The organism is Streptomyces sp. NPDC031064 (assembly GCF_055570965.1).
Window position 1 is genome coordinate 205954 of the sequence record NZ_JBVIGF010000006.1, and the last position, 228907, is coordinate 434860.

Genomic DNA, 228907 nt, shown 5'->3' on the forward strand with positions numbered 1-228907 from the left:
ACCGAACACACCTCACCCAAGACCAAGGTTGTCGTGATCGGCGGTGGCTACGCCGGAACGCTCGCGGCCAATCGGCTGCGGAGGCGTTCCGGCGTGGACATCACGTTGGTCAACCCCCGTCCGGCGTTCGTCGACCGGATCCGGCTGCATCAGTTCGTCGCCGGCACCGGCGAGGCCGAGGTGGACTACGGAACGCTGCTCGGCGAGGAGGTCCGGCTGGTCGTCGACAGCGCCACGCGCATCGACACCGCCGCCCGCACGGTGGAACTGGCGTCGGGCCGCACGCTGGACTACGACTACGTCATCTACGCGGTCGGCAGCACCGGGGCGACTCCGTCAGTGCCCGGCGCGGCCGGTCTCTCCTTCTCCCTCAGCGAGTTCGAGCTCGCCGGGCGGCTGCGCACCAGGCTGGCAGAGGTGCCGCTCGACGCTCGGGTCAGCGTCGTCGGCGGCGGCTTGACCGGCATCGAGACCGCCGCCGAACTGGCCGAGCGAGGGCGCGCCGTCACCCTGATCTGTGGCACGGCCCTGGCGCCGACGTTCAGCGTGCCGGGTCGCCGGTCCATCGCCGCGTGGCTGTCCCGGCACGGTGTCGCCGTGCTCGAGCACGACCCGGTGGCCGAGGTCCGGCCGGACGCGGTCATCCTCGCGAGCGGTGCGGTGCGGTCGAGCGCGCTCACCATATGGGCGGCCGGTTTCAGCGTGCCCCACCTGGCCCGCGCCAGTGGGTTGCGCACCGACGCGCTCGGCCGGCTGCTCACCGACGAGACCCTGACGAGTGTCGACGACGACCGTGTCGTCGCGGCGGGCGACGCGGCGGCACCGTCGGACCGGCCGCTGCGGATGAGCTCCTACGCCGCCGGGCCACTGGGTGCGCAGGCCGTCGACACCGTGCTGAGCCGCATCGCCGGGACCGAGCCGGAGGTGCTCAGCCTGGCCTTCTCGGGGGCGTGCGTCAGCCTGGGCCGGCGCAGCGCCGTCCGCCAACTCGCCCGCAAGGACGACAGCCCGGTGAACGTCTACGTCGGCGGCCGCGCCGGAGCGGCGATCAAGGAGCTGACCTGCAAGTGGGGAGTGGGCAAGATCCGTCGCGAGGCGCGGAGGCCGGGTTCCCTGATCTGGCCCAAGGGCGGTCCCCGTCCCGAGCGGCCGGCTACCGCACCGCGTGGGGTCACGTCGCCATGACCACCGACGAGCATGCCGAGCGGTTCGTCCTGCTGCGGCCACTGCTGTTCACGATCGCCTACGAGATGCTCGGCTCGGCAACCGAGTCCGACGACGTACTGCAGGACAGCTATCTGCGGTGGGCCGAGGTGGACCTCGCGACGGTGCGCGACACCAAGTCGTATCTGGCACGGCTGGTGACCCGCCAGGCGCTCAACGCGTTGCGGGCGAGCGCGCGCCGGCGCGAGGACTACGTCGGCCCGTGGCTGCCCGAGCCCGTGCTGCTCGACGCGAACGACGCGTCGGCCGACGTGGTGCTGGCCGAGTCCGTGTCCATGGCGATGCTCGTGGTGCTGGAAACACTCACACCCGACGAACGCGTGGTGTTCGTGCTCCGCGAGGTGTTCGGCTTCTCCCACAACGACATCGCCGCCGTGGTCGGCAAACCCGTGGCAACGGTACGTCAGGCGGCGCACCGCGCCCGCAAGCACGTGCAGGCGCGGCGCAGGCGCTTCGAACCCGCCGACAGCGCGACGGCCGCGCGCATCACCGATCAGTTCATGGCCGCGGCCACCACGGGCGACATGCGAGGGCTGCTGGCGCTGCTCGCGAAGGACGCCACCCTCACAGCCGACGGCGGCGGCAGGACTGCCGCGGCTCGCCGGCCGGTGGTGGGGGCGGAGATGGTGTCCGCACGCCTGGTGACTCTCTTCCACAAGAGGCGGGCGGTACCGGGCCTGCGGATCGAGAGGGCCAACTGCAACAACGCGCCCGCGCTGGTCGCCTACCGCGGCGACCACCTGGAGGGCGTGTTCCTGTTCGAGATCACCAACGACGAGATCACTCACATCTACGTCGTCCGCAACCCGGACAAGCTCCTCACGTTGACGGTGCCACGCCGGATCAGCCGGTAGCAGGAGCCGGCGTCGCACGCCCTGGCCGATGCGTAGGAGCAGACCAGCGATCCATCCGAAAGGGAACCGAGATGCAGACCAGCACGACCGACAGCCGACAGCACGCGACCGGCCGGGGGGCGGCCACCGCCGCGCGAACCGGGGGGAACCGGCTCCGCCCCATGGCCTTCTGGTTCGCCACCACCGTCATCGTCTTCGAGTTGATCGCCGGATCGGCGTGGAACCTTCTGACGATCGACTGGGTCGACGCCCAGTTGGATCACCTCGGGTATCCGGACTACTTCGCCCACGTCCTGGGCGTGTGTCAATTCGCCGCGGCCGTGGTGATCGTCGTGCCCGGGTTCCATCTGATCAAGGAGTGGGCATACGCGGGTGTCTTCTTCATGTGGTCGGGTGCCGTGGTGTCGCATCTGGCACTGGGCGACGGTCCTGTGTCGTGGGGGCCGCCGCTGATGTTCCTGGCGTTCGCCGTCGGGTCGTGGGCCCTGAGGCCGGCCGACCGCCGGCTCCGGGGGATACCGCTCCGCCGGGACGCCGCTGCCGACGCCGGCCAGGGCAGGACGGGCCGGCCGGAGGCCCGTCCTCGCGCGTGGGCCGTTTCGATCGGGCTCCTCGTCGTCGTGTCCGCCGTCTCGCTCCTCACGCTGCCCGCCGCGGAGGACATCACGGGCGGGTGGGCGGTCGAGCGCGGCTGGGTCGACGAACAGCGGCCGTGATCGTCTCACGCCGCCTCACCGGGCGAGGCCGTCTCAGGCGTGCAGCCGGAAGTGGCACTGGATGGTGGTGCCGTCGTCCGTGGTGTGGACGCGTACGAGATCGGCGAGGTAGTTGACCAACAGCAGGCCGCGGCCGCCGAGTTGGCCGGGCGCGGCCGGGCGGCGGCCGACGAGGGGGTCGGTCAGCCTGCCGCGGTCGCGCACCTCGCACACCACGTGGCCGGCCTGGGCCCACACCCGCAACGTGCCCGTGCCGCCGCCGTGGATGACGCTGTTGGTGGTCAGCTCCGAGATGGCCAGGGCCACGTCGTCGCGGCGGTCCGGGGGCAGGCCGAGCGCGTCCGCGTGGCGCAGGGCGAAGCTACGCGCGTCAGGCAGCAGGTCGGCGTCGTAGGGCAGGGCACGTGCGTTGGGCGGGGCGGACAGCGGCAGGTTGTAGCCGGCCACGACGCGGTCGGGTGCGTACGCGTCGCTGGCCCGCTCGACACCGTCCTGGATGAGCACCGGGTGGGTGACGCGGGCGTCGGCCAGCGCCACCGCGTCGAGGCCGGAGGTGTCGTACGGGCACAGGATGGTGGCCGCGCGGCCGGTGAACGCGTGGTTGATCAGCGCCTCGTGCTGTGCGCAGGCGGGGTACTCGTCGACCGTGCGACCCCGCCAGATCGGTTCGCCGATGATCCGTACCCGGCGGCCCGGGTGGGCGTCGGCGAATCCGCGCAGCACGCGCGGGATGATCCGCCCCGGGTTGCGCCCCGCCTCGGTCATGTCCAGCAGCCGGACGCGGCGGGCGTCCTCGCCCAGCGCCTTGCGCAGCAGGGCGAGGTTCTCACCGGGGACGGCCACCGCGACCGGCTCACCGGCGGCGAGGCCCGCTTCGACGAACGGTACGGTTCCCGCCAGGTACCCGGCCTCGTCCGCGTAGAACAGGGCTGGATGCGTGAACGGATCGGCCGTCGGCCCCAGGTCGTTCACTTCACCACCTCGATCGCCACCAGGTCCGGCCAGAACAGCTCCAGCACTCGGCTCAGCGAGGCAGGCGGGTGGTGGATCACGATCCGCCGGCCGAGGGGCAGCCGCTGCGCCGTGCCGGCGAGCGACGTCGCACCCCGGACGTCGACGAAGGTGACCTCCGACAGGTCCATGTGCACGTCCCCCTCGCGCTGGAACAGACCGGCCAGGATCCGCTCCCACTCTGTGAGCGTGTCCAGGTAGATCTGTCCCGACACGCGGACGACGCCATCTCGCCGGGACTCGTCGGACACCAGGGAGCGGCGCGCGGGCCGCCCCGGCCCGGACGCGTCCTCGGTGTGCAGCACCGCCATGGTCCCTCCGCGATCTCCGTCCGGCCCACCCCGACGGTACCTCCACTGCCGCCCCGGACGAAGCCGGTTCCGGCCTGGAAGACGAGCCACGCGCGCGTTCCGGGCTTTTTGCCCGATATGTTCGCCTTAGCCTGACGGCATGTCCGATACGCATGACGACGCCGGCGACGACCGGGGCACCCGTGGCTCCCACGGCCGCCCGCCGACACGGGCCGACACCTGGGCGGCGTTCAGACGGTCGCCCTTCCTGCCGGCCACCGTGCTGGTGCTGATCCTGGCCGTGGCGGCCGCGCTGTTCGCCGGTTCGTACACGTACACCATGGCCAATCCGACGCCGCGTCACATCCCGACGGCGGTGGTCGGCGCCACGGACACGGCGGAGGGCCGGCGGTTCGTCGAGGGCATGGAGCGGGCGCTCCACGCCTCACTGGAGCTGCGCCGGTACGGCACCGGGGGCGAGGCGCGCCGCGCGGTGGAGGAGCAGGAGGTCTTCGCGGTCCTCACCGTCCGGCCCGGGAGCGCCGGTGTCCTGCTGGCCGTGGTCGGGGCCTCGGGTGCCTCCGTGGCGCAGGTGCTGGCCGAGGCGGGGGCGGCCGTGGGCCGGGCGACGGGCGTACGGGTCGAGGTGCGGGACGTCGAACCGTTGCAGAAGGGCGATCCCCGGGGACTGGCGCTGTTCTACATCTCGCTCGCCGCCGTGATCATCGGCTTCGTCGGGGCGATCCAGCTCAGCGTGCACGCCCGTGCGCTGAACCCGGCCGAGCGGATCGCCTTCACGCTGGCGTACGCGCTGCTCGGCGGCTTCGCCGTCGCCGCGACCGTCGACTGGCTGCTGGGCGCCGTCGATCTGCCGTTCGTGGAGTCCTGGCTGATCCTGGCCCTGACGATGTTCGCGTCCGGCATGGTCTTCACCATGTTCAACACCCTGATGGGGCGGTGGGCCATGCTGCCCACCTGGGGCCTGATGGTGCTGCTGGGCAACCCGTCGTCGGGCGGTGCCGTCTCCTGGCCGCTGCTGCCGTCCGCGCTCGGCCACATCGGGCGCTGGCTGCCGCCGGGGGCCTCGGTGAACGCCCAGCACACGGCCGTCTACTTCGGCGGCCACCAGCACGTGTTCCCGTTCGCGGTGCTGGGCGCGTGGGCGCTGGTGTCCTGCGGCGTCTTCTGGTTCTGGCGCCACCGCCACCCGGGCGGCCGCGACCGGGCCCCGGCACACGCGGCGGCATAAACTGACAGTGACCGTCTTCTTCATGCTTCTTCATGGGGGGCGGGAGGAACCATGGGCGCCAGGATGATCTACGTCCACGGCAGTGGCAACAAGGTCCGTGCGGAGCTGCTGAAGTCGCGGTGGGACGAGGCGCTGTTCGGCCGGGACCTGGGCGACGACTCCCTGATGGCGTACTGGGCGTCCGTGCGGCACGGGACCCCGCTGCCCGACGCGGGGCCCGACACCCTCGACGGCGGACCCGAGAGCGTCGAGGGCGCCGAGGACGAGATGCCGGCGCAGGTACGGGACGAGCCGCCCGAGGAGTTCGTCGCGCGCACCCTGGGCGAGGCCTGGTTCGAGTCGGCCTCCCCCGCGCCGGAGGGGCCGTGGACCGGGGAGCCGGGCGACCCGCTCGGCGGCTGGCTGCGCGACATGACGTACCTGGCGGACACGATGGCCGAGTCGGTGGCGGCCCGCAGGGCCCTCCTCCGGACCCTGGTCAAGCACACCTTCAAGGACACCCACGCGTACTTCTTCGGCGGGGCCGGGGACGCCCTCCGCGACGCCCTCACCACGGAGCTGGGGAAGGCCGGCGACGCCCCCGTGGTCGTCGTCGGCCACGGCCTCGGCTCCGTGGTCGCGTACGAGGTGCTCGCCGCATCCGGGCGGGAGACCGAGCTCCTGGTGACCCTCGGCTCCCCGCTGGCCGTCGCGGAGATCCAGGGCCACCTGTCCGCACGGCCCGCGGTGCCGCCGGGCGTTCACGCCTGGCTCAACGCCTCGGACCCGAGGGACCTGGTGGCCCTGGACCACACCCTGCGCCCCGAGTACGCCCCGGTCGACCGGATCACGGACGTGCTGGTGACCAACGACAGCGCCAACCATCACGGCATCGCCGCGTACCTGGGCGACGTACGCGTGCAGGAGGCCTGCCGGGACGTCCTGGAGCGCCTCGGGTAGGGGGCGCCGGGGTCAGCCGGCGGCGAGCAGTTGCCTCATCCGGGTGATCTCGGCGGACTGGGAGGCGATGATGTCGCCGGCCATCTTCTTGGCGGGCGCGTGGGATCCCTTGGCCTGCTCGGTCTTCGCCATGGCGACGGCACCCTCGTGGTGCTTGATCATGAGCTTCAGGAACGCCGTGTCGAAGGCCTTGCCGGAGGACTTCTCGAGCTGGTCCATCTCCTGCTCGGTCATCATCCCGGCCGTGCCGTCGCCGTGGCCGGAGTGGTCGGCGGAGGCGTCCTCGCCGGGCACCTGCTCGCCCCAGGAGGTGAGCCATCCGGACAGGGTCCGGATCTCGGGGTCCTGGGCCTTCTTGATGGCGGCGGCGAGCTCCTTGACCTCCTTGGACGCTGCCCGTTCCGCCGCCATGTCGGCCATGTCGACGGCCTGGCGGTGGTGCGGGATCATCCCCTGGGCGAACGCCACGTCGGCGGCGTTGTGGCCGCCCTGCTCGGCCGGCGCGGAGGCGGCCGGGGAGGTGGCGGGCGCGCTGCCGTGGCCGTTGTGGCCGGCGTCACCGCCGTCGGTGCCGCAGGCGGCGAGGACGAGCGCGGCGGCGACCGCGACGGCCGAGGCGGCGGCCTTGCGGGTACGGGTGGAGGGACGTCGTGCGGTCATGAGTGGTGCGACTCCTTGCGTGTGCGTATCGGGAACGGCTCGGAGCGCGGCGCCGGTCCTCACGGTCCGACCGGGAGGGCGGTGCGCCGCGCGGGCGTCCCTATATGCGGAGGAGTTGCAGCTCGGCCAGGTCGGGCGGAGCGCGGTCGCTCGCCCTCGTCCCGTGCGGGGCGGTGGGACGCCCGGCGTCGGCGCCCGGGGAGACGGGACCGGCGAGCAGGGCCGGCCGGCCCGGCGTGGTGGGGACACCGCCGGCCGCGCACGTGGAGTCCGCGTGCTCGGCGTGGCCCGCCCCGCCGCGCCCCTCGTCCACGTGGTCGCAGGCGTCGCCGGGCACATGGGCGGCCGACCGCGCGTGGGCATGGGCTGAGGGGACCGGGGTGACGGTGCCGGGGGCGAGCCCGTGCATGGCGAGGACCCCGGCGAGCACGGCCAGGATCAGCAGCGCCCCGCGGTACGCCGGGGGGCGTACGGGGTGTCGTCGCTGACCGGGGCTCATGGCTCTCATCGTAGAGGCACACCTTCCGGGCAAGCCGGGGCCCCCGGACGATGTCCGACCCGTCCGGGGGCCCGGCCCAGCAGCCCCATGGGCGGGGCGCTTGGAGTTAACGGGGCCGACTCTGCCAGCGGGGTACGCCGTGGCCGGGCAGGCGCGGCGCGGACGCGGCGCCGCGTCACCCGTCCGGACCGGCGCCCTGTCACCCGGCCGGACGGGTGTCGCGGCCGTTTGCCCCGGCGCGGCGCGGACACTCGTTCCCACAGTGGAGCGCAGTGGAGCGCAGTGGAGCGCAGTGGAGCGTACGGAGGTGAGGAGCGTGCCGGGAGAGCAGGAGTTGCCGTCGACCCTGCGGCGCTCGCCGAAGAGCGCGCAGCGTACGTGGGTCAAGGCGCACGACTCGGCCGTCGAGGAGTACGGCGAGGGCGAGCGTGCCCACCGAGTGGCGTACAGCGCCCTGAAGCACACGCACGAGAAGGTCGGCGACCACTGGGAGCGCAAGGAGGGCGGCCGCAAGGGCCCGTCGGACCCGCTGGCGGCGCGGCCCCGGCAGCAGGGCGGCCGCAGCGGTGAGGGCGTCGACGAGAACGCGTCCAAGCAGCACCTCTACGAGCTCGCCGGCCAACTGGACATCGCCGGCCGGTCGCGGATGTCGAAGCCGGAACTCCTGGAGGCCATCCGCAAGGAGAACCGGTCGCGCACGCGCGAGGCGCGGTCGTCCTGACGCCGGTCCATGCCGGTGCGCGCACACCGGGCCGTCCCGGCCGCACGTCCGGTCCGAGGCGTTGGTGCCGGGGCGCGGGTGCGCGGGTGTGCGGGTGTGCCCGGGGTACGGGGGGTGCGGGTTTGCCCGGGGTACGGGTGCGGGTTTCCGGACGGGTCGCCACATGCCGGACGGTCGCGGCGGGCTGCCTGCCGCGACCGTCCGTTCACCCGGCTCGCGCGTGCTCACATGGCCAGGTGGGCCGGGACGTGCGTCACCTCCTCGATCTCCCCCCCGGCCTTCTTCATCAGATTTCGGGAGAGTTCGTTCAGGCAGCGGGCCGCGGCGATCTCCTCGCCGACGCGCTGCTGTTCCATGTCGTCCGGGTGCCGCTTGGCGTGGCCATGTGCGCGCATCTCGGAGCCGTCCGGGAGCCGGACCATGCAGGCCGCCCGGGTCTTGCCCGCGACCTCGTCCTCGGTGAACTCGATGTCCACGTGCCATCCGACGATCGTCTTCATCCCACACACCTCCTGGTCACTCCGTCACCCCTCCAGCGTGCACCTGCGCGTGGCCGCACGCCCATTCGGGGGACGAGCGCCGCAGGCGCGAACTGAACGGGCTGCACGGGTGCTCCGTACTAGTGCGGTGAAACGTCTCTGCGGCAACGACAGGAGCGGCGATGAACGAGCGCGACGAGCCGGCGATGCGAGGACTTCCGGACGGCGGTGCGGAGGTGTCCGTGGTGCTGCGGCTGCGCTGGGACGACATCGCGGCGCTCGGCCGGGAGGCCAGCCGGCTGGCCGAGCAGCGCGGGGTTCCGGTGAGCCTGGACGACGCGGTCAGCCACCGGCTGCGCACCTGGTCGTCGGTGGCGAACGCGCCCGACGACCGGGGCAAGGCGGCGCCGCCCGCTCCCGCGACGGCGGCCATCTCCGGCAGCCCGGGCGCGGCGGACCGGGCCCGCCACCAGGTGGGGCACCTGAGCGACACGGCGCCGGTCGCGTCGATCGCGGCGCACCCGGCGAGGCAGGCATAGGGAAGCGGACGACCAGGGCACTCCTGGCATAGGGATTCCGATGTCCGGGATCGGATTCCCCATTGGCTCCCTATGGGTGTCCGGGCCTACGGTCGGGACATCGACCGCACCCAGCAGAGGAGACACACATGTCGAAGATCCTTTTCGTGCTGACCGGCGCCGACCACTGGACGCTGGCGGACGGCACCAAGCACCCGAGCGGCTTCTGGGCCGAGGAGGTCGTCGCCCCGTACGAGGCGTTCACGGCGGCCGGCCACGAGGTCGTGGTGGCCACCCCGGGCGGCGTCGTGCCGACCGTCGACCGGGCGAGCCTCGCCCCCGAGGTCAACGGCGGCCAGGACGGCGCCGACCGGGTCGCGGGCGCACTCGCGTCCCTCACCGCGCTCCAGCGCCCGGTGGCCCTGGCGGACGTGGACCCGGGCGAGTACGCCGCGGTGTTCTACCCCGGCGGGCACGGACCGATGGAGGACCTGGCGGTCGACGCCGCCTCGGGCCGCCTGCTGACCCGCGCGCTGGAGGCGGGCCTGCCGCTCGGCGTGGTCTGCCACGGCCCGGCCGCGCTGCTCGCCGCCCGCCGGGAGGACGGCACCAACGCCTTCGCGGGCTACCGGCTGACCGGCTTCACCAACGCGGAGGAGACCCAGGCCGGGCTCGCCGGCAAGGCCACGTGGCTGCTCCAGGACCGCCTGGTGGAGATCGGCGCCGATTTCCAGGAGGGCGAGCCGTGGGCGCCGCACGTGGTCGTCGACCGCAATCTGGTCACCGGTCAGAACCCGGCCTCCTCCGCCCCGCTCGCGGCCGAGCTGCTGAAGCGCCTGGGCTGATCCGCGTTCCTCAGGCGTCGGCGGCGGCGTGGACGCGCTCGCCGCCGACGTACGTGAGCGCGACCCGGGTGGCGGCGATGGCCTCCGGCGGTCCGGCGTACGGGTCGCTGTCCAGGACGACCAGGTCGGCCAGGGCCCCGGCCCGTACGCTGCCGGTGTCGTCGAGGTGGTTCACGTGGGCCGAGCCGGCGGTGTACGCGGTGAGCGCGGCGGTCAGGCCGATGCGCTGCTCCGGCAGGAAGACGGGTCCGGCCGCGCCGGGCAGGACGCGGTTGACGGCGACGTGGACGCCTTCGAGGGGGTCGGGGCTGCTCACCGGCCAGTCGCTGCCCGCCGCGAGCCTCGCCCCGGCGCGCAGCAGGCCGCCGAACGGGTACTGGCGGGCGGCCCGTTCGGGCCCGAGGAACGGGATGGTGAGGTCGTCCATCTGCGGTTCGTGCGCGGCCCACAGCGGCTGGATCGTGGCGGTGGCGCCGAGCCGCGCGAACCGGGGGACGTCGTCGGGGTGGACGACCTGGAGGTGGGCGAGGTGCGGCCGGGTGTCGCTGGGGCCGTTGGCGGTGCGGGCGGCCTCGACGGCGTCCAGGGCGTCGCGTACGGCGCGGTCGCCGAGCGCGTGGAAGTGGACCTGGAACCCGAGGGCGTCCAACTCGGTGACGTAGTCGGGCAGTAGGTCCCGGTCGACGAAGCTGGTGCCCCGGTTGGCGGTGGCGCAGCCGCAGCGGTCCAGGTAGGGGTCGAGCAGGGCGGCGGTCCCGTTCTCGGCGACGCCGTCCAGCATGATCTTGACGGTTCCGGCGCGGAACCGGCCGTGGCCGCGGGCGTCGCGCCGTTCGACGAGGCCGGGGATCTGCTCGGCGCCGCGTTCGCGGTCCCACCACAGGGCGCCGGAGACGCGGGCGGTGAGGGAGCCGTCGCGGGCGGCGGCCAGGTAGGCGCCGGAGGGGTCGTCCATGCCGAGGAACGTGCCGACGAGGGCGTCCTGCCAGGCGGTGACGCCCAGCGCGTGCAGGGTGCGCTGGGCGTGCAGCAGGGCGGCCAGCCGGTCGGCGTGGGTCGACGGCGGGGCGAGGCGCCCGACGAGCCGCATGGCGCCTTCCTGGAGCATGCCGGTGGGTTCACCGGTCGCGTCGCGCTCGATCCGGCCGTCGGCGGGGTCGGGGGTGTCGCGGGTGACGCCGGCGAGGGCCAGGGCGCGGCTGTTGACCCAGGCGCCGTGGTGGTCCCGGTTGGGCAGGTGGACCGGGCGGTCGGGGACGATCGCGTCGAGCAGGTCCTTGGTGGGCGTACCGCCGTCGAAGGCCTCCATGGACCAGCCGCCGCCGGTGATCCACTCCCGGTCGGGGTGGGCGGCCGCGTAGGCGGCCACCGCCGCGAGGGTGTCGTCGGCCGTCGTCGCGCCGGTGAGGTCGCACCGGGCGGCCTCCAGTCCGGCGGGGACGGGGTGGACGTGCGCGTCCTGGAACCCGGGCAGCAGCAGGCGGCCGGCCAGGTCGACGACCTCGGTGCGGGGGCCGATGAGGCCGTGCACGTCGTGGGCGGCGCCGACGGCGCTGATCCGCGCGCCGGTGACCGCGACGGCCAGGCCGGTCGCGGGACGGTCGCCGGCGGGCGTGAGGACGGGGCCGCCGGTGAACACCAGGTCGGCGTGGCGATGAGTGCGCATGGGCGCCCATCGAACCGGGGCCGCGGCACACAGGTCAATGGCGTTGACATAAGCGCCGGGGTACGGCGACCCTCGACCGACGAGCGAGGGAGGACGCCGATGACCGACCGTGTCGTACCGGGACCGGCCCGGCGGCGGCGCCGCCCGACCAAGCAGGGCGTCGTCCTGTCCGAGGGGCTGATCGTGGAGACCGCCCTGCGCCTCATCGGCGAGCACGGCGCGGACGCGCTCACCGTGCGCCGTCTCGGTCTGGCGCTGGGCGCCGACCCCAGCGCCCTGTACCGCTACTTCCGCGGCACCGACGACCTGCTGCTCGCCGTCGCCGACGAGCTCATCGGGCGGGCGCTGACCGCCTGGCACCCCACCGGCGACTGGCGCGAGGACCTCCGGAGCCTGGGGCTGCGCATGCACGCCGGGGCCCTCGCCCATCCACAGGCGGCGGTGCTGGCCGCGTGCCGGGTGACGGGCCGGGTCCACGAGATCCGGGCGGTGGAGACGATCCTCGGCATCCTGCGGGGGGCGGGGTTCCCCGACCGGGAGGCGGTGCCGCTCTACCACGCGTTCGTCGACCAGACCCTGGCCTTCGCCGCCCTGGACGCGGCGAACGCGGCGCTCCCCCGGGCGGCGCGGGAGGCGGAGGCCGAGGTGTGGCGGACCACGTACGCGGGCCTGCCCGCCGCGTCCCACCCGCACATCGCCGCCACGGCCCGCCACCTGGTGGCCCGGATGTCGCGCAGCGCGTACCCCATGGCACTGGACCTGCTGCTGTCGGCCGCCGCCGGCCGGCTCGCGCACCAGGGGGCGGGAACGTCGCCCGCCCGGCCGGTCAGTCCTTCGTGACCTTGTCCGTCAGGAGCGTGTACGCGAGTTGCAGCGCGTCCGCCCCGGCCACCGTCGCCATGCCGGCCACCGCCACCCGGGTCGCGCGCGGCCACAGCACCCGGCTCGCGGTGAGCGTCGTGCCCACCCAGACGCTCATGCAGAAGGGGCAGGTCACGAGCTCTCCGACCGTCTTCCGGTCCCCGCCCCTGGGCCTCTCGCTCAGTTCGGCGGGCCCCTGGTGACCGTCGTAGGTGGTGAACGGCGCCCGCAGCGGGCTGGTGACCGTGCTCTTGGTGAGCAGTCGGCTCAGGCGGAACGTCGCGACGGCCGTGAGCGCCACGTCCCACGGTTCCGCCCGGTCCGGCAGTGCGGCTCCGCTGCGCCGGACGGCTGCCGCCCACGCCGACACATAGGCGCCGTAGCCGGCCATGACCGCGAGGTATCCGCCCAGGGGGCGGCCGCGGGCTCCGGCGTAGGCGCGGCGGGTGCGTCCCAACAGGTCCGTCATGGGTGCCGACTGCCCTCCGGCGGCGCGGGCAAACGGGGGCCGGTGCTTCCCGGCCACCGGACGTAAAAATGGGATAAACACCATCAACAGGGGTAATCGCGACTCAGGTGCAGATCCGGGCGACCCGTAAGGCCGTCCCGATGCGAAGGAAGCCCGATCATGAACGGACTGCGTAGTACGCCTGTGGCCCCCCGGACCCCCGTTCAGCAGGCGGCGCTGCTCGTGGGCGCCGTCTTCCTGCTGGTGGGCGTCCTGGGGTTCATCCCCGGCATCACCACCGACTACGGCGCGATGGAGTTCGCCGAGCACGACTCCGAGGCGAAACTGTTCGGCGTGTTCCAGGTGTCCATCCTGCACAACCTCGTGCACCTGCTGTTCGGCCTCGTCGGCCTGTCGATGGCGCGCGCCGCGTCCACCGCCCGGTCCTTCCTGCTCTTCGGTGGCCTGATCTATCTGGCGCTGTGGCTGTACGGGCTGTTCATCGACCACGACAGCGCCGCCAACTTCGTACCGGTCAACACGGCCGACAACTGGCTGCACTTCGCCCTGGGCGCCGGCATGGTCGCCCTGGGACTGCTGCTCGGCGGCCGCGCCCGGCGCCCGGCCCCGTGATGCCCTGCCCGCTCCGTCGCCGTCGCCGACGGCGTGAAGCGGACCGCTTCACGCCGTCGGCGACACTGTTCAGCGGTTGGTGACGTGCTTGAGCGCGTCCCTGGTGCGGTCGAGCATGGACGCGAACGGCCCGACCACCCACTGGGCGGTGGGGGAGCCCGCCGTGCGCGGGTGGGGGTGCGTGGGGGCGAGCTTCTCGACGAGCTGGAGCTGACCGCCCAGCCGCTTGCGCTGCGCCTCGGGGCACTCCCGGAGCACGGAGGGGAACTCCTCCTTCTCCTCGTGTTCCGCGTGCTCGATCACGTCCTTCTCGAACCGGCCGAGGAGCTCGTCGAACTCCGGACTGGAGACGTCCATCCGCTCCAGTTCGGCGAGGACCTGGTTCGCCGCCTTCTCCTCCCGGTTGCGGGCGTTGGCCTCCGCCTCGCCGGCGGTGCCGGTGGCGACGGGACGCAGGATCATCTCCTCCGCGGTCTCGTGCACCGCCAGCAGTGCCCTCAGCGCGTCGAAGGCCTCCTGCCTGGGCCGGCCGCCCTCGGCGCTCTTCACCTCCGAGAAGAGGTCCCGGATGAGCGCGTGCTGGCGGAGCAGGACTCCGATGACGTCGTCGTCGGGGAGCTTCGCGGCTTCCGCTCGTTCTTGCTTGGCGCTGCTCACGGCTTTTCCCTCCGTCTGGTTCCGGAACGACGAGACGCTACGAGTCCCACGAAGGCGACCGGGTATGCCCGGGCTCCTGTCGGCGTCTCAGATCCGGCCGTGGGCCTTCTGGGCGCGCCGCGACAGGGAGTCGATGACCACGGCGACGAGCAGCACCCCACCCGTGATCATGAACTGGACGGCCGCCTGGATGCCCAGCAGGGCGACGCCCGAGGCGATCGACTGGATGACCAGGACGCCGAGCAGCGCGGACCAGACACTGCCGCGTCCGCCGAACAGGCTGGTCCCGCCGATGACCGCCGCGGCGATGGCGTTCATCAGCAGGTTGCCGCCGCCCGAGGCCTGGCTGGCCGAGGTGACCCGGGAGGCCAGGAACAGGCCGCCGGCCGCGGCCATCGTGCCGGAGACCATGAACACCGAGATCCGAACCCAGGGCACCGCGAGCCCGGCGCGCCGGGCGGCCTCCACGCCGCCGCCGATCGCGAAGATCATGCGCCCGTAGGTGGTGCGGCGCAGGACGTGGTCCAGGCCGACGAGGACGACGATGAAGATCAGCAGGGCGAGCGGCAGCCCCTGGAACCGGTTGAGCACGAACGCGGCCGCGAAGACGACCACGGCCAGGGCTCCGGTGCGTACGGCGATCTCGCTCAGGGGCCGGGACGGCACTCCGGCGGCGACGCGCCGCCGGGCGTCCCGGAAGGAGACGAGGAAGTAGCCGGCGGTACCGAGCGCCGCCACGCCGTAGGCGACGGCCACGTCATGGAAGTAGAAGCCGGTGAGCATGGCGACCAGGCCCTCGTCGTCGAGGTTGATGGTGCCGCTCGACCCGAGGATGTACAGCATCAGGCCGTTCCAGCCCAGCAGCCCGGCCAGGGTCACCACGAACGCGGGCACCCCGGCCTTGGCGAAGAAGAATCCGTGGACGGCTCCGACCGCGGCGCCCATGAGCACGGCGATCAGCACGGCGGGGCCCTCCGCCATGCCGTGATGGACGTTCAGGACGGCGAAGGCGGCCGCCGCGAGGCCACTCACGGACCCGACCGACAGGTCGATCTCGCCCACGAGCAGCACGAAGACGACACCGACGGCGATCAGCCCGGTGCCGACGATGTCCACGCTCAGGTTGGACAGGTTGCGCGGCGAGAGGAACTTCTCGTCGAGGATCACGAAGATGAGCCAGATCGACGCCAGGCTGAGCAGGACGGGCAGGGTGCCGAGTTCGCCGCTGCGGAGGCTGTCCTTGAAGGCCTGGGCCCGGCGCGCCTTCGGGCCGGCGCTGCCGCTCCCGCCGGTGGTTTTGCCGGCGGCGGCGCTCTTGCCGGTCCTGCCTTTGGGGCCGCTCATCAGTCCGCCTCCCACTCACGGGACGCCCGCCGGGTGACGGCGTTGTCCGTGGCCCCGGTGATGGAGGAGATGATCTGCTCGTGGGAGGTCGTCGTCACGTCGAAGAAGCCGTTGTTCCGGCCGAGGCGGAGGACGGCGATCCAGTCCGCCACGGCCTTGACGTCCCCCATGTTGTGGCTGATGAGCAGGACGCCGAGCCCTCGTTCGCGAAGCCGGTCGACGAGGTCGAGTACCTGGGCGGTCTGTTCGATGCCCAGCGCGGCGGTGGGCTCGTCGAGCAGGACGAGCCGTGGCTCGCCCAGCAGCGAACGGGAGATGGCGACGGTCTGCCGCTGCCCGCCGGACAGGGAGGCGACCGGGACGCGCACGCTGGGCATCCGGATGGAGAAGGTGTCGAGCAGGCCGAGGGTGCGCCGCTCCATCTCCACCTCGTCCAGTACGCCGACCCGGTGGATCTCCCGGCCGAGGAAGAGGTTGCCGACGACATCGAGGTTGTCGCACAGGGCCAGGTCCTGGTACACGGTCGCGATGCCCAGGGCCTGGGCGTCGTGCGGCCGGGCGATGTGGACGGGCCGGCCGCGCCACTCGATCGCTCCGTGGTCGGCGGGGTCCACCCCCGCGATGATCTTGACGAGGGTGGATTTGCCGGCGCCGTTGTCCCCCACCAGGGCGACGACCTCGCCGGCGCGGATCTCCAGGTCGATGTCCGCGAGCGCCTGCACCGCGCCGAACCGTTTGGAGATTCCCTTCAGCGCCAGCAGGGGTGGTGCGGACATGCGAGCCTCCTACGGAGTCAGTCCCGCCCGCCGGCAGTCGGCCGCGAACTTCGGGGTGCAGATCTGGTCAATTGTGTACATACCGTCTTTGACCACGGTCTCCTTGATGTTGCCGACGGTCACGGAGATGGGTGTGAGCAGTACGGAGGGGATGTCCCGGGTGGTGGGGCTGTCCACCGTGCCCGTCGCGATGCCGTCCGGCCGCTGTCCCCGTACCAGCGCGACGGCCATCTCCGCGGCGGCGTACGCCTCCAGCTTGAACGGCTTGTAGACGCTCATGTACTGCTCCCCCGCGACGATCCGCTGGATGCCGGCGAGCTCCGCGTCCTGCCCGGTCACCGGGGGCAGCGGCCGGATCTTGGCGGACTTCAGCGCGGAGATGATGCCGGCGGCGAGGCCGTCGTTGGCGGAGTACACGCCGTCGATGCTGTCGGCGCCGAGGGCGGCGATCGCCCCGGACATGTTGATGTGGGCGTTCACCGGCCGCCACTCGGCGGTGTCGTACGCCTTCCCGATCCTGACCTTGCCTTCGAGGGCGGACAGCGCGCCCTTCTTGAACCAGGCCGAATTGGGGTCCGTGGCGGCGCCGTTCATCATCACGATCTGGCCGCCGCGCGCCTCGTCGCCGAGGGCCCGGAGCAGCGCCTCGCCCTGGAGGCGGCCCACCCGTTCGCCGTCGAAGGAGACGTACGCGGAGATCGGGCCCTCCACGAGCCGGTCGTAGGCGACGACCTCGATGCCCGCCTCCCGGGCCCGCTCGACCGAGGAGCGCAGCGACCTGGAGTCGACGGCGTCCAGGATCATCGCCCGGACGCCCTTGGTGATCATCGCGTCGACCTGCTGCTGCTGGGTCGCCACATCGTGCTGCGCACTGGCGAACTCCACGTCGCACTCGGGGCACAGCTCGGCGATCCGCTTCTCGATCAGCGGCCGGTCGAACGCGTCGAAGCGATTGGTGTTGTCCGGCAGCAGCAGGCCGATCCCCCGGCCGTCGCGCCCGACCTGGGTGCCGGGCTCGCGCACCTCGGCGGCCTTGCCGCAGGCCGCGAGGCCGGAGGTGAGGGCCAGCGCGGCCGCCACCAGGACGGCGGGCCCGGCCCGGCGGCGGCGTGTGGGCGTCCGGGTCACCTCGACCGCCTCCCTTCGCGGGCGCGGCGCGGAGCCGGATGCCCGGGGCCGGCACCGCCGCCGTTCCCGTCTCCCGAGCGGCCGCCGTTCCCTTCACGCGGCGAGAGGGCGACCTCGCACCACACCTGCTTGCCGCCGCTGAGCGGCACGGACCCCCACGACGTGGACACCGCCTCGACCAGCAGGAGCCCCCGGCCACCGGTCGCCTCCCAGTCCACGCTGGCGGCCTTGACGGGGGCGCGGGGCGAGGCGTCGTTCACGGCGATGCGCAGCCGGTCGGCCGCCAGGGTCAGATCGAGCCGCACCTCCCCCTGGGTGTGCGCGATGGCGTTCGTGACCAGCTCGGACACCGCCAGCAGGGCCATGTCGACCTCCTCCGCCACGCCCCAGCCGCGCAGCGTGCGCGCGGTGAAGCGACGGGCGTGCATGACGGCGTCGGGCAACCGCCACACCGTCCACCGGGCGCGGATGGGGCGGACCCGCATCCCGTCGTAGCGCATCAGGAGCACCGCCACGTCGTCGTCGCGCCGGCGGGTGCCCGCGACGAGTTCGTCGGCGACCCGCCCCGGGTCGGCCGGGTCGGCGCCGCCGAGCGTCTCGCACACGGCGCGCATCCCGTCCTCCAGGGGCAGGCTCGCCGATTCCACCAGGCCGTCCGTGAGCAGGGCGATGAGGGTTCCGGGCGTGAGGCCGATCTCGGTCAGCGGGAACTCGGCGTCGGCCAGGACGCCCAGCGGGGGGCCGCCCTCGATCTGCGTCGCCTCGGTGGTGCCGTCGGGCAGCCGCAGCAGGGGTGGCAGGTGCCCGGCCCGGACGATCCAGGCGAGGCCCTCCTCCATGTCGAGGTCGACGTAGCAGCAGGTGGCGAAGAGGTCGGTCTCCATGCCGACGAGCAGCCGGTTGGCGTGCGCCACGACGACGTCGGGCGGGTGGCCCTCCACCGCGTACGCCCGGATCGCCGTGCGCATCTGCCCCATGATCGTGGCGGCTCCGGCGCTGTGGCCCTGTACGTCGCCGATGACCAGAGCCACGTGGCCGTCGGAAAGAGGGATGACGTCGTACCAGTCGCCGCCCACCTCCAGGCCGACCGTGGCGGGCAGGTACCGGGCGACGGCCACCCCGCCCGGCAGGGCCGGGAGCTTGCGGGGCAGCAGACTGCGCTGGAGCATCGTGGCGAGCTCGTGCCCGGCGTTCAGGGCGTGGGCGCGCGTCAGGGCCTGGCCGACCAGGCCGGCGGTCGCCGTCAGCAGGGAGCGCTCCTCGGGGCCGAAGCGGTGTTCGCCGTCCCATCCGACGAGGCAGACGCCGACCATCCGGCCCTCCGCCGGGAGCGGGAGGATGGCGAGGCCGCCCGGGCCGATGCCGGCGAGGCCTGCTTCGAGCGGGGTGCCCGGGGGCCACAGGGCCACATGGCCCTCCCGCAGCGCGCTCTCCAGGGTGGGCAGGCTGTGGCAGGACGCGTCCGGCCACTCCGAGCGCCACTCCGAGCGCCACACGCCGGGCCATGCGTCGGGCTGCGGCGGGTCCAGGAGGGTGACGACGAGCCGGTCGCCCTCCAGCTCGGCGACCGCGACGCGGGTGGCGTTCAGCGGGGCGCGCAGGGACTCCACGACCACCCTGCTGACGTCCCGGATCGTCGTGGCGCCGGCCAGCGCGGCGGACAGCCGCTGCACCAGGGACACCTCGTCGGGGGTGGGGCGGAGGTAGGAGGCGTCGCCCACCACGCCGAGGACCCGCTCGGGCCGGCCGTCGTCGGCGGCCAGGACGCGGCAGCGCAGGCCCAGCCAGCGCAGTTCGCCGCCCGGCCGGCGGATCCGGAACGCCAGTTGCCGGTGGGTGTCCGACCGGTCCGGCTCGACGACCGACATCAGTGCCGGGACGTCGTCCGGGACGGCGCACTCCAGCAGGGTGGACACGTGCCCGTCGAACCCGTCGGGCGGCACACCCAGCAGGTGCAGCACCTGCGCGTCCACGTCCATGTGCCCGGTGCGCAGCGTCAGGACGAAGGTGCCGCCGCGCAGCGGCAGCAGCGTGGGGCCCGTGGACGCGCCCACGTCGACGGGCGCGGTGACGCGGGCCGCGGCCGCCTCCAGTCCGGCCGCCGTCTGGTCGGCGTAGAGCTCCAGGAAGGCGCGCTGGTCGGCGTCGAAGCCGTCGCCGTCCTTGCGTACGACGACGAGGCACCCCAGCAGTTGCGGGACCGCTCCGAGCGGCAGCGCGCCCAGCGACACCCGGCCGCCCGCCCCGGACGGACCGAGCTCCCCAGACGTCACCCACCGGGGGCGTCCGGCGCGGCAGGCGTCGGCCACGGCCGAGGAGCCGGACAGGGCGTACGCGGGGGGCATCTCGTAGGGGCCGTGGGAGTCACCGACCACCTCGGCCAGCCGCAGTTCGGCACCGCCCTCGGCCGGTACGTAGACAGCGGCCAGCTCCGCCCCGAAGGTAGCGAAGATCTGCCCGGTCAACGCGTGCACCGCCTCCGTACGCGGGTGACCACCCGCGTGCGCCGCTGTCCATCGCTCTTACCCCATGCTGCTCCTTCCCGGGCTCGCGGAGCCACTCAGGGCTTCAGTCCGCCGCCGGGAAGGCGTCGGCACGGACGTGCGGCATGGGGCTGCTGCCGACCCGGTAGGGGTCGTCGGGCGGGCGGGGCGCCGGGGTGATGCGTACGGTCAGCGGGCCCGCCCACTCGTACCCCTTCTCCTCGCCGTGCCGGGCGAGGACGTCCGTCAGCGCCTGGCCCACGTCACCGCCGCCGTGGCGCAGCAGTTCCTGGTGCACGCGGGTGTCCAGTTCCACCTCGTACGCGTTGGGGACGACCACTCTGCTCTCGCTGCAGACCACGGCGTGGTCGTCGCACTCGCGGCGCAGCGCGTCGAGCAGCTCGACCGGTTCGTGGTGGAGGGCCTTGGAGACGAGGGCGCTCTGCCAGCGCTCCAGGGCTCGTTCCCACCGTGTCAGGGTTCCCATCGCCATCCGCCGGTGCTCCCTTCTCCCGTCACCGCCGCCCGCGCAGCCGGGCGAGCAGCCCGCGGGCCCGGGCGCGGTTGCGCGGGTCGGCGGCGGCGCGGCGGGCCGAGGCGATGGTCCGCTGTCCCTGCGGGCTGCGGGTGAACCGCTTGATGCGTGTCATCAGTCCGGACATGGCACCCTCCGTGAGTCCGTTGTGTACCGTCCTTGCGATACGGCCCTTCTACCCGGTGATGTCCGGTGGATGTGTCGCCGGGGACAGCAGGCGCTGCATGGACGCGGCGGCGCGTACGGCGGCGTCGGCGCAGCAGTTGTTGAACAGCACGTGCAGGTGTGCGACGCGGCCGGCCAGGGCGCGCAGCCGGGGCCGCCACTCCCGCAGCTCGTCCTCGGCGTAGGTGTGGCGGAAGCGGTCCTCCTTGGTGCCCGTGCCCCACTCGGGGCTGCGCCCGTGGAAGCGGACGACCCCGAGACGGGGGGAGGCGACCGGGGTGACCGGAGGTATCGAGGCGGGCAGTCCCTGTGGCGTGTCCACGGCCACGGCGGCGGTGTCCAGCTCCCTCAGCAGGGCGCCGGTGCGGTCCCGGTGGTCGTCCCGCCACCAGCCGGGGTGGCGGAACTCCACGGCGACGGGCCAGTCGGCGGTGCGTCGCCGGGTGTGCCGGAGGGCGGTCTCGGACCGCGCGCCGGGGGCGAACCAGGGCGGGAACTGGAACAGCAGGGTGCCGAGGCGCCCGGCGTCCCGCAGCGGGCGCAGGGCTTCGCTGAAACGCCGCCAGACCTCGTCCAGGAGCCCGGGATCGCCGGCGGCGTGGGCCCGGCCCCGGCCGCGCAGGTCGGCGGGCAGGGCGGCGTCACGGGTGGGGTGGCCGGTGAGGAGGGAGAACGCCTTGACGTCGAAGCGGAAGCCCGGCGGGGTGCGTTCGGCCCACAGGAGGCTGTTGCGGGCGCTGGGCAGCGCGTAGTACGTGGCGTCGACCTCCACCACGGAGAAGTGTTCGGCGTAGTGCCGCAGCCGTCCCTCCGGGTCCCGCCGCCCCGGCGGATACCACCCGCTCGCCACAAGTGCCTTGTCCGTCCAGGAACATGTACCGATCAGGATCTCACCCATGCCGCCCGCCTACCCCGGCGCGGACGGCGGTCACGACGCACAGCGAGGAACCAGATGACCGACACCCCGGCCCCCGCCGCCCCCGCCACGCCTTCCTTCACCCTCCACCCGGGCGCGCCCGGCTCCCCCGTGATCCTCCACGTCCCGCACTCCGCGCGCGCCATACCGGCGGACGTCCGGGCCGGCATCGTGCTGGACGACCGTGCGCTGGAGGTGGAGCTGGACCACATCACCGACGCGTACACGGCGGAGATCGCCGCGGCGGCGGCCCGGGGCGCGCGCCTTGCGCCCTGGCGGTTCGTCAATCGGCTCTCCCGCCTGGTGGTCGACCCGGAGCGGTTCCCGGACGAGCGCGAGGAGATGCTGGCGGTCGGCATGGGCGCGGTCTACACGCGGACCACGCACCGCGAGGAGCTGCGTCCCGCCGGCACCGACGTACAGCCGCTGATCGAACGCTACTTCCGCCCGTACGCGGAGGCGATGACGAGCGCGGTGGCCGACCGGCTCGATACGGTCGGGCGCGCCGTGATCGTCGACGTCCACTCGTATCCGGCGAAGGCACTCCCGTACGAGCTGCACGGCGACGGGCCGCGTCCGCCGGTCTGCCTGGGCACCGACTCCTTCCACACGCCGGCCCCGCTGCTGGACGCGGCGCGGCGGGCGTTCGCGGGGTTCGGCGGGATTGGGCTGGACAGCCCGTTCGCGGGAACGTACGTGCCGCTGCGGTACTACGGGAAGGACCCCAGGGTCGGCGCGCTGATGGTCGAGATCCGGCGCGACCTGTACCTCGACGAGCGGGGAGCGGCCCTCGGCCGGGGCGTGGAGGCGCTGTCGGCCGCGCTGGCCGGTCTGGTGGCGGAGATCTCCGGCTGAGCGCCCGTCATCGACGGTTCCTCACGCGCGCGCCGTACCGCTGGGCCGGCGCCGCCACCCGCCCGGACCGGCGAAGTCGCACGGCTCTCCCGCCGCCGTGACGCTGGGGAGGTGGCCGGAAGACCCCGGCGACGGGAAGGAAACCATGACCACGCAAGCACCGAGCACGGTGGTGCTGTACAAAGGCGGACCGAGCCTGATCGATCTGCTCGTCGACGTCCCGGAGCTGTGGATCAGCGTCACCGGTCCGGGCATGCTGTTCCAGCGTCTCGACCTGCTGACCACCCTGTCCCCGTTCGAGGGCTGCACCGTCCAGGACCTCCGGGACCTCGCCGAGAGCATCGAGGCGACGGTCCACTGCGGCCTAGTGGGCACCGAGCCGGTGCCCGTCGAGGTCGTGACGCACCGGACCGGGGGTGTGCTCCGGATCGCCCTCGGCCCCCCGAACATGTACCAGAGCGAGCTGGTGCTGCGGACCACGACCGGCGAGACGTTCCGCGCGCTGCTCCAGCGGCTGCTCACCGCCGGTCCCGGCCGCCCGTTCTTCGCGGGCCTGCACCCCGTCCCCGCCACCGGGCACCTGGAACGGCACCACGGGACGGCCCACGGGTCAGGGCACGGAGGCGACCAGGGCGGTCATCACGGAGGAGGCCACCATGGACATCCGTAAGAGCGCCGTCGACCTCACCACCGAGGAGCGGGACCGGTTCCTGGAGGCGCTGATCCGGCTCAAGCACCGGCCGGCCCCCGGCGGACCCGCCGGGGTCAGCGTCTACGACCAGTTCGTGGCCCTGCACGGAGCGGCCATGGCCGTCATCACCCCGGGCAGTGTGCCGGGCGTGACCACCAACTACGGCCACTGGGACGCCGGGTTCTGCCCATGGCACCGCAAGTGCCTCAGGGAGTTCGAGAAGGCGCTCCAGGCGGAGGTGCCCGGTGTCACCCTCCCGTACTGGGACTGGACCGACCACACCGGTGCGCTCGCCGGCCTCTTCACCCCCGATTTCCTCGGCTCGCTGCGTTCGGACGCACCGCGCGCCGTCACCGACAGCGTGCTGCGCAAGGTCGTGCCCCCGGCGGACCGGCCGGCCTGGTGGCCGGCCGGAGCCGAGGGCTTCCCCATCCACCCGCTGCTCGCCTCCGGCTTCGGCACCACCCTGGTGCGGGGAAGCACCGGGCGCACCTGGCCTCCGACCGCGGAGGGCATCGCGCAGCTCGAACAGCTCATCGTCGACGAACTCCCCAACGACCACCCGTACTGGGCCTTCTGGACCGTCGTGGAGGAGGGTGCTCGCAACACACCCACCCACAACGCCGGGCACAACTTCGTCGGCGGCCACATGTCCCGGCCGGACTACTCCCCCAACGACCCCGCCTTCTGGCTCCACCACGCCAACGTGGACCGGCTGTGGGCCAACTGGCAGAACCGGCGCCTCGACGACGTCCCGGGCTCCAAGCCCGAGGACCACTACCCGCCGAACGGCGCTCTGTCGCCCTTCACCGGCCACCCGGCGCCCCCGGGCCACCGGCCGGACGACCTGATGTGGCCGTGGGTGGGGACCGCTCCGGGCTACGACGTCGACTTCACCCCCGCGGTGAAGCCGTTCCTGCCGGACTTCTCCGACGCCCCGGCCACGACCGTGAAGGACGTCCTGGACACCGAGACGCTCGACACCCCGGGGTACCGCTACGCCGCCCCCGGGAGCCCATGACCACCGCCGCCGTGAGCGCTCAGCACACGTCCCGGTAGGGGATGTCCGGGAGGTACGTCCGCCATTCGGCGGGCGAGAGCGTCCCCCCGGCGCGGCGGCACACCTCCGCGACCGCCCGCGCCGGGTCGATGTCGTACCGCTGGACGGGGACCCGCGCCCCCGCCGCGTACAGGGTGCCGCCGTCCTCACTGAACGCGAGCGAGAGGATGGCGTCCCCCGCGCCGGGCAGGGTGGCGCCCAGCGGCTGCTGGGAGGCGACGTCCCACAGGCGCACCGTGCCGTACGACCCCGCCGCGGCCAGGATGGAGCCGTCGGGCGAGAAGGCCACGGCGGTGGTCTCCTCGGCCACGCCGGGCATGCCCTTGGACAGGCCGCCGGAGAGCAGCCCCAGTGAGGTGCGCAGCCGCCCGTCCCACAGGGTGATGGCGGCCGCCGAGTCGACCACGGCGGCGCGGTCACCGGCGGGGCTGAAGACAGTGAGGCACGCGCAGTTCTCCAGCGCGGTGCGCTCGCTGCCCTTTCCCGTCGTACGGATGAGGTCCCCCGTGTCGGTGAGGACGATGTCGCCGTCGGGCGACATGGCGGACAGCGCGCCCAGCTCTTCGAACGGACCGTCCGCCTTCCCCGGACTCAGCCCACGCAGGTGCTTGCCGTTGCCGGTGTCCCACACCGCGATCCGGCCGTCCGGGTCGCCCGTCGTCATCAGCGTCCGGCCGTCGGGGCTGAGCGCCAGCCCGGTGAACGTGGACTCCTCGGACGACGGGGCGATGTCCGCCAGCCGCCGGTTCCGGACGGTGTCCCATATGGTGATCCGGGTGGGCTGGTCCAGGACTTCGTCCCCGTCCCGGCCGAAGGCCAGGCGCCTCCCGTCGGCGCTCAACGACATCAGTACGCGGGAATCCGCGTTGTCACCGCCCGCCGGCTTCACGGGGATCGCGGCCAGGTGCCGACCCGTGCGGCCGTCCAGGAGAACCAAGCGGCCGGCGCGGGCGAAGGCGACGACTCCGCCATCGGCGCTGTGGACGGCTTGGGTCGCGGTGACGCCCTGCCAGGAGGAGGCAAGGGCCTTGCCCACATCAAGGCTGCGCACGGTCCGTGCGGTGCTGTCGGCGCCTTCCGTGGTGTAGCGCAGCACGCGCGCCCGCACGTCGATGCGCACGTCCTTGGGCCGGTCCTCCGCGACCGGGTGCCGGAAGACGGGGCCATGGGGGCGGTCGAGGCGCCACAGGAGGATGTCGCCGGAGCCGATTCCGGCGGCGAACCTCCCGTCGGGGCTGAAGGTGAAGGCGACGGGAGCGACCTGTTCGAGCCTCGGCAGCTCCTTGCCGGAGGAGACGTCGACGCGCCGGAGGCCGTACCGGTCCTGGAGGGCGAGGGCCCGCCCGTCCGGGGTGAACCACGGGGAAAGGTCCGTCCCGCAGGACGGCCGACCGGTCCAGCCCGTGTCCGCCCGGCGGTCGGCGCGTACGTCCCACAGTTGCAGTCGGTCCGAGACGCACAGGGCGAGCAGTCGGCCGTCCGGGGAGACATCGCCCCAGGCCGGCTCCCCGGGTCCCGGGAACGACCGGCTGAATTGCCGTGTGCCACTGCGTACGTCCCACACCTCCAGGCGGTCGTCCACGCCGAAAACCATGGAGTGGCCGCTGGAGCTGAACCCACGGGCGTGGGCGGCCGCCGCGAAGCCGGTGGACGCCGATTCGGCGTCGGAATCGGCGATCACGGTGTCACCGGGCCCGATGGGCGGGCCGTGGTAGCGCTGAGCCCGGACGTCCCACAGTCGCACGCCCACGCGGGTGGGGAGGTCGACCGCCAGGAGCCCGCCGTCGGGGGACATGTGCGAGCCGAGCATGGAAAGGTCCTGGTCGGGCGGTGTCCGGTAGGTGCCCACGCGCTGCCGGGTGCGAAGGTCCCACACGATGACCTTGTTCCCGCTTCCGCCCACCAGCGTCCGGCCGTCCGCGCTCATCGCCTGCGAGTCCGCCGAGCTCCCCGGCGGGGTGAACGGGGGCTGCTCGGGCTGCGCCAGCGCGCCCAGCAGGGCCGAGCGGGTCTCCGGTGTGCGGCTCAGTTGCCAGGCGGCCACGCTGAGGCGCAGCGCGGTACGCGGGTCGGAGGGGCGCAGTCCGTCGGCGGCCGTCGCGGCGCGGCGTGCCGCGGCCGCCACGCGCTCGTGTTCGCCGGCCCGGCTCTGCTGCCACGCGACCGTGCCGCCGATCAGGGCGAGGACCAGCAGCAGGACGGCGGAGCCGACCAGGCCGCGGTGGCGGCGGCGTTCCCGGGTGCGCGTGGCGCGGCCCGCTTCGAGGAACTCCCGCTCCAGCGGTGTCAGGTCCCCGCCGCGGGCGGTGGTGCCGAAGTGCTCCTCGGCCTCGGCCAGTCGCACTCCGCGGTACAGCGCTCCGCTGTCCCGGCCGAGGTCCCGCCAGGCGACGGCGGCCTGGGTGAGGCGGCGCAGGACGCGCAGCCGGTTGCGGTCGTCCTCGATCCAGGCGGTGAGCCGGGGCCATCCGGTGATCAGTGCCTCGTGGGCGAGGTGGACGGTGTCGCCGTCCAGGGTGATCAGCCGGGCGCGGGCCAGGCGGTCCAGGACCGCGTCGACCTCAGCGGCGCGTTCGGGGCCGCCCGTCTCCAGTTCGGCGCGGTCCACCGGGCGGCGGGTGTCGGCGGTTCCGTCGCCGGGGGCTATCAGCCGCAGCAGGACGCGCCGGGTGAGGGTGGCCCGCTCCTCGTCGAGCCCGGCGTACAGCTCCTCGGCCGTCTGGGCGATGGCGCCCCGCACGCCGCCGGCGGCCTCGTACGCCCGGAGGGTGAGCGTTCTGCCGGAGCGTCTGCGCCAGGTCTCCAGCAGGGCGTGCGAGAGCAGCGGCAGGCCGCCCGGCTCGCCGGCGACCTCCTCCACGAGCTGCGCGGTCAGTGTGCGCTCCACGATCAGGCCCCGTGCGGCGGCGGGCTTGACGATCGCCTCCCGCAGTTCCTCGGGGCGCATCGGGCCGACGGGTACGCCGGCGTCGCGCAACACGTCCACCAGGCCGGGGTGTTCGAGGCACCGTCCGAAGAAGTCCGCGCGTATCCCGAGGATCACGCGCAGCCGGCTGCCGGGCTCCCGGGCCGCGAGGAGCGCGGCGATGAACTCGGCCCGCTCGGCGGGGTCGGGGCAGAGGGTGAAGACCTCCTCGAACTGGTCCACCAGTACGTGGGTGTCCCCCGGGCCGGGGGCCGGTCGCAGTTTCGCCGCGTGCGTGCGCACGGGGTGTTCGCCCGGGGTGAGGATGCGGATGGCCGCCGGTCGCCATTCCGGCTCCGTCGCCTGCCGCAGCCGGGGTATCAGCCCGGCCCGCAGCAGTGAGGACTTGCCGCTGCCCGAGGGCCCGATGACCGCCGTGCAGCGGTGCGTGCGGGTCAGCTCCAGCAGGCCGTCCACCAGCGGGGCACGCCCGAAGAACACCTCCGCGTCGCCCGGCTCGAACCGCGCCAGTCCCCGGTACGGCGGATCCTCGCCCTCCGCGTCCTGCTGCGGGACCGCGGCGACCTCCTCCGCCACGGCGTGCCACCGCTTCTCCCACTCCGCCGCGTCCCCGCCGCACGCCGCCACGTAGGCGAGGGTCACCGCGAGCGTCGGCAGCTTCTCCCCCGACGCCGCCTGCGACAGCGCGGGCGCGGAGTACGACGACTGCCGCGCCATCGCCCGGTAGGTGGGGCCGCCGGCCCCGGCACGCAGCGCGCGTAACTCCACCGCGAACCGCTCGACCGGTCCCGCTTCGGGATCGAGCGGATTCTCACGACGACCCATCTCCAGCCCCCCGTGGCCTCGTTGGTGCGGCACCTTGTGGTCGTCGCCACGCTAGGACGCCGCCTTGCGGTGACCAAGGCGGCGCGCGCCCGGGTGGCGGATTGATTACCAGCGCGAACAGGGCCTGCTTATCAACGCGCCGGCCGGTGGACTCGGTGTCGAGCGGCCCCCGCCGGGGTGCCGCACCGACGCTCCGCACACAGCGGACGAGAGAGAGGAATGGCTCATGACCGAGCCCGTAGAGGTGGCCACCGAGCCCGTGGAGGACGTGCCGTACCCGGTCGGCGGGGCGGGGATCTTCGACGTCGACCCGGACCAGACCGGCGTCAGCCAGAACCCCGACGACGAGGTGACCGGAGACATCGAGGCCCTTCCGGAAGACGTGGAGATCTGACATGGGGAACGTTCAGGGCATGCTGCGCGCCGCCCGCAAGCTGCTGGGCACCAGGGAGAACCCGCCCGGCTCCAACCGCAACCACATCACGCGCTGGTACGGGTTCACCGGACCGTGGTGCGACATGGCGGTCAGCTACGCGGCCGCCCACTCCGACAACCTGCCCGCCGTCATGGGCAAGTTCGCGCTGACCACCGCCCACGCCAAGGCCTTCCAGAAGAAGGGCCGCTTCCACTACGGCATCGGCGGCATCCGGCCCGGCGACATCGTGTTCTTCGACTGGTCCGGCTCGCGCTCCATCAGCCGGATCGACCACGTGGGCATCGTCGAGGCGGTCCACAAGAACCGCACCATCACCACCCTGGAGGGCAACACATCCAACGCCTTCCTCCGCCGGCGCCGCAACTCCGCCTGCATCGTGGGCTACGGCCGGCCCGCCTACAAGGGCGGCAGCGCTCCGATGCCGGGCAACGACGGCATCCTGCGCCGGGGTTCGAAGGGGCAGGCGGTCAAGACGCTCCAGAAGAACCTCAACACGGTGCAGAACGCGAAGCTCGCCGTGGACGGTGACTTCGGACCGGCCACCGAGAAGGCCCTGAAGGCCTTCCAGGCCAAGCACAAGCTGCCCGTCGACGGGGCGTACGGGCCGAGCACGGCGGCGATGATGAAGGCGGTCCTCGCCGGGCGCAACAAGCCGATCCGGCCCATGGCCGTGGTGGCCAAGACCGGCGCCCTGGAGGTCGACGGCCAGTTCGGGCCGGCCACCTGCGCCGCGCTCCAGCGGGCGCTGAACGACAAGGCCAAGGCCGGGCTGGAGGTGGACGGCGCCTTCGGGCCGCTGACCATCACGGCGCTCCAGCGTTACGTGAAGGCCAAGGCGGACGGCATCGTCGGTCCGGAGACGATCACCGCCCTCCAGCGTCACCTCGGTTCCGCGCTGAGCGGCACCTGGGACGCCGACACCACCCGCCTGCTCCAGAAGGCCCTGAACGCGGGCTCCTTCTGACGCGAGCAGCACCGACCGGGAGACCGGGGGGCTGGGCGTCACACGAGGGGACGCCCGGCCCCGCTGTCCCGGTCACCCGACGCGAGAGTTCCGCGAGAGTCCAGGGAGGACGCCAGATGGACGCATCGGCGGCCCAGGCCGCTGCCGCCTACAAGGTGGCCATCACCGAGCAGAAGAAGGGCCAGGTCCTCGTCTTCGACCGGACGGCCCAGTTCACCGACGCCAATGTGCGGTGGAGCTTCAGCACGGGCAACGCGCCCGGCTGGGACCACCCGTTCGAGATCCGCTTCAGGGAGACCCAGCGGTACGGGGCCATCGCCCTGATGACGTTCGGCAAACCGGGCGAGGGCCGGGCCGGCATCGTCAACATGACGGACAAGACCCACCTGACCCGCGCCGACCTGATGTGGTCGGCCCGTATCACCAGCTACCCGCACAGCATCGAGCGGGTGCCCCACGCCGGCACGGTCGTGGTGGCCGGCTCGCGCGACCGGCTGCACGTCTTCGGCCCCTCCAGCAGCGACCCGGCCACGCTCAAGGAGGTGCAGACGCTCACCTTCACCAAGGCCCACGGGGTGCTGTGGGACGAGCAGAACGAGCTGCTGTGGGTCACCGGCGGCACGCTGATCCGCACGTACCGCGTCAAGGGCAAGCTGCGGGATGCGCGGCTGGAGAAGCACGGCCCCGACATCACCATCGCCGGGAACGGCCACGACATCCAGCCCGACTACGCCCGGCCGGGCACCCTGCTGGTCACCGACAGCCACCGTGTCTACTCGGTCGACAAGGCGACCCGGGCCGCCACCGTCATCGCCAAGATGCCGTATGTGAAGTCCTACGTCCGGCACGCCGGCGGCCAGGCGATGTGGACGGCCGACCCCGACATCGAGGACTCGGTCTGGGGCGGTTCGACCGTCCACTTCTCCGCCGGGGGCAACCGCACCCGGCAGGGCGCCCAGATCTACAAGGCGCGGATCTACACCACCCGGTTCCACTGAGCGACGGGGGTGCGGCACGGTGTGCTCCCGGCCGCCCGGCCGCCGGAGCACACCGACTGCGCCCCGGGCACCGCGCGGGTAGCCTCGGGCGTGTCCGACACTCTTGCCGGGAGGCACCGTTGAGAATGCTCATCAACGTACCCGAGACCGTCGTCGCCGACGCGCTGCGCGGGATCGCGGCCGCGCATCCCGAACTCACCGTGGACGTGGAGAACCGGGTCGTCGTACGGCGCGACGCTCCGGTCGCCGGGAAGGTGGCCCTGGTGTCGGGGGGCGGGTCCGGGCACGAGCCGCTGCACGCCGGGTTCGTCGGGCCGGGGATGCTGGCGGCCGCCTGTCCCGGCGAGGTGTTCACCTCGCCCGTGCCGGACCAGATGGTGCGGGCGGCGGCGGCCGTGGACAGCGGGCGGGGCGTGCTGTTCGTCGTCAAGAACTACACCGGCGACGTCCTGAACTTCGAGATGGCGGCCGAGCTCGCCGAGGACGAGGGCGTGCAGGTCGCCAAGGTCCTGGTGGACGACGACGTGGCCGTGTCGGACAGTACGTACACGGCCGGGCGGCGCGGGACCGGGGCCACGCTGTTCGTGGAGAAGATCGCCGGCGCGGCCGCCGAGGAGGGTGCCCCGCTGGAGCGGGTGGAGGCGATCGCCCGGCGGGTGAACGCCGGTTCGCGCAGCTTCGGCGTGGCGCTGAGCGCCTGCTCCACGCCCGCGAAGGGCAGCCCGACGTTCGACCTGCCGCCCGGTGAGCTGGAGTTGGGCGTCGGGATCCACGGCGAGCCGGGCCGGGAGCGGCGGCCCATGATGACCGCGCGGGAGATCGCCGACTTCGCGGTGGACGCCGTGCTGGAGGACCTGAGGCCCGGCGGCCCGGTGCTGGTGCTCGTCAACGGCATGGGGGCGACGCCGTTGCTGGAGCTGTACGGGTTCAACGCCGAGGTCCAGCGGGTGCTGGGCGAGCGGGGCGTGGCCGTGGCCCGTACGCTGGTCGGCAACTACGTGACCTCGCTCGACATGGCCGGCTGTTCGGTGACCCTGTGCGAGGCGGACGAGGAGATGCTCCGGCTGTGGGACGCGCCGGTGCGGACGGCCGCACTGCGGTGGGGAATGTGAGGCCCGTGGTGCTCGACGCGGAGTTCTTCCGGCGCTGGATGACGACCGCGGCCGCGGCCGTGGACCGGGAGGCCGGCCGGCTCACCGAGCTGGACTCGGCGATCGGTGACGCCGACCACGGCGCCAATCTGCAACGCGGTTTCGCCGCGGTGGTCAAGGCCCTTCAGGACGAGCCGCCCGGCACGCCGGGGGCCGTGCTGGTGCTCGCGGGGCGGCAGCTCATCTCGACGGTCGGCGGCGCGTCGGGCCCCTTGTACGGGACGCTGCTGCGGCGCACCGGCAAGGCGCTGGGCGACGCCGCCGAGGTGGCGCCGGTGCAGCTCGCCGAGGCGCTGCGGGCGGGTGTGGCGGCGGTGGCGCAGCTCGGCGGGGCGGCGGCCGGGGACAAGACGATGCTGGACGCGCTGGAGCCGGCCGTCGCGTCGCTGACCGAGTCGCTCGGTGAGTCGTTCGCGGCGGCGGCCGAGGCCGCGAACCAGGGGGCGCTGGCGACCGTACCGATGCTCGCCCGCAAGGGCAGGGCCAGCTACCTCGGTGAGCGCAGCGTCGGTCACCAGGACCCGGGCGCCACGTCCTCGGCCCTGCTGATCGCCGCCCTCGCCGAGGCGGAGGGGGCGCGGTGAGCGCGCGGGTGGGCATCGTGCTCGTCTCGCACAGCGCGGCGGTCGCGTCGTCCGTCGCCGAGCTGGCCCGGGGCCTCGCCGGCGGCGGTGGGACCGTGCCGGTGGCGGCGGCGGGCGGCACCCCGGACGGCGGGCTCGGCACCAGCGCGGAGCTGATCACCCAGGCGGCGACGGAGGTCGACGGCGGGGCGGGGGTGGCCGTCCTGGTGGACCTGGGCAGCGCGGTCCTGACGGTGAAGGCCCTGCTCGCGGAGGGCGACGAGCTGCCCGACGGTACGCGGCTGGTGGACGCCCCGTTCGTGGAGGGCGCGGTGGCGGCGGTGGTCACGGCGTCGGCGGGCGGTGACCTGGACGCGGTGGTGACGGCCGCGTCGGAGGCGTACGGCTATCGCAAGGAATGACGGCGTCCGGTGGGTGGAGCCGGTGCCCGCACCGGTGTGCGGGTTGTGATGTACCTGGTCAACGCACTACTGTCGCAGGGCCTTGGTGTACGGGAAACCGGTGCGGTACCGGTGCGGCCCTCGCCACTGTGATCGGGAAGTCCGGCTCCACTCCCTGGGAAACCACCCCGGGAAGCCACTGGAACACCGCGGGAGACCGCGGGGTCCGGGAAGGCGGAGTCGCGGCGGCATGCCCCCATGCCATCCCGTCAGCCAGGAGACCGGCCAGGGCGCGTTGTCCATCCACGAGGTGCTGGAGAGGGTCTCCCACATCATGCATATCGCCGAGGGGTATCTGCCCCCTGTGCACGCGGTCGCCTGGACCGTCGCCGCCGCTCCCTTCGTCGCCCATGGCGTCCGGGCCCTGACCCGGGAGGTCAAGGCCAATCCCGAATCGACTCTCCTGCTCGGCGCGTCCGGTGCCTTCACCTTCGTCCTGTCCGCCCTGAAGATCCCTTCGGTGACGGGCAGTTGCTCGCACCCGACCGGTACGGGCCTGGGCGCGATCCTGTTCCGGCCGCCGATCATGGCGGTGCTGGGCACCATCACGCTGCTCTTCCAGGCGCTGCTGCTGGCGCACGGCGGCCTGACGACCCTGGGCGCCAACGCCTTCTCGATGGCGATCGTCGGGCCGTGGGCGGGCTTCGGCACGTACTGGCTGCTGCGCCGGTTCGACGTGCCGCTGATGGTGAGCGTGTTCTTCGGCGCGTTCGTCGCCGACCTGTCCACGTACTGCGTCACCAGCGTGCAGCTCGCGCTGGCGTTCCCGGACCCGGGCAGCGGTGTGGCCGGTGCGCTGGCGAAGTTCGGCGGCATCTTCGCCGTCACGCAGATCCCGCTGGCCGTCAGCGAGGGCCTGCTCACCGTGCTGGTGATGCGGCTGCTGATGCAGTCCAGCAAGGGCGATCTGGCCCGCCTCGGTGTCCTGCCGGTGAAGAAGGAGGCCGTGGTCCGATGAGCCGCAACGCCAGGATCAACACACTGCTGCTGCTCGTCGTGGTGGCGCTCGCCGTCCTCCCGCTCGCCCTGGGCATGGGCGACCACAAGGAGGAGCCATTCACGGGCGCCGACGGACAGGCCGAGACGGCGATCACCGAGTCGCACCCGGACTACAAGCCGTGGTTCAGCCCGCTGTACGAGCCGCCGTCCGGTGAGGTGGAGTCGGCGCTGTTCTCGCTCCAGGCCGCCTTGGGCGCGGGCGTGCTGGCGTACTACTTCGGGCTGCGGCGCGGTCGCCGGCAGGGCGAGGCCAAGGCGCTGGCGGGGGCCGGGGGTGCGCAGGCGCCGGACGCCGGTGCGCCGGACGACGCCGCGGGCGCAGCCGACCGGCAGCCCTCCGCGTAGCCGCCGGTGCTGCCGATCGACGCGGCGGCGCACAGCAGTCGCTGGCGCCGCCGTCACCCGTGCGAGAAGGCCGTGCTCGGCTTCGGTCTGACGGTGCTCGCGATCTGTCTGCCGCCGTGGCCGGGCGCGGTCCTCGTGGCGGCTGCCACCGTGGCGGTGCTGCTCGGCCCGGCCGGGGTCGCGCCGCGGCAGCTCTGGCGGGCGTGGCGCATCCCGCTCGGCTTCTGCGTGACGGGCGCGGTGCCGCTGCTGTTCCAGGTGGGCGGCGCGGGCGGGCTGGTCTCGCTGGCGCCGGACGGGCCGGTGCACGCGGGGCAGTTGCTGCTGCGCACGTCGGCGGCCTCGCTGGGCGTGCTGCTGTTCGCGTTCACCACGCCGGTGTCCGACGTGCTGCCCCGGCTGGTGCGGGCGGGCGTGCCGGCCGCGGTGGTGGACGTGGCGCTGGTGATGTACCGGATCAGCTTCCTGCTGCTGGACGCGGTACGGCGGGTCCGGGAGGCGCAGACGGCGCGGCTCGGGCTGACCAGCCGGGCGGCCACCTGGCGCTCGCTCGCGGGCCTGGGCGCGACGGCGTTCGTGCGCGCCTTCGACCGGGCGGCGCGGCTCCAGACGGGCCTGGCCGGGCGCGGTTACGACGGCACGCTGCGGGTGCTGGTGCCGCGGGCGGTCGTTTCCGGGCGGTTCCTGGGCGCGACCGCCGCGCTGCTCGTGGGTCTCGTCGCCCTCACTCACGTACTCGAAAGGTTGCTGCCGTGACTCCTTCCGCCGTCGTGGAGCTCGTCGGTGCGGGGTACGCCTACGAGGACGGCCCCGCCGTCCTCCGGGGCGTCGACTTCGCCGTGCCCGAAGGACGGTCCATCGCGCTGCTCGGCCGCAACGGCAGCGGCAAGACGACGATGCTGCGGCTGCTGAGCGGTGGCCTCAGGTGCGCGAGCGGGCGGTTGTGCCTGGAGGGGCGGGAGGTGTCGTACGACAGGGCGGGGCTGACCCGCCTGCGGACGACGGTGCAGCTCGTCGTGCAGGACCCGGACGACCAGCTCTTCGCGGCGTCCGTGGGCCAGGACGTGTCGTTCGGGCCGATGAACCTGGGTCTTTCGGAGCCGGAGGTGCGGGAGCGGGTGCGCGAGTCCCTGGAGGCGCTGGACATCACGGCGCTGGAGGACCGCCCGACGCACCTGCTGTCGTACGGGCAGCGCAAGCGGGCCGCCATCGCGGGCGCGGTGGCCATGCGGCCCCGGGTCCTGGTGCTCGACGAGCCGACGGCCGGCCTCGACCCGCACGGCCAGGAACGGCTGCTGGCCGTCCTGGACCGGCTGCGGGCCGCCGGTACGACGGTCGTGATGGCGACGCACGACGTGGACCTGGCGCTGCGCTGGGCCGACGACGCGGCCGTCCTCACCCCCGACGGCCTCCGCACCGGCCCGGTGGCGGAACTGCTGGCCGACCAGGACCTGCTGGACGCCGCCGGTCTGCGCCGCCCCTGGGGCATGGCGGTGGCCCGGGTGCTGCGGGAGCGGGGCCTGCTGGGACCGGCGGAGGCGGGCCCGCGCACCCCGGAGGAGCTGGAGGACTGGGCGGCGGCGGTACGGGGCGGGTAGGGGGATGCCTCGCTCGGCACGGACGAGTCGGCAGGGGGCCGCGTGCGGCGCCGGGTCGCGACCCCGGTGGCGGCCGCGGTGGTGCCGGGCGTGGGCGGTTACGTCGCCGGGCCTTGCGCCCAGGGCCGGATGCCCGCCCGTGACGCCTGCGACGGAGTGCTCCCGCCGGACACGGCGGGCAGGTCCCGCCCTGCAAAGACACCGAAGGCAGGCGGCGCAAGCTCCTGGCGCGGCCGCCGGGCACGTAGCGCAGGTCACTCGCCGATCGTTATGCAACTTGTTGCACAAGGCGCCCGGGGTCGTCTACAACTGGGGCGACGACATCGCGCGAGGAGGCGCCCCCATGACTGCGACCCCGGCCCCGGCCCCGTATCCGCACCTGCTCGAGCCCTTGGACCTCGGGTTCACCACGCTGCCCAACCGGGTGCTCATGGGGTCGATGCACGTCGGCCTGGAGGAGGCCGAGAACGGCTTCGCGCGCATGGCCGCCTTCTACGCCGAGCGCGCCCGTGGCGGCGTCGGGCTGATCGTGACCGGTGGCATCGCGCCCAACGACGCGGGGCGGCCGTACGAGGGCGGGGCCAAGCTCACCACCGAGGAGGAGGCCGCGAAGCACCGCGCCGTGACCGACGCCGTGCACGAGGCGGGCGGGCGGATCGCGATGCAGATCCTGCACTTCGGGCGGTACGCCTACCACCGCGACCTGGTCGCGCCGAGCGCCATCCAGGCCCCGATCAGCCCCTTCGTGCCGAACGAGCTGACCGACGCCGAGGTCGAGCAGACCATCGAGGACTATGTGCGGGCGGCCGAGCTGGCGAAGTCGGCCGGGTACGACGGCGTCGAGATCATGGGCTCCGAGGGCTACCTGATCAACGAGTTCATCGCGGCGGCGACCAACCACCGGACCGACCGCTGGGGCGGCGCCTACGAGAACCGCGTCCGCTTCCCGCTGGAGATCGTCCGCCGCACGCGCGAGCGGCTCGGCGAGGACTTCATCCTGATCTACCGGCTCTCCATGCTGGACCTGGTGCCGGGCGGCTCGTCGCTGGAGGAGGTCGTCGCGCTCGCCAAGGAGATCGAGGCGGCCGGCGCCACGATGATCAACACGGGCATCGGCTGGCACGAGGCCCGCATCCCCACCATCGCCACCTCCGTGCCGCGCGGCGCGTACACCTGGGTCACCAAGCGGCTGATGGGCTCGGTGTCCATCCCCCTGATCACCAGCAACCGCGTCAACACCCCCGAGGTCGCCGAGAGCATCCTCGCCGAGGGCCGCGCGGACATGGTCTCGATGGCCCGCCCCTTCCTCGCCGACCCCGACTTCGTGGCCAAGGCCGCCGAGGGCCGGCCGGAGGCCATCAACACCTGCATCGGCTGCAACCAGGCCTGCCTGGACCACACCTTCAGCGGGAAGATCACCTCCTGCCTGGTCAACCCGCGCGCCTGCCACGAGACCGAACTGGTCCTCTCCCCCACCCGGCTTCGCAAGCGCGTCGCGGTGGTCGGCGCGGGCCCGGCCGGGCTCGCCTGCTCGGTGAGCGCCGCCGAACGCGGCCATGACGTCACGCTGTTCGACGCGGCGCACGAGATCGGCGGGCAGCTCAACATCGCCAAGCGGGTGCCGGGCAAGGAGGAGTTCGACGAGACGCTGCGCTACTTCCGTACGCAGCTCGAACTGCGCGGCGTGGACGTGAAACTGGGCACGTACGCCACGGCCGAGCTGCTCACCGCTTACGACGAGGTGGTCGTCGCCACCGGTGTCACCCCGCGCACCCCCGCCATCGAGGGCGTCGACCACCCGTCCGTGGTCAGCTACCTGGACGTGCTGCGCGACGGCGCGCCGGTCGGCGAGCGGGTCGCGATCATCGGGGCCGGCGGCATCGGCTTCGACGTGGCGGAGTTCCTCACCGACGGCGGCGAGGGCGCGAGCCGGGACGCCGAGACGTACTTCCGGCAGTGGGGCGTCGACACCTCCTACGCCGGGCGCGGCGGACTGCGCGCCCCGGAGCGGCCGAAGCCGCCGCGCACGGTGCACCTGCTCCAGCGCAAGACGTCCAAGGTCGGCGCGGGCCTCGGCAAGACCACGGGCTGGATCCACCGCACCGAGCTCAAGCACCGGGGCGTGACCATGGTCGCGGGCGCGACGTACGAGCGGATCGACGACGAGGGCCTGCACATCACCGTGGACGGCGAGGCGCGCACGGTCCCGGTCGACACGGTGGTGCTGTGCACGGGCCAGGAGCCGCGGCGCGAGCTGTACGAGGAGCTCGTCGCGGCCGGGGCGTCCGCGCACCTCATCGGCGGCGCGGACGTGGCGGCGGAGCTGGACGCCAAGCGCGCCATCGACCAGGGGACGAGGCTGGCGGCGACCCTGTGACGGCCCCGCGTCCCTAGGATGCGGTCATGTCACTCCCGCACGCGATCCTCACCGCCCTGCTCGAAAAGCCGTCCTCGGGTCTGGAGCTGACCCGCCGCTTCGACCGCTCGATCGGCTACTTCTGGTCGGCCACGCACCAGCAGATCTACCGCGAGCTGGGGAAACTGGAGCAGGCGGGGCACATCCAGGCCCTGCCCGCCCCGGTTCCGTCGCGGGGGCAGAAGAAGGAGTACGAGGTGCTCCCGGCGGGCCGCGCGGAGCTGACCGAGTGGGTGCGGCGCAGCGAGGACCCCAAGCCGATCCGGGACGCCCTGCTGCTGCGGTTGCGCGCCGCCGCGGTGGTGGGGACGGAGGGCTTCGCGGACGAGCTGCGCCGCCATCTCGCCCTGCACCGGGCGCAGTTGGCGGAGTACCTAGGGATGGAGGAGCGGCAGTTCCCGCCGGAGCGTCGCACCGCCGAGGCGGACCGGCTGCGCCACCTGGTGCTGCGCGGGGGGATCGAGCTGGAGCGGTTCTGGACGGCCTGGCTGACGGAGGCGCTGGCGGAGTTCGACGGGCCCGCGCGGGACGCCGATTGTTAACGGTAATCATTTTCATGTAGCGTGACCGCCACCGAACCGACGATGGAGGTCTCGCAGTCATGGCCGTACCCAAGCGGAAGATGTCCCGCTCCAACACCCGCCACCGCCGCGCCCAGTGGAAGGCGTCCACGCCCCAGCTCGTGTCCGTCACGGTCGACGGCACCGTCCACCAGGTGCCCCAGCGCCTGGTCAAGGCGTACGAGCGCGGCCTGATCCGCCCGGAGGGCTGAGCGCGATGACGACGGCCACGGCGACACCGGCGGCGCCGGCGACCGGCTCCGACGCCCGCCTGCCGGTCACGGTCCTCTCCGGTTTCCTCGGTGCCGGGAAGACGACCCTGCTCAACCACGTCCTGAGCAACCGGGACGGGCTGCGGGTCGCCGTGATCGTCAACGACATGAGTGAGGTCAACATCGACGCCGCCCTGGTGCGCGGCGGCGAGGCGGCGCTCTCGCGCACCGAGGAGCGGCTGGTCGAGATGACCAACGGGTGCATCTGCTGCACCCTGCGCGACGACCTGCTGGAGGAGGTGGACCGGCTGGCCCGCGAGGGCCGCTTCGACTACCTGCTCATCGAGTCCAGCGGCATCTCCGAGCCCATGCCGGTCGCCGCCACCTTCGCCTTCCCGCGCGACGACGGGGCCACGCTCGGCGACCTGGCCCGGCTGGACACCATGGTGACGGTCGTCGACGCGGCGAACTTCCTGCCCGAACTGGCGGGCGGCGACGGCCTCGTGGAGCGCGGCCTGGACCAGTACGAGGACGACGAGCGGACCGTCAGCGACCTGCTGATGGACCAGATCGAGTTCGCGGACGTCATCGTCGTCAACAAGCTCGACCTGGTCGGCGAGGCGGACGCCGCCCGGCTCACGGCCGCCCTCACCCGCCTCAACCCGGCCGCCCGCACCGTGACCGCCGTACGCGGCCGGGTGGCGCCGGGGGACATCCTCGGCACCGGCCTGTTCGACCTGGAGCGGGCCCAGCAGGCTCCCGGCTGGGTCATGGAGCTCAACGGCGACCACGTCCCGGAGACCGAGGAGTACGGCATCTCCTCCACCGTCTTCCGGGCACCCGGCCGGCCCTTCCACCCCGAGCGGCTGTGGCGGTTCGTCACGGAGGGCCTGGACAGCGGGGAGTTCGGCCAGGTCCTCCGCTCGAAGGGCTTCTTCCGGCTCGCCGGCCGCGACCGGGTGACCGGCCTGTGGTCCCAGGCGGGCTCGGTGGCCCGCTTCGAGCCCTCCGGCACCCAGGAGGACGCCGGCCCGGACGGCGGCGGCCAGGAACTCGTCTTCATCGGCACCGGCCTCCGCGCCGACGCCCTCCACCGGGCCCTGGACGCCTGCCTGGTCACGGACGGCGAAACGGGCCCGTGGACGGACCCGTTCCCGGCCTGGGACGTGCACGGCGTGGACGAGGCGTGCGAGCACGAGGCGGTGCACGCCTGACCGCCTCACGGCGGTATGCCTCCTGGTTCACCGCAGCGCCTTCCGCCATGCCGATTCGCGCAGCAGCCGCAGCCCGTTGAGGCCGACGAGGACGGTGGAGCCCTCGTGGCCGGCCACGCCGAGGGGGAGGGGCAGGTGACCGGCCAGGTCCCAGACGACCAGGGCGCCGATGCAGACCCCGGCGATCACCAGGTTCTGCACGACGAGCCCCCGGGCGCGCCGGGAGAGCGCGACGACGGCCGGGACGGTGGCCAGTTCGTCGCGTACGACGACGGCGTCGGCGGTCTCCAGGGCGAGGTCGGAGCCGGCGCGGCCCATGGCGATGCCGCTGTGCGCGGCGGCGAGCGCGGGTGCGTCGTTGACGCCGTCGCCGACGACGAGGGTGCGCAGCCCGGCGCGTTCCCACTCCCGTACGGCCGCGACCTTGTCCTCGGGCAGCAGTCCGGCCCGTACGTCGGTGATGCCGGCGTCGGCGGCGACGCGCCGGGCCGCGCGGTCGTTGTCGCCGGTCAGCAGCGTCGGCGCGGTGCCGCTGAGCCGGGTGAGGGCGGCGACGGCGGCCGCCGCCCCGTCGCGGAGCCGGTCGGCGATGCCGAGCACGGCGACGGGCGCGCCGTCGACGGCCACCACGACGGCGGTGTGCCCGGCGGCTTCCAGTTCGGCGACGGAGGGCGACGGTTCGGCGGGGCGGCCCACCGTGACCTCCCGGCCGCCGACGAGGGCCCGCACGCCGTGGCCCGGGGTGGACGAGAACTCCGTGGCGCCGGGCACCGGAAGGCCGCGTTCACGGGCGGCGGCCACCACCGCGCGGCCGAGCGGGTGTTCGCTGGGCAGCTCGGCGGCGGCCGCCAGGGTCAGGACCTCCGGCTCGCCGAGCGTCCCGCCCGTCAGCCGCACCTCGGCGACGCGCGGCGCGCCCTCGGTGAGCGTGCCGGTCTTGTCGAGGGCGACCCGGTCCACCTGGCCGAGGCGCTCCATCACCACGGCGGACTTGATCAGGACCCCGTGCCGGCCGGCGTTGGCGATCGCGGAGAGCAGCGGCGGCATGGTGGCCAGCACGACCGCGCACGGTGAGGCGACGATCATGAACGTCATGGCGCGCAGCAGCGTCCCGGTGAAGTCCGCGCCGAGGGCGAGGGGCACGGCGAACAGCGCGAGGGTCGCGGCGACGACGCCCGCCGAGTAGCGCTGTTCGATCTTCTCGATGAAGAGCTGGGTGGGGGCCTTGGTGGCGCTGGCCTCCTCGACCATGGCGACGATCCGGGCGATGACGGAGTCGGAGGCGTCCTTGCCGACCCGTACGCGCAGCGCGCCGGTGCCGTTGAGGGTGCCCGCGAAGACGTCGTCGCCGGGGGCCTTGGCGGCGGGCAGCGGCTCGCCCGTGATGGTGGCCTGGTCGACGTCGCTCGTGCCGTCCAGGACGGTGCCGTCCGCCGGCAGCCGCTCCCCCGGCCGTACGAGAACGGTGTCGCCCACCCGCAGGGCGGCCACGTCCACGGTCTCCTCACCGGTTGCGGTCAGCCGGACGGCCCGGGCGGGGGCCAGGTCCAGCAGGCCGCGCACCGAGTCGGCGGTGCGCCGGGTGGCGAGGGCCTCCAGGGCGCCCGAGGTGGCGAAGATGACGATGAGCAGCCCGCCGTCCAGGTACTGCCCGATCGCGGCGGCGCCGATCGCGGCGACGACCATCAGCAGGTCGACGTCGAGGGACTTCTCCCGCAGCGCCTGGAGGCCGGCCCAGCCGGGCTCCCAGCCGCCGGCGGCGTAGCAGACGGCGTAGAGCGGGCCCCACGCCCACGCGGGGGCCCCGGCCAGGTCGAGCGGGAACGCGGCGAGGAAGGCGACGGCGGACAGTGCGGCCCAGCGGACCTCGGGCAGGGAGAACAGCCTGGTCCGGCGGGGCGGCGGCACGGCGTGGGCGGCCGGGACCGGGGTCCGGGTGTCGAGCACCGGGGAAGCCATGGGCGGGCACCTCTTCACGGGGCGGCAGGAACGGCACCACCATAGCGGAACACATGAAGAGCTCTTCATCTGTACGGCTGGGCACACGGTTACGATGACCCGCATGGGACACGGAGTGAACGGTGAGACGACCCCAGCGGCCCGCCTGGACGCGGAGTCCGCCGCCACCATCGCCGCCACGCTCCAGGCCCTCGCCACGCCGTCCCGGCTGATGATCCTCACTCGGCTCCGCCAGGGGCCGTGCGGAGTGACGGAGCTGGCCGAGTCGGTCGCCATGGAGCAGTCGGCGGTCTCGCACCAACTGCGGCTGCTGCGCGCCCTGGGCCTGGTCACCGGGGTGCGGCAGGGCCGGCGCATCGAGTACAGCCTGTACGACAACCACGTCGCCCAGCTCCTCGACGAGGCCGTCTACCACATCGAACACCTCCGACTCGGCGCGCGGGACCTGCCCCGGCTGCCCCAACGGACCGTGGATACTGGGGAGTCGTAGCCTGCCCGACGCGAAGGGACGCGCATGACCGACCAGTTGGGAACGAGTCGCGGTACACGGCACGCCGTGGTGGTGGGCGGAAGCATCGCGGGACTGCTCGCGGCCCACGTGCTCGCCGAACACGCCGACCGCGTGACGATCGTCGAGCGCGACCGCTTCCCGGAGGAACCCGAGCCGCGCGCCGGGGTGCCGCAAGGGCGGCACCTGCACGTCCTGATCGACGGCGGCCAGCGCGCGCTGGAGCGGTTGCTCCCGGGCGTCCTCGACGAGCTGCGGGAGCAGGGCTCGCCCAGGGTCGGCATGCCCGAGGACATGGTCCAGTGGCAGGGCGGGGTCTGGTACCGCCGCACCCCGGCCACCGCGTACCTCTTCACCGGTTCCCGCCCGCTGATCGAACAGGTGCTGCGCCGCCGCGTCCTGGCCGACCCGAGGATCGCCACGGTGGAGGGCACCGAGGCCGTGGGCCTGGCCGGTGACGCCACCCGGGTACGGGGGGTGCTCCTGCGCGAGCGCGGCGCGGGCAGGAACAAGGAGCCGCACACACTGGAGGCGGACCTGGTGGTGGACGCCTCGGGCCGTGGCTCGCGCGCCCCGGAGTGGCTCGCGGCGATCGGGGCGGAGCCGCCGCGCGAGGAGGTCATCGACACGGGCCTGGCGTACGCGACGCGCGTATACCGGCCGGGCCCGGCGGCGGACGGCGGGGACTTCACCGGCCAGTACATCGTGCCCAACCCCGAGCAGACGTACGCCGGCGTGGCGCTGCCCATCGAGGGCGGGCGCTACCTGGTCACCCTCTCCGGGCTGCGCGGCCAGGAACCGCCCACGGACGAGGACGCGTTCGAGAAGTACGCGGAGCAACTGCCGCACCCCATCCTGCGGGACTGGCTGGCCAAGGCGGAGCCGGAGTCGGCGGTCCACGGCTTCCGCAAGACGGCCAACGTACGGCGCCGTTACGACCTTCCCGGCCGCCGCCCGACCGGGTTCCTCGTCACGGGCGATGCCCTGTGCACCTTCAACCCCATCTACGGGCAGGGCATGTCGGTCGCCGCGATCGGCGCGGTGGCGCTGCGCGACGCACTGGCGGACCCGCGCCGGACGCCGACCACGCGCCGGGTCCAGCGGGCGCTGTTCGACGCCTCGAAGCAGGCGTGGGACATCTCCGCGGGCGCGGACAAGAACATGCCGGGCGCCCGGGGCGACGCCGTACGGACCCGGGCCGCCGACCGGCCGGCCTCCTGGTACCTGAAGCGGGTGCAGGAGCGCGCGCCGGGCGACCCGGTCGTGGGCGCCGCCTTCCGGGCGGCCCTGTCGCTGGCGGAGCCGCTCAGCGCGCTGTTCGCCCCGCCGGTGCTGCGTGCGGTGCTGTTCGGCCCGGTGCCCCCGGCGCCGACGGAGCCGCCGCTGCGGCGGGAGGCGGACGCCGGCTGACCGGGCCGGCCCGGCTGCCCCTGCCGGCCCGGTCAGGGGCGGGTCAGGGCCATGACGGCGTCCAGGGGCGCGTCACGGCCATGACGGCGCTCAGGGGCGCGGCACGGCCATCGGCGCTCAGGGGCGTGCACGGCCATCGGCGCTCAGGGGCGCATCACGACCTTTACGGCGCCCTCCCGCTTCTGCTGGAACATCTTGTAGGCGTGCGGGGCGTCGGCGAGCGGGAGGTGGTGGGTGGCGAAGCCGTCCACGCCGAGCGGGTCCTCGTCGGTGAGGAGCGGCAGGATGTCGTCGGTCCAGCGGCGGACGTTGGCCTGCCCCATGCGGAGCTGGATCTGCTTGTCGAACAGCGTCATCATCGGCAGCGGGTCGGCCGCTCCTCCGTAGACGCCGCTCAGCGAGATGGTGCCGCCGCGCCGTACGAGGTCGATCGCCAGGTACAGGGCGGCCAGCCGGTCGGCGCCCACCTTCTGGTGCAGCTTGGCCGCCCACGCCTTGGGCAGCAGCCCGGCCGCGTTCTGCTGGACGCGGGCGACCGGGCTGCCGTGGGCCTCGGTGCCGACCGCGTCGATGACGGCGTCGGGGCCGCGTCCCGCGGTGCGCTCCTTGACGGCGTCGACGAGGTCGTCGTGCTTGTCGTACCGGTTCAGGTCGAACACCTCGACGCCGCGCTCCCGGGCGCGCTGGAGGCGTTCGGGTACGAGGTCGACGCCGATGACCTGGGCGGCGCCCTGGTGGAGGGCGACGCGGCAGCTCATGTCGCCGATGGGGCCGAGCCCGAGGACGGCGACGGAGCCGCCCGGGGGGACGGCGGCGTACTGGACCGCCTGCCAGGCAGTGGGCAGGACGTCGGAGAGGTACAGGAAGCGGTCGTCCGGCGGGCCCTCGGGGACCTTGATGGGGCCGAACTGGGCCTGCGGGACGCGGAGGTACTCGGCCTGGCCGCCGGGCACGGCGCCGTACAGCTTGGTGTAGCCGAAGAGCGCGGCCCCCATGCCCTCCTCGGTGACCTGGGTGGTCTCGCACTGGGTCGGCAGGCCGGCGGAGCACATCCAGCAGCGGCCGCAGGCGATCTGGAACGGGACGACCACGCGGTCCCCCGGCTTGAGGTCCGGGACCTCGGAGCCGACCTCCTCCACGATGCCCATCGGCTCGTGCCCGAGGATGTCACCCGGGGTCATGAACGGGGTCAGCACCTCGTACAGATGCAGGTCCGAGCCGCACAGACCGGTGGACGTGACCTTGATGACCGCGTCGGTGGGCTCCTCGATCTTCGGGTCGGGCACGGTCTCCACCCGTACGTCGCGCTTTCCCTGCCATGTCACGGCCCTCATCGTGCATGTCCCTTCACCGGCTCCTGCGGGGGCGCGGGCCGGGTACCCGGGCGCCGTGGAGGTGAATCCGATTCGGCCAGAGTGCGAGGGAATGCCGGGCAACCCCTTCCTAGAAGGTTTAGACCAATGATAGGGATTGATCACCCACACGGCACGCTCGACTACTGTGAGCGAAGGAAATTGAGGGTTGAACATGGCTGAGCCCCAGGCCCCCGCGTCACTTCCGCTCTACCTCCGGGTCGCCGCCGCGCTGCGCGACGACCTCACCCAGGGACGCATCGCCCCCGGCACCAGGCTTCCGTCCGAGCGCTCCCTGGTGCGCCGCTTCCGGGTCAACCGGCACACCGTGCGCAACGCGCTCCAACTGCTGCGCGACGAGCGGCTGGTGGTGACCGAGCGGCGCGGCACGTTCGCCGCGGCCGCCGCGCCCGAGGCCGCCGGGCCGGTCCTCGCGCCGGGCCTGCTGCGGTTCCCGTGCGGGACGGGCTCCCCCGACGCGTCCGCCGTGACCCGGCTCGCCTGGGAGCCCACCCCGACGGCGCTCGCCGAGCGGTTGGGGCTGCTGCCCGGCGAGCCGTCGCTGGTCCACCGCCACCACGTGCCGGGCACCGGCGAGAGCCCCGTACAGGAGGCGCTGTCCCGGTTCTCCCGGCACGCGCTGGCCGAGGTGCCCGAACTGGCCCGCTACCGGCGGCGGGAGTCCTGGCCCGCGCGGCCCGACCTGCGGCTGCTGTACCACTGGATGCACCGCGCGGGGCTGCGGCTGACGCGCCGCGAGTCGATCGGCGTCGGCCACGGCCCGGTGGCCACCACGTGCCTGACCGTGCACCGGGTCGTGAGCGACCAGCACGGTCATGTGCTGGAGGTGACCGACATCCGGTTCGCGCCCGAGGCGGCCTCGTGGACCTACGAGTTCACGGGCTGACCGTGTCCGGGGCCGGGCCGTGTCCGGCGCTGATCGTGTCCGGCGCCGACCGTCAGACGATGCCCTCCGCGAGCTCCGCCTGCTCACGGGCGTTGCCGTACGGGGCCGGTGTGCCGTAGGAGCGGCGGGCGACGTACCACCAGACGCTGGCGAGGATCAGCACCACCGCGAGCGCGATCACGGCGTAGTTCATCGAGTCGATGGTCACCGGCGACTTCTGCGGCAGGCAGAACAGCACCGTGACCACCGCCACCCACACGACGGCCGTCCAGCCGATCGGCTTGCTCCAGCGGCCCAGGGACCAGGGGCCGGGCCGGAACCGGTCGCCCGCGCGCAGCCGCAGGAAGATCGGGATCGCGTACGCGGGCGTGATGCCGATGACGTTGATGGCGGTGACCGCGCCGTAGGCGGTGGCCGAGTACAGCGACGGCACCGCGAGCACGCCGGCGACGGCCACCGACAGCCAGACGGCGGGCACCGGGGTCTGGGTGCGGGTGCTGACCCTCCGCCAGAGCGACGAGCCGGGCAGCGCGTTGTCCCGGCTGAAGGCGAACACCATGCGGCTGGCGGCGGCCACCTCGGCGTTGCCGCAGAAGAGCTGCGCGACGATGACGACGAGCAGCAGGGCGGTGGCGCCGCCGGAGCCGAGCGCGTCGAGCAGGATCTGCGCGGGCGGCACACCGGTGGCGCTGTTCTGGGTGCCGGCGTAGTCCTGGATGGCGAAGGTCAGCCCGGCGAGCAGCGCGAACCCGGCGATCCACGAGACCCAGATGGCCCGGACGATGCCCTTGGCGGCCGAGACGGACGCGTTGGACGTCTCCTCGGAGAGGTGGGCGGAGGCGTCGTACCCGGAGAAGGTGTACTGCGCGAGGAGCAGGCCGATGGCCGCCACGTAGAACGGGTTGGCCCAGCCGGTGTCGTTGACGAACTCGGTGAAGACGAATCCGGCCGACTGGTGGTGGTCGGGGACGATCGCGAGCGCGCCGACGATGACGGCGACACCGGTCAGGTGCCACCAGACGCTGATGGAGTTGAGCACGCTGACCAGGCGGACGCCGAAGAGGTTCAGCACGGCGTGCAGCAGCAGGATGCACAGGAAGATGACGAAGGTGGAGCCGGGCGTGGGCACGAAACCGAAGCGCAGGTTGAGGAACGCGCCGGTGAACAGGGCGGCGCCGTAGTCGATTCCGGCGATCGCCCCGAGCAGACCGAGCAGATTCAGCCACCCGGTGTACCAGCCCCAGCGCCGTCCGCCGAGCCGGTCGGCCATGTAGTAGAGGGCCCCGGAGGTGGGGTAGGCGCTGGTGACCTCGGCGAGCGCCATGCCGACGCAGAGCACGAACAGGCCCACGCCCGCCCAGCCCCACATCATCACGGCCGGGCCGCCGGTGCCGAGGCCGAAGCCGTAGAGGGTCATGCAGCCGGAGAGGATGGAGATCACGGAGAAGCTGATGGCGAAGTTGCCGAAGCCTCCCATGCGGCGGGCCAGGACCGGCTGGTAGCCGAGCTCCCTCAGCCGTTCCTCCTCGTCCGTGTGCGGCGGTGCCGGCCGCTCCTGGCCGGCCCATATGGTGCGGGACATGGCGGTACCTCCGGGTGGTGGGTGTCTCTCGGGTCGGCTGGGGGCGGGGGTCGGCTCGGGGCGGTCACACGGCCCTGCGGTCAGGCGGGGCTGCGGTCAGGCGGCCCTGCGGTCCGCGGGGCTTCGGTCAGGCGGCCCCCGCGGTCCGCGGCGCCGCGGTCACGCGGTCACGCGGTCAGGCAGCGGGTGCGGGCGCGGGTGAACAGCTCCTCGGCGAGGGACCGGTCGGCGGGGTCACGGGTGCGGTACGCCCAGGGCTGCGGGGTGTAGTACGGGCCCAGCGCGGTGAAGACGCGGGCGGCGGCGTCGAACCGGAGCGCTCCCCACAGGGCGTGCGCCAGGTGGCTGAGGTCGAGGAGCGAGGCGGTGGCCGGGTCGGTGTGGTCGAACCAGGCGAGCAGGGCCCGTTCGGCGTCCCGCGCCGCGTCCTCGGCGACCCAGTGCAGGTCCAGCGCCTTTTCCTGCCCCCGGTGGCGGCGGTACCGCTCGACCCTGGCGTACAGCGGCAGCACGTGCAGGGCGGAGCCCGGAGGCGCCGAACCGGCGGCCCACTGGACGAAGTTGACGGCCTCCGGGAGGGAGCCGCTGCCCCGGTGGCGGGCGTAGAGGAACTGGAGCATCCGGTGGTAGGCCTCACGGTTGTGCGGGTCGCGCTTGTCGGCCTCCGCGAGCAGGTTCCACGGCCCCGGCGGCAGCATCGGCCCGGGCGGCCGCACCCGGTGCGCGTCGAGGCGCTGTCCGTCGTCCAGTACGGCGAGGGCCAGCAGGCACACCCAGGGCACCGGGTCGGCGGGGGCCACATGGGCGGCGGCCTGGCAGGCCTCCCAGGCGAGCCGCCACAGCTCCCCGGTGCGCGGGTGGTCCTCGCGGTGGGCGCGCAGGGCGCGTTCCACGGCGACCCGGGCGTGCATGACGGCCGCGGCGGCGCTGTGGGGCTGCTCGGCGCGCCAGACCTGGACGACGTCGGAACCGGCCGCGACGGCGGCCAGCACCTGGGTGCGCCGGGTCCACGCCGGCCAGTCGGGGGTGTCGGCCAGGAGCTGGGCCATCGACAGCCAGCGTCCGGTACGCAGGTCCTCCAGCACTCCGCGCAAGGCGCTGTCGTGGCCCGCCGGGTGGTACACCGGTGTGACGGTCATGGGTCCTCTGAGCGGGCGTGGGGTTGGGGGGTGCACGGCACGCCAAGGAGAGCGGTCGGACACTCCTTGACTACCGGCCGTTGATCGGCGATCACTATAGGCCGCGATGGACGATCGTGGTCCACTTTCGTGCGGGATTCGAAATGATCCGTAAACTCAAGGGAGTTGAACGGACACGAGTGGACGGGAGTGGGCGATGACGGGCCCCGTGCTGGCCGTCGATCAGGGCACGTCGGGGACCAAGGCCCTGGTGATCTGTCCGGACCGCGGAGTGATCGGCTCCGGTACGGCGCCGGTGCGCCCCCGCCACCTTCCGGGCGGCCGGGTGGAGGCCGAACCGCGCGAGCTGCTGGACTCGGTCACCGACGCCGGGCGCCGGGCCCTGGCCGCCGCCGGGGAGCCGGTCGTGGCCGTGGGCCTGGCCAACCAGGGCGAGACCGTCCTCGCCTGGGACCCGGCGACCGGCGCGCCGCTGACGCACGCGATCGTCTGGCAGGACAAGCGGGCCGAGGAGGTCTGCGCCCAGCTCGCCCCGCACGCCGACCGGTTGCGCAAGACCACCGGCCTCCCGCTCGACCCGTACTTCGCCGCGCCGAAGATGGCCTGGATCCGCCGCCACCTGACCCGGGAGGGCGTGGTCACGACCAGCGACGCCTGGCTGGTGCGGCAACTGACCGGGGAGTTCGTCACGGACGCGGCGACGGCCGGGCGCACCCAGCTCCTCGACCTGGACCGGGTCGACTGGTCCGCGGAGGCGCTGGAGGTCTTCGGGCTGTCCGGCGAGCGGCTGCCGCGGATCGTGGACGCGGCCGGGCCGGTGGGCGTCACGGGCGCCTTCGGCGCCGAGGTTCCCCTGACGGGGCTCCTGGTCGACCAGCAGGCCGCGCTCCTCGCGCAGGGCGCCATCGAGCCGGGCGCCGCCAAGTGCACCTACGGCACGGGTGCGTTCCTCCTCGCGCAGACCGGCGACCGGCCCCGGCGCGGTGACTCGGGGCTGGTGAGCTGTGTGGCGTGGCGGCTCGCCGGGCGGACCGGCTACTGCCTGGACGGGCAGGTGTACACGGCCGCCTCCGCCGTGCGCTGGCTCACCGACCTGGGGGTGATCGGCGGGGCCGCCGACCTCGACCGGGTGGGGTCCACCGTGCCGGACGCGGGCGGCGTCACGTTCGTACCGGCGCTGGCCGGGCTCGCGGCGCCGTGGTGGCGCGGGGACGTGCGCGGGTCGCTGACCGGACTGGGCCTGGACACGACCGCCGGGCACCTGGTGCGGGCGCTGTGCGAGGGCATCGCCGCGCAGGTGGTGGAGCTGGCGTCGGCGGCCGGGGCGGACCTGGGCGCGCCGCTCGCGTCCCTGCGGGTCGACGGCGGGCTGACCCGCTCGGCGCTGCTGATGCAGACCCAGGCGGACCTCCTGCAACTGCCCGTGGAGGTATCGGCGTTGCCGGACGCCACCGCGCTCGGCGTCGGCGCCCTCGCGCGTATGGGCCTCGATCCGGCCCTCCCGCTCAAGGAGGCGGTCCCGCCGTGGCGGCCGTCCGCCGTGTACGAGCCGCGCGTCACGGCCACCGAGGCCGCCGAACGCCTGGGCGCCTTCCGTACGGCCGTCTCCGCGCTGCTTGAGCGTACGCCGTGACGGCCCTGCCCAAGGAGCCGTACGACGTGGTGGTCGTCGGCGCCGGGGTGGTCGGCTCCGCCATCGCCCGCGAGCTGGCCCGCTTCCCGCTGCGCACCGCCCTGGTGGACGCCGCCGCCGATGTCGGCGAGGGCACGTCGAAGGCCAACACCGCGATCCTGCACACCGGTTTCGACGCCGTGCCCGGGTCGCTGGAGGCTCGGCTGGTACGGGAGGGACAGCGGCGGCTCGCCGCGTACGCCGCCGAGGCGGGCATCCCGGTGGAGCCGGTGGGCGCGCTGCTGGTCGCCTGGGACGAGGAGCAGCTCGCCGCGCTGCCGGGGCTGGCGCGCAAGGCGGGCGAGAACGGCTGCGGCGACGCCCGGATCATCGGCGCCGACGAGCTGCGCGCCCGCGAACCGCACCTCGGCCCGGGCGCCCTCGGCGCGCTGGACGTGCCCGGCGAGAGCGTCATCTGCCCGTGGACGACGACGCTCGCGTACGCCACCCAGGCCGTCCGCGCGAGGGTGGACCTGCACCTGGACTGCCGGGTGGAGGACGTCCGTCCGGGCCATGAGCTGGTCACGAGCCGTGGCGTGCTGCGTACCCGGTACCTGGTCAACGCCGCGGGTCTGTACGCGGACGAGCTCGACCGGCGGCTCGGTCACCGCGACTTCACGGTGATGCCCCGGCGCGGCCAGTTGATCGTGTTCGACGCGTTCGCCCGCGACCTGGTCCGGCACATCCTGCTGCCGGTGCCGACCGCGCTCGGCAAGGGCGTACTGGTCGCTCCGACGGTGCACGGCAAGGTGCTGCTCGGCCCGACCGCCGAGGACCTCGACGACAGGACGGCGACCGGGTCGACGGCCGAAGGGCTGGCGTTCCTGCGGGAGAGGGGCCGGCGGATCCTGCCCGCGCTGCTGGAGGAGGAGGTCACGGCGGTGTACGCGGGGCTGCGGGCGGCGACCGAGGAGGACGACTACCGGATCGCCTGCCACCCGGAGCAGCGGTACGTCACGGTGGGCGGCATCCGCTCGACGGGGCTGACGGCATCGATGGCGGTCGCCGCCCATGTGCTCGGACTGCTCCGGGACGCCGGTCTGGAGCCGGGCCCCGCGCGTGAGCTCCCGGCGGTACGGATGCCGAACCTGGGTGAGGCGTTTCCCCGCCCGTACGCGGACGCGGAGGCGATCGCGGCGGACCCGGCGTACGGCGAGATCGTGTGCCCCTGCGAGCGGGTGACGCGGGGCGAGATCCGCGACGCGCTCGCCTCGGTGATCCCGCCCGCCTCGACGGCCGGGCTGCGGCGCCGGACGCGGGCGGGCGCCGGCCGCTGCCAGGGCTCCTTCTGCGGGGCGGCCCTGCGGGCGATGTGCGAGGAGGCACGGTGACCGGCACGCGCGCGGTGGATGTGCTCGTCGTCGGGGCGGGCCCGGCCGGACTCGCGGCGGCCGGCCGGCTGGCCGCCCTGGGCGCGGGCACGGTGGAGGTGCTGGAGCGGGAGCCGCTGGGCGCCCGGAGAGGGGCGGACGCGAAGGTATGGGCCGGGGCGGTGGGGACCGGGGCGGTACGGGCACAGGCGGTGAGGGCCGGGGCGGTGCTCCGCACCGGCGTCACCGTCACCGGCTGGTCCGGCCCGCTGACGCTCGACACGACGAGCCCGGCCGGCCGGGAGCGGGTCACCGCGCGGGCGGTGGTCCTGGCGACGGGCGCCCGGGAACTGCCGCGCGGCGCCCGCCTGGTGCCGGGCACCCGGCCGGCCGGGGTCCTGACGACGGGCGAGCTGCTGCGGTCGGTGTACGTGTACGGGCAGGACGTCGGCACCCGTGCGGTGGTCGTCGGGGCGGAGCCGGTCTCCTGGGAGGCGGTGCGGGCGCTGCGCCACGCGCGCGTGGAGGTGGCCGCGGTGGTCACGGAGCAGCCGTGGCGCCGCCCTGGGGCGCTCACCGGGCGGTTGCCCGTGCTGGGTGGGACCGTGGTCGCCGAACTTGCGGGCCGGGGGCGGCTGTCGGGGGTGCGGGTGCGGCACCGGGACGGGCGAGCGGCGACCGTGGCGTGCGACACGGTGGTGTTCACCGGCGACTGGGTGCCCGAGCACGAGACCGCGCGGCTGGGCGGGGTCGTCATGGACCCGGCGACGCGCGGCCCGGCGGTGGACGGCGCGTTCCGGACGTCGGTGGCGGGCGTGTTCGCGGTGGGCGACGTACTGCACGGGGGCGAGCCGGCCGGTATTGCGGTCGTGCAGGGGCGGGCGGTGGCGGGGCCGGTGCTGGCGTACCTGGCGGGTGGCGTCCCCTGGCCGGGGTCCTCGGTGCCCGTGGTGGTGGACGCGCCGCTGCGGTGGGTGGTGCCGAACCGGCTGGTGCCCGATCGGCGGGTGCCCGCCCGGCTGCTGCCGAATCGGCTGGGGGCGGCCGGTGGCCGGTTCCTGGTGCGGGCGGGCCGGCCCCTGGTGCGGCCGGTGGTGGTCGTGAGCCAGGACGGTGTGCTGCTGCACCGGCAGCGGGTGTGGCGCACGGTCGGCCCGTACCACTCGATGCCGCTGTCCGGCGCGTGGGCGGCGCGGGTGGATGCGGACGGCGGGCCGGTGCGGATCAGGGTGCTGTGAGCCCGGCGGCTTCCGCCGCACGCGCCAGCACGTCCGTCAGCATGGTGGGCGTGAGGCGGCCGGTGAAGGTGTTGCGCTGGCTGACGTGGTAGCAGCCGAACAGTTCCAGGTCCGGTCCGCCGTCGGTGGCGGCCAGCCTGGTGTGCGCCCCGTGCGCGAAGGCGGGCCGGGGCCGGGGCACCGACCAGCCGGCCGCCGCCAGCGCGGGTAGGACGGCCTGCCAGCCGAAGGCGCCGAGGACGACGAGGGCGCGCACGGTGGGGCGCAGCAGGCGCAGTTCACCGGCCAGCCAGGGGCGGCAGGTGTCGCGTTCGAGGGGGGTGGGCTTGTTGGCGGGCGGGGCGCAGTGGACGGGGGCGGTGACGCGTACTCCGTACAGGCGCAGCCCGTCGTCCGGGTCGGTGGCGTCCGGCTGGTTCGCGAGGCCGATCCGGTGCAGCGCGGCGTACAGGACGTCGCCGGAGCGGTCGCCGGTGAACATGCGGCCGGTGCGGTTGCCGCCGTGGGCGGCCGGGGCGAGGCCGACGACGAGGAGCCTGGCGTCGTCGGGGCCGAAGCCGGGTACGGGCCGGGCCCAGTAGTCCCACCCGGCGTAGGCGCGGCGCCCCTCGCGGGCCACCTGCTCCCGCCAGGCCACCAGGCGCGGGCAGGCGCGGCAGTGCGTGACGCGCTCGTCGAGTGCGGGCACGGAGGGGGCGCGGGCCGCCTCCCGTACGGGGAAGTCGGGCCGCTCGGGCGGCGTGGGCATCGGTCCTCCCTTCGGGGTGTGTGTTCGACGCTAACGCGCCGGGGACGCGGGCAGACTTTCCGGCATGACGGTGAAGCGAAGCGCGGGTCTGCTGCTGTTCCGTACCTCGGGCGGGCGCCTGGAGGTGCTGATCGCCCATATGGGCGGGCCGCTGTGGGCGTCGCGCGACGCCGGGGCCTGGTCGGTGCCGAAGGGCGAGTACGAGGCGGACGAGACGCCCGAGGCGGCCGCGCGGCGCGAGTTCGTGGAGGAGCTGGGCCTGCCGGTGCCGGACGGGGAGCCGGTGCCGCTCGGTGAGACGCGCCAGGCGAGCGGCAAGATCGTCACGGTGTGGGCGGTGGAGGGCGACCTGGACCCGGCGGCGGTGGTGCCGGGGACGTTCACGATGGAGTGGCCGCGCGGCTCGGGGCGGACGCGGGAGTTCCCGGAGGTCGACCGGGTGGCGTGGATGACTCCCGAGGAGGCGGCGCCCCGGCTCGTCTCGGCTCAGCGGGTGTTCCTGGAGCGGCTGGCGGAGCACGTGCGCGGGCGCGACGGGGGCTGATTGTCAGTGCCGTACGGAAAGGTGGACCACGACGGATCGCACCAACGAGCCTACGGGGAGAGACAGATGACGACCGTGCTGCCCGACCTGACCGAGCACGAGCGCGCCGCCGCCCAGGCGTACGTGCGGCTGATGGAGGCCGCCCGGGCGGTGCTCACCGACCCGGCGCTCGCCCCGATGGCGGGGGTCTACCTGTCGTCGCCCATGGCGGAGGCGGACCAGGCGCTGCGCCGGGCCGGCCTGACCGGCAACGAGGAGCGGCTGCTGCGGCTGGTGGCCGCGCTCCGCTCACCGGGCGGCGCGGCCGGCCCGTAGCCGCGCGCGGCCCGGTCAGCCCTCCACCCACCCGTGCGCGCGCGCCAGTTCGGCGACGCGGGTGCGCACGCGCTTGAGCTGGGCGGTGGTCAGCGTTCCGTCGGCGTCGATGAGGGCCTCGGTCAGCTCGGCCTGGAACTCGGCGGTGGACAGTACGTCCAGCGTGTCGTCGTCCGGGTCGTCCCGCGGTACCGGCGCGGTCGCGGGCGCCGGCCGGCGGGTGGGCTGGTGGACGAGCCGGATCTCGGACGCCTTGGGACCCTTGTCGCCCATCTCCAGGTAGAACTCGACCTCGCGGCCCGCCTGGTAGAGGTACTTGTCGTCCACCAGGTCGTTCGCGTGCATGAAGACGTCCTCGCCCCCTTCCCTGGGGACGATGAACCCGTAACCGCGGACCTCGTCGAACCGAAGGATCTTGCCCACCATCAACACAGCCGTACCTCCACGCCAACACCACTGCCGTTCCACCCGGGCGCGTGCCCGTGGTCGTTCCGCCCGGGTCCGCTCGGCTCGGCGGTGAATCTACAGCGTCGCGCGGACGCGGGAGTACCAGAGCAGCATCAGCGGCGGCAGGAGCAGCTCGACGCCGATGAAGGCCGTGTGCATCGCGTGCGGCGCCCCGACGTCCAGGTACGAGATCGCGCGTGCCACTCCCCCGAGGAACACGGCGCCGAAGACGGCCCGGAGGGCGGGCGCGTGACCCTCCGGTGCCCGCGCGGTGGCCATCAGGACGATGCCCAGCGCGCACCAGATGCCGGCGAAGAAGCGGTAGTTGCTGTCGACGGTGGTGCTCACCTCCGGGCTCCCGGGCAGCAACGAGGGTCCGACGACGATCTCCAACAGGCCGGTGACCAGGACGAACAGTGCGAGCAGGACGAGCACTGACCGGAAGACACGGCGTTGCGACATGACGGCTCCTCGATTCCGACCGGGTGGCGGTCTCCATGGTCGGCCTGAGCGGGACCCGTACGGAAGCGCGCAATGATGCGTTTCCCGGGCGGATTGATACCGTTCCGGGTATGGATGGCGAGCCGGGGAGCGGGCCCGATCCGAGCGTGCACCAACTGCGGCTGCTGCTGGTGCTGGCCGAGGAGCTGCACTTCGGCCGGGCGGCCGCACGCCTCTACATCAGCCAGCCGGCGTTCAGCCGCCAGATCCGCAGGCTGGAGGACCACCTGGGCCTCGTCCTCCTGGAGCGCTCCACCCGGCGCGTGCGGCTCACCGCCGCCGGGGAGGCGCTGCTGCCCCGCGTCCGGGCCGTGGTGGAGGCCGCGGACGGGCTGCGGGAGGCGGTGCGCGCGCGGGCCGGGTTGCTCACGGGGCGGTTGGTCCTCGGCTGCTACATCACCGCCCTCCCCGTCATCACCACCCTGGCCGAGCGGCTGCGCGAACGTCACCCCGGCCTGGACGTGGTGCTGCGGGAGGTGGATTTCGTCGAGCAGACCGCCGCGCTGCTGGAGGGCCGGGTGGACGCCGTGCTGGCCTACGCCCCCATGCCGCCCGGTGTCCAGACGCTTCCGCTGGCGACCGAGGGGCAGGTGGTCTGCCTGTGGGAGGGCCATCCGCTGGCCGGCCGGCCGTCCGTGTCGCTCGCGGAGCTGGCCGGCCTGCCCGTCATCGGCTCGTCGCCGCGGGTGGCCCGGGTGTGGCGGGACTTCTGGGCGGCGGACCCGCGTCCGGACGGGACGCCGGTCACGTACACCGCGCACGAGGCCACGACGTTCGAGGCCGGCATATCGGCGGTGAGCCGGGGGCTGGGCGTCCGGTTGGTGTCGGCCAGTTGCCGCGAGCTGTTCCCCCGGCCGGGCATCCGTTACGTCGACGTGCCGGACGCGCCGGTGTGCACGGCGGTGCTCGCCTGGTCATCCGCACGCCGCGACACACCGGAGGTCGCCGCGCTGCGCCGCGTGGTGGGCGGCATGGTGGGGATGGGAGGGACCCACCCGAACCCTCGCTGGTGGCACACCGAGCACACCGAGTCCGAAGGGGATTGACATGCCGATGATGCGCCGGGCGCGCGCGTCCGACCATGGCACGCTCGTGGAGTGCGTGCACAGGTGGTGGGCCGATTCGCCTACGCCCGCCGAGGCCCGTGAGCCGTCCCTGCTGCTGCCGAGGCTGTTCCTCCAGTTCTTCGCGGGTACGAGCCTGGTCGCGGAGGACAGTACGGGGGTCAAGGCGTTCCTGATCGGCCTGCACTCCGCCGACAACGAGGAGGACGCCTTCATCCACTTCGTGGCGGTCGATCCCGCGCTGCGCGGCCGGGGCCTGGGCCGTGGCCTGTACACGGCGTTCTTCGAGCGGGCCGCCGAGGCGGGGCGGCGGGAGGTGCGGGCGGTGACGTTCCCGGACAACGCCGGGTCGATCGCGTTCCACCGGGCGCTGGGCTTCGCCCTGGTACCGGGCGACGACGAGGTCGACGGCCTGCCGGTGCACCGCGACTACGACGGACCCGGGCAGGACCGGGTGTGCTTCCGCAAGAGGACCGGGGCGTGAGCGCACGGGTCGCCCGGAGGGGCCCTGGGCGGTGTGGCCCGGGACCCCGCCCTCGCGCCGGAACGGCACCCTCTAGGGCCTGCCCGTGGCGACGTTCATCGTGGTGTGCAGGACGGCGCCCGGGGCACCGCCCGAGCGTTCGCGGAACATGCCCTCCAGTATCTGGCGGACCTCGGCGGACCGGGCCTCGGTGAGGCCTGAGATCCACTGCGCGCCGAGAGGGTGGCTGCTGCGGATGGTGTCCAGCAGTTCCGAGGCGGAGGCGAAGGCCATGTCCATGACGGCCTGACGAACGGTCACGTCGGCGAGCCCCGCCTCGCGCAGCACGGCCGCGAGGCGTTCCGGGTCCGTGAGCCGGAAGGGCAGCGGCGGCGGGTCCGTCGGCACGCCGGCGAAGCCGGGGACGGCGGCCCGCAGGGCGCCCACCGTCCACGCGATGAACTCGGCCTTCCGGAGCGGGCCGAACGCCGCGACCAGCACGGTGCCACCCGGGCGGGTGACCCGGGCCATCTCGGCGAGGCCGCGCCCCAGGCCGGGGAAGAGCGACACGCCGTTGAGCGACGCGGAGACGTCGAAGGTGTCGTCGTCCAGGTCCAGGTGCTCGCCGTCCATGACGAGCGCGCGGACGTGTTCCAGGCCCTCGGCGCGGGCGCGGGCGGCGAGCCGCTCCACCATCGCCGGTGCGATGTCGACGGCGACGACCCGGGCGCCCCGGCGCGCCGCGGGCAGGGCCAGGGCGCCGCTGCCCGCGGCCACGTCCAGGAAGCGGGTGCCGGGGCCGATGGCGGCCGCGGCCAGGACCTGTTCACCGAACCGCATGGTGTGCGGCGTGGTGTGGCGGTCGAACCCGGCGGCCAGGGTGTCCCAGGCGGCTCGGATCCGGTCGGTGCCGGGGGGTTTGGTGGGGGTGGTCATGACCGGGTCCTTCCGTGCGCGGCGCGCAGGGCGGTACGCAGGGCCGCCACCAGGGCGTCGGGGCGTTCGAGGTGGGCGTCGGCGCCGCAGTCGTCGATGACGTGCAGCGGCCAGCCGTGCCGGGCGGCGGCCTCCTCGCCGTACCGGAGCCGCGCCTCGGGGTCCTGGCGGCCCCAGACGAGGGCCGTGGGGGCGGGGATGGCGGCGAGGTCGGCCGGGGGTATCACGGGGAGCGCGAACTCCTTCATGAGCGTGCGTCCCGCGGCCTTGACGCCGGGGTCGCGGGCCCGGTCGAGCGCGTAGTCGGCGATGCCGTCCCAGCGCTCGCCGAAGTCGCTGCGTACGCCGTCGAAGTCGACCATGCAGCGTCCGAGCATCCGGTCCCGGGTCCGCTCGGTGGTGCGCATCTGGAACGCGGCCATGCTGACCGCGAAGCGCGGGGCCGGGCGGAACGGGCCCAGGCCGAAGGCGTCGACCAGGACGAGGGCGGCTACCCGGCCGCCGTGCGCGGCGGCGAAGCGGGCGGCGACGGCGCCGCCCAGGTTGTGGCCGACCAGGACGGGCGGGGTGGCGCAGGTGGCGGCGACGAGCTCCGCCAGCCACTCCACGACCCGGCCCGCGGTGAGGGTGACGTCGCCGGGGACCTCGGAGGCGCCCTGGCCGGGCAGGTCGGGGACGATCAGCGTCCAGGACGACGCCAGGTCCGGGATCACCCCGATCCACCCGAGGGCGGACTGCCCGATGCCGTGCAGGAGGACCATCGGCGGTCCGCTGCCGCCCTCCAGTACGGCGGTGGGGACGCCGGCCAGGTCACGGCGGTGCTCGGTGAGCGGGATCTCCTGGAGGAGTCGCCGCCGGGCCTCGGCGCCCATGGTGGATGTGCGGTTCATCGCCGCCTCCTCTCCTCGGGTCCGCGGTCTTCTTCCGGGGCTGTTCCGCGGACCTATGGGGAGTGTGGCGGCGGCGGGGCCGCCGGCACATCGGGGGAAATGCGCATCTCTGCCGCCGCGCCCGGTGTGGGTGGAACCACCCACACCCGGATCAGGCCAGGTCGTGTTCGTACGCGTACGCCGTGGCCGCCGCGCGCGAGCCGACGTCCAGCTTGTGGAACATGTTGTTCAGATGGCGGGCGACGGTCTTCTCGCTGATGACGAGCGCGGCCGCGATCTCGCGGTTGCCGGCGCCCGCCGCGACGAGCTTCAGCACCTCCGCCTCGCGCGGGGTGAGTCCGCCGGGCAGCCGGTGGGCCGCGGCGCGCCGGGAGAGCCGGTCCACGCGGGCGATCTGCGGGGCGGCTCCGAGCCGCTCGAACACGGCGCGGGCGGCGTCCAGTTCCATCTCGGCCGAGTCGTGGTCGCCGAGCGCCCGGTAGGCCTCGGCCATCAGCACGCGCACGCGTGCCATCTCGTACGGGACCTCCAGCTCCCGCCAGGCCGCCCAGGCGCCGCGCAGCGCCTCCCCGGCGCCCTCGGGGTCTCCCCCGGCCAGCAGGACGGCGCCCCGGGCACCGGACGCGACCGCGCGCAGGTAGGGCGCGGCCAGGTCGTCCGCCGCGCCGGTGAGCGCGTCGGCGGCGTCACGGGCGGCGTCGGTGTCGCCCGCCGCGAGGGCGATCTCGGCGTAGGCGGCCAGGACGCGGGAGCGCCGCACGGGATCGTGCTCCGTCTCGGCCGCGACCCTGCGGACGGCGGCCAGGGCTTCGTCGGTACGGCCCTGGGCCAGCCGCAGCAGGGCGAGCCCGGGCTGCGGCGGGTGTCCGCACCGGTCGGCCTGGCGGTACGCCTCCTCGGCGCGGCCGAAGGCGCCGCGCAGGCGCAGCAGTTCGGCGCGCTGGTAGTGGGCCATGCCCGCGGCGGGGTCGCCGGCCGGTGTGTCCATGCGGACGCAGGCCTGCTGCGCCTCGGCCAGGGCGTCGGCCCACTCGCCGTGGAGCTGCATGATCTCGGAGCGGTGGACCAGGCACTGTCCTCGGTACGGCCTGAGGCCGGGCTGGGAGGCGCACCAGCGGCTGAGCGCGGCGGTCCACTCGGCGGCGCGGTGGACGTCGAAGGTGTCCCGGCACGCGATGATCACGGCGCAGTAGACGATGCCGGCCGTGATCGGGGAGACCTCCCCCGCGGTGACGGCGACCATCGCCTCGTCGAGCAGTTCCCGGCCGCGCACGACGTCGCCGCCGCCGATGAGGGCCTGCCCCTGGCCGAGGCGGCCGAGGGCGAGGAGGTCGGGGTCGCCGAACCGGTCGGCGACCCGGGCCGCCTCGGCGAACGTGGCGCGCGCCGCCTCGTGGTCGCCGGCCCCCATCGCGCGGAGCCCGGCGGGCACGAGCAGGTAGCCGCGTTCCACGTGGTCCCCGCCCGCGTCGTCCAGGAAGCGGGCGGCGCGGGCGAACCAGCCTCCGGCGCGCTCGTGGTGCCCGTACCGGGCGAGGGTGAGGCCGAGCCAGAAGGCGCAGCGTGCGGCGGGGCCGGCCGCACCCGCCTCGCCCAGCGCGAGGTGGGCCCGCTCCCAGAGCTCCACGGCCCGGTCCTCCCGGCCGGTCAGGTAGGCGGCGCGGGCGAGCAGGTCCAGGTCGGGCGCCGGGAGCGGCTCGCGCGCGTCGGCGGCCGCGAGGCTGTCGTACGCCTCCGCCCAGGCACGCCGCCGGAACGCGTCCCGGCCCTCGCCCAGGGGACCTCCGGCCGCGGCGGTGCCGTCCGCCGCCGCCCGCTGTGCCGCCGAACGCTCCGCCATGGCTCGCTCCGCCCTCTTGGCCGGCGGTGTTCCTCTCTCTCCACCGTACGAGTCCTCCACCGCACGAGTCCTCCACCGCACGAGTCCTCCACCGTACGAGCGGCCGGGCGGCGCCGCAGGACGGCCCCGGACCGGCCGCCGCCCAGGCGGTGCCCGGGTCGGCTGCGGCGATCTCCGCGACGGGGCGCGCTCCGTGTCATACGATCACGCCCGGCGGCTGCGTCATCCGGCGTCACCCCCGGCGTCACCCGAGGCCGCCCCCGCGCTCATGGAGGTCAACCGTGACGAGGACTGCCGGCGGCAAGCGACACGCCCACCACACCCGAACCGTCTTCACCGCCTGCGCCACCGCGGCCGGGCTGCTGCTCACCGCCACCGGGTGCGGGAACGGCGACGAGGGGCCCGGCGAGGCGGCGGGCGGGGTGCCCGTGGTCGAGAAGGGCAAGCTGACGACCTGCACCCACCTGCCGTACCCACCCTTCCAGTTCGAGCAGGACGGCAAGATCGTCGGCTTCGACGTGGCGCTGATCGACCTGGTGGCGAAGGACCTCAAGGTCGAACAGAAGATCCTCGACACGCCGTTCGAGAACTTCAAGACCGGGGCGTTCCTCAACTCCGGCGAGTGCGACCTGGCCGCCGCCGGCATGACCATCACCGAGGACCGCAAGAAGAACGTCGACTTCTCCGTCCCCTACTTCGACGCCACCCAGGCCCTGCTGGCGAGCAAGAAGAGCGGCGCCACCACCCTCGCGGAGGTCAAGGCGAGGAAGCTGAAGCTCGGCGCGCAGGCGGAGACGACCGGCGAGAGCTACGCCAAGTCCCAGGGCTTCGATCCCGTGGCGTTCGAGAGCTCCGACGCCGTGCTCAACGGGCTGCGCACCGGGCAGGTCGACGCCGTCGTCATCGACTACCCGGTCGTGCAGGGCTGGCTCAAGGACAAGGCCAACGCCGACGCCTTCGCGCTCGGGCAGAACATCGAGACCGGTGAGCAGTACGGCTTCTCGGTGAAGAAGGGCAACGACAAACTGCGTGCCGCGATCGACAAGGCGATCAAGGACGCCAAGGCCGACGGCACGTACAACAAGCTCTACGAGCAGTGGATCGGCCCGCTGCCCAAGGGCCTGTCGTGACCTCACGGCTGACCAGGCGGCAGCGGCGGCGGATCTCCCGGGGCGTCCAGTACGCGGTCTTCGTCGCCGTCGTCGTCCTGATCGCCGTCCTCGCCGACTGGGACCGCCTCCAGAACCAGTTCGCGCAGGCGGACCTGGCCGAGCGGCTCTTCCCCGACATCATCACCACCGCGCTGCGCAACACGGTGGTGTACACCGTCTCCGGGTTCGCCTTCGGCCTGGTCCTGGGCCTGGTCATCGCCCTGATGCGGCTGTCGTCGGTGGCGCCCTACCGGTGGGCCGCGAGCGTCTACATCGAGATCTTCCGGGGCCTGCCCGCCCTGCTGATCTTCATCTTCGTCGGGGTCGCCGTGCCGCTGGCATTCCCCGGGACGGAGATCCCCGGCGGTACGTACGGCAAGGTCGCCCTCGGCCTCGGGCTGGTGGCCGCCGCGTACATGGCGGAAACGATCCGGGCGGGCATCCAGGCCGTGCCCAAGGGCCAGATGGAGGCGGCGCGTTCGCTGGGCTTCTCGCACGCCCGGGCGATGGTGTCGGTGATCATCCCGCAGGCGTTCCGGATCATCATCCCGCCGCTCACCAATGAGCTGGTGCTGCTGTTCAAGGACTCCTCGCTGGTGCTGTTCCTCGGGGTGACACTGGAGGAACGGGAGCTGACCAAGTTCGGCCGGGACCTGGCCAGTCAGACCGCCAACTCCACGCCCATCCTCGTCGCCGGCCTGTGCTACCTGCTGGTGACGATTCCGCTGAGCTTCGTGGTGCGCCACCTGGAGGCCCGCGCCGCCAGGGCCAAGTGAGGACCTCTCGATGACGACGACGACACGGAACGAGATCGAGATCCGGGGACTGTACAAGTCCTTCGGCGACAACGAGGTGCTGCGCGGCATCGACCTGGACGTCGCCACCGGTGAGGTGGTGTGCGTCATCGGCCCGTCCGGCTCCGGCAAGTCGACGCTGCTGCGCTGCGTGAACCTGCTGGAGGAGCCGACCAGGGGCCAGGTCTTCGTGGGCGGTACGGAGGTCACGGACCTGGACGTCGACATCGACGCCGTACGCCGCCGGATCGGCATGGTGTTCCAGCAGTTCAACCTCTTCCCGCACGTGACGGCGGTCGAGAACCTCACCCTGCCGCAGCGGCGGGTGCTGGGACGCGCCAAGGAGCAGGCGGCGAAGGTCGCCCGGGAGAACCTGGCGCGCGTCGGCCTGGCCGACAAGGCGGACGCCTATCCGGCGCAGTTGTCGGGCGGGCAGCAGCAACGGGTGGCGATCGCTCGGGCGCTGGCGATGGACCCGGAGGTGATGCTGTTCGACGAGCCGACGTCGGCGCTCGACCCGGAGCTGGTCGGCGACGTGCTGGCGGTGATGCGGATGCTGGCGGCGGAAGGCATGACGATGATGGTCGTCACGCACGAGATGAGCTTCGCCCGGGAGGTCGCCGACCGGGTGGTGTTCATGGACGAGGGCCGGATCGTCGAGGAGGGCCCCGCCGCCCAGGTCGTCGGCGAGCCCCGGCACGAGAGGACCCGCCACTTCCTGACCCGCATCCTCGACCCGGCCGCCGCCGAACCGCCGGGACCGGAGGACAGGCCCTAGGACGGGCGAGGAAACCGGGCCTTCATGGGGCCGGCTCCTGTGAGAGCGCGCCCGCGGTTCTTGGCGGCAGCCGGGTACCCAGCGCGACGGCGGCTCGCGCGAGCGGCGTGTTCATGATCCCGGCGACGCTGGTGTGGCCGGCGATGTAGGCGTCGAGACGGTGCCATGCAAAAGGCACGCGGGTCAGTGCGGTGTGGACCAGGCCGGGGTTGCGGATGAAGAGGTTCATCAGGGACCCACTGGCGCGCATCTCGACGCCGAGGGTGGCGTCGATCCGCTGTGCGTAGTGGTCGGTGGCGGTGGTGGCCTCCTTCTCGCCGGTGGCGGCCACGATACGGGCGGCGGCGTGCCCGGCGAGGTTTCCCGAGCGCAGGGCGTAGGAGATGCCCTCCCGGGACCAGTGGTCGAGCAGGGCGGCGGCGTCACCGGCGACCAGTACGCGCCCCCGTGCCAGCGGGGAGTCGGGGCGGCGGCACCGGGTCAGGTGACCGGTGTCGTGGAGGGGGCGGGGGGTGAGGAGTCCGTGGCGGGCGAGGAAGTCGTCCTTGTAGGCGCGGAGGGCGGCGGGGTTGCCACGGGCGGCCACCACTCCGGCGGTGCAGACGTTCCCCTTGGGGAAGACCCAGCCGAAGGAGCCCGGCAGTGGTCCCCACTCGAGCAGGGCGCGGCCGCGCCACCGGTCGGCCGTCCGCTCGTCGACCGGCGCCTCGACCTCGAGGGCGAGGTCGACCTGCGCGCAGCGCACTCCTACGTAGCGGGCGACCCTGCTGGCGCTGCCGTCGGCGCCGACGACGGCCCGGGCGCGGAAGGTGTCGCCGCGGTTGGTCTTCACGGTGACGGTGCCGTCCTGCTGGTCCAGGGTGGTCAGGGCGGTGCTGTCCCGTACCGTGGCGCCCGCGGCGGCGGCGGCTTCCGTCAGCGCCGCGTCGAGTTCACTGCGGAAGACCATGGCGCAGGTGGGAGAGCTGGAGACACGCGTACGTTCTCGGCGGCCGTGGAGGGTGAAGGTGAACTGTCGCGCCGTGTCGAGGGTGTTGAGGGTGAGGCCGGGAGGCAGCGCGGCGAGGGATGCTCCGATCAGTCCCCCACCGCAGGTCTTGTAGCGGGGGATGGCGGCGCGCTCCAGCAGCAGCGTCCGGCAGCCGTTCTCGGCGGTGACGCGGGCGGCGGTGGCCCCGGCCGGGCCGGCGCCGACGACGATCACGTCCCAGGTGTCGGGCGTTCGGGTGGGAAGGTACGGCGGTGGTGGCATGTGGTGGTCACCTAGCGGTCGGCTGGAACGGGCGGGAACCGTCAGTCCCGGACGGCTGACGAGGGGTGAGCGGTGTCCTTCTCGCCGCGGGCGTCGTGGGGAGTGGAGTCCTTGTCGCCGCGGGCGTCGCGGGGAGTGGAGTCCTTGTCGCCGTGGGCGTCCTCCTGTCCTTGCTCCGGGTGCAGGCGGGCCAGGAGGTAGCGGGTGAGGGCGGACGCGGTGGGGTGGGTCCACATCACCGTGGTGGGGATGTCCAGGGACAGTTCGCCTTGCAGACGGCTGCGCAGAGCGATGGCCATGAGCGAGTCCAGGCCGAGACCGACCAGCGAGGTGTTGGCGTCGAACCGGTCGGTTCCCACGCGCAGTACCGCGGCGATGTGTTCGATGACGTGGGCCTGGAGCATCTGTTGGCGCTGCTGGGGGCTGTCCGTCTGCCGCAGGGACTCCAGCAGCGCGCTGCGTGCGCCGGTGGTGCCCGCACCCGCCGCGGGGGCGGCCAGGCCGGCGAAGAAGGCGGTGCGGCCGGTGGCCGGGTAGGAGTCGAGCCAGCGTGAGAGGTCGGCGGGTGTGTAGGCGGTGCGGTCGCGGTCGTGGGAGAGGATGCGTTCCAGGGCCGCGATGCCTTCCGCGGGGGTGATCATGGTGTAGCCGCGTTTCTCCATGCCTGCTCCGCGGCCGACCTCCGCCCACGGGCCCCAGTTGACGCAGGTGGCCGGCAGCCCTTGAGCCCGGCGCCAGGAAGTGAACTCGTCCAGCCAGGCGTTGGCGGCCGCGTAGGCGCCCTGCCCGGGGTTGCCCAGCAGAGAGGCCGCGGAGGAGAAGCTGACCCACCAGTCCAGATCCTGGCCGTGGACGGCATGGTGAAGCAGCCAGGCTCCCGTCGCCTTCGGGCGCCAGACCCTCTCCAGGAGGGCGGCGGAGAGATTGGCGACGGTGGCGTCTTCGACGACGGCCGCGGCATGGACGACGCCGCGCAGCGGGTTGCCCGTGTCCACGGCGGCGCGCACCAGCGCCTCGGCGACGCCGGGTTCGGCGAGGTCCCCGTTGACGACGGTCACCCGCGTACCGAAGGTGGCGGTGAGGGTGTCGAGGGCGGTACGTGTGGCCTCTGTGGCTGCGCTCCGGGAGGTGAGCACCACGGCCGCGGCGCCGCGTTCGGCCAGCCACCTCGCGACCAGCAGGCCCAGTCCGCCGAGCCCGCCCGTGACCAGGTAGCTTCCGTCGGGCCGGACGACGGGGACGTCTTCGGGACGTACGGGCAGGGTGTCCGTGCCGTCGGTGGGCCAGGTGAGGACGAGTTTGCCCGTGTGCCGGGCGGAGGCCATGGTGTGGAACGCCGACGACGCCTCGGCCACGGGATGCTCGGTGACGGGCAGCGGCGGCAGGGTGCCGTCCGCCAGCATGCCGGTCAGTTCCCGGTAGCCCTCGGCGAGCAGGTCCGGGTCCTGCTGGAGCATCATCAGCACGTCGACGCCGGCGAAGGTGACGTTGCGTCGGAAGGGCAGCAGACCCAGCCGGGCGTTGGCGTAGATGTCCCGCTTGCCGAGCTCGACGAACCGGCCCCGGTGTGCCAGGAGGTCGAGGCCGGCGGACTGCGCCGGGCCGGTGAGGGAGTTGAGTACGACGTCGACGCCCCGGCCCCCGGTGAGCTCACGCACCCGGTCGGCGAAGTCCAGGGTGCGGGAGTCCATGACGTGCGGGACGCCCAGGCCGCGCAGGTAGGCCCGCTTGGCCTCGCTGCCCGCGGTGGCCAGGACCTCCGCGCCGCGGGCCCGTGCGAGGTTCAGTGCGGCCAGACCGGTGCCGCCGCTCGCCGAGTGGATGAGCACCTTCTCTCCCGGCCGGAGCCGGGCCAGGTGTCGCAGGGCGTACCAGGCGGTCACGTAGGCGCACGGCAGGGCCGCGGCATCCTGCGTTCGCATCCTCTCCGGCACCCGTAGGAGGCAGTCGGCGCGGACGGTCGCGAAGGAGGACATGACGGCGGACTGCGCCGCTTCCACGAACATCGCGGCCACGCGGTCCCCCTCCCGGACGTCCCGGACGCCCTCTCCGACGGCGGTCACGACGCCCGCGCCGTCGAACGCGCAGACGTCCGACCGCTCCCCGCCGGTACGGAAACGCTGGTAGACACCCATGGCCTGAAGGACATTGATGAAGTTGACGCTGGTGGCGTCGATCCGCACCTCCACCTCGCCCGGCCCGGGCCGGCGGCGTGACTGGGCGACGAACTCGAAGGAGTCGAGGTCTCCGGAGTGTGCGAGGTGCAGTGCCACCCGGTCGCGCCCGCGCGTGACGGCGACGCGGCGGCGCTCCCGCTCGTCCAGCGGGGCGTTGCTCAGCCGGGCCAGGTGACGCGTCCCGCGCCGGTAGGCGATCTCGTCCTCCTCGTCGGGGCAGGACAGCAGCTCGGCGGCCACGTCCGCCACCGGCGTCCGCGCATCGACGTCCAGGACGCCGGGGCGCAGTTCGGGGTGCTCGTAGCCGAGGACCCGCACCAGCCCGCGCAGCCCCGCCTGCCCCAGGTCCGGCCGGTCCCCGGGCATGACGTGCTGGGCGGCTTCGGTGACGGTCCACAGGCGCGGTGCCGCTCCGCCCCCCGGGGCCTTCGCCAGTTCGCGGGTCTCCCGTACCAGCCGGTCGACCTGCTCCCGTGCCCGGCGGTCGGGAGCCGCCCCGTCGGTGTGCGCGCCGGACACCGGCAGGTACACCACCGCCTGCGGTGCCTGTGCGCCGAGCCCGGCGCACGCGGCCGGTGCGGGGCCGTCGTCCGAGGTGCCGGCCCGGGTGAGCGTCCGGATGTCCACCGCGGCGCCCAGTTCCGCGAGGGCCTCGCCGAGCGCGGTCGCGTACGCCTCGCGCCCGGGTTCCACCAGGAGGGTCCAGGGTCCGGTCACCGTCTTCGGCGCGGAGCGCTCGCCGGGCTCCCAGGTCGCCCGCAGCAGACGGCGGGCGAAGCGCTCCTCCGGGCTTTCGGCCGGCACGTGGTGGAACTCCACACCGGTGGCGTCCGCGACCACGGAGCCGTCGTCGTCCCACAGCCGGAAGTCCGCCGAGTACCGGCCGTCGCCCATCCGTCCGAGGGTGACCAGGCAGTACCCGCTGAGCGGGACCGTCCGGTACAGCCGGAGCGCCTCGATGCGGCGCGGCAGGATCCCTCCGGCGGGTACGCCGCCGGTGCGCAGCACGGCGCCTGCGACGACCTGGAGGCAGGTGTCCAGCGCGACGGGATGGCAGTGGAGCGCCTGCGCGCCCGCCCGGCCCTCATCGGGCACCCGGACGCGCGCCAGAAGACGCCCGCCCACGCCGAGCGCCTCGGACCGCTCCCGCGTCCCTTCCGTGTACAGGGCCTGGAGGCCGAGGAACGGCGGCCCGTGGTGTACGCCGCGCTCCTCGCGCATCTGCCGGTAGACGTCCGACGCGTCCACGGTGTGCGGGAACTCGGCCAGCAGTCGGTGTGGATCGCACCCGGCCGGGACGGGTTCCGCCTCGGGCGTCAGGTGCAGGAATGCCTGTGCGTGCTGGACGGTGGTGCCGTCGGGAGCCGCGCTGACCACCCGCCAGCGGGCGCTGCCCGGGCCGGACGCGTCGGCGGTGGCGGTGACGGAGGTGCCGTCGGCCGTCGGGAGCAGCAGCCGTTCCAGGTCGATGCCGGTGACGCGCACGCGCTTCGGACCGGCGGCGTACAGGTCGGTGGCGGCGGCGACGGCCATCTCGCACAGAGCGGCGCCGGGAACCACGACGACGTCGTTGACGCGGTGGGCGTCCAGCCAGGGCAGCGTCGCCGGGGTGATACGGGTCTGCCACAGGTGGCGGCCCTCGCCGTCGGGGTCCGCGGTGTGGGGGCCGGTGAGCGGGTGCGGGGCCGGGGCGGAGTGGGTCGCGGCCGACTGCCGTAGCGGAGAGGGGGCGACGACGTACCGCGTGCGCTCCCAGGTGGTGGGCGGGACGTCGGCCAGGGCGCCGTCGCCGTAGCGGTCGGCCCAGTCCAGCGGGTGGCCGGCGCAGTGCAGCGCCGCCACCTGTGTGTGGAACGCCAGCGCGTCGTCGGTGTCCCGCAGCAGGGAGGGCAGGACCGCGGTGGCGGTGTGGCCGTGTGCGGCGAGAGTGGCCTGGACCGGCTGCACCAGGACGGGATGGGGGCCGATCTCCACGAACAGCCGGTGGCCGTCCTCGGCGGCGGCGCGCACCGCGTCGGCGAACCGCACCACCCGGCGCAGGTTGTCCGACCAGTAGGCGGCGTCGAAGGCGGCACGGTCGCGCGGATCGCCGGTGACGGTGCTGTAGAAGGCCGTGTGCGGTGTCCTGCCGGTGACGTCCCTGAGCGCGTCGGCCAGGTCCGGGAGGATCGGGTCCATGTGGTCGGTGTGCGAGGCGACATCCACGTCGATCACGCGGATGCCCACGCCGCGTGCGTCCCACTCCTCGGCGAGAGCGCGGATGCGGTCGGCGTCCCCGCCGACGACGGTGTTCTCCGGGGACGCCACGACCGCGACGGTCACCCCCCGTACGTCCTGCTCCGCCAGCAGCCGTTCCACCTCGGATGGTGCCAGGGCGACCGAAGCCATCAGGCCCTTCCCGGCGGTCCGCAGGATCAGGCGTGAGCGCCGGCAGATGACCCGTGCCCCGTCCCGGACGCTCAGTGCGCCCGCGGCCACGGCGGCGGCCACCTCTCCCATGGAGTGTCCGATCACGGCTGCCGGTTCGACGCCGTGGGAACGCCACATCGCCGTCAGACCGAGTTGGATGGCGAAGATCACCGGCTGCACCCGGTCGAACCCGGTCACCACCTCCGGACGGTGGAGAGTCCGGCGGAGGGAGAAGCCGGACTCCTCGGCGACCAGCGGTTCGAGTTCATCGATGACCCGGGTGAATTCGGGGTCGTGGTCGAGCAGTCGCCGGCACATGCCCGCCCACTGCGAACCGTGCCCCGAGAAGACCCACACCACGCCCTGTCCGGCGACCGGCACCGCTCTGCCGGTCGCCACGCCGGCGGGAGACGCGGTCCCCGTCGCCAGCTCCTCGAGCCGTGCCACGAGCTGCCGCCGGTCGGCGGCGACGACGGCGGCTCGCTCCCGAGCGGGCGAGCGACGCACGGCCAGTGTGTGCGCCACGTCGCCCAGGGGGATCTGCGACCCCTCGCCCCGCAGCCATCGGGCCAGTCGGCCGGCTGCGGATCGCAGGGCGACGGGTGTGCCGGCCGAGAGCGGGAACACGCGCAGGGCTTCACCGCCCCTGGCCGGGCGGGTCTCCCCGGGCGGCTGCGGGCGCGCGGCACGCGGGGCGGGGATCGTTGCGGGAGGCTGCTCGACGACGACGTGGACGTTGGTGCCGCTGATACCGAAGGAGGACACCGCGGCCAGCCTGCTGCCGCCCCGTACCGGCCACTCGATGGTGTCGGTCGGCACGAACAGCCGGGTGTCGCCGGCGTCGATCTGCGGGTTCCAGCGGCGGAAGTTCAGGCTCGCCGGCACCAGCCCGTGCCGCAGCGCCGCGATGGCCTTCAGCAGACCGGCCACGCCCGACACCGGTTCGGTGTGGCCGATGTTCGTCTTCACCGAACCCAGTGCGCACCGGTCCCGGCCCTTGCCGTAGACGGTGGCCACCGCGGCGAACTCAATGGGGTCGCCCACCGCCGTGCCCGGGCCGTGCGCCTCCACCATGCCGACGTCGCCGGCCTCGACACCGGCCCGCTCCAGGGCCAGGCGGTAGAGGTCGATCTGGGCGGGCTCCGAGGGAGCGCTCAGCCGTGTGCCCCGCCCGTTCTGGTTGACCGCCGTACCGCGCAGCACCGCCAGCACCCGGTCCCCGTCCCGTACCGCGTCCGCCAGCCGCTTGAGCACCACCACCCCGCAGCCCTCGCCGCGTACGTAGCCGTCGGCGGCGGCGTCGAAGGCGTGGCAGCGGCCCGTGGGCGAGAAGACCCCCCACAGCGCGGGGGCGGTGACCCCTTCGGGGCCGAGGGTCAGCATGGCGGCCCCGGCCAGGGCGACGTCCGACTCACCGGTCCGCAGGCTCTGGCAGGCGCTGTGCACCGCGACCAGCCCTGAGGCGCACGCGCTCTCCACGACGACCTGCGGGCCCTTCAGGTTCAGCATGAAGCCCACACGGCCGGGACCGATGCTGTCGAAGCCGGTGTACATGGCGTAGGCGTTGACCTCTTCCAAAGGCCGCTGCACACGCAGCATGTAGTCCTTCTGGTAGAGCCCGAAGAACATGCCCGTCGGCGTACCCGACAGTCGCCGGGTCGGGATGCCGGCGTGTTCCACGGCCTCCCAGATCACTTCCGCCAGCAACCGGTGTTCCGGATCGACCCAGGGTGCTTCCTGTGAGTTGATCCCGAAGAACTCGGGGTCGTAGGCGTAGACGTCTTCGTCCAGGAAGCAGCCGTAGCGCAGCCGGGCCGCCACCTGAGCGGGCAGGCCGGCCAGCTCTGCCTGCTCCCACCGCTCACCGGGCACTTCCCGCCTGGTGTCCCGACGCGCCATCAGCAACCGCCACAACGAGGTGAGCGAGCCGACCTGTCCGGGGAACCGGCAAGCGGCTCCGACGACCGCGACGGGCTCGTCCTGGCTCGCTCCGGGCTCTGCGACGCCGGGTTGTCCACGCATGGCTTGTCCGTCCCTTGTCCCGAGAAAGCGGGAGACGGCCGGTTCCTGGCTCGCTCACCCAGGCTTTCACATCCTGCAAGACATTCCTATTTCGCCATCCGGCCGGTCGAATTCCAAGGGTGTACGAGCACGAGGCGGAGGCGAACGAAACACTTCCCACGCCTCCGTGCGTCCAATTCATCTGATCGAGACGGCTTTCGCGTGTTTCCCGTCGCACTAGCGGTCCTTCGCGTAGTGATTCCACAGCATCGCGATGGCCAGCCCCAGGGACACGTCGGTCGCGCCTCTCCGCATGGCCGAGGGGCGGTCCCCGGAGCGTGGGTGACTGAGAGTCATACGCATGCTGAGATCGCGGTTGGAGAGATCACGCGTGACCCCTCGGAGTTGCTGGGGCGCGGCGGCTCCGGCCGTGATCACTTCCAGTGCGGTGCGTACGGCCTGCTGCGGTGAGAGGGATTCCTTGACCAGCTCCGTGACGATCCCCACGAGTTCCTCGGAGAAGACGTCGATGATGGAAAGCTCCGGGCACAGGTGCCGGATGGAACCCTCGATGTTCGCGAACGACTTGCCGAGGATGGACATCATGGGGCTGGTGCGGATGCCGCGACGGGTGGAGTACTGGAGTACGGCGGTGAGGGTGACCCCGAAGTTGAGTTCCTCCAGCGACGCCGTGGCCACCTGCGGGACGAGCGCCGCCATGTCGCCGGCGAAGGCCGGGGCGTTCGCCCACGAGGTGGCGTTCCCCATGTCGATCCAGGCGCGGGCGGTACCGGCGCCGTCGTTCATGGCGAGGTTGAGCAGCAGCAGGAGGACGCTGGTGCTCATGGGGCGGTCGATGCGCCCGACCATGCCCCAGTCGATGATCGTCGCCGGTTGGCCGGGCGTGACGAAGATGTTCCCCGGGTGCGGGTCGGCGTGGAAGATCCGGTTGACGAAGTAGCCCCGGTACATGAAGGCCAGCAGGTCATGGCTGATGGCCGCGCGCTCCTCGGCGGTGAACGCTTCCTTGTCCGCCTCCCGGATCGGCTTGCCGGGGGCCAGGCTCTGCACCAGGACCCGGTTGGTGGCCAGAACGACCTCGGGTACGGCGATGTGCTCGAAGTCGGCCGCGACCTCGGCCGCCTCCGTCATGTTGCGGGCCTCCATGACGAAGTCGAGTTCGGGGCGCATGGAGTCGAACAGGACGTTCAACATGGCCTCGACGTCGATGACTTCGTTGAAGCGCGGGGCCCGGCGTGCCGCGAAACGCGACAGGGCGCCCATGAGCTTCATGTCACCGCGGACCGTCTCCCGGACTCCGGGACGCTGCACCTTCACCGCGACCTGCCGGCCGGACGGCAGCTCTGCCCGGTACACCTGGGCGAGCGAAGCCGTACCGAGGGGATGGTCACGGTCGATGTCGCGGAACCGCCGTATCCAACCGGGCCCCAGTTCCTGCCGGAGCACCGGCTCCAGGTCGCGGAACGGCGCGGGGGACACGTTGTCCTGGAGCTTTTCCAGCTCGCAGATCATCTCCGGGGTCACGATGTCGGGCCGCGTGGCGAGCATCTGCCCGACCTTCACGTAGAAGGGTCCGAGGCGCTCCAGCGCTTCCCGCAGGTCGCGGGCCCGGCGGATCGCCCGGCTGTCCTGCCCGTCCGGCGCCCTCCCGCCGGGGAGCAGGGAGCGCGTGGCCTCCTTCCGGGCGAGACCGGCGAGCGTCCGCATCAGCAGACGTCCCCGAGGAGGGTTCATGGGCGCGACTCCCGGCCGCACGTCGTCGGGTCAGCGCGCTTCACGATTGCGGTCGATACGGTCGGCCAGCCGTGCCAGTTCGTCCCTGAGAGCCGCGATGTCGTCGGACCCGCGTGACCGCGGGACGGATCCGGTGCCGTACTGCTCCTCGTCCACCCCGCGTCTGTCCAGGCGACGCCGCACCAGCTCCATCTGGTCCTTCAGGGCTCTGAGCTCCTCCGAGTCGTCGACGGGACCGGCCTCCCGGCGCCGCCGCGGGCCTGGGTCGTCCTCGCCGTCGTACGGCTCCCCTTCGTCCGGGTAGCGCCGGCGAGGACCGTCGTCACGGCGGCACGGCCCGTCCCGGCGTCCGCGACGGCGGCGGCGCCGATCGTGATCGTCGTCCCAGTCCCAGTCCCGGTCGCGGTCGCGGTCCCGGTCGCGGTCCCGGTCTCGGTCGTCGTGGTCGCGGTGGTGGTCACGGTCGTCGTCGTCCAGGGCCCGGCCGACCGACCGCCGGACGCCGCTTTCGATGTCCCCCGCCCTGTCGAGGGCATCGTCCGCGAGGTCTTCCGTGGCACGCAGGATACGGCGCAGCGCGCGGCTGAACGAGGTACGAGAATGTCGACGGGACACGGAACCGCCTTTCGGTGAAGAGGCAGCGGGTGGCGATTACGGGTGCGCCGCGCACGCCGGGGAACATCTGGATCCGGAGAAAAGTCGGACCGTGCGGATATGATTCCAGGTTTCCCGGCGAGCGCGTCCAGAAAACGGGATCCATGGTGAATTCGCCCCTTCGAGCGAGCGCGAATCGGTACCCGATCCGCGATACCCGGCGCACGCTGGCGCAGTCGAATCACGGACGTTCAGCATGCGGAAAGATTCAATCAAATACGAAAAGGATTGAGAATAAAACCCGACGGGGAAGAACAATAACCGAGCTTTATGAAGGAGAGGGATTTGATGCCTTGATGCGCGCGGAATAACTCGCTACGAGACCCTCGAGCACCCGCCGGATTATGGTCGGGAAAAGTGAAGGAATCCCCATGGCGAAGATCACCAGGATCGAGGCGCACATCAGGACCGCCGACGTACCGCACGCGGGCACACAGGGATGGGTGTACCTGGGCATCGCCGGCCGCGAGTTCGTCCTCGACGCCGCCGGCACCTCCAGCGGAACCCGCACCGGCGAAAACTGGATCTTCGTGCTGGGCGAGGAGGCCAACGTCGAGAACGCCGCGTACAACGACCCGCGAAGGCCGCAGCTCTTCACCGACAACCTGGACCGCTACCCCGTCTACCTGCGCTTCGAGCCCGTCGGCCCCGACCCGGCGTGGTGCCTGGAGCGGGTCGTCGTCGATGTCAATCCCCACACCAACCACCCACAGACCTTCGACAACCCGGACCTCGCCGACTTCGGGGAGGACCGGCGCCTGTGGCTGGGTCAGGAGTACGGCAAGCAGCTCTTCCTCAAGCGGTACAACACCTGACCGGCGGTAGCGTACGGCTACCACGCACAACTGCCGGGAGGAGATCCCTTGTTACCCCTGAATGTGTCGCGGGCGACGCCCGAGGAATGGTCGCTCGTGTGCGAGTGGGCCGCGGCGGAGGGCTGGAACCCGGGCCTCACGGACGGGCCGAGCTTCTTCGCCCAGGACCCCGAAGGGTTCTTCCTGGGCAGGCTCGACGGCGAGAGCGAGCCGGTGTCGGCCATCTCGGTCGTCAACTACAGCGACACGTACGCCTTTCTGGGCTTCTACCTGGTACGACCCGACCGGCGCGGCCGCGGTCACGGGCTCGCCACCTGGAAGGCGGCGATGGCCCACGCCGGGAACCGCACGGTCGGCCTCGACGGGGTTCCGGCGCAGCAGGACAACTACCGCCGCTCGGGCTTCGAACCGGCCCACCGCACGGCGCGGTACGTGGGAACGGTGGCGGGACGCGCCCCGGACGCCGGGGTGGTGCCGGCCACCGAGGTGGGGCTCGCCGCGCTCGCCGCGTACGACAGCGGCTGCTACCCGGCCGACCGGCCCCAATTCCTTCAGCGGTGGCTGGGCGCGCCCGGCCACCGGGCGCTCGCCCGGGTCGTGGACGGGAGGGTGACGGGGTACGGGGTGATCCGCCCGGCGCGCGAGGAGGCCCGGGTCGGCCCGCTGTTCGCGGACACGCCGGCCGACGCGGAGGCGCTGCTGGACGCGCTCGCGGACGGTTTCGGGCCGGGCGGGATCGCCGTGGACGTACCGGAGTCGAACGCCGCCGCCGTGCGGATGGCCGAGGCGCGCGGCCTGGTGCCGACGTTCCGCACGGCGCGCATGTACACGGGGCCGGTCCGTCCGTTCGCGCGGGAGCGGGTCTTCGGCATCACCACCCTGGAGCTGGGGTGACTCACGGCGCCGTGCCGTACTGGTCGGCCTGGAGCAGGTACATGCGCCGGTAGCGGGAGCCGGGCCGCTCCATCAGCTCCCGGTGGGAGCCCGACTCGACGAGCCTGCCCTCGTGGAGGACGTGGATGACGTCGGCGGACTGGATGCCGGCCATCCGGTGGCTGACGAGCACGACGGTCCTGCCCTCGGCGGCCAGTGCGCGGATGCGCCGGAACGACTCGATCTCCGCCTCGGGGTCCAGGGCGGAGGTCGGCTCGTCGGCGATGACGAGGTTCGCCCGGCGGTAGCGCAAGCGGGCCTGGCCGACGGTCTGCCACTGGCCGCCGGACAGTTCGGAGCCGTGCCGGAACTGGCGGGCCAGCAGGGTGTCGTAGCCGCGCGGCAGCGTCGCGCCGAGCTTGTCGGCGCCCGAGTACGCGGCGGCGCTCTCGACGCGGCCCTCCTGCGGGGCCGCCTCGGGCTGCCCGATGCGGATGTTGGTGCCGAGGGTGAACGGCCAGCGCTGGAAGTCCTGGTCGAGGACGGCGACATGGCGGAAGACGTCGAGCCGGTCCGCCTCGGCGAGGTCGGTGTCGCCCCACATGACACGGCCGTCGCCGGGCCGGTGGAGGCCGGCGAGGATCTTGACGAGGGTGGACTTGCCCGATCCGTTCGCCCCGACCAGGGCGACCACCGAGCCGGCGGCGATGGTCAGGGACACGCCGCGCAGGGCGGGTTCCTCACGGTCGGGGTAGCGGAAGGTGACGTTCTCGAAGGTGATCTTCTCGGGGAAGTCCGGTACGGGTCTGCCGCCGGTGGGGATGGCCCGGGTGTCGGCCGCCGCCGTGAAGCGGTCGAGGTCCCGCACGTACAGGGACTCCTCGTGCAGGGTGTTGATCTGGGTGATCAGGGCGCTGAGGCTGGCGGAGCCGGTGCGTACGGCGAGGGCGGCGGTGCCGGCCATGGCGATGTCCATACGGCCGGTGAGCAGCAGGACGCCGAGGGCGGCGTACGTCAGGAGCGCGGCGGCGCCGGACACGGCGGCGGCGATCAGCTCGGTGACGGCACGCCCGTCGGCGAGCCGGGTCTGCTCGGCCTCGGAGGTCTCGGCCATGTCGTGGAACTTGTCCAGGAGGTAGCGGCCGACCTGGTGGACGCGGACCTCCTGGGCCGACTCGCGGCTGGTGATGAGGTTGTTGACGAGGCGGGCGGCCCGTTCGTGCTCGATCCAGTTCATCCGGGAGGCGTAGCGGCGCTGCGCCACGTGCATGGCGCCCCAGCCGCGTGGCAGGGCGATCAGCAGCAGCAGCGGCAGCAGCGTGGGGTGCAGCACGGTCAGGACACCCGCGGCGGCGACGATGGTGAACAGGCCGTTGAGGGCGCCCACGCAGGCGCCGATCATGTTGCGGGCGGCCAGGGCGCCGAACTGGGCGGAGTCCAGGAGTTTGCGGAAGGCCCCGTCCTCGATGGCCTCCAGCTCCACCCCGGCGGCGCGGTGGAGGTACTTCTCGGTGGCGAGCCGTTCGACCTTGGGTTCCAGGCGGCCGGTGCCTGCCGTGGACAGTGAGGCGAGGACCGCGTTGACCACGGCGAGCACGCCGGCGGCGACGAGCGCGGGCAGGGCGGCGCGGAGGCGGTCGGCGGTGGTGCCGGCGGCGAAGAGGGCCTGGAGGACCTGGTTCGTCAGGAGCAGGCCCATGGCCTGGGCGATGCCCTGGCCGATCTCGGTGAGGCCGACGGTGAGCAGGGCGCGCCGGTCGGACTCCCAGGCGAGCCGCAGGGTGCTGCCGAGGAGGCCGGGCAGCGCGCGCACGGCGGCCAGGGGCTTCAGGTCGAGGAGGGCGTACTCGTGCTTGACCCAGCCGAAGTCGTAGCGCAGGGCACCGCCGAAGAGCTCGCGTTCGCTCTTCGAGACGGGGGGCTCGGCCCTCCAGGTGCGTCGGAACAGCTTCTTGTCACGCACGGTCCCACCCCCGGCTGCCGCGGCACCATTGCCGTCGCAGCAACCGCTCCCCCACTGCCGACCGGGTGAAACGTCACCCTATGGGATGGGCGCGTCGCGACCGGCGCGAGTCGGATGATCCTATTTTCTCCGCTATGGGAATGACTGGACTGGCCGTGATTCCGGCGCTGGTGTGCGGGCTGTGCGCGGCGAGTCCCCCGGCCGCGGTGCCGGTGTCCGCGTCCGCGGTGCCGGTGGCCGCGTCCGCGGTGCCGGTGGCCCCGGTGCACGAGGCGTCGGCCATGAGCGGCAACCCCATGGCCGCGAACAAGGGGTTCGGCGTCGTGACACGGCGGGACGCGCTGCTCGGCGGCACGACCAGCGAGAGCGCCATCGCCGTGGGCGGCGACCTCGCCCTCCGGTCGCGGTACACCATCGCGCCGCGCGCGGCGGACGGCTTCCGGGCCGCCGGGGACGCTCGGCCCACCGCGCTCCTGGTCGACGGCGCGGTCGACTTCCCCGGCAGCGCGGCGGACGGGGTCCTGCGGGTGACCGGCGACCGGTACGTCAAGGTCGGCGACCTCTCCCGCAGCGCGACGCGGGCCACCGGCATGGACGGTACGCCCGTCAAGACCCGGCTGGTCCCGGCCGGCGCGGGCTACGGCACGACGCCGCGCGTGGAGCTGACCACCGCGCAGCCGCCGTCGTCGGTGGGTCCCGTCCGTGGCCTCCTCGACTTCGGCGCGCTCTTCGCGGGCCACCGGCAGCGCGCCGACGCCTTGGCCCGCTGCCCGGGCACGGTGGCGCTGCCCGCCGGCCCGGTCACCCCCGACGGCACGGTACGGGTCCGGCTCGCCGACCGCCGTACGAACGTGCTGCGGCTGACCGGCGCGCAGTTGGCCCGCACCCGGGTGCTGGCGTTCGAGCACCGGCCGACGGCGGCTCGGCCGCTCGTGATCGTGGTCGACACGACCGCCGAGGGCGGCGAACTGTCCTGGCGTACGCCGACGATGACGGGCATCGGCCGCGCGGACGCGCCGTACGTCCTGTGGACCTTCGCCGACGCCACGGACCTCGCCCTCACGGCGGGCGACACCCTCCGGGGCTCCCTCTACGCGCCCCGCGCGGAGCTGACCGACGGCAGCCCCGCCGCCATCGAGGGCGACCTCGTGGTCCGCTCGCTCAAAACGGGCCCCCTCGCGGGCGCCCTCCACAGCGCCCCCTTCGCGGCGGAACCGACGTGCGACGCGCCGGCACCCCGGCCGGGCGCGCCGGGACCGGAGCGGGCACCGGAACCGGGGCCGCTGCCGGACGCGGCGGCGGCCCGGGACGCGGACGCGGAGCCGCCCTCGGCGACACAGCCGGAAACCGCCCCGGAGCCGGAAGCGGAACCGGTGCCGGACCCCGTGCCGGACTCCGAGCCGCTCGCCGAAACGGAGCCCGGCCCCGACGCGGAGCCCGACGCCGACGCGGAGCCCGACGCCGACGCGGAGCCCGACGCCGACGCGGAGCCCGGCCCCGACGCGGAGCCCGACGCCGAGCCGGAGCCGGCCCCGCCCGGCGAGATGGCGGACACGGGCGCCGGGCCGAAGCTGTGGCTCCTGGGCGCCGGCGCCGCCCTGCTCGTCGCCACCGGCACGGCCCTGACCAGGGCGTCCCGCCGCAAGGACAAGAACCCCGGCGAGTGATCCGGTGGGGTGCCTCCTCCGGAGGCGAACCGAGCCATAAAAAGTACAGCCCCGGGTACCCGAACCGCCTCCCAGAGGCCGATGAGAGGGCGGAGCACCCGTGAGGAACCACTCGCAAGACGCCTCCCAGCCGAGCGCGCCCACCGGGCCGGCCGAGCCGGCCGAGCCGTTCGGGCCATCCGGGCTGCGTCTGGCCGGGGGCAGAGCCGTGGAGGGCGAGCCCGACGGCGCGCTGCTCGGCGTGCCCGTGGGCGGTGGGGCACCGGCCGGTGGCCCGGGTGGACCCGGTGATCCCCTCGCCGGCCATCCTCCGGACCGTACGCAGGCCATCCTGGAGGCCACCAAGCAGGTGGCCGCGTTGCTCAAGAGCAAGGGGCACCCGTTCGCCCTGGCCGGCAGTGTGGCGGCGTACGCGCACGGCGTGCCGCAGAGCCTCCAGCACGACACCGACTTCGCCATCCTGCGCGAGGACGCGGAGGTGATCACCCAGGACCTGGAGGCCGCCGGCATCCCGGTCCGGGTGCCGCCGGAGGACTGGCTGATCAAGGCGCGCAGCCATGGGGAGGAGATCGACCTGATCTTCGAGCTGGCGCGGCACCCGGTGACGCGTGAGCTGCTGGACCGGGCCCACACGCTGCCGGTGGACTCGGTGCGGATGCCGGTGCTGTCGCCGACCGATCTGGTGGGCAGTCTGCTGGCCGCCTTCTCGGAGCACCACTGCGACTTCGGCGCCGTGCTGCCGATCGCCCGCACACTGCGGGAGAAGATCGACTGGGACCTGCTGCGCCGGGAGAACGAAGGCTCTCCGATGCCCGAGGCGTTCCTGTACCTGCTGGAGCGTCTGAACGTGATCGAACCACGCGCACCACGGGAGGCAACGCCATGAGCGCCGCCGACACCGCCGAGTACCGCATCGCCCATCTGCGGGACCGGCTGGCGAGCGAGGACATCGCCGAACTCGGCATCAGGATCGAGCAGCGCGGGACGAGCGTGATGCTGTACGGCACCGTCGCCAGCGCCGAGTGCCGGTCCGAGATCCTGCGTATCGCACAGGAGGAACTGGCCGGGCTGCCGCTGCGCGAGGACCTGGTCGTCGTCTGCGCGGACGCCCCCGACCACCCCGAGGAGCTGTCGTGATCCGAGTAGCAGCGGTCGGTGACATCCATCTGGGCCCGGGCAGCGCGGGCACCTTGCGGCCGGCCTTCGAGCAACTGCACGAGCGGGCGGACCTGCTGCTGCTGGCCGGGGACCTGACGCGGCACGGCACCGCCGAGGAGGGCGAGGTCGTGGCCGCCGAGGTCGCCGGGCTGGGGGTGCCGGTCGTCGCCGTCCTGGGCAACCACGACTACCAGAGCGACCAGGAGGCGGAGGTGACCGCGGCGCTCGACCGGGCGGGGGTGACCGTCCTGGAGGGCGAGGGCACGGTGCTGAACATCGACGGCGTGCACGTGGGGGTCGCCGGGACGAAGGGGTTCGGCGGTGGATTCGCCGGGCGCAGCGGCGGTGAGTTCGGCGAGCCGGAGATGAAGGACTTCATCCGCTACACCCGGCGCTGCGCGGACGGGCTGCGGCAGTCCCTGAACATGCTGCGGGAGGCCGACTGTGCCGTGCGGATCGCGCTGACGCACTACGCGCCCGTGCCGGACACGCTCGCGGGCGAGCCGCTGGAGATCTATCCGTTCCTGGGCAGTTACCTGCTGGCCGAGGCGGTCGACGAGGGCGGCGCGGACCTCGCCGTGCACGGCCACGCGCACATGGGGACCGAGCACGGCATGACCAGTGAGGGGGTGCGGGTGCGCAATGTCGCCCAACCGGTGATCGGCCGTGCCTTCGCGGTCTATCACCTGCCCGTGCATGCCGGGAGCGCCGCGGTGGGTGACGGCGGCGTGAGGACGGGGGCCGACACGGTGGGGGCCCACTAGGCCCCGCGGCCGGCCCCCCGAGGGCGAGGGCCCCGCTCCGGCAAGCCCCGGGCGGGGCCCTTCCGCATGCGCGTCAGGGGCGGCGCCAGGCGTCGCTCTCCAGGTGGGAGCCGGCCTGCGGGCCCATCCGCAGCATGCCGCCGTCCACCACCCACGAGGCGCCGGTGACGTACGAGGCGTCCTCGCCGGCCAGGAAGGCGATGACGGCGGCGACCTCACGCGCGTCGCCGGGCCGTCCGAGCGGCACGCCCGGGCGGGACTTCTTGCGTACGTCCTCGTCCTCCTGGCCCGTCATCGGGGTGGCGATCTCGCCCGGCGCCACGGCGTTGACGGTGATGCCGTACTCGGCCAGCTCCAGCGCCATGACCTGGGTGAGCAGTCCGAGTCCGCCCTTGGCCGCGCAGTAGGGCGCCGCTCCGACGCGCGGCTGGTGCTCGTGCACGGACGTGACGTTGACGATCCGTCCGCCCTCGCCCTGCTCGATCATGCGGCGCGCGGCGGTCTGGGAGCACAGGAACGGTCCGATCAGGTCGACGTCGAGCACGTCCCGCACGGTGTCGTACGTCATGTCGAGGAACGGCGTGGCCGTGCCGGTGCCCGCGTTGTTCACCAGGACGTCGATACGGCCGAGTTCACGGGCCAGCTCGTCGACGACTCCGGCGGCCTCCGGCAGCCGGGTCAGGTCCAGTCGCGCGACGGCGGCGCGGCGCCCGTGGCCGCGTACCTCCTCGGCGGTCCGGTGCGCGCCGTCCTCATCGGTGTGCCAGGTGATGCCGACGTCCATGCCCTGTGCGGCGAGCCGGACGGCGGTGGCGCGGCCGATGCCGGAGTCGGAGCCGGTGACGACGGCGACCGGGGTGCCCCGGTCCACGGGCGGGTTCATCGTGCCTCCTCGACAAGGGGTCGCGGACTTTGGCGGTACCACGTCACGGGTGAGGCAAAACGGCGTCCGAGGGGTTCCTGGGGCTGAAGTGTGGTGAGTGGCTTCTGATCGGGCACGTGAATGGGATGCCGGACGTATCAGCACCCGTGATCAAACTGGTGCGGCGGACCACCGAGCCCGTCGCGGCGCAGACGCTGCGTTCCACGGCCGCCGCCGTCATCTCCTTCGTCGTCGCCCTGATGGTCCTGCCCGCGCAACCCGCCCCGCTGACGGCGCCGCTGACCGCGCTGCTCGTCGTGCAGGTGACCCTGTACGCGACGCTCACCACCGGTATCCGGCGTGTCAACTCGGTGGTCGTGGGCGTCCTCATCGCCATCGGCTTCACCGCCCTGGTGGGGCTGAACTGGTGGAGCCTCGGCCTGACGATCTTCACCTCGCTGATCATCGGCCGGTTCGTGCGGGTGGACGAGTTCGTGCCGGAGGTGGCGATCAGCGCGATGCTGGTCCTCGGTGTCTCCCAGGCGGCGTCGGCGGCCTGGCACCGGGTGCTGGAGACGCTGATCGGCGCCGGGGTGGGCCTGCTGTTCAACCTGCTGTTCGCGCCCCCGGTGTGGACCCAGTCGGCCGGGGCGTCCATCGACGGGCTGGCGCGCGGGATGGGCCGGATGTTCCGCACCATGGGCGCGGAGATCTCCGAGGGCCACATCCCCTTCCCGCACGCGGCGGCCCGGCTGCACGAGGCGCGGCGGCTGGACCACGACATCGTGGAGGTCGACGCGTCGCTGCGGCAGGCCGAGGAGAGCCTGCGGATGAACCCGCGCGTACGGGAGGGGCTGCTGTCCCGGGTGGTGCTGCGGACGGGGCTGGACACCCTGGAGATCTGCGCGGTGGTGCTCCGGGTGCTGACCCGGAGCCTGACCGACCTGGCGAAGTTCCGCACGGAGGAGTCCCTGTTCCCGCCGGACGTGTCGGCCGGGCTCAAGGAGCTGTTCGAGCAGATGGCCGACGCCATCGAGAGCTTCGCCCGGCTGATCACCACGCAGGTGGCCGCCAACGCGGAGGCGGCGGAGGAGCGGCTGACCGCCGCCCTGGCCGCGAGCCGGGCCACCCGCGACCGGGTCGCCGACATGCTGCTGGAGGACGTGCAGGAGCACCCCCGGCAGTGGCAACTGCACGGCGCGCTGCTCGCGGAGATCGACCGGATCCTCGACGAACTGGACCTCGACAAGCGGAGCGAGCGCCTGATGCAGGAGCTGGACCGCCGCTCGGCGGAGCTCAGCGAGCGCTACCCGCGGCTGGCGGCGCTGCGCCGCCGGCTGACCGGCGAGGCCGGGGCCGAGCGGCGGCCGAGCGTGGAGACCTGAGCGCCCCGGAGGGCCCGGGAGCCCCTGGAGGCCTGAGACCGCGCAGGCGTGGAACACGTGCGGGGTGTCCGTCGGCCGACGAAGGAGGCGTACGTGTCGGAGAACCCGGAGCCCGTGTACGACCGGATCGGGGAGGAGGTCACCGCTCGCGCGGACCGGTTGTGGGACGTGAGCCTCGCGCTGCACCGCGCGCCGGAGACGGCGTTCGAGGAGCGGGAGGCGGCGGCGCTGCTGGCCGCCGAGCTGGAACGGGAGGGGTTCCGGGTGGAGCGGGGGGTGGCGGGCCTGCCGACGGCGTTCACCGGCCGCGCCGGGGGCGGGGCGGGGCCGTGCGTGGCGCTGCTGATGGAGTACGACGCGCTGCCGCTGCTGGGGCACGCCTGCGGCCACAACCTGATCGCGGCGGCTGGGCTGGGCGCGGCGCTGGCGGTGCGGGGCGCGCTGGGCGAGGTGCCGGGTTCGCTGCTGGCGGTGGGGACGCCGGCGGAGGAGCGCGGCGGCGGCAAGGCCGTGCAGGTGGAGGCGGGGCTGTTCGACGGGGTCGACGCGGCGCTGATGTTCCACCCGGGCGTCCATGACTGGGCGTGGGCGCCGCTGACGGCGAGCGCGCGCGTCCGGGTGGCGTTCCACGGGCGGGCCGCGCATCCGACGGGCAACCCGACGGAGGGCATCGACGCGCTCGGCGCCCTGATCCAGTTGTTCAACACCCTGGGTGTGCTCCAGCGGCGGCTGCCGTCCGGGTCCCACGTGCAGGGCATCATCACGGACGGCGGGCGGGCCACCAACATCGTCCCGGAGTACGCCGAGGGCGCGTTCGGGCTGCGCGGGGCGACGACAGCGGCGCTGGAGGAGTTGGTGGAGGAGGTGCGCTCGTGCGCCGGGGGCGTGGCGTCGGCCACCCGTACGCGGGTGGAGGTGACCGTCGAGGGCGGGCGGTACGAGCACTTCCGCGACAACGACGTGCTGTCCGGGCTGTTCGCCCGCCACCTGGACCGGGCGGGCATCCGGCTGTCGGAGCCGGTGCCGGGCGTGTACCTGGGGTCGTCCGACATCGGCAACGTGAGCACGCGGGTGCCGGCGATCCACCCGTTCGTGGCCATCATGGGGTCGGAGGGCTCGGACCACACGCCCGAGTTCGCCGAGGCGGCGGCGGGGCCGCGCGGGCGCCGGGTGATGCTGGCTGCGGCGGAGGCGCTGGCCTGCACGGCGGCGGACGTGCTGCTGGGTGCGGGAGTCCGCGAGGACGCCTGGGCGTGCCTGCGGCAGAAGGCGGCGGCCGGCCGGTGACGGCTCGGCGCCGCCTCAGTGCTCCACCGTCACCCGTACCGTCTTCACCTCCGTGTCGGCGGCGTCCGGGACGACCATGCCCGCCTCGACGCCGCTGCGGAGGTAGCGCAGGACCTCGGAGCTGAGCTTCTCGCCCGGCAGCGCGGCCGGGATGCCGGGCGGGTACGGGGTGAGCATCTCGGCGCTGACCCGGCCGACGGCCTTCTCCCACGGCACCTGCTCGACCCGCCCGAAGAACGCGTCGCGCGGCAGCATGACCTGCTCCAGCCGCAGCTCGGCCGGGTCGGGCACCTCCACCTCCGCCGCGGGGCGCAGCTCGTCCGCGTGTTCGGTGACGTCGCGCAGGGCGTCGAGCAGGGCGTCGGCGCTGCGTTCGTCGTCGGCGTGGGTGAGCTGGGCGCTGCTGCGGCGGTGGTCGGACAGGTGCAGGTTGATGCGGTGGTGCTCGCGGATCCAGTCGGCGGCCCGGTAGCCGGTGGTGCCGAGGGCGGTGATGTCGACGATGACCTGGAGCGGGTCCAGGTCGGCCGCGCGGCCGGGCCCGCAGAAGTCGTCGCGCCCGTGGACGTGCAGGCCGTCGATCTCGGCGATCCGCGCCCGTACCGTCTTGGCGAGGGCCAGCGTGTCGTCGTAGAGGGCGTGGCCGTGCTGGACCATCTGGCGGCGCCAGCCGTCGAGGGCGGCGTACACGAGCACGGAGGGGCTGGTGGTTCCGAGCAGGTCCTCGCGGTTCTTCAGGACCTCGGGTTCGATCAGGTCGCCCTGGAGGTGGAAGACCGAGCCCTGTTCGAGCCCGGAGCCCATCTTGTGCACGGAGGTGACGCAGACGTCGGCCCCGGCGTCCATGGCCCAGGTGGGCAGGTCGGGGTGGAAGGGCAGGTGGGCGCCCCACGCCTCGTCGACGATGAGGGGTACGCCGTGCTCGTGGCACGCCTCCGCGATGGCGGGCAGGTCGGAGCAGGTGCCGTAGGGCGTCGGGGTGGTCACCAGGGCGCCCCGGGCGTCGGGGTGCTCGGCGAAGGCGGCGCGGAAGGCGTCGGCGGACGGCGGGTGGGCCAGGTGGCGTTCGGCGTCCCACTGGGGGTCGACCCAGATGGGGACGATCCCGGCGAGGACGAGACCGGACACCACCGATTTGTGGGCGTCGCGCCCGACCAGCAGTTTCTCGTGCGGTCCGGCGACCGAGAGCATGGCGGCCTTGACCGACAGGGAGCTGCCGCAGGTCGAGAAGAAGGTGTGCTCCGCCCCGACGGCGTCGGCCATCAGCTCCTGTGCCCGGGCGAGGATGCCGTGGGAGGAGGTCCGGTCGTCCAGCCCGCTGGTGGCGAGCACGTCGCTGCGGAAGACGGCGTCACCGAGGACGGCGCGCACCCGGGGGTCGGCGCCCCGGCCCTGTTTGTGGCCGGGCGGGGTGAAGGGGGTCTGGTTCTCCAAGTGGTACGCGGCCAGCGCGTCGAGCACGGGTGCCTGTGAGTGGTCCATGCCATCCCAGTGCCCCGCGAACCGGGACAAAAACGGTGACGATCATGGCGGGCCCCGGCCGGGGTCATGGCCGGTGGCCCTGGGCGGCGCACGGCCGGGTCATGGCCGGGGGCGGACGCGCTGCCAGCGCGGCCGGGCGTCGGCGCCCCGGCGGCCCGCGACGGAGGCACAGCGCGGGCAGACGCGCCGGACGCGGTCGGCGGCGCCGCCGGACTCGGGGAGGACGTCCTGCCAGACGACGTGCGGGAAGCGGCCCAGCTCGGACCTGCTGAGCGAGAGGCCGCAGACGGTCTGGTTCATGCCGGGCTCCCACGCGTGGACCTCCCCGGCGGGCAGCCTCCGGCGGCCCTCCTCCTCGTCCGTCCACTGTCCGGACGCGGCGACCGCGTAACGCTTCCCCGACGGCATGGGGAGGTCAGCCGGCGGCGTTGTCGACACGCATGCGCACCTGGCCCTCCAGGCGTTCCAGGCTCCGGTCGAGGGCGTCGTTGACCGGCTTCTCGCCCGGGTCGTGGCTCTCGTCGAAGAAGGACAGGTGCACGGTCACCTCGCTGGCCCCGCTGCCGATGCCCGCGACCTGGAGCCAGCCGGCGTAGCTGCCCTGCTCCCTGGTGCCCCATTCCAGGCGCATCTGGTCCTTCTCGGCGCGCAGCAGCGCGGAGGTGTCCTCGTCGGTGCGGTCCTCGTGCACGGTGACGGCGGGCAGCTCCTCGGCGTGCACGTGCAGGGCCTCGGGCAGCCAGTTGTCGAGCTGGTCGACGTTGGCGGCCTGGTCGAAGACGTGCTCGGGCAGTGCCGGCATGGTGCGTGAACGCTCGTACTCGGTCATCGCTCCACCGTTCCTCGTTCCTGGCTCGACTCGGGGTCTTCCGGGGAACGGGTGCCCGGCCTGCCGGAACTGAAGCGGGGCACTGCGGGGCGGGCCGGGGCGGGGCACTGCGCGGCGGGCCGGGGCGGGAACGAGAGAAGCCCCGGCTGGACGGGGGAACCAGCCGGGGCAGTATGTGGGGGTGGTGAAGACTTCTTCACAACCGACTGAATGAACGATAAACCATCGAGTGGCGTTCGATCCAGTCGGCCCCTCCCCCGCCCCTCACGGCGCCGTGCGGGCGGTGGCGCTCGCCGGGCCGCCCGGCGTCATGGCGCTCGCCGCCTGCGCGGACAGCGGCGTCGCGATGTCCTCCAGCGCCTTGCGTTCGGCCGCCACGGCGAAGAACAGCGCCACCAGGCCGCCGGCCACCATGAGCGTGGCGCCGATGCAGAAGGCGAGCACGGTGTCCGCGACCACGCCGCTCTCGGTGAGCCCGGCGAAGATCAGCGGGCCGGACACGCCACCGGCGGCCGTGCCGACGGCGTAGAAGAACGCGATGGCCATCGCCCGGGTCTCCATGGGGAAGATCTCGCTCACCGTGAGGTACGCGGAGCTGGCACCGGCGGACGCGAAGAAGAGCACCACGCACCAGCTCACGGTCATGGTGGTGGCGGTCAGCCAGCCGTTGGAGAACAGCCACGCCGTGACGAAGAGCAGCGCGCCCGACAGCAGGTACGTACCGGCGATCATCGGGCGCCGGCCCCAGGTGTCGAACAGGCGGCCGAGCAGCAGGGGGCCGAGGAAATTACCGAACGCGATGACCGCGAAGAAGTAACCGGTGGAGCCGGTGCCCACGTCGAAGAACGTCACCAGGATCGAACCGAACCCGAAGGTGATGGCGTTGTAGAGGAAGGCCTGCCCGATGAACAGGGCCAGGCCCAGCACCGCCCGCCGGGGGTAGGCCCGGAAGAGCGTACGGGCGATCTGGACGAACCCGACGCTGTGCCGCTGCTTGATGGTGATCGCCCCGGCCGGTGCGGGCAGCGGGCGGCCCGTCTCCGCCTCCACCTGCCGCTCGACGTCCGCCACGAGCTGCTCGGCGCCCTCCTCGCGGCCGTGGATGAACATCCAGCGGGGACTTTCGGGCACATGGCGGCGTACGAGGAGGATGACCAGCCCGAGGACGACGCCGAGGCCGAAGGAGATCCGCCAGCCCAGGTCCTTGGGCAGGATGCCCGTGTCGAGGGCGAGGACCGACAGCAGGGCGCCGCCCATGGCACCCAGCCAGAAACTGCCGTTGATGATCAGATCGACCCGGCCCCGGTACTTGCTGGGGATCAGCTCGTCGATGGCGGAGTTGATGGCCGCGTACTCGCCGCCGATGCCGAAGCCGGTCAGGAAGCGGAAGAGGAAGAACCACCAGGCCGAGTAGGACAGCGCCGTCAGCGCGGTCGCGGCGAGGTAGACCGCCAGGGTGATCAGGAAGAGCTTCTTGCGGCCGAAGCGGTCGGTGAGCCAGCCGAAGAACAGCGCCCCGGAGCACGCCCCGGCCACGTAGAGCGCGGCGGCGACGCCGGTGACCTGGGCGCTGCTGATGGCGAGCCCGCTGCCCTCCTCGGAGAGCCGGCCGGCCATGCTGCCCACGATCGTGACTTCGAGGCCGTCCAGGATCCAGACGGTGCCCAGCCCCACGACGATCATCCAGTGCCAGCGCGACCAGGGCAGTCTGTCCAGCCTGGCCGGCACCTGGGTGGTCACGGTCCCGTTCGACGCCTGCCCGAGCTCCGGATCGGTCATGGTCACCTCCGAGGCGAAAACACGGCGGGCGGGTACCCCATGATCAAACCGGTGAAACGGTGGCGCACCATGGGTACCCGGCGAGGGTGAACGGTGTGAAGCCACTGGCCGTGGTGACCGGCGCCTCCAGCGGGATCGGTCTCGCGCTGGCCCGGCAGTTCGCCGGTCACGGGTTCGACCTGGTGGTCTGCGCCGAGGACCGGGGCATCGGGGCCGCCGCCGACCGGCTTCGCGCCCTGGGCGCCGATGTCACCGCCGTGCGGGCCGACCTGGCCACCTACGACGGGGTGGAGCAGTTGTACGGCGCGGTGCTCGCGACGCGCCGCCCGGTCGCGGCCGCCGCGCTGAACGCGGGGATGGGCGCGGGCGGGGCGTTCACCGACGTCGGCCTCGCGGACCACGCCCGGATCATCGACGTCAACATCAGCTCGACGGTGCACCTCGCACACCGGCTGCTGCGCGGCATGGTCGCCGAGGACGACGGCCGGCTGCTGATCACCTCGTCGGTCGCGTCGATGGCGCCGGGGCCGTACCAGACCGTGTACAGCGCCTCGAAGTCGTTCCTCCAGTCCTTCGCCCAGGGGCTCCGCAGCGAGCTGGCGGGTACCGGGGTCACGGTGACGTCGCTCATGCCGGGCGCCACCGAGACGGCGTTCTTCCGCCGCGCCGGCATGGAGGACACCCGCCTCGGACGCATCCCGAAGGACGCCCCGGACGAGGTCGCCGAGGACGCGTTCGACGCCCTGATGCGCGGCCGGCCGAGGGTGGTCGCCGGCTCGGTGCGGTCGAAGGCCCTGGGCGCGGCCGTCAAGGTGCTGCCCGACCGGCTCAAGGCCACCGGCCAGCGGTACCTGTCCCGGCCGCGCCCCGGAGGCGAGAAACCGACTCCAGGACCAAGGGCCTAGCGGCCGATGACCTCGGGGTTGGCACAGTGGGCGAGCGGCTCGCCGCGCAGGAAACGGGCGGCCTCGCCCGCCACGATCCGGGCCGCCTTGTGGGCCACCTCCCGGCTGGCGCCCGCGATGTGCGGGGTGAGGACGACGCCCGGCGTGGACAGCAGCCGGGCCCCGGCCGGCACCGGCTCGGCGGGGAAGACGTCGAAACCGGCGCCCGCCAGCCGTCCCGAGTCCAGGGCGTCGCACACGGCCTCGTAGTCGACGAGCGCGCCGCGCGCGCAGTTGACGAGCACCGAACCGCGTGGCATCGACGCGATCTGCGCGGCCCCGATCATGCCCCTGGTCTCCTCCGTCACGCGCGCGTGCAGCGAGACGATCCGCGAGCGGCTCAGCAGCTCGTCCAGCGGGACCAGTTCGGCGACGCCCTCCACCGCCTCGGGCTTCACGTACGGGTCGTGGACGAGGACCGTGGCGCCCATGGCGGCCAGGACGCGCGCCACCCGTGAACCGATCGCGCCGAATCCGACCAGGCCGACGACCGAGCCGTCGATCTCGATGCCGCAGTTGTCGTAGTCGTAGTAGTCGCCGCGCCAGACGGCGTGCTTGAGGTCGGTGTGGACGTCGCCGATCCCCCGGGCGGCGGCGAGGATCAGGGCGAGGGTGTGCTCGGCGGTGGCGACGGCGTTGCGGCCGGGGGCGTAGCAGACGGCGACGCCGTGGCGGGTGGCGGCCGCCAGGTTGGCGTTGACGGGGCCGCCCCGGCTGACGCAGAACAGCTCCAGGTCGGGGCACGCCTTGAGGATCCGCTCGGTGAGGGGGGCCATCTGGGTGAGGCAGATCCGGACGCCGCGCAGCGCCTCGATCAGCTCGTCCTCGCCGCCGGACGCCTCGTCGACCTCGGCGACCGGGCCGAACGGGGTGTGCGGCCAGGGCAGTTGGATCTCGCGTACGTCCAGGTCGGCGCCGGACGGCGCGGCGGCGCGCAGTTCCCGTGCGAGCAGCCCGGGCAGGACGAAGTGGTCGCCGGCGGCGAGGACGGTGGTGGTCACGGTGATGCTCCAGAGGGGTCAGTGGGTGGTCGCGGCGGCGTTGAGCCGCAGCAGGGAGGCCCGCCGGCCGGGCAGCAGCCGCAGTTCGGTCAGGGCGCCGTTCTCCAGGGCGGGGAAGACCTGGCGGTAGCGGGCGAGCGGGATGCCGAGGAGCTCGCACAGCACCAGGCGTACGAGGGTGGAGTGGGCGACGACGAGGACGCGGCCGTCGGGGAGTTCCCGCGCCACCTCCTCCAGGCAGTCGATCGCCCGGCCGGCCGCCGCCACCGGGTCCTCACCTCCGGGCAGGTGGTGGGTGACCGGGTCGTCCAGGAAGGCGGCGAGCGCGTCGGGGAACTCCTCGGCCATCTCGTCGCGGGTCAGTCCGTCGCCGCGCCCGAAGTCCACTTCGTACAGCCGCTCGTCGACGCGGGGGGTCAGGCCGAGCGCGGTCGCGGCGGGTTCGGCGGTCAGGCGGGCGCGGGACAGGGGCGAGCAGAGGACGGCGTCGAGTCGCTGTCCGGCTGCCCAGGCGGCGAGCGTGGCGGCTTGTTTGTGGCCGAGCTCGGTGAGCGGCACATCGGTGCGGCCCGCGTAGCGGTTCTCCGCGTGCCATGCGGTCTCACCGTGGCGTACGAGGATGAAGTCGGTCACTGCTCGGCCTTTCTGCGGGCGTGCGCCGCCACGGCCGGCTCCAGCCAGCCGCGTCGGGTGAGTTCGTCGACGAAGTCGAGGTACACGGGGGTCAGCCGGTCGGTGTGCGCGGGGTCGGGGGGCAGTTCCTCCCGTACCCGCACCATGGCGGCCGCCGCCTCCTCCAGCGTGGCGCCCGTCGCGGTCGCGGCGAGGACCGCCATGCCGGTGGCGCTCTCCGCGTGTTCGGGGAGGGTGACCGTCCGGCCCAGGACGTCGGCGCGCAACCGCGACCAGTACCTGTTGCGGGCGCCGCCGCCGGTGAGGGTGAGCGGGCCGCCGACGGGGGCGCCGAGGTGGTCGAGGTAGTCGAAGCAGAGGCGTTCGACGCAGGCCACGCCGAGGAGCAGGGCGTGGAACTCCTCGGCGTCGTCGGCCACGTCGCCGAGGAGGAACGGCGTGGCGTCCGGCGCGCGGAACGGGAAGCGTTCGCCGCCTGCGCCCGTGAGGGGGTAGGCGACGGCGGTGGAGCCGGTGGCGGCGGCCCGCCGGGTCAGCGCGTCGAGGTCGGCGTCCGGGAAGCGGCGGGCGACGGCCCCGGCACCGCTGCTGGAGGCGCCGCCGGGCAGCCAGGTGCCGCCGGGGCCGCGGTGGCAGTAGACCACTCCCCCGGGGTCGCGTACGAGGTGGGCGCTCGCGCCCTTGAGGACCAGGGTGGTGCCGAGGACGGAGTTCCAGGCGCCCGGTGTGAGCGCTCCGGCGCCGATCTGCGCGGCGCAGCCGTCGGTCATGCCCGCGACGATCGGCGTGCCGGCGGGAATCCCGGTGGTCGTGGCGGCCTCGGCGCACACGGTGCCGATGACCGTGCCGGGCCGGACGACGTCAGGCAGCAGCCCGGCGGGGACGCCGAGCCGGGCCAGTTCGTCGTCCGGCCAGCGTTCGCCGATCAGGTGGTAGCCGGTCTTGAGGGCGTGGCTGGCGTCGCCGGCCACCTGGTGTCCGGCGAGCCGCCAGGTGACCAGGTCGGCCTGGTGCAGGAGCCGGGCGTCCGGGAAGTCGGTGTTGTCCAGCAGCCACAGCAGCTTGGGCAGCGCCCAGGACGGCTGCATGGTGCGGTAGCCGAGGTCCGGCCACACCGCCTCGCCCGCCTTGTTGACGCGGGCGGTGTAGGCGCGGGCGCGCCCGTCGTCGTACATCAGGCCGGGTGTCAGGGGTCTGCCGTGCTCGTCGGCGAGGAGGACGGTGCCGGAGGTGGCGTCGACGGCCAGGCCCCGGACGCGCTCGGGGGCGATACCGGTGAGGGTCTCGCGGCAGGCCTCGGCGAGGGCGGACCACCACTGCTCGGGGTCCTGTTCGTGGCGTACGCCGTCGCGGTGCCCGGTGAGCGGGCGGGACGCGGCGGCGAGCAGCCGGCCGGTGCCGTCCACGGCGACCGCGCGGGCGCTCTGGGTGCCGAGGTCGAGGCCGAGGTGGACGGCGTCGGCCGTCAGGGCGTCAGACATGCGGTGCCTTCTGTGCGTCGGTGGTGGTGGCGGGTGACCAGCCGAGGGAGCGGGCGGCGCCGCGCCAGGTGAGGAACGACTCGTAGAGCCCGTCGTAGTGGGCGACGCGCTCGGGGTCGGGCTCCCAGCCGGAGCGCATGCGGACGTACTTGGCGGCGGCGTCCCGCATGCTGCTCTCGGCTCCGCTGAGGACGAGCCCGGTCAGGAACGCGCCCTTGGCGCCGAGTTCGGTGTCCGCGCTGCGGGCCGTGGGGACGCCGGTGACGTCGGCGATGAGCCGGCACCACCGGTCGCTGGCGGAACCGCCGCCGCACAGGCGCAGTTCGTGGACGTCCGTGCCCGACGCCCGCAGGCAGTCGCGGACGACGAGCGACAGTCCCTCGAACACGGCGCGGGCGATGTGGCCGCGCGAGTGGTCGAGGGACAGGCCCCAGAACGTGCCGCGGGCGTGCGGGTCGAGGAACGGGGCGCGTTCCCCGGCGGGCGAGAGGTACGGCAGGAACGCCGGCCCGCCGGGGGCGGGTTCGGTGCCGAACGCCAGCTCGCCCAGGGCGGCGGGCCCGTCGACGCCGAGGAGGCGGGACGCCCAGTCGAGTACCTCGGTGCCGGAGAGGGTGGGGAAGGCGCGCAGCACGCGATCGCGGCTGCCGTAGGCGATGTTGATGCCGCACGGCTCGCCGCTCGTGTCCACCTGGCGGGTGACGATCTCGGTGCACAGGGTGGTGCCGAGGATGGCGCACGCCTGGCCCGGTTCGACGACGCCGGCGCCCCGGGCGGTGGCGGCGATGTCGTACGGGGCCATCACGACGGGCAGACCGGCCGGCAGGCCCAGTTCGCCGGCGGTGTGGTGGGTGATCTCGGCGATGCGCTCCCCCTCGCCGAGGACGCGTGGCAGCAGCCCGGTGTACGGGCCGAGCCCGAACAGGTCGATGATCGCCGGGTCGTAACCGCCGGTGGCGTGGTCGAGGAAGGGGGCGGACGCGTCGGACGCGTCGATGGCGGTGACCCCGGTGAGCTTCAGGAACAGCCAGCCGGCCGCCGTCAGGGCCGTACGGGAGCGCTCCAGGCGCGCGGGGTCGTGTTCGGCGAGCCAGCCGATCACCGCGTTCGGCATGCCGCTGCACGTCAGGGAGCCGTTGCGGCGGTAGGCGTCCTCCAGGACGCCGTCGGCGGACCAGCGGGTGAGCAGGTCGCCTGCGCGCCCGTCGGACCAGAGGACGGCGGGGCCGGTCGGGCGGCCCTCGGCGTCGACGAGCCAGCAGCCGTCGCCCTGGGCCGTGAAGCTGACCAGCCACACCGGGTCGTGGCCGGGGCCTAGCTGGGAGAGGGCGCTGCGCACGGTGAAGACCACGCCGTTCCACACCGCGTCCATGTCCTGCTCCGCCCAGCCGGGATGCGGGCGCAGTACCTCGGTGCCGATCCGGGAAAGCGCCATTTCCCGCCCCTGGTCGTCGAAGACGACGGATTTGATGACGGACGTGCCGACGTCGATGGTGAGAACCGACATGACTGGAATACCTGCCCCTTCACTCGCGGACGCCAGGTAAACGTGCGGCCGGGCGGAGCGTCAATCAGCCCCGGAATTATCCCGTGACCGGCCGATGCCGCCGTGTGAGATCGCGGCCGGGCACCGCTTCGCCGGGCGGCGGCGCGATGCTGTCGTGTTAAGTTCACGTGAGGTTCGCACCACGCGCAAGGAGCCGTCACGCCATGACCCGTATGGACGCCCAGGAGGAGCGGCGGCGCAGACTCCGCGACCTGGTGACCGAGCAGGGGTTCGCGCGGACGAACGACCTGGCCGACGAGTTCGGCGTGAGTGTGATGACGATCCACCGCGACCTGGACGCGTTGCAGGCACAGGGCTGGCTGCGCAAGGTGCGGGGCGGGGCGAGCTGCCTGCCGTCCACGCAGTTCCACGGCAGCGTGAGCGAACGCATGACGACGATGGCGCAGACCAAGCACCGGTTGGCGCGGGCCGCCGCGGAGCTGCTCGCGCCCGGGCAGATCGTGATGCTGGACGACTCGACGACCTGCCTGAGCCTGGCCCGGCAGATGGCCGACCACACGCCGCTCACGGTGATCACCAACTCGCTGCCGGCCGTCACCGCGCTGTCCAAGGAGCCGGGCGTCTCGCTGATCGCCCTCGGGGGCACGTACTTCCCGGCGTACGACGCCTTCATGGGGCTGCACACGGCGCAGAGCGTCGAGTCGTTCCGGGCGGATGTGCTGTTCCTGTCGACGACGGCGGTGACCGGGGGCCGCTGCTACCACATGTCGCCCGAGACGGTGCAGGTCAAGCGGGCGATGATGGCGTCGGCCGCGCGCCGGGTGCTCTTGATCGACCACACGAAGTTCGCCAACCAGGGGCTGTACGCGCTGGCGCCGCTCACCGACTTCGACCTGGTGCTGGTCGACGACGCGGCGCCGGCGGCCGAGGTGCGGCGGCTGCGGGACATAGGCGTGGACGTGCGGACGGTCGACACCTCGCGCTGAGGGCGGTCCTCTGCGTGGATCACATGCGCCACGTGAACGTAACACCGACTTAACCCGGCCGTCGGCTGGGCACCACGCCGGTCTTGGGCCTGTGAGCTGTGGTGATGGCCGCCGTACGGCAGCCGGGGAGACCGCTCCTCCATCGTTTTCACGCCACGGCCGGGATGTGTCGCGGTGGCTTTCCTCACGCTCATTGACGCCCTTCTCACACGGCCGTTTCATCGTGACGCCTCGGCGCACCGCTCTCCGCGCTTTCCCCGACTTTTCGAAAAAGGTGGTTCTCGTGGCCGTCGTCATGGACCCGTCGTCTTCCGCCGAAGAGACACCCGAGCGGCATTGGCTGGACAGGATCGGCATTCCCAAAACGCTCGCCTGGGGCTTTCTGGGTGTGCTGATCTTCATGATCGGCGATGGTGTCGAGTCCGGTTATCTCTCCCCCTACCTCCTGGACGAGGGCATGTCCAAGGAGCGGGTGGCGCTGCTGTTCAGCGTCTACGGCGTCACCGCGAGCGTCGCCGCCTGGTTCTCCGGGGCCCTCTCCGACCTGTGGGGGCCGCGCCGGGTGATGCTGCTCGGCCTCGGCATCTGGGGCGTGTTCCAGGTGGTCTTCCTGGTCTTCGCCGTGCCGACCGTCGACTTCTGGCTGCTGCTCCTGAGTTACGGGCTGCGCGGGTTCGGCTACCCGCTCTTCGCGTACGGCTTCCTCATCTGGGTCACGGCGGTGACGCCCAAGCGCCGGCTGGGCTCGGCGGTGGGCTGGTTCTGGTTCGCCTTCACCGGCGGGCTGCCGACGCTCGGTTCGCTGGTCGCGAGCTTCGCCGTACCGTGGATCGGCGCGTACAGCACGCTGTGGCTGTCGCTCGGGCTGGTGGTGGCGGGTGGCCTGATCGCCCTGCTGATGGTGCGTGAGCCCACCGGCAGAAGCCGGCTCGCCCCGGCCGGGGAGCGGCCGGTCGCCACCCTGATCGGTTCGCTCTCCATCATCTGGCGCAACCCGAGGATCGGTACGGGAGCGGTCGTGCGGGCCATCAACACGGCGCCGCAGTTCGGGTTCCTGGTCTTCCTGCCGGTGTTCTTCACCGACACGCTCGGCTTCACCCTCAGCGAGTGGCTCCAGCTCCTGTCCGCGATGTTCGCCACGAACATCTTCTTCAACCTGATCTTCGGGGTCGTCGGCGACCGCATCGGCTGGCAGCGCACCGTCGCCTGGTTCGGTGGCGTCGGCTGCGCGGTGACCACGCTGCTGCTCTACTACGGCACGGTGTCGGCGGGTGACCACTACGCCCTGGCGATGGTGCTGGTGAGCCTGTTCGGCGCGACGCTCGCCGGTTACGTGCCGCTCTCGGCGCTCATGCCGTCGCTGGACCCGGCCCACAAGGGCCAGGCGATGTCGGCGCTGAACCTGGGCGCCGGGGCCAGCACCTTCCTCGGCCCGGCCCTGGTGGGCCTCTTCCTCGGGCCGCTGGGCGTCCAGGGCGTGATGTGGATCTTCGCGCTGCTGTACCTGGCCAGCGCGTTCATGACCCTGTTCCTGAAGCTGCCGGAGCCGGTAGCGGCCGGGGCGCCGGGGTACTCGTCCGGCCCCGGCCCGGCTTCGCGGGCACGGAACGAGTCGCCGGAGGCGTAGCCATGAGTGATGCGTGGGACTACCCGACCCCCTCCCAGGCGGAGGGTGAGCGGGAGCCGGGTGTGGACGAGCACCCCGACGTGGCCCGTTCGACGCCGTCACAGGCGGAGGGCGAGCGCCTCGCCAACGAGGAGGAACAGGCGGAGCCCGGCAAGGACCAGGGCAGGGGACCGGGCACCGGATGAGGCCGTGAGCGGCACGGGTGAGGGGCGGGCGCGTACGCGTCCGCCCCTCACCCGTGTATGGCCCCCTCGGACGGCCAATGGCCCACTCCGGCAGCGTGCGAATGGCCCAGGTGGTGGGCCAGTGGCGGGTCTAGGTTGAGGGCGGAACTCCCGCCCTGACCTGCCTCCCCGTCCTGGCCTGCTTCTCCGTCCCGCCCTGCCCGCCTGCCCTGGCCCGCCTGCCCCGCCTGTCCGAGGATGCCCATGACTCTCCGGCCCTTTCCCGGCGCCCTGCTTCCCGCCCCCGGCCCCGCCCGGGGGCTCGCGCTCGCCCAACTGGTCAACTCCGTGGGCGACGGTGCCTTCTACGTGTGTTCCGCGCTGTACTTCTCCCGGGTCGTGGGGCTGTCGGGCGCGCAGATCGGGCTCGCGCTGACCCTGGCCTGGGCGGTCGGCGCGGTCGCCGGCGTACCGCTCGGTCACCTCGCCGACCGACGGGGGGCCCGGGGCGCGGCCGTGCTGCTGGCGGGAGCGACCGCGCTGTCGGTGGCGGCGCTGCTGCTGGTGCGGTCGTACGCCTGGTTCCTGCCGGTCGCCTGCGCCTACGCCACTGCTCAGTGCGGGCTCGCGGCGGCGCGTCAGTCGCTGCTGGCGGGGCTGGTGGAGCGCGAGGCGCGGACAGGAGTGCTGGCGTACCTCCAGTCGGCGGCCAACGCCGGGCTGGCGGTGGGGGCGGCGCTGGGCGCGGTGGCCCTGTACGCCGGTACGCCCGCCGCGTACCTGGCCGTCCTGGGCATGGACGCGGCGGCCTTCGCCGGGTGCGGGCTGCTGCTGTGGCGGCTTCCGGCGGCGACCCGCGCCACGGCGCCCGTCGCGGCGCCCGTCGCGGCGCCCGCCCCGCACGGGGGCGGCGGCCTGGCGGTGCTGCGGGACCGGCCGTACGCGCTGGTCACCTTCCTCAACATGGTGATGCTGCTGCGGATGCCGCTGATCAGCCTCGCCCTGCCGCTGTGGATCGTGCAGCGCACGGCGGCGCCGGGCGGGACGGTTTCGGCGCTGCTGGTGCTGAACACGGGCGCCGTGATGCTGTTCCAGGTGCGTACGGCTCGGGCGGTCACCGGACTGGTCGGCGCGGTGCGCGCGGTGCGGTCGGGCGGCGCGCTGATGCTGGCCTCGTGCGCGGTGTTCGCGCTGTCGGGGGCGGTCCGTGGCGCGGTGTGGGGCGCGGTGGCGCTGCTGGTGGCGGCGGCGCTGCTGGTGTGGGGCGAGATGCGGCAGTCGGCGGGCGCCTGGCAGATCGCGTTCGACCTGGCCCCGGCCGGGCAGCAGGGCCAGTACCAGGGCTTCTTCGGGACCGGCGTCCCGGTGGCGCGGATGGTCGGGCCGGTGCTGCTGACCGCTCTCGTGCTGGGCGGGGGCATGGTGGGCTGGCTGGTACTGGGCGGGTTGTTCCTGGTGGCGGGGGTGGCGATGGGGCCGGCGGTGCGGTGGGCGGAGGGCCGCGGCGGCACGGGCGGGCACGCCGCGCGATCGGTGGCGGAGGTGGGCGGCGATCGGTGGCCGGGAATGCTCGGCGATCAACGGGGCACTCGGGGGAACGGAGCGGGCTGCTGCGCGGCTGGGATGGCGGCAGGGCAAGGGGCCCGCTCCCCGTCTTCGAGGAGTTGTGGTGACTGATTCATATGGGGTTGAGGAGGACACTGAGGTCCCGGCTGTGCCGGGGGGTGCCGTATGTGCGGCCTGAGCGGGGAGATCCGCTTCGACGACCGGCGGCCCGATGTGGCCGCCGTGGAACGCATGACCGACCGGCTGGCGGCCCGGGGGCCGGACGGCCGGGGGATCTGGTCGCAGGGGCCGGTGGCCCTGGGCCACCGCCGCTTGAAGATCATCGATCTGTCGGAGCGCGGCGCCCAGCCGATGACGGACACCGAGGCCCGGCTCACCGGGGTGTTCAACGGGTGCGTGTACAACTACCAGGCGGTGCGCGCCGAGCTGCGCGCCCTGGGGCACCGGTTCTTCTCCACTTCGGACACCGAGGTGATCCTGAAGGCCTACAGACAGTGGGGCACGGACTGCGTCGACCACTTCGTCGGCATGTTCGTGTTCGTCATCGTCGAGAACGACACCGGCCGGGTGGTGCTGGCCAGGGACCGGTTGGGCATCAAGCCCCTGTACCTGGCGCACGGCTCCGGCCGGCTCCGGTTCGCCTCGACGCTGCCGGCCCTGCTCGCGGGTGGTGACGTCGACACGTCGCTCGACCCGGTCGCGCTGCACCAGTACCTGAGCTGGCACGCCACGGTGGCGGCGCCGCGCACGGTGCTCGCCGGGGTGCGCAAGCTGCCGCCCGCGACGGTGCGGGTGGTGGAGCCGGACGGCTCGTACACCGACCGCTGCTACTGGCAGCCGTCGTACACGCGGCGCCCCGAGTTCGCGGGGCTGGACGCCGGTGACTGGCGGGACGCGGTGCTGGAGGCGCTGCGGACGGCGGTGCGCCGCCGGATGGTGGCCGACGTGCCGGTCGGCGTACTGCTGTCGGGCGGGCTCGACTCGTCACTGATCGTGGCGCTGCTCGCCGAGGAGGGCCAGGAGGGTCTGGCGTCGTTCAGCGTGGGGTTCGAGGCGGAGGGCGGCGAGCAGGGCGACGAGTTCGCGTACTCGGACCTGATCGCACGCCGGTACGGGACCGACCACCACCAGCTCATGGTGCCCTCCGACCGGGTGTCGACCGCCCTGGACGGCGCCGTCGCGGCGATGAGCGAGCCGATGATCAGCCATGACGTGGTCGCCTTCCACCTGCTGTCGGAGCTGGTGTCCAAGGAGGTGAGCGTCGTCCAGTGCGGCCAGGGCGCCGACGAGGTGTTCGCCGGCTACCGCTGGTACCCCGACATGGCCGCCGTCGAGCGGGAGCGCGAGCCCGAACGGTACGCGGAGGTGTACTTCGACCGGCCGCACTCCGACATGGCCCGCATCCTCCAGCCGCACGTGCTCACCGACCACGACGTCTCCGGCCGGTTCGTGCGCGAGCACATGGCGGCGCCCGGCGCCGAGACCGCCCTGGACGCCGCGCTGCGGCTGGACACCCACGTGATGCTGGTCGACGACCCGGTCAAGCGGGTCGACAACATGACCATGGACTGGGGCCTGGAGGCGCGCACACCGTTCCTGGACCACGAGCTGGTGGAGCTGGCCGCGGCCTGCCCGCCGGAGCTGAAGCTGGCGCAGGGCGGCAAGGGCGTGCTCAAGGACGCCGGGCGGGCCATGCTGCCGCGTGAGATCGTCGACCGGCCCAAGGGGTACTTCCCGGTGCCGGCGATCCGCCACATGGCGGGGCCCGTCCTCGAACGGGTCCGTGAGGCGCTGTACGCGCCGGAGGCGAAGGCGCGCGGCCTCTTCCAGGAGGAGTACATCGCCGAACTCCTCGCCGCCCCCGACGACCACCGTACGAAGCGCGGGGCCAACGCCCTGTGGCACGTAGCGTTGCTGGAGATATGGCTGCAGACGCACAGGATCTGACCGGAAGCCAGGATCTGGCCGGGAACACGTCGGCGGCACCGCTGCCGGTGCCGCTCGCCGACGCGGCCGGTCTGCGGGACGTCCCCCAGCCGCTGGTCTCGCACGGCTGCTGGTACCCGTCGGCCGACCCCACGGGCGAGCGGGTGGCGTTCATCTGCGACCGGACGGGCGTGCCGCAACTGTGGACGGGGCCGGCCGGCGCTGCCGGCGCGGTCGACGGGGGTGACATCCACCTCCTCGACTCCGACCCCGACCCCGTGACGGAGGTGGCGTGGTCGCCCGACGGGCGCTGGATCGCCTACACGGTGGCCCCCGGCGGCGGCGAGCACACCCGGGTGCTGTGCGTGCGCCCGGACGGCACCGGCCGCCGGATCGTGGCGGGCGCCGACTCCGGCAGCTCGGCGTACCTGGGGTGCTGGGCGCGTGACGGCTCGGCCGTGGGCGTGACGGTCGCCGAACCCCCGCCGTCGCCGGCCCGGCACGCCCGGGCGGACGCCGCCGGGGAGGACACCGTGCCGGTCGACCTGCCGACGGGCTGGGCGGAACGGGACGGCCACGCCGCCCTGCTGGGCGGTGCGCGCCGGGGTGAGGTGGGGCCCAAGCCGCACGAGGCGGCACCGGACGGGGCCGTACGGGACCGGCTCAGCGCCTACCTGGTCGACCCCGACGCGGTCGCCTCCCCCGTGCTGGTGGCCGCCGAGAGCGGGGCGGCGACGCTGCGGGTGTGCGACGTCAGCGAGGACGGGCGCCTCGCCCTGGTGCGCCGGGGGCCGCGCGGGCGGCGGGAGGCCGTGGTGGTGCGCACCGAGGACCTGGGCACGGGGTCCGTGCTGCGGGTCGCGGACGGCGACCCCTGGATCGGCCGGTTCTCACCGGACGGCCGCACGGTGTGGCTGCGCAGCGACCACGAGCGGGAGTTCGCGGCGCTGCTGGCGGCCGCGCTGGACGACGAGGGCCGGCGTACCGGTCTGTCGGTGCTGGCCGAGCGGGAGGGCTGCGACCTCGAACTGCTGGCGTTCGCCGAGGACGGCCGGACCGCCGCGCTCGCCTGGAACGTGCGGGGCGCGAGCCGGCTCCAGACGCTGGGCCTGCCCGCGGCCGGGCCCGCCGCGCCCGTGCCCAGCGGCGGGGCCACCGGCACGGCGCCGCCGCACGACGTGGCCCTGCCGCACGAGGTGGTCACCCGGATCAGCAGGGCCGGGCCGGGCGGGATGGTGCTGGCGCTGTCGGGGTCGCAGCGCAAGCCGGGCGTGTGGTGGGTGCCGGGGACGGCGTCGCCCGCGCGTACGCCGTGGTCCTCTCGGGACGAGGACGCCGTGCCGCTGGGCCGGCCGCCGGTGCGTCCGGCGCCGCTGCGGCCCACCGCGCGCGACGGGCTGGTGCTGGGCGGCTGGTACTACCGGGCGCCGGGGCGGGCCGAGAGCCGTCCGGCGCCGTGCGTGATCCACCTGCACGGCGGCCCGGAGGAGCAGGAGCGGCCGGTGTTCGAGCCGCTGTACCACGAGCTGACCGGGCGCGGACTGGACGTCTTCGCACCGGACGTGCGCGGCTCCTCCGGCTACGGGCGGTCCTTCGTGGACGCCGACCTGGGTACGGGCCGGTTCGCGGCGATCGAGGACGTCGCCGACTGCGCGGCGCACGTGATCCTGACCGGGCGGGCCGACCCGACGCGGCTGGCCGTGATGGGCCGCTCGTACGGCGGCTACCTCACCCTCGCCTCGCTGGTGTGGCACCCGGAGCTGTTCCGCACGGGCGTCGCGGTGTGCGGGATGTCGGACTTCGCGACGTTCTTCGCCGGGACCGAGCCGTGGATCGCGGAGTCGGCGGCCCACAAGTACGGCCACCCGGTGCGCGACCGGGAGCTGCTGCGCGCGCTGTCCCCCATGAGCCGGATCGACGAGTTGCGCGTGCCGCTGCTGGCGGTGCACGGCGAGCACGACACGAACGTGCCGCCGGGCGAGTCGGAGCAGGTGGTGCGGGCGGCCCGGGAGCGCGGCCTGCCGGCCGAGCTGCTGACCCTCCACGAGGAGGGTCACGAGTTCCGGCGGGCGGACAACCGGCGGCTGTTCCGCCGTACCGCCGCCGACTGGATGGAACGGCATCTGACCGGCTGAGCCCGATCCGGGCGGCCGAGCCCATGCGACACATCCCAGATGTGCATAAAGTGACCGAACATGGGCATTCCGTACGTCGCTCCGGAAACCGACCCAGGATGTGGAGGCGCAGACGCATGATCCCCTCGCTCGCCTCGTACGCCGTGGTCGTCCCCACGATCGGACGGCCCTGCCTCGCCGACTGCCTCGACGCCCTCGCCTCCTGCGAGGGGCCCGAACCGAGCCGGATCGTGCTGGTCGACGACCGGCCCGGCCCGCCGGGCGACCCGCTGCCGCTGGAGGCGCTGGGCGCGCTCGCGGACCGGGCCCTCGTCCTGCGCACCGGCGGACTGGGGCCCGCGGCGGCCCGCAACGCGGGCGTGCGCGCCGTGGAAGAGCCGTGGACGGTGCTCCTCGACGACGACGTGCGGGTCAGCGCGTACTGGCGCGAGCAGCTCGCCCGGGACCTGGCGGAGGCCTCGCCCGACACCGGCGGCGTGCAGGGCGTGGTACGGGTGCCGCTGCCCGCCGACCGCCGCCCCACCGACTGGGAACGCAACACGGCCGGCCTCCAGGGCGCCCTGTGGGTGACCGCCGACATGGCCTACCGCACGGAGGTGCTCAAGGCGGTCGGCGGTTTCGACGAGCGCTTCCCGCGCGCCTTCCGCGAGGACGCCGACCTGGCGCTGCGGGTCATCGACGCGGGCTGGCGGATCGTGCGCGGCGAGCGGCGCACCGAGCATCCGGTGCGGCCCGCCGACCGGTGGGTGTCGGTGCGGCTCCAGAGGGGCAACGCCGACGACGCGCTGATGAGGCGGCTGCACGGCCCCGACTGGTGGGAACGGGCGGCGGCGCCGCGCGGGCGCATCCGGCGGCACGCGGCGGTCACGGCGGCGGGCCTCGGCGCGGCGCTGCTGGCGGCCACCGGGCGGCGCCGGGCGGCGGTGCTCGCGGCGGCGGGCTGGCTGCTGGGGACGGCGGAGTTCGCCCGGGCCCGGATCGCGCCGGGGCCCCGGACCGTGGACGAGATCGCGACGATGACCGTGACGAGCGCGCTGATCCCCGCCGTCGCCACCTGGCACCGGCTGTCCGGCGAGCTGCGCCACCGGTCGGCGGAGAGCTGGGACGGCGTCCTGTGACGCGCCCGGCGGCGGTGTTGTTCGACCGGGACGACACGCTCGTCGAGGACGTCCCGTACAACGGCGACCCGGAGAAGGTCCGGCCCATGCCGGGGGCGCGGGAGGCGCTGCGGCTGCTGCGGGAGAGCGGGATACGGCTCGCGGTGGTGTCCAACCAGTCGGGCATCGGGCGCGGCCTGCTGACCGAGGCGGACGTACGGGCCGTCAACGCGCGCGTGGAGGCGTTGCTGGGCCCTTTCGACGCGTGGGTGCACTGTCCGCACGTACCGCGGGACGGGTGCGGCTGCCGCAAACCGGCGCCGGGCCTGGTGCTGGAGGCGGCGCGGCTGCTGGGGGTACGGCCCGAGGAGTGCGTGGTGATCGGCGACATCGGCTCGGACATGGGCGCGGCGCTGGCCGCGGGCGCGCGCGGGGTGCTCGTCCCGACGGCCCGGACGCTGCCCGAGGAGGTGGCGGCCGCGCCGCACGTGTGCCGGGACGTGCGGAGCGCGGTGCGGCTGGTGCTCCGTGACGACGCCCCCGGCGGGCGGTCATGAGGGCGCTCGTGGTGCGGCTCGACAGCTTCGGGGACGTCCTGCTGGCCGGGCCCGCCGTGCGGGCGGTGGCGCACCGGGCGGACCGGGTGACGCTGCTGTGCGGGCCGCGCGGGGCGCCGGCGGCGCGGCTGCTGCCGGGCGTGGACGAGGTGCTGGTGTGGGACGCCCCCTGGGTGGGCCTCGACCCGCCGCCGGTGCGCCGCGCCGACGTCGACCGGGTCATCAACCGCATCGCCGCCGCGCGCGTGGACACCGCGCTGGTGCTCACCTCGTTCCACCAGAGCCCGCTGCCCGCCGCGCTGTTGCTGCGCATGGCCGGGGTGGGGCACATCGCCGCCGACAGCGTGGACTTCCCCGGTTCGCTGCTGGACGTACGCCACCGGCGGGCGCCGCGCGCCCATGAGGCCGAGGCGGCGCTGGACCTCGCCGAGGCGGCGGGCTTCCCGCGCCCGCCGGGCGACGACGGGCGGCTGCGGGTGCGGCACGCGCCGGGGGCGCCGGAGCTGACCGGTCCCGGACCGTACGTGGTGGTCCACCCGGGCGCGAGCGTGGCGGCCCGGCGGTGGAGCCCGGAGCGGTGCGCGCACGCGGTACGACTGCTCGCCGGTGCGGGCCACCGGGTCGTCGTCACCGGCGGGCCGGACGAGCGGGAGCTGACCGCGCTGGTCGCCGGACGCGACGGGCTGGACCTGGGCGGCCGGACACAGCCACCGCAGCTCGCGGCGGTGCTGGCCGCGGCCGGTGCGGTGGTGACCGGCAACACCGGCCCGGCGCACCTGGCGGCGGCCGTCGGCACCCCGATCGTCTCGCTGTTCTCACCGGTGGTCCCCGCCGAACGCTGGGGGCCCTACGGCGTCCCGCACGTCCTGCTGGGCGACCAGTCCGCACCCTGCGCGGACACCCGGGCCCGCGAGTGCCCGGTGCCCGGCCATCCGTGCCTGAACGGGGTGACGGCGGAGGACGTGCTGGCGGCGGTGGAGAAGCTGCTGGAGCGCGACGACCTCCTGGAGGACGGCGCGTGAGGCCGCGCGTGCTCGTCCTGCGGGCGCTCGGGCTCGGTGACCTGCTCGCGGGGGTCCCCGCGCTGCGGGCGCTGCGGCGGGCCTTCGCGGGGTACGAGATCGTCCTCGCCGCGCCGGAGCAGCTCGCCGCGCCCGCCGCCGCGTCGGGGGCGGTGGACCGGCTGCTGCCGGCGTCGGCGCCGGGCCGGGCCGTGCCGGTGCGGCTCGACTGGGCGGGGCCGCCGCCGGAGGTGGCCGTCGACCTGCACGGCAAGGGGCCGTCCAGTCACCGGCTGCTGCAACGGCTGCGCCCCGGGCGGCTGCTGGCGTTCGCGCACCCCGGTACGCCGGAGATCGCGGGGCCCGAGTGGACGGCCGACGAGCACGAGCGCGCCCGCTGGTGCCGGCTGCTGGAGTGGTACGGCATCCCGGCGGACCCGGGTGATCTGCGGCTGCCGGCGCCGGACGTCCCCTCCCCCGCGCCCGGCGCGGTCGTCGTCCACCCCGGCGCCGACGCGGAGTCCCGGCGCTGGCCGGCGGAGCGGTACGCGGCGGTGGTGCGCGGGCTGCGGCGGCGCGGGCACCGGGTGGCGCTGACGGGCGGGCCGGGTGAGGACGCCCTGCTGGACCGGGTCCTGGGGAAGGGTGCCGGTGAGGGGCCGCGGGCGGCGGCCACCGGGGCGGGCCGGGCCACCGGACCGGAAGGCGGGCCCGGCGTGGCCGTGTTCCCGGGGGGGCTGCCGTTCGACCGGCTGGGCGCGCTGCTCGCGAAGGCCGCGGCCGTGGTGAGCGGGGACACCGGGATCGCTCACCTGGCGGTGGCGTACGGAACCCCCTCCGTCACCCTGTTCGGCCCGGTTCCGCCGCGATTGTGGGGACCGCCGCCGGGTACGCGGCACGTGGCGTTGTGGCACCCGGGGCCTCCGGGCGACCCGCACGGGCGGGAGCCGGACCCACGGCTGCTCCGCATCCGGCCCGAGGACGTCCTCAAAGCCCTGTTCGACCACCCGGAGGTACCGCGCCCGTGACCGCCGACACCCGCACCACCGTCGTCGTGATCACCCACAACCGGCGCGACCAGCTCCTGGCGACGCTGGACCGACTCGCCGCACTGCCCGAGCGGCCACCGGTGATCGTCGTGGACAACGCCTCCACCGACGGCACGCCGGAGGCCGTCGCCGAGCGCCACCCCGAGGTCACGGTGCTGCGCCCGGGTCGCAACCTCGGGGCGCCCGGCCGCACCATCGGCGTCCGGCACTCCCGTACGCCGTACGTGGCGTTCAGCGACGACGACTCGTGGTGGGAGCCCGGCGCGCTGGGGCGCGCGGCGGACCTGCTGGACCGCCACCCGAGGCTCGGGCTGCTCGCCGCCCGCGTCCGGGTCGGCCCCGAGGGAGAGCCGGACCCGCTCAACGACCGGCTCGCCGACTCCCCGCTGGACCGCGCGGCCGACCTGCCGGGGCCGCCGGTGCTGGGGTTCCTGGCCTGCGCCGCCGTCGCCCGGCGGGAGGCCTTCCTGGAGGCGGGCGGCTACCACCCGATCCTCTTCCTGGGCGGCGAGGAGACGCTGCTGGCGTACGACCTGGCGGCGCGCGGCTGGGGCGTGTGCCACTGCCCCGACGTGGTGGCCGTGCACAGCCCGGTCGGCGGGGTGCGGCCCGGCCGGCCCGCCGTCCAGCTCCGCAACGCGGCGCTCACCGCGTGGCTGCGCCGCCCGCTGGCCGTGGCGCTGCGGCACACGCGCGGCATCGCCGTACGGGCGCGGCGGGACCCGGAGGCCCGGGAGGCGCTGCGCGACCTGCTGGGCCGGCTGCCGGCCGCGCTGCGGGAGCGCCGGCCGCTCCCGGCGGCCGTGGAGGCGGCGGCGCGGCGCCTGGACGTCCAGGGGGCCGTGGAAGGAGCCGTGCCGTGACGGACCCCCGCACGACGGTCGTCGTGATCACGCACAACCGGCGCGAGGAGCTGCTGCGCACCCTCGGCCGGCTGGCCGCGCTGCCGGAACGCCCGCCCGTGATCGTCACCGACAACGGCTCGACGGACGGCACCGCCGAGGCCGTCGCCCGGCTCCACCCGGAGGTCACGCTGCTGACGCCGGGCCGGAACCTGGGCGCGGTGGGCCGCAACCTCGCGGCGCGCCGGGTCCGTACGCGGTACATCGCCTTCTGCGACGACGACTCCTGGTGGGAGCCGGGGTCGCTGGCGCACGGGGCGGACCTGCTGGACCGGTACGGGCGGCTGGTGGCGGTCACGGCGCGGATCGTCGTCGAGCCGGACGGGCGGGAGGACCCGATCGTGGCGGAGCTGCGGGACTCGCCGGTCCGGGGCCCGCAGTGGCTGCCGGGCCCCGCGCTGGGCTCGTTCCTGGCGGCGGCGACCGTGCTGCGGACCGACGCCTTCCTTGCGGCGGGCGGGTTCAGCGAGCGGCTGTGGCTGGGCGGCGAGGAGGAGCTGCTGGCCACGGATCTGGCGACCCGGGGGTGGTGGCTGGCGTATGTGGAGGACATGACCGTCCACCACGCGCCCTCGGCGGCGCGGGACCCGACGCTGCGGCGCGTGCACGGGCTGCGCAACACGCTGTGGTTCTGCTGGCTGCGGCGGCCGCTGCTGCCCGCGCTGCGGCGGACCTGGGACCTGGCGCGCACGGTGCCGCGCGACCGGGCGTCGCTGCGGGCGTTCGGGCTGGCGCTCGCGGGTCTGCCGTGGGTGCTGCGCGAGCGCCGCGTGGTGCCGCCGGCGGTGGAGGCCCGGCTGGGGTCGCTGGCGGAGGCGCAGCGCACATCGAAGGCACGGCGTTATGTGGGCTGATCGGCGGTCCCCGCGGTGACGGATTCAGCGGATCGTTCGGAGGGTACCCGGGGCGACATGATCACCATTGGGGTCGAGGAAGAGTACTTGCTGCTCGATCCGGACACCTGTCTGCCGGTCCCGCTCGCGGACCCCGTGCGCGCGGCGGCCGGTCTGGGGCCGATCGTCGAGGACGCGGAGGTCCAGTCGGAGCTGCTGCAGGCGCAGGTGGAGGTCGCCACGCCGGTGTGCACCGACCTGGAGGAGGTCGGCGGCCACCTGCTGCGGCTGCGCCACGCGCTCGGCACGGCGGCGGAGAAGAACGGCTGCCGGATCGCCGCCTGCGCGACGGCCCCGTACCGGGAGCTCGCGCCGGTGCCGGTGACCCCGAAGGCCCGCTACCTGGCGATGCGCTCGCAGGCCCCGCAGCTCGTGGCCGAACAGCTCGTCAACGGGATGCACGTGCACGCGGCCGTGCCGGACCGCGAGATGGGCGTCGCCGTCCTGAGCCGGATCCGGGTCTGGCTGCCGGTCCTGGTCGCCATGTCGGCCAACTCGCCCCTGTGGGACGGCAAGGACACGGGTTTCGCGAGCTGGCGCACGGTGATCTTCGGGCGCTGGCCGGTCAGCGGGCCGCCGCCGTGCTTCTCCTCGCTCGCGGACCACGAAAGACGCGTACAGGCGCTGCTCGACACCGGGATCATCGGCGACACGGGCCAGCTCTACTGGCAGGCCCGGCTGTCCGACAAGTACCCGACGATCGAGGTCCGCTGCGCGGACGTGCAGTTGCGCGCCGACGCGGCGGTGATGTTCGCCGGTCTGATCCGGGGGCTGATCGCCACGGCCATCCGGGAGGAGAAGGCCGGGCTGCCGCTGCCCGAGTGCCCGCCGGAGCTGCTCCAGGCGTCGAACTGGCACGCCGCCCGGCACGGCCTGAGCGGCCTGCTGGTCGACCCCGGCGGCAGGGCGCGCCGGGCCGGCGACGTGCTGTGCATGCTGCTCGACCACGTCACGCCCGCGCTCGACGAGGCCGGGGACAGCCGTGAGGTGGCCTCGCTGGTCCACCGGCTGCTGCAGCAGGGCACCTCGGCGGACCTGCAGCGGCGGGCCCTCGCGGAGGGCGGGCTGCGGGCGCTGGCGGAGCTGATCACCAGCGAGACCGTCGCGCCCTGACGGCGGGGGCCGGAGCCGGTCCCGGGGGCCATCGGGCACGGGCGCCGACCAGCGGTTCAACCGCACACAGAACGCACGCGGAACACCCCCGACCGAGCTGTCGTCACCATGCGTGACCACTCCAATGGCGCACACCACCGCGCCCCCGGGCCCCGTCCGGCCGAGCCTGGTCGCAGGTGCGGGGGGCACTGGATCGTCGTCCGCGTTCCGCACTCGTACGGATGGAGACCGAATGAACACCGCCTTCTCACGCAGTTGGGAGCACGCCGTCGTCACCGGCGGCGCCGGCTTCGTCGGTTCGCACCTGTGCCACGCGCTGCTGGACGCCGGCACCGCGGTCACCTGCGTCGACGACTTCAGCACCGGGCGGCCGGAGAACATATCCGAGCTGCGCGGCCGCCCCGGTTTCACGCTCGTGGAGGCGAACGTCTCCGAGCCGTTCTCCGTCGAGCGCCCGCCGGACCTGGTGCTGCACTTCGCGTCGCCCGCGTCGCCCGCCGACTATCTGCGCCTGCCGCTGCACACGCTGGACGCCGGCAGCCTGGGCACCCGCCACGCACTCGACCTCGCCCACCGCTGCGAGGCCCGCTTCCTGCTCGCCTCCACCTCCGAGGTGTACGGCGACCCGCAGCAGCACCCGCAGAACGAGCGGTACTGGGGCAACGTGAACCCGGTCGGCCCGCGCAGCGTGTACGACGAGGCCAAGCGGTTCGGCGAGGCGCTCACCACCGCCGAGGCGGAGGTGCACGGCACGGACGCCGGCATCGTCCGGCTCTTCAACACCTACGGTCCGCGGATGCGCGGCCACGACGGCCGGGCCGTCCCCACCTTCGTCCGCCAGGCACTGGCCGGCGAGCCCCTGACGGTCACCGGCGACGGGTTGCAGACCCGGTCCCTGTGCTACATCGACGACACCGTGCGCGGCATCCTCGCCGCGGCGGCCCACGGGCTGCGCGGCCCGGTGAACATCGGCAACCCCACCGAGATCACCATGCTGGAACTGGCCCGGCTCGTCATCGAACTGACCGGCTCCGACTCGGAGATCCGCTTCATCGAACGGCCGACGGACGACCCGGCCGTGCGCTGCCCCGACATCACCCTGGCCCGCGACAAGCTCCAGTGGGAGCCGCTTGTCAGTGCCGAAGAGGGTCTGCGGCGCACCATCGCCTGGTTCCGCGCCCACGCGGACTCCGACTCCTGACGCCCCGTCCGTCTCCCCCGACTCGCCGAAAGGCCTGGGACCCCATGCGCATTCTCGGAATCAACGCACTCTTCCACGATCCCGCCGCCGCGCTGGTCATCGACGGCCGGACCGTCGCCGCCGCGGAGGAGGAGCGGTTCTCCCGCCGCAAGCACGGGAAGCGGCCGGTGCCGTTCTCCGCCTGGGAACTGCCCGAGAAGGCCGCCGCCTGGTGCCTGAAGCGGGCGGGGCTGCGCCCCCAGGACCTGGACGCGGTGGCGTACTCCTTCGACCCCGAACTGGCCCGGCCCGCTGACGAGATGGGCCTGGACGACCCGTGGGACCACCTGCGTCTGACGTACGCGCGTGAGGCGCCCGGCTTCCTGAAGGCGGCGCTGCCGGGCCTGGACCCGGACATCGTCCGCTTCGTCCCGCACCACATGGCGCACGCCGCCTCCGGTGCCTTCGCCGCCGAGGGCGCCGGCACCTCCTCGGTGCTGGTCCTCGACGGGCGCGGCGAGCGGGCCTCGCACCTGGCGGCGCGGCGCGTCCACGACCGGCTGGAGGCGCTGTACGCACAGGAGTTGCCGCACTCGCTGGGGCTGGTCTACGAGGAGCTCACCGACCACCTCGGGTTCCTGCGCTCCTCCGACGAGTTCAAGGTGATGGCGCTCGCCTCGCACGGCCGGCCCCGGATGCTGCCCGAGCTGCGCCGGTACGTGTACCCCACCGGTGACGGCGGGTTCCACGCGACCGGGGTGCCGTGGGCGGAGCTCGCCCCGCGCCGCCGACCCGACGAGGCGTGGACCCAGGACCACGCCGACATCGCCGCCAGCGCGCAGGCCGTGCTGGAGGAGACGCTGCTGGACCTGGTGCGCTGGCTGCACGGCCAGACCCACGACAGCGTCCTCACCCTCGCCGGGGGCGTCGCCCTCAACTGCGTGGCCAACTCGCGGATCGCGCGCGAGGGGCCGTTCGACCGGGTGTGGGTGCAGCCCGCGGCCGGTGACGCCGGTACGGCGCTGGGCGGGGCGCTGCTGCTGGCGGCCGGCGGCGGGGACGACCCCACGCCGATGCCGGGCGCCGACCTGGGCCGGGACTGGTCCGACGCGGAGCTGGGCGCCTGGCTGAAGACGGCCGCCGTACCCTTCGACCGGCCGGCGGACATCGCGGAGACGGTGGCCCAGGCGCTGGCGGACAACGCGATCGTGGCCTGGTTCCAGGGGCGTTCGGAGTACGGGCCGAGGGCGCTCGGGCACCGCTCGCTGCTGGCCCACCCGGGGCACGCGGGCAACCTGGAGCGGCTCAACGACGTCAAGGGGCGTGAGCAGTTCCGGCCGGTCGCGCCGATGGTGCTCGCCGACCGGGCGGCGGAGATCTTCGACGGCGTGCTGCCGAGCCCGTACATGCTGTTCGTGCACGACGTGGCGCCCGAGTGGCGGGAGCGCATCCCGGCCGTGGTGCACGTCGACGGCACGGCGCGGATCCAGACCGTGGACCGGCAGGCCGAGCCGCTGGTGGCGCGGATGCTGACCGAGTTCGAGCGGCGCACCGGGCTGCCCGTGGTGGTCAACACCAGCCTGAACACGGCCGGCCGGCCGATGGTGGACGACCCGCGCGACGCCCTGGAGTGCTTCGGCTCGTCGCCCGTCGACCTGCTGGCCATCGGTCCCTACGCGGTCCGGCGCGGGGACTTCTTCCGCTCCGACGACACCGACGACGCGTCACGGTGACGGGAGGCGAGCGCTCATGAACATCCTGCTGTGGCACGTGCACGGGTCCTGGACGACGGCGTTCGTCCAGGGGCCCCACACCTACCTGGTGCCCGTCACCCCGGACCGGGGCCCCGACGGGCTGGGCCGGGCGCGCACCTTCACCTGGCCCGAGTCGGTACGGGAGGTGACCCCCAAGGAACTGCGGGACGCGCAGGTGGACCTGGTGGTCCTCCAGCGGCCGCACGAGTTCGAGCTGGCCGAGCGCTGGCTGGGCGGGCGCCGTCCGGGCCGGGACGTACCGGCGGTGTACCTGGAGCACAACGCGCCCGAGGGCAACGTCCCCGACACCCGTCATCCGTGCGCGGACCGCGACGACCTGACGCTGGTCCACGTCACCCACTTCAACAGGCTGTTCTGGGACAACGGTTCGGTACGGACCGAGGTGATCGAGCACGGCATCGTCGACCCGGGTCACCTGTACACCGGGCGCCTCGCGCGGGCGGCGGTCGTGGTCAACGAACCCGTCCGGCGCGGCCGTCACACCGGTACGGACCTGCTGCCCGCGCTGTCCGAGGCGGCGCCGCTGGACGTGTTCGGCATGCGTACCGAGGGGCTCGCCGCGCACCTGGGCGTACACGAGGAGCGGTGCCGGAGCACCGACCTGCCGCAGCGGGAGCTGCACGCGGCGATGGCCGAGCGCCGGCTCTACCTCCACCCCATCCGCTGGACCTCGCTGGGGCTGTCCCTGCTGGAGGCCATGCACCTGGGCATGCCGGTCGTGGCGCTGGCCACGACGGAGGCCATCGAGGCGGTGCCGGCGGGCGCCGGGACGCTGTCGACGCGGCCCGAGGTGCTCGCGCGGGCCGCCCGGACCTACCTGAACGAGCCGGAGACCGCTGCCGAGGACGGCGCGCGCGCCCGGCAGGCGGCGCTCGAACGGTACGGGCTCAAACGCTTCCTGAACGACTGGGAGCGCGTGATGACGGAGGTGCGGTCATGACATCCCTCGACCCCATGGACACCGGTCCCCGGAACACCGGCCCGGCCCGCCGCCGCCCCCTGGACGCCGACGCGCTCGGCGACGCCGACCGGCTCGACGACGTCGACGGGATCGACGACGTCGACGGGCTCGGCGCCATCGACGACATCGACGCGGAGGCGGAGGCCATCGAGGCCGAGGTCATCGAGGGCGAGGCCGCCGAGGCGCTGGACGCGGAGGCGATCGACATCGACATCGGTGCGGGCGACCGCGCCGGGCGCGGCGGTGGCCACGGGCTGTCCATCGCGCTCGTCTCGGAGCACGCGAGCCCGCTCGCCGTGCTGGGCGGTGTGGACGCGGGCGGCCAGAACGTGCACGTCGCACGTCTCGCCGGCGCCCTCGCCGACCGGGGCCACCGCGTCACCGTCTTCACCCGCCGCGACGCCCCTGACCTGCCCGACCGGGTGATGCTGCGGCCCGGCGTCGAGGTGCACCACGTGCCCGCCGGCCCGCCCGAGCCCATCCCCAAGGACGAACTCCTGCCGTACATGGCGGCGTTCGGCCGCTGGATGGCCCGTGAGTGGCGGACCCGTCCGCCCGACCTGGTGCACTCGCACTTCTGGATGTCCGGCGTGGCCTCGCTGCGCGCCACCCGGGAGGCACGGCTGCCGTTGCTGCACACGTACCACGCGCTGGGAACGGTGAAGCGGCGCCACCAGAGGCAGGCCGACACCAGCCCGCCGGAGCGCGTCGACCGCGAGCGGGAGGTGGGCCTGGGCTGCGACCGGGTGATCGCCACCTGCCACGACGAGGTCTTCGAGCTGAGCCGGATGCGCATACCGACCGACAAGGTGGGCGTCGTGCCGTGCGGCGTGGACACCGAGCAGTTCTGCCCGGACGGCCCGGCCGCCGAGCGGGACGGCGGCCACCGTCACCGGCTGCTCCAGCTCGGCCGTCTGGTCCCGCGCAAGGGCGCCGCGGTCTCCATCACGGCGCTGACCCGGCTGCCGGACACCGAACTCCTCATCGTCGGCGGCCCTCCGGCCGACCGGCTCGACACCGACCCGGAGGTGCGCCGGCTGCGGGAGATCGCCCGGCTCGCCGGGGTCGCGGACCGGGTCCGGTTCACCGGGGGCGTACCGCCCGAAGACGTGGCGCCGCTGCTGCGCAGCGCCGACGTGGTGCTGTGCCCGGCGGACTACGAGCCGTTCGGCATCGTGCCGCTGGAGGCCATGGCGTGCGGGCGGCCGGTCGTCGCCAGCGCGGTGGGCGGGCAGCTCGACACCGTCGCCGACCCGGCCACCGGCCGGCTGGTGCCGCCCCGGGACCCCGAAGCGCTGGCGCGCGCGGTGGGCGAACTGCTCGCCGACCCCGCGCTGCGGGCGGCGTGCGGGGCGGCCGGCCGCCGCCGGGTGCTGAGCCGGTACGGCTGGGCGAGGGTCGCCGCGGCCACCGAGAAGGAGTACGCCGCGGTGCTCGCCGCCCGGCCAGCCGTGACGGGCGTGGCCTGACCCGGTCCACCGGTACGACGAAGTCCGAAGGAGGTGTGGGCCAGCCGCCGTCCCCGTCCCACGACAGGGAGCGCGGTACGCCCGAACGCCATGACCGATCCCCTCGCTTCCTCCACCCTCGAAGCGGCGCACGAGCACTGCCAGGCGCTCCAGGACGCGCTCGGCCGGTTCCGGCGCCGGAATCTGGACCGGATCGCGGAGTGGGGCGGCCACCTTGCCGCCGTCCTCCCGGTGGGCGGCCGGCTGCTGGCCGCCGGCAACGGCGGCAGCGCCGCGCAGGCCCAGCACCTGACGGCCGAGCTGGTGGGCCGCTACCAGCGGGAACGGCCCGCCTTCTCGGCCATCTCCCTGCACGCCGAGACGTCCAGCGTGACGGCCATCGGCAACGACTACGGGTTCGACCAGGTGTACGCCCGGCAGGTCGCCGCCCACGGCCGTCCCGGTGACGTCCTCATGCTGCTGTCCACCTCGGGCCGCAGCGCCAACCTGATCGCGGCGGCGGTGACGGCCCGCCAGGCCGGGCTGCGGGTCTGGGCGCTCACCGGCCCGCGGCCCAACCCGCTGGCCGAGGCGGCCGACGAGTCCTGCTGCGTCGAGGCCGGCTCGACGGCGACCGTCCAGGAGACCCACCTGGTGGCCGTGCACCTGCTGTGCGAGTACTTCGACGCGGCGGTGGAGGCGGGGCCGCCCTCGCGTGCGGCGGGCGCGTCGGCGCCCGTCGCGGCCCGGCGGAGGATGTCATGAGTGCGTACAAGCCCCTGGTGGTCGTGGGAGACGTCCTGCTGGACGAGGACATCGAAGGCGTCTCCACCCGGCTCGCCCCGGACGCCCCGGCCCCGGTCGTCGACGTCACCGGCGACCAGCGCCGCCCCGGCGGTGCGGGACTGGCCGCCGCGCTCGCCACCCGTGGCGGGCGGGACGTCGTCCTGGTGACCGCGCTGGGCGACGACCCGGCCAGCGAGGCCGTGCGCCGCACCCTGCGGGGCCGCGTCCGGCTGGTCGAACTGCCCCTCAAGGGCACCCTGCCGGTGAAGACGCGGGTGCTGGCGTCCGGCCGGCCGCTGGTGCGGATCGACCGCGGCGGCGGCGACCCCGGCGAGCCGGACGGGGCCGTGCGCGACACGCTCGCGCAGGCCCACGCCGTGCTCGTCGCCGACTACGGGCGGCACACAGCGAGCGCGGTACGGGACCACCTGGCGGCCGTCGCGCCCAAGGTCCCCGTGGTGTGGGACCCGCACCTCAAGGGCGACGCGCCGGTCCCCGGCTCGCGGATCGTCACGCCGAACGCCGCCGAGACGATGGCGCTGTGCCGCGGTGACGGCGACTCGCTGCGCGCGTTCGCGGAGCGGGGCGCCGACCTGGCGGAGCGGTGGCGGGTGGCGGCGGTGGCCGTGACGCTCGGCGAGCGCGGGGTGCTGCTCACCCGGCCGGGCGCCAGCACACCGATGCTGGTGCCGGCGCCGTACCGGGCGGAGGGCGACGCGTGCGGTGCGGGCGACTGCTTCGCCGCCGCGACGGCCGCCGCGCTGGCGGACGGCGCCCTCCCGGAGGAGGCGGTGCAGCGGGCGGTGGCCGAGGCGGCCGCGTTCGTCGCGGCGGGCGGCGCGGGCAACCCCTCGCTGTGGCGCACGCCGCCCCCGGCCGGGCCCCGCGAGGCGCCGGAAACCGATCCGTTCGTGCTCGCGGAGCAGGTGCGGGCGCGGGGCGGGACGGTGGTCGCGACGGGCGGCTGCTTCGACCTGCTGCACGCGGGCCACGTGGGCCTGCTGGAGAGCGCCCGGCGGATCGGCGACTGCCTCATCGTGTGCGTGAACTCCGACGAGTCGGTCGGACGCCTGAAGGGCCCGGGCCGGCCGCTGAACCCGCTCCCCGACCGGGTGCGGGTCCTCGCGGGCCTGGGCAGCGTCGACGCGGTCGCCGTGTTCGACGGGGACACGCCCGCGGAGCTGCTGAGCCGGCTGCGGCCGGACGTGTGGGTCAAGGGCGGCGACTACTCCGCCGAGGACCTCCCGGAGGCGGAGGTGCTGCGCGCCTGGGGCGGCCAGGCGGTGGTCCTCCCCTACCTCAACGGCCGCTCCACGACTCTCCTGGCCCGCCGCGCCGCCCAAGCGGCGACGCCGATCCGCCCACCGGGCCGGTAAGGCACGGGAGCCGCGCCCCCACGCCCCGCACCCGGACGACGGCTCGGGTGGGGCCGTGCAGGGTCGCCCCCGCAGAGGTTGGCGGCGAAGCGTGGGCTCCCGAGCCCGTATCCCAAGGCCGCCGGCCTCGAGGAGGTGAGCCCGGAGGGGCCCCGCCCCACCCCACCCGGGGTGGCCGCCCGACCCACCGGCCCGCACCCGGGCTGACCGAGAACGGGCGCCGCCCCGTCCCGTTGTGCCCACCCGTTCCGCCGTGCGGAACGACTGCCCACAACGGGGGACGGCGTGGTCGTCAGGCCGCCGTGGAGAGTGCCGGGCGGTCCGTGAGGGCAGGGGTGTGGACCAGGACCGGCTCCGGGACGCGGCGGCGCCGCAGCAGGTGGCCCGCGCCGATCGCGCCGGCGATGAGCAGGCCGCCCGCGACCAGGGCACCGCGGGCGCCGGCCAGCTCCATGAGGAGGCCGAGGGCCGGCGGGCCGGCCAGGGACCACATGGTGCGGATGCTGTTCCAGACGCCGAGGACGCGGCCGCGCATGTGGGCGGGCGGGTCGGTCTGGAGGACGGTGGTCCCGGCCGTGTCGGAGACCGACTCGACGACGGCCATCGGCAGGACGAGGACCAGCAGGACCGCGAGGGACGGGGAGAGCCCGGCCACCACCTGGAGCAGACCGCCGGCGGCGGCCAGGGTGCCCACGAGGCGTACGGACGGCTTGCGCAGCCGTGCGCCGAGGACGGCGCCGACGATGCCGCCGACGGCCAGGACGGTGGAGACCGTACCGAAGGCGCCGGCGCCGCCCGCGAGCGGTCCGGTGACGAGGACGGCGAGGGTGAGCCCGTAGTTGCGGCCGAAGATCGCGCTGATGCCGCTGATGCCGGCGAGGGCGACGAGCCGGGGGCGGCGGGCGAAGAAGGCCAGGCCCTGCCGGACGGTCATGTCGTCCTCGCGCGGCGCCGTCGGCGCGGCCTTGGTGACGGCGTTCGCGACCGGGCGGAGGAAGGGGATGACGGCCGCGACGAAGAGGAACGACACGCCGTTCGCGGCGTACGCGGCGGCCGTGCCGAAGACACCGACGGCGAGGCCCGCGAGTCCCGCGCCGGCGAGCCGCCCCGCGTTGCTGACGAGGGACCCGACACCGATGGCGGAGGGGACGTCCTCGGCGCGGACCAGGTCGTTGCCGAGCAGCGCGCAGGCGGGCCCGTCGATGGTGGCGATGAGGCCGGTGACGGCGGCGAGCGCCATCAGGACGCCCAGGTTGAGCTGGTCGAACGCGACGAGCAGGGCCGTGGTGAAGGCGACCGCGCCAAGCAGCGCCTGGCTGACGGCGGCGGTCAGCTTCCGGGGCCAGCGGTCCACGGCGGCACCGCCCGCGACGCTCACCAGGAGCCCGGGCGCGGCCTGCACGGACAGGGACAGGCCGGTCGCGGCGGCGGAGCCGGTGATCTGGAGCACCAGCAGGTTCTGGACGGTGAGCTGCATCCACGTACCGGCGTTGGACACCAGGTTCGCGAGGGACCACCAGCGCATGCTGCGGTACTTGAGGGAACGCCACGGCGAGTGGTCGGCGCGCGCGGGGGCAGGGGCGGAGGGCGTGGAGGAAGAAGGCACGGTGCGTTACGGGGGTGACGAGCCGGTGGACTCGGATGGCGGAATTCGGCGGAAGTGGGGCCATCTGCTGCGTCGCACGGCCGGTCCACCGGATCTGTCTGCTGCCGCGCGCCTCGTGGGAGGCGGTCGGGCAGCGTCGACCATGGTGGCAGAAGGGCCGGTGCCGCGAACGGGGGAAGTGGCCTGGTCAGCGGCGTGGCGGGGCGCGTTTTCGGGTCTGACCTGGGCTTTCGGCACTTCTGGTGTGCTTGCTCACAGTGACTGCCCGGCATGCCGTCCGTAGTGGCGCAGGCCACAGTGGAAGTCAGCAACCGGCAGTGGAGGAGGCAGGCATGGGCGGCGATCTTCGGGGCAGGCAGGCGCTGGTGACCGGCGGGGCGCGTGGACTGGGCGCCTCGATCACCCGGCGGCTGGCGGGCGCGGGCGCGTCCGTCCTGGTGGCGGACGTGCGCAAGGAGCAGGCGCGGGAGCTGTGCGAGGAGCTGGCCGAGGACGGGCGGGACGCCCGGTTCGTGGAGCTGGACGTGCGGGACGCACGGGCCGTGGCGGAGGTGTTCCGGGAGCTGGACGGGGAAGGCCAGGCGGTGGACGTGCTGGTCAACAACGCGGCCGTGGACGTCTCCAAGCCGATCGAGCACCTCACGGCGGAGGAGGTGACCCGGGTCGTCACCACGAACCTGCTGGGGCCGATGTACCTGTGCCTGGAGTCCTACCGCCGCATGGTCGCCCGGGGCGGCGGCCACATCGTGAACATCCTGTCGACCGCGTCGAACCGGACGTGGACGGAGGCCGGGCCGTATTCGGCGGGCAAGTCGGGGCTGCGGGCCTTCACGCACACGCTGTTCAAGGAGGCGCAGCGGGACTGCCCGGGCATCGGGGTGACGGGCATCATCGCGGGCGGCATGGAGACGCCGTTCATCCTGGAGCGGTTCCCGGACGCCGACGTGTCGATGCTCCAGAGTCCGGACATCGTGGCCGACACGGTGCTGTACGCGCTGTCGGTGCCGGTGGGCAGCGCGGTGTCGGAGCTGGTGGTGGTGCCCCGCAAGGAGCCGTCCTGGCCGTGATGAGGGGTCAGGTGGGCGGGCGTCCGCTGCGCAGCATGTGCAGGACGGCCCGCTCGGCGGGGCCCTGGGTGGCGGGGATGCCGAAGGCGCCCTCGGTGCCGAGGCGGGGCAGGGCGGCGGCGACGGTGACGCCCTCCTCGTACAGTTCGATCACGCGTGGGTTGATGTAGGAGGCGCGGCAGACGGCCGGGGTGTTGCCGAGGTATTCGGCGACTTCGCGGGCCGCCCGGGCGATGGCGCGGCGGCGCGCGGTCTCGCTGCGGGAGACGGACTGGGAGACGGCGAGGGCGACGGCGGCCATGACGGTGGCGTGCCAGGTGCGGAAGTCCTTGGCGGTGATGTCGAGGCCGGCCAGGTCCTTGAGGTACGCGTTGACGTCGGCGCTGCTCAGGTCGTGCCAGTCGGGCCGTTCCCAGTAGGCGAAGAGCCGCTCGCCGCCGCCGCGCCGGCGCAGCAGCGCGGTGAGGGTGCGGCAGGTCGGGGGGTCGGCGACGGTCTGCATGAGCTCCCTGCCGTGCTTGGCGGGGTAGGTGAAGACGACCGCGCCGGACTGGCAGCGGGAGTGTTCGCGCAGCAGGGTGGTCAGGCCGTAGCTGTTGTTCTCGTCGGTGTAGCGGTCGCTTCCGATGCGGAAGAAGCCGAGGTCGAGCAGGCGTACGGCGGTGGCGAGGACGCGCTGGCGGGTCAGTCCCCGGTCGCCGAGGTGGGCTTCGACGGCCTCGCGTACGGCGGGCAGCCGCTCGGCGACGTCGAGGACGTGGTCGTGCTTGGCCTGCTCCTGCTCGGCGCGGAACTGCGGGTGGTAGAGGTACTGGCGGCGCCCGGCGGCGTCGGTGCCGACGGCCTGGAGGTGCCCGTTGGGGCGGGCGCAGATCCAGACGTCCCGCCAGGCCGGCGGAATGACCAGGGCCTTGACGCGGGCGAGTTCCGCCGGGTCGCGCAGCGGGCGCCCGGCGGGGTCGAGGTAGCGGAAGCCGCGCCCGTGGCGCTTGCGGCGGTGGCCGGGGTCGGTGGGGCGGCTGTGGTACAGGCGCAACGGATCCTCCTCGCGGGGGCGCTATGGCCGGGGGAGAATCCGTGGGGCCGGTGTCAGGCCGGCTTGAGCGGGTCGTGGCCGATGTCCATCAGGCCGTGACGCCAGTCGGTGCCCCCGGCTGTGGGGTCGAGTGACGGGTCGCGCTGCGAGCGGACGATCTCGCAGACGCGCTGCATGACGCCGACGTCGTCCTCGGTGAGGTCGGTGCGGCGCTTGCCGAGGATTTCCAGGACGCGCCGGCCCAGGGGCTTCCCGGAGCGGTCGGGGACCTCTTCGGTCTCCTCGCCGGCCGATTCGACGTTCAGCCACTCCTGGAGTTCGCGCGAGGTCATGTTGACGACGGTGTGGAATTCGTCCCAGAGCGCGTCGCTGATCTGTTCGGACACTGCCATGGCGGCCTCCTGTGCGTTCGGACCATCCCCGGGTTTCCGTGCCGGAGCCCCGGCAAACACGGCGGACGTCGCGTCACGGCGGGATCGGCTGCTCGGCCCAGATCGTCTTGCCGGTGGGGGTGTAGCGGGTGCCCCACTGCTGGGTCATCTGCGCGATGAGGAACAGGCCGCGGCCGCCTTCGTCCTCGCTGCCGGCGCGCCGCAGGTGCGGTGAGGTGTGGCCGGTGTCGGAGACCTCGCAGATCAGGTTTCGGTCGCGGATGAGCCGGAGCTGGATGGGGCCGGAGGCGTAGCGGATGGCGTTGGTGACGAGTTCGCTGACCACGAGTTCGGTGGTGAAGGACAGCTCCCCGTCGAGCCCCCAGGCGTCGACCTGCCCGGTGGCCAGGGCACGGGCCCGGCCGACCACCTCGGGGTCGTCGGTCAGGTCCCAGGCGGCCACCTCGTGGCTGTCGAGGGTGCGGGTGCGTACGAGGAGGAGCGCGGCGTCGTCGTCGACGGGGCCGGGCAGCAGCGTGGTGACGATCCGGTCGCACAGGTCGTCGAGGGGCCGCTCGTGGTCGGCGAGGACGGTGTGCAGCGCGTCGAGTTCGGCGTCGCGGTCGCGGTCACGGCCCTGGACGAGCCCGTCGGTGAACAGCGCCATGAGGCTGCCTTCGGGGAGGTCGAACTCGGCGCTCTCGAACGGCAGGCCGCCGAGCCCCAGCGGCGGTCCGGCGGGTACGTCGGGGTGGCTGACGGCTCCGGTGGCGGGATCGACGACGGACGGCAGGGGGCTGCCGGCGCGGGCCATGCTGCACCGGCCGGCGACCGGGTCGTAGACGGCGTACAGGCAGGTCACGCCGAGCGCCGGGTCGTCGGCGTCGGTCCCGGAGCCGGGGGTGTGGACGGCGGCCTGTTCGTGGGCGTCCTGGGTGACGAGTTCGTCGAGGCGGGTGAGGAGTTCGTCGGGCGGGAGGTCGAGCCGCGCGAACGCCCGCACGCTGGTGCGGAGGCGGCCCATGGTGGCGGCGGCGCGCACCCCGTGGCCGACCACGTCACCGACGACGAGGCCGACGCGGGTGCCGGACAGGGCGATCACGTCGTACCAGTCGCCGCCCACCCCCGCCCTGCTGTCGGCCGGCAGGTAGCGGTGGGCGACATCGACGCCGGTCAGTTGCGGCAGGCGCCGGGGCAGCAGGCTGCGCTGGAGGGTGAGGGCGGCGGCGTGCTCGCGGGTGAAGCGGCGGGCGTTGTCGATGCTGACGGCGGCGCGGGCGACGAGTTCGTCGGCCACCAGGAGGTCACCCGACTCGAACGGGTCGGGGTGACGGTCGCGGCAGAACGTCACGACGCCGAGGGAGGCGCCTTCGGTGCGCAGCGGCACGGCGAGCCGCGAGTGCACGGTGCCCGTGCCCGTGTCGAGGACGGGGCGCCCGGTGGCCAGGCAGCGCGCCTGGAGGGAGTCGGCCGGGTGGTCGACGGTCCGGCGCCGGGCGGGGTGGGCGTCGCGGTCGGCGGAGGCGGGCCCTTCCCACACCCGTACGACGCGCCGGGCGGTCGCCGTTCCGGGGGTCGGCTGCTCGCCCTCCAGGACGACGTCGATGAGGTCGACGGTGATGCCGTCGGCGAACTGCGGGACGGCGACGACCGAGAGTTCCTGCGCCGTGCGGGTCATGTCCAGGGAGGTGCCGACCCGGCCGCCGGCCCGTACGAGGAGGTCCAGGCGCTGCTGGGCGAGGTAGCGGTCGGTGATGTCCACCGTCTCCTCGCAGACGCCCAGGGGACGGCCGTCGGCGTCCTGGAGGCGGTAGTACGAGCAGGACCAGACGTGATCGTGCTCGGGGTCGGCGGGCGGGCGGCCGCTGTAGTGGAGTTCGATGACCGGCTCGCCGGTGGCGACCACCTGGCGCATGACCTCCGCGAGCGTGCCCGGGTAGCCGTCGGAGAGGATCTCGCCTTCGGCGACCATCTCGTCGGGGGCGAGTCCGGCGTACTGGAAGGTGCCCATCTCCTGGTAGAGCGCGTGGTTGGTCCACACGACCCTCAGGTCGGTGTCGTAGATGGCGAGGCCGACGGGCGACTGGGTGGCCAGGCCCCGGAGCATCGACTGGAGGGCCTCCCACCGCTCCGTCTCGTCCGCGTCGGCCACCGCGACCAGCTTGGCGGGGCCGGTGCCGCCGTGGGACAGGGGCAGGCTCGCGGTCGCCACGCGGATGATGTGGCCGTCGCGGTGGCGCATGTGGAGGACCTGGCGCCGGGCCTGTGCCGCGCCGGGGAGGGGTGTGGCCAGGTGGTACTCGCCGGGGCGGTCGACGATGAACGTGCCGAGGGGGCGGCCCACCGCCTCGGGCGGGGGGTAGCCCAGCAGGGCGTGGGCCGCCGGGTTCCAGCCGACGATCGTGCCGTCGGCGTCCAGGACGGCCGTCGCCGCTTTCGTGACGTCGAGGGGGCCGCGGAAGTCGGCACCCTCGGCCGCGTACACCGCGCTCATGGCACCTGCCTTCTTACGTCTCCCCATGGTCGGTCGGCGCTGCGCCCGGCACAACCGCGCTCATACCGGGCGGCTCCGGCCGGGGCCGCCGTCGGGGCGGCGGGCGGCGAGGAGCAGGGCGATGTCGTCGGGCCGGTCGCCCGCGGACGTGGCCTCGCGGATGAGCCGCTCCGCGGTGTCTCCGAGGGGGGACGCGCCGACTCCGGCGAGGGCGCGGCGAAGCCGCTCGATGCCCAGGTCGATGTCGGTTCCGGGCCGTTCGACGAGCCCGTCGGTGTACAGGGCGAGGACCCCGCCGGGCGCGAGCCGCAGTTCGGTGACCGGGTAGGACGCCTCGGGGTCGATGCCGAGGACGACGCCGCCCGGCAGGTCGAGGACGTCCGTTGTGCCGTCCGGGTGACGCAGCAGGGGCTGGAGGTGGCCGGCGCGCACCGCCCGCATGGCGCCGGTCGCCGCGTCGAGCACGACGTAGCAGCAGGTGGCGAACTGTCCGGCGTCGAGGTCGATGAGCAGCCGGTTCGTGCCGCTCATCACCTCCTCGGGGTCGTGGCCGCTGAGGGCGAAGGCGCGTACGGCGCTGCGCAACTGGCCCATGGTGGCGGCGGCGGCAACGCCGTGACCCTGGACGTCGCCGATGACGAGCGCGATGCCCTGCCCGGTCTCCACGACGTCGTACCAGTCGCCGCCGACCTCCATGCCCTGGGTGCCGGGGAGGTAGCGGCCGGCGGTGTCGACGTCGCGGAGGCGGGGCAGCCGGTGCGGCAGCAGGGCGTCCTGGAGGCCACGGGCGAGGGCGGCCTCGGAGTCGTAGCGCCGGGCGCGTTCGAGGGCCTGGGCGATCAGTCCGGCGAGGGCGGTGAGGACGGTGCGTTCCTCGGGGCTGAAGCCGCGCGGCTGGTCGAAGCCGAGGATGCAGGAGCCGACGGGGCGGCCGGAGGCGATCAGGGGCAGGAAGGCGCGCGCGCCGACGTTGGCGTCCAGGGGGATGCCGGGGTAGGCGGCGGCGAGCCGCTGCATGGACTCGAAGAAGATGGGCCGGCCGGTGGTGAGGGTTTCGACGCCGGGCAGCCGGGCGTCGAGCCCGACTCCGTCGAAGCGGTCGAGGAAGCCCTGCGGGAAGCCGGTCTCCCAGGCGAGGCGGAGCTGGCGTTCGTCCAGGAGGTAGATCGCGAGCTGGCGGCCGCCGAACGCGGGCAGCAGTTCCTCGGTGACGACGGCGGAGACCTGCCGGGCGGTGACGGCCTCGGTGAGCGCGATGGCGAGGGCGACGGGGCGGTACAGCATGGACGCGCGGTCGGCCGGGGAGCCGAGCCCGGCGCCGGGCGCGACGACCGATCCGGGGGTGTAGGCGGGCTGTTCGGCGGCGGCGAGGGTCATGGTCAGGCCCTCGTGGCCGGGGTGGAGGGAGACCGACAGCCAGGTCTCGCCGTCGCGGTGGGCCAGGAAGTGGACGGGCTCGTCGGAGAGCAGGGCCGCGCGGAAGCTGTCCTCGTAGGCGGGCTTCCCGAACCAGGGCAGCGCCTCCCACAGCGGGCGCCCGACGAGTTCGGGCCGGCCTCGGCCGAGGAGGGTCTCGGCGGTGCGGCTGACGAACGTGATCCGCCCGAGCCGGTCCAGCGAGCACACCCCGCCCGGCAGCCGGTCGGCCGCGGCGGCGACGACGGGCCCGGCCCCGGGGTCGACGAGGGTTCCGCGAAGTCGCCGGTCGTCCCCGGTCAGCTCCAGGAGGCAGGGGCGGCCGTCGAGGGCGTGCAGCCAGATGCGTCGGGTGCGGGGGTGTCCGGGGTCGCCGAGCTGATGGGCGACGGTCCACAGGCCGTACGTGTCCTCGGGGGCGAGCAGCGCGGCGAGGGCGTCGATGGTGGGCGTGGGGGTGTCCGGGGCGGCGCCCAGCATCGTGCGGAACGCCTCGTCCGTGGTGACGGCTCCGGTCGCGGTGTCCCAGTCCAGGTGGCCCGTCCGCACGGGCGGGGTGGCACGGGCGGGGAGCTGGACGCTGACGGGCGGGCCGTCCCAGGCGACGGGGGTGCCCCGGGCGGCGAGGCCGGCCAGTCGCGTGCCGAGGTCCTGGGCGGCCTGGCGCATCCGGCGCCGGTCGCCGGGGTCGACCGGGCGGCCGGGGGTGGCGGCCCGCAGCACCACGAGTACGCCGAACGTCTCGCGGCCGTACGCGACCGGTTCGTACAGCGACCCGAAGGGGAAGGGCAGGCCCGCCATGAGCTGGGGGTACCGGCGCATGGCCTCCTCGGCGTCGGCGAGGTGGACCGCCATGCCGGAGCGGTAGGCCTCGGCCACCGGGAAGGGCCGGTTGATGTGCATGCGCCACCAGGGGTGGAACAGCGTGGCCGGCAGCCCCGCGAGCACGGCCAGCCGCAACAGCCCCGGAGCACCGGTACGGAGGTACACCCCACCCGCGAACCCCCCGGTCGCCTCAACGGCACCGACCGCCGCCCGCGCCAGCTCCAGGGCGGGCGCGCCGGGCACGCCGACGCCGGTCGCGGCGCGCGCGCCGGCGCCGGCGGTCGCGGCGCGCGTACCGGCCGAGGCGCCGGTTCCGGTGCCGGTGCCGGTGCCGTCACCTGTGCCGGACGCGGCTCGGGTGCCGTCGCCGGTGCCGGACGCGGTCCCGGCACCCGTGCCGGTCTCGGCACCCGTGCCGACGCCCGCGCCCGTGCCGACGCCCGCGCCCGTCCCGGCGCCCGTGCCGGTCGGGGCGCCCGTGCCGTTGCCGTTGCTGTGCGGTTTCCCTGGCATGTCGCAGCCTTACTCAGCGGGCGGTACCCGGCGGCGCCGTGCGGGGCGCGCGTGAGGGGGGCGCGCGGGCGGGGGCGGCGCGGTGCCGGGGCACACAGCCAGCATGCTCCCGAGCGGCCGCGTCACGCACATCGGTGAGCCGGGGAGCGGCCGGGGCGGTTGAGCTATGTTGAGCGGGACCGGGACACGAAGGAGGCACACCGGTGCCATCAGGGCAGCAGGCACGCGCGCAGGCGGCCGCGATCACACCGGGCAAGCCGTCCCCCACGGCGGAGGCGGCCCCGGCCGTTCCCATGGACCGGGTCATGGCGCTCTTCGGCGGTCACCGGCTGTCGCCCGCCCAACGCCGCATCGCCCAGTACATCATCGACCACCTCACCGAGGCCGCGTTCCTGTCGATCACCGACCTCGCGGAGCGCGTGGGCGTCAGCCAGCCGTCGGTGACGCGGTTCGCGACGTCCCTGGGGTACAGCGGGTTCCCCGCGCTCCGGGAGGCGCTGCAGCCCATCGCGCTCAGCGCGGTGGCCGGCGCCCCGGACACGCGCGAGGAGATCCGCCGCAACGAGCTCCAGGCCGCCATCGACGCGGAGATCGAGAACCTGGAGCATCTGCGCCGCCTGCTGGCCGACCCGGCCCAGATCCTCGACGTCGGTCGCGAGTTGGCCACTTCGGTGCCCTTGACGATCCTGGGTCTGCGCATCTCGGTGTCGCTCGCGGAGTACTTCGCGTACGCGGCACGCCGCATCCACCCCGATGTGCGGCTGGTGACCCGGGGCGGCAGCGTCGCCTACGACGCGCTGTTGCAGTCCCGGGAGGCGGGCGGGACGTGGGTGCTGGCCTTCGCGATGCCGCGGCACGCCCACGAGACCCTGGCCGCGATGCGGGCGGCGCGCCGGGCGGGGCTGCGCATCGCGCTGATCACCGACCTGACGCTCGGGCCGCTGGTGGACGAGGCGGACGTGACGCTGACGGCCGGGACGGGGTCACGGCTGGTCTTCGACTCGTACGCGGCGCCCGGCGTCCTCGCGGCCTCCGTGCTCCAGGCGATGGCGGACGCGAACCCGGAGCGGACGCAGTTGCGGCTGGAGGGGTACGAGCAGGCCGCCGAGCAGCACAACTTCTTCCTCGACGACTGAACCGCACCGGCCGATCCCTCCCGGGGCCCGCCGCAAGGGCGTTTTCCGCCGCTTTCACGCGTCACCAAGGCATGAAATTTTTCATGCGCTTGCTTACTGGACGGTAAATATATTTACTGCTCGGACACCCCGGTGACACACGCCCGGGGAACGGGACAGAACACCGGCGACGACGCTCCCTCCTCGCGTCGCCCCTGGTGTTCCGACCGGGCGCTCCGCACTCCCCGCGGACACCCGTGGCGGCCCCGGTCAACCCCTGGGCCGGGGCCGCCGAAAGTTCTCCCCGCGTCAGGTGGCGGTGCCCGCCGCCGGCGCCGCGGCGGCCGTACCGGCCGCGGCTGTGACCGTCGCCGCGGCGGTGGCCGTGACCGCGGCTGTGGCCGCCAGCCTCGCCCGCGCGGCGGCCAGCGCTTGGTCCAGGTGCCGCGTTCCGGTGGTCACGCACAGCGTGTACGTGACATCGTCGAGCCGTCGTTTCAGGTCGGGCGCGAGGGCCAGCTCCTGGGAGGCGGTGCACAGGGATTCGTAACGGGCTACGAGCTCACGAAGCACTGCGGGATGCGCCAACAGCATGAACGTACCTGCCTTTCCCACGCCACGAAGCAAGGAGAGAGGGACGCCGGTGCCTGCTCCAGGCCGGTCGCCCCGAGGCCGGGCGATGCGCCGGCCCCCGAACCGGGTCGCCCTCCCGCACATGGATGTGCCCGCACTCTCCGGCTCTCACACGACATTGTGATGCAACCGTGACGGATTCGCGCTGCGTGGGGAAAAAGGGGCTTGTGCTCCATTGTCGTGACATGGACTTTGGTCCCGGTATCCGGTTCGCGCGCGGGGGTACCCCTCGACCATGGCTGTGAACCCCATCGAAATGCAGAAGGCCCTCGGCGGCGTCAACTACCCGGCTTCGAAGAAGGAGATCGTCGACCAGGCACAGAAGCACAAGGCCGACAAGAAGGTCATGGACGCCCTGAAGTCGCTCCCCGAGAAGGAGTACGACTCGCCGGCCGCCATCAACAAGGAGGTCGGGAAGGGCTCGTCCTGATCCAGGTCCCGCCCCGCCCGACGCCCCACGCCCACCCATATCCGCCCCGTCCCCCGCAGTCCGGGTGACGGGGCGGACGCACGCGTGCGTGGACACCGGCGGTCACGCACTCACCCGAGTGGACGGCGTGGGGCTGTGCGGGCGCCGCCGCCGCGCTCCACTGGCTGCACGGGTGGCCGCGGCGGGCGAAGTCCATCGCCCGGTGCAGGCAACCCCGGTGGCCCCATGGCCATCCTCCCTATGCGGCGGCCCCGAACTCCCGGCCGCCGCCCCGCACACCAGTGCATGGAGTGAGCAGCCCATGGTCCATATGTCGGTCGTCGTCCCGTGTTTCGACGAGAGCGAGGTGATCGACGCCTTCCACACCGCCCTGATAGCCGCTGTCGAACCCACCGGCGTGACCTTCGAGGTGTGTTACGTCGACGACGGCAGCGGCGACCGGACCGTGGACCGGCTGCGGGACCTGGCGGCGGCCGACGGGCGCGTGCGCTACACCTCCTTCAGCCGCAACTTCGGCAAGGAGTCCGCGCTGCTCGCCGGTATGCGCATGTCCCGGGGCGAGGTGGTCGTGCTCATGGACGCCGACCTCCAGCACCCTCCCGCGCTCCTCCCCCGCATGCTGGAGCTGCACCGGCACGGCTACGACCAGGTGATCGCCCAGCGCGACCGGTCCGGGGAGGGCGCCGTGCGGACGGCGCTGAGCCGCGCCTACTACCGGCTGGTCCGCCGCTTCATGGACGTCGAAGTCATCGACGGGGCGGGCGACTTCCGGCTGCTGTCGCGCCGCGCGGTCGACTCGCTGCTCTCCCTGCCGGAGAGCAACCGGTTCTCCAAGGGCCTGTTCTCCTGGATCGGATTCGACACCGTCAGCTTCACCTACGAGAACGTCGAGCGGGCCGCCGGCCGGTCCAAGTGGGGCGGCCGGCGGCTGCTCAACTACGGCATCGACGGGCTGCTGTCGTTCAACAGCCGGCCACTGCGGCTGGCCATCCACACCGGCCTGTGGCTGTTCCTGTCCGCGCTCGTCTACGCGCTCTGGATCGTCGCCAACGCGGTCCTGAACGGTGTCGACACGCCCGGTTACGCGACCCTCATCACCGCGATCGTCGCGCTCAGCGGCATCCAGCTCGCCACGCTCGGTGTCATCGGCGAATACGTGGGCCGGATCTACCACGAGGCCAAGCGCCGCCCGCACTACGTGGTGCGGGAGACGGACACGTCCGCGGCCCGCCCGCGCCGCCGGGACCCGCGCGAGACGCCGCTGGAGCCGGCGGGACGGGCCCGGCCGAAGCCGTGAAGCCCGCCGTCCTCGGACAGTTCGTCTCCTTCTGCCTCATCGGGCTGGCCAACACCGCCGTCTACTTCGGCGTGTACGCCACGCTCAACATCTGGCTGCCGTACCTCGCCGCCCACGTCATCGGGTACGCGGTGAGCGTCGTCGGCTCGTTCCTGCTCAACTCGTACGTCACCGTCCGCACCAGGCCCACGTGGCGGGCCTTCGCCCGCTATCCGCTGTCGGGCGCGGCCAACGTGGTGGGCAGCGGCATCCTGCTCCATCTCGCGGTGAGCCGGCTGGGGATGGACGAGAACCTGGCGGCCATCGCCGCCGGGCTCCTGGTCACCCCGCTCTCCTTCGTCCTCGCCCGCTGGGCCATCACCTCCGGGGCGGCCGCCACGCGCCGTTCCGCGTCGCGGCAGCCGCCCGGGGAGGAGCGGGTCAGGGAAGGCGCGTCCCGCGAGTGACCTTGTCCAGGTGGTAGTAGTCGGCGACGCACTGCGCGGGCCAGATCCTGGTGCCGTTGGCGCTGAACGGCTCCAGCATCCCGCTGACCGACACCGGCTTGTACGGCAGCACCTTCGCGCCCTCGGCCGCCCGCTCCCGCAGCCACCGGTCCTGGCGGTCCCACTTCTGCGCCCGTACCCGCATGTCGTGGCCCAGCTCGTACAGCGGGGCGGCGAGCCCCAGGACGGTGACCGCGCAGACGGCCGCGGCCAGGCCGGTGACCGCTCCGGTGCGGACACCGCGCAGCCGCAGCGCCCGCCCCAGGAAGGCACCGGCGGCCACCAGCAGCACCACGTAGAGCAGCAGGTAGTCGTTCCAGGTGCGCTCCGCGCTCACCACGCGGGGGCCGAAGACCGGGTACGTGATGACGGTGCACAGGTAGCCGGAGACGAGGAACGCCAGCGCGCCGAGGCCGGTCAGCATCAGCGGCCGGCACGGCAGCAGGACCCGCCGCTCCCGGCGGGCGGTGGCGCGCGCCAGCAGGCCGAGCAGCAGACCGGCGGCGACGGCGCCCGCGTACTGCCACGTCGTCAGGATGGTCTCCAGGATGCGGACGTACGCCCGCAGCGAGGCGAGCAGCGATTCGGGGGCGATCATGGAGGTGGTCTCGGCACCGTACCTGTCGCGGCGGTTGCGCGAACCGGGGGACGTCACGAGCACGATCGTGCCGATGGCGACACCGGCCATACCGACGAGGGACCAGCCCCGGGCGAAGGCCCTGACCCGTTCGGTGAAGAGCCGGCCGGCGAATAGGACGACGCCCGAGAGCACCACCAGGGCCACCACGGACGCCTCTTCGGAGAGCGTGCCCATGAACACGCCCGCGAGCAGCACGACGACGAGCGCGGCGATCCGCCCGCCCCGGCCGCGGGCCCGCAGCAGCGGGATGGCGGCCGCGCAGGCGAGGACCGGGGCGAGGGTGTGCGAGACGGAGGCGGCGGGCCAGAAGAACGTCTTGTACGTGTTCTGGGTGGCGAAGAGGAACACCGCCGTGATCATGGACGCGACCAGCAGGGGCACCCCGCGCGGCACGCTCTGCCCGGCGCGGCGCAGCACCTGCGTGGTGAGCGCCCACAGCAGCCCGAGCATGAGGACGCCGCTGACCAGGGCGTACCACTGGTGCCCGGCGACCGGGAACTTGGCGTACAGCCCGACGAGCAGCCCGTTGCCGACGCGCCCGTTGTCGGTGACGTAGAACTTCCCGACCAGGCGGGAGATGCCGCCGTCGCGCACGACGGGCAGGAAGCACCATTCGTCGGCGCTGGGGCGGACGTACCGGCCGAGGTACGACGCGGCGGCGAGCAGGCCGAGCGGCAGCGCGGCCAGGAGGGCCGCCCACGGGACGGTGCGTGAGGCGCGCGGGTCGCCGCCGCCCCGCTCACGCCCGGGTCCGGGACCGTCCCCCGGCTCCGGTGGGACGGTGACACTCGATGCGCCGACGGCCATGTCTTCTTCACTGCCTCTCGGGAAACCACTGGTACGACACCGAAGAGGTGAAACGGGCCGGTGCCGTTGTCCGCGCGCCCCAGCGGATTCGGCGCGGCGCGACACCGGGCGGACCGGTTTCCCACTCGACCAACTGTTCACGGCCTCCGCAAGCGGCCGTCACCCAGGTGGCTCATGGCCGCAGCGCGGTCACCAGGCGGCAGCGGGGCGCTCCGTCGGGCCGCCGGCCGAACTCCTCCAGCGGGGACAGCTCCACGGTGAAGCCGGCGCGGGTGAGTTCCGCGACCACGTCGGCGAGCCGGAAGGTGCGGTAGTACATGATGAAGCGCGGCCGCCACAGCAGGTTGCGCATCCGCATGGCGGCGTCGAACGCCCACAGTTCCCAGTAGGGGAGGGAGCCGACCGGGGGCGGGGCGGGCACGGGGAAGACGAACCGGCCGCCGGGCCGCAGCGCCCGGTGCACCCCGGCGAACAGGCGGGGCCGCTCGGCCGGCAGGAAGTGCCCGAACGCGCCGAAGCTCACGGCGAGGTCGAAGGCGGAGCGGAACGGTAGGGCGCGGGCGTCGGCGCGTACCCAGTGGAGTGCGGGGGACGTGCCGGGCGCCGCCGGGTGGGCGGCGCGGGCCTCGGCGAGCATGCCGGCGCTGAAGTCGACGCCCGTCACCTGGTCCTGGCACAGCTCGCGCAGGACGCCCACGCCGGCTCCGGTGCCGCAGCACACGTCGAGGCCCGCCGGGAACGGTCCGAGCGGCCGGAGGGCGCCGGCGACCGCGTCCAGCACGCGGCCGGGGGTGCGGTACGGGGTGTGGTCGAACTTGGGGGCGAGCAGGTCGTAGCCGGTCCGCGTGGAGGAGAGCGCCTGGGTGGCGAGTTCGCGGAGGGTCGGGCCGTGGGGGCTGAACAAGCGTCCCTCCTCGGATGGGGCCGGTCAGATGAGACCGGCGTTGAGGACGTCGAACGGCAGGGTCCCGGTGCCGTCCCCCGGTGTGGAACCGGTGCCGGGGAGCGGGAGTTCCGCCCAGATGACCTTGCCCTGGGCGGTGTAGCGGGTGCCCCAGCGTTCGGCGAGCTGGGCGACGAGGAAGAGGCCGCGGCCGCCCTCGTCGGTGGTGGCGGCGTACCGCAGGTGGGGCGAGGTGCTGTTGTGGTCGGCGACCTCGCAGGTCAGGCCGCGGTCGTGGATCAGGCGTACGCGGACGGGGGCGGCGCCGTAGCGGATGGCGTTGGTGATCAGCTCGCTGAGGATCAGCTCGGCGGCGAAGGACAGGTCGTCCAGGCCCCAGTCGGTGAGCTTGCGCACGGCGGCGGAGCGGATGCCGCCGACGGCGCCGGGGTGGAAGGGCACGTCCCAGTCGGCGACGCGGTCGCCGCCGAGCGCGCGGGTGCGGGCGACGAGCAGGGCCACGTCGTCCTTGGGGTGGGCGGGCAGCAGCTCGTCGAGCACGAGTCGGCAGCGTTCCTCGGGGGTGGCGGCGGGCCGGCCGAGTGCCTTGCGGAGCAGTTCGATGCCGACGTCGATGTCACGGGTGCGGTCCTCGATCAGCCCGTCGGTGTAGAAGACGATCTGGCTGTCCTCGGCGAGGTCCAGTTCGGCGGTCTCGAAGGGTATGCCGCCCAGGCCGAGCGGCGGCCCGGCCGGGAGGTCGGGGAACTCGACGTCGCCGCCGGGGCGGATCAGTGCGGGCAGCGGGTGTCCCGCGCGGGCCATGGAGCAGCGCCGGGTGACGGGGTCGTACACGGCGTACAGGCAGGTCGCGCCGGTCATTCCGGCGGCGCCGGTGTCGTCCTCGTCCTCGTCCTGGTCGATGCGGCCGACGAGGTCGTCGAGGCGGCCGAGGAGTTCGTCGGGGGGCAGGTCGAGGGTCGAGAAGTTGTGCACGGCGGTGCGCAGCCTGCCCATGGTGGCGGCGGCGTGCAGGCCGTGTCCGACGACGTCGCCGACGACGAGGGCGACGCGGCTGCCGGGCAGGGGAATGACGTCGAACCAGTCGCCGCCGACGCCCGACTGGGCGGGCAGGTAGCGGTGGGCGACCTCCAGGGCGCTCTGCTCGGGCAGGGCGCGCGGCAGCAGGCTGCGCTGGAGGGTGACGGCCATGGCGTGTTCGCGGGTGTAGCGGCGGGCGTTGTCGATGCAGACGGCGGCGCGGGCGACGAGCTCCTCGGCGAGCGCGAGGTCCTCCTCCTCGAAGGGTTCGGGCTTCTCGGAGCGCCAGAAGTTGGCGACGCCGAGGACGACGCCGCGGGCCTTGAGGGGGACGGCGATGAGCGAGTGGATGCCGTACTCGACGATCCGGGCGGCCCGCTCGGGGTCCTGGGCCTGCCAGCCGGGGGCCTGGGACAGGTCGGGCACCAGTTCCGCCCGGCCGGTGCCGTAGCCGCGTGCCTGGGGCGTGGAGGGGACGAAGCCGATCATCTTGCCGCGCGGGTAGAGGGGGTGGTCGTCGCGGATGCCGGCGACGGCGGTGCGGCGCATGTCGGCGGCGGTCCCGCTCGGCTCCTCACCGCGCAGGACGGGGTCGGCCAGGTCGACGGTGACGAAGTCGGCGAAGCGCTGGACGGTGACCTGGGCGAGTTCCTCGGCGGTGCGGACGACGTCGAGGGTGGTGCCGATGCCGACCCCGGCGTCGTACAGCAGGTTGAGTCGTCTGCGGGCGCCCTCGGCGCGGCCGGTGAGGGCGCGCAGCTCGGTGGTGTCGCGGATGGTGGCGACGGTCCCGGCGGGGCCGCCGTGGCGGTCGGTGTGGCGCTGGTTGACGGCGAGCAGCCGGTCGGCGGCGGGGACGACCTCGTCGGTGGCGACGCGGCCGGAGCAGAGCAGTTCGGCCATGCCCGGGTCAAGGCCCGGCAGGTCCTTGACGCTGCGGCCCTCGGCGTCGGGGGGCAGTTGGAGCAGGCGTTCGGCCTCGTCGTTGGCGAGCAGGAGCCGGCCGTCGCCGCCGACGATGACGACGCCCTCGCGCACGGAGTGCAGCACGGCGTCGTGGTGTTCGTACACCCGGGTCATCTCGGTGGGGCCGAGGCCGTGGGTCTGGCGGCGCAGCCGCCGGGCCACCAGGGCGGTGCCGGCGGTGGCGACGGCGAGGCCGGCGGCGCTGGTGGCGAGGATGACGGGCAACTGCCGGTTGACGACGCCGGTGACGTTGCGGACTTCCAGGCCGGCCGAGACGAGGGCGATGACGTCCCCGTTCGCGCCCCTGACGGGCACGACGGCCTGGACTTCCTCGCCGAGGGGCCCGTCGACGCTCTCGGTGTGGACGCGGCCCGCGAGGGAGGGCTCTATGGTGCCGACGAACCGTCCGCCGATCCGCTCGGGCTGGGGGTGGGTGTAGCGGATGCCCTTGGTGTCCATCACGACGATGAAGTCGACCCCGGCCCTCTTGCGGGCGGTTTCGGTGAGCGGCTGGAGGACGCTCGACGGGTCGGGGTGGGTCTTCAGCAGGTTTTCGAGGCCCGGGGAGTGCGCGAAGGATTCGGCGACCGCGATGGAGCGGTTGCGGGCTTCCCGGTCGCTGTCGCTGCGCGACTGGAGGAGCAGTGCCAGGACCGCGCCGAGCACCAGCAGCACGACGAGCGCCACCTGGAGGACGAAGACCTGTCCCGCGACGCTCCGTGGGCGCCTCTCGGCCAGTGACCGAACCGAGGCACCACGGAATCGGTCGAAAAAGTGGACCACGCTCCCCTTTCTAACACCGCTTGGCCCATGGCGACCATGAGTGACCGCCGGTCGCCGTCCGACCACGCCCGGCGTGCGGGCCCGAGCCGCGTGGTCGGGGGGAATCCATCGTTCGCCCAAAGTACGGCCATACGTCGGCCATAGGTGGCTCAACAGGTGATCAAACTCGAACAATCACCGAACACGCGGACGTACGTTCCGTGGCGTGACGACGCATCCGGGCGACACTCCCGTGACCCTGCCCCTTCCCGCTCCCCGTGGCCGCCGCGCGCTGCTGCGGGCGGTGCTCGGCTCCACCGCGGCCCTCGGCGCGGGGCTCGCCACCGGCTCCCCGTCCGCCGTGGCGGCGCCGCGGACCGGCGGGACGCGCCCCCGCACCCCTCAGGAGGCGCTGCGCGCGCTGGTCCAGGGCAACCGGCGCTGGCACGCGCGGCACCAGGTCCATCCGCACGAGGGCGAGGCGGCCCGGGTGGCGGCCGTCTCGGGACAGCGCCCCTTCGCCGTGGTGCTGGGGTGCATAGACTCCCGCGTCCCGCCCGAGCTCATATTCGACCAGGGCCTGGGCGACCTGATGACGGTCCGTTCGGCGGGCGAGGTGCTGGACGAGGCGGTGCTCGGCAGCATCGCCTACGGCGTCATCGAGCTGGGCACCCCGCTGGTCATGGTGCTGGGCCACCAGTCGTGCGGGGCCGTGGCGGCGGCGGTGCGCGCGGACGAGACCGGTGAGCGGCCGCCCGCCCACATCGACTACGTCGCCGAGCGGATCCGGCCCGCCATCGACCGGGGGCAGACGGGGGACGCCCGGATCGACGCGACGATCACGGCGAACGTACGCCTCGTACGCGGGCTGCTGCGCGCCGAACCGGACCTCGCCGCCCGGGTGGAGGCGGGCAGCCTGGCGGTCGTCGGGGCGCGCTACGAGCTGCGCACCCAGCTCGTGAGCACCGTCCGCTAGGAACGCTCAGCCGACGTTCCGGGGGCGGAACTGGACGCTGATCCGGGGGCCGACCCCCTTGGCGGTCTTGGGGACGGCGTGCTCCCAGGTCCGCTGGCAGGACCCGCCCATCACGATCAGGTCGCCGTGGCCGAGCGGCACCCGCCGGGACGGCCCGCCCCGGCGGGGGCGCAGCGCCAGGTCGCGGGGCTCCCCGACCGACAGGATGGCGACCATCGTGTCCTCGCGCGATCCGCGTCCGATCCGGTCGCCGTGCCAGGCGACGCTGTCCCGGCCGTCCCGGTAGTAGCAGAGCCCGGCCGTGGTGAACGGCTCGCCCAGTTCGGCGGCGTAGTGCGCGGACAGGGCGGCGCGGGCCTCGGCGAGCACCGGGTGCGGCAGCGGGTCCCCTTCGCCGTAGTAGGCCAGCAGCCGCGGTACGGCGACCTCGTGGTCGTACATCGTGCGCCGCTCCGCGCGCCACGGGACGCTCTCGGCGAGCGCCTCGAACAGGGCGCCGGCGCCGTGCAGCCACCCCGGCAGCAGGTCGATCCACGCCCCGTCGCCCAGCACGGTGCGCCGGAGGCCGGCCAGCGGTCCCAGGCGGATGTCGTCGGTCTGGTCGAAGAGGGAGCCCTGCACGTGCGCGGTCATGCTCTCAGCGTACGAGCAAATCGAATGTATGAGCTATTCGATCAGGCCGTGGTCCGCGAGGGGCCCCACCCGCAGGCCCCGCCGCCGGCAGTCCGCGACGAGGTCCGGCAGCGCGCCCAGCGCGGACCGCCACGCCCCCGGCGCGCTGACCACGTCGGAGTCGTGCAGCAGCACCGTCCCGCCACCCGCCAGCGTCCTCGCCACCTCGGCGTGCACGCTCCGCGCCGTCGCCTCCGCCGTCCAGTCGCGCCCCCACGCCGACCACAGCACCGTGCGCAGCCCGGCGGCCCGGGCGGCGGCCCAGCGGCCACCTGTCAGGACGCCGTACGCGGGCCGGTACCACAGGGGCCGCCGTCCGGCCGCTTCGGCGACCAGGTCCGCCGTCCGCGCCAGGTCGCGGGCGTCCCGCAGCGGGCGGGGCCACCAGGGCCGGTCGTGGCGCCAGCCGTGGACGGCCAGTTCGTGACCCTCCGCCGCGATCAGCCGCCCGAGCGCGGGGTGGCGGGCCAGCCGGCCGCCCAGCACGAAGAACGTGGCCCGTACGGACAGGGCGTCCAAGGCGCGCAGGAACCGGGGCGTGCTCTCGGGATCGGGACCGTCGTCGAAGGTGAGCGCCACGTGCGACGGGTCGCCGCGCCCGTCGAGCCCCGGCCACAGCGCGGCGCGGGCGCCGGGCAGCCAGGTCGCGGCGGGGCCGATGTGCCAGGCGGCGACGGCGCCCGCCGCCACCAGGGGCGCGCGTGCGTTCACCACCGCCGCTCCTGGCTCTCGGGGTCGTCCGTGACGAGCGGGGACCTGGCGAGCTGGACGCACCCGGCCACCAGCACCGCGAGCGCCAGCGCCTCGAACACCACCCGCCAGCCCAGGTGGACCCGTTCCGCGAACAGCGTCACGCCCAGCACCACGCTCAGCAGCGCGTCGCCCAGGGTCAGCGCGGGCTGCGAGGCCACCAGCGAGCCCGCCCGCAGCGTCACCTGGAGCAGCACGAAGCTCGCCAGGCCCACGCCCACGGCGGCGTACGGCTGCCACGTCGTGAGCACCTCGTCCACGCCGTCCGGGAGCCGGCCCAGCGCGTCCTTGAGCAGCGCCGCCGTGCACGCGAACCCGGTCGCGGTCGCCGTGCCCAGCACGGCCGCCCTCGACGACGACGGCAGCCGCAGCGCGACCACCCCGAGGACGGCCACGAACGCGCCCGCGCCCAGGGCCGTCCACGCCCAGTCCGCCAGGGGCACCGTGGCCCGGCCGCCCGTCGGATCGGCCAGCGCCAGGAACACGGCCAGGCCCACCGCCATGGCGGCGAACGCCCACCGGGTGCGGGTGTCCGGGCTGCGCCGGAACACGAAGCCCCCGACCACCAGCGTGAACATCAGCTCCGTGCTCATCACCGGCTGGACCACGGACAACGGGCCGGTGGCCAGCGCGAGCGCCTGGAGGACGCCCGACACCGCGAGCAGCGCCGCGCCCCACACCCACACCCGCCGGTGCACCAGTCCCGCCATCCACGAGCCACGCCGCGCCGAGGCCGGCTCGGGGCCGGTGGCGGCCGCACCCTGCCGCTGGAGGACCGACGCCCCGGCGTTGCCGAGGGCGGCCAGCAGCGCCAGGCAGATCGACAGTGCCAGCACGGGCTCAGCCGAACCGCTTGGCCAGCGCGCGGAAGAAACCGGGCACGGCACCGTGCACCCGGGCGGGCATCGCCAGCCAGCCCGGTACGAACACGTCGTCCCGGCCGCGTACGACCGCACGCCACACCACCTCGGCCACCCGTTCGGGGGGCACCGGGCGCGGATGGTCGCGGTGGTACGGGACGCCCCGCGTGGTGAAGAACGGGGTGTCCACCGCGCCCGGCAGGACCACCGTCACCCCGACGCGGGTGGCGGCGAGTTCGTAGCGCAGGCTGTCGGCGAAGGCCAGCAGCCCGCCCTTGGTGGCCGCGTACACCGCCTCGTTGGCCACCCCCACGCGCCCGGCCATGGAGCCGACCATCACCAGGTGCCCCACGCCCCGCTCCGCCATCCCCGGCAGCAGCAGCCGCACCAGGTGCACCACCGAGGTGAGGTTGACGCCGATCAGCCGGTCGACGGCGTCGGCGGGCATGCTCGTGAACGGCCCCGCCCAGCCGATGCCCGCCGCCGCCACCAGCGCGTCCACCCGGCCCTCCCGCGCCAGGGCGTCGGCGGCCAGCCGCTCCACCCCCGCCCGCTCCCCCAGGTCCGCCCGCAGCGCGCCGCCGCCCGTCCGCCGGGCCACCGCCGCGAGCCGCTCCTCGTCCCGGCCCCCGAGCAGCAGCCGCCAGCGGCCGTCGGCGGCGAACCGGTCGGCGACCGCCGCGCCGATTCCCGAGGACGCGCCCGTGACGAGCACGACGGGCCGTGCCCTTCCTCGTTCGGCCTCGCGAGGGGGCGTGGGGGGCATGGCGGATCCTCCGGACTGTCGTGGACCGTGCCCTTCCAGCCTCCCGGTTTCCCGCCGGTTCGCCTCCCGGCACCCGCCAGCGCGCCCTCCGATCCACCCGAACAGTCCGATTGGGCCCCCCGCCGGGCCGCGCCGGAGAGCCGGACGGCACACGATGGAACGGCACGGAACGGAGGGCTCCCATGGGGCGGCGATGCTTGGTGCTCAGCGCGAGCATGGGCGCGGGCCACGACGCGGTGGCCGGCGAACTGGCACGCCGGCTGCGCGCGGACGGCCACGACGTCCTCGTGCGGGACGTGCTGACGCTGCTGCCGCCGGGCGTGGGGCCGGCGGTGCGCGGCTTCTACCGGTTCGTGGTGCGCCGCCTGCCCCCGGTGTACGAGGCGATCTACGCGCTGTTCCTGGCTCCCCGGCCCCGTGCGCGCGAAGGGCACTCCCGCCGGGGACTGGACGTGGCGCCGATGGCCGCACTCGCCGAGCGGCGGCTGGGCGCGCTCGTGGCGCGGTGGCGGCCCGACGTGATCGTCTCCACCTTCCACCTCGCGGGCCAGATCACCGGCCGGATGCGCGGCCGGGGCGCGCTGCACGTGCCGTGCGCGGTGTTCGTCACCGACTTCGCCGTGCACCGCGCGTGGCTGGACCCGGGCAACGACCTGTACCTGTGTGTCACCGAGACCGCCGCCCGCGCGGCCCGGGAGGGCACGGGGCGGACGGCGGTCGCCACCGGGCCGGTCGTGCCGCCGGAGTTCCACAAGGCCACGGCCCCCGGCCCGGACCCCGACGGGCGGCCGGTGGTGCTGCTGTCCGCCGGGGCGTGGGGCGTGGGGCCGGGGCTGCTGCGGACGGCCGGGGCGCTCGCCCGGCACGGCGTGCGGCCGGTGCTGCTGTGCGGGCGGGACGAGCGGCTGCGCCGGCGCGCGGCCGGGCTGCCGGGGGTGCGGGCGCTCGGCTGGACGGACGACATGCCAGGGCTCATGGCGTCGGCGCGGGTCCTGGTGGACAACGCGGCGGGCCAGACCTCGGTGCAGGCCCTCGCCGCCGGCCTGCCGGTGATCGGCCACCGGCCCATCCCCGGGCACGGCGCCGTGGGGGTGCGGGAGATGGCGGCGGAGGGCCTCACCACGTACGCCGCCGACCTCCGTCACCTGCTGGCGGCGGTCGACGAACTGGCCCGCCCGGGGCCTGCGAGGGAGCGGCGGACGGCGGCCGGCTCGGCGGTGTTCCGGGCCGACGCCGCGCGCCTGGTCGCCGATCTGGCGCGGTGAGTGCGGCTACGCCCGGTCGGCCAGCCACTTCTCGTGGGCGAGCGTGACCCGCTCCCAGAGCGTGGCCCGGTCGTCCGCGTCGAGACCGTCCAGGTCGCGGCCGAACACGTCCGCGAGGGCGGCGAACAGCTCCTCCGCCGTGTCGAGCGTCCGCTCGGCGCGCCCGGCCGCGTCGACGCGCGTGAGGAGGCGGCCCCGCAGCAGGTCGAGCCCCTTCGCGTCGCGGCGCAGGGCGACGAACGTCGTCCGGAACGGCGAGTCCGGCGCGGTGGACAGCCGCAGGTGCTCGTCGGCGAAGTCCGCCATGGTGGCGGGCCGGGCGGCGAACTCCATGACGGGGAAGGGGCCGGCCGGGTTGTGGAACGTCCAGCCGCCCGGTTCGGTGACCGACGGTTCCATCCGGTACGTGAAGGGGCCCTGCCGGTACGTGCCCGGGCGCAGCGGCAGCGGTTCGTGGGGGCCGTCGCCGAGCCCGGCGTCGACGAACCAGGCCTCGCCGTCGACGCGGACGGTCAGAGCCAGGTGGTTGCCGTTGGCGCCGCGCCCCTCCGGCTCCTGGTGGACGCCGCCGACATGGCGGGTGACGTCGTAGCCGAGGGCCTCCAGCAGCGCGGCGAAGCCGCCGTTCAGGTGGAAGCAGTAACCGCCGTGTCCGGCGGCGAACCGGCGCGCGGACAGCTCCGGTTCGATGCCGGGCGGTCTGCCGAGCTGGATGTCGATGTTCTCGTAGGGGACACGTTCCAGATGGGCCCGTTGCAGCGCGCTCAGCGCCTCCGCGGAGGGCTCACCGGGGTCGGTGATGCCGAGGCGGGCCAGGTAACCATCAAAACCCTTGACGTTCATGGCCGTTCACCCTAACGAGCACCCTCAGCGCAGGCCGAGGCAGGGTAGCCAGTCGCGGGCCCCGCCGCGGGCGGTGAGCAGGGCGCTCAGCGCTCCGTGGGGGCCGGTCAGCAGCCCCGGCGGCCAGTGCGTGGCCAGCGCCTCGGGGAGCCGGTCTTCCAGGTGGGCGGCGAGGCGGGCGCTCAGGGCGGCGGCGGCGGGCAGCCGGGCGTGGCGGTCGAGGGCATCGGCCACGGCCAGCACGCCCGCCGCCCCGTGGCACAGCCCGAGGAGGTCACCGGGGGTGTCGCCGAAGAGGTGTAAGTCCTCGTCGTAACCCTCGGCGAGCGTGCGGAACGCCGCCAGCGCCCGGTCGGCCGCCTCCCTGTCGTCCAGCGCGTCGGCCGCGTCCCACAGCGCCCAGGCGACGCCCGGTGTCCCGTAGCACCACGCCTGGCGCGGGTGCGCGCCCGCGGGGGGCGCCGCCCCGTCGAGCCCGGCGCCCGGCCAGGCGCGGATGCCGCGCTCGTCGACGTAGGACTGGGCGGCCAGCCAGCCGGTGGCGCGGCGCAGCGCCTGGGCCGTCGCGGGGTCGCCGGTGCGGCGGAGGGCGGCGGTGAGGGCCGTGACGACGCCGGCCACGCCGTGGCCCACACCGGTGTTGACGCGGCCGTGCGTCCACGACAGGTGGGGGTGCTGCTCGTACTGCCCGGTGCGGAGTCGGGGCAGCTCGTCGTGGTCGCACAGGGACGTCAAGTGGCGCACGGTGCCCTGGAGTCGGGGCTTTGCCGGTTCGCCGCCGGCGCACAGGGCGAGCAGGATGCCGGCGGGTCCGGTGATCAGGTCGTAGTCGGGGAACGCGACGTCCACCGTGCGCCAGGCCGTGGCGACGGTGTCGCCGGTCAGGTGGTCGCGCAGCCGGTCGGCCGCCCGGTGCAGCGCCGGATGGAGCCGGGCGCCCAGCCGCAGCCCGACGAGCGTGCCGGCCAGTCCGCCGTCGTACAGGCCGGGGTGGCCGGGCCCGCGCCCCGCCGTCCTGGCCCAGAGGGCGACCGCGCGGGCCGCCGTGGCCGTGGCCTCGGGGTCCCCGGTCGCGGCGAGCAGGTGGGCGAGGACCGGGATGCCGGGGTCCGAGGGATGCGGCCCGGGAAGGGGAGCCGCGGCCCACTTCTCCAGGTGGGTGAGGGAGAGGCCGACGACCGGGTCGTGGAGGGCGTCCATCGGGCTCCTGTCTCGTGGGACCGGTGGGCGGAGCCGCCCGGACGGACCGGGCGGCTCCTGTGGCCGCGGAGGCGCCCCTCGGGCGCGCCCGCGTCAGGCGCAGATGACCACGGTTTCGCAGACGACGATGGTGCACACACCGCTGCATCCCGCGGTGTACGCCTCCACCGTGGGCAGTTCGCTGTCGGTGATGCGCTCGTCGAGGTCGTCGATCAGAGCGTCCAGGTCGGTCAGTTCGATCGTTCCGGGCATGGTGCGTCCCTTCTCACGAGGGTTGCCGGGCGCGCCCGCGTCAGGCGCAGATGACCACGGTCGCGCAGATGACGATGGTGCACACCTGGCTCATGGTCTGGACGGCGGGCAGCTCGGTGTCGGTGATGCGCTCGTCGAGGTCGTCGATGAGGGCGTCGAGGTCGGTGAGTTCGATTCCGGGCATGGTGGTTTCCCTTCTCGCGCTAGTGAGCGATGGCCGCCCCGGCCGTCCGTCCGCCGGCTGCGGGCGGACCGTCGGGGACGTCTTGGGGGCCGGCGCCGTGCGACAGGGCGTCGGCGGCGCGGGCGGCGAGGTGTTCGAGGGCGTCGCCGCCGGAGTCGTACGGGAGTCTCAGCAGCACCTGGGCGGCGACGGCCGCGCCGCCGTGGAGCGGGTCGCGCACCACCAGGTCCGCGGGGGCCGGGAGCATTTCCTCGGCGAGCAGTTCGGCGCCGGGCTGCTGGGCGCACAGCCGGTCGATGACCGCAAGCGCCGTCAGCGCGTCGAGGTCCACGGGGACGGGCTTGGCGCCGGCCGCCGTGCGGACGAAGACGTGCCGGGGCAGGCCGTGTTCGCGCCGCAGGAGCGCGAGGGTGCGGACCTTGTCCAGGGCGTCGTCGCCGGGCCGCCACAACCGTGCGCGGTCCAGCCGCCAGGTCGCCGGGGCGAGGACCAGCTCGCCGGCGGCGGTCACCCGGGGCGGTCGCGGGTGCCCGGGCAGGGCGCCGTCCAGGCCGTCCAGGCGCAGGAGGGTGGAGGCGGCGGGGTGACCGGCGGCGAGCAGGACCCGCAGGAGCAGGTCGTAGGGCGGGGCGGGGGTGCGGGTGGCGTGGTGGACGGGGATCACGCGCCGGCCGTCCGCCTCGGCGACGATCCGCCCGCCGCTGCGGCGCAGGGTGATCCGGTCCAGCGGAAGGTAGCGCGCGCCGCCGCCGGAGGGCCCGTAGTACGGCGTGGGGTCGGGGTCGCCGGTCCACCAGCCGGTGACGACGGGGCGGCGTACGGCGTTGGCGGCGCGCTCGGCGAGCGGCGGGACGAGCAGTTCGACGAACCGTACGCCGCTGTGCCGTTCGACGGCCGTGAGGAAGGCGCGGTGGGCGTCGGCGTTGCCGTGACCGCCGTACAGGGCGCGCAGGCCGTCGGCGAAGCGGGCGTCGAGCACGCCGGCGGCGGACGCGGTCTCCAGCACGGCGACGGGGCCGGGCGCCGGCCCGGCGAGCGGCCGCAGCAGGCAGTCCAGCGGCCAGGGCGGCAGGGCGTCCTCGGCGGGCGGGGCGCCGAGGACGTCCAGCAGCGCGTCGTCCACGTCGGCCGGCCCGGGCCCGGTGTGGGCGGCGAGGCGGGCGAGCAGCCGGGCGTAGCCGGAGCCGGGGTCGGTGGGCGCCGGCCACCCCGCGTACCGGTGCCGGACCGCTGTCGCGGGGCGGGGGGTGCCGGGCGCGGTGGGCAGCAGCGTGGCGAGGATCTCGCTGACGGGGCGCGGCTGCCGGGTGATCGCGGCGAGCTCGGGCGCCTCCTGCGCGGTGCTGCGGGCGTCGGCGTCGCGCAGGGCGGCGATCCGGGCGGCGACGCGCAGCCCGCGCCGGACGCGGTCGGCGGCGCGGGCCGGCACGGGGGCGGCCGGGGCGCGGTAGGAGTCCAGGAACCAGCCGCCAGGTTCACCGTCCGTGGGGGTGAGCGGCCGGGGCAGGGTGCCGGGTGCGGTGACCTGCTCGGGCGGCGTCCACGCGGTGTGGCGCAGCCGGGGGGCCGTGCACACCTGGAGGAGGCCCATGGTGTGCAGGTGCTGGAGGAAGCCGCGCAACACGGCCGGGTCCGGGGCCTTGGTGGTGTGCGGGGGCTCGGTCGCGTCCGGGGACTTGGTGGCGTCCGGGGCGCTCGCCATGCCGAGCAGTGTCTTCTCGACCTCGCCCAGCGGGCACGGCCCGTCGGCGAACACGCCCAGCACGGTGTCCAGGGCGCGGGTGCGGCGCAGGGTGACGTGGCGCAGCGTGCCAGGTACGCGCGGGTCGACGACGTACGCCCTCACGGAGGCGGGCGGTTCAGTGAAGTGCAGGGGTGCGGGGGCCAGCAGCGTGCCCGGGTCGGCGGTGCGCAGGTCGGGCGGGCCGGGGGGCCGGGAGCGGACAAGGTGGACGTTCTCCGTGCCGGTGGCGGCGAGGGCGCCGAGCGTGGTGCCGGGGGCGATGAGGAGGTTGCCGGGTGCTTCGGCGCGGAGGGGCGCGGTGGCGAGCTGGCCGGCCCAGCCCCTGGGGGTGGTCTTGGCCGCCGCCCGGCCGAGGACGCGCCAGAGGTAGGCCGCGCGCTTGCGCAGGCGTTTACCGCTCCAGGACTCGCCGCCCGCCAGGCGCCGTTCGACGTCCGCGAGGAGCCCGGGGGCCGCGCTGTCCACGAGGTCCCGCAGCACGGGGTGGGTACGCGCGAGGTCCCAGGCCAGCGCGGCCGCCTGCTCCTGTCCCCTGGTCACCAGGCCTTCCAGGGCGGCTCGTTCGGCGTCGTCCCGCTGCGCCTCGTCGGCCAGCGCCCGGGCTTCACGGCCGAGCTCTGGCGCGACCACGTGCCCGGGCAGCCGGTCCAGGAGCGCCAGGCCCGCCGGGCGCGGGGCGCCTCCCGCGTGCAGGCGCCTGCGCAGCGCCAGTACGGCCCCGCGGTCGGTGTCGGCCAGGTCCGGGTGCGGCACGACGCTCGTGCCGAGCCGTTCGGCGAGTGCCCGCGCGCGGGCGGTCCGCTCAACCTCGGCGCGGGCGTGGCGCGCGACCCGGTCGAAGAGGGCGGGGTCGGCCGCCGAGGTCCATGCCTCGCACGGCATGCCCGCGATCCGCAGCAGCGCCGTGGCGCCCGTGATCCGCTCCTCGCCCACGTCAGCAGGCCCCCTCGTCGCAGGCGGCATCGCGGTCGCCGTGGCCGTCGTTGCCGCCGTGGCCGTCGTTGCCGTCGGAGGCCAGCGCCTCGGTCAGCAGGCTCTGGCGGGCGGTCGAGACCCGGCCCCGGTTCCAGTGGAAGATGACGTAGTGGGCGGCGGCCCGGCGGGGCCCGACGAGCGCGTCACCCGCCTCGAAGTAGTCGGCGCGCCAGCGCGACGCGGCCCGCCGCACGGCGTCCTGGTGGTCGCGCAGGCCGCCCCGCCAGGTCTTGGGGAGGGCGTCGAGCTGTTCCTCGCACGTCAGGTTCCAGTACGCGCGGATGCCGGCGGCCGCCCGCTGGAGGGACGCGTCGTGCAGGCCGCCGACGAGGCGGCGCCCGGTCTCCTCCCGTACGACCTGCCAGACCCCCCGGTGCTCCCAGCCCACGATGCCCAGACCGTCCAGGACGGCGCGCAGCAGGGTGAGGGAGACCCGCCAGTCGGCGGGGGCCTCCTTGTCCGGTGCCGCGTGGTGGTCGAGCCAGGCCAGCGAGTCGGCGGTGAACAGGCCGTGCACCAGGGGCATGGCGCGCGGGCCGCCGAACAGGTAGGTCTCGGGCTCGTACACGCCCTCCGTGGGGCTGGCCCAGGCGCCGTCCCGGCGGTCGAAGCGGCGGAGCAGTTCGGCGCGCAGGGCGGCCACGCCGGCGGGCCGGGGGGCGTGGAAGCGGATGCGCAGGCCGGGCGGCTTGTGCATGAAGAAGAAGTCGTTCGCCCAGCCGCAGCCGGTGAGTTCGTGGGCGGCCTCGGCGAGCCGCCGGTACAGGGCGGGCCAGGCGTCCGGCCATGGCGCCAGGCCGAGCTGGACCCAGCCGGTCTCCGGCAGGTCGTCGCGCAGGGCCCGTAGCCCGGCGGTCAGGAAGGTGCGTCGGGCCTCGGCGTACGCGGCGCCCTCGGCGGCGAGCGGCAGGGTGCCGAGGGGTGCGGTTCTCGCGTCCTGGAGGCAGTCGGCCAGCAGTCGCTCGACGTCCACCATGCGGCTCCTCCGGGAGTGTGTCGCGTCCTGTGTCGCTTCCTCCCAGTGGATGTCCGGGCCGCCGTCGTCCGAAAGCACGACAAAAGCTAGTCATACAATCAATTGGGGTGCGCGGGCGCGGTGTTGGGCCCCCCGCACCTACCGGCGCACACGCCAGCGGGCTCCGCCACGGGCGGCGGGCGCGGGGGCCGCGGGACGTTCCCGGTCACCGGCTGGCATGCTGGGGGCGAGGGGCCGGTGGGCCGCCACCTGAAGGTGCCGCTGGACGCCCGGCCGGTGCGCGGGTCAGGCGCGGGCCGGTGTCAGCCCGTGGACGGGTCGCCCTTGATGAGGGCGAAGGTGGCGCCCGCGGGGTCCTTGAGCATGGCGAGGCGTCCGACCCCCGGCAGGTCCGTCGGGGGGACCAGGGCCGTGGCGCCGTGGCCGGTGGCGGTGTCGAAGGTGGCGTCGCAGTCGGCCGTGCCGAAGTACGGGTACCACGCGGAGCCGGTGGCGGCCGCGGGGCCTTCCTCGGGCCGCCCCATGATGCCGCCCTGTCCGGGGTCGCCGGCCTTGCCGCCGCCGGGCGAGGAGACGACGGAGTAGACCATGCCGCCGCCCATGTCCATGTCCTGGTACTCCCAGGAGAAGACCGAGCGGTAGAAGTCCTTCGCGGCCGGCACGTCGGTGCTCTGGAGTTCGGTCCAGCACAGGGTGCCGGGCTCCATGACCGTCTCCAGCCCCTTGGTGTCGCCCGGCTGCCACACGGCGAAGGCCGCACCCGTGGGGTCGGTGAAGGCGGCCATCCGCCCGGCGGTGAAGACGTCCATCGGCGGGACGCGTACCGTACCGCCCGCCTGCCCCACGGCCTTGGCGGTGGCGTCGGCGTCGCGAGTGTGGAAGTACGGCGTCCACGCGGGGCTCGCGCCCTCCTCGGTGAGCGGCCCGAGGGCGGCGACCGTGCCGCCGTCGCGCTGGAAGAACCCGTAGCCGCCGGCGTCGGGGCCGGCGGACTGGAACGTCCAGCCGAACACGGCGGAGTAGAACGCGACGGCGGCGTCGGTGTCGGGGGCGCCAAGGTCGATCCAGTTGGGTGTGCCGGGCGCGAAGTCGGTCGTCAGCATGGGTGGTCCTCCGTTGGGCCGGGCGATGAGCGGAGCAGCGCGTACGCGGTGGGGACGAAGGTGTCCTTGCGGCGGTAGGAGCGGGTGGCGAGGGCGACGAGCGCGGTCCCGGTGTCGGGGCGGAACCCGAGGAAGGCGGTCTGTCCGCTGGTGGCCCCGATGTGGAAGTACATGGTGCCGTTCTCGGCGGGGTGGTGGAACCAGCACAGCGTGTGTGTCTCCCGGTGACCGAGGCCGCGGCGCAGCAGCGGGCGGCGCACCTCCAGCAGGGCGGCGGCCAGCGGGGAGCCGTCGGGGCGCAGATGTGCCTCCAGGAAGGTGAGCAGGTCGTGCGGGGTGGCGCGGAGCGCCCCGGCCGCCTGGAACCCGCCGATGCGCAGGGGCGGGGCGGGGGTGATGCCGTCGGCGAGGTGCCCGGTGGCGTCGGTGCCGGCTCCGGTGGAGCGCGGCGCGGTGTCGCCGAGTCCGAGGGGGGCGAGGACGCGGTCGGTCAGGAGCCGTTCCCAGGGGGTGGCGGTGGCCGCGACGAGGGTGTGCCCGAGGACGGCGACCGCGAAGTTGGAGTAGCGCCACCGGGTGCCGGGCCGGTGGCGCGGGCGGGCGCGGAAGAAGGCGCGGACGACCCGTTCGGCCGGGTAGCGGGCGTAGGGGTTGGTGGACCAGCGGGGCAGGGCCTGGGGGTAGAAGTCGGCGGGCACCGGGGGCAGCCCGGAGGTGTGGGTCATCAGGTGCGTCAGGGTGGCGGGGTGCCGGCCGGGCGGCCTGCCCGGGTCCAGGAGGGTGGCGGCCGGGTCGTTGCCGGACAGCACGCCCGCGTGGACGAGGTCGGCCAGCAGCAGGCCGGTGAAGGCCTTGGACGCCGACCCGATCTCGTACCGGAGCCGGTCTCGGGGGACGGGCGGGGGCGGTGCGGTGCCGCCGCAGCGGACGGTGCGGCGGCCGTGCCGGGAGACCGCGAAGACGACGTCGGGCGCGTCGACCGCGCGTACGGCCTCGTCGAGCGGCTCGGCGTCGGTCATGCGGGCGCCTCGGCGGTGAGCTGCGCGAGGGAGCGGGAGGTGGCGAGTACGGAGGCGAAGGCGGCGACCAGCGTGGGGTGATACACGATGTCGAAGACGTCGTCGGGGTCGCCCTCGGGCATCGCGCCGAGGGCCGGCATGGCGCCGTCGGGCTGCTGGGCGGCGGCGAAGCCTTCCCAGGCTGCCGCGTCGAGGGTGGGGCGGGGCAGGCAGGCGTCGACGACGAGCAGTTCGCCGAGCAGGTCCCAGCGCTCCAGGTCGAGCCAGTCGTCCAGCCAGACCGGCAGCCACAGGTCGAGGTGGCTCGCGATGCGCGGCGGCAGGCCGCCGGGGTTCTCGCCCCAGTCGGTGAGGTGGAAGACGGTATGGGTGATGTCGTAACCGATATGGGCGGAAACGGTCCACGGTTCGGGCGTGTGGCCCAGCCAGGTACGGCGCAGGGCCTCCTCCTCGGGCAGGCTCGCGGTCAGCCCGAAGCGGCGCTCGAAGGTGCTGAGGCCGAGGCGTCTGACGGGCTGCGCCTCCATGGCCGCCCAGCCGGTGAGCCGGTGGTTGATCCGAATCGCCTGCTCCAGTTCGGGCTGGCTGTAGCCGAGTTCCCGGAAGGGGACGTACACCTCGAAGGGGATGGGCGAGGTCGGCTCGGTGCGCTGGCCGCGTACCAGCATCCGGCCGCCGTCCAGGACGTCGCGCCAGGCGTGGTCGAGCAGCTTGCGGGCGAGATCGGCCTGGCGGGAGCCGGCCACTCCTTCGCGGAAGAGCACCTTGCAGATGACCGCCAGTTCGCCGACCGGCTTGAAGCGCTCCAGGAAGCCGATCTCCGGATCGACGTCCGGCTCCAGGCGGAACCCGTCGCGGTGCGCGTAGAGCCACTCGATGGCGCCCACGCCGACCGTGTGGACGAGACGGGTACTGGCGGGGCTCATGCCGGCACTCCTCGGTGGGCGTCGTCCGGGTGCGGGCCGTCGGCGCGGCGGGCGGCGGTCAGGGTCGCGGCGAAGGCCGCGACGAGCGTGGAGTGGTAGCAGTTGGGGAAGACCCGCAGGACCTCCTCGCCGCGCGGTCCGCGGCCCCTCTCCGTCAGGGCGCCCGTATCGTCCTGTGCCCGGGCCACCGCCCTCCAGGCGTCCTCGGTCAGCTCCGGTGACGGCGGCTCGGGCAGGCCGGCCGCGACGGCGAGCAGCTCGCAGCACAGGTCCCAGTGCTCGGTCTCCACGCAGCCGTCCAGCCAGGCGGGGAGCCAGGTGTCCAGGTAGGCCGCGATGTCGGCCGGTACGCGGTGCACGTCGTGACCCCAGTCCGTGATGTGGAACACGACGTGGGTGAGCATGTATCCGGCGGTCCGCTCGAACGTCCACGGTTCGGGGAGGCCGCCCAGCCAGGTGCGGCGCAGGGCGGCGGACGTCGCTTCGTGGGGGGTGAGGCCGGAGCGCCGCTCCGAGTTGAGGATGCTGAGCAACCGGTTCGGCAGCAGTTCCGTGGTCCGCCAGCTTCGCGTGCGGGCGAGACCGGCGGTGAAGTCCTCGTACGCCGGGTGCCGCAGGCCGCCCGAGGCGAACGCGGCGTACACCTCGAGGGGGTACGTGGCGGACGGTTCGAGCCGTTGCAGATCGAGGAAGAGCGCCCCGTCCCGGGTCTGGCGCCAGGCGTGGTGGAGCAGGTCGGTGGCGGTGTCGTGGAGGACCGAGCCGGGGAGGGTGTGGCGGCGTACGGAAACGCAGGTCTGGGCGAGTTCGCCCAGGGGCTTCCAGGAGTTGTCGACGTCGCCGTCCGGCTCCAGCGCGTCGTCGCCGAGCGCGAAACCGGCGCGGTTGTCGGACAGCCAGCCCAGCGCCGCCTCCGCCACGCTCCGCACGTCCGTGGCCGTCACACCGGTCTCAGCCGTCACGGCGCGGCTCCGGCTCCGGCTCCGGCTCGCGCGTGGCGCGCCGCGCGCAGGTGCCGCGCCGCGTGCAGGTGCAGTGCCACACGCGGGTCGTCGCCGCCCATGCACGCCACGAAATCCAGGCCCGCGTCCAGGCCCAGCGTGTCGGGTACGCCGTCGAGCACGGCCAGCCAGCGTCCGGCGCCGGCCGCCTGGAGCCAGCCCCGGCGCCGGACGGCCCGTACGAAGCCACGGGCGACGTCGACGGTGCGGCGTTGCGCGGCCCGGGCGACGGCGCTGTCGGCGGCGGGCACGGAGAGTGCTGCCAGGAGGGCGAGCTGGTGTGTCAGGGCCTGCCAGGGGAGGTCGTCGAGCCAGGTGGCGTCCGGCTCGGCGCCGTCGAAGGACGCCGTGGCGGCCGAGGCGCCCAGGTCCCGGAGGGTGCGGGTCAGGGCCCAGTGGGTCCAGCGCGAGGTGGCCGAGGCGTCGGGCGCGGGAGGGTGGGCGAGCGCCGCCTTCTCGCACACGGCCAGGTCGACGGGGGCGGGCGGGTGGCGGTACAGGACGCTCGGCAGCAGGACGTCCGCGCCCAGGACCCGGACCGCGGCGAGGCCGAGGTCGTCGTCCCCCGTGGTGACCGCCGTACCGGCGGCGGACACTCGGGAGTGGCCCCCGCTCGTCAGAGCAGAGACCACTTGGGTGGCGAGCTCCTGCACCGCGCCCGTCAATGGGCTCGAAGTGCTGGGCTGCTCCATTCAGTTACCCTTTCAACCCTTCTTCGGCCGGGGCGTCGGAGGCGACAACAACACATGGCCCGCGCCCTTCTCCAGGGCCAGTGCCGCGCATTCACGGGTGTCGCGGTAGAAGCCTTGGGGCTCGCCCGGGTTGAGGGCTGCTTCGATGTCGCTGTCCGAAACCTTCGTCCGGTCCCGGAGTTCGCGTTCGGTTGACGTCATGCCACCATCCCCTCATGCGGAAAGGAACGTGTGCTTCCACTTCCAGTGGAACGCAGTCCGGCAGAGGTCGCAAACGGCGGAAACGAAACTCTCCGGCGAACGGGATGTGGCCCCCGCCCGGGAGAGCGGAGACCACGCGGATAAGGAGCTCCCGTACCGAGCCCCACGGGCCCGGACTGCCGGACTGCTCCGTTCAGTTGCCCGTTCAGCCCTTCTTCGGCCGGGGCGTCGGAGGCGACAGCAGCACATGGCCCGCGCCCTTCTCCAGGGCCAGGATCCCGCATTCACGGGTGTCGCGGTAGAAGCCTTCGGCTTCGACCGGGTTGAGGGCTGCTTCGATGTCGGTGGCCAGCACCTTCGTCCGGTCCTGGACCACGTGCTCGCGTGACGTCATGCCATCATCCCCTTATGCGGAGAGGAATGTTTACTTCCTTTTCCAGTGGAACGCAGTACGGCACGGGGTGCAAACGGCGAAAGCGCAACCTTTCCGTGCAGGCTTCAACCTCTGGAGCCCGGGTGGGTACTCCGTCCGCCCTTCCCGGATGGCGCAATTGACCGGCTTGCCCATTAGATGGAGCAAACCCGCTGCGCCCGAGCGGCGCACGACGACCGACACGGTGTGTGCCTCACCGGAGTCCGGCGAACGGAGCCACGCCATGACAACCGACGACACCACAACTCCCGCCTCGGCGGGGGCCCCTGACCGGGCGAGGCCACCCGACCCGCCCCACCCGTCGCGCGACCCGCGCGACCCGCGCGACCCGCGCGAAGCCGTGACCGGGCCCGTGGACGCCGCGTACGCGGACGCCGTACGCCTCGGCGCCGCGTCGTCCGCCGGCGAAGCGCCCGCCGGGACGACGGCCCCGGCCGCCCCGGGGGCCGCCCAAGCCGGGACGACGCACACCAACGGCACGTACGGCACGCACACCAACGGCACGTACCCGGATGCCGTACGCCCCGGGACGGCGCCCCTCACGGGCGCGTCGCCCACGTCGTCCGCCGCGGTGCCGCCGCGCCCCGAGACCCCGCCGTTCGGGACCGTGCCGTTCGAGCCCCCACGCCCCCAGACGGCGCCTCCCGCCGAGCCCGAGCCGGCCCCCCGGGCGGCCGCGCCGGTCCTGGACGCGCCCCCGTCGGACGCGCCCCCGCCGGCCCCGGCCACGGAGGGCGCCGCACGCGCCGACGACGCCCCTGCCGGGTCCGCCCCGGCCGACCGCGCCCCTGCCGTCGGCGCCGCCGACGGCACCACGCCCGCCGACGCCGTGCGCGCCGGTGCGGGGCCGGTGGACGCCGCGCTGGTGGACGCCGTTCTGGCCGGTGCGAAGAACGCGGCCGAGAACGGTGACGACAGCGACGAGCCCATAAGGACACTGCTCTGGACGGCGGCCACCTACCGGCCGCTGGAGGAGGTCGCCGCGCTGGTGGCCCTGCTCAAGAGCACCGGAGCGGTCTCCAGCCCCGCGGACGAGGCGCTGCGCGCGGCCGCGGTCGTGCGGCCCCTGGACGAGGTCCGGCAGTTGGTCGCGATGCTCAACGAGGCCGGCCACCCGCTCGACGAGGCCGATACGGCGCTGCGTGCGGCGGCCGTCGGCAGGCCGATCGAGGACGTCGCCGAGCTGGTGAGCATCCTCGGCACCGGCGACGCCGACGCCCGACCGAGGCCGGCGACCGGGACCGCCGTGGGACAGAAGGCGGGCGACGGCACCATCACCGTGCCCGAGAACCCCAACGTCCGGCCGCCCCGGTCCGCTTCGGTGGCCACGTCCGGCCAGTCGGCGCCGTCGCTGGAGAAGCCGGTCACCGTGGCGGACCTGGCGGGTGAGAGCTCACCGGCCCTGCGCTCCGGCCTGCGGTGGCCGGCGGCGGCCGCGCTGCTCGCCTGCGGTGTCATCCACCTGCCGACGGACTTCGCGGGGCTGCGGTCCGGCGGGAACACGGGCACGGTGGCCCTCGCCGTGACCGTGCTGTGCCTGGTGCTCGGCCTGTGGCTGGGCGCGCGGGACACCGTGCGGGTCTGGGCGGCCGCGGGCGCGACGGCCATTGGTGTCGTCGCCCTGCACGCGGTGTCGGGCGGCAGCGCCTTCGAGCTGCTGGAGAGCAGTGTGGGCCGCTCGTTCGGCTGGGCGAGCGCCGTCGCCGTGATGTGCGCCGCGCTCACCGCCGCCATGGCCGGTTCGGCCCTGCTGCGCCGGCAGAGACAGCCCGACGCGACCAACGGAACATGACGGGCGACGCCCTTCAGCGGGCCGCCTTCACACGGGAGCCGCTCCCCGCGCGGCTCCCGTCGCCGTTCCCACCGCCGTCGCCGTTCCCGCCTGCGCCGTTCACGCCGGCGCCGTTCACGCCACCGTCGACCGTTTCCCCGCCGTGGCCGTTCCGGCCGCCGTGGCCGTGGCCGTGGCCGTCGCGACTCGCCGCGCGGGTGCCGTGCAGGGCGAACGCCGTGTTGACCAGGGCGACATGGCTGAACGCCTGCGGCAGGTTGCCGAGCTGGCGGCGGGAGGCCGGGTCCCACTCCTCCGACAGCAGTCCGACGTCGTTGCGTACGTCCAGGACGCGTTCGAACAGCTCGCGGCCCTCGTCCCGGCGGCCGGTCATGGCCAGGGAGTCCGCGAACCAGAGCGAGCAGGCCAGGAACGTGCCCTCACCCCCGTGCAGCCCGTCCACCTCGTTCACCCGGCCCTCGTCGCCCGTGTCGGCGTACCGGCGCAGGAAGCCGTGGTCGTCCAGCCGCCGGGCCGCCTCCAGGGTGCCGCGCAGCTTGCGGTCGTCCGGCGGGAGGAAGCCGAGCCGGGGCATCAGCAGTGCCGCCGCGTCGACCCGCCGCGAGCCGTAGTACTGCACGAAACAGCCCTGTTCGTCGTCCCAGCCGTGGCGCAGGACGTCCTTGCGGATGTCCTGCCGCATCGCGCGCCAGCGCTCGGCCGAGCCGCGCAGTCCGGCGACCCTCGCCATGCGCAGCGCGCGGTCGGCGGCGACCCACGACATGACCTTGGAGTGGACGAAGTGGCGTCGCGGGCCGCGCACTTCCCACAGCCCCGCGTCCGGCTCCCGCCAGTGCTTCTCCAGGTACTCCATGAACGAGGCGATCAGACGCCACACCTGGGTGTCGATGGTGACCCCGGCGCGGAGCGCGGAGTAGATGGTGTTGAGGACCTCGCCGTACACGTCGAGCTGGAGCTGGTCGACCGCGGCGTTGCCGAACCGTACGGGCCGGGAGCCCTCGTAACCGGACAGCCAGGGGGCGGTCGCCTCGACGAGCCGCCGCTGTCCAGCGAGTCCGTACAGCGGCTGGAGGTCGGACGGTTCGCCCGCGATGGCGCGCACCAGCCAGTCCTTCCAGGCGACGGCCTCCTCGCGGTATCCGGAGCGCAGCAGGCACGAGAGCGTGAAGGTGGAGTCGCGCAACCAGCAGAACCGGTAGTCCCAGTTGCGTTCCCCGCCCAGGAATTCCGGGAGGGAGGAGGTGACCGCCGCGACGATTCCGCCGGTGGGTTCGTAGGTGAGCGCTTTGAGGGTGATGAGGGAACGGACGACTTCATCCCGCCACGGCCCCTGGTACAGGCATTTCGCGGCCCAATTGCGCCAGAATTCCAGGGTGGCGTCCAGTGCCGCCTCGGGGTCCGCGAGGACGAGTGCGGGAATGTGCGAGGGGCTCCAGCCGAGGACGAAGGTGACCCGCTCCCCCGCCGATACCGAAAACGCGCAGGAGGTACGGGATTTGGTGACGGACACGTCCACCGGGGCGTCGGTCTTGAGCAGCGTCGAGTCGGGACCCGCCACCGCGGCCACCGTCCGGCCGTCGACCGTGCGGGTCCAGGGGACGATGCGTCCGTTGTCGAAGCGCAGGCTGATGTCCCCGCGCATGTCCACCCGTCCGGACACGCCCTCCACCCGCCGTACGACCTGCGGAAGGCCGCCCCGGGGCGGCATGAAGTCGGTGACCTTCACGGTCCCGCCGGTGGTTTCCCAGACGGATTCGAGGACGAGCGTGTCGGGGAGGTACGAGCGGCGGCTGCACGTCTCCTGCCCGACGGGGGCGATGCGCCAGTGGCCGTTGTCCGCGGTGCCGAGGAGCGCGGCGAAGCAGGCGGGAGAGTCGAAACGGGGCACGCACAGCCAGTCGATCGCCCCGTCCCTGCCGACGAGGGCCGCCGTTTCAAGGTCTCCGATGAGGGCGTAGTCCTCGATTCGCCCGGCCATGACAGGAATTCTAGTCCCGGTCTCCGAGGCGGCGGAAAACGTTCCGCAAACGCATGACTTGCCGGTCCTTTCCATGGATTTCCACTCCTGAATTGACGGGCTCAGGGGGGTGTGCTACGGATGGAAAGCAGGCCAGTTCCTGGCAGGCACGTCGCAGGAAGAGGTCCCCCGTGTCCTCCGTCCAGGCGCGCCGGAATCCGGCGCCTTATGCCCCGCACCCGCTGCGACGGGTGACGGACTGGCCTGTCGCCGCGCCCCCGGCCTCCGACCGGGCCGGCGCCCATCCCGCACGCCGGGTCTCCGACCGTCTGGCCCTCGCCGCCACCGCACGGTGCGCGGGCGTGCGCAGGCCGCGTTCCGCGCCGCGTCGCCACCGCAGCCGCGCGGTCGCCTCGCACGCCACGGCACGCCGTCGCGACGACGACTCCGACGGCGATTCCGGCGGCGATTCGGGCGGCGATTCGGGCGGCCACCCGGACGGCGGCCCCGCCGACGCGGCCTGCCCCGGCACGGCACGCCCGGCTGTCGCACGCCCCGGCACGGCACGCCCCGGCACGGCACATCCCGGCGTCGCACGCCCCGGCACGGCACGCCCCGGCACGGCACATCCCGGCGTCGCACGACCCGGCACGGCGCGTCCCGGCGCGGCACGTCCGGGCGTGGCGCGTCCCGGGTCGGTACAAGCGGCACGGGGGACAGAAGTGCCAGGGGCGCGTTCCCGTGCGGCCGGTGACGTCGCGGCTCTTCGGTACCGGGCGCTGCTCGCGGGCAGGTTCGCCCTCCTTCGCGTGCTCGCCGTCGCCCTCGCCACCGGTGTGGGGTACGGGCGCGAGTACGTGACCACGTTGGTCCATATCGGGTGGCCGCAGGCCGGCGGGCGGATGCGGACGCTCCGCGCTGCGGCCACCATCCCCGGGGAAGCGATGCCGACACCGGCCGCCGGCCGGCCGCGGGCGTACGCGCAGGTGCCTCGCGACGCCCGCTCGCCGACGGCCTCCGGCATCGCGGCGCCGCTGTTCCCGGTCCGGTGCTGGTCCCACCGGACCGGGAACGCCGTCGCCACCGGGCCCCTGACGCTCCGACGGCCGGCCCGGCCATGACCGCCGGGGCGCGCCGCGCGCGCGTGCTGCTGCTCACCAGCGGCCCCCTGGACCGCCGGAACGGAGCCGACACCGACCTCGCCACGGCCCTCGCGGAGGCGGTGACGGACGTGGACTTCACCTGGTTCGCCCGGTGGCCGGGGCGACGCGGCCGCCGTCCCGACGCGCGGGGCCGGCCGGTGCCCCTGCCCGCCCCGGACGTCCTGCCGCAGGGCCTGAAGCGGTTCCAGATGGCCGCCGCCGGTGCCGTGCTGGCCCGGCGTGTCGACCTCGTCCATGTGGTGCTGGCCATCGACGACGCCTTTCCGCTGTTCTCCCGGCTGTGGCCGCCGTTGGTGCGCGGCACGCCGGTGCTGCACACCGTGCCCGGCGTGCAGAGCCCGCGGCTGCCGCGCCGGTCGCGCCCGCTCGGCCAGACGGTGGCGCTGTCCTCGGCCACCGCGAGGGAGCTGAGCGCCGCCGGCTTCGGCCATGTGCTGGTGGTCCCGCCGGTGGTCCGGCTGGACCGGTGGCCGTACATGCCGCGCCCGTCGGGGCCCACGCCCAGGGTGCTGGTCATCGGCCACCACGGCCCGCACGGCGGCGCCGAGGAGGCCGTGCGGGCGGCCGGGGTGGCCGTCAGGGCCGGGGCGCGGTTCCGGCTGACGCTGGCGCTGCGCCCCCGCCCCGGTCACCACGTCCGGGCGTACGGCGCCTCCGTACTGGCCCTGGCGGAGCGGGAGGGGCTACGGGACGTGGAGGTCCTCGGGTACGTGCCGGACATGCGGGAACTGGTGGCGTCGGCGGACGTGCTGTTGTTCGTGCCGCGTGTGCTGGGCGTCAAGTCGGACGTCCCGCTGACCGTGCTGGAGGCGCTGAGCACCGGCCGTCCGGTGATCGTGGGCGACCACCCGCAGTTCGCCGTGCTCGGTGACACCGTGCTGCGGGCGCCGGTCGGCGACGCGCGCCGCACCGGCCACCTGCTGCGCCAGTTGCTGGACCGGCCGCACTGGTGGCAGGTGCTCTCGGAGCAGGGCCGGGCCACGGTGGAGGAACGCTTCGGCCCCGAGCGGTTCGCCGCGCGGTACGCCGGCCTCTACCGGGAGTTGCTGGACCGCTGAGGTCGCCGCTGTTCGTCCGGGGTCACCGCCACTCGTCGGCCGGTATCCGCACCGCCTGGAGCAGCACCATCCCCGTGTCGCCGTAATCCGGCAGCGTGGGGTCCTTGTCGACGCGGGTGACCTGGAGCCGCTCGGTGTGCGGGGCGAAGACGTGCCGTACCGCCGCCGTGTCCACGGGGAAGGCGGGCCAGGTCAGGCCGGCGCCGATGTGGTAGCTGGGCATGTTCTCCATGAACGCGGCGACGAGGTGCCCTCCGGGCCGTACGGCGCGGATGAAGATGCCGCACAGTCCGGCGAATTCGTCCGCGTCCTCGGTGACGCTCTCGGCGACGAAGTTCATCGACGCCAGGTGGTAGGCACCGGCCGGGACGGCGGTCGCGTCGGCGTGCAGCACCCGAACCCGGGAGAGGGCGTCGGTGAGGTTCGCGGGCAGCCGTGGGTCGAGTTCGCGGCACAGGGCGTAGAACGGGTCCCAGCTCGCGTCGGGGCGGTCGAGCTGGCCGGCGAGGTAGGCGACGTTGGCGGCGCTGGGTTCCAGGGCGTCGATGCGGCGGGCGACCGCGGCGGCGGGCATCAACGGGTACAGGTTGGGGCCGGCGCCGAACTCCAGGGAGCGGGTGACGCCGTCGGCGGGGAACTGGCGGTAGAAGGCCGAGTGGTGGCGGATGACGGCCGCGTCGGAGGCGTGCATGCGCCGGTAGTTCTCGGCCAGGTAGGCGGTGACGGGCCACTGGTCCCAGTCGGCGTCGGCGTTGAAGCGGTGCGGGCGGGGCGGCAGGCCGTCGTCGTAGCGGGGGTCGGTCACGGCGACCACCCCTCGGGCGGTGTGGTCGCGGGCAGGCTCTGCTGGAGCGGGAAGCGGTCGGCCAGTTCGGTGAGCGTCTGGGTGAGCTGCTCGATGTGCTCGTCGGTGTTGAGCGCGGTGACCTGGATGCGGAAGCCGACCTGCTTGCGCGGTACGAGCGGGTAGCCGGCGAGCGTGACGTAGATGCCGTGGTCCCACAGGAAGTCGCCGACGGCGTCGAGGTCCCAGCTATCGGCGAGCGGGATCTCGATGATGGGCAGTCCGTCGGTGTTGGGCGTGGCGACGCCGAGGCCGCGCACATGGTCCAGGATGCGCTGCGTCTTGCGGTGCAGGTCGGCGCGGATGGCATCGCCGCGCCGGGCGTTGACGTCGAGACCGGCGAGTACGGTCGCGAGCGATGCCGTCGGTGAGGGGCCGGAGTACAGGTAGGGCCCGGCCGCGACCTTCAGGTGGGCCTTGAGGTCGGGGGGCGCGGTGACGAACGCCAGGAGTGAGGAGTACGACTTGGAGAACCCGGCGACCAGGACGATGCCGTCGTACGACTCGGCCGTGTGGCACACGATGCTGTTGCCCCAGGAGCCGTACGGCGAGGTCTCGCCGGGGCCGCGTTCGCCGATGATGCCGAAGCCGTGGGCGTCGTCGACGTACAGCAGGGCCTCGTGGGCCCGGCAGATGCGGGCCAGTTCGGGCAGGTCGGGGAGGTTCCCGGTCATGCTGTTGACGCCGTCGATGCAGACGAGGCGGGCCACCCCGGGCGGGGCGGAGGTGAGCAATTGTTCGAGCTCGTCGGGGCGGTCGCCGTGGAAGCGGCGTACCGACGCGCCCTGTCCGCGGGCGACCATGCAGCCGTCGTACATGGTGCGGTGGGCGCGGGCCTCCACGCAGACCTGGCCGCCCGCCGCGAGGACGGGGATCACGGAGGAGTGGATGAGGGTGATGGTCGGCAGCAGGAGGGTGTCCGGGGCGCGCAGCAGGCCCGCGAGGCGTTCCTCGATGTCGGTGTAGAGGCGCGGGTTGCCGATGAGCCGGGACCAGCTCGGGTGGGTGCCCCAGCGGCGTACGTAGGGGGCGATGGCGTCCATGATCTCGGGGTCGAAGTCGAATCCGAGGTAGTTGCAGGAGGCGAAGTCGGCCAGCCACTGGTCGCCGCAGCGGATGCGCCGGCCGTGGACCTCGTCGATGACGGCGTCGCACATGCGGCTGGACTTCTGCAGGCGCGACAGGTCGCCGACGCGCTGTTCGCCGCGGGCCACCGGGTGGGTCACGGTCCGTCGCTCGCCGCGCCTGCCGACGAGGGAGGCGGCCTGCCTCTCGCCGGACACGGACAGGAAGCGCCGGGACTCGTCGGCGGTCATCGGCCGGGCGAAGAGGTAGCCCTGGCCGAAGCTGCACCCCATGGCGCCCAGCAGGTCGCGCTGGCCGGCGTTCTCGATGCCTTCGGCGATGACCTGGAGGCCGAGGACGTCGGCGATGCGGACGATGCCTTCGACGAGCGCGACCTGCTGGCCGTCGGTGACGATGTCGTCGATGAACGACTTGTCGACCTTCAGGACGTCGATGGGGAACTCGCGCAGGTAGCTGAGCGAGGAGAACCCCGTACCGAAGTCGTCGATCGCGATGGAGACGCCGAGGCGCTTGAGCGTCCGCATGGCCGTGCGGATCTGCTCGTCGCGGCGCATCAGGACGGACTCGGTGATCTCCAGCACGAGGGAGCCGGGCGCGAGCCCGGAGGTGTCGACGACCCGCCGCACGTCCTCGACGAAGCCCGGGTCGATGAACTGACGTGGGGAGACGTTGACGTTGAGGCACAGGGGCGGGGTGCGGGGGTGGTCGCGCTGCCAGCGGGCGACGTCGCCCGCGGCGCGTTCCAGCACCCACGCTCCGAGCGGCATGATGTGCCCGGTCTCCTCGGCGAGGGTGATGAACTGGTCCGGCGGCACGAGGCCGCGCCGGCGGGGCCAGCGGATCAGCGCCTCGAAGCCTGCGACCCCGCCGCCGTTGATCTCGACGATCGGCTGGTAGCGGAGGGCGAACGCCTCTTCGCTGATGGCGGTGTCCAAACCCGCCTGGAGTTCGTGCCGCTCGACCATGCCGGCGTGCAGGTCGGGCCGGTAGCGCTGCCACTGGCCCTTCCCGGCGGTCTTCGCGGCGTACAGGGCGAGGTCGGCGTGGCCGAGGAGTTCCTCCGCCTCGTCGCTGTCGCGGGCCGTGGCCACGCCCACGCACGCGGAGACGCTGGTCGAGCCGGTGGTGAGGCGGAACGGCTGGTCGAGGGCGTCGACGACCTGTGCGGCGAGCCTCTCGGCGTCCTCGGGGCCCCTGGCGCCCTCCATCAGGATGGCGAACTCGTCGCCGCCCAGGCGGGCCGCGGTGTCGGTGCGCCGCAGTGCGGCGGTCAGCCGGCGGGCGACGGCGACGAGGAGTTCGTCGCCGACGGAGTGGCCCATCATGTCGTTGACGACCTTGAAGTCGTCGAGGTCGACGAAGAGGACGCAGGTGAGCGTCCCGTCACGGCGGCCGCGCAGCAGGGCGCGTTCGATGCGCTCCAGCAGCAGGACCCGGTTGGGCAGCCCGGTCAGCGAGTCGTGGAAGGCGCGGTGGGTCAGCTCGCGCTCCAGCTCACGCTGTTCGGTGACGTCCCGGAGGGTCAGCACGATGCCGTGAACGGTCTGTTCGTGGCGCAGGTTGCTGCACCGGACCTCCACGTCCAGCCGCTGGCCGTCGGGGCGCACCACACGCCAGTCGTCGTGGAGGTCCCGGGCGTCCCCGGACCGTACCCGCCGCAGCGTACGGCCGGCGCGCTCGCGGTCCTGCTCGTCGACGAGCCGGGCCAGCGGGGTGCCGCTGAGGAGGGCGCCGCCGAACACCCCCTGGGCGGAGGGGCTGGCGTAGCGGACGGTGTCGTCGTCGTCGACGATCAGGATCACGTCCGAGGCGTTGTGCACCAGGGTGCGGAAGTACGCCTCGCTCCGGCGGCGGTTGATCTCCTCGCTGAGTCCGACGCGTTCGAGGGCCAGGGCGGCCTGCGAGGCGAGGGACTCGACCGACACGCCGAGTTGCTCCAGCCGGCGGCGCGGCCCCGCCACCAGGAGGGCGCCCATCAGGGGATTGACCGCCTGGGGCGCCTCCAGCGTCAGGGGGCTGAGCATCACCCGCGTGGCCGGCGCCAGCGCCGCGGCCGCCTCGGGCCCGAGCGCGGCCACCTCCACGAGCCGCGTCCCGTCGACGAGCCGCCCGGGCGCGCCGGCCACCTCGTGCACGGCGGCGGGTTGCCCCACGGGGGGCGCCGCCGGTCCGACGGCGGGCGGGGACCCGACGGGGGGCGGGGGCCCGGCGGCGCGGCCCGCGCGGGGAACCTCGCCGGCGCGGCCCGGCCGCCCGGCGGGGGGTGGCGCCCCGGCGGGGGCCGGCGCTCCAGCGGGTCCCGGCGGCCTGGCCGCAGACGGCGCTCCGGCGGGAAGCCCGGGCTCGGGGGCGGGGCTCGGCCGGGGCTCGGCCAGGGGCGGGCCCGTGTCCAGGGGCTTGCGCGGCGGGGGCTCCGGGTCGGCGGCAGGCCCCGGCGCGGGCCCGGTCCCGGGCCCGGCCCCCGGCTCAGCCACCGGTCCGGCCGCCGGACCCGGCTCCGGCGGGACCTCGGGGGCCACGGACGTGTCGGTGACGGCCGGGGCGGAGGTACGGATGGCGCCGAGGGCCTCGGCGGGGATGTCCAGGCTCTGGGTCCAGGGCCGTCCGGCGGTGGTCACGGGCCGCAGCCGCCGGTCGGCGTCCACGGCGAGCAGCACGGCCTGGTGCTGGACGTCGGCGCCGAACAGGGTCGCGGCGGCCGTCTCGACGCAGCGTGCGACGTCCCGGGGCGTGACCGCGCCGACGAGGGACGCGGCGGCCACGCGGAGGCTCCGCTCCCGGGTGACGGCCCGGCGGTGCTGCGAGACGAGTTCCCACAGCCGGGCCATGACCAGGAGGAACATCACGGCGGAGAACACGGCGATCATGGCGGCGTCCCGCACCGTACCGAGCAGTGCCTCGACCAGCAGCATGACGGGCGCGATGAGCGACGCCCCGGCGAGGACCGCGAGCCGGCGCTTGGCCAGCCCGGGCGCGGGCTGGGGCACCGGTTCGGTGAGCCGCACCATGGACGGATGCAGGGCGGCCAGGCCCCAGGCGGTGAAGAACACCACCCAGCCCAGGTCCATGTACGTGCCGACCTGCCAGGTGCCCTGGAGTTGCAGCAGCCCGTACAGGACGTCCGAGGTGAGGATGCCGCACGTACCGAGGGCGAGGAGCTGGACGGACCGCTCCCGAGTGCCGCCGAGGGTGAGCAGCCGGACCATCATGGCCAGGATCAGTACGTCGCCGAGCGGGTAGGCGAGCGCGACCGCCTGCTGGATCCAGGTCTCGCCCCCGGCCATGGTGAGCGGGTTGATCAGGTGCACCCAGGACAGCAGGGCGAGCCCGGACGTGAGGATCAGGGCGTCGAGGAGGCTCGCGATGTCACGGGACTCGGTGCGGTAGCGCATGAACCCGAAGAACCCGGCGGCGAACAGCGGATAGGTGGAGAGGTAGAAGACGTCCGCGATCGACGGGAACGGGTTCGTCTGGCCGAACACCGATTCGAGGATGTTGTACGTGGTGTCCCCGGCGGTGAACGTCAGGTTCGCCGCGGCGAGCATCAGCCACGGCCAGCGTCTCGCGGGGCGATGGATGCGGATGCCGACGAGGATCGCCACGACCCCGGCCAGCCCGATCACGGCCCACATGCTGGTGTGCCGTTCCGGGACCGTCAGGTAGACGACGGTGAACGGGATCACGAAGAGGACGTACAGCACCATCAGGCGGGGCGCGGAGACCGGTGGCCCTTTCCGCCCGGTGACCGGGCCGGGCCCGCGGTCGGGCGCTCGCCTGCCGTTCGGCCGGAGCCACTGTCCCAGACGTGTGATCGGCTCCACGGTGACCTGCCGGTGGGTCTAGATTCGCCCGAACGGGTATATTTACGGCGTATATGTACACCTTGCTCCGCTAGGTGACGAGGGTCAAGGGATGCCCGAGCAGGAAGCTTCCGGGCGGCGAAAACGCCGGCGCGGCCGGCTGAGCCGGGAGCTCGTGCTGGCCACGGCGCTCGCGCTGGTCGACCGTGAGGGCCTGTCCGCCCTGAGCATGCGGCGGCTCGCGGCGGAGCTGGGCGTGGAGGCGATGGCCCTGTACCGGTACGCGGCGGGCAAGGACGCGCTGCTGGACGGGCTGGTCGAGGCGGTGTTCACCGAGCTCCTGGACACCTTGACGGCTCCTTCGGACGCGGCACCGCCGGACGCGGCACCTCCGGATGTGGGGCCTTCGGACGCGGCGCCTGCCAACGCGGCACCCCCGGACGCGGTGCCTGGCGATGCGAAGACGCCTGCCGATGCGACGCCTTCGCACACCGACTGGCGCGGAGAACTCCACCACACGGTCCGCGAGATGCACCGCGTCGCGCTGCGTCACCCGCACGTGGTCCCGCTGCTCGCCACCCGGATGCTCGCCGTGCCGCTGGCCCGCCGCCCGCGGGCGGTGCTGCGCGTCCAGGAACGGATTCTGGCGGCGCTCTTCCGCGCGGGGCTCGACGACCACCGTACGCAGCTCGCCTACCGGGCCGTGATCGCGTGGGCCCTCGGTTACGTCTTCGTGGAGCTGACCGCCGTGGTGGAGGACCTCGACGAACCCGAACCGGCGATCCGGCTCGGTCTGCACCGTATGCCCGTGCACGAGCTGCCCCATCTGCGCGCCACCGTGCCCGCCCTCGCCGAGCGGGCGGGCGAGGAGGTGCTCGCCGTCGGCCTGGACGCGCTGCTGGACCGTTTCCTCGGTGGGGAGGGAAGGGAAACGATGACGTAGCCGCAGACGCCGAAAGGGCACCGCATGACGACCTCCGTGCACGGCCCCGCCGACGAGTCGGACGCATCGGACCGGCCCGCCGGGCCCACCGGGCCACCGCGCTCGCGCAAGGCGCTGGTGGCGGGCTCGGTGGGCAACTTCATCGAGTGGTACGAGTTCGGCGTCTACGGCTACTTCGCCACCGTCATCGCCGCCAACTTCTTCACCCCCGAGGGCGGCGGCGACGCCGAGGCGCTGATCCGGACGTACGCGTCGTTCGCGCTGGCCTTCTTCTTCCGGCCGGTGGGCGCGGCGCTCTTCGGCCGCGTCGGCGACCGCATCGGGCGGCGCCCCACGCTGATCCTGGTGGTGCTGCTGATGACGGCCGCCACGACGGCGATCGGCCTGCTGCCCACGTACGCCACGATCGGCGCCGCCGCGCCCTGGCTGCTGACGCTGCTGCGGATCGTCCAGGGCCTGTCCGCCGGAGGGGAGTTCGGCGGCGCGGTGTCCCTGATGACGGAGTTCGCCCCGCCGGGCAGGCGCGGCCTGTACGGGGCGTGGCAGTCCTTCACCGTGGCGCTCGGCCTGCTCGGCGGCGCCGGGGCGGCGGCCCTGCTCGCCACCGTACTGACGGAGGCTCAGCTCGGGTCGTGGGGCTGGCGGCTGCCGTTCCTGCTGACGCTGCCGATGGGGTTGGCCGCCCTGTGGCTGCGGCTGAGGCTGGAGGAGACGCCGTCCTTCCGGCGGCGGCTGCGGGCGGAACCGGCCGCCGCCCCCGCGCGGGAGACGGTACGGGCCATCGCGCTGGGCGCGGGCCGGCTGATGGGCTGGTCGGCGGCCGGGTACACCTTTCTGGTCGTCATGCCGTCGTACCTCCAGAGCGTCCTGGACGCGACGTTCCGGCAGGCGCTGATCGCCACCGTCCTCGCCAACGCGGGCTTCGCGGCGGCGATCCTCCCGGCGGGCGCGCTGAGCGACCGGGTGGGGCGACGCGCGGTGATGGTGACGGGTGCGGCGGTGGCCGCACTCGCCGCGTTCCCGCTGCTGAACCTGTTGCAGGACCCGGCCGCCCCGACTGCCGCCAAGGGCCTCGCGGTGTGTGCCGCCGGTGCGGTCGTCGGCCTGATGGCGGGGCCGGGCCCGGCGATGCTCGCCGAGATGTTCCCCACCCGGGTCCGGTACACGGGCCTGGGGCTGGCGTACGCGCTGTCCAACGCGGTCTTCTCCGGCTGTGCGGGCCTCATCATCACCGAGATGATCAAGCGGACCGGCAGTGCCGACATCCCCGCGTACTACGTGGCCGCCACCTGCGCCGTCAGCGCCCTCGCCCTGGCGACGCTGCGCGGCGCCGACCACCGCCGCGCGCTGCGCGACTGAGGAGGGTCATGCGGGTCATCGGGCTGATGTCGGGTACGTCGTACGACGCCGTCGACGCGGCGGCCGCCGATCTGACGCTGGACGGCGACGCCCTCGTCCTGGCACCCCTCGGCATGGTGAGCGCCCCCTACCCCGACGAGCTGCGTGCCGCCCTGGCGGCGGCGCTGCCACCGGCGGCCACCACCATGCGGGAGGTGTGCCGGCTCGACACCCGGATCGGCCAGGCCTTCGCGTCCCTCGCCGTACGCGCCGACGAGGAGCTGTGCGGCGGCCGTGCCGACCTCGTCGTCTCCCACGGGCAGACGGTCTACCACTGGGCCGACAGCGGCACCGTGCACGGCACCCTCCAGCTCGGCGAGCCGGCCTGGATCGCCGAGGCGACCGGCCGCCCGGTCGTGTCCGGCCTCCGCACCCGGGACGTCGCCGCCGGCGGCCAGGGAGCGCCGCTCGTCAGCATCGTGGACGTGCTGTGGCTGCGCGGGCGCCCCGGCGTGCCCGTCGCCCTGAACCTGGGCGGCATCGCCAACATCACCGCTGCCGCCGGGGCCGGCCCTCCGGTCGCCTTCGACACCGGGCCCGCGAACGCCCTGATCGACGCGGCCGTGCGGCTCTTCACCGGCGGCAGGCGCGGGTACGACGAGGACGGCGCCCTGGCCGCCCGCGGCCGGGTCGACGAGGCGCTGCTGCGCGAGCTGCTGGACGATCCGTACTACGCGCAGCCGCCGCCCAGGACGACGGGCAAGGAGCGGTTCCACCTGCCGTACCTGCGGGCCGCCCTGGCCGGGCATGAGGCGCTCCCGCCGGAGGACGTCGTGGCCACCCTCACCCGGCTGACCGCCCGGACCGTGGCCGGCGCCGTGCGGACCGTCGGGGCGACCGAGGTCGTCGCCTCGGGCGGCGGCACCCGCAACCCGGTGCTGATGGCCGTGCTGGGCAAGGAACTTGGCGGCATCCCGCTGCGCCGTTCGGACGAGCTTGGGCTGCCGTCGGCCGCCAAGGAGGCGTACGCGTTCGCGGTGCTCGGGTTCCTCACCGTCCACGGGCTCGCCGGGACGGTCCCGGCGTGCACCGGCGCCCGGCACCCGAGCGTCCTCGGCTCGCTCACGCCCGGCCGCCACGGGCTGCGCCTGCCGGAGCCGGCCGTCACCGCGCCCGTACGGCTGCGCGTCGCACGAGCCTGATTCATCCCGCGTCGATCTGTTTCAGCCCCTCCCCCAGCGGCGACCCGGAAAGACGAACCATTCGACGGACTGGGAGAGTTCCATGACTGACTGGCGCCAGCAGGCCGTGTGCCGTGACGAGGACCCCGACCTCTTCTTCCCGATCGGCAACACGGGCCCGGCGCTCCTCCAGGCGGAGGACGCGAAGTCCGTGTGCCGCCGCTGCCCCGTGCGGGAACCCTGCCTGGAGTGGGCGCTGGAGTCCGGCCAGGAGGCGGGCGTCTGGGGCGCCACGACCGAGGACGAGCGCCGCGCCCTCAAACGCCGCCGCGCCGCCCGCCGCACGGCCCCGGCCGGCCAGCCGCGCCGGTGACCGTCCGCATGGGGCCCATCGCGCAGCGTCAAGGGGGCTATCCAGGGAACACGTGTCCGGTTTACGTTGGTGTGACCGTCCCGTCCCCGGCCCCCTCTCCGGAGCCCCATGCTGAAGGTCCGCACCGCTTCCGCCGCGCTCGCGAGCGCCGTCGTCGTCGCGCTCGTCGGTTGTGCCGCCGGCGGCAGCGGCGCCACCGAGCGCACCGCGGCCGCGCCCGCCCCGGCCACCGCGTTCACCGCCCCGGCCTCCGCGGCGGCCGTCGTCGACCCGGCGCCCGCGAAGCCCGCCAAAGCCGCGAAGCCCGCGCCGCCCGGGACGCCCAAGGCGCCCGCCGCCCCCGCCGTCCCTGTCGCGCCCTCCCCCGAGCCGTCGCCGGAGACGGCGCGTACCCGGACCGCCGTGCTGGCCATCCCCGCCATCGGTGTGGAGGAGCTGCGGGTCGTGCCGTACCGGGGGACGACCGACGACTGGCCGGGCACCAGGATCCAGGACCGTGGCGTGGCCGCCAGCCCGTACGGGCCGGGCGGCGGTGTGGGGCCCGGCGAGGTGGGCAACTACCTCGTCACGGCGCACCGCCTCTCCGCCGGCGGCCCGCTGCGCGACCTGCCGGCTCTGGAGGTGGGCGAGTCGGTCTTCGTCACGGCGGGCGGCACCGTCCACGAGTACCGGATCACCGAGACCCGCAAGACGTCCTTCCGCTCCGAACGGTCCCTCGCCGAGCAGCGGGCCCCGGTCCCGGGCAAGCCGGGCGAGCGGCCGGTCAAGGCGATGATCACCGTCTCGACGTGCGCGACGCCCGAGGACGACGCGGCGGGCAACTTCTGGCGGGACGCCAAGGGCAACCCCGAGCACCGCATCGACAAGGTCGGCGTGCTGGTCTCGTCGCGGAAGGCCTCATAGAAGAAGGCGCAGCGACAGCGACTTCAGGCCGTTGATGAAGTTGGAGACCAGGCGCCGGGGCGGGGCCGCCGGTTCGTAGGGCGGCAGCACGCGCAGCGCCTCCTCGTGCAGGACCCGTAGCTGGAGGCGGGCGAAGTGGGCGCCCAGGCAGACGTGCGGGCCGTCGCCGAACGACACGTGCGGATTGGGCGAGCGGGCGAGGTCGAGGCGGTGCGGGTCGGGGAAGACCCGTTCGTCGTGGTTGGCGGAGGCGTGGAAGACGACCACCTTGTCGCCCCGGCGCACCCGCCGGCCGTGCAGGACGCACTCCTCGGCCGCCGTGCGGCGGAAGGTCAGCACGGGCGGGTGCACCCGCAACAGCTCCTCGACCGCGGTCGCGACGGCGAACCGCCCTGCCCGCAGCCCCCGTTGTCCCTCCGGGTGCGCGGCGAGCGCGAGCATCCCGCCGGGGGCGGCGCTGCGGACGGTGTCGTTCCCGGCGACGGTGAGCAGGAAGAAGAACATCTCCAGCTCGCCGTCGGAGAGGTCCGCGTGGGCGAGCGACGTCATGACGTCGTCGCCGGGGTGGTCGCGCTTGTACGCCGCGAGGCCCTGGGCGTAGTCGAACATCTCCTTCAGCATGGCGGGCGAGCGCGGGTTGACGGGGGCGCCGCCGGGGCCGAGCACCGGCGGCTCGTCCGGGTCCTGGTAGGCGATGACGCGCTCGGTCCAGGTGAGCAGCAGCCCGCGGTCGCTCCTCGGTACACCGAGCAGGTCGGTGAGGTTGAGCAGGGCGTACTCGTCGGTGACGGGGTGGACCACGTCCACGGTGCCGTCGCCGTCGCGGGCGGTGGCGTAGGCGGCGGTGAGCAGGTCGCGGGCGCGGCGCCTGGCGGTGGCCTCGAAGCGGTCGATCCGGCCGGGTGTGAAGGCGCGGCTGACCAGGCGCCGGAGCCTGCCGTGGGCGGGCGGGTCCTGATTGAGCATCATGCGGCGGATGAACGGCAGGTCGGCCGGGTCCGGGTCGCGGAGCTGCGTGGCGCCCAGGTGCGAGGAGAAGGTGCGGGTGTCCTTGAGGACCCGTACGACGTCGCTGTGGCGCGTCACCGCCCAGAAGCCGGGACCGGCGGGCCAGCCCAGCACCTCGTACTCGTCCTGCCAGGCCACCGGGGCGCGGTCGCGCAGTTCCCGGTAGGCGTCGTGCGGGATGCCGCGCCCGTACAGCCGCGGGTCGAAGACATCGGGAACGGCCGGCGGTGCGGGGACGCTCACGCGGGGCCGTCCGCGCGCAGGAAGTCCTCGACGACCTGGATGAGTTCCAGCGGTGTCTCGTCCATGGCGTAGTGGCCGGCGCGGGGCAGTTCGGTGACCCTGCCCTTGGGGTAGCAGCGCAGCCAGGTGCGGCGCATCAGCTCGGCGCCGAGGGCCGGGTCGAGCGCGCCGACCACGGCGAGGGCGGGCACGTCGCTGCCGGCGACCTCGGTGTGGAAGTCCTCGCGGGCCCAGGAGTCGAGCCAGGCGCGGAACGCCGTGGCGTCGCTGCGCTCCAGGGAGCGGCGCACCATCCGGTCGAGCCAGGCGGCGGGGCGGTTGCCCCCGGTGGTGGCGTCGATGATGGCGCGGCGGTTGCCGGGGTTGTCGGCGGCCCCGGCGAACAGCTCCCACTGTTCGTCCGGCATCAGCAGCCCGGCGGCCGGGACCGGCGAGATGCCGACGAGCCGGCGGACGCGGCCGGGTGCGGCGGCCAGGACGCGCTGGGCCACGCTGCCGCCCATGGAGTGGCCGACGACCGAGAACCGGTCCCAGCCGAGCCGGTCGGCGAGGGCCAGCAGGTCGGCGGCCGCCTGACCGGTGGTGTACGGGCCGGGGGCGTCCTTGGCCTCGCCGTAGCCGCGCAGGTCGACCACGGCGTAGCTGAAGGCGGTGCGGTCGAGGTCGGGGAGGACGGGCGCGTAGGCGGTGCGGTCGGCGAACCAGCCGTGCACGGCGAGCACCGGGTGGGGTCCGTCGCCGGTCCGCTGGTGGGGCAGGGGGAAAGGGGCCACGGTCGCTCCGATCGGGAGGGGACGGCCGGATGGGTTCACCTTGGCGGCTGCCCGGCCGTGCCACAAGAGCGCACCGGGCTCGGGCCGATGGCGTGCCGGGCCTGGGACCGCCCGTCCCGTATCCCCCGTGTCCCGGCGTGCCTCCAGCAAGAAGCCTGGGCAAAGGGGCAGAAATGGTTCACGTAGCTGCCCTGTGCCGCCGTCGGCTGGAGACTGAGATGCGCGTGATGCTGGTTCACCCGAGTGCCCTGATGTACTCGGAGATCTTCCTGCGGCTGGAGCCACTGGGCCTGGAACGGGTGGCCGCGGCGGCGCGCGACGCCGGTCACGAGGTACGGGTGGTGGACCTCCAGGTGCTCTCGCGCGCCCTGCTCGACCGCGAGCTGGAGTCGTTCGCGCCCGAGGCGGTGGGCATCTCGCTGAACTACCTGGCCAACATCCCGGAGGCGATCGAGATCGCCCACCACGCCAAGGCCGCCTCCCCGGGCTGTTTCGTCTTCCTGGGCGGCCACAGCGTCTCGTTCATCGCCGAGCACGTGCTGGAGCAGGCCGAGGGCGCGGTCGACGCGATCGTGCGCGGCGAGGGCGAGCCGGCCGTCGAGCCGCTGCTGGCGGCGGCGCGCGACGGCGGGCTGAAGGACGTCCCGGGCGTCGTCTGCGCGGAGGGGCGCGGCCCCGCCCCGCGACTGCTCGACAGCCTGGACAGCCCCCGGCCCGCCCGCGACCTGATGCGCAAGCGCAACCGCTACTTCATCGGGGAGCTGGACCCGTGCGCGTCAATCGAGTTCACCCGGGGCTGCCCCTGGGACTGTTCCTTCTGCTCCGCGTGGACGTTCTACGGGCGCAGCTACCGCAAGGCGTCCCCCGAGGGCGCGGCCGACGAGATGGCGTCGATCCGGGAGCCGAACGTCTTCATCGTGGACGACGTGGCCTTCATCCGGCCGGAGCACGGCGACGGCATCGCCGCCGAGCTGGAGCGGCGGCGCATCCGCAAGCAGTACTACCTGGAGACGCGCAGCGATGTCCTGCTGCGCAACGAGGAGGTGTTCGCCCGCTGGACGCGGCTGGGCCTGCGGTACATGTTCCTCGGCATGGAGGCGCTGGACGCCGAGGGGCTGGACCTCTACCGCAAGCGGGTGAGCCCGGACGACAACTTCAAGGCCCTGGAGACGGCCCGCAGGCTGGGCATCATGGTGGCCATCAACCTGATCGTCGACCCGGCCTGGGACGCCGAACGCTTCCGGCTGGTACGGGAGTTCGCGCTGTCCGTCCCCGAGATCGTGCACCTGACGGTGATGACGCCGTACCCGGGCACCGAGATCTGGCACACCGAGTCCCGCCAGTTGACGACCCGTGACTACCGGCTCTTCGACATCCAGCACGCCGTCGTGCCCACCACCCTGCCCCTGGAGGAGTTCTACCGGGAGCTCGTGCGCACGCAGGCCGTGCTCAACCGCAAGCACCTGGGGCTGCGCACGGCCATCGGCGCCATGGGCGTACTGGGCCGCAACCTCGCCCGGGGCCAGACGAACTTCGCGCGGATGCTGTGGAAGTTCGGCAGCGTCTACAACGTGGAGCGCCAACTGGCGGACCACCGGCGGCAGGTGCGCTACGAGCTGCCGCTGCCCAAGCACAGCGCCACACCGCCCGGCCGGCAGGACCTGTTCATCCACACCCGGGCCGTGACCCACGCGCGTCCGCAGGCCGACCCGGAGCCCGACGGCGTGTGACGGGCCCGTTACCCCCGTCCGGGTACACCCGCCGGGTCGCGCCGACCGTCCCGGCCGGCGGTGTGGGAGGTTGAGGAGTCCCAGTCCAGGCTCCCAGTCCAGGCGAGGAGACACATGTGCGGTCCGGGATGGTGAAACGGCGCCTGAGCCTCCTGCCCGCCGACCCGCTGGGCTCCCTCGCCGAACTGGTACTGCGCTTCCCCGTCCGTACGCTGGTGCTGACCGGCTGCGCGCTGCTGCTCGCGGCCATGGCGGCGGTGGGCGTGGGCGACAACCTCCACCACGGCGGTACGACGGCGCCGGGCGCCGAGTCGGCGCGGGCCGAGCACACGCTGTCCACGGCGTTCCGCAGCGGGAGCCCGACGGTGACGCTGGTGGCCACGACCGGCGGGTCGGTGGACGACGCGGCGGCGGTGCGCGCCGGGATGCGGCTCGCGGAGCGGGCGCGGAAGTCGCCGAAGGTGGTGGAGATCCGCTCGTACTGGCCACACCGTGCCGCCGCGCTGCGCGGCCGTGACGGGCGGGCGGCGCTGGTGCTGCTGCGGGTGGCGAGCGCCGAGGCGACGGCACACCGGGACGTGGAGCCGCTGCTACGGGAGCTGACGGGGCGCCACGGCCCGCTGACGGTCTCCGCAACGGGGGCCACGCCTGTGGGGCTCGCGATCGAACGGCAGAGCCGGCTGGACCTGCGGCGCACCGAGCTGCTGGCGGCGCCGCTGACAGCGGCCGTCCTGGTCGTGGTCTTCGGGGGCGTCGTCGCGGCGGGCCTGGCGCTGCTGGTCGGTCTCGCCGCGGTGGTGGGCGCGGCCGCGTTCCTGAGCGGGCTGTCCGGTCTGACGGCGGTGTCGGTGATCGCGCTGAACCTGACCACGGCGCTCGGGTTCGCGCTGGCGGTCGACTTCAGCCTGTTCATGCTGGCCCGTTACCGGGAGGAGAGGACGCGGTACCGGGAGGAGGGCGACCGGTCGGAGGCCGCGCACCAGGCGCTGGTGGCCACCGTGTGCACCACCGGCCGTACGGTGGTGTGCTCCGCGCTGACGGTGATCGGCAGCCTTGGCGCGCTGCTGCTGTTCCCGCTCGGCATGCTCCGTTCGGTGGCGTACGGCGGTATCGCCGTGGTGGCGCTGAGCGCCCTGCTCGCGATCACCGCGCTGCCCGCCGCGCTGTTGTTGCTGGGCCCGCGGATCGACGCGCTGTCGGTGCGCCGCCGACGGCCCTGGGCGGCGCCGGACGGCGGCCGCTGGTTCCGCCTCGCGTACGGGGTGATGCGCCGCCCGGTGCCGGTGGTCCTGGTGCTGGGCGTGCTGCTGACCGCGCTGGTCCTGCCGTTCGCGGGCGCCCGGTTCGGCACGTTCGACGACCGGGCCCTGCCCGCCGATTCGGCGACCCGGCAGGCCACGGAGACGGTGCGCCGGGACTTCGACCACCAGGCGCTGAACCCGGTGCAGGTGGTGCTGCCCGGGCTGGACGCCCGGGCGGGCGCCGTCGCGCTGGACGGTTACGCCCGGCGGCTGGCCCGGCTGGAGCACGTGGCGCGGGTGGAGACGGCGACGGGGACGTACCGGGAGGGCCGGCGGGTGAGGTCGGCCGCGCCGGGGCACGGTTACGCGTCGGAGGCGGGGGCGTGGGCGGCGGTCGTGACCGACGTGGGTGCGGAGACGGCCGAGGGCGCGGAGGTGGTACGGGCGGTGCGGGCCGTCTCCTCGCCGGTGCCCGCGCTGGTCGGCGGTACGCAGGCGTGGCTGGCGGATCTGGGCGATGCCATCCGGGCCGGGGTGGTTCCGGCGCTGTCCCTGATCGCCGTGGTGACGCTGTTGTTGCTGGGGTGGTGCACGCGCAGTGTGGTGCTGCCACTGAAGGCGCTCGTGCTCAATGTCCTGAGCCTGAGCGCCACCTTCGGGGTGATGGTGTGGGTGTTCCAGGAGGGGCACCTGAGTGGCCTGCTCGGCGGTTTCACGGCGACGGGGGTGACCGACACGGTCGTGCCCGTGCTGGTGCTGTGCGTGGCGTTCGGGCTGTCGATGGACTACGAGGTGCTGCTGCTGTCGCGGACCGTGGAGGAGCACGAGGCGGGCGCCTCGACCCGGCGGGCGGTGGCGCGGGCCGTGCAGCACACGGCCGGTCTGTTCACGGCGTCCGCGCTGGTCGTCATCGTCGTCATGGCGGCGCTGGCGGCGTCGGGTCTGCTGCTGCTGAAGGTGGTGGGGGTGGGTCTGGCCGTGGCGGTCCTGGTGGACGCCACGGTGATCCGGCTGCTGCTGGCACCGGCCCTGATGGCGCTGCTCGGCCGGGCCAACTGGTGGCTGCCCACCGCCCGGCCGGCCCTTCAGTCCCTGGTGCCGATGAAGAGGTAGTACGGCACGCGGGCCGGCAGGTACGGCACCGGCGAGAGGCATTCGCGTACGTGGACGGCGGTGAACCGGGCGCGGAGGTAGGGGAGGTGGTCCGGGGACAGGAAGACGTTGTTGTGGCTGAACCAGGCGGGCCACAGGTGGCGTCGCCACGCGGCGTGCCGCACTCCCCCGCCGGGATGCTTGCGCGAGACGTAGAAGTCGCAGACGGCGATGGTCCCGCCGGGCCGGAGGATGGCACGGGCGTGGTCCACGGCCGCGAACCAGTCGGGCATCATCGTCAGCGCGTAGGAGAACATGACGACGTCGGCCGGGCCGCCCTTCGGCCGGTAGTCGGCGGCGCTCGCGAGGACCGTCTCGACGTTGTCCCAGCCGGACCGTTCGACGCGCCGGCGCGCCACGTCCAGCATCGAGGCCGAGACGTCCACGAGGGTGATCCGCCGGCACTCCTTGCGGCGCCGCTCGTCGAGGTACTCGATGTTGTTGCCGGTGCCCGCCCCCATGTCGACCAGGTGGGCGCCGGGGGCGGTGGGGAGCAGGCCCATCAGTTCGCGGCGGCCGTGCAGGAGGCGCTCGCGGAAGGCGTCGTAGTCGTGGGCCGTGGAGCGGTAGTAGGACTCCATGCGCTCGGCGGGCGTGGTGCCCGCGACGCGCGGGAAGGCCATGTGGCGGATCGTGCGCAGGTCGGACCTCAGTCCCATGCGGGTCCCTCCGGGGCTCAGGGCAGGTCGGCGATGTGGAAGCTGCCGTAGGTGTGCACCCGGTCCTGTTCGTGCAGCCGGGCGGCCAGCTCCGGGTGGCGGTGGAGCAGGTCGGTCAGTTGGCGGGTACGGCCCTCGTGCGTGACGCGTACGGGGTCGAGGTAGCGGGTGCGCAGTCCGGCGCTGCGGTAGATCACCCGGGCGCCGGGCCGGGCCGCGTCCAGGATTGCCTGCCACTCCTGGGCCAGGGCCGGCTGGTCGCGCCAGCCCATCCAGTCCATGTGGTCCAGCAGCACGAACTTGGAGATCCCCGGCCGGGGCCGCGCCGCCGACAGGAACCCGGTGACGGACGTGGTGCGCACGTCCAGGCGCGGCAGGGCGTCCCGGAGGCGGGCGAAGTTCGCGGCCTTCAGGTACTCGGGGCAGCAGGTCGCGGTGTAGGAGCCGGTGATGTAGGCGCGCCAGAAGTAGTTGTCGGCGACGGGCAGCCTGCCGAAGATCGCGTCGAACCCGTCGTGGACGAGCTGGACGGTGCCGCCCGCGTACTCCTCGGCGATCTCCCGGCGCTGCTCGGGCGGGACCCCGGCGAGGTTGAGGGCGAGGGGCTGGGCGGCCAGCTTCGCCGCCGACCAGAGCTTGTCGCGCAGCCGGGACTCGTAGATGTGCCGCTGCCGTTCGAGGGTGGGGGCGGCCAGCAGTTCCTCCAGGTGCGGGCCGAGGCCCTGGAAGCGGCGGAGGAAGAGCATCAGGCCCTTGGCCAGGAAGCCGGAGGTGCCCCGGTAGTAGAAGGAGTTGCGCCAGCCCCGGCCGGTGAAGGCGTCGATGTACCCGTCCCAGTACCGCCGCGCGAAGGGCGTCAGGTCGGGGCGCAGCGCGTCCCGGTACATCTCACGGGCCCGTAGGGACCGCCCGGCGCCGAACAGTTCGAAGAACTCGGCGTGCGACAGGCGCCGGATGCCGGCCGCCTTCAGTTCGAGCAGGGCGTTCTGGCGCGGGTTGACGTCGACGGCGGTGACCTTGCCGGCTCCGGCCAGCAGGTAGTCCAGCGCGTTGCAGCCGCCGCTGGTGATGACCAGGACGTGGTCGTCGGGCCCGAGGCCGAGGGCCGCGCGGTCGAGCGCCGGGTCCTCCCAGCACGCGTTGTAGACCAGTTTCCGGTCGTGCAGGACGGTGAACACCCGCCCGGCCAGCGGGGTGCCCATGCGGGGTCCCGGCAGTGCCGGGGAGGGGGCGGCGACCGGCGTCACGTCGGCGGATGGGTACGAGGGCATGCCTCTCACCTTGCTGGATCGGCCGCCCCGGCCGGTGCGTCAGACACCCGGATTCCCCCGGCCGGCCGAATCCCGGACGGTGACGCACTAGGCCGGGCGAGCGGCTCGCGGCCCCGCCCGGGCCCGTGCGGCTGCCGCGAGGGCCCCGGCGGGGGACGCTGTCCGGTGGACCGAGCGAGGGAGGACCACGATGGGACGACCCACGATGGGGCGACGGCGACGGCCGGTGACGCCCCTGGGCCTGGCCGGCACGGCGGTCACGATGGCCGCGCTGACCCTGGTGGTACGCGGCCGCCGCGCCCTGGTGGTACGCGGCCGCCGCGCCACCCGCCCCGCCCCCACCGGGCCGGACGCCCCCCGGAAGCGGTGGATGCCCCTGCTGCTCATCCCGTCCGCGTAGCCCCCGGCTCCCGTGCGCCGGGGGCGTGCTCGGCGTCAGCCGTCGCCGATGCGGGCGCCGACCGCGGCGAGGGCGGTCGTCACGGGCTGGAAGAAGGTCTCCCCGCCGACGTCGCAGTTCCCGCTGCCGCCCGACGTGAGGCCGATCGCCTCTCCCTGCCGGGTGAACAGGGAGCCGCCGCTGTCGCCGGGCTCGGCGCACACGTCGGTCTGGATGAGCCCGGTGACGGTGCCCTCCGGGTAGTTCACGGTGGCGTTCAGGCCGGTGACCTGTCCGTCCCTCAGCCCGGTGGTGCTGCCCATGCGGAAGACCTGCTGCCCGACCGCCGCCTCGGCGGCCTGCCTGATCTCCAGCTTCCGGCCACCGCCCACGTCCACGGCGCTCGGGGCCTCGGTGCCCGGGTCGTCGTACGTGACGAGGCCGAAGTCGCCCTCGCCGGGGAAGACGCTCTGCTGCACCGTACCGAGCGGTGCGCCGTTCTCGTCCGCCCACTGCTGGGACGCGGCGGTGCAGTGCCCGGCGGTGAGGAATCCGCTCCGCCCGTCCTGGGTGGTGACGTTGAACCCGAGCGAGCAGCGCGAGCCGCCGCCGAAGATGGCGTCGCCGCCGTCGACGAACGGCTTGAACTCGCCCTTGGACTTCTGGATGCGGGCCATGCCCTTCCCCAGGGACGCGACCGCCGACTCCAGCGTGTCCCAGCGTTCGCCGGTGACCGTGCGGTCGGCGGTGACGAGGACCTGGTTCGTTCTGGGGTCGACGGCCCACGCCGTGCCGGGGATGCCCGCCTTGCGGGACAGCGTCCGGGTGGCCGCCGTCAGCTCGCCGCTGCTGTTCTGTACGGGCCGGGCGACCGCGCCGGCCTGCTCGACCCGGCGGCTTCCCGCGTCGTCACCGCCGGCCACGTTGACGACGAGCTGCCGCTTGGCCGCGTCGTAGTACGCCCCGCCGTAGGAGTCGCCGAGGGACTGGCCGAGTTGCCGGGCCACCTGTGCGGCGGACGCGGCACTCATGGTCTTGGCGGCGACCTTGCCCGGTTCGGGTCCGGACTGGGAAGCATTGGCGTTGGGCAGCAGGATCGCCGCCGCGGCAATGCCGACCGCCCCCGCTCCCGCGAGGACGGCTTTTCGCTTGGGTATGCGCCTGTGACTCAACTCCGCTGCTCCTGCTGGTGGTTCGGACTCCGGCTGCCGTCGGCAGCCGGGGGACGCGTCCGCCCGTTGGTACGCGCGCCGCGCCGGATGTGTTCACCGGGGCGGGCAACACATCCGGCGCGTGCGGCGGCCGCCGGCGCCTCGGGGTGACGCCCCGCGCCGCCACGACGGGCCCCTGTGGGTCGCTCCGGGCGAGGATGCAGTGCTAGAAATGGGGCATGAGCGGACGTCTCGGACGGACCAGGCGGGCGTCGGGCCGCCCGTCCCCGGAACGCGCGCCGGGCGCTCCGCAGCGGCTCCTCGCCGGGAAGGCACGGCGCCCGCCGCATGAAGGTGTGCGGTCCCTGCTGGGCGTGCGCACCGTCGCCGGCCAGGTGCTGGCCCTCCAGATCCTGGTCGCGGTGCTGCTGATCACCGCGGCGGTGATAGGGCTGGCGTTCCAGGCGCGGTACGACAGCGAGCAGGACGCCCAGAACCGGTCGCTGGCCGCCGCCGAGTCCTTCGCGGACGCCCCGGGCACCGTGGCGGCGCTGAGGGCCCCCGACCCGACCGCCGCGCTCCAGCCCTCGGTGCAAAGGGCCCGGGACGGCTCCGGCCTGGACTTCATCGCGGTGATGACACCCGACGGGACCCGCGTCGCCGACAACGACCCGTCACTGATCGGCAGCCGCGCCGAGGACGTCGAGCGCGCGGCGGCCGGGACGGCGTTCACCGAGATCTTCGAGGGAGCCCCGAACGACGCGGCCCGGGCCGTCGTCCCCGTCACCGCCGCGGACGGCTCGGTCGTCGGCCTGGTGAGCGCCGGCGTCACGATCGAGAACGTCGGCGACGCGGTCAACCGCCACCTGCCGGTGCTCCTCGGCTCCGCCGGCGCCGCGCTGGCGCTGGCGGTCGGCAGCTCGGCGCTGGTGAGCCGGCGGCTGCGCCGCCAGACGCACGGCCTCGGCCCCACCGAGATGACCCGGATGTACGAACACCACGACGCGGTGCTGCACGCGGCGCGCGAAGGGGTGCTGATCATCGGGGACGACGGGCGCCTGACGCTGGCCAACGACGAGGCGCGTCGCCTGCTGGAGCTGCCGCCGGACGCGGAGGGCCGCCCGGTCACGAGCCTCGGCCTGGACGCGGACACGGCCGAGCTGCTGGCCTCGGGCCGTACCGTGACCGACGAGGTGCACCTGGCGGGCGACCGCCTGCTGGCCGTCAACACCCGGCCCACGGCTCCCTACGGCGGGGCGTCCGGCACGGTGGCCACGCTCCGGGACACCACCGAGCTGCGGGCGGTGTCCGGGATGGCGGAGGTGGCCCGGGAGCGGCTGAAGCTGCTGTACGAGGCGGGGGTGCGGATCGGGACGACGCTGGACGTGGTGCGGACGGCGGAGGAGCTGTCGGAGGTGACGGTTCCCGGGTTCGCGGACTTCGTCACGGTGGAGCTGCTGGACCCCGTGCTGCGCGGCGAGGAGCCGACGGGCACGCACACCGAGATGCGGCGCACGGCGGTGAGCGGCATCCGTGACGACCACCCGCTCCAGCCGGTGGGCGACCTCATCAGGTTCGCCGTTGCCACCACGCCGATGGCGGCGGCCCTGGCGAGCGGGCACGCGGTGCTGGAGGCCGACCTGAACGTCGCCCACGGCTGGCGGGCGCAAGACCCCTCGGGGGCGGACCAGGCCCTCGCGTACGGCATCCACTCGCTGGTCACGGTGCCGTTGCAGGCGCGTGGGGTGGTGCTGGGGATGGCCAACTTCTGGCGTTCGGAGCGTGCGGAGCGGTTCGAGGAGGAGGACCTGGCCTTCGCGGAGGAGCTGGCCGCCCGGGCCGCCGTCGCCATCGACAACGCGCGCCGCTTCACCCGCGAGCACGCCATGGCCGTCACCCTCCAGCGCAGCCTGCTGCCCCGGGTCCTGCCCGAGCAGGGCGCGCTGGACATCGCGTACCGCTACCTTCCGGCGCAGGCCGGGGTGGGCGGCGACTGGTTCGACGTCATCCCGCTGCCCGGGGCCCGGGTCGCCCTGGTCGTGGGGGACGTGGTGGGGCACGGGCTGCACGCCGCCGCCACGATGGGCCGGCTGCGGACGGCGGTGCACAACTTCTCCGCGCTGGACCTGCCGCCGGACGAGTTGCTGGGCCACCTCGACGAGCTGGTGTCCCGGATCGACCAGGAGGAGGGCGCCAACGGCGACGGCGAGGCCATCACGGGCGCGACCTGCCTGTACGCCATCTACGACCCGGTGTCCGGCCGGTGCAGCGTGGCGACCGCCGGGCACTTCGCGCCCGCCCTCGTCCTGCCGGACGGCACCGTGGACTGCCCCGAGGTGCCCGTCTTCCCGCCCCTGGGTCTGGGCGGCCTGCCGTTCGAGACGGCGGAGCTGGACCTGCGCGAGGGCACCCAGCTCGTCCTCTACACGGACGGCCTGATCGAGTACCGCGACCGTGACGTGGACACCGGCCTCCGCGTACTGCGCGACACGCTGTCCGGGCACCCGGACCGGACGCCGGAGGAGACGTGCCAGGCCGTGTTCAGCGCCATGCTGCCGCCGCACCGCCGCGACGACATCGCGCTGCTGGTGGCGCGTACCAACCTGCTGGACCGCACCCGTGTCGCGGACTGGGACGTGCCCCCGGACCCGGCGGCCGTGGCGCGCGTCCGGTCGGCGTGCGGACAGCAGTTGGAGCAGTGGGGGCTGGAGGACCTCGGGTTCACCACCGAGCTGATGCTCAGTGAGCTGATCACCAACGCCATCCGTTACGGCTCGGAGCCGATCCATGTGCGGATGCTGTACGAGCGCTGCCTGATCTGCGAGGTCTCCGACGGCAGCAGCACCTCCCCGCACCTGCGGCGGGCGGCCACGACCGACGAGGGCGGCCGGGGACTGTTCCTGGTGTCCCAGTTCGCCGAGCGGTGGGGCACCCGGTACACGCCGACCGGCAAGGTGATGTGGACGGAGCAGTCCCCGGCCGCCGGGCCCCGGCAGCCGGTGGAACTCATGCTGGACGACGTGTCCTGGTGAGGCCCCGGTGAGGTCCTGGTGACGCCTTGTGCCGTCCGGGTCGGTGGCCGTTCCCGGAAACGGCAACGTTCTTTGCCGTTCCGGGACGCGGTGGGGATTAATGGGCGGCGTGGAAGAACGGGAAGAACACTCGGCCGCCATCGCCCGCACCCTCTCCGAGGTGGGCCCGCGCCTCAGGCGTATCCGTACGCGGCGCGGCGTCACCCTGACAGCCCTCGCGGAGGCCACCGGCATCTCCAAGAGCACCCTGTCCCGCCTGGAGTCCGGCGGGCGCCGCCCCAGCCTGGAGCTCCTGCTGCCCATCGCCCAGGCCCACCAGGTCCCGCTGGACGAACTCGTCGGCGCGCCCGAGGTGGGCGACCCGCGCGTCCGCCTCACGCCCCGGACCGTGCACGGCAACACCACCGTGCTGCCGCTGACCCGGCAGCCGGGCCCGCAGCAGGCGTACAAGATGATCCTCCCGCCCGACCGGAACATCCCCAAGCCCTGCACCCACGAGGGGTACGAGTGGCTGTACGTGCTGTCCGGGCGGCTGCGCCTGGTGCTGGCCGACCACGACCTGGTGCTGGGCGCGGGCGAGGCCGCCGAGTTCGACACCCGGCTGCCGCACTGGTTCGGCAGCACGGGGGACGGCGCCGTGGAGGTGCTCAGCCTCTTCGGGCGCCAGGGTGAGCGGATGCACGTACGGGCGCGGCCCCGGCAGGCCGATCCGGCCGCGTCGCGGTGATCATCCGGTGCAGGAGGTCCGCGGCGGCACGGCCGAAGGCCGGGTCGTTGAGGTGCGTGTCCACCTCGACCACCTGCACGGGGCTGCCCCGCAGCCCGTCGCGGAGCGGGCCGAACAGCGCCTCGTCGGTGTCCGGGTCGTGGTACGGCCCGCCGGGCGCGCCCAGGGTGGACAGCCCGCGCAGGGGCAGGCACAGGGCGGTCGGTCCGGTGGCGGCGCGGAGCTTGGCCGCGACGAGGCGGCCGAGTTCGGCGCACTCCTGTGGCGTCGTACGGACCACCGTGATGGAGGGGTTGTGCACGCGTACGTCGCGGTCACGCACCCGCGCGGGCACGGTGTCGGCCGGGCCGAACTTGACCATGTCGAGCGCGCCGGGGCCGACCACCTGGGGTATCCCGTGGCGTCCGGCCGCGGCGAGCCGGTCCGGGCCCGCGGTGAGGATGCCGCCGCAGTGCTCGTCGGCGAGTTCGCAGAGGGTGAGGTCCAGGACGCCGGCGAACAGCTTCTGCCCGGCCAGGGACTCCAGGGTGCGGCCGCCGGCACCGCTGGCGTGGAAGACCAGCACCTCGTAGCCGAGCTCGGTCATCCGTTCGCGGGCGGCGTCGACGCCCGGCGTCGTCACGCCCGCCATGCTGGCCGCTATCAGCGGCCGCGCGCCGGGGCCGGGGCCGGCCGCGGGCTCCCGGGTGGCGAAGCCCTCGGCCATGCCGGCGACGGCGTCGGCGGCGTTCGCCAGGACGGGGGCGGACACGCGGTTGATCCCGGCGATGTCGACGACGCTGTACATCATGGTGATGTCGGCGGAGCCCACGTACGCCGAGACGTCACCGGCGGCCATCGATGACACCATCACCTTCGGCACCCCGAGCGGCAGTCCGCGCATCGCCCGGGTCGCGATGGACGTGCCTCCGCTGCCGCCGATGGCCAGGACACCGTGCAGGCGCCCCTCCTCGTGCAGCCGCCGCACGGTCTCGGCGGCGCCCCGGGCCATCACCGTCACGGCGGCACCCCGGTCCCCCTCGGCCCGCAGCAGCTCCAGGTCGGCGCCCGCCGCCCGGGCCACCTCGGCGCGCGGGACGTCGGCGGGTATCCGTGGTTCGCCGATGACGCCCGTGTCGACGACGAGGACGTCGACTCCCCGGCGCAGCAGCCGGTCGCGCAGCCATCCGTACTCCAGGCCTTTGGTGTCGAGGGTTCCGAGCAGCACAACGATCGCCATGCACGTACTGTCCGGCGGAATCGACTGATCGACAAGAGGGCGGCCTCCGTCCGCCTTCCGTCGCCGGGAGGTCTCCCAACGGCCATGTGTGCGTGGTTGGTTGGCATCATGAGAACTCTCGGAACAGTGCGCCGCGCATGGCGCCGCCCGGCCGTCCTCGCGCTCGGTGTCGCGCTCACCGCCGGGCTCCTCCTGACACCCGCTCCGGCGTCGGCCTCCAGCCGCGCCACCGCCGACGAGGTCCGTGTGCTCGCGTGGAACATCTTCCACGGCGGCAGGAACGACGGCCTCGGCGGCGCCGAGAACCTGCCCCGGGTCGTGGACCAGGTGGTGGCCATCGCCCCGGACGTGTTCTTCTCCGTCGAGACGTACGGGTCGGCGGACGTCATCCGCGAGGGGCTGACCCAGCGGGCCGGCAAGGGGACGTACAGCGCGACCCGTATCACCGCCGGCCGGAGCGACAACCTGTGGATCTTCACGCGCTATCCGGTCACGAAGGTCTACCCGAAGCCGTCCGGAGGCGTGGTGGGCGACTTCCACTTCGGCGGGGTGCGGGTCGAGCTGCCCAGCGGCCGGCAGGTCAGCCTGTTCGACATGTGGCTGGGGTACACCAATCCCTGGATCGGCGACATGGTCGACGCGAACGCGGTGGCGGTGCGGGAGGGCCGGCCGGTTCCGTACTCGCCCGCCCAGGTGCGTGACGCCGAGTCGGGCGCGCAACTGCCACAGGTGACGGACATCATCCGCGAGCAGTTGCCCGCCATGCTGGCCGGCAACACCGATCCGGTGATCCTCGCCGGGGACCTCAACACCCTGCCGGCCGCCGACTGGACGTCCCGGTACGCCGGGTGCCCGGACCACTTCGGCCTGCGGTACGCGCTGCGTGCCACCAAGATGGTGACCGACGCCGGGTTCACCGACACCTACCGGGCCGCCAACCCGGACGTCTGCGCGGCCGCCGGCCGGACGTGGAGTCCGCTGCCGGAGTACGACTACATGATCACGCCGGACCGGATCGACTTCGTGTTCGCGCGGGGAGCGGGCGTCTCGGTGACCGGGTCACACACGGTCGACACCCGCCTTCCGCAGCACGGACCCGGCCCCTTCTACTCGGACCACGCCGCCGTCGTCACCTCGCTGCGCGTCGACGCCGGGGCCGGGGTGTCCGACTACCGGCCGGCAGCTTCCGGCTAACGGACGGTTTCCTTCGATCGGGGGGAGGATTGAACCCTTCATCAACCGTTTGGACCCCCATAAAGCGCGCTACACCTTGGGATCGAAGGAAAATCTGGGCATTCGCACGAGTCGGGCATCTGTTAATCTGCCCGCTCCTGGATGTTCATCCACCGGTTCCCTCTCCCCCAAGCGCCCTACGCTCGCCGGGTGCAGCGAGGTGTTTCATTCGTGTACCGCACTCCGTTCTCCCCCGCGGAGGCCAGAGCGGCGCGGGCCCGCATGGGCCTGAGCACCGTTCAGGTCGCCCACTCCATGGCCGCGTGCGGCGTCCCGGTCCACCCCGACCTGGTCGCCGCCTGGGAGCAGGGCTCCCACGTCCCGTCGGAGCCCCAGCTCTTCGCCCTCGCCGATGTGCTGTGGTGCTCGTCCACCACGTTGATGGGTGTCGAGCCGCGCACGCTGGCCGAGCACCGGCTGGCCCGGCAACTGAGCGTGGAGCGGCTGGCCTACCGGATCGGGATGGACCCGGCCGAGTACCGCAAGGCGGAGGCGGCGCAGCAGTGGGACGGCGACCTGCGGCAGACCAGGGCGCTGGTGGACGCCCTCGGCCTGTCGCTGCGCAAGCTGGTCGGCATCATGGGCCGCGGCGAGGAGCTGGCCGGGCACCTGCGCTCGGCCATCGACGGCCGCTGGAAGGCCCACGTGGCGCCCGTGGCCGAGATCGTGGTGGTCAACGAGACGCTGGTGGGCGACGCGCTGCGCACGATGCACGCGGAGTTCGCGGAGTTCTCCGAGCGCTACATGGGCCACCTGGTCGCCCGCAATGACGACTCCCGCCTCAAAGAGGTCGCCGCCGAGCGCTCGGCCTACCTGCACCGGCTGGTGGACCACTTCTGGGAGCTGATCGGCGACGTGGGCGAGGAGCCCCCGTTCGACGCGACGGGCCACTGAGCCCACCCCGCGCGGACCGCCGGGTGTGACCCGCCATGCGGTCCGGCCGCCGCGGCCCGCCGTGCGGACCGCCGGGTGCGGCTCGTCCGTGCGCACCGGCCCGTGCGCACCGCCGGGTGGGGCCCGCCCGTGCGGACCGGACCGCCGCGGCCCGCCGTGCGGACCGCCGGGCGCGGCTCGTCCGTGCGCACCGGCCCGTGCGCACCGCCGGGTGGGGCCCGCCCGTGCGGCCCGTCCGTGCGGTCCGCACGGGCCGGTCCGCCGTGCGATGCACCCGCCGTGGCCCGCCCGCTGCGGCCCCCCGTGCGGTCCGCCCGCCCGGGCCGGAGTCGGCGGCCGGTCCGGCGGGCGGATGCAGGGGGCGGCGGGGGATGCCCGGGCGGGCGTGGCCGGCCCCACCGGGGTCAGCGCGTGGCGGCGCCGACCGGCGGGGGCGGCGTGCCGTCGTTCTCGTAGTCCTCCCAGTCGATCTCCATCGCCTTGCGGCGGGTGAACGCGTTGAAGAACAGGTTCAGCACGATCGCCGTGAGGCCGCCCAGGGTGATGCCGCTGTCGAGGACCGCCCGGACGTCGTCCGACATGCGGTCGAAGAACGGCGCGACCGTCGTGGGCAGCAGGGCGGCACCCAGGCTGACGGCGAGGATGAGGGCGTTGCGCTCCTCGCGCAGGTCGACCTTGCCCAGGATCTGGATGCCGACCGTGGCGACCATGCCGAACATCGCGATGGCCGCGCCGCCGAGCACGGGGTGCGGCACCGCGGCGACCAGGCTTCCGGCCTTCGGCAGCAGCCCCAGCGCGATCATGAAGACACCGGCAGCTACCGCCACGAAACGGCTCATCACCTTTGACATCCGGACAAGTCCGATGTTTTCGGCGAAGGCCACATACGGGAACGAATTCAGTACGCCACCGAGAACGGTCGCCACGCCGTCGGCGCGCAGCGCCCGCGTAACGGTGTCGCTGTCGACCTTCTTGCGGGTGATCTCACCGATCGCGTACACATCACCGGTCGTCTCGACCATCGTGATCAGCATGACCACGACCATGGCGATGATGGGCAGGAGTTCGAACTTCGGCATGCCGTAGTGGAAGGGCGTGCTGACGCCGAACCAGTCGGCGTCCTTCACGGCGCCGAAGTGCGCGTCGCCGAACAGCCAGGCGACGGCGGTGCCGGCGACGAGCCCGATGAGCACGGCGAGGCTGCTGAGGAACGGCTTGCCGACGCGCACCACCGCGAGGATGAGCAGCAGGGTGCCGAGGGCGTACGCGAGGTTCTTCCCGGAGCCGTATTCGGGCTCGCCCATGAGGTGCGCGCCGCCGGCCGCGTCCTGGAGGCCGACGGGTATCAGGGTCATGCCGATGATGGTGAGGATCGTGCCGATGACGATCGGCGGGAAATACTTCACCAACTTCCCGAAAAAGGGCGCGAAAAGGAATGTCGCGATACCGGCGGTGATCACCGCGCCGTAGACCACCAGCAGACCGGCCGTACCGCCGCCCGCGCCGATGCCGATGGCGACCATGGGTGAGACGGCGGTGAAGGTGACGCCCTGGACCAGGGGCAGCCTGGCGCCGACCTTCCAGACGCCGAGCGCCTGGATGATCGAGGCGATGCCGCAGGTCAGCAGGTCCGCGTTGATCAGGTAGACCAGCTCTTCCCGGGACAGCCCGAGGGCGTTGCCGAGGAGTACGGGGACGATGACCGCCGCCGCGTAGAACGCGAGGATGTGCTGGAAGCCGTAGAGGGTGAGCTTGGGGAGGGGGAGCATCTCGTCGACGGGATGCGTCTTCTTGCCGGAGTGCTGTCGGGAGACTCGTGCCATCTCTGCCTTGCCTTCGCGAGGTAGGTGAATGAGAGAAGGGCCAACACCTCGAGTCCCGGGTGACAGGACGAGGGCTCGTCGGCCCGTACGGAGCCGACGTCTGGCGGAGTTGCCGACATCACGTCGCCCTGCACTGCAATGTGCGTCCTGATTGACAGGACATCCTTCGATCGACCTGGCCAAGACCGTTTTGTCCTGGGATCCACAGGGGGAGCCGATCGGGGCGCTCACCTTAGTTCACGCCTGGTGTTCCTCGCGAGTAACCGGCGATACCACCCGCCCCCGGGCGCCTTCCGTCCTATTTAGTCATCTATGAGGGTTTCGCGGCTATCGCCTGCACCGCCCATATTGCGGCGAACATAAGCGACTTGTCGCCCAGGGCAGCCACGCGTGACAAGAATCACCGCCCCGTACCGGTGCCAGGGTATCGCCGGGGCCTTGTTTCGGCTTTTCAGCAGCAAAGTTGACGGCCCGCCAGATGTGCGGACAAGGACCCGTGCGCTCAATTCCAGCCTTGTTCCCCGCGACCCCTCTCGCTTACGGTCACCCTCAATCCGGATGGACCGCCGAATCCTGCCGCCGTCCGGAAACCGCACCCACCACTCACGTACGTACGGCAGGAGCGGGGGACCCAGGTAAGCCGCCGGTCCGGGGAACACCGGAACGGCTCGGGGTGAAGCCGCGCTGACACCGCGGCCGGGCATCTCCAGTCCGAACCCGACAGCTCACCTCGCAGGCGACGGAGAGGAACGCCCCATGCCCGCAAAGGGTAAGCACCGCCGCCCCAAGAACAGTCCGCTCGCCCGCCGCTTCGTCGCCGCGGGAACGGGTGGCGCCGCACTCGCGCTCCCCATGATCGGTGCCACCACCGCCGCGGCCGCCCCGAGCAGCGCCGCGCACTCGGTGACCACCGGCATTACGGCCGCCGCGCCCGCCGCCAAGAAGGCCGCCCCCGAAACGCACACCGTCGTCGCCGGCGAGTCCCTCTCCAAGATCGCGAGGGATCACGGGGTGAGCGGTGGCTGGAAGAAGCTCTACGAGGACAACCGGAAGGCCGTCGGCGCCGATCCGTCCCTGATCCGCCCCGGCCTCAAGCTGACCATCGGCACCAAGGCCCCGGCCCAGCGCTCCTCGGCGCCCGAGCGGGCCGACCGGTCCGCCGAGCGCAAGGCCGCCCCGGTCGCCGCCAAGGCCGCCTCGTACCCGGACAACCTCGACGGCTGGATCCGCGAGGCGCTGGACATCATGGCGCGGCACGGCATCCCCGGCACGTACGAGGGGATCCACCGCAACATCATGCGCGAGTCCTCGGGCAACCCCCTCGCCATCAACAACTGGGACATCAACGCCATCAACGGCACTCCCTCCAAGGGCCTCCTCCAGGTCATCGCGCCCACCTTCGAGGCCTACCACGTGCCGGGCACGGCGAACGACGCCTACGACCCGGTCGCCAACATCGTCGCCGCCTGCAACTACGCGGCGGACCGCTACGGCTCCATCGACAACGTCAACGGTCCGTACTGACCGACCCGCTTTCCCCCGCCGGGGCCGGCCGCGACGCACGCGGCCGGCCCCGGCGGCGTTAACAGAACCCCGTTTTCCTCACCAACCGGACACAAGGCGGCGCGCCGGGCCGATTGGCATTCGGCCGGTTTCCCACCTCGGCGCGGATTTTCCTGTGAAGCGTTGGTGAATTCGGTCTTCATATCCCACCGGCGATATCCCGCTGACCTCGCCGAACCGCCTCCACGTAACTCCACACACGGTGATCGCCGGTTGACCGAAAGGGTCCCTTGACCATGGTGTGGGCGGCGAACCAGACTCACACAGGCACTCAGGCATCAGGAGCCATCAGCAGACGCGCATGCCAGTGGCCCTGCGAGACCGATATCGCACGGGGTGTGTGACGGGGGAAAGACCGAAGAGCGCGCACGCGTATCCATGACCCGCGTGCGCGGTGCTCTCCTCCCCTCCTCATCTCTTGGTGCGCGAAGGGAATGGAGGGGGAATGCCGACGCATATGGGCTATCCCGGCGTTTACATCGAAGAACTTCCCAGCAGCGTCCGTACCATCGCCTCGGTCACCACCTCGGTGACCGCGTTCGTGGGGCACACCCGCCGGGGTCCGCTCAACCAGCCGGTGCGGATCACCAGTTTCGCGGACTTCGAGCGCCGCTTCGGCGGACTCACCTCCCGCAGCGCCGTCAGCTACGCCGTGCACCAGTTCTTCGGCAACGGCGGCTCGGTCGCGGTGATCGTCCGCGTGGCCAAGGCCGGCACCGGCGAAGAGGCCCGCGTCACGCTCGACTCCACCGAGGGCCACAGCGAGTGCCCAGTGCTGGAGGTCCACGCCAAGGAGCCCGGCGTCTGGGGCTCCGGCCTGCGGGTGGCCGTCGACCACGACACCCCCACCCCCGACCGGACCTTCAACCTCCACGTCCTCGACGCGCGCGGCGCGGCCCGCGAGACCTTCACCGGTCTGTCCATGAGCCCCGGCCACGGCCGGTTCGTCGAGACGGTCGTCAACGCCGGTTCCGCACTCGTCCGCGTCAAGGCGCGGGACGAGGACCGGCCCGACCCCTCCGGCACGGTCTCCAAGCCCTTCGCGGCCGAACTGCCGAACCTCGAAGTGGAGCTGAAGGTCAAGATCGGTGACGTGGAGCGCGAGTTCACGCTCTACGAGCCCGACCACGACGGCGAGCCGCCGGCCGACGTCACCGAGCTCGCCCTGCTCCTGGAGCGCAAGCTGCGGGCCCTGCCCGACGCCCCGGGCAAGCACTCCTTCGCCGGGGCGGAGGTCACCGCCTTCGGGCGGCGGCTCCAGGTGGTCGCCGGGTCCCTCGACCCCGACGACGTGGTCCGCTTCATCGGCGAGTGCGCCAACGACCTCGGGCTGGAGGCCTCGGTCAACCCGCCCGTCTTCGCGCTGGAGGGCGGCAAGGACGGCGACGCGCCCGGGCCGCGCGACCTCATCGGCAGCGAGGCCCGCAAGACCGGTCTCCAGGCGCTGCGCGACGTCGACGACGTCAACCTGCTGTCGCTTCCGGAGCTCGCGGCGTACGACTCCACCGAGGACATGGTCACCGTGCTGTCGGCGGCCGAGCAGCTCTGCCGGGAGCGGCGGATCTTCCTGCTGGTGGACGCGCCGTCGACGTGGGGCAGCGTGGACGCCGCCCGGGCGGGGATCGGCGCCTTCGACCCCGTACGCAGCGACCACGCGGCCCTGTACTTCCCGCACACGCAGCTCACCGACCCGCTGACCGGCCGACTGCGGGCCTTCCCGCCCTCGGGTGCGATCGCCGGCGTCATCGCCCGTACGGACGGTGAGCGCGGCGTGTGGAAGGCACCGGCCGGGACCGAGGCCAAGCTGGCCGGGGTGCGCTCGCTGACGGTGAAGCTCACCGACCGGGAGAACGGGCTGCTGAACCCGCTGGGGATCAACTGCCTGCGGACGTTCCCGGTGGTGGGCCCGCTGGTGTGGGGCGCGCGGACGCTGGACGGCGCGGACGCGCAGAGCAGCGAGTGGAAGTACGTCTCGGTGCGCCGGCTCGCCCTGCACGTGGAGGAGAGCCTCTACCGGGGGCTCCAGTGGGTGGTCTTCGAGCCCAACAACGAGCAGCTCTGGCAGCAGATCCGGCTGAACGCGTCGGCGTACCTCAACGACCTTTTCCGTCAGGGCGCCTTCAAGGGCGGCACGCCGCGTGAGGCGTACTTCGTCAAGTGCGACAAGGACACCACCACCGATGCCGACATCGCGCGGGGCGTGGTCAACGTCGTGGTCGGCATCGCGCCGGTCAAGCCCGCGGAGTTCGTCATCGTGAAGATCCAGCAGGTCGCCGGGCAGTTCGACCTCTCGTAACACTCGTCGCCCCCTCGTCGCCAAGGAAAAGGATCACGAAGGAATCCGATGGCTGAGTTCCGGATAAACGCCCATCGCTTCGACCCGTACAAGAATTTCAAGTTCCTGGTCCTCTGGGACGGTCGGACGGTCGCGGGCATCAGCAAGATCAGTCCCCTGAAGCGGACCACCGAGGTGGTCAAGCACCGCCACGGCGGCGATCCCAGCTCGCCGCGCAAATCGCCGGGCCGTTCCGAATTCGAGGGCGTGACGCTGGAACGCGGTGTCACCCACGACCCGGAATTCGACCGCTGGGCCAACAAGGTGTGGCAGGTCGGTGCCGGTCTCGGCTCGGAGGTCTCACTGCGGGACTTCCGCAAGGACATCATCATCCAGGTCCTCAACGAGGCCGGGCAGGTGGCCGTCTCGCACAAGCTGTACCGGGCGTGGGTGAGCGAGTACCAGGTGCTCGGCGAGCTCGATGCGAACGCGAACGCCGTCGCCATCCAGAGCGTCAAGCTCGAATGCGAGGGCTGGGAGCGCGACTACGAGGTGGAGGAACCGGTCGAGCCCTCGTTCACCCACCCGGCCTGAACGGAACCGGCGCACCGGAGGGCTGAGGGATGACGCGTGCCGCTGGGCCGACGGGGCCCGGGGTGCCGACGGGAGCCGGGGCGCCGACGGAAGCCGGGGTGCCGGCGGGCGCCGGGGCGCCGACGGGAGCCGGGGCGCCGACGGAAGCCGGGGCGCCGGCGGGGCCCGCCGAGTTGCTCGCCACCTGGGAGGCCGGACTGGCGCAGCCCGCCTGGGGACGCTCCCTGCTGCTGCACCGGGCGGCCCGCCCGGGAGCCGGCACCGACGAGTTGCTGTCGCTGCCGGTCGGCGAGCGGGAGGCGGACCTGTACGCCTTGCGCCGGGCCCTGTTCGGCGAGCGCATGCAGGTGCGCGTCGAGTGCGCGTCGTGCGGCGAGGCGATGGAGTTCGAGCTCGACGCGACGGCGCTCGGCGCGCGGGCGTCACGCTCGGCGGCGGGCGGGCCGCTGCGGGTGGAGGAGGACGAGTGGGTGGTCGAGTTCCGGCTGCCCACCGTCGCCGACCTCGCGGCGGCGAGCGCGGAGGCGGACCCGGCGGACCCGTCCCGGGCGCGCCGGGCGCTGCTGGCGCGGTGCACGGTGTCGGCGGAACGGGGCGGCCGGGCCGTCGCCCCGGAGCGGCTCGGCGAACTGCTGCCCCCGCAGGTGGAGCGGCGGCTCGCCGAGGCGGCCGGGGAGGCCGACCCGGTGGCCGACGTCACGCTGGACGTGGCGTGCCCCGAGTGCGGCGAGGCCACCCCGGCCGAGCTGGACATCACCTCCTACCTGTGGGCCGAACTCGACAACTGGGCGCGGGACCTGCTGCTCGACGTCCATCTGCTCGCCACCGCCTACGGGTGGAGCGAGCCGGAGATCCTGGCGCTCAGCCCGCTGCGGCGCCGCTACTACCTGGAGCTGTGCGCGGATGCCTGACCCTGACTACTTCGACCGGCTGCTCGCCCGGCACACACCGGTGCCCGGAGCGGGTGGCCGTGCCGGGGGCGTGGCGCGGGTGCGGCCCCGGCTGCCCGGACCGTTCGAGCGGGCCGAGGCGCTGCGTACGGCTCCGCCCGAGCCGGACGAGCCCGCGCCGCTGCTCCCGTCGGCGCCGGGACCGGCCTTCGGGCCGGCGGAGCTGATCCGCCACGAGCGCGAGGTGGTGCGCGACCGGCACACCGTGGTGCGGGAAACGGCCCGGCCGGGCGGTGAACAGGACCGGTCCGTCGTCCAGCGGGCGCCCGCCACCGGCCCGCTGCTGCGGCCCGCGGCGGACACCGGGCCGGTTGCGCGTCCGGTGGCGCCCGGCACGCCGCAGGTGCCGCGCGCGGCACGGCGTACGGGACCGGTGCCCGGCCCGGACGGCGCGGCCCGGGCGACGGCCCCCGGCGCGGCGGTACCCGCCGTGGCACCCGCGCCCCCGGCCGGGGCGGTGGCGCCCGCGCGGCCGCGCGACGCCGACACGGCGGCGGCCCGGGGCGCGGGCCTGGGCGGCGTCGGGCGGCGCGCGCCCCGGGCGGCGGAGCGCGTCGTCCACGTACAGATCGGCCGGCTCGAAGTGAGCGCGGCCCCGCCGCCCGGCGCGGCCCGCCCGGGTGCGGACCGCCCCGGTCCCACGGGACGGCGGGCGCCCGCGCTCACCCTGGACGACTACCTGACGCGCGGCGAGAAGAGGAACTGAGGTCATGAGCAACGCACTTGCCGTCGCGACGGTCACCCAGGCCCTGGCGCTGCTGATCGGGAACAACCTCTCGCCCGAGATCGACATCGCGGTGAAGGTCGAGACCCGTAAGCCCCCGGCCGAGCCGCCCGTCGAGCCGACCATCAACGTCTTCCTCTACCAGGTCACCCCGAACGCCTCGATGCGCCACTACGACCTGCCCACCCGCTCCTCGGACGGCACGCTGGTCAAGCGCCCGGCGGCGGCGCTGGACCTGCACTACCTGATCAGCGCGTACGGGGAGGAGGCCGAGCTGGTCGGCCAGCGGCTGATCGGCTGCGTGGTGCGGACCCTGCACGAGATACCGGTGCTGCCCAAGGAGCTCATCGAACTCGCGGCGCAGCGCCCGTACCTGGCGGGCAGCGACCTGGCGCAGTCGGAGCAGAAGGTGCGGTTCACGCCGACGGTGATGGACGTCGACGAGACGTCCAAGCTGTGGGGGATGCTGCACCAGACGCCGTACACCCTGTCGGTGGCGTACCAGGCGTCTTTGGTGCTGATCGACGGCCGCGAGGTCCCGGTCCCGGCGAAGCCGGTGGAGCGGCGGACGGTACGGGTGCTGCCGTTCGGCGCGCCGGGTGCGCCGGTGCCGCCGGGTGCGCCGGTGCCGGAGGCTTCTTCCGGCGAGCCCGCCGAGGCCGCCACGCCCGGCACCCCTGACGGCCCGGCCGAGTCCGCCGCAGCCGCCGAACCCGCCGCTCCCGCCAAGAAGCGGGCCCCGGCAAAGCGTTCCGCTCCCGCCCGTTCCCGCAAAGCCCCGAACAAGGAGGGCTGAGGCACAGTGCGCGAGACGGGGGCGGGTAAGGGCATGGGCGGCACGTACGACGACGGGACGGGCGCGGACGGCCGGGCACTGGCGGCCGCCATGAGCGCGGTCCTCGCCCGGGTGGACGCGCACGCGTCCCGGGCGCGGCATACCGGCGACATGGCGGGCACACCCGGTGCGGACCGCTCCACCGCCGATGCCGCCGACAGCCGTCCCGCACGGCGGGAGCCGGCCGGCCCACAAGCCGCCCCCGCCCCCGCCACCGCACCCGGGCCCGGCACGCTCGACGCGCTGGTCACGTGCTTCGGGCTCACGCCGTTCGAGCGGGACGTCGTCCTGCTGACCGCCGCCGCCGAGCTGGACCCCACCGCCGGGAGCCGGTGCGCCGCCGCCTCTGGGGATCCGGAACGGGCGCACCCGACCTTCGCGCTCGCCCTCGCCGCGCTCGCCGAGCCGCACTGGAGCGCGCTGACGCCGGTCGGGCCGCTGCGCCGGTGGCGGCTCGTCGAGCTGGACGACGAGACCCGGCTGACCACGTCCCGGCTGCGGCTCGACGAACGCATCCTGCACTTCCTGGCCGGCGCGCCATATCTGGACGCCCGGCTGCACGGGCTGCTGCGGCGGGCGCCCGTGCCGGAGTCGCTGCCCGCCTCGTACGACGTGGCGGCGGACCGGGTCGCGGCCGCCTGGGGCGACCCGGCCGGTCATGACGCGCCGCTGCGGGTCGAACTGGTGGGCGGTGACCCGCGGTCGCGCGCCGACATCGCCGCCGCGGCCGCCCGGCGCTCCGGGCTCGGCCTGTACGCGATGGCCGCCGACGACATCCCCACCGACCCGGCCGAGCGCGACCGGCTGGCCCGGCTGTGGCAGCGCGAGGCGATCCTGCTGCCCGCCGCGCTGCTGGTGGAGGTCGGGGACCTGGACCGGGACCAGGCCGCCGCGACGGACGCGTTCATCGACAGCGCCGCCGTGCCCCTCGTCGTGTCCAGTGCCGACCCGCGGCAGACCGCGCGGTCGCGCGGCGAGCGGGTGGGCGTACCGGCGCTCGACACCGATGAGCGGCTCGGTCTGTGGGCGGACGCCCTCCGCGACGTACCGGAGGTGTCCGAGGAGGACCTGCGGGATCTCGTCGAGCAGTTCGCGCTGCCGCCGCACCTGATCCGCTCGGCGGGCGCGGCAGTGGTACGGGGCCTGCCCGGCGAGGACGAGCTGGACGCGCGCGAGCTGGCCTGGCGGGCCGGGCTCACCGAGGCGCGGCTGGGCATGGACGAGCTGGGCCGGCGGATCGAGCCGCAGGCGGGCTGGGGCGACCTGGTGCTGCCGGAGCGTCAGGTGCGGGTGCTGCGCGAGATCGTCGCCCATGTGCGGCAGCGCCCCACCGTGTACCAGGAGTGGGGCTTCGCCGCCACGCTGCGCCGCGGGCTCGGCGTCACGGCGCTCTTCGCGGGCGGCTCGGGCACGGGCAAGACCCTGGCCGCCGAGGTGATGGCGAGGGAGCTGGGGCTGGACCTGTTCGTCATCGACCTGTCCCAGGTGGTCAGCAAGTACATCGGCGAGACCGAGAAGAACCTGCGCAAGGTCTTCGACGCCGCCGAACGCGGCGGCGCGCTCCTGCTGTTCGACGAGGCGGACGCCCTGTTCGGCAAGCGCAGTGAGGTCAAGGACAGCCACGACCGGTACGCGAACCTCGAAGTCAGCTACCTGCTGATGCGGATGGAGGCGTACCGGGGCCTCGCGATCCTCACCACCAACATGAAGCAGGCGCTGGACACGGCCTTCATGCGCCGTATCCGGTTCGTCGTCGACTTCCCCTTCCCCGGCGAGGGCGAACGCGCCGAGATCTGGCGGCGGGTGCTGCCGTCGCAGGCCCCGATGAAGGACATCGACCCGGCGCTGCTGGCCCGGCTGACCGTGGCGGGCGGCTCGATCCGCAACATCGCGCTGTCGGGCGCGTTCCTCGCCGCCGAGGAGGGCGAGCGGCTGGGGATGCGGCACATGCTGGAGGCGGCGCGTACCGAATATCTCAAGCTGGACCGCTCCTTGACGCCGTCGGAGGTCCACGGATGGGTCTGAACGAGTCACCGCGCACGGTACGCGTCGACATCGGCGAGCTGGTGCTCGACGGTTTCGGGCGGCTCGACCCGGAGCGGGTGTCGGCCGCGTTCCAGGCGGAGCTGGCCCGGCTCGTACGGGAGCGGGGCGTGCCGCTCGCGGCGGACGGCGGCCGGGCGCTGGACGCCCTGTCCGGGCTGCCGCCGCTGCCCGTGACGACGTCGCCGGGGCGGCTGGGCGAGGCGCTGGCGCGTGCGGTGCACGCGGGGCTGTCGGGGCGGGGTGAGCCGCGATGAGCACGTCTCGCGCGGAGGACACCCGGGCGGCGGCGCAGAAGGAACGGCGCCGCAAGCGCAAGGAGCGGGCGGTGTCCCGCGCGCCGGAGCCGAAGAACATCGTGAGCGGGGCGGGTCAGCCGCTGGACCTGGGCGTGCGGCGGGAGCTGGAGGAGCGGCTCGGGTACGACTTCGGCCAGGTGCGGCTGCACACCGACCGGGACGCGGACGCGCTGACGGACATGCTGGGCGCGGACGCGGTCGCGGTCGGCCGGGACATCTTCTTCCGGGAGGGCGCCTACCGGCCGGGCACGGCGGACGGTCAGCGGCTGCTGGCGCACGAGCTGCTGCACACGGTGCAGAGCCCGCACGGGCTGGGCGCGTTACGCGCGGGCCGCGACCTGGGCGCGGTGAGCATGCCGCAGCAGGCGGTGGAGCGTGAGGCGGAGTCGGTGGCCCAGGCCCTCGTACGGGAAGGTGACGCGCCGGAGGTCGAGCCGGGCCAGGAGACCCCCGGCTGGCTGCGGTACGCCACTGTGGACGCCGACCGCCGGCGCATGGAGGAGCTGGACCCGGCGACCCTGGTGGACCGGCTGGCGAACGGCGTGCTGCGCTCTCTGCGCGGCGACCCGGCCGACCTGTCGGGGCGGGTACGGCTGCAACTGGCGCGGATGTCGCCGGGCTTGCAGGACTCGGTGCTCGACCGGCTGGAGGTGCGGCTGCTGTCGAACGAGTACGACCGGCTGCTGGACCTGGCCGAGGAGTCGGCGGCCGGTCCGGTCGAGCTCGGCCCGGCCGAGGTGCCGGGCCCGGAGATCGACCTGTTCGACGAGCTGGGTGTCGAGCGCGCCCGGTGGCGGCGCGCGGAGGAGGGCGACCGGGCGTCCGGCGACAAGCGGGCCGAGGACGCCCGCGAGGAGCGGCGGGACGCCAGGGCGCGGGACGAGCGGCAGGGCGGCGATCGGAGCAGGGCGCGCGCCGACGCGGCGGCCGAGGACCAGGAGGCGGCCCGGCGCCAGGAGCAGGAGGACGAGCGCGCCCGGTCCAGGGAGCGGGCGGAGCAGGAGCAGCGGCAGGAGGAGGAGAAGCAGGACCAGGACCGGCAGCGCGTCGACGAGGCCGCCGACGAACGGGCGGAGCAGCGCCAGGAGGGCACCGAGCAGGCCAAGGAGGAACGCAAGGCGCAGCGGGACCGTGAGGAGGCCGATCCCGAGCAGGCCAACGCCCCCGGCGCGGACAAGCGCAAGCGCAAGGACGACGCGACGAAGCCCGCCAACGGCGCCAAGCGGGAGGACGTCGACCCGAAGGCCAAGGCCCAGCCCGGTCCCGTACGCCCCTCGGTCGTCGACGAGCGGGCCGAGCAGCGGGACAGCGCGCTGTCGGAGCACGGCCTGCACGAGAAGGACGAGGACGAGGGCGAGCCGCTGGAGGCGGAGAAGCCGCTCGGCCTGGAACCGGGTGCGGACCGGGAGATCGGCGGTGAGGACGCGGCCCGTACGCCGGGGGCGGCCGGGGCCGAGGCCGAGCTGAAGCCCGAGGACTACCTGCCGGCGACCGACCTGGACGTGTCGTCCGTGCCGACCGCGGACAACCCGGACGCTGCCCTGCCCACCTTCCCCGCTCCCCCGCCGACGAAGGCCGAACAGGTCCAGCAGCAGCGGGAGAACGACGCGGAGGAGGAAGAGGACGAGGACGCCCCGGAGGCGGAGGCCAAGCCTCCGGGGGCGGAGGTGGGGCCGGTCGAGGGCGAGGCTCCGCAGCCGGAGGGCGGTCCCGCGGCGGAGGCCGGGGACCGGGCCGAGAAGGACCTCCAGCCGGAGAAGCCGGTGGAGCAGGAGGTCGGGCCCGACCCGGAGACGGACGGGCGGCAGCAGCCGGAACCGGAGGCGGAGCAGCGCGATCCGGAGCAGGAGCAGGAGGCGGCGCAGCGCGGCCCGGACGACGGGCGCGAGAGCGCTGACGCGGACGACGATTCCCCGGACGCGCGTGGGGCGGCGGACCAGGAGCAGGAGCGCAAGGAACAGCAGGAGCGCCAGGAGCAGCAGACGGCCAGGGGGCTGCCGCTGGGGTCGGCGGCGGACAAGCCGGCGGGTGCGGCGGGTTCGGACCTCGGGTCGTCGCCGGTCGCGCCGCCGGCGGGTGCGCGGGGCGAGCGCAGCTCCGTCGAGGACCGCCGCCCCTCCCCCGCCGCGCGGCGGGTCGCCGACTCGGAGCGGGGCGACCACGAGGGGTCGGCGCCGCGGAGCCAGGTCCCCAGGGAGAGCGGACCGGGCGCCGCACCGAGCGGCGTGGTGGGTGGCAGCGGCGGTACGTCGGGGCCGAGCGCCGCGACCGGTCCGGGCGGGGCGCCCTCGGTGGCGCGGGCGGCGGTGAGCCCGGCCGCCGAACAGGCGGCCGCGCCGGGGCGGTTGGGGGCTCCCGCGCCGGAGGGCGCCAAGGCCCAGCCGGACGCGTCGCTGGAGAAGGACGGTGGCGGCTGCGCGCCGCCGGAGCCCGCGGCGGAGAAGGACGAGGGCGGCGGGAGCTGCGGCGGTGGCGGTGGCGGTGAGGCGGCCCCGGAGGAGAAGCAGGAGGAGCCGCCGGACGTCTCGGGGCAGGACCCGAAGGCCGCCATCGGTACGGTCAGCAAACTGGCGCCGGACCAGGCGGCGGCCGCGATGCCCGGGGTGGACCGGGCGGCGGACCGGAAGGTGGGCGAGGAGCAGCGGCGGCTGGACGCCAGTCCGCCGAAGCGTGAGCGGCCTTCGGGCGCCCCGCGCACCATGTCGGGTCCGCCCGAGGCGGCGCCGCCGGCGGCACAGGTGACGGGCAAGGTCGAGCGGATCGGGCCCGAGGAGCAGGGCGAGAAGCAGCGGGCGAAGGGCAGCGAGAAGGCGCAGGGACAGAAGCCCACGGACAGCACTCCGCCGCCTCCGGTACCGGCGGCGGGCAAGGAGCTGAGCCCCGAGGACGCCAAGAGCGTCGACGCGGCCGCCGACGCGGTGCCGACGGTCGACCCCGAGCTGCGCAACAAGACGGTCGGCCCGGCGCCCAAGATCCGGCTGGAGGGCGCGAGCGATCCGAAGCGTACGGACGACCAGGCCAAGGCGCTGAAGGAGAAGCAGTCCGAGCTTCAGGACACGGGGCGGCAGGACGCCGCGAAGCCGATGGGCGAGGACCAGATCTTCCCCGACGCGCCGCGCGAGCAACTCGTCGGCAGGGCGGCGGGCCGCGCGGGCGGCAAGGGCGGCGCCCTGGCGAGGGCAGCGGCGCCGAAGCCCGGCGTCGGGGCCGTCGCCAAGCAGGAGCGCGGCGGCGAGATCCAGGGTGCGGCGGGCCAGGCGCAGGGCGATCTGGCCGCCAAGGAGAAGGAGCACCAGCAGGGCGAGCAACAGGCCAAGCGGGAGAAGCAGACCGAGATCGACCGCGAGGTCGCCCAGAACGCGGCGAAGCAGACCTCGGAACGGGGCCGGGCCGCCGAGGAGGCCCAGCGCGAGCGCGAGAACTGGCGTGCCGAGCAGGACAAGAAGATCGAGGAGGCGGACAAGAACTCCGAGAAGGAGCACACCGCCAAGAACAAGGAGATCGTCAAGGCCCGCGACGACAAGGACAAGGAGGTCGAGGACCGCAAGAACAAGGACAACGAGCGGATCGACTCCGAGCGGGAGAAGGCGGAGAAGGAGGCCGAGAAGAAGAAGGAGGAGAACAAGCCTTCGGGCGGTTTCCTCGGCTGGGTCGCCGACAAGGTGAAGAGCGCGTTCAACGCGATCCTGGACGCGGTCACCAAGGTCTTCGACGCCGCGCGCAAGGCGGTCAACTCGATCATCGACACGTTCAAGGAGTGGGCCAACAAGGCCATCGACTTCGTACGTGACCTCGCCATCAAGGCGATCAATGTGCTGGCGGACGCGCTGATCGCGATCGGTGACGTACTGCTGGCGGCCTTCCCGGAGCTGCGGGACAAGTTCCGCAAGGCGATCGAGGGGCTGCGGGACAAGGCGATCGCCGCGGTCAACCGACTGGCGGACGGCCTGAAGAAGGCCGTGAACGCGCTGCTGGACGCGCTGGCGGCGGGCCTGAACAAACTGCTCGACGTCCTGGAAGCGGGCCTGAAGGCCGTCATCAAGGCGTACCAGGCGGTGATCCTGGGCGCGATCAAGTTCGCGCAGGCGGCGATCGAGGCGCTGGGCAAGTTCGCGGCGCTGGTGGCGGACATCGCGCCGGACCCGGGCGGCTGGCTGGGCAAGGCGGGCAGTTCGGCGAAGGCCGGCATCCAGGACCACCTGTGGGGCGCGATCAAGACGGGCGTCAAGCGGTGGTTCGACACGAAGGTCGAGGGCATCCTCGGGCTCGGCAAGGCCGTGATCGACGTCCTGGTGAAGGGCTGCGTCTCGATCAAGCAGATCGGGAAGATGGCGTGGGACGCGATCATCGCGTCGCTGCCGATGATGATCGCGTCGATCGTGATCGAGAAGGTCGTCTCGATGCTGGTGCCGGCGGCGGGCGCGATCCTGACGATCGTTCAGGGCCTGATGGCGGCGTGGCAGAGCCTCAGCTCGATCCTGTCGGCCTTCAGCAAGTTCTGGGCCTACCTCAAGGCGGTCAAGGCGGGCCCGGCGGCGTGCCTGTTCGCGGAGGCGGTCGCGGCGGGGATCGTGGCGCTGCTGGACTTCATCGCCAACTTCCTGATGATCCGCCTGGAGAGCGCGACGAAGGGCGTCGGCAAGCGCCTCAAGGCGATGGCCGAGAAGATCATGAGGGGCCTCAAGAAGACGGGCAAGGGCGCGAAGGAGGCGGCGGGCGACGCGGTCAACAAGGCGCGCGGCGCGGTACGCAGCGCCCAGGAGGCCCTGCGCCGGCCCCCGCTCCCGGCCAGGCCGAAGGGTCCCCGGGTCCCCAAGAACCGCTCCACCTCCACGGACCGCGGCCCGAACGCGACCCGCACCCCCAAGGACACGCTCACCGACCGCCCGACGAGCCGCACCCCCGACCGGGAACGGGACCGCCGCCGCGAGGAGTCGGAGGCCCAGCGCGACCGCCAACGCCCCGAGTCCCGCCCGCAGTCGCGCCCCGACCGCACCCCGGACCGGGCCCCCGACCTCCGCAAGGACAAGTCCCCCGACCCGGCCCCCAAGAAGAAGAAAGAGGTCGAGGCCCCCAAACGCCAGAAGCCTCGCAAACCCAAGTCGCCCTTGGGCAAGGCCCTCGACAAGATCAAGGGCAAGGTCAAGTCGGCCCTGAAGAAGATCCGCAACGCGGGCAAGACGCTCGGCAAGAAGCTGCGGAAGAGCAAGGTCGGGCAGGCGCTGAAGAGGAGCGGCAAGAAGATCCGCGACTTCTTCAAGAAGAAGCGCGATCGGATGCGCGACGACAGGCGAAATCACCGGAATGCCCAGACCAGAAGGAGGTACAACCGAAGGAAGAAGGAGCAGTCGAAGGATTCAAAAGCCGACCGCCTCAGGAAAATCATCGCGCGCATGCGGTCGAAGCTGGACCGGCTGCTGCACAGGGGGGTCTTCCGGAACCTCATGCTCGGGACTCTCCGGGGTATGCGCGCGTGGTATCGGCTCACCGGCTTGGACCTTCGGGGCACGGAGACCTTCCGGATCATTGCACGGCTCAACCCCGAGGGTCAGGTGACCGACGGAGCCGAGAACAACCCCGAAGACGTGCCGGAGCTTTCCACCAGCAGGAGGGAAGCGCGCCCGGCCCCCAGGCCGGAGCAGGTGCAGGAGGAGGCCACGGAAAGACAACGCCGCCAAGTGGCAGCGGCACAGTCACAGACGGGGCCCACTCCCTCCCGACAGACCCAGCCGAATCAGCCCGGCACCGACCAGCAACCTCAGGCGCCATCCAGGCAGGGCTCGTGGAATACGCAATTGGATGGAATCCTCTCGGCGGTTCCCTTTCCAGAGGAATACAAGGATGAGGACGACATCCAGGTCGGAGAGTCGCAGAGCTACCGAAAAGCCACCGACCGTCGGGAAGCGAGCCAGAAACGCAACCCCGATAAATACGCCGGCGACAAGAGGCTGACGGCCGACCACATACCTTCGGGTCGAGCCATCAAACAGCAGGCCGAAAACCGAGCAATGGCCGAAGCAGCCCTCACCGACGACGAACTCAAAGAGCTTCTGGAACTCAAGGAGGAGGGGCTTCTCTCGGAGGAGCAGGAGGCTCTCCTCAACGAGAAGCGGGACAAGGTGCTCACCAAGAAGAAGCTGCACCCGTCGGGCAAGGGCAAGGCGAAGCGTGAAGCAACCAAGAAGTACAAGGACGCGTTGACGATATTCCTTCCCGAGACACTGCACGAACGCGGACGAACTTTCGGAAATGAAAACAAGAAAGTAAACCCGACGACCGGACTCAAACGCTACGAAGAAGACGCCAGGGATCTTACCGAGGCAACATACAAGGACATCAAGCACTATCTCGACCTTCTCGAGGCCGACGGCGAGCTGACCAAGGCATACGTCGCCCACTTCACTCGACACTACAAGAAACTTGTGGACGCAGAAGTCATCGACTACTCTCCAAAGATCGACTCCATGCTGCTCGCATTTTGGGAGAAGGCGAAATGACCCATCTCGAAGAGGCCATTAATATCGTTTCGAACCAGGAACTGGCCGGATTGGCAAAGAGGGCACACCTCTTCGAGTATCTGTCCGGTCAACCGGACAATGGCGTGTCAGCCGCGATCGAGTGCCTCCTTGAAACCAGCGACAGGCGCATCGCGGAATACGCCGGTCAGTACCTTGAGGTCATGCCGGGCGCGGCAGCGGAAAAGGAGCGGGCCGCCGAGAGGCTCAGGACCGAGCCGGAGCTTGTGCGCTCGGCCGCGCGGCTGGTCCCGTGGATGTCGGCGAAGACGGTGGACGGCTTCATCGAGGACTACGTCACCCAGCCGGATCACCGTTCGGCGCTGTCCAGCGTCCTCTACAGCATCGGCACCTTCTGGCCGGACCGTATTCGCCCCTTCGTTGACCGTATCGATCAGGAGAACGTCCGGCGCGCCCTCCTGTCGGGCGCTCCCGACGACGTGGCGGATGCCCTGGCGGACCAGTGGCGGACGGAATCCAGCTTCGACACTTTGGTCTCCCTGGCCCTGATTCGCTCCGACCACGCTCTCGAGCTGATCCGTTCACTTCAGGACGAGATCGAGGACCGGGCGGCCTGGGCCATGCTGGTGGAACTGGCCGGCGGCCTGCCCCGTTCGCCGGAGAAGGCGGGGTACTGGCCGGCCAACATGGCCTTCATCGCCCAGAAGGGCAGGACCGAGCACGTTGTCGGGGGTAACACCTCTGGAGAGGTGCCGCTCTGCATGATCTGCTCGCAGCCGGCCGCGCATCTGCTCACCATCTCAGCCGGAGCGACTCCGTTCCCGCTGTCACATGACCCTTCGTTCTACTGGTACACGTGCGATTGCGAGGAATCGGATTCCACGACCGTCAGGGTCGACGGCAGCGGAATGACCGTCTACTACGGCCCGAAGGGCCAGGCAGATCCGGAACTTGGCCTCACTCCTGGGGAGCTTTCACTGGTGCTCGAAGAGCACCCGAACCAGGTGGGTGTGAGCCTCAAAGCCGTGCCGGCACAGTCGTTGAACCAAGTGGGAGGGCTCCCCCGGTGGGTTGTTCCCGACATTCATCCCCGCTGTCCGGAGTGCAGCCAGGCAATGCCGTTCATCGCGTCGGTCAATGGGCGCCCGACTCCGTTCGGCCGCATTGATCTCGATGGCATCGTCTATTGCTTCTGGTGTGACGGGTGCCGTGTGTCCAGTACGAAATTCCAGGCTTGACCATAGGGAGCTCCAGTGACCCGCTACGCCGACATACCCAAGCCCATCCGCTCCGGCATCGTCGTCGTCGACCCCGAGCGGGGGACGCCGCAGCGGGTGATCGTGTTGCAGTTCAACCCCGACACCCTGGAGCGGTCGCTCGCGCCGCAGGCGGCCGGTGGGGCCGGGGACGCGGGTGGGGGTGGGAGTGGAGGGGACCGGAACGAGGCGCTGCGGTTGAAGGGGCCCGCCGAGGAGACGTGGAAGTTCACGGCGGAGATCGACGCGACCGATCAGTTCGAGGTGGCCGCGCCCGAGGGGATCCATCCGCAGTTGGCGACGCTGGAGATGCTCGTGCACCCCACCACCGCGCAGTTGCGGGAGGCGTCGCGGCTGACCAAGAAGGGGGTCATCGAGATCAGCCCGATCGAGGTGCCGCTGACGCTGTTCACGTGGGGGAGCAAGCGCGTGATGCCCGTGCGGCTCACCGAGTTGTCGATCAATGAGTCGGCGTTCGACGTGCGGCTCAATCCGATCCGGGCGTCGCTGGGCATCGGCATGAAGGTGCTGTCGGTGAGCGACCTGCCGGCCGGGCACCGCGGGGCCGATCTGTATCTGGCGCATCTGGCGCAGAAGGAGCGGCTGGCCGCCGCCGCGCGCGGTGGGCGGCTGGCCGAACTGGGACTTGGACGGGGGTTGTAGGCGTGAGCGAGCCCTACGAGAGCGAGTTGGACGCGATTCCCGGGTCGCACCCCTACTCCCGCACCAGCCGGTACCACGACGCCGAGATCGGGGTGCACCGCACCGCCGACGGGACCGAGGTGCGGTACACCAAGCGGCGGTTGCTGCCGCCGCTCCCCGAGGGCGCCGACGAGGACACCGCGCCGCACACCGTCAGCAGCGGTGAGCGCCCGGACCACCTCGGGCAGCGGTACTTCGGCGATCCGGGCCAGTGGTGGCGGATCGCCGACGCCAATCCCGTACTGGATCCGCGGGAGCTGACCGGGGAGCCCGGACGGGAGATCCGGATACCCCAGGCGGGCGGGTTCCATGGCTGATGAGACGCCCGTCGGGGGCGGGCCGGTCCGGCTGACCCTGCACATGGGGCCGAGGCTGACCCGTCCCGTCCCCGCCGAGGTCGCGGAGGCACTGCTGTCCGCGCAGATCACCATGACCGCCGGGGAACGGAGCGGGTTCCAGTTGGCGTTCGACCTCACCAAACGAGGGCTGATCACCGACCGGTTGCTGCCCGACGGGTTCTTCGACCCGAGGACCCGGGTCATCGTCACGACCTCGATCAAGGGGACGTCGACCGTGATCCTCGACGGGCTCATCGTGCGGCAGGAGGTGGGGGTGAGCAACGTCCCCGGCCAGACCACCCTCACCGTCACCGGCGAGGACCTGACCCTCCTCATGGACCTGGAGGAGCGGACCGACCGCTACCCGAACCTGCCCCCCTCCGAACGGGTGAGAAGGATCATCGGCAGGTACGCGGACTACGGCATCCGCCCCCGGGTCGTTCCGGAGCACGTCCATCAGCCGCCACGCGAGCAGCTCCGCGTCGAGTACCAGACCGGGACCGATCTGCAGTACGTGACCGATCTCGCCCGGGCGAACGGCTACACGTTCTACCTGGAGCCCGGGCCCGGGCACGAGGAGTCCTTCGCCTATTGGGGGCCCGAGCGGCGGCTGGGCAGGCGGCAGCACGCGCTCAACGTCAACATGGACGTCAATTCCACCGTCGACCAACTGACGTTCGCCTACGACGGCACGGCACGCGAGGAGCCGCAGGCGCGCTGGCAGGACCCCCGGACGCGGGACTCCCGGTTGCTGCCGCAGCCCGACATCAATCCCCTGCGCCCACCGCTCGGCAAGCGGCCCACGCCCGCCCTCAAGCGGAGGACCCTGTCCGGTACCGCGAAGAGGGCCCCGGAACAGGCCCAGGCCGAGCTCCTGGCCCGGGCCGCGACGTCCGCCGACGCGGTCTCCGGCTCCGGGTCACTGGACGTCAACCGGCACGGATACGTGCTCCAGCCGCGCGAGCTCGTCGGAGTGCGCGGCGCCGGCCGGGCGTACGACGGCGACTACTACGTCAAGTCCGTCACCCACAACATCAGGCCCGGCTCGTACCAGCAGAACTTCACGCTCTCACGTGAGGGACTGATCGCCCGCAGCGCCACCGTGCGACCGTAAGGACCAGGAGAACTCTGCATGGCTGCAGGACCGAACAACCGGTTTCTCGGCAAGTTCCGGGGCCAGGTGGTGAGCAACCGGGATCCGCTCAGGATCGGCCGTGTCACCGTCAAGGTGCCGGACGTACTGGGTGACGAGCCGTCCACCTGGGCCTTGCCCTGCCTGCCGTTCACCGGGCGCCAGTCCGGGCAGTACGCGGTTCCGGCGGAGGGCGCCGGCGTGTGGGTGGAGTTCGAGCAGGGGGACCCGAGCTACCCCATCTGGACGGGGTGCTGGTACGGGCACGAGTCGGAGCTGCCGCCGGACGCGCTGGCGGGCCCGCCGACGCACCAGAACGTGGTGGTCCAGACGTCCGACCAGCACAAGTTGGTGATGGGAGACGTGCCCGGCGGCAACGGGATCCGCATCCAGGCCGCCACGGGGGCGTACGTACAGATCGACGAGAAGGGCGTGACCGTCGCCAATGGCCAGGGCGCGTCGATCGTGCTGACCGGCAGCGAAGTCAACATCAACGAGGGCCGGTTGATCGTGCCCAAGAAGCCATAGTCAGGAAACGGGGAGAATCGTGTTGTCCGGGAATCTTGTGAACGGCGGCTCGTTGATCGGCTGCCCGCACGGCGGCCGGGTCGTCCCGGCCGCCGCGTCCCCGTCGTCCGCGGTGCGGATCGACGGCCATCCCGTGTCCACCGCCGCCGACGCCTTCACCGTCAGCGGCTGCCCGCACACCGTGGACGGCGTGCCGCACCCATGTGCCACGGTCCGCTGGACGCCTGCCGACGACGGGGTGCTGATCGACGGTTCGCCGGTGCTGCTCGACACCACGAGCGCGCTGTGCTTCAGCGCCGCGCTCGTCCCGCAGGGGCCGCCGGTCGTCACCCCGGCGGGCCGGGGGGTGTCGTCGCGATGAGGAGCGTACGTACCGACATCGCCTTCCCGTTCCGGGTCGACGCCCGGGGCCGGACGGCGCACGCGGACTACGACGAGCACGTGCGCGACCTCGTCGAGCAGTTGCTGTTCACCAGCCCCGGGGAGCGCGTGATGCGCCCCGACTTCGGCTGCGGGCTGCTGGACCTGGTGTTCACGCCCAACAGCCCGGAGCTGGCCTCCGCCCTGGAGCTGTCGGTGCAGGCCTCGCTCCAGCGCTGGCTGGGCGACCTGATCGAGGTGGAGGACCTGGACGTGGTGAGCGAGGACAACGTGGTCCGGGTGCACCTGCGTTATGCGGTGCGCGCCACCGGGAGCCGGCGCGACGAGGTGTTCGAGGGGAGGGGCGCCGTATGAGCGGAACGGTCGCACACGACAGGCGCGCCCGGGTGCGCGCCGCGCGGCTGGGCGGCGTGGACACGGTCGAGGCCGGCGACGACGGGCTGACGCTGACGGTGACGTTCCTCGGCAAGGCCCCCGAGGGGCTGTGCCCGGAGAACGTACGCATCGACGGCGGCCGCCGGGTCACCGGCATCGAGGCCGTCGAGGTGTCCGTCGAACGTGAGGAGGACCCGGAGCTCGACGACCGGCTGTACGTCACGCTCGACCGCACCGGGGACACGTCCCGCTACCGCCTCTCGGTCGTGGACACCGACCCCTACGGACGGCCGGGCACCGAGCCGTTCCCGGGCTTCGACCAGCGGTACCACTCGGCCGAGTTCACCTTCCGGCCGGACTGCCCGACGCCCTTCGACTGCGCGGACGAGCAGCCGGACTGCCCGCCCGGTCCGTCAGCCGCGTTCCCCACCGCGCCCGTCATCGACTACACGGCGCGCGACTACGACACGATCCGCACGCTGATCCTGGACCGGCTGGCGCTGACGGCGCCGGACTGGGTGGAGCGCAACGCCGCCGACCTGGGCACCACGCTGGTCGAGCTGCTCGCCCACACCGCCGACCGGATCGGCTACCACCAGGACGCGGTGGCCACCGAGGCGTACCTCGACACCGCCCGCCGCCGGGTCTCCGTACGCCGGCACGTGCGGCTCATCGACTATCCGATGCACGACGGCGTCAACGCCCGCGCGTTCGTCACCGTCGAAGCGGCACGGGAGCTGACGCTGCTGCCCGGCACGTTCCGGTTCGCCGCCGTGGACGTACGGCGGCTCGGGCCGCGCGACCGGCCGGAGGTGGGCACCGTCATCGACGACCGGGACCTCGCGGTGCTGGAGGAGCGCGGCTCGGTGGAGGTGTTCGAACCGGTCGTGGCCCATGAGCCGCTGGTGCTGCGCCCCGCGCACAACACCGTCCGCTTCTGGACCTGGGGCGGCGAGGTGTGCGCCCTGCCCAAGGGGGCCACGGCCGCGACGCTGCGGGACGCGTGGACGGACGAGGAGTGCTCGCGGCGGGCCCTGGCGCTGGAGCCGGGTGACCTGCTGGTGATCGAGGAGGTGCGGGGCGCCCGGTCCGGGACGCCCGGCGACGCCGACCCGGCGCACCGGCAGGCCGTACGCCTCACCTCCGTCACCCCGGCCGTGGACCGGTTGTGCGACCAGCCGGTGCTGGAGGTGACGTGGGCGGCCGAGGACGCGCTCGCCTTCCCGGTCTGCCTCACCACCCGTGGCGGCCCCGACTGCGAGCCCGTCGAGGACGTGAGCGTGGCGCGCGGCAACGTGGTCCTGGTCGACCACGGCCGCTCGCTCGCCTTCTGCGGCCGTACGCCGGACACGGTCACCGTGCCGCCCGCACCGGCCGTGCCGGGGTCGTGCGCCCCTCCCCCAGCCTCCGGCCGGGGGTACCCCCCTCTCGCTTCGCTCGGCTTCGGCTGCTGGGACCCCGACAACGGCAACGCCACGGCCGCCCTGATCACCACCCGGCTCCGGCAGACGCGCGGCGGGCGGCTGCTGACCGCCGATCAGGTGCGGGAGCTGTTCACCGTGGTCGGCGAGGACGCGACCGGCCGCGCCGGCATCGGTCTGGAGCTGGCCGGGCGGCGCCGTGCGAAGGTCGTCCCGGGCACGGCGTACGCGCAGGCCGAGGCACTGGAGACGCTGCTGGCGCAGGTGGTCTACCCGGGCATCGAGCCCCGCTTCCGGCCGGTGCTGCCCCGCTCCCCCGTCGTCCAGTCGGTGCCGTTCCCGGAACCCGGTCACGTCTCGGCCGGGCAGGCCGCCAGGCTGGCCGCGATCCCGGGCGCGGTGCGGGCGCGGCTGGTCGAGCTGTGGCGCAGCGCCCGTGACTGCGACGGGCTGGCCGAACCCGAGATCGCCGAGCTGACCGTGCTGTTCGGGCTGCGGGTGCTGGAGCGGCTGGAGCTGCGCCGACATCCGGTGCGGGCGCTGCGCGAGCTGCTGCACCGCAGCGAGCGGCTGCTCGCCGCCAAGCTCCGCCGCCTGGAGGTGCTGACCGCCCGGGCAGGTGCCGGGGCGGTGCTGGACGGGGCGATCGCCTGGGAGGTCGCCCACACGTGGGGCCCCCGGTACGCGGCCGGGCTGCACCCGGACGAGCCGGTGCTGCGGGGGCCCGCCGCCGCGCTCGTCCAGGACCCGCGTGCCGCGCTGCCCGCCGTGACCGTCCGGGAGGGCGACGAGGTCTGGGCGCCGAGGCGGGACCTGCTGGGCAGCGGCCCGCGCGACCGGCACTTCGTCGGTGAGCTGGAGGACGACGGGCGGATCGCGCTGCGCTTCGGCGACGGGCGGCACGGTGCCCGGCCCCGCCCCGGGGCGCGGCTGGAGCTGCGTTACCGGCTCGGTGGCGGGACGGCCGGCAACGTCGGCGCGGAGGCCATCAACCACCTGGTGCTGTGCCGCGATCCGGAGGACTCCGACACCGGGGCGCCGATGCCGGTGGCGGGCGTGCGCAACCCGCTGCCCGCCGTCGGCGGCACGGAGCCCGAACCGGTCGAGCAGGTACGGCAGTTGGCGCCGCTCGACCTCAAGCGCACGCGACTGCGCGCCGTCACGGCCGAGGACTACGCGGCGCTCGCCGCCGAGGTGCCGGGCGTGCAGCGGGCGGCCGCCGAGATCCGCTGGACGGGCAGTGTGCGGGAGGCGCACGTCGCCGTCGACGCGCTGGGCAGCGGCGACCCGTCGCCCGAGCTGCTGGACTCCGTGGCGTACGCCCTGGAGCGCTACCGCCGGATCGGTCACGACCTGGTGGTCGGCCCGGCCCGGCACGTACCGCTGGACGTCGGGCTGACGGTGTGCGCGGCGCCGGGCCACCAGCACGGGCAGATCCTGGCCGAGCTGTACCGGGTCCTCGGCAGTCGCCGGCTGACCGGCGGGCGGCTCGGGTTCTTCCACCCCGACGCGCTGACCTTCGGCGAACCGGTACGGCTGAGCCGGCTGGTGGCCGTGGCGGCGGCCGTCCAGGGCGTGGAGAGCGTCCGGGTGACCCGGCTGGCCCGGCTTTTCCACGAACCGGACGACACGGCACTGGAGGCAGGCGTGCTGCGGCTCGGCCCGCTGGAGATCGCGCGTTGCGACAACGACCCCGACCGGCCCGAGCTGGGCCGGCTCTCGATCGAGCTGGGCGGAGGTGCCCGATGAGCGGCTCCCGGCACTGCGGCTGCGGCTGTGGTGGGCACGACGAGCGCCATGCGCCGAAGGCCCTGTACAACCCGCCGGGGCGCACGGCCCTGGACTACCGGGTTGGTGAGTACGGCTCGTTCCTGGCGGCCATGCTGGACCGGCTCGCCTCGCCCGCCTACCCGGCGCTGCGGGGGCTGACCGTCCGTACGCCCGACGACCCGGCGATCGCGCTGCTGGACGCCTGGGCGGTGGTGGGCGACCTGCTCACCTTCCACTCGGAGCGGATCGCCGACGAGGGGTACCTGCGCACGGCGAACGAGCACCGGTCGCTGGCGCTGCTGGGGCGGCTCGTGGGGCACCGGCCGCGACCCGGTGTCGCGGCCGACACCCACCTGGCGTACACCCTGGACCGCGATCCGCGGGACGGGGACACGGAGGTGCTGATCCCGCGCGGGTCGCGCAGCAACAGCGTGCCCGCGGCCGTCGGCGAGGAGTCGCAGACCTTCGAGACGAGCGAGGACCTGACGGCCCGCTGGGCGTGGAACGAGCTGGCCGTCCGCCGGCGCCGGCCGGGCCTGCTCACGCCGGAGGACCTGCGCGAGCGGTCGGAGATCCACCTGTCCGGTACGGGCACGTCGCTGCGGACCGGTGACCGGCTGCTGTTCGTCTTCGCCGGTGCGGAGCCCCTGTTGCTGCCGGTGACCCGCGTCCGGGTCGACCGGGACGAGGGCGTGACGGCGATCGGGCTGCCGCGGTCGGCACCGCCGTCGCTGACCGAGCTGGTGGCCGAACTGCGCCGGTGGATCACGGAGGACCCGTTCGACGTGGAGGACGGGGAGCCGACCCCGGACAACCCCAATCCGCGTCCCGTCAGCATGCTCATCGAGAGGTTCGACGAGCAGGTGCTGGCGCCGCTGCGCGCCGACGTGGAGGGCGTCACGAGCCCGGCCGCGTTCGCCCGTCGCCTCGCGGAGCCGCACGAGCGGCTGGCCGAGGCGCAGGCGATCGCCGCGCCGTACGAGGAGGTCGCGGCCTGGTTCGAGCGGCTGGAGGCCGTGGTCGGCGAGCTGCGCGAGCGGGCGGCGGACCTGGAGCCCTCGCAGCCGGTGCCCGAGCCGGAAGAAGCACCCGGTCACGCGGCCATGCGGGCCCTCGGGGCCGTTCTGCCGGCGCTGCGCACCCGCGATGTGAAACCCCCGGCGAGGGCCCTGGCGCCCACGGCGAAGCGGTTGTTCGCACCGGGCTCGGACCTGGGCGCGCAGGTGCTGTCCGCGCTCGATCCGCGCGTGGCGGAGGGGATGTACGCGGCGTGGCGCCATGCTGCTCCGGTGACGGCCCCGCTTCTGCGTGAGCTCCAGGCGATGCGCGTGACGGCCGCGCCGTTCGGTGCGACGGCGCCGCTCAAGCCGGTGCAGGACGAGCGCGGGAGGGTGATCCGGCAGACGGACTGGCCGCTCGGCGGTTCGGCCCTGACGATGATGCGGGTGGTGTTCGACCCGGCGGGCCGGGTGCCGGTGCGGGCCGAGTTCCAGCACGTCGAGACGGGTTCGTCCGTCCAGACGTCGGAGCACCTGCCCGCCGAGAAGACGTTCCCGCTGGGGCCCGGCCAGGTGTGGTTGCAGACCCGGGTGGGGCAGGACCACGACCTGAGCTGGCTGACCCGCCGCCCCGCCGACTCCCAGGAGCCGGGGGTGACGGCCCAGTTCCTGGACGGCCTGCCGGACCGAAAGCTGTTCGTCTCCCGCCCCGCCGAGGACGGCCGCGTCCATGTGGTCGTGCACAACGGCGAACCGTTGAGCTGGCTGCTGCGCCCCGGTGAGCACCGGCAGGTCACGCACGGCGGACTTGAGGTGACCGTGCGGTACGCGGCCGGCAGCGAGCCGACGAACGTGGAGATCGGCCTCGCGACGGTGCCGGAGCGGGCCGACCGCCACGTCCTGCCGCTGGACTCGGTGCACGAGGGGATCACGGTCGGGAGCTGGGTCGCGATCGAGCGCCCCCGCAAGGGCGTGGAGGTCTCCCAGGGAGGCATCCCGGGCGACCGGAGGCTCGCGTTCGTGACGACACGGGTGACGGCCGTGCGTACGGCCGCGTACACCAACTTCGGGATCACCGGCCGTGGCACCGAGCTGACGCTCGCCGACCCGTGGCTGGACGAGCACGATGTGCTGCTGTCCACGATCCGTGACGCCACCGTGCACGCGGGCGGGGAGGCGCTGCGCCCGGCCGACGAGCCGCTGGGCGAGGACGTGCACGGCAACGAGATCGAACTGGCCGAGCTGTACGACGGGTTGCGGCCGGGCCGCCATCTGATCGTGTCGGGCGAGCGCACCGACGTCCCCGGTACGTCCGGGGTGCGCGGCACGGAGCTCGCGGTGATCGCGGCCGTGGAGCAGCACCGCGACCCGCACCTGCCGGGCGACCACGTCCACACCAGGCTTACGCTCACCGCCGACCTGGCCCACCGCTACCGGCGTGACACCGTGCGCGTCCAGGGCAATGTCGTCCCGGCGACGCACGGCGAGAGCCGCGACGAGGCGATCGGCAGCGGTGACGCGAGCCGTACCCATCAGACGTTCACGCTCTGGCAGTCACCGCTGACCTGGCTGCCCGCCGACAACCCCCTGGGCGCGACACCGACGCTGGAGGTACGGGTCGACGGGCTGCTGTGGCACGAGGTGGACAGCCTGGCCGGGCGCGGGCCGACCGAGCGCGTGTACGTCACGGGGACGGCCGGGGACGGGCGTACGACCGTGACGTTCGGCGACGGGGTGCACGGCGCCCGGCTGCCCACCGGCCACGAGAACGTGCGCGCCCGGTACCGCTTCGGCACCGGGCGGGCCGCCAACGTCGGGGCGGACCGCGTCACGCAGGCGGTCTCCCGGCCGCTGGGGGTCACCGCCGTGACGAACCCGCAGCCCGCGACGGGCGGGGCGGACGCGGACGGCCCCGGGCTGACGCGGCGCACCATCCCGCTCGCCGTCTCGGCGCTCGACCGGCTGGTGTCGGTGAAGGACTACGAGGACTTCGCGCGTTCGCGGGCGGGCATCGGCCGGGCGGCGGCGCGCGAGGTGTTCGACGGGCGGCGCCGGGTGCTGCACGTGACGGTCGCGGGCGTGGACGACATCGCGATCGGCCCGGGCTCGGAGGTGCTGCGCGCGCTGCGGTCCTCGCTCGCCCGGTACGGCGACTCCCGCCTGCCGGTGCGGGTGGACGTGCGGGAGCTGGTGCTGTTGCTGCTGTCGGCGCGGGTGAAGGTGGCGCGCGACCACACCTGGCGGGTCGTGGAGCCCCGGCTGCGGCAGACGCTGCTGCGCCGGTTCGGTGCGGGCCGGCGGGAGTTGGGGGCGCCGGCCCGGCTGTCGGAGGTGCTGGCGGCGGCGCACACGGTACCGGGCGTGGAGTACGTGGACGTGGACGTGTTCACCGGGGTGCCCGCGTCCGTCACGCCGGAGGAACTGGCGGGGCTCGCCGGGTCGTTCGCCGGGCCGCGCACCACGGTCCCGGCGCGGCTCGCCCGGTACGACGAGGACGTGCACCGCGTCACCGCCGAGGACGGCGAGACGCTCACGTCGGTCGCCGCCCGGTACGGCCTGTCACTGGCCGGACTGCTGCGGCTGAACCCGGACATCATCGATACCCGGCGGCTGGAGAAGGGGCGGTCGGTGTGCGTGTTCCGCGGCATCCGCCCGGCCCAGCTCGCCCTGCTGTCCCCGCACGTCGCGGACACGCTGATCCTGACGGAGGTCACCGCATGAGCCCGAGCAACAGGGAACCGGACGGGCTGATGGAGTTGCTCCCGCAGTGGCACCGGCTGCGCGACGCCGAGGCCGGCGAGCCCCTGCGCGCGCTGCTCGCGGTGATCGCCGAGCAGGTCGACCTGGTGCGCGAGGGGGTCGAGCAGAACTACGAGGACTGGTTCGTGGAGACGGCGGCCCCGTGGGTGCTGCCATACCTGGGCGACCTGGTCGGCTACACCCCGCTGCCCGGGTACGAGCGGGTGCAGGCGAGGGGCCTGGACGGCGAGGACGGTGACTCGCACGCCCGGCTCGCCGAGGCCCTGGCCCCGCGCCGGGACGTGGCGGCCACGGTCGCCAACCGGCGGCGCAAGGGCAGCCTCGCACTGCTGGAGGAGCTGGCCGGATCGGTCGCCGGATGGCCGTCGCGGGCCGTGGAGTTCTCCCGGCTCGTCGCCGGGCACCAGCCCGTCAAGTTGTACGGGTCGGGCACGGCGGCCGGGAACGCGCGGCGCCTGGAGCGCGGCCGGCTCGCCGATGTGCGCGAGGGTGCGGCGCTGGACCTGGCGGGCGGGCCGTTCGGCGCGGTCGCGCGGTCGGTGGACGTGCGGCGGGCGGGGTCCGAGCGGACGAGGGGCGGGTACTCCCCCGCCGGGGTGGGGCTGTTCGTGTGGCGGCTCAAGCCGTACCACGTGACCCGGGCGCCCGCGTACTGCGTCGACCGGGCCCGCAACCTGTACACGTTCTCGATCCTGGGCAACGACAGTCCGCTGGTGACGAAGCCGGTGCCCGAGCCGTCCGCCACCCATGTGGCCACCATCGACAACGTACCGGCGTACATCCGCCGCAGGCAGCTCGCCGACCGGCTCGCGGACTACTACGGGCCGGGCAAGTCGTTCACCATCTGGCGCGACGGCCGGGACGAGCCGGTGCCGATGGCGGACCTCGTGGTGGCGGACCTGTCGGACTGGCGCTACCGCCCCAAGCGGGGGCAGGTCGCCGTGGACCCGGTGCTCGGCCGGATGGCGTTCGGTTCGCGTACCGCGCCGCGGCAGGGCGTGTGGGTCACGTACCACTACGCGTTCTCCGACGACATGGGCGGTGGCGAGTACCCGCGCGAGCGGGAGACTCCGGCGGGCGCGAAGGTCTACCGGGTCGGTCCCGGACAGGCGTACCAGCGGATCATGGACGCGTACGGGGACTGGCGCGGCGACCGGCGGGCGGGGCGCTGCGGCCCGGACGGGGTCATCGAGATCACGCACAGCGGTGCCTACCAGGAGCAGTTGGACTTCGACCTGGACCCGGGCGACCGGCTCCAGTTGCGGGCGGCGGAGGGCACCCGGCCGGTGATCCGGCTGCTGGACTGGTACAGCAACCGGCCCGACGCGCTCAACATCCGGGCGCAGGAGGAGTGCGCCGGTGACGCTCCCCGGATCGTGCTGGACGGGCTGCTGATCACCGGGCGCGGGCTGAACGTCACCGGTCCGGTGGGCGCGGTGGTGCTGCGGCACTGCACGCTGGTGCCGGGCTGGTCGCTGGAGCCGGAGTGCGACCCGCACTCGCCGGAGGAGGCGAGCCTGGTGCTCGACCGGACCACGGCGTGCGTCGCGATCGAGCGGAGCGTCCTGGGCACGATCGAGGTGATCGGCGACGAGGTGGGCCACGACCCGCTGGACATCCACATCCGTGACAGCGTCCTGGACGCCACCGGCCACGAGCGGGCCGCCCTGTCCGCCCCGGACTGCCGCCACGCGCACGCCGTCCTGCACGCGCACCGCACGACCGTGATCGGGGAGGTCCACACCCACGCGGTGGAGATCGCCGAGAACAGCGTCTTCACCGGCCGGATGCACGTGGCCCGCCGGGGCGTCGGCTGCCTGCGGTTCTCGTACGTGCCGCCCGGCTCGCGCACCCCGCGCCGCTACCGCTGCCGGCCGGACCTGGCGGACCGCGAACGGGCGCCGCTGGAACGCCCGCTGTTCACCAGCGAGCGGTACGGCACCCCGGCGTACGCGCAGTTGGCCGACGGCTGTCCGGAGGAGATCCGGAGGGGCGCGGAGGACGGCTCGGAGATGGGCGCCTTCCACGACCTGTACCAGCCGCAGCGCCTGGACAGCCTGCGGGCGCGGCTGGCCGAGTACACGCCGGCGGGCACGGACGCCGGGGTCATCACCGTGACGTGACCACCCCACACACCCATACGACTTCGCACCCACGGACTTCCTAGGGGGACCCCTTCCCATGCACGCAGACCTCTCCCGCGTCACCTTCCGGCCGGACCGGCACTACTCGGCGGTGATCGCCCAGCAGGGCCGGGTCCAGCTCGACGCGGACGCCAATGAGCAGGCCGCGATCCAGTTGGCCCGGGCCCGTACCATCGCCGCCGACCTCATCGGCCGGTACGGCGGCCCGATCGGGGCGACCGGTTTCAAGATCGACTTCAAGGGCCGTGGCCAGGAGCTGGACGAGCTGACCATCGGCCCCGGCCGCTACTACGTGGACGGCATCGCACTGGACGCGACGCGCCCCCGGCCCGGCACGCCGGTCGACGACGACGGGCAGGCGGCCGTGGACGAGGGCGACAAGGGCGGCCGGGCCCCGGCGACCCCGGCGCAGCCGGACACCTGGACGTACTGGGACCAGCCGGACGGGTACCGGGACCCGGAGCGGCCCGGCGACCGGCTGCCCGCCCGGTTCCCGTACCTGGCGTACCTGAAGGTGTGGGAGCGGTCGGTCACCGCGGCCGAGGACCCGCTGCTGCGGGAGGTGGCGCTGGGTTCCGCGATGCCGGACACGGCGGCCCGCCTGAAGGTCGTCTGGCAGGTGCTGGCGCTGCCGGGTGACCGGCTGGAGGTGGCGGACCAGCGGGACAAGGACCAGATCCGCGCGGCCTTCGCCGCCTGGGCGGCCGCGCAGACCCCCACCTCCCGGATGGCGGCCCGCAGCCGGCGCCCCGACCACACGGACGAGGACCCGTGCCTGGTCCGGCCGGACGCCCGTTACCGTGGCCCGGAGAACCAGCTCTACCGGGTGGAGGTCCACGAGGGCGGGACGGCGGAGAACGCCACGTTCAAGTGGTCCCGGGAGAACGGCTCGGTGACCTTCGCGGTCGACGAGCTCGACGGTACGTGGGTGGAGCTGGCCTCGCTGGGCAGTGACGACAAGCTCGACCTGAACGTCGGTGACTGGGTCGAGTTCACCGACACCGCCTACGTCAGCCGTGGTGAGCCGCTGCCGCTGCTGCGGGTCGAGGAGGTCGACCTGCCGGGGCGCCGGGTGCGGCTGTCGGCGGAGCCCGACCCGTCGGTGGGGCGCCGCCCCGAACTCCACCCGTTCCTGCGGCGCTGGGACCACCGCGCCCCGGGCGGTCGTCCGCACAAGGGGGCGCCGAAGCCCCGGGGCGGGGCGCTGCGGATCGAGGAGGGCCGCTGGCTGCCGCTGGAGGACGGCGTCGAGGTGTACTTCGAGCCGGGCCGGACCTACCGCTCGGGCGACTTCTGGACGGTCGCCGCGCGGACGGCGACGGGTGACGTGGAGTGGCCCACGGACGCGGCCCGCCGGCCGCTGCTCCAGGCCCCGGGCGGCATCCAGGTCCATTACGCGCCCCTCGCCTGGGTGTTCGGCGAGGGCTCGATATCCGACCTGCGCCTGGCGTTCGGGCCGCTCTCCGTTCCGGTCCCGCCGGCGAGGGAGGAGGAACTGGCGGCGGAGGCGGCGGCCGAGGCGGAGGCCAGGGCCGCCGAAACGGCCGATCCGTCCCAGCAGGGCGAGAACTGACCGAGCATCCGAACCGGGAAAAGGAGCACCACGATGGCAACTCCGCTGTCCGCCTCCCAACTGCTCAAGGTCCTTCGTGACGAGGGCCTGGAGGTCGTCGAGCACCGCAACTGGCGTACGCACAACCGCAACCACAAGGGCCCGTGGGGGCCGGTGCACGGGGTGATGATCCACCACACCGTGACCTCGGGCACCCAGAACTCCGTGAACATCTGCTACAACGGCCACTCCAGCCTGCCCGGGCCGCTGTGCCACGGGGTGATCGCCAAGGACGGCTCGGTGTACCTGGTCGGCAACGGCCGGGCCAACCACGCGGGGCTCGGCGACGACGAGGTCCTCCGCGCGGTGATCGACGAGCGTGCGCCGCTGCCGGCCGACAACGAGGCCAACGCCGATGGCAACCGGTACTTCTACGGCTTCGAGTGCGTCAATCTCGGCAACGGCAGCGACCCGTGGCCGGCCGCCCAACTGGAGGCGATCGAGAAGGCGGCGGCGGCGATCTGCCGGGCGCACGGCTGGTCGGACCGCTCGGTGATCGGGCACAAGGAGTGGCAGCCGGGGAAGATCGACCCGCGCGGGTTCACCATGGACTCGATGCGGGGCCGGATCAGACAGCGGCTCGGCGGGAAGCCGGACGGCCCGGCGAAGCCGCCCGCGTCGAAGCCCCCGGCGTCGTACGAGCCGTTCCCCGGCTCCGCGTACTTCGCTCCGGGCCGGCGCAGCCCGGTGATCACGGCCATGGGCAAGCGGCTGGTGGCGGAGGGCTGCGGACGGTACGAGGTCGGCCCCGGGCCCGAGTGGAGCGAGGCGGACCGCAAGTCGTACGCGGCCTGGCAGCGCAAGCTCGGCTACGCGGGCAGCGACGCCGACGGCATCCCGGGCAAGGCGAGCTGGGACAAGCTGAAGGTGCCCAACGTCTGACCCGCGTCCCCGGCACCCAGGGCTCAGGTACGGCGGCCGTGGGTGCCGGGGGTGTGGCCGAAGGCGCGGCGGAAGACGTCGATGAAGGCGCTGGTGGAGGACCAGCCGCAGCGGTGGGCGACGGTGGTCACCGCGTCGCCGTCGGCCAGCATGCGCAAGGCGTGGTACAGGCGCAGTTGGGTGCGCCACTGCGGGAACGTCATGCCGAGCTCGCGGCGGAACAGCCGGCTGAGGGTGCGTTCACCGGCCCCGGTGGCGGCGCCCAGCGACGCCAGGGTGCGCGGGTCCGCCGGGTCGCGGTGCAGCAGGTCGCACACGGCCCTGAGGCGGGGGTCGGCCGGCGTGGGCAGGTGGACGGGCTGCTGGGGCGAGGCGCGCAGTTGGTCCAGGAGGACCGCGTACAGGCGCCGCCGCTCGGGAGTGTCGTCGTGGGGGCCGCCGGTGAGGGCGAGGATCAGTTCGCGCAGCAGGGGGCTGACGGCGAGGACGGTGGGGGCGGACAGGCCGAGGGGGTTGGTGTCGGCGGGCAGGCCCAGCAGGTGCAGGTCGAGGTGGCCGTGGGCGCGGTGCGCGTGGACGCATCCGGCGGGCACCCAGATGGCGCGGGTGCCGGGGGCGAACCAGGTGCCGGCGTCGGTGGTGACGGCGAGGACGCCGGAGCCGGCGTAGACGATCTGGTGGTCGTCGTGGCGGTGGGCGTCGATGCGCTCCCCGGGCGCGAGGGTCCGGCTGCGGGTGGGCGCCTCGGGGGTGTGGCGGATGTCCGGCATGGATTGGCAATTTATCGGAAGCGGGCCATGTCGTGCCGTGGCGACGATGGCCGGGTGGCCAAGACCAGGACCTCTCGCTCCCGCCCCATCGCGCTGCTGGCCCTCGGGCACGCCTGCGTGGATGTCTACCAGGGCTCCGTCGCCGCGCTCGTGCCGTTCCTCGTCGCCGAGCGTGCCTACACCTACGCCGCCGCGTCCGGTGTCGTGCTGGCCGCCTCGCTGCTGTCGTCGGTGGTGCAGCCGCTGTTCGGGGCGCTCACCGACCGGTGGGCCATGCGCCCGCTGCTGCCGGTGAGCGCCCTGGTCAGCGGGGTGGGCGTCGCCCTGGCCGGGGTCACCGGCTCGTACGCCCTGACGCTGGCGCTGGTCGCGCTGTCGGGGATGGGGGTCGCCGCGTACCACCCGGAGGCCGCGCGGGTGGCGAGGGCGGCCGGCCGCGGCAGCCACACCGCGATGGGCTGGTTCTCCCTCGGCGGCAACCTCGGGTTCGCCACCGCGCCGCTGCTGGTCTCGGCGGTCGTCGCCGCGGGGGGCCTGCGCGCCTCGCCGCTGCTGGTGGTCCCGGGGCTGGCCGGTGCGGCGCTGTGCGTGGCCGCGCTGCGGTCGATGCCGCCGCGGGCGGCCGCGCCGGCGGCCACCTCCGGCGCGGGCCCGGCGGGAGGCGGCCGGGACGACTGGGCCTCATTCGCCGGGCTGTCCGGGGCCGTCGTGTGCCGCTCGGTGGTCTTCGTCGGGCTGAGCGCGTTCGTCTCGCTGTACGCGGCCCGGCGCACCGGCGGCGGGGAGGCGGCCGGCACGGTCGCGCTGTCCGTCCTGTACCTCGGCGGCGCGGTCGGCGCCGTGGTGGGCGGGCACCTCGCCACCCGGTTCGGCCGCCTCCCCGTGGTCCGCTGGTCCTACGCGCTGACCGTCCCGGCCGTGGCGGGCGTCGTCCTGGTCCCCGGCCCGGCGCTGTACGTGTTCGTCGCCCTGACGTCGGTGGGCCTGTACGTGCCGTTCTCCTTGCAGGTCACCCTCGGCCAGGACTATCTGCCCCGGCGCGTCGGCACCGCCGGTGGCGTCACGCTGGGGCTGGCGGTCAGCGTCGGCGCGGTCGCGAGCCCGCTGATCGGCGCGGTCGCCGACGCTGCGTCGTTGCAGGTGGCCCTCGCCCCGCTGATCCTGCTGCCCGGGGTGGGCTGGTTCCTGCTGCGGCGGCTGCGCGAGCCCATTGCATATTCATGCATGCGATGACATATTGGTCATACCGCGCATTACGAGGAGTTCCACCGAATGGCCCACGAAGCCGACCAGACCCCTCCCACCCCGGCGTTCCACATCGACCTCACCCGCGCTCGCGACTGCCACGTCTGCGGCGAGTGGGGCACCGTGATCGACGCCCACGGCCATGACGAACCGTGCCCGACCTGCCAGCGACCCGGGGGGACGTGACGGCCCGCTGCGCTTTGCCGTCCGCACGGAGAAGCCGGTTCCCGAAAGTGCCGCTCACCACGCGAACTCCCGCCGCCTAGGCGTCCGTTGCCGGGCCGCCGCCTCTTTCCGACCCTGCGGCCGAGCCCGTCGGTGAAGCGGTCCACCCCATGACGTACGCGGCATCGGCCGCCGCGCGGTGAGTCGCCAACTCCAGCCCGAGCGACCGGACTTCGGTACACCCGGGGTGCATCTCCGGTGCGGCGTCGGGGGGTTGTTGAGGCCCCTGTTCCCGTCACGGTTCGGCCGTGCGTTATTCACGCCCAGCGGGTGACAGGAAGTGGTGTTCCCAGCAGCGCGAGTCTGCAATCGTCGCTGCTGAGGCGGTGCCACAGCGGCATCGGAAGGACCTTCCCTCCGCATCCGCGCCGCACAGGGTGACACCACCCCGGTTCAGGGGCCGACCGGTCCCCGGGACGGGAGGAACAGGTGGACAAGCGCTACGAGGCCTACTGCCTCATGGACGCGGACTTCTACGACACGCCGGACCGCGTCCATGGCGGTGACACCGCGTTCCCGCAGGCCGAGTGTCCGGCTCCCGACACCTGGCGGCGCTCCGAGATCGACGACTGGGTCGTCCTCCGCCCCGACGACGCGCACCTCCCCCTCCAGGGCTGGAAGATCCACGTGTCCGCGTCCCTCGACGACGCGGCGCAGATCCTCACCGACGTCTGGAACTACTGCGTCCCGCGCCGGATCGCCTTCAAGTTCCTGCCCGGCAAGGACGTGCTGCTGCTCGCCAACGCCAAGTACGCGGACCGGGGGTCGAGCGGCAAGTTCGTGACGATCTACCCGGCCGACGAGGCCGCGCTGCAGCGCGTGCTCACCGAGCTGGGCCCGGTGCTCGCCGGTCGCCACGGGCCGTACATCCTCAGCGACCTGCGCTGGGGCGACGGGCCGCTGTACGTCCGGTACGGCGGCTTCGGCGAGCGGTACTGCGTCTCGCCGGACGGAAAGGTGGAGCTCGCGATCGAGGACGGCGAGGGCCGGCTGGTGCCGGACGTCCGGGGGCCGACCTTCCAGGTGCCCGACTGGGTGGAGCTGCCCGCCTTCCTCTCCCCGCACCTGGCCGCGCGCGGCGGCGGGGCCACGCTCGCCGACCTGCCGTACCGGTTCGACAGCGCCTTGCACTTCTCGAACGGCGGCGGTCTCTACGCCGGCGAGGACGTGCGCTCCGGGGAGCGCGTGGTGCTCAAGGAAGCCCGGCCGTACGCCGGGCTGACGGCCGACGGCCGGGACGCGGTCGCCCGCCTGATCAACGAGAAGGAGACCCTCGAAAGGCTGCGGGGCCTGGACTGCGTACCGGCGCTGCACGACCACTTCGTGCGGGCCGGGCACCACTTCCTCGTCGAGGAGTACGTCGACGGCACGGAACTGGAGCACCTCTTCGTCGACCGGTACCCCCTGGTCGTGCCGCGCCCCGACGACGCGGCGCTGGCCGGCCACGCCGCCTGGGCCACGGAGCTGTACGACCGGGTGGAGCGGGCCGCCGCCGCGATCCACGACCGCGGGGTGGTCATCGGTGACCTCCAGCCCTCGAACATCATGGTCCGCCCGGACGGGCGCGTGGTGCTGATCGACTTCGAGGGCGCGACGGACGTGACGGAGGCGAGGCGTCAGGTGCTGGGCGCCCAGGGATTCACGGCACCTGGCGAGCGGCGCGGCTTCGCCGTCGACGACTACGCCCTCGCCTGCCTCAAGCTCTTCCTCTTCATGCCGCTGACCGGCCTGTTCACCCTGGACCCGGGCAAGGCCCAACAGCTCGCGGCGGAAGCGGCGCGCACCTTCCCCGTCCCCCGCTCCTACTTCGACGACGCGGTACGCACCCTCACGGGCGGCGCCGTCGCACCGGCGGGCGCGGGACCGCGCCTGAGGGCGGACCACGACGGCTGGGCGACGGCCCGCGACTCGCTGGCCGGGGCCATCCTCGCGGCGGCCACGCCCGAGCGGGACGACCGGCTCTTCCCCGGCGACATCGAGCAGTTCGAGACGCCGGGCGGCGGGCTGGGCGTGGCGTACGGCGCGGCCGGGGTGCTGTACGCGCTCGACGTGACCGGCGCCGGCCGCCACCCCGAGCACGAGGAGTGGCTGATCCGGCGGGCCCTGCACCCCGAGCCGGGCATCCGTCTCGGCTTCTACGACGGGCTGCACGGCGTCGCGTACGTGCTCGACCACCTCGGTCACCGGCACGAGGCGCTCAAGGTCCTCGACCAGTGCGCGGGCGAACGCTGGCAGGACCTCGGGCTCGATCTGCACGGCGGGCTGTCGGGCATCGGCCTGAACCTGCTCCGCTTCGCGTCGGTCACCGGCGACCCTGCCCTCCACGACGCGGCCGTGCAGGCGGTGGACGCCGTGGCCTCCCGGCTCGGCACGGCGGACTCCGTGCCGGAGATCAGCGGCGGGGACCACCCCTACGCCGGTCTGCTGCGCGGCTCGGCGGGCCCGGCGCTGCTCTTCCTCCGGTGGTACGACCGCACGGGCGAGCCGGTGCTGCTCGATCTCGCCGCGACGGCCCTGCGGCAGGACCTGCGCCGGTGCCTCGTGCGCGAGGAGGGCGAGATGGAGGTCAACGAGGGCTGGCGGACGATGCCGTACCTCGCCGACGGCAGCGTGGGCATCGGCCTCGTCCTCGACGACTACCTCGCGCACCGCCACGACGACGCCTTCGCCGAGGCGTCGGCCGCGATCCGGCTGGCCGCCGAGGGCGGTTTCTACATGGAGCCGGGCCTCTTCGACGGCCTGGCCGGCATGATCCTCCACCTCAGCCGCTCGCATCCGCCCGGTACGGCGGCCGAGCGCGACCCGGTGGTCGGCGAGCAGATACGCCGCCTGGCGAGGTACGCCGTGGAGCGCCGGGGCCGCCTGATGTTCCCGGGCGAGCAGTTGATGCGGCTCTCCCTCGACCTGGCCACCGGCAGCGCCGGGGTGCTGCTGGCGCTCGGCGCCGCGCTCCACGACGCCCCCGTGCACCTGCCGTTCCTCGAACGGCCCGAAGCCATGAAAGTCCCCGTCCCCACGGAGAAGCAGAACGGAGGTGAGACACCATGACGATCCTCGACCTGCAGGGCATGGAAACCAGCCACCACGGCAAGCCCAGGAGGAGCGGCGCCAGCAAGCACTGCGGTGGCGGCGGCGGCAGCAGGCTCAGTCTGTTGCTCTGCTGAACCACGACCGGGGCGAGGACGCCCGCAACGCGTCCCCGCCCCTCTCCTATGTGTACGCGCGTGTAACGGGAGACGCCCATGGACCGACGCGGCGCGGACCGCCTGCTGCTCGCGGCGGCCCGGCGGGGCGGGCCCTGGGTACTCGTCATGCTGGCCACCGCGCTGCTGCTCGCCGGTGTCTACACGGTGCTGCCGGCCCTCATGGGCCGCACTCTGGACGCCGTGCTCAGCGGCGGCGACATCGCGTTGTGGCTGTCCCTGAGCGTCGCCGCGATCCTCCTGCTGATGGTGTGCGACATCGCCGACGACCTCGCGGGCAAACTGGCCGAGGCCCGGTCCGTCGCCTGGCTGCGCCACACCCTGCTGCGCGGCGTGTTGGGCCTGGGCACGCGTGCCACGCGCCGCTTCACGCCCGGCGACCTGGTGAGCCGGCTGGTCGGCAACACCGCCCGGACCGGGCAGGTGGCGTCGACCCTGGTGTGGGCGGTCATGGACCTGGTGCCCCCGCTCGGCGCGGTCGTCGCGCTGGCGCTGATCGACCCCTGGCTGTGCCTCACCTTCGTGGTGGGGCTGCCCGTGGTGCTGTCCCTGGTGCGCACCTTCATCCGTGACGCCTCCGACATCAACGAGCGCTACTTCGACGCGCAGGGCAGGCTGGCCGCCCGGCTCGTCGACGCCCTGGCCGGTATCCGGACCATCACCGCGGCCGGCACCGTGGACCGCGAGGTGCGGCGCGTGCTGGGTCCGCTGCCGGAGCTGCGCCGGCACGGGGCGGGGATGTGGCGGGCCCTCGCGCGCGTGTCGTCGCGGGAGTCGCTGGCCATCCCGCTGCTGGAGGTCGCCGTGCTCGCGGTCGCGGGCCTGGAGCTGGCGCGCGGGCGGATCACCCCGGGGCAGGTCCTGGCGGCCGGCGAGTACGTGGCCCTGGCGACCGGTATCGGCTCCCTGGTGACGTCGGCGAACCGGATCGCCCTCGCCCGGGCGACCGCGAGCCGGGTCCGTGAGGTGCTCACCGAGCCCCCGGTGCCGTACGGGCGCGAGAAGCTGCCCGACGGGCCGGGGCGAATGGAGTTCCGTGGCGTCACGGTACGCGGGGCGGGCGGGGAGGCCGTCCTGGCGGACCTGTGGCTGACCGTCCCCGGCGGGGCGCTGGTCGCGGTCGCCGGGCGCTCCGGATCGGGCAAGTCCGTGCTGGCCGCGCTGGCGGGGCGGCTCGTCGACCCGGACGAGGGCGAGGTGCTGCTGGACGGCGTGCCGCTGCGCCGCCTCGACCGGCCGGTGCTGCGGCGGGCGGTGGCGTACGGCTTCGAACGGCCCGTGCTGCTGGGTGAGACGTTCGGGGACGCCATCGCTTTCGGGTCCAGGGGCGCCGGTGCGGAGGAGGTGGCGCGGCAGGCGGCGGCGGCGCGGGCGGACGCGTTCATCCGGCGGATGCCCCAGGGCTACGGGACGCGGCTCGCCGACGCCCCCGTCTCGGGTGGCGAGACGCAGCGGGTGGGGCTGGCGCGGGCGTTCCTCCAGGCGGGGCGGGTGCTGGTGCTGGACGACGTGGCCGCCAGCCTGGACACCGTGACCGAGCACCACATCACCCGGGTGCTGACCGGCACGGGCGCTCTGGCGGGCCGCACCCGCCTGGTGGTCACGCACCGGGCCTCCACGGCCGCCCGGGCGGACCTCGTCGTCTGGCTGGACGGGGGCGGCGTGCGCGGCCTGGGCACGCACGGCGAGCTCTGGGCCGATCCGGCCTACCGGGCCGCCTTCCAGCCACCCGCGGCGGACGCGGGCGCCGGGGGGCGGCGTGCGGGAGCCGGTACGGCGGGAGCCGGTACGGCGGGAGCCGGTACGGCGGGAGCCGGTACGGCGGCCGGGGGCGGGACGTGACCGGCCGGGCGGGCGGGCTGCTGCTGGCGTCGCTGCGCAGGCGGCGCGGGGCGTTCGTGCGGCTCACCGGGTGGTCGCTGGTCCAGGGCGTGCCCGCCTTCCTCTCCGGCTGGGCGGTCGCCCGTGCCGTGGACGACGGCTTCCTCGCCGGCCGAACCGGGACCGGGCTCGCCTGGCTGGGGGTGCTGGCGGCGGCCATCGTGGTGGGCGCGTGGGCGACCCATCACGCCACGCTCGGGCTGTGCGCCGTCGTCGAGCCGCTCCGCGACGAGCTGGTCACGCTCGTGGCCTCGGGCACGCTGCACGAGTCCGCCCGGGTCGGGCGGCCGGCCGATTCCGCCGGGGTGGCGCGGCTGACCGAGCACGTGGAGATCGCCCGGGAGGCGTACGGCGCGGTCGTCATGTTCGTGCAGGGGTTCGTGGTCACGGCGGTGGGCGTGCTGCTGGGCCTGGCCACGCTGGACCCCGCGCTGCTGGTGTTCGTGCTGCCGCCGCTGCTCGCGGGCCTCGGGCTGTTCGCCGCGGCGCTGCGGGCGCTGGCCGCGCGTCAGCGGGCGGTGGTGCTGGCCGACGAGCGCATGGCCGAGAGCGTCGGCTCGGTGACCGGCGGGCTGCGTGACGTGGTGGCGTGCGGCGCCGAGGACCTCGTACGGGAGCGGACCGGTGAGCGTATCGACGCGACGGCCCGGGCCACCCGGGCGCTGGCCCGGGCGACCGCGCTGCGCACGGCGTCGCTGGGCGTCGGCGGCTGGCTGCCCCTGGTCCTGCTCCTGGCCGGGGCACCGTGGCTGGTGCAGCGCGGCGTGACGGCGGGTGCGGTGCTGGGCGCGGTGACGTATGTGACGCAGGGCCTCCAGCCCGCGTTGCAGGGCCTGGTCCAGGGCGTCGGCGGCAGCGGGCTGTGGCTGCTGGTCACCGTCGGCCGCATCGCGGAGGTGAGCGGGGCCGCCGGGTCCGCCGCGCCACCGGGGTCCGAGGCGCCCGAGCGGTCACCGGCCGCCGCCGCGCCCGCCGCGCCGCACGGTTCCGGCGCGGGCGCGGGCGTGGGCGTGGGCGTGGAGCTGGACGGGGTGACATTCGGGTACGCCCGGTCCGCCGAACCGGTGATCGACCGGCTGGACCTGGTGCTGCGGCCGGGCGAGCACCTGGCCGTCGTGGGGCCCAGCGGGGCGGGGAAGTCGACGTTCGCCGCGCTGGTGGCGGGCGTGCTGGAACCGGCCGCCGGGCAGGTCCTGCTGGGTGGCGTACCGCCCATGGGGCGGGCCGGTGACGGGCTCGCGCGGCACCGGGTGCTGATCCCGCAGGAGGCGTACGTGTTCGCCGGGACGCTCCGGGAGAACCTCACCTACCTGGAGCCCGGTGCCGCCCCGGCGGCGGTGGACGCGGCGGTGGACGCGGTGGGCGCCCGGCCGCTGGTGGAACGCCTGGGCGGGTACGACGCGCCCGTCGACCCGCAGGAGCTGTCGGCCGGTGAGCGGCAGCTCCTCGCCCTGGTGCGGGCCTACCTGCCGGCCGCCGGGCTGGTCCTGCTGGACGAGGCGACGTGCCACCTCGACCCGGCGGCCGAGGCCCGCGCGGAGGAGGCGTTCGCCCGGCGTCCGGGGACGCTGGTCGTGTGCGCGCACCGGATCAGTTCGGCGCTGCGGGCGGACCGCGTCCTGGTGCTGGACGGTGCGCGGGCCGCCCTGGGGACGCACGAGGAGCTGATGGCGGGCTCGGCCCTCTACCGGGACCTGGTCGGGCACTGGGAGGTCACAGCCAGCCCGACTCCCGGGCGATCCGGATCGCGTCGATCCGGTTCCGCGCTCCGATCTTGCGGGTGATCGCCGACAGGTGGTTGCGCACCGTGCCCACGGACAGCGACAGCCGGTCGGCGATCTCCGTGCCCGGAGTGCCCTCGGCCGCGAGCCGCAGCACCTCCCGCTCACGCGGCGTCAGGGGGTTCTCGACCGCGTCGAGCACTTGCAGGGCCAGGTCCGGGTCGATGTAGCGCTGTCCCCCGACGACCTTGCGGATGCCCTCGACGAGCCGGTCCGGGGGGCCGTCCTTCCCGATGAGGCCGGGCGGCCGCAGGGACAGCACCCTGCGCAGTCGCTCCAGGGTCGGTGCCCCCGCCACCAGCAGCGTCCGGCACTCGGGCAGCCGCTCGCACAGTTCACCCGCCGTGGCCAGCGCCTGGTCCTGGTGCGCGTCGACGTCGATGACGACCACGTCGGGGCGGTACGAGAGCGCTCTGGCGAGGATCCGTCCGTCCCCGCCGGACTCCGCGACGACCTCCATGTCGTCCTCGTGGGTCAGGACGGCGGCGAGCGCCCCGCGCAGCAGCCCGTTTTCCTCGACGAGAAGAACACGGATCACTGGCACTCCCTGCGGTAGGACCTGCCCTAGGACGGATTATCCCCGCATGTCCCGTGACGTGCCCGGTCAGTAGTTCTGCCACTCGTGGCGGGTGTACTCCAGGACCACCGGGTCCAGCAGGGTGCTCGCGCGTACGTCCTGGGGGCGCCGGTCGACCGGGAAGACGGTGGCGGCCGCGAGGACGTCGTCGTCGAGGAAGCGCAGCGGCGGGGCGTCGGCCGCCAGCCGCAGCGTGGGCGGCGGGCCGTCGGCGCCGGGCGTGGCGAGGATGAAGCCCCAGTTGCCGAAGCTGGGGACGTCGATCTGGTACGGGGTGGTCGCGTAGCCGGCCTCGCGGATCGTGGCGGCG

The 228907-nt window shown here is 73.8% G+C and carries 195 protein-coding genes and 2 riboswitches (2 of these 197 running past the window's edge); of the genes, 116 read left to right on the plus strand and 79 right to left on the minus strand.

The window, feature by feature from the left end:
• The 3 genes from ACZ46W_RS22665 to ACZ46W_RS22675 all read left to right on the plus strand — a co-directional run.
• Window positions 1-1185 carry the 3' portion of an NAD(P)/FAD-dependent oxidoreductase gene (locus tag ACZ46W_RS22665; RefSeq protein ID WP_468340221.1) on the plus strand. It extends 3 nt beyond the left edge of the window, so only the last 1185 of its 1188 coding nucleotides appear in the window; its start codon lies beyond the left edge, outside the window; the stop codon is at window positions 1183-1185.
• Window positions 1182-2078, plus strand: a complete 897-nt coding sequence (locus tag ACZ46W_RS22670) for an RNA polymerase sigma-70 factor (protein ID WP_468340224.1) — start codon at window positions 1182-1184, stop codon at window positions 2076-2078. The genes ACZ46W_RS22665 and ACZ46W_RS22670 overlap by 4 nt, the downstream gene beginning before the upstream one ends.
• Window positions 2079-2149: 71 nt before the next feature.
• Window positions 2150-2794 carry a DoxX family protein gene (locus ACZ46W_RS22675; protein ID WP_468340227.1) on the plus strand — a complete coding sequence of 215 codons (645 nt, stop codon included), beginning with the start codon at window positions 2150-2152 and terminating at the stop codon, window positions 2792-2794.
• Between the two features lie 33 nt (window positions 2795-2827).
• Here ACZ46W_RS22675 and ACZ46W_RS22680 read toward each other — a convergent pair whose 3' ends face one another.
• Both ACZ46W_RS22680 and ACZ46W_RS22685 read right to left on the minus strand, forming a co-directional pair.
• Window positions 2828-3766 carry an anti-sigma factor RsbA family regulatory protein gene (locus ACZ46W_RS22680; RefSeq protein WP_468340229.1) on the minus strand — a complete coding sequence of 313 codons (939 nt, stop codon included), beginning with the start codon at window positions 3764-3766 and terminating at the stop codon, window positions 2828-2830.
• Entirely contained in the window at window positions 3763-4116 is a 354-nt protein-coding gene (locus ACZ46W_RS22685; RefSeq protein ID WP_468340232.1) for an STAS domain-containing protein, read from the minus strand. Before ACZ46W_RS22685 ends, ACZ46W_RS22680 begins: the two co-directional genes overlap by 4 nt.
• A gap of 139 nt (window positions 4117-4255) precedes the next feature.
• Between ACZ46W_RS22685 and ACZ46W_RS22690 the strand changes: the two genes are divergently transcribed.
• Together ACZ46W_RS22690 and ACZ46W_RS22695 are read left to right on the plus strand one after the other, a co-directional pair.
• Window positions 4256-5344: an ABC transporter permease gene (locus ACZ46W_RS22690; protein ID WP_468340235.1), complete on the plus strand. Its 1089-nt coding sequence runs from the start codon at window positions 4256-4258 to the stop codon at window positions 5342-5344.
• Window positions 5345-5395: 51 nt separating this feature from the next.
• Window positions 5396-6283, plus strand: coding sequence for a hypothetical protein (locus tag ACZ46W_RS22695; RefSeq protein WP_468340238.1), 888 nt, complete (start codon window positions 5396-5398; stop codon window positions 6281-6283).
• 12 nt (window positions 6284-6295) lie between these two features.
• On the opposite strand, the gene ACZ46W_RS22700 is transcribed toward ACZ46W_RS22695, so the two are convergent.
• Complete coding sequence (locus ACZ46W_RS22700; protein ID WP_468340241.1) at window positions 6296-6943, minus strand: DUF305 domain-containing protein; 648 nt, start codon at window positions 6941-6943, stop codon at window positions 6296-6298.
• A 100-nt stretch (window positions 6944-7043) separates the two neighbouring features.
• Window positions 7044-7442, minus strand: a complete 399-nt coding sequence (locus ACZ46W_RS22705; RefSeq protein ID WP_468340243.1) for a DUF6153 family protein — start codon at window positions 7440-7442, stop codon at window positions 7044-7046.
• 316 nt (window positions 7443-7758) lie between these two features.
• Between ACZ46W_RS22705 and ACZ46W_RS22710 the strand changes: the two genes are divergently transcribed.
• Complete coding sequence (locus ACZ46W_RS22710) at window positions 7759-8163, plus strand: ChaB family protein (RefSeq protein ID WP_468340246.1); 405 nt, start codon at window positions 7759-7761, stop codon at window positions 8161-8163.
• A gap of 224 nt (window positions 8164-8387) precedes the next feature.
• Here the strand turns inward: ACZ46W_RS22710 and ACZ46W_RS22715 are convergent, their stop codons facing one another.
• Window positions 8388-8663: a DUF1876 domain-containing protein gene (locus ACZ46W_RS22715; protein WP_468340248.1), complete on the minus strand. Its 276-nt coding sequence runs from the start codon at window positions 8661-8663 to the stop codon at window positions 8388-8390.
• A 161-nt stretch (window positions 8664-8824) separates the two neighbouring features.
• On the opposite strand from ACZ46W_RS22715, the gene ACZ46W_RS22720 reads away from it, so the two are divergent.
• A complete protein-coding gene (locus tag ACZ46W_RS22720; RefSeq protein ID WP_468340251.1) occupies window positions 8825-9181 on the plus strand; it encodes a hypothetical protein in 357 nt (118 codons plus the stop codon).
• A 128-nt stretch (window positions 9182-9309) separates the two neighbouring features.
• Window positions 9310-10005 carry a type 1 glutamine amidotransferase domain-containing protein gene (locus tag ACZ46W_RS22725; protein WP_468340254.1) on the plus strand — a complete coding sequence of 232 codons (696 nt, stop codon included), beginning with the start codon at window positions 9310-9312 and terminating at the stop codon, window positions 10003-10005.
• A gap of 10 nt (window positions 10006-10015) precedes the next feature.
• Here ACZ46W_RS22725 and ACZ46W_RS22730 read toward each other — a convergent pair whose 3' ends face one another.
• Window positions 10016-11671 carry an amidohydrolase gene (locus tag ACZ46W_RS22730; RefSeq protein WP_468340257.1) on the minus strand — a complete coding sequence of 552 codons (1656 nt, stop codon included), beginning with the start codon at window positions 11669-11671 and terminating at the stop codon, window positions 10016-10018.
• A 99-nt stretch (window positions 11672-11770) separates the two neighbouring features.
• Here ACZ46W_RS22730 and ACZ46W_RS22735 point away from each other — a divergent pair, with 99 nt between their 5' ends.
• On the plus strand, window positions 11771-12511 hold the full coding sequence (locus tag ACZ46W_RS22735) for a TetR/AcrR family transcriptional regulator (RefSeq protein WP_468340260.1): 741 nt from the start codon (window positions 11771-11773) through the stop codon (window positions 12509-12511).
• Here ACZ46W_RS22735 and ACZ46W_RS22740 read toward each other — a convergent pair.
• Window positions 12498-13001: a DUF1360 domain-containing protein gene (locus tag ACZ46W_RS22740; RefSeq protein ID WP_468340263.1), complete on the minus strand. Its 504-nt coding sequence runs from the start codon at window positions 12999-13001 to the stop codon at window positions 12498-12500. The genes ACZ46W_RS22735 and ACZ46W_RS22740 overlap by 14 nt on opposite strands.
• Before the next feature lie 159 nt (window positions 13002-13160).
• Between ACZ46W_RS22740 and ACZ46W_RS22745 the strand changes: the two genes are divergently transcribed.
• Window positions 13161-13613 (plus strand): DUF4383 domain-containing protein, encoded by a 453-nt coding sequence (locus ACZ46W_RS22745; RefSeq protein ID WP_468340266.1) that lies wholly within the window; start codon window positions 13161-13163, stop codon window positions 13611-13613.
• A gap of 69 nt (window positions 13614-13682) precedes the next feature.
• Here ACZ46W_RS22745 and ACZ46W_RS22750 read toward each other — a convergent pair whose 3' ends face one another.
• The 8 genes from ACZ46W_RS22750 to ACZ46W_RS22785 all read right to left on the minus strand — a co-directional run bounded on the left by ACZ46W_RS22750 (window position 13683) and on the right by ACZ46W_RS22785 (window position 21599).
• The gene (locus ACZ46W_RS22750; RefSeq protein WP_468340269.1) at window positions 13683-14270 is read right to left on the minus strand and encodes a hemerythrin domain-containing protein; all 588 of its coding nucleotides are present in this window, start codon (window positions 14268-14270) and stop codon (window positions 13683-13685) included.
• A gap of 87 nt (window positions 14271-14357) precedes the next feature.
• A complete protein-coding gene (locus ACZ46W_RS22755) occupies window positions 14358-15614 on the minus strand; it encodes a sugar ABC transporter permease (RefSeq protein WP_468340272.1) in 1257 nt (418 codons plus the stop codon).
• A complete protein-coding gene (locus tag ACZ46W_RS22760; protein WP_468340275.1) occupies window positions 15614-16390 on the minus strand; it encodes an ATP-binding cassette domain-containing protein in 777 nt (258 codons plus the stop codon). Before ACZ46W_RS22760 ends, ACZ46W_RS22755 begins: the two co-directional genes overlap by 1 nt.
• 9 nt (window positions 16391-16399) lie before the next feature.
• Window positions 16400-17518: a substrate-binding domain-containing protein gene (locus tag ACZ46W_RS22765; RefSeq protein ID WP_468340279.1), complete on the minus strand. Its 1119-nt coding sequence runs from the start codon at window positions 17516-17518 to the stop codon at window positions 16400-16402.
• The gene (locus ACZ46W_RS22770; RefSeq protein ID WP_468340282.1) at window positions 17515-19983 is read right to left on the minus strand and encodes a SpoIIE family protein phosphatase; all 2469 of its coding nucleotides are present in this window, start codon (window positions 19981-19983) and stop codon (window positions 17515-17517) included. The genes ACZ46W_RS22765 and ACZ46W_RS22770 overlap by 4 nt, the downstream gene beginning before the upstream one ends.
• Before the next feature lie 103 nt (window positions 19984-20086).
• Window positions 20087-20488 (minus strand): DUF3662 domain-containing protein, encoded by a 402-nt coding sequence (locus ACZ46W_RS22775; RefSeq protein ID WP_468341143.1) that lies wholly within the window; start codon window positions 20486-20488, stop codon window positions 20087-20089.
• Between the two features lie 28 nt (window positions 20489-20516).
• Complete coding sequence (locus ACZ46W_RS22780; protein WP_468340285.1) at window positions 20517-20663, minus strand: hypothetical protein; 147 nt, start codon at window positions 20661-20663, stop codon at window positions 20517-20519.
• Window positions 20664-20711: 48 nt separating this feature from the next.
• Entirely contained in the window at window positions 20712-21599 is an 888-nt protein-coding gene (locus ACZ46W_RS22785; RefSeq protein WP_468340288.1) for a DUF72 domain-containing protein, read from the minus strand.
• A 54-nt stretch (window positions 21600-21653) separates the two neighbouring features.
• Between ACZ46W_RS22785 and ACZ46W_RS22790 the strand changes: the two genes are divergently transcribed.
• The 3 genes from ACZ46W_RS22790 (at window position 21654) to ACZ46W_RS22800 (ending at window position 24184) form a co-directional block, all read left to right on the plus strand.
• Entirely contained in the window at window positions 21654-22472 is an 819-nt protein-coding gene (locus tag ACZ46W_RS22790) for an N-formylglutamate amidohydrolase (protein WP_468340291.1), read from the plus strand.
• A gap of 145 nt (window positions 22473-22617) precedes the next feature.
• Window positions 22618-23142, plus strand: a complete 525-nt coding sequence (locus ACZ46W_RS22795) for a hypothetical protein (RefSeq protein ID WP_468340294.1) — start codon at window positions 22618-22620, stop codon at window positions 23140-23142.
• Complete coding sequence (locus tag ACZ46W_RS22800) at window positions 23129-24184, plus strand: tyrosinase family protein (RefSeq protein ID WP_468340298.1); 1056 nt, start codon at window positions 23129-23131, stop codon at window positions 24182-24184. The genes ACZ46W_RS22795 and ACZ46W_RS22800 overlap by 14 nt, the downstream gene beginning before the upstream one ends.
• A 19-nt stretch (window positions 24185-24203) precedes the next feature.
• Here ACZ46W_RS22800 and ACZ46W_RS22805 read toward each other — a convergent pair whose 3' ends face one another.
• Window positions 24204-27974: an nSTAND1 domain-containing NTPase gene (locus ACZ46W_RS22805; protein WP_468340301.1), complete on the minus strand. Its 3771-nt coding sequence runs from the start codon at window positions 27972-27974 to the stop codon at window positions 24204-24206.
• Window positions 27975-28200: 226 nt separating this feature from the next.
• On the opposite strand from ACZ46W_RS22805, the gene ACZ46W_RS22810 reads away from it, so the two are divergent.
• The 14 genes from ACZ46W_RS22810 (at window position 28201) to ACZ46W_RS22875 (ending at window position 39891) form a co-directional block, all read left to right on the plus strand.
• Window positions 28201-28368, plus strand: coding sequence for a hypothetical protein (locus ACZ46W_RS22810; protein WP_468340304.1), 168 nt, complete (start codon window positions 28201-28203; stop codon window positions 28366-28368).
• Between the two features lies 1 nt (window position 28369).
• Entirely contained in the window at window positions 28370-29374 is a 1005-nt protein-coding gene (locus ACZ46W_RS22815; protein WP_468340307.1) for a peptidoglycan-binding protein, read from the plus strand.
• A 116-nt stretch (window positions 29375-29490) separates the two neighbouring features.
• Window positions 29491-30372, plus strand: a complete 882-nt coding sequence (locus ACZ46W_RS22820) for a DUF6528 family protein (RefSeq protein WP_468340310.1) — start codon at window positions 29491-29493, stop codon at window positions 30370-30372.
• 119 nt (window positions 30373-30491) lie between these two features.
• On the plus strand, window positions 30492-31484 hold the full coding sequence (gene dhaK, locus ACZ46W_RS22825) for a dihydroxyacetone kinase subunit DhaK (RefSeq protein ID WP_468340313.1): 993 nt from the start codon (window positions 30492-30494) through the stop codon (window positions 31482-31484).
• An 8-nt stretch (window positions 31485-31492) separates the two neighbouring features.
• A complete protein-coding gene (gene dhaL / locus ACZ46W_RS22830; RefSeq protein WP_468341145.1) occupies window positions 31493-32107 on the plus strand; it encodes a dihydroxyacetone kinase subunit DhaL in 615 nt (204 codons plus the stop codon).
• Window positions 32104-32508, plus strand: a complete 405-nt coding sequence (gene dhaM / locus ACZ46W_RS22835) for a dihydroxyacetone kinase phosphoryl donor subunit DhaM (RefSeq protein ID WP_366127004.1) — start codon at window positions 32104-32106, stop codon at window positions 32506-32508. The genes dhaL and dhaM overlap by 4 nt, the downstream gene beginning before the upstream one ends.
• A gap of 66 nt (window positions 32509-32574) precedes the next feature.
• Window positions 32575-32791, plus strand: a riboswitch (cobalamin riboswitch).
• Window positions 32792-32821: 30 nt separating this feature from the next.
• Complete coding sequence (locus tag ACZ46W_RS22840) at window positions 32822-33505, plus strand: energy-coupling factor ABC transporter permease (RefSeq protein ID WP_468341148.1); 684 nt, start codon at window positions 32822-32824, stop codon at window positions 33503-33505.
• Window positions 33502-33891, plus strand: coding sequence for an energy-coupling factor ABC transporter substrate-binding protein (locus tag ACZ46W_RS22845; RefSeq protein WP_468340316.1), 390 nt, complete (start codon window positions 33502-33504; stop codon window positions 33889-33891). Before ACZ46W_RS22840 ends, ACZ46W_RS22845 begins: the two co-directional genes overlap by 4 nt.
• 6 nt (window positions 33892-33897) lie before the next feature.
• Complete coding sequence (gene cbiQ, locus ACZ46W_RS22850) at window positions 33898-34647, plus strand: cobalt ECF transporter T component CbiQ (RefSeq protein ID WP_468340319.1); 750 nt, start codon at window positions 33898-33900, stop codon at window positions 34645-34647.
• On the plus strand, window positions 34644-35489 hold the full coding sequence (locus tag ACZ46W_RS22855; protein WP_468340322.1) for an energy-coupling factor ABC transporter ATP-binding protein: 846 nt from the start codon (window positions 34644-34646) through the stop codon (window positions 35487-35489). The genes cbiQ and ACZ46W_RS22855 overlap by 4 nt, the downstream gene beginning before the upstream one ends.
• A 343-nt stretch (window positions 35490-35832) precedes the next feature.
• Complete coding sequence (locus ACZ46W_RS22860) at window positions 35833-37866, plus strand: oxidoreductase (protein WP_468340325.1); 2034 nt, start codon at window positions 35833-35835, stop codon at window positions 37864-37866.
• A 26-nt stretch (window positions 37867-37892) separates the two neighbouring features.
• A complete protein-coding gene (locus ACZ46W_RS22865; RefSeq protein ID WP_468340328.1) occupies window positions 37893-38447 on the plus strand; it encodes a PadR family transcriptional regulator in 555 nt (184 codons plus the stop codon).
• 59 nt (window positions 38448-38506) lie between these two features.
• A complete protein-coding gene (rpmF, locus tag ACZ46W_RS22870) occupies window positions 38507-38677 on the plus strand; it encodes a 50S ribosomal protein L32 (RefSeq protein ID WP_366126995.1) in 171 nt (56 codons plus the stop codon).
• A 5-nt stretch (window positions 38678-38682) separates the two neighbouring features.
• On the plus strand, window positions 38683-39891 hold the full coding sequence (locus ACZ46W_RS22875) for a GTP-binding protein (RefSeq protein WP_468340331.1): 1209 nt from the start codon (window positions 38683-38685) through the stop codon (window positions 39889-39891).
• A gap of 27 nt (window positions 39892-39918) precedes the next feature.
• Here the strand turns inward: ACZ46W_RS22875 and ACZ46W_RS22880 are convergent, their stop codons facing one another.
• Entirely contained in the window at window positions 39919-41850 is a 1932-nt protein-coding gene (locus ACZ46W_RS22880; protein WP_468340334.1) for a heavy metal translocating P-type ATPase, read from the minus strand.
• Window positions 41851-41953: 103 nt separating this feature from the next.
• Between ACZ46W_RS22880 and ACZ46W_RS22885 the strand changes: the two genes are divergently transcribed.
• Window positions 41954-42340 carry an ArsR/SmtB family transcription factor gene (locus tag ACZ46W_RS22885; protein ID WP_468340337.1) on the plus strand — a complete coding sequence of 129 codons (387 nt, stop codon included), beginning with the start codon at window positions 41954-41956 and terminating at the stop codon, window positions 42338-42340.
• 24 nt (window positions 42341-42364) lie between these two features.
• A complete protein-coding gene (locus ACZ46W_RS22890; protein ID WP_468340340.1) occupies window positions 42365-43768 on the plus strand; it encodes an FAD-dependent oxidoreductase in 1404 nt (467 codons plus the stop codon).
• 143 nt (window positions 43769-43911) lie between these two features.
• Here ACZ46W_RS22890 and ACZ46W_RS22895 read toward each other — a convergent pair whose 3' ends face one another.
• Window positions 43912-45102 carry a zinc-dependent alcohol dehydrogenase gene (locus tag ACZ46W_RS22895; protein ID WP_468340343.1) on the minus strand — a complete coding sequence of 397 codons (1191 nt, stop codon included), beginning with the start codon at window positions 45100-45102 and terminating at the stop codon, window positions 43912-43914.
• Between the two features lie 193 nt (window positions 45103-45295).
• Here ACZ46W_RS22895 and ACZ46W_RS22900 point away from each other — a divergent pair, with 193 nt between their 5' ends.
• Window positions 45296-46027, plus strand: coding sequence for a GntR family transcriptional regulator (locus ACZ46W_RS22900; protein WP_468340346.1), 732 nt, complete (start codon window positions 45296-45298; stop codon window positions 46025-46027).
• A gap of 52 nt (window positions 46028-46079) precedes the next feature.
• Here ACZ46W_RS22900 and ACZ46W_RS22905 read toward each other — a convergent pair whose 3' ends face one another.
• Both ACZ46W_RS22905 and ACZ46W_RS22910 read right to left on the minus strand, forming a co-directional pair.
• Complete coding sequence (locus tag ACZ46W_RS22905) at window positions 46080-47609, minus strand: amino acid permease (RefSeq protein WP_468340349.1); 1530 nt, start codon at window positions 47607-47609, stop codon at window positions 46080-46082.
• Between the two features lie 167 nt (window positions 47610-47776).
• Entirely contained in the window at window positions 47777-48748 is a 972-nt protein-coding gene (locus tag ACZ46W_RS22910) for a hypothetical protein (RefSeq protein WP_468340352.1), read from the minus strand.
• A 196-nt stretch (window positions 48749-48944) separates the two neighbouring features.
• Here ACZ46W_RS22910 and ACZ46W_RS22915 point away from each other — a divergent pair, with 196 nt between their 5' ends.
• From ACZ46W_RS22915 to ACZ46W_RS22925, 3 genes are read left to right on the plus strand one after another with little or no spacing between them, the layout of a single operon-like run.
• Complete coding sequence (locus ACZ46W_RS22915) at window positions 48945-50381, plus strand: FGGY family carbohydrate kinase (RefSeq protein ID WP_468340355.1); 1437 nt, start codon at window positions 48945-48947, stop codon at window positions 50379-50381.
• Window positions 50378-51751: an FAD-dependent oxidoreductase gene (locus tag ACZ46W_RS22920; protein WP_468340358.1), complete on the plus strand. Its 1374-nt coding sequence runs from the start codon at window positions 50378-50380 to the stop codon at window positions 51749-51751. The genes ACZ46W_RS22915 and ACZ46W_RS22920 overlap by 4 nt, the downstream gene beginning before the upstream one ends.
• On the plus strand, window positions 51748-52968 hold the full coding sequence (locus ACZ46W_RS22925; RefSeq protein ID WP_468340361.1) for an FAD-dependent oxidoreductase: 1221 nt from the start codon (window positions 51748-51750) through the stop codon (window positions 52966-52968). The genes ACZ46W_RS22920 and ACZ46W_RS22925 overlap by 4 nt, the downstream gene beginning before the upstream one ends.
• On the opposite strand, the gene ACZ46W_RS22930 is transcribed toward ACZ46W_RS22925, so the two are convergent.
• Window positions 52955-53716 carry a uracil-DNA glycosylase gene (locus ACZ46W_RS22930; RefSeq protein WP_468340364.1) on the minus strand — a complete coding sequence of 254 codons (762 nt, stop codon included), beginning with the start codon at window positions 53714-53716 and terminating at the stop codon, window positions 52955-52957. The two genes, ACZ46W_RS22925 and ACZ46W_RS22930, sit on opposite strands and share 14 nt — an antisense overlap.
• A 64-nt stretch (window positions 53717-53780) precedes the next feature.
• Between ACZ46W_RS22930 and ACZ46W_RS22935 the strand changes: the two genes are divergently transcribed.
• Complete coding sequence (locus ACZ46W_RS22935; RefSeq protein ID WP_468340367.1) at window positions 53781-54260, plus strand: NUDIX hydrolase; 480 nt, start codon at window positions 53781-53783, stop codon at window positions 54258-54260.
• Between the two features lie 66 nt (window positions 54261-54326).
• Complete coding sequence (locus ACZ46W_RS22940) at window positions 54327-54575, plus strand: hypothetical protein (protein WP_468340370.1); 249 nt, start codon at window positions 54327-54329, stop codon at window positions 54573-54575.
• A 15-nt stretch (window positions 54576-54590) separates the two neighbouring features.
• Here the strand turns inward: ACZ46W_RS22940 and ACZ46W_RS22945 are convergent, their stop codons facing one another.
• Window positions 54591-55007: a cold-shock protein gene (locus ACZ46W_RS22945; RefSeq protein ID WP_468340372.1), complete on the minus strand. Its 417-nt coding sequence runs from the start codon at window positions 55005-55007 to the stop codon at window positions 54591-54593.
• Between the two features lie 90 nt (window positions 55008-55097).
• Window positions 55098-55484 carry a DUF4345 domain-containing protein gene (locus tag ACZ46W_RS22950; RefSeq protein ID WP_468340374.1) on the minus strand — a complete coding sequence of 129 codons (387 nt, stop codon included), beginning with the start codon at window positions 55482-55484 and terminating at the stop codon, window positions 55098-55100.
• Between the two features lie 110 nt (window positions 55485-55594).
• Between ACZ46W_RS22950 and ACZ46W_RS22955 the strand changes: the two genes are divergently transcribed.
• Together ACZ46W_RS22955 and ACZ46W_RS22960 are read left to right on the plus strand one after the other, a co-directional pair.
• Window positions 55595-56569, plus strand: a complete 975-nt coding sequence (locus ACZ46W_RS22955) for a LysR family transcriptional regulator (RefSeq protein ID WP_468340376.1) — start codon at window positions 55595-55597, stop codon at window positions 56567-56569.
• Between the two features lies 1 nt (window position 56570).
• Window positions 56571-57071, plus strand: a complete 501-nt coding sequence (locus tag ACZ46W_RS22960; RefSeq protein WP_468340379.1) for a GNAT family N-acetyltransferase — start codon at window positions 56571-56573, stop codon at window positions 57069-57071.
• 72 nt (window positions 57072-57143) lie between these two features.
• Here ACZ46W_RS22960 and ACZ46W_RS22965 read toward each other — a convergent pair whose 3' ends face one another.
• From ACZ46W_RS22965 to ACZ46W_RS22975, 3 genes are all read right to left on the minus strand, one after another.
• Window positions 57144-57986, minus strand: coding sequence for a class I SAM-dependent methyltransferase (locus ACZ46W_RS22965; RefSeq protein ID WP_468340381.1), 843 nt, complete (start codon window positions 57984-57986; stop codon window positions 57144-57146).
• The gene (locus ACZ46W_RS22970; protein ID WP_468340384.1) at window positions 57983-58876 is read right to left on the minus strand and encodes an alpha/beta fold hydrolase; all 894 of its coding nucleotides are present in this window, start codon (window positions 58874-58876) and stop codon (window positions 57983-57985) included. Before ACZ46W_RS22970 ends, ACZ46W_RS22965 begins: the two co-directional genes overlap by 4 nt.
• Before the next feature lie 151 nt (window positions 58877-59027).
• Entirely contained in the window at window positions 59028-60716 is a 1689-nt protein-coding gene (locus tag ACZ46W_RS22975; protein WP_468340387.1) for a helix-turn-helix transcriptional regulator, read from the minus strand.
• Window positions 60717-60997: 281 nt separating this feature from the next.
• Between ACZ46W_RS22975 and ACZ46W_RS22980 the strand changes: the two genes are divergently transcribed.
• From ACZ46W_RS22980 to ACZ46W_RS22990, 3 genes are read left to right on the plus strand one after another with little or no spacing between them, the layout of a single operon-like run.
• On the plus strand, window positions 60998-61846 hold the full coding sequence (locus ACZ46W_RS22980; RefSeq protein WP_468340390.1) for an ABC transporter substrate-binding protein: 849 nt from the start codon (window positions 60998-61000) through the stop codon (window positions 61844-61846).
• Window positions 61843-62643, plus strand: coding sequence for an amino acid ABC transporter permease (locus tag ACZ46W_RS22985; RefSeq protein ID WP_468340392.1), 801 nt, complete (start codon window positions 61843-61845; stop codon window positions 62641-62643). The genes ACZ46W_RS22980 and ACZ46W_RS22985 overlap by 4 nt, the downstream gene beginning before the upstream one ends.
• 10 nt (window positions 62644-62653) lie before the next feature.
• Window positions 62654-63439 (plus strand): amino acid ABC transporter ATP-binding protein, encoded by a 786-nt coding sequence (locus ACZ46W_RS22990; RefSeq protein WP_468340395.1) that lies wholly within the window; start codon window positions 62654-62656, stop codon window positions 63437-63439.
• A gap of 22 nt (window positions 63440-63461) precedes the next feature.
• On the opposite strand, the gene ACZ46W_RS22995 is transcribed toward ACZ46W_RS22990, so the two are convergent.
• From ACZ46W_RS22995 to ACZ46W_RS23010, 4 genes are all read right to left on the minus strand, one after another.
• Entirely contained in the window at window positions 63462-64691 is a 1230-nt protein-coding gene (locus ACZ46W_RS22995; RefSeq protein ID WP_468340398.1) for a geranylgeranyl reductase family protein, read from the minus strand.
• A 41-nt stretch (window positions 64692-64732) separates the two neighbouring features.
• Complete coding sequence (locus ACZ46W_RS23000; protein ID WP_468340401.1) at window positions 64733-71299, minus strand: SDR family NAD(P)-dependent oxidoreductase; 6567 nt, start codon at window positions 71297-71299, stop codon at window positions 64733-64735.
• Window positions 71300-71515: 216 nt separating this feature from the next.
• Window positions 71516-73033 (minus strand): ABC1 kinase family protein, encoded by a 1518-nt coding sequence (locus ACZ46W_RS23005; RefSeq protein WP_468340403.1) that lies wholly within the window; start codon window positions 73031-73033, stop codon window positions 71516-71518.
• 30 nt (window positions 73034-73063) lie between these two features.
• A complete protein-coding gene (locus ACZ46W_RS23010) occupies window positions 73064-73648 on the minus strand; it encodes a hypothetical protein (protein WP_468340406.1) in 585 nt (194 codons plus the stop codon).
• Window positions 73649-74058: 410 nt separating this feature from the next.
• Here ACZ46W_RS23010 and ACZ46W_RS23015 point away from each other — a divergent pair, with 410 nt between their 5' ends.
• Both ACZ46W_RS23015 and ACZ46W_RS23020 read left to right on the plus strand, forming a co-directional pair.
• The gene (locus ACZ46W_RS23015; protein WP_468340409.1) at window positions 74059-74502 is read left to right on the plus strand and encodes a hypothetical protein; all 444 of its coding nucleotides are present in this window, start codon (window positions 74059-74061) and stop codon (window positions 74500-74502) included.
• A gap of 48 nt (window positions 74503-74550) precedes the next feature.
• The gene (locus ACZ46W_RS23020) at window positions 74551-75396 is read left to right on the plus strand and encodes a GNAT family N-acetyltransferase (RefSeq protein ID WP_468340411.1); all 846 of its coding nucleotides are present in this window, start codon (window positions 74551-74553) and stop codon (window positions 75394-75396) included.
• Window position 75397: 1 nt separating this feature from the next.
• Here ACZ46W_RS23020 and ACZ46W_RS23025 read toward each other — a convergent pair whose 3' ends face one another.
• Window positions 75398-77338 carry an ABC transporter ATP-binding protein gene (locus tag ACZ46W_RS23025; RefSeq protein WP_468340414.1) on the minus strand — a complete coding sequence of 647 codons (1941 nt, stop codon included), beginning with the start codon at window positions 77336-77338 and terminating at the stop codon, window positions 75398-75400.
• A gap of 134 nt (window positions 77339-77472) precedes the next feature.
• On the opposite strand from ACZ46W_RS23025, the gene ACZ46W_RS23030 reads away from it, so the two are divergent.
• From ACZ46W_RS23030 to ACZ46W_RS23045, 4 genes are all read left to right on the plus strand, one after another.
• Window positions 77473-79005: a collagen-binding domain-containing protein gene (locus ACZ46W_RS23030; RefSeq protein WP_468340417.1), complete on the plus strand. Its 1533-nt coding sequence runs from the start codon at window positions 77473-77475 to the stop codon at window positions 79003-79005.
• Between the two features lie 247 nt (window positions 79006-79252).
• Entirely contained in the window at window positions 79253-79891 is a 639-nt protein-coding gene (locus ACZ46W_RS23035) for a nucleotidyltransferase family protein (RefSeq protein WP_468341150.1), read from the plus strand.
• Window positions 79888-80142: a hypothetical protein gene (locus tag ACZ46W_RS23040; RefSeq protein ID WP_366126968.1), complete on the plus strand. Its 255-nt coding sequence runs from the start codon at window positions 79888-79890 to the stop codon at window positions 80140-80142. Before ACZ46W_RS23035 ends, ACZ46W_RS23040 begins: the two co-directional genes overlap by 4 nt.
• Window positions 80139-80927 carry a metallophosphoesterase family protein gene (locus ACZ46W_RS23045; RefSeq protein ID WP_468340420.1) on the plus strand — a complete coding sequence of 263 codons (789 nt, stop codon included), beginning with the start codon at window positions 80139-80141 and terminating at the stop codon, window positions 80925-80927. The genes ACZ46W_RS23040 and ACZ46W_RS23045 overlap by 4 nt, the downstream gene beginning before the upstream one ends.
• Before the next feature lie 73 nt (window positions 80928-81000).
• Here the strand turns inward: ACZ46W_RS23045 and ACZ46W_RS23050 are convergent, their stop codons facing one another.
• Window positions 81001-81810 (minus strand): SDR family oxidoreductase, encoded by an 810-nt coding sequence (locus ACZ46W_RS23050; RefSeq protein WP_468340423.1) that lies wholly within the window; start codon window positions 81808-81810, stop codon window positions 81001-81003.
• A 125-nt stretch (window positions 81811-81935) separates the two neighbouring features.
• Here ACZ46W_RS23050 and ACZ46W_RS23055 point away from each other — a divergent pair, with 125 nt between their 5' ends.
• Both ACZ46W_RS23055 and ACZ46W_RS23060 read left to right on the plus strand, forming a co-directional pair.
• Window positions 81936-83174, plus strand: a complete 1239-nt coding sequence (locus ACZ46W_RS23055) for an FUSC family protein (RefSeq protein ID WP_468341153.1) — start codon at window positions 81936-81938, stop codon at window positions 83172-83174.
• A gap of 93 nt (window positions 83175-83267) precedes the next feature.
• Window positions 83268-84461, plus strand: coding sequence for an amidohydrolase (locus ACZ46W_RS23060; RefSeq protein ID WP_468340426.1), 1194 nt, complete (start codon window positions 83268-83270; stop codon window positions 84459-84461).
• Between the two features lie 15 nt (window positions 84462-84476).
• On the opposite strand, the gene ACZ46W_RS23065 is transcribed toward ACZ46W_RS23060, so the two are convergent.
• From ACZ46W_RS23065 to ACZ46W_RS23080, 4 genes are all read right to left on the minus strand, one after another.
• A complete protein-coding gene (locus tag ACZ46W_RS23065) occupies window positions 84477-85943 on the minus strand; it encodes an aminotransferase class I/II-fold pyridoxal phosphate-dependent enzyme (protein WP_468340428.1) in 1467 nt (488 codons plus the stop codon).
• A gap of 99 nt (window positions 85944-86042) precedes the next feature.
• Window positions 86043-86351, minus strand: coding sequence for a hypothetical protein (locus ACZ46W_RS23070; protein WP_468341156.1), 309 nt, complete (start codon window positions 86349-86351; stop codon window positions 86043-86045).
• Window positions 86352-86358: 7 nt separating this feature from the next.
• The gene (locus tag ACZ46W_RS23075) at window positions 86359-86772 is read right to left on the minus strand and encodes an SRPBCC family protein (RefSeq protein ID WP_468340431.1); all 414 of its coding nucleotides are present in this window, start codon (window positions 86770-86772) and stop codon (window positions 86359-86361) included.
• Window positions 86773-87036: 264 nt separating this feature from the next.
• Window positions 87037-88551 carry an MFS transporter gene (locus ACZ46W_RS23080; protein WP_468340434.1) on the minus strand — a complete coding sequence of 505 codons (1515 nt, stop codon included), beginning with the start codon at window positions 88549-88551 and terminating at the stop codon, window positions 87037-87039.
• A gap of 95 nt (window positions 88552-88646) precedes the next feature.
• On the opposite strand from ACZ46W_RS23080, the gene ACZ46W_RS23085 reads away from it, so the two are divergent.
• The gene (locus ACZ46W_RS23085; protein WP_468340438.1) at window positions 88647-89456 is read left to right on the plus strand and encodes an SDR family NAD(P)-dependent oxidoreductase; all 810 of its coding nucleotides are present in this window, start codon (window positions 88647-88649) and stop codon (window positions 89454-89456) included.
• On the opposite strand, the gene ACZ46W_RS23090 is transcribed toward ACZ46W_RS23085, so the two are convergent.
• The 4 genes from ACZ46W_RS23090 to ACZ46W_RS23105 are packed head-to-tail and all read right to left on the minus strand — an operon-like array spanning window position 89453 to window position 94117.
• Window positions 89453-90496, minus strand: coding sequence for a 2-hydroxyacid dehydrogenase (locus ACZ46W_RS23090; RefSeq protein WP_468340441.1), 1044 nt, complete (start codon window positions 90494-90496; stop codon window positions 89453-89455). The two genes, ACZ46W_RS23085 and ACZ46W_RS23090, sit on opposite strands and share 4 nt — an antisense overlap.
• Before the next feature lie 18 nt (window positions 90497-90514).
• Complete coding sequence (locus tag ACZ46W_RS23095) at window positions 90515-91129, minus strand: histidine phosphatase family protein (protein ID WP_468340444.1); 615 nt, start codon at window positions 91127-91129, stop codon at window positions 90515-90517.
• Window positions 91126-92610 carry an FGGY-family carbohydrate kinase gene (locus ACZ46W_RS23100; RefSeq protein WP_468340447.1) on the minus strand — a complete coding sequence of 495 codons (1485 nt, stop codon included), beginning with the start codon at window positions 92608-92610 and terminating at the stop codon, window positions 91126-91128. Before ACZ46W_RS23100 ends, ACZ46W_RS23095 begins: the two co-directional genes overlap by 4 nt.
• Window positions 92603-94117, minus strand: a complete 1515-nt coding sequence (locus ACZ46W_RS23105; RefSeq protein ID WP_468340450.1) for an FGGY family carbohydrate kinase — start codon at window positions 94115-94117, stop codon at window positions 92603-92605. The genes ACZ46W_RS23100 and ACZ46W_RS23105 overlap by 8 nt, the downstream gene beginning before the upstream one ends.
• Window positions 94118-94320: 203 nt before the next feature.
• Here ACZ46W_RS23105 and ACZ46W_RS23110 point away from each other — a divergent pair, with 203 nt between their 5' ends.
• The 19 genes from ACZ46W_RS23110 to rfaE2 all read left to right on the plus strand — a co-directional run bounded on the left by ACZ46W_RS23110 (window position 94321) and on the right by rfaE2 (window position 116659).
• Window positions 94321-95103 carry a DeoR/GlpR family DNA-binding transcription regulator gene (locus tag ACZ46W_RS23110; RefSeq protein WP_468340453.1) on the plus strand — a complete coding sequence of 261 codons (783 nt, stop codon included), beginning with the start codon at window positions 94321-94323 and terminating at the stop codon, window positions 95101-95103.
• Between the two features lie 283 nt (window positions 95104-95386).
• On the plus strand, window positions 95387-96730 hold the full coding sequence (locus tag ACZ46W_RS23115; RefSeq protein ID WP_468340456.1) for an MFS transporter: 1344 nt from the start codon (window positions 95387-95389) through the stop codon (window positions 96728-96730).
• 2 nt (window positions 96731-96732) lie between these two features.
• The gene (locus tag ACZ46W_RS23120; RefSeq protein ID WP_468340459.1) at window positions 96733-96915 is read left to right on the plus strand and encodes a hypothetical protein; all 183 of its coding nucleotides are present in this window, start codon (window positions 96733-96735) and stop codon (window positions 96913-96915) included.
• Window positions 96916-97158: 243 nt separating this feature from the next.
• Window positions 97159-98571 (plus strand): MFS transporter, encoded by a 1413-nt coding sequence (locus ACZ46W_RS23125; RefSeq protein ID WP_468340462.1) that lies wholly within the window; start codon window positions 97159-97161, stop codon window positions 98569-98571.
• Between the two features lie 54 nt (window positions 98572-98625).
• Window positions 98626-100407, plus strand: coding sequence for an N-acetylglutaminylglutamine amidotransferase (locus ACZ46W_RS23130; protein WP_468340465.1), 1782 nt, complete (start codon window positions 98626-98628; stop codon window positions 100405-100407).
• Window positions 100383-102521 (plus strand): S9 family peptidase, encoded by a 2139-nt coding sequence (locus tag ACZ46W_RS23135; RefSeq protein WP_468340468.1) that lies wholly within the window; start codon window positions 100383-100385, stop codon window positions 102519-102521. The genes ACZ46W_RS23130 and ACZ46W_RS23135 overlap by 25 nt, the downstream gene beginning before the upstream one ends.
• Before the next feature lie 116 nt (window positions 102522-102637).
• Entirely contained in the window at window positions 102638-103639 is a 1002-nt protein-coding gene (locus ACZ46W_RS23140) for a glycosyltransferase family 2 protein (protein ID WP_468340471.1), read from the plus strand.
• Window positions 103636-104175 (plus strand): D-glycero-alpha-D-manno-heptose-1,7-bisphosphate 7-phosphatase, encoded by a 540-nt coding sequence (locus ACZ46W_RS23145; protein ID WP_468340474.1) that lies wholly within the window; start codon window positions 103636-103638, stop codon window positions 104173-104175. The genes ACZ46W_RS23140 and ACZ46W_RS23145 overlap by 4 nt, the downstream gene beginning before the upstream one ends.
• The gene (locus tag ACZ46W_RS23150) at window positions 104172-105197 is read left to right on the plus strand and encodes a glycosyltransferase family 9 protein (protein ID WP_468340477.1); all 1026 of its coding nucleotides are present in this window, start codon (window positions 104172-104174) and stop codon (window positions 105195-105197) included. The genes ACZ46W_RS23145 and ACZ46W_RS23150 overlap by 4 nt, the downstream gene beginning before the upstream one ends.
• Window positions 105194-106204, plus strand: coding sequence for a glycosyltransferase family 9 protein (locus ACZ46W_RS23155; RefSeq protein ID WP_468340480.1), 1011 nt, complete (start codon window positions 105194-105196; stop codon window positions 106202-106204). The genes ACZ46W_RS23150 and ACZ46W_RS23155 overlap by 4 nt, the downstream gene beginning before the upstream one ends.
• Window positions 106201-107088: a glycosyltransferase gene (locus ACZ46W_RS23160; protein ID WP_468340484.1), complete on the plus strand. Its 888-nt coding sequence runs from the start codon at window positions 106201-106203 to the stop codon at window positions 107086-107088. Before ACZ46W_RS23155 ends, ACZ46W_RS23160 begins: the two co-directional genes overlap by 4 nt.
• Window positions 107085-107981, plus strand: coding sequence for a glycosyltransferase family 2 protein (locus ACZ46W_RS23165; RefSeq protein ID WP_468340487.1), 897 nt, complete (start codon window positions 107085-107087; stop codon window positions 107979-107981). Before ACZ46W_RS23160 ends, ACZ46W_RS23165 begins: the two co-directional genes overlap by 4 nt.
• Before the next feature lie 57 nt (window positions 107982-108038).
• Window positions 108039-109133 carry a carboxylate-amine ligase gene (locus ACZ46W_RS23170; protein WP_468340490.1) on the plus strand — a complete coding sequence of 365 codons (1095 nt, stop codon included), beginning with the start codon at window positions 108039-108041 and terminating at the stop codon, window positions 109131-109133.
• A 232-nt stretch (window positions 109134-109365) separates the two neighbouring features.
• Window positions 109366-110334: a UDP-glucuronic acid decarboxylase family protein gene (locus ACZ46W_RS23175; protein ID WP_366126942.1), complete on the plus strand. Its 969-nt coding sequence runs from the start codon at window positions 109366-109368 to the stop codon at window positions 110332-110334.
• A gap of 44 nt (window positions 110335-110378) precedes the next feature.
• Complete coding sequence (locus ACZ46W_RS23180) at window positions 110379-112046, plus strand: carbamoyltransferase family protein (RefSeq protein WP_468340493.1); 1668 nt, start codon at window positions 110379-110381, stop codon at window positions 112044-112046.
• A gap of 16 nt (window positions 112047-112062) precedes the next feature.
• Window positions 112063-113028, plus strand: coding sequence for a glycosyltransferase (locus tag ACZ46W_RS23185; RefSeq protein ID WP_468340496.1), 966 nt, complete (start codon window positions 112063-112065; stop codon window positions 113026-113028).
• Complete coding sequence (locus ACZ46W_RS23190; RefSeq protein WP_468340499.1) at window positions 113025-114518, plus strand: glycosyltransferase; 1494 nt, start codon at window positions 113025-113027, stop codon at window positions 114516-114518. The genes ACZ46W_RS23185 and ACZ46W_RS23190 overlap by 4 nt, the downstream gene beginning before the upstream one ends.
• 90 nt (window positions 114519-114608) lie before the next feature.
• Window positions 114609-115262 carry a D-sedoheptulose-7-phosphate isomerase gene (locus ACZ46W_RS23195; protein WP_468340502.1) on the plus strand — a complete coding sequence of 218 codons (654 nt, stop codon included), beginning with the start codon at window positions 114609-114611 and terminating at the stop codon, window positions 115260-115262.
• Window positions 115259-116659, plus strand: coding sequence for a D-glycero-beta-D-manno-heptose 1-phosphate adenylyltransferase (gene rfaE2 / locus ACZ46W_RS23200; protein WP_468340505.1), 1401 nt, complete (start codon window positions 115259-115261; stop codon window positions 116657-116659). Before ACZ46W_RS23195 ends, rfaE2 begins: the two co-directional genes overlap by 4 nt.
• 292 nt (window positions 116660-116951) lie before the next feature.
• Here rfaE2 and ACZ46W_RS23205 read toward each other — a convergent pair whose 3' ends face one another.
• Window positions 116952-118265 carry an MFS transporter gene (locus ACZ46W_RS23205; RefSeq protein WP_468340508.1) on the minus strand — a complete coding sequence of 438 codons (1314 nt, stop codon included), beginning with the start codon at window positions 118263-118265 and terminating at the stop codon, window positions 116952-116954.
• A gap of 332 nt (window positions 118266-118597) precedes the next feature.
• On the opposite strand from ACZ46W_RS23205, the gene ACZ46W_RS23210 reads away from it, so the two are divergent.
• The gene (locus ACZ46W_RS23210; protein WP_468340511.1) at window positions 118598-119332 is read left to right on the plus strand and encodes an SDR family oxidoreductase; all 735 of its coding nucleotides are present in this window, start codon (window positions 118598-118600) and stop codon (window positions 119330-119332) included.
• A 7-nt stretch (window positions 119333-119339) separates the two neighbouring features.
• On the opposite strand, the gene ACZ46W_RS23215 is transcribed toward ACZ46W_RS23210, so the two are convergent.
• From ACZ46W_RS23215 to ACZ46W_RS23230, 4 genes are all read right to left on the minus strand, one after another.
• Entirely contained in the window at window positions 119340-120368 is a 1029-nt protein-coding gene (locus tag ACZ46W_RS23215; RefSeq protein WP_468340514.1) for a DNA topoisomerase IB, read from the minus strand.
• Between the two features lie 53 nt (window positions 120369-120421).
• A complete protein-coding gene (locus ACZ46W_RS23220) occupies window positions 120422-120760 on the minus strand; it encodes a DUF3140 domain-containing protein (RefSeq protein ID WP_468340517.1) in 339 nt (112 codons plus the stop codon).
• Window positions 120761-120833: 73 nt separating this feature from the next.
• On the minus strand, window positions 120834-123233 hold the full coding sequence (locus tag ACZ46W_RS23225) for a SpoIIE family protein phosphatase (protein WP_468340520.1): 2400 nt from the start codon (window positions 123231-123233) through the stop codon (window positions 120834-120836).
• 60 nt (window positions 123234-123293) lie between these two features.
• The gene (locus ACZ46W_RS23230; protein WP_468341159.1) at window positions 123294-125717 is read right to left on the minus strand and encodes a SpoIIE family protein phosphatase; all 2424 of its coding nucleotides are present in this window, start codon (window positions 125715-125717) and stop codon (window positions 123294-123296) included.
• Window positions 125718-126190: 473 nt separating this feature from the next.
• Between ACZ46W_RS23230 and ACZ46W_RS23235 the strand changes: the two genes are divergently transcribed.
• On the plus strand, window positions 126191-127123 hold the full coding sequence (locus ACZ46W_RS23235) for a MurR/RpiR family transcriptional regulator (RefSeq protein ID WP_468340524.1): 933 nt from the start codon (window positions 126191-126193) through the stop codon (window positions 127121-127123).
• A 288-nt stretch (window positions 127124-127411) separates the two neighbouring features.
• On the opposite strand, the gene ACZ46W_RS23240 is transcribed toward ACZ46W_RS23235, so the two are convergent.
• On the minus strand, window positions 127412-127696 hold the full coding sequence (locus ACZ46W_RS23240; protein ID WP_468340527.1) for a DUF5133 domain-containing protein: 285 nt from the start codon (window positions 127694-127696) through the stop codon (window positions 127412-127414).
• Between the two features lie 274 nt (window positions 127697-127970).
• Here ACZ46W_RS23240 and ACZ46W_RS23245 point away from each other — a divergent pair, with 274 nt between their 5' ends.
• The 3 genes from ACZ46W_RS23245 (at window position 127971) to ACZ46W_RS23255 (ending at window position 129908) form a co-directional block, all read left to right on the plus strand.
• On the plus strand, window positions 127971-128165 hold the full coding sequence (locus ACZ46W_RS23245) for a DUF2795 domain-containing protein (protein ID WP_468340530.1): 195 nt from the start codon (window positions 127971-127973) through the stop codon (window positions 128163-128165).
• 301 nt (window positions 128166-128466) lie between these two features.
• Window positions 128467-129462, plus strand: coding sequence for a glycosyltransferase family 2 protein (locus tag ACZ46W_RS23250; protein ID WP_468340533.1), 996 nt, complete (start codon window positions 128467-128469; stop codon window positions 129460-129462).
• Window positions 129459-129908 carry a GtrA family protein gene (locus tag ACZ46W_RS23255; RefSeq protein WP_468340536.1) on the plus strand — a complete coding sequence of 150 codons (450 nt, stop codon included), beginning with the start codon at window positions 129459-129461 and terminating at the stop codon, window positions 129906-129908. Before ACZ46W_RS23250 ends, ACZ46W_RS23255 begins: the two co-directional genes overlap by 4 nt.
• Here ACZ46W_RS23255 and ACZ46W_RS23260 read toward each other — a convergent pair.
• The 3 genes from ACZ46W_RS23260 to ACZ46W_RS23270 form a co-directional block, all read right to left on the minus strand.
• Window positions 129883-131394 carry a DUF6056 family protein gene (locus ACZ46W_RS23260; RefSeq protein WP_468340539.1) on the minus strand — a complete coding sequence of 504 codons (1512 nt, stop codon included), beginning with the start codon at window positions 131392-131394 and terminating at the stop codon, window positions 129883-129885. The genes ACZ46W_RS23255 and ACZ46W_RS23260 overlap by 26 nt on opposite strands.
• Window positions 131395-131566: 172 nt before the next feature.
• Window positions 131567-132298: a class I SAM-dependent methyltransferase gene (locus ACZ46W_RS23265; RefSeq protein WP_468340542.1), complete on the minus strand. Its 732-nt coding sequence runs from the start codon at window positions 132296-132298 to the stop codon at window positions 131567-131569.
• A gap of 24 nt (window positions 132299-132322) precedes the next feature.
• Entirely contained in the window at window positions 132323-135067 is a 2745-nt protein-coding gene (locus ACZ46W_RS23270) for a SpoIIE family protein phosphatase (RefSeq protein ID WP_468340545.1), read from the minus strand.
• A gap of 205 nt (window positions 135068-135272) precedes the next feature.
• Here ACZ46W_RS23270 and ACZ46W_RS23275 point away from each other — a divergent pair, with 205 nt between their 5' ends.
• Window positions 135273-136022, plus strand: coding sequence for a carbonic anhydrase (locus ACZ46W_RS23275; RefSeq protein ID WP_468340548.1), 750 nt, complete (start codon window positions 135273-135275; stop codon window positions 136020-136022).
• 6 nt (window positions 136023-136028) lie between these two features.
• Here the strand turns inward: ACZ46W_RS23275 and ACZ46W_RS23280 are convergent, their stop codons facing one another.
• From ACZ46W_RS23280 to ACZ46W_RS23295, 4 genes are read right to left on the minus strand one after another with little or no spacing between them, the layout of a single operon-like run.
• Window positions 136029-136655 carry an alpha-ketoglutarate-dependent dioxygenase AlkB gene (locus ACZ46W_RS23280; protein ID WP_468340551.1) on the minus strand — a complete coding sequence of 209 codons (627 nt, stop codon included), beginning with the start codon at window positions 136653-136655 and terminating at the stop codon, window positions 136029-136031.
• Between the two features lie 33 nt (window positions 136656-136688).
• Entirely contained in the window at window positions 136689-137405 is a 717-nt protein-coding gene (locus ACZ46W_RS23285; RefSeq protein WP_468341162.1) for a polysaccharide deacetylase family protein, read from the minus strand.
• Window positions 137402-138280, minus strand: coding sequence for a DMT family transporter (locus tag ACZ46W_RS23290; protein WP_468340554.1), 879 nt, complete (start codon window positions 138278-138280; stop codon window positions 137402-137404). The genes ACZ46W_RS23285 and ACZ46W_RS23290 overlap by 4 nt, the downstream gene beginning before the upstream one ends.
• A gap of 4 nt (window positions 138281-138284) precedes the next feature.
• Window positions 138285-139070, minus strand: a complete 786-nt coding sequence (locus ACZ46W_RS23295) for an SDR family NAD(P)-dependent oxidoreductase (RefSeq protein ID WP_468340557.1) — start codon at window positions 139068-139070, stop codon at window positions 138285-138287.
• Between the two features lie 182 nt (window positions 139071-139252).
• Between ACZ46W_RS23295 and ACZ46W_RS23300 the strand changes: the two genes are divergently transcribed.
• The gene (locus ACZ46W_RS23300) at window positions 139253-140335 is read left to right on the plus strand and encodes an MGDG synthase family glycosyltransferase (protein ID WP_468340560.1); all 1083 of its coding nucleotides are present in this window, start codon (window positions 139253-139255) and stop codon (window positions 140333-140335) included.
• Between the two features lie 6 nt (window positions 140336-140341).
• Here ACZ46W_RS23300 and ACZ46W_RS23305 read toward each other — a convergent pair whose 3' ends face one another.
• The 13 genes from ACZ46W_RS23305 to ACZ46W_RS23365 form a co-directional block, all read right to left on the minus strand.
• Complete coding sequence (locus ACZ46W_RS23305) at window positions 140342-141178, minus strand: arylamine N-acetyltransferase family protein (protein WP_468340563.1); 837 nt, start codon at window positions 141176-141178, stop codon at window positions 140342-140344.
• 24 nt (window positions 141179-141202) lie between these two features.
• The gene (locus ACZ46W_RS23310; protein WP_468340566.1) at window positions 141203-142378 is read right to left on the minus strand and encodes a lanthionine synthetase LanC family protein; all 1176 of its coding nucleotides are present in this window, start codon (window positions 142376-142378) and stop codon (window positions 141203-141205) included.
• Window positions 142379-142471: 93 nt separating this feature from the next.
• A complete protein-coding gene (locus tag ACZ46W_RS23315) occupies window positions 142472-142630 on the minus strand; it encodes a hypothetical protein (protein ID WP_468340570.1) in 159 nt (52 codons plus the stop codon).
• Window positions 142631-142670: 40 nt separating this feature from the next.
• Window positions 142671-142814 carry a hypothetical protein gene (locus tag ACZ46W_RS23320; RefSeq protein WP_468340573.1) on the minus strand — a complete coding sequence of 48 codons (144 nt, stop codon included), beginning with the start codon at window positions 142812-142814 and terminating at the stop codon, window positions 142671-142673.
• Window positions 142815-142833: 19 nt separating this feature from the next.
• Entirely contained in the window at window positions 142834-145491 is a 2658-nt protein-coding gene (locus ACZ46W_RS23325; protein WP_468340576.1) for a lantibiotic dehydratase, read from the minus strand.
• A gap of 1 nt (window position 145492) precedes the next feature.
• Window positions 145493-146509: a thiopeptide-type bacteriocin biosynthesis protein gene (locus ACZ46W_RS23330; RefSeq protein ID WP_468340579.1), complete on the minus strand. Its 1017-nt coding sequence runs from the start codon at window positions 146507-146509 to the stop codon at window positions 145493-145495.
• A gap of 302 nt (window positions 146510-146811) precedes the next feature.
• Window positions 146812-147612 (minus strand): VOC family protein, encoded by an 801-nt coding sequence (locus ACZ46W_RS23335; protein WP_468340582.1) that lies wholly within the window; start codon window positions 147610-147612, stop codon window positions 146812-146814.
• Entirely contained in the window at window positions 147606-148631 is a 1026-nt protein-coding gene (locus ACZ46W_RS23340) for a serine hydrolase domain-containing protein (protein ID WP_468340585.1), read from the minus strand. The genes ACZ46W_RS23335 and ACZ46W_RS23340 overlap by 7 nt, the downstream gene beginning before the upstream one ends.
• On the minus strand, window positions 148628-149557 hold the full coding sequence (locus ACZ46W_RS23345; protein ID WP_468340587.1) for a DUF6895 family protein: 930 nt from the start codon (window positions 149555-149557) through the stop codon (window positions 148628-148630). The genes ACZ46W_RS23340 and ACZ46W_RS23345 overlap by 4 nt, the downstream gene beginning before the upstream one ends.
• Complete coding sequence (locus tag ACZ46W_RS23350) at window positions 149554-150519, minus strand: DUF6895 family protein (protein ID WP_468340590.1); 966 nt, start codon at window positions 150517-150519, stop codon at window positions 149554-149556. The genes ACZ46W_RS23345 and ACZ46W_RS23350 overlap by 4 nt, the downstream gene beginning before the upstream one ends.
• Window positions 150516-151250 carry a hypothetical protein gene (locus tag ACZ46W_RS23355; RefSeq protein ID WP_468340592.1) on the minus strand — a complete coding sequence of 245 codons (735 nt, stop codon included), beginning with the start codon at window positions 151248-151250 and terminating at the stop codon, window positions 150516-150518. Before ACZ46W_RS23355 ends, ACZ46W_RS23350 begins: the two co-directional genes overlap by 4 nt.
• Window positions 151251-151262: 12 nt before the next feature.
• Window positions 151263-151451, minus strand: coding sequence for a hypothetical protein (locus tag ACZ46W_RS23360; RefSeq protein WP_468340595.1), 189 nt, complete (start codon window positions 151449-151451; stop codon window positions 151263-151265).
• 205 nt (window positions 151452-151656) lie between these two features.
• The gene (locus ACZ46W_RS23365; RefSeq protein WP_468340598.1) at window positions 151657-151845 is read right to left on the minus strand and encodes a hypothetical protein; all 189 of its coding nucleotides are present in this window, start codon (window positions 151843-151845) and stop codon (window positions 151657-151659) included.
• A gap of 262 nt (window positions 151846-152107) precedes the next feature.
• Between ACZ46W_RS23365 and ACZ46W_RS23370 the strand changes: the two genes are divergently transcribed.
• Window positions 152108-153676, plus strand: a complete 1569-nt coding sequence (locus ACZ46W_RS23370) for a hypothetical protein (protein ID WP_468340600.1) — start codon at window positions 152108-152110, stop codon at window positions 153674-153676.
• Window positions 153677-153689: 13 nt separating this feature from the next.
• On the opposite strand, the gene ACZ46W_RS23375 is transcribed toward ACZ46W_RS23370, so the two are convergent.
• Window positions 153690-155654, minus strand: coding sequence for a glycoside hydrolase family 15 protein (locus ACZ46W_RS23375; protein WP_468340603.1), 1965 nt, complete (start codon window positions 155652-155654; stop codon window positions 153690-153692).
• Window positions 155655-156355: 701 nt separating this feature from the next.
• Between ACZ46W_RS23375 and ACZ46W_RS23380 the strand changes: the two genes are divergently transcribed.
• Complete coding sequence (locus tag ACZ46W_RS23380; RefSeq protein ID WP_468340606.1) at window positions 156356-156754, plus strand: hypothetical protein; 399 nt, start codon at window positions 156356-156358, stop codon at window positions 156752-156754.
• Complete coding sequence (locus ACZ46W_RS23385) at window positions 156751-157854, plus strand: glycosyltransferase (RefSeq protein ID WP_468340609.1); 1104 nt, start codon at window positions 156751-156753, stop codon at window positions 157852-157854. The genes ACZ46W_RS23380 and ACZ46W_RS23385 overlap by 4 nt, the downstream gene beginning before the upstream one ends.
• Window positions 157855-157876: 22 nt before the next feature.
• On the opposite strand, the gene ACZ46W_RS23390 is transcribed toward ACZ46W_RS23385, so the two are convergent.
• On the minus strand, window positions 157877-158659 hold the full coding sequence (locus ACZ46W_RS23390) for a class I SAM-dependent methyltransferase (RefSeq protein ID WP_468340611.1): 783 nt from the start codon (window positions 158657-158659) through the stop codon (window positions 157877-157879).
• Window positions 158656-163488 (minus strand): aminotransferase class I/II-fold pyridoxal phosphate-dependent enzyme, encoded by a 4833-nt coding sequence (locus ACZ46W_RS23395; protein WP_468340614.1) that lies wholly within the window; start codon window positions 163486-163488, stop codon window positions 158656-158658. Before ACZ46W_RS23395 ends, ACZ46W_RS23390 begins: the two co-directional genes overlap by 4 nt.
• A 208-nt stretch (window positions 163489-163696) precedes the next feature.
• Between ACZ46W_RS23395 and ACZ46W_RS23400 the strand changes: the two genes are divergently transcribed.
• The 5 genes from ACZ46W_RS23400 to ACZ46W_RS23420 all read left to right on the plus strand — a co-directional run bounded on the left by ACZ46W_RS23400 (window position 163697) and on the right by ACZ46W_RS23420 (window position 168322).
• A complete protein-coding gene (locus tag ACZ46W_RS23400; RefSeq protein WP_468340617.1) occupies window positions 163697-164527 on the plus strand; it encodes a TetR/AcrR family transcriptional regulator in 831 nt (276 codons plus the stop codon).
• A gap of 24 nt (window positions 164528-164551) precedes the next feature.
• The gene (locus tag ACZ46W_RS23405) at window positions 164552-165886 is read left to right on the plus strand and encodes an MFS transporter (protein WP_468340619.1); all 1335 of its coding nucleotides are present in this window, start codon (window positions 164552-164554) and stop codon (window positions 165884-165886) included.
• Window positions 165887-165894: 8 nt separating this feature from the next.
• On the plus strand, window positions 165895-167067 hold the full coding sequence (locus tag ACZ46W_RS23410) for an anhydro-N-acetylmuramic acid kinase (protein WP_468340622.1): 1173 nt from the start codon (window positions 165895-165897) through the stop codon (window positions 167065-167067).
• Between the two features lie 82 nt (window positions 167068-167149).
• Window positions 167150-167419 (plus strand): WhiB family transcriptional regulator, encoded by a 270-nt coding sequence (locus ACZ46W_RS23415; protein WP_468340625.1) that lies wholly within the window; start codon window positions 167150-167152, stop codon window positions 167417-167419.
• 108 nt (window positions 167420-167527) lie between these two features.
• Window positions 167528-168322, plus strand: a complete 795-nt coding sequence (locus ACZ46W_RS23420; RefSeq protein WP_468340628.1) for a sortase domain-containing protein — start codon at window positions 167528-167530, stop codon at window positions 168320-168322.
• On the opposite strand, the gene ACZ46W_RS23425 is transcribed toward ACZ46W_RS23420, so the two are convergent.
• Together ACZ46W_RS23425 and ACZ46W_RS23430 are read right to left on the minus strand one after the other, a co-directional pair.
• Window positions 168317-169573: a cytochrome P450 gene (locus tag ACZ46W_RS23425; protein ID WP_468340631.1), complete on the minus strand. Its 1257-nt coding sequence runs from the start codon at window positions 169571-169573 to the stop codon at window positions 168317-168319. The genes ACZ46W_RS23420 and ACZ46W_RS23425 overlap by 6 nt on opposite strands.
• Entirely contained in the window at window positions 169570-170346 is a 777-nt protein-coding gene (locus ACZ46W_RS23430; RefSeq protein ID WP_468340634.1) for an alpha/beta fold hydrolase, read from the minus strand. Before ACZ46W_RS23430 ends, ACZ46W_RS23425 begins: the two co-directional genes overlap by 4 nt.
• A gap of 218 nt (window positions 170347-170564) precedes the next feature.
• Between ACZ46W_RS23430 and hpnR the strand changes: the two genes are divergently transcribed.
• Window positions 170565-172076 carry a hopanoid C-3 methylase HpnR gene (gene hpnR, locus ACZ46W_RS23435; protein WP_468340637.1) on the plus strand — a complete coding sequence of 504 codons (1512 nt, stop codon included), beginning with the start codon at window positions 170565-170567 and terminating at the stop codon, window positions 172074-172076.
• A gap of 128 nt (window positions 172077-172204) precedes the next feature.
• Entirely contained in the window at window positions 172205-174430 is a 2226-nt protein-coding gene (locus ACZ46W_RS23440) for an MMPL family transporter (RefSeq protein ID WP_468340640.1), read from the plus strand.
• On the opposite strand, the gene ACZ46W_RS23445 is transcribed toward ACZ46W_RS23440, so the two are convergent.
• Window positions 174403-175128, minus strand: coding sequence for a class I SAM-dependent methyltransferase (locus tag ACZ46W_RS23445; protein ID WP_468340643.1), 726 nt, complete (start codon window positions 175126-175128; stop codon window positions 174403-174405). The two genes, ACZ46W_RS23440 and ACZ46W_RS23445, sit on opposite strands and share 28 nt — an antisense overlap.
• Before the next feature lie 17 nt (window positions 175129-175145).
• The gene (locus ACZ46W_RS23450) at window positions 175146-176399 is read right to left on the minus strand and encodes a BtaA family protein (protein ID WP_468340646.1); all 1254 of its coding nucleotides are present in this window, start codon (window positions 176397-176399) and stop codon (window positions 175146-175148) included.
• A 190-nt stretch (window positions 176400-176589) separates the two neighbouring features.
• Here ACZ46W_RS23450 and ACZ46W_RS23455 point away from each other — a divergent pair, with 190 nt between their 5' ends.
• Entirely contained in the window at window positions 176590-176799 is a 210-nt protein-coding gene (locus ACZ46W_RS23455; protein WP_468340649.1) for a hypothetical protein, read from the plus strand.
• Between the two features lie 35 nt (window positions 176800-176834).
• Here the strand turns inward: ACZ46W_RS23455 and ACZ46W_RS23460 are convergent, their stop codons facing one another.
• Window positions 176835-177950 carry a S1 family peptidase gene (locus ACZ46W_RS23460; protein ID WP_468340652.1) on the minus strand — a complete coding sequence of 372 codons (1116 nt, stop codon included), beginning with the start codon at window positions 177948-177950 and terminating at the stop codon, window positions 176835-176837.
• A 218-nt stretch (window positions 177951-178168) separates the two neighbouring features.
• Between ACZ46W_RS23460 and ACZ46W_RS23465 the strand changes: the two genes are divergently transcribed.
• Together ACZ46W_RS23465 and ACZ46W_RS23470 are read left to right on the plus strand one after the other, a co-directional pair.
• Window positions 178169-180961: a SpoIIE family protein phosphatase gene (locus ACZ46W_RS23465; RefSeq protein WP_468340655.1), complete on the plus strand. Its 2793-nt coding sequence runs from the start codon at window positions 178169-178171 to the stop codon at window positions 180959-180961.
• Between the two features lie 100 nt (window positions 180962-181061).
• Window positions 181062-181688, plus strand: a complete 627-nt coding sequence (locus tag ACZ46W_RS23470) for a helix-turn-helix domain-containing protein (RefSeq protein ID WP_468340658.1) — start codon at window positions 181062-181064, stop codon at window positions 181686-181688.
• Here ACZ46W_RS23470 and ACZ46W_RS23475 read toward each other — a convergent pair.
• Window positions 181609-182907: a Tm-1-like ATP-binding domain-containing protein gene (locus ACZ46W_RS23475; RefSeq protein WP_468340661.1), complete on the minus strand. Its 1299-nt coding sequence runs from the start codon at window positions 182905-182907 to the stop codon at window positions 181609-181611. The two genes, ACZ46W_RS23470 and ACZ46W_RS23475, sit on opposite strands and share 80 nt — an antisense overlap.
• A gap of 108 nt (window positions 182908-183015) precedes the next feature.
• Between ACZ46W_RS23475 and ACZ46W_RS23480 the strand changes: the two genes are divergently transcribed.
• Window positions 183016-184101, plus strand: a complete 1086-nt coding sequence (locus tag ACZ46W_RS23480) for an endonuclease/exonuclease/phosphatase family protein (protein ID WP_468340664.1) — start codon at window positions 183016-183018, stop codon at window positions 184099-184101.
• Window positions 184102-184311: 210 nt separating this feature from the next.
• A complete protein-coding gene (locus ACZ46W_RS23485; protein WP_468340667.1) occupies window positions 184312-185034 on the plus strand; it encodes a transcriptional regulator in 723 nt (240 codons plus the stop codon).
• A gap of 404 nt (window positions 185035-185438) precedes the next feature.
• On the opposite strand, the gene ACZ46W_RS23490 is transcribed toward ACZ46W_RS23485, so the two are convergent.
• Window positions 185439-186857, minus strand: a complete 1419-nt coding sequence (locus ACZ46W_RS23490; RefSeq protein WP_468340670.1) for a nucleobase:cation symporter-2 family protein — start codon at window positions 186855-186857, stop codon at window positions 185439-185441.
• Window positions 186858-187488: 631 nt separating this feature from the next.
• A riboswitch (cyclic di-AMP (ydaO/yuaA leader) is annotated at window positions 187489-187609 on the plus strand.
• A 4-nt stretch (window positions 187610-187613) separates the two neighbouring features.
• On the opposite strand from ACZ46W_RS23490, the gene ACZ46W_RS23495 reads away from it, so the two are divergent.
• The 21 genes from ACZ46W_RS23495 (at window position 187614) to ACZ46W_RS23595 (ending at window position 218915) form a co-directional block, all read left to right on the plus strand.
• Window positions 187614-188381: a transglycosylase SLT domain-containing protein gene (locus ACZ46W_RS23495; protein ID WP_468340672.1), complete on the plus strand. Its 768-nt coding sequence runs from the start codon at window positions 187614-187616 to the stop codon at window positions 188379-188381.
• 484 nt (window positions 188382-188865) lie between these two features.
• Window positions 188866-190716 carry a phage tail sheath C-terminal domain-containing protein gene (locus tag ACZ46W_RS23500; RefSeq protein ID WP_468340675.1) on the plus strand — a complete coding sequence of 617 codons (1851 nt, stop codon included), beginning with the start codon at window positions 188866-188868 and terminating at the stop codon, window positions 190714-190716.
• A 48-nt stretch (window positions 190717-190764) separates the two neighbouring features.
• Window positions 190765-191289: a phage tail protein gene (locus ACZ46W_RS23505; RefSeq protein WP_351570284.1), complete on the plus strand. Its 525-nt coding sequence runs from the start codon at window positions 190765-190767 to the stop codon at window positions 191287-191289.
• 29 nt (window positions 191290-191318) lie between these two features.
• Complete coding sequence (locus ACZ46W_RS23510; RefSeq protein WP_468340679.1) at window positions 191319-192200, plus strand: T4 family baseplate hub assembly chaperone; 882 nt, start codon at window positions 191319-191321, stop codon at window positions 192198-192200.
• Window positions 192193-192945, plus strand: a complete 753-nt coding sequence (locus ACZ46W_RS23515) for a hypothetical protein (protein ID WP_468340682.1) — start codon at window positions 192193-192195, stop codon at window positions 192943-192945. Before ACZ46W_RS23510 ends, ACZ46W_RS23515 begins: the two co-directional genes overlap by 8 nt.
• Before the next feature lie 4 nt (window positions 192946-192949).
• Window positions 192950-193759, plus strand: a complete 810-nt coding sequence (locus tag ACZ46W_RS23520) for a Pvc16 family protein (protein ID WP_468340684.1) — start codon at window positions 192950-192952, stop codon at window positions 193757-193759.
• 33 nt (window positions 193760-193792) lie between these two features.
• A complete protein-coding gene (locus tag ACZ46W_RS23525) occupies window positions 193793-195823 on the plus strand; it encodes an ATP-binding protein (RefSeq protein WP_468341164.1) in 2031 nt (676 codons plus the stop codon).
• Entirely contained in the window at window positions 195814-196098 is a 285-nt protein-coding gene (locus ACZ46W_RS23530; protein WP_468340687.1) for a hypothetical protein, read from the plus strand. Before ACZ46W_RS23525 ends, ACZ46W_RS23530 begins: the two co-directional genes overlap by 10 nt.
• Entirely contained in the window at window positions 196095-202637 is a 6543-nt protein-coding gene (locus tag ACZ46W_RS23535) for an eCIS core domain-containing protein (protein WP_468340690.1), read from the plus strand. The genes ACZ46W_RS23530 and ACZ46W_RS23535 overlap by 4 nt, the downstream gene beginning before the upstream one ends.
• Window positions 202634-203854, plus strand: coding sequence for a hypothetical protein (locus ACZ46W_RS23540; protein WP_468340693.1), 1221 nt, complete (start codon window positions 202634-202636; stop codon window positions 203852-203854). Before ACZ46W_RS23535 ends, ACZ46W_RS23540 begins: the two co-directional genes overlap by 4 nt.
• A 15-nt stretch (window positions 203855-203869) precedes the next feature.
• On the plus strand, window positions 203870-204535 hold the full coding sequence (locus ACZ46W_RS23545) for a hypothetical protein (RefSeq protein ID WP_468340695.1): 666 nt from the start codon (window positions 203870-203872) through the stop codon (window positions 204533-204535).
• 2 nt (window positions 204536-204537) lie between these two features.
• Window positions 204538-204891 carry a LysM peptidoglycan-binding domain-containing protein gene (locus ACZ46W_RS23550; RefSeq protein WP_468340698.1) on the plus strand — a complete coding sequence of 118 codons (354 nt, stop codon included), beginning with the start codon at window positions 204538-204540 and terminating at the stop codon, window positions 204889-204891.
• The gene (locus ACZ46W_RS23555) at window positions 204884-206026 is read left to right on the plus strand and encodes a hypothetical protein (protein ID WP_468340701.1); all 1143 of its coding nucleotides are present in this window, start codon (window positions 204884-204886) and stop codon (window positions 206024-206026) included. The genes ACZ46W_RS23550 and ACZ46W_RS23555 overlap by 8 nt, the downstream gene beginning before the upstream one ends.
• A gap of 18 nt (window positions 206027-206044) precedes the next feature.
• Window positions 206045-206572, plus strand: a complete 528-nt coding sequence (locus ACZ46W_RS23560) for a phage baseplate assembly protein V (protein ID WP_468340704.1) — start codon at window positions 206045-206047, stop codon at window positions 206570-206572.
• Window positions 206573-206591: 19 nt separating this feature from the next.
• Window positions 206592-206933 carry a hypothetical protein gene (locus tag ACZ46W_RS23565; RefSeq protein ID WP_468340706.1) on the plus strand — a complete coding sequence of 114 codons (342 nt, stop codon included), beginning with the start codon at window positions 206592-206594 and terminating at the stop codon, window positions 206931-206933.
• A complete protein-coding gene (locus ACZ46W_RS23570) occupies window positions 206930-207307 on the plus strand; it encodes a GPW/gp25 family protein (RefSeq protein WP_468340709.1) in 378 nt (125 codons plus the stop codon). The genes ACZ46W_RS23565 and ACZ46W_RS23570 overlap by 4 nt, the downstream gene beginning before the upstream one ends.
• On the plus strand, window positions 207304-210498 hold the full coding sequence (locus ACZ46W_RS23575; protein WP_468340712.1) for a putative baseplate assembly protein: 3195 nt from the start codon (window positions 207304-207306) through the stop codon (window positions 210496-210498). Before ACZ46W_RS23570 ends, ACZ46W_RS23575 begins: the two co-directional genes overlap by 4 nt.
• A complete protein-coding gene (locus ACZ46W_RS23580) occupies window positions 210495-214238 on the plus strand; it encodes a putative baseplate assembly protein (RefSeq protein WP_468340715.1) in 3744 nt (1247 codons plus the stop codon). The genes ACZ46W_RS23575 and ACZ46W_RS23580 overlap by 4 nt, the downstream gene beginning before the upstream one ends.
• Window positions 214235-216400, plus strand: coding sequence for a hypothetical protein (locus ACZ46W_RS23585; protein WP_468340716.1), 2166 nt, complete (start codon window positions 214235-214237; stop codon window positions 216398-216400). The genes ACZ46W_RS23580 and ACZ46W_RS23585 overlap by 4 nt, the downstream gene beginning before the upstream one ends.
• Before the next feature lie 58 nt (window positions 216401-216458).
• Complete coding sequence (locus ACZ46W_RS23590) at window positions 216459-217994, plus strand: DUF6519 domain-containing protein (RefSeq protein WP_468340718.1); 1536 nt, start codon at window positions 216459-216461, stop codon at window positions 217992-217994.
• A gap of 33 nt (window positions 217995-218027) precedes the next feature.
• The gene (locus ACZ46W_RS23595; RefSeq protein WP_468340721.1) at window positions 218028-218915 is read left to right on the plus strand and encodes a peptidoglycan-binding protein; all 888 of its coding nucleotides are present in this window, start codon (window positions 218028-218030) and stop codon (window positions 218913-218915) included.
• A gap of 23 nt (window positions 218916-218938) precedes the next feature.
• Here ACZ46W_RS23595 and ACZ46W_RS23600 read toward each other — a convergent pair whose 3' ends face one another.
• Entirely contained in the window at window positions 218939-219685 is a 747-nt protein-coding gene (locus ACZ46W_RS23600) for an AraC family transcriptional regulator (RefSeq protein WP_468340723.1), read from the minus strand.
• 54 nt (window positions 219686-219739) lie between these two features.
• Here ACZ46W_RS23600 and ACZ46W_RS23605 point away from each other — a divergent pair, with 54 nt between their 5' ends.
• From ACZ46W_RS23605 to ACZ46W_RS23625, 5 genes are all read left to right on the plus strand, one after another.
• Entirely contained in the window at window positions 219740-220918 is a 1179-nt protein-coding gene (locus ACZ46W_RS23605; RefSeq protein ID WP_468340726.1) for an MFS transporter, read from the plus strand.
• Window positions 220919-221584: 666 nt separating this feature from the next.
• Entirely contained in the window at window positions 221585-224203 is a 2619-nt protein-coding gene (gene lanKC, locus ACZ46W_RS23610; protein ID WP_468340729.1) for a class III lanthionine synthetase LanKC, read from the plus strand.
• Window positions 224200-224319 (plus strand): SapB/AmfS family lanthipeptide, encoded by a 120-nt coding sequence (locus tag ACZ46W_RS23615; protein ID WP_468340731.1) that lies wholly within the window; start codon window positions 224200-224202, stop codon window positions 224317-224319. Before lanKC ends, ACZ46W_RS23615 begins: the two co-directional genes overlap by 4 nt.
• Window positions 224320-224397: 78 nt before the next feature.
• Entirely contained in the window at window positions 224398-226200 is a 1803-nt protein-coding gene (locus ACZ46W_RS23620; RefSeq protein ID WP_468340734.1) for an ABC transporter ATP-binding protein, read from the plus strand.
• Window positions 226197-228023 (plus strand): ATP-binding cassette domain-containing protein, encoded by a 1827-nt coding sequence (locus tag ACZ46W_RS23625; protein ID WP_468340737.1) that lies wholly within the window; start codon window positions 226197-226199, stop codon window positions 228021-228023. The genes ACZ46W_RS23620 and ACZ46W_RS23625 overlap by 4 nt, the downstream gene beginning before the upstream one ends.
• Here the strand turns inward: ACZ46W_RS23625 and ACZ46W_RS23630 are convergent.
• Both ACZ46W_RS23630 and ACZ46W_RS23635 read right to left on the minus strand, forming a co-directional pair.
• The gene (locus tag ACZ46W_RS23630; protein WP_468340739.1) at window positions 227953-228558 is read right to left on the minus strand and encodes a response regulator transcription factor; all 606 of its coding nucleotides are present in this window, start codon (window positions 228556-228558) and stop codon (window positions 227953-227955) included. The genes ACZ46W_RS23625 and ACZ46W_RS23630 overlap by 71 nt on opposite strands.
• 66 nt (window positions 228559-228624) lie before the next feature.
• On the minus strand, window positions 228625-228907 hold the final stretch of the coding sequence (locus ACZ46W_RS23635; RefSeq protein ID WP_468340742.1) for a polyamine aminopropyltransferase. It continues 1319 nt past the right edge of the window; 283 of the gene's 1602 nt are visible here — the last part of the coding sequence; its start codon lies beyond the right edge, outside the window; it ends in the stop codon at window positions 228625-228627.

Coding starts and splice junctions, on each gene's coding strand:
- ACZ46W_RS22670 (WP_468340224.1), top strand. CDS start 1,182: ATGACCACCGACGAGCATGCCGAGCGGTTCGTCCTGCTGCGGCCACTG.
- ACZ46W_RS22675 (WP_468340227.1), top strand. CDS start 2,150: ATGCAGACCAGCACGACCGACAGCCGACAGCACGCGACCGGCCGGGGG.
- ACZ46W_RS22685 (WP_468340232.1), bottom strand. CDS start 4,116: ATGGCGGTGCTGCACACCGAGGACGCGTCCGGGCCGGGGCGGCCCGCG.
- ACZ46W_RS22690 (WP_468340235.1), top strand. CDS start 4,256: ATGTCCGATACGCATGACGACGCCGGCGACGACCGGGGCACCCGTGGC.
- ACZ46W_RS22695 (WP_468340238.1), top strand. CDS start 5,396: ATGGGCGCCAGGATGATCTACGTCCACGGCAGTGGCAACAAGGTCCGT.
- ACZ46W_RS22700 (WP_468340241.1), bottom strand. CDS start 6,943: ATGACCGCACGACGTCCCTCCACCCGTACCCGCAAGGCCGCCGCCTCG.
- ACZ46W_RS22705 (WP_468340243.1), bottom strand. CDS start 7,442: ATGAGCCCCGGTCAGCGACGACACCCCGTACGCCCCCCGGCGTACCGC.
- ACZ46W_RS22715 (WP_468340248.1), bottom strand. CDS start 8,663: ATGAAGACGATCGTCGGATGGCACGTGGACATCGAGTTCACCGAGGAC.
- ACZ46W_RS22720 (WP_468340251.1), top strand. CDS start 8,825: ATGAACGAGCGCGACGAGCCGGCGATGCGAGGACTTCCGGACGGCGGT.
- ACZ46W_RS22725 (WP_468340254.1), top strand. CDS start 9,310: ATGTCGAAGATCCTTTTCGTGCTGACCGGCGCCGACCACTGGACGCTG.
- ACZ46W_RS22730 (WP_468340257.1), bottom strand. CDS start 11,671: ATGCGCACTCATCGCCACGCCGACCTGGTGTTCACCGGCGGCCCCGTC.
- ACZ46W_RS22735 (WP_468340260.1), top strand. CDS start 11,771: ATGACCGACCGTGTCGTACCGGGACCGGCCCGGCGGCGGCGCCGCCCG.
- ACZ46W_RS22740 (WP_468340263.1), bottom strand. CDS start 13,001: ATGACGGACCTGTTGGGACGCACCCGCCGCGCCTACGCCGGAGCCCGC.
- ACZ46W_RS22745 (WP_468340266.1), top strand. CDS start 13,161: ATGAACGGACTGCGTAGTACGCCTGTGGCCCCCCGGACCCCCGTTCAG.
- ACZ46W_RS22755 (WP_468340272.1), bottom strand. CDS start 15,614: ATGAGCGGCCCCAAAGGCAGGACCGGCAAGAGCGCCGCCGCCGGCAAA.
- ACZ46W_RS22760 (WP_468340275.1), bottom strand. CDS start 16,390: ATGTCCGCACCACCCCTGCTGGCGCTGAAGGGAATCTCCAAACGGTTC.
- ACZ46W_RS22775 (WP_468341143.1), bottom strand. CDS start 20,488: ATGGGAACCCTGACACGGTGGGAACGAGCCCTGGAGCGCTGGCAGAGC.
- ACZ46W_RS22780 (WP_468340285.1), bottom strand. CDS start 20,663: ATGTCCGGACTGATGACACGCATCAAGCGGTTCACCCGCAGCCCGCAG.
- ACZ46W_RS22785 (WP_468340288.1), bottom strand. CDS start 21,599: ATGGGTGAGATCCTGATCGGTACATGTTCCTGGACGGACAAGGCACTT.
- ACZ46W_RS22790 (WP_468340291.1), top strand. CDS start 21,654: ATGACCGACACCCCGGCCCCCGCCGCCCCCGCCACGCCTTCCTTCACC.
- ACZ46W_RS22795 (WP_468340294.1), top strand. CDS start 22,618: ATGACCACGCAAGCACCGAGCACGGTGGTGCTGTACAAAGGCGGACCG.
- ACZ46W_RS22800 (WP_468340298.1), top strand. CDS start 23,129: ATGGACATCCGTAAGAGCGCCGTCGACCTCACCACCGAGGAGCGGGAC.
- ACZ46W_RS22805 (WP_468340301.1), bottom strand. CDS start 27,974: ATGGGTCGTCGTGAGAATCCGCTCGATCCCGAAGCGGGACCGGTCGAG.
- ACZ46W_RS22810 (WP_468340304.1), top strand. CDS start 28,201: ATGACCGAGCCCGTAGAGGTGGCCACCGAGCCCGTGGAGGACGTGCCG.
- ACZ46W_RS22815 (WP_468340307.1), top strand. CDS start 28,370: ATGGGGAACGTTCAGGGCATGCTGCGCGCCGCCCGCAAGCTGCTGGGC.
- ACZ46W_RS22820 (WP_468340310.1), top strand. CDS start 29,491: ATGGACGCATCGGCGGCCCAGGCCGCTGCCGCCTACAAGGTGGCCATC.
- ACZ46W_RS22840 (WP_468341148.1), top strand. CDS start 32,822: ATGCATATCGCCGAGGGGTATCTGCCCCCTGTGCACGCGGTCGCCTGG.
- ACZ46W_RS22845 (WP_468340316.1), top strand. CDS start 33,502: ATGAGCCGCAACGCCAGGATCAACACACTGCTGCTGCTCGTCGTGGTG.
- ACZ46W_RS22860 (WP_468340325.1), top strand. CDS start 35,833: ATGACTGCGACCCCGGCCCCGGCCCCGTATCCGCACCTGCTCGAGCCC.
- ACZ46W_RS22865 (WP_468340328.1), top strand. CDS start 37,893: ATGTCACTCCCGCACGCGATCCTCACCGCCCTGCTCGAAAAGCCGTCC.
- rpmF (WP_366126995.1), top strand. CDS start 38,507: ATGGCCGTACCCAAGCGGAAGATGTCCCGCTCCAACACCCGCCACCGC.
- ACZ46W_RS22875 (WP_468340331.1), top strand. CDS start 38,683: ATGACGACGGCCACGGCGACACCGGCGGCGCCGGCGACCGGCTCCGAC.
- ACZ46W_RS22880 (WP_468340334.1), bottom strand. CDS start 41,850: ATGGCTTCCCCGGTGCTCGACACCCGGACCCCGGTCCCGGCCGCCCAC.
- ACZ46W_RS22885 (WP_468340337.1), top strand. CDS start 41,954: ATGGGACACGGAGTGAACGGTGAGACGACCCCAGCGGCCCGCCTGGAC.
- ACZ46W_RS22890 (WP_468340340.1), top strand. CDS start 42,365: ATGACCGACCAGTTGGGAACGAGTCGCGGTACACGGCACGCCGTGGTG.
- ACZ46W_RS22895 (WP_468340343.1), bottom strand. CDS start 45,102: ATGAGGGCCGTGACATGGCAGGGAAAGCGCGACGTACGGGTGGAGACC.
- ACZ46W_RS22900 (WP_468340346.1), top strand. CDS start 45,296: ATGGCTGAGCCCCAGGCCCCCGCGTCACTTCCGCTCTACCTCCGGGTC.
- ACZ46W_RS22905 (WP_468340349.1), bottom strand. CDS start 47,609: ATGTCCCGCACCATATGGGCCGGCCAGGAGCGGCCGGCACCGCCGCAC.
- ACZ46W_RS22910 (WP_468340352.1), bottom strand. CDS start 48,748: ATGACCGTCACACCGGTGTACCACCCGGCGGGCCACGACAGCGCCTTG.
- ACZ46W_RS22915 (WP_468340355.1), top strand. CDS start 48,945: ATGACGGGCCCCGTGCTGGCCGTCGATCAGGGCACGTCGGGGACCAAG.
- ACZ46W_RS22930 (WP_468340364.1), bottom strand. CDS start 53,716: ATGCCCACGCCGCCCGAGCGGCCCGACTTCCCCGTACGGGAGGCGGCC.
- ACZ46W_RS22935 (WP_468340367.1), top strand. CDS start 53,781: ATGACGGTGAAGCGAAGCGCGGGTCTGCTGCTGTTCCGTACCTCGGGC.
- ACZ46W_RS22940 (WP_468340370.1), top strand. CDS start 54,327: ATGACGACCGTGCTGCCCGACCTGACCGAGCACGAGCGCGCCGCCGCC.
- ACZ46W_RS22950 (WP_468340374.1), bottom strand. CDS start 55,484: ATGTCGCAACGCCGTGTCTTCCGGTCAGTGCTCGTCCTGCTCGCACTG.
- ACZ46W_RS22955 (WP_468340376.1), top strand. CDS start 55,595: ATGGATGGCGAGCCGGGGAGCGGGCCCGATCCGAGCGTGCACCAACTG.
- ACZ46W_RS22960 (WP_468340379.1), top strand. CDS start 56,571: ATGCCGATGATGCGCCGGGCGCGCGCGTCCGACCATGGCACGCTCGTG.
- ACZ46W_RS22965 (WP_468340381.1), bottom strand. CDS start 57,986: ATGACCACCCCCACCAAACCCCCCGGCACCGACCGGATCCGAGCCGCC.
- ACZ46W_RS22970 (WP_468340384.1), bottom strand. CDS start 58,876: ATGAACCGCACATCCACCATGGGCGCCGAGGCCCGGCGGCGACTCCTC.
- ACZ46W_RS22975 (WP_468340387.1), bottom strand. CDS start 60,716: ATGGCGGAGCGTTCGGCGGCACAGCGGGCGGCGGCGGACGGCACCGCC.
- ACZ46W_RS22990 (WP_468340395.1), top strand. CDS start 62,654: ATGACGACGACGACACGGAACGAGATCGAGATCCGGGGACTGTACAAG.
- ACZ46W_RS22995 (WP_468340398.1), bottom strand. CDS start 64,691: ATGCCACCACCGCCGTACCTTCCCACCCGAACGCCCGACACCTGGGAC.
- ACZ46W_RS23000 (WP_468340401.1), bottom strand. CDS start 71,299: ATGCGTGGACAACCCGGCGTCGCAGAGCCCGGAGCGAGCCAGGACGAG.
- ACZ46W_RS23005 (WP_468340403.1), bottom strand. CDS start 73,033: ATGAACCCTCCTCGGGGACGTCTGCTGATGCGGACGCTCGCCGGTCTC.
- ACZ46W_RS23015 (WP_468340409.1), top strand. CDS start 74,059: ATGGCGAAGATCACCAGGATCGAGGCGCACATCAGGACCGCCGACGTA.
- ACZ46W_RS23030 (WP_468340417.1), top strand. CDS start 77,473: ATGGGAATGACTGGACTGGCCGTGATTCCGGCGCTGGTGTGCGGGCTG.
- ACZ46W_RS23040 (WP_366126968.1), top strand. CDS start 79,888: ATGAGCGCCGCCGACACCGCCGAGTACCGCATCGCCCATCTGCGGGAC.
- ACZ46W_RS23050 (WP_468340423.1), bottom strand. CDS start 81,810: ATGAACCCGCCCGTGGACCGGGGCACCCCGGTCGCCGTCGTCACCGGC.
- ACZ46W_RS23055 (WP_468341153.1), top strand. CDS start 81,936: ATGCCGGACGTATCAGCACCCGTGATCAAACTGGTGCGGCGGACCACC.
- ACZ46W_RS23065 (WP_468340428.1), bottom strand. CDS start 85,943: ATGGACCACTCACAGGCACCCGTGCTCGACGCGCTGGCCGCGTACCAC.
- ACZ46W_RS23070 (WP_468341156.1), bottom strand. CDS start 86,351: ATGCCGTCGGGGAAGCGTTACGCGGTCGCCGCGTCCGGACAGTGGACG.
- ACZ46W_RS23075 (WP_468340431.1), bottom strand. CDS start 86,772: ATGACCGAGTACGAGCGTTCACGCACCATGCCGGCACTGCCCGAGCAC.
- ACZ46W_RS23080 (WP_468340434.1), bottom strand. CDS start 88,551: ATGACCGATCCGGAGCTCGGGCAGGCGTCGAACGGGACCGTGACCACC.
- ACZ46W_RS23100 (WP_468340447.1), bottom strand. CDS start 92,610: ATGTCTGACGCCCTGACGGCCGACGCCGTCCACCTCGGCCTCGACCTC.
- ACZ46W_RS23105 (WP_468340450.1), bottom strand. CDS start 94,117: ATGTCGGTTCTCACCATCGACGTCGGCACGTCCGTCATCAAATCCGTC.
- ACZ46W_RS23110 (WP_468340453.1), top strand. CDS start 94,321: ATGACCCGTATGGACGCCCAGGAGGAGCGGCGGCGCAGACTCCGCGAC.
- ACZ46W_RS23120 (WP_468340459.1), top strand. CDS start 96,733: ATGAGTGATGCGTGGGACTACCCGACCCCCTCCCAGGCGGAGGGTGAG.
- ACZ46W_RS23125 (WP_468340462.1), top strand. CDS start 97,159: ATGACTCTCCGGCCCTTTCCCGGCGCCCTGCTTCCCGCCCCCGGCCCC.
- ACZ46W_RS23130 (WP_468340465.1), top strand. CDS start 98,626: ATGTGCGGCCTGAGCGGGGAGATCCGCTTCGACGACCGGCGGCCCGAT.
- ACZ46W_RS23135 (WP_468340468.1), top strand. CDS start 100,383: ATGGCTGCAGACGCACAGGATCTGACCGGAAGCCAGGATCTGGCCGGG.
- ACZ46W_RS23140 (WP_468340471.1), top strand. CDS start 102,638: ATGATCCCCTCGCTCGCCTCGTACGCCGTGGTCGTCCCCACGATCGGA.
- ACZ46W_RS23150 (WP_468340477.1), top strand. CDS start 104,172: ATGAGGGCGCTCGTGGTGCGGCTCGACAGCTTCGGGGACGTCCTGCTG.
- ACZ46W_RS23170 (WP_468340490.1), top strand. CDS start 108,039: ATGATCACCATTGGGGTCGAGGAAGAGTACTTGCTGCTCGATCCGGAC.
- ACZ46W_RS23175 (WP_366126942.1), top strand. CDS start 109,366: ATGAACACCGCCTTCTCACGCAGTTGGGAGCACGCCGTCGTCACCGGC.
- ACZ46W_RS23180 (WP_468340493.1), top strand. CDS start 110,379: ATGCGCATTCTCGGAATCAACGCACTCTTCCACGATCCCGCCGCCGCG.
- ACZ46W_RS23185 (WP_468340496.1), top strand. CDS start 112,063: ATGAACATCCTGCTGTGGCACGTGCACGGGTCCTGGACGACGGCGTTC.
- ACZ46W_RS23190 (WP_468340499.1), top strand. CDS start 113,025: ATGACATCCCTCGACCCCATGGACACCGGTCCCCGGAACACCGGCCCG.
- ACZ46W_RS23195 (WP_468340502.1), top strand. CDS start 114,609: ATGACCGATCCCCTCGCTTCCTCCACCCTCGAAGCGGCGCACGAGCAC.
- rfaE2 (WP_468340505.1), top strand. CDS start 115,259: ATGAGTGCGTACAAGCCCCTGGTGGTCGTGGGAGACGTCCTGCTGGAC.
- ACZ46W_RS23210 (WP_468340511.1), top strand. CDS start 118,598: ATGGGCGGCGATCTTCGGGGCAGGCAGGCGCTGGTGACCGGCGGGGCG.
- ACZ46W_RS23220 (WP_468340517.1), bottom strand. CDS start 120,760: ATGGCAGTGTCCGAACAGATCAGCGACGCGCTCTGGGACGAATTCCAC.
- ACZ46W_RS23225 (WP_468340520.1), bottom strand. CDS start 123,233: ATGAGCGCGGTGTACGCGGCCGAGGGTGCCGACTTCCGCGGCCCCCTC.
- ACZ46W_RS23240 (WP_468340527.1), bottom strand. CDS start 127,696: ATGCTGTTGGCGCATCCCGCAGTGCTTCGTGAGCTCGTAGCCCGTTAC.
- ACZ46W_RS23245 (WP_468340530.1), top strand. CDS start 127,971: ATGGCTGTGAACCCCATCGAAATGCAGAAGGCCCTCGGCGGCGTCAAC.
- ACZ46W_RS23250 (WP_468340533.1), top strand. CDS start 128,467: ATGGTCCATATGTCGGTCGTCGTCCCGTGTTTCGACGAGAGCGAGGTG.
- ACZ46W_RS23260 (WP_468340539.1), bottom strand. CDS start 131,394: ATGGCCGTCGGCGCATCGAGTGTCACCGTCCCACCGGAGCCGGGGGAC.
- ACZ46W_RS23280 (WP_468340551.1), bottom strand. CDS start 136,655: ATGACCGCGCACGTGCAGGGCTCCCTCTTCGACCAGACCGACGACATC.
- ACZ46W_RS23295 (WP_468340557.1), bottom strand. CDS start 139,070: ATGCCCCCCACGCCCCCTCGCGAGGCCGAACGAGGAAGGGCACGGCCC.
- ACZ46W_RS23300 (WP_468340560.1), top strand. CDS start 139,253: ATGGGGCGGCGATGCTTGGTGCTCAGCGCGAGCATGGGCGCGGGCCAC.
- ACZ46W_RS23305 (WP_468340563.1), bottom strand. CDS start 141,178: ATGAACGTCAAGGGTTTTGATGGTTACCTGGCCCGCCTCGGCATCACC.
- ACZ46W_RS23310 (WP_468340566.1), bottom strand. CDS start 142,378: ATGGACGCCCTCCACGACCCGGTCGTCGGCCTCTCCCTCACCCACCTG.
- ACZ46W_RS23315 (WP_468340570.1), bottom strand. CDS start 142,630: ATGCCCGGAACGATCGAACTGACCGACCTGGACGCTCTGATCGACGAC.
- ACZ46W_RS23320 (WP_468340573.1), bottom strand. CDS start 142,814: ATGCCCGGAATCGAACTCACCGACCTCGACGCCCTCATCGACGACCTC.
- ACZ46W_RS23330 (WP_468340579.1), bottom strand. CDS start 146,509: ATGGTGGACGTCGAGCGACTGCTGGCCGACTGCCTCCAGGACGCGAGA.
- ACZ46W_RS23335 (WP_468340582.1), bottom strand. CDS start 147,612: ATGCTGACGACCGACTTCGCGCCCGGCACACCCAACTGGATCGACCTT.
- ACZ46W_RS23340 (WP_468340585.1), bottom strand. CDS start 148,631: ATGACCGACGCCGAGCCGCTCGACGAGGCCGTACGCGCGGTCGACGCG.
- ACZ46W_RS23345 (WP_468340587.1), bottom strand. CDS start 149,557: ATGAGCCCCGCCAGTACCCGTCTCGTCCACACGGTCGGCGTGGGCGCC.
- ACZ46W_RS23355 (WP_468340592.1), bottom strand. CDS start 151,250: ATGGAGCAGCCCAGCACTTCGAGCCCATTGACGGGCGCGGTGCAGGAG.
- ACZ46W_RS23360 (WP_468340595.1), bottom strand. CDS start 151,451: ATGACGTCAACCGAACGCGAACTCCGGGACCGGACGAAGGTTTCGGAC.
- ACZ46W_RS23365 (WP_468340598.1), bottom strand. CDS start 151,845: ATGACGTCACGCGAGCACGTGGTCCAGGACCGGACGAAGGTGCTGGCC.
- ACZ46W_RS23370 (WP_468340600.1), top strand. CDS start 152,108: ATGACAACCGACGACACCACAACTCCCGCCTCGGCGGGGGCCCCTGAC.
- ACZ46W_RS23375 (WP_468340603.1), bottom strand. CDS start 155,654: ATGGCCGGGCGAATCGAGGACTACGCCCTCATCGGAGACCTTGAAACG.
- ACZ46W_RS23385 (WP_468340609.1), top strand. CDS start 156,751: ATGACCGCCGGGGCGCGCCGCGCGCGCGTGCTGCTGCTCACCAGCGGC.
- ACZ46W_RS23395 (WP_468340614.1), bottom strand. CDS start 163,488: ATGGTGCTGTACGTCCTCTTCGTGATCCCGTTCACCGTCGTCTACCTG.
- ACZ46W_RS23400 (WP_468340617.1), top strand. CDS start 163,697: ATGCCCGAGCAGGAAGCTTCCGGGCGGCGAAAACGCCGGCGCGGCCGG.
- ACZ46W_RS23405 (WP_468340619.1), top strand. CDS start 164,552: ATGACGACCTCCGTGCACGGCCCCGCCGACGAGTCGGACGCATCGGAC.
- ACZ46W_RS23410 (WP_468340622.1), top strand. CDS start 165,895: ATGCGGGTCATCGGGCTGATGTCGGGTACGTCGTACGACGCCGTCGAC.
- ACZ46W_RS23415 (WP_468340625.1), top strand. CDS start 167,150: ATGACTGACTGGCGCCAGCAGGCCGTGTGCCGTGACGAGGACCCCGAC.
- ACZ46W_RS23420 (WP_468340628.1), top strand. CDS start 167,528: ATGCTGAAGGTCCGCACCGCTTCCGCCGCGCTCGCGAGCGCCGTCGTC.
- hpnR (WP_468340637.1), top strand. CDS start 170,565: ATGCGCGTGATGCTGGTTCACCCGAGTGCCCTGATGTACTCGGAGATC.
- ACZ46W_RS23440 (WP_468340640.1), top strand. CDS start 172,205: ATGGTGAAACGGCGCCTGAGCCTCCTGCCCGCCGACCCGCTGGGCTCC.
- ACZ46W_RS23445 (WP_468340643.1), bottom strand. CDS start 175,128: ATGGGACTGAGGTCCGACCTGCGCACGATCCGCCACATGGCCTTCCCG.
- ACZ46W_RS23450 (WP_468340646.1), bottom strand. CDS start 176,399: ATGCCCTCGTACCCATCCGCCGACGTGACGCCGGTCGCCGCCCCCTCC.
- ACZ46W_RS23455 (WP_468340649.1), top strand. CDS start 176,590: ATGGGACGACCCACGATGGGGCGACGGCGACGGCCGGTGACGCCCCTG.
- ACZ46W_RS23465 (WP_468340655.1), top strand. CDS start 178,169: ATGAGCGGACGTCTCGGACGGACCAGGCGGGCGTCGGGCCGCCCGTCC.
- ACZ46W_RS23470 (WP_468340658.1), top strand. CDS start 181,062: ATGGGCGGCGTGGAAGAACGGGAAGAACACTCGGCCGCCATCGCCCGC.
- ACZ46W_RS23475 (WP_468340661.1), bottom strand. CDS start 182,907: ATGGCGATCGTTGTGCTGCTCGGAACCCTCGACACCAAAGGCCTGGAG.
- ACZ46W_RS23480 (WP_468340664.1), top strand. CDS start 183,016: ATGAGAACTCTCGGAACAGTGCGCCGCGCATGGCGCCGCCCGGCCGTC.
- ACZ46W_RS23490 (WP_468340670.1), bottom strand. CDS start 186,857: ATGGCACGAGTCTCCCGACAGCACTCCGGCAAGAAGACGCATCCCGTC.
- ACZ46W_RS23495 (WP_468340672.1), top strand. CDS start 187,614: ATGCCCGCAAAGGGTAAGCACCGCCGCCCCAAGAACAGTCCGCTCGCC.
- ACZ46W_RS23500 (WP_468340675.1), top strand. CDS start 188,866: ATGCCGACGCATATGGGCTATCCCGGCGTTTACATCGAAGAACTTCCC.
- ACZ46W_RS23505 (WP_351570284.1), top strand. CDS start 190,765: ATGGCTGAGTTCCGGATAAACGCCCATCGCTTCGACCCGTACAAGAAT.
- ACZ46W_RS23510 (WP_468340679.1), top strand. CDS start 191,319: ATGACGCGTGCCGCTGGGCCGACGGGGCCCGGGGTGCCGACGGGAGCC.
- ACZ46W_RS23515 (WP_468340682.1), top strand. CDS start 192,193: ATGCCTGACCCTGACTACTTCGACCGGCTGCTCGCCCGGCACACACCG.
- ACZ46W_RS23520 (WP_468340684.1), top strand. CDS start 192,950: ATGAGCAACGCACTTGCCGTCGCGACGGTCACCCAGGCCCTGGCGCTG.
- ACZ46W_RS23525 (WP_468341164.1), top strand. CDS start 193,793: ATGGGCGGCACGTACGACGACGGGACGGGCGCGGACGGCCGGGCACTG.
- ACZ46W_RS23530 (WP_468340687.1), top strand. CDS start 195,814: ATGGGTCTGAACGAGTCACCGCGCACGGTACGCGTCGACATCGGCGAG.
- ACZ46W_RS23535 (WP_468340690.1), top strand. CDS start 196,095: ATGAGCACGTCTCGCGCGGAGGACACCCGGGCGGCGGCGCAGAAGGAA.
- ACZ46W_RS23540 (WP_468340693.1), top strand. CDS start 202,634: ATGACCCATCTCGAAGAGGCCATTAATATCGTTTCGAACCAGGAACTG.
- ACZ46W_RS23555 (WP_468340701.1), top strand. CDS start 204,884: ATGGCTGATGAGACGCCCGTCGGGGGCGGGCCGGTCCGGCTGACCCTG.
- ACZ46W_RS23560 (WP_468340704.1), top strand. CDS start 206,045: ATGGCTGCAGGACCGAACAACCGGTTTCTCGGCAAGTTCCGGGGCCAG.
- ACZ46W_RS23570 (WP_468340709.1), top strand. CDS start 206,930: ATGAGGAGCGTACGTACCGACATCGCCTTCCCGTTCCGGGTCGACGCC.
- ACZ46W_RS23575 (WP_468340712.1), top strand. CDS start 207,304: ATGAGCGGAACGGTCGCACACGACAGGCGCGCCCGGGTGCGCGCCGCG.
- ACZ46W_RS23580 (WP_468340715.1), top strand. CDS start 210,495: ATGAGCGGCTCCCGGCACTGCGGCTGCGGCTGTGGTGGGCACGACGAG.
- ACZ46W_RS23585 (WP_468340716.1), top strand. CDS start 214,235: ATGAGCCCGAGCAACAGGGAACCGGACGGGCTGATGGAGTTGCTCCCG.
- ACZ46W_RS23590 (WP_468340718.1), top strand. CDS start 216,459: ATGCACGCAGACCTCTCCCGCGTCACCTTCCGGCCGGACCGGCACTAC.
- ACZ46W_RS23595 (WP_468340721.1), top strand. CDS start 218,028: ATGGCAACTCCGCTGTCCGCCTCCCAACTGCTCAAGGTCCTTCGTGAC.
- ACZ46W_RS23600 (WP_468340723.1), bottom strand. CDS start 219,685: ATGCCGGACATCCGCCACACCCCCGAGGCGCCCACCCGCAGCCGGACC.
- ACZ46W_RS23615 (WP_468340731.1), top strand. CDS start 224,200: ATGACGATCCTCGACCTGCAGGGCATGGAAACCAGCCACCACGGCAAG.
- ACZ46W_RS23620 (WP_468340734.1), top strand. CDS start 224,398: ATGGACCGACGCGGCGCGGACCGCCTGCTGCTCGCGGCGGCCCGGCGG.